This window comes from Agromyces sp. Leaf222 (assembly GCF_001421565.1).
GTDB lineage: Bacteria > Actinomycetota > Actinomycetes > Actinomycetales > Microbacteriaceae > Agromyces.
In genome coordinates this window covers 1,708,221-1,938,906 of the sequence record NZ_LMKQ01000001.1, presented here as the reverse complement: position 1 = coordinate 1,938,906, position 230,686 = coordinate 1,708,221, and the positions used below count along the sequence as shown (strand labels likewise).

Below are 230,686 nucleotides of genomic sequence, written 5' to 3'. Positions count from 1 at the left end.
CGCCCGCGACGCGCTCTGCCAGGTCCAATACGAGTTCAGCCATGTCGGCCACGCTACCCGTGCCGGGGCGCGGCTACCAGCCCCATCCGGCGGCGGTCGGGTCGAAGGGGGCGTCACCGTCGCCCTCGTCGCGACCGGGTCGAGTGCGGCGCGCCGCCGGCGGCGGCGGCGCAGCGGAGTCGCCAGCGTCGGACCGTGCCGCGCGACGCTGCTCGCGCACCTGCTCGCGCTGCACGAGCGATGCCGGACGCAGGGCGCCCCGCCCGAACTTCGCCGAGACCCGATCGATCGTGCGCTCGGCATCGCGCCACTCCTCGTCGGGGTCCCAGAGCATCGCGCCCGACCCGGATTCGCGGAGGTTCTCGGCGCGCACGCCGATCAGTCGCACCCGCTGACCGTCGCCGATGAGCCCGACGAGCGCCTCGGTCGCCTCGTCGTAGATGCGACGCGCGACATCGGTCGGCTCGCCCAGCGTGCGCGACCTCGTGAGGGTGCGGAAGTCGCCGTAGCGCAGCTTGAGCGAGACGGTGCGAGCCACGAGCCCGGCCTTGCGGAGGCGCACGGCGACGTTGCCCGAGAGCTGCAGCAGTTCACGGCGGATCTCGATGGGATCGACGAGGTCGTGCCCGAAGGTCTGCTCGTGCCCGATGCTCTTCTCGACCCTCGCGGTGTGCACCGCCCGGGGGTCCTCGCCGCGGGCGAGGTGGGCGAGCCGGGCCGCGAGCGAGGGACCGACCGCGCGCTCGAGTGCGCCCGGCGGCATGGCTGCGACGTCGCCGACCGTGCGGAGGCCGAGCCGCAGCAGCGATTCCTCGGTGACCTTGCCGACGCCCCAGAGTGCCGAGACCGGCAACGGATGCAGGAACGCGACCGTCTCGTGCGCCGGCACCACGAGCATGCCGTCGGGCTTCGCCCGCCCCGAGGCGACCTTCGCGACGTACTTCGTGGCCGCGACCCCGATGGAGCAGGTGAGCCCGGTCTCGGCCTGCACGCGCTCGCGGATGGTCCACGCGATCTCGGCCGGCGTGCCGTGCAGGCGCCGGGCGCCCGACACGTCGAGGAACGCCTCGTCGATCGAGAGCGGCTCGACGAGCGGGGTGATCTGCCCGAAGATCTCCATGACCCGCTTCGAGTACGTCGAGTACGACGGGTAGTCGCCGCGCAGCACGATCGCGTTCGGGCAGCGCTGGAGCGCCACCGACATCGGCATGGCCGAGTTCACGCCGTAGCGCCGCGCCTCGTAACTCGCGGCGGCGACGACGCCGCGGCCCGCCGTGCCCCCGACGAGCACGGGCTTGCCGCGCAGCTCGGGCCTGGAGAGCAGCTCGACCGAGACGAAGAAGGCGTCCATGTCGACGTGCAGGATCGGGGTCGCCGAATCATCGACGGGCCCCGTGGTGACCTGTCTCGACGAGCCGTCCTGCTTGCTCACGTGGTGACCCTACCCGCAGCCACCGTCATGCGCCGACTCGGGGCTCAGAAGCCGAAGTCTCCCCCGAAGTCGCCCCCGCCGAAGTCACCGCCGAAGCCACCGTCGCCGCCCGATGCGTCGGAGGCCGTGCCGGACGCGTCCGCTGCGGCACCGCCGGCGACGTCGCCGCCGAAGTCGGGACCGGGAAGGAACGCCTGCGCGATCATCGAACCGACCACGACGCCCGCGACCGTGCCGAGCATCGAGCCGCCGAACATGGAGCCGAAGGACGGACCGCCGTAGGCCGGGCGGCCGTTCGCGGCATCCGTCGCCTGGAACGTTCGCTCCATCGTGCCCGGCGCACGCAGCTCGGCCCGCGTCGCGGCACGGGCCAGAACCGCCGGCTCATCGGAGACGAGCCGCTCGCCCGCAGGAGCCTGAGCGGCCAGCGCGCGATAGACCTGCCCGCGCTGCTCGGGGGTGAGCTTGGCGAACGCCTCGGTGTGCACGGCCTCGATCGACTCGGGCGGGGCGGTACGCAGCAGGTAGCGATACCGCTCGATCGCGCGCTCGTCAGCGGATTGGGTGCGTGCCTGCGGCATCGGTCGCGCGGGCTGGGCTGCGCGGTCGTCGGGTGCGCCGAAGAGTCGATCCAGGAAACCCATGAGTGCTCACCAATCGTTCAGGGGACGACCAGCCTAGGGTTCGCAGCCTCGAACCCGCTGTGAGTGCGCGGCCGGTGACCCTCGCTCGAGACGCACGGCCCGGCCCTGCGGTCGAAGGGCTCGAGCACCGGATGCCGCGAACGGCCGCATCGACGACGACGGGCGGTGCCCGACCGAAGGTCGATGCACCGCCCGCAGACGGGAGCCCGGTGGGTCGTTACTCGGCCGTGGCCCGCTCGAGCACGAGCTCGCGCACGCGCGCCGCGTCGGCCTTGCCCTGCATCGCCTTCATGACCGCGCCGATGACCGCGCCGGCGGCCTGGACCTTGCCGTCGCGGATCTTCTCGAGCACGTCGGGCTGCGAGGCCAGCGCCTGGTCGATCGCCGCGATGAGGGCCCCGTCGTCGGAGACCACGGCGAGACCGCGGGCGTCGACGATCTGCTGCGGCGAACCCTCGCCGGCGACGACGCCCTCGAGCACCTGGCGGGCCAGGCGGTCGGTGAGGGTGCCGGCCTCGACGAGGGCCGCGAGCTCGGCGACGTGGGTCGGCGACGCCAGCGACGCGGCATCCGCGTCTCGGGTGTTCGCGAGGCGGGTGAGCTCGCCGGTCCACCACTTGCGGGCGGCCGCGGGCGACGCGCCGGCGGCCACGGTCTCGGTGACCTCGACGAGGAGACCGCCGTTCACGACATCCTGGAACTCGAGGTCGGTGAAGCCCCACTCGCCCTTCAGCCGGCGACGGCGAGCCGCCGGCGGCTCGGGCAGTTCGGCGCGGAGCTGTTCGATGAGCTCGGCCGACGGCACGACCGGCAGCAGGTCGGGCTCGGGGAAGTAGCGGTAGTCGTCGGCGTCGGACTTCGGACGGCCGGCGCTCGTGGTGCCCGTGTCCTCGTGCCAGTGCCGCGTCTCTTGGGTGATCGACCCGCCGTCGGCGAGGATCGCCGCCTGCCGCTGGATCTCGTAGCGGACCGCGCGCTCGATCGAGCGGAACGAGTTCACGTTCTTCGTCTCGGTGCGGGTGCCGAGCTTCTCCTGGCCGCGCGGGCGCAGCGAGACGTTCGCGTCGCAGCGGAGGTTTCCGCGCTCCATGCGCGCCTCGGAGATGCCGAGCGAGAGTGCGATGTCCCGGATGATCGACACGTAGGCGCGCGCGAGCGCGGGGGCATCCGCCTCGGCACCGAAGATCGGGCGCGTGACGATCTCGACGAGCGGCACGCCGGCGCGGTTGTAGTCGACGAGCGAGTACTCGGCGCCCTGGATGCGGCCGGTCGCACCACCGACGTGCGTCAGCTTGCCCGCATCTTCCTCCATGTGGGCGCGCTCGATCGGCACCTGGAAGATCCGGCCGTTCTCGAGCTCGACCTCGACCTCGCCGTCGAACGCGATCGGCTCGTCGTACTGCGAGATCTGGTAGTTCTTCGCCAGGTCGGGGTAGAAGTAGTTCTTGCGCGCGAACCGACTCGATTCGGCGATCGAGCACCCGAGCGCGAGGCCCAGCGAGATCGACGAGCGGATCGCCTGCTCGTTCACGACGGGCAGCGAACCCGGCAGGCCGAGGCAGACGGGCGTGATCAGCGTGTTCGGCGCCGCGTCGTGGAACGCCGAGTTCGCCGGGTTCGGCGCCGACGAGAACATCTTCGTCGTGGTGTTCAGCTCGACGTGCACCTCGAGCCCGATGACCGGTTCGAAGAGCTCGAGCGCCTTGTCGAAGTCCATGAGTGCCGCGCGGGCCATCAGAGTGCACCTTCCTCGGCCGCAGCCATCTCATGCGAAGACAGATCGGGCGCGCGGCTCAGCAGCGGCGCCCCCCACTCGGCCTCGAGCAGGCGCTCGAGCGCCCCGCCCACGTTGTAGAGGCGCGCGTCCTGGCGCGCCGGCGCGAGGAACTGGATGCCGACGGGCAGGCCGTCTTCGGGCGCGAGGCCCGCGGGCAGCGAGATGCCGGGAACACCGGCGAGGTTCGCCGGGATCGTCGCGACATCGTTGAGGTACATCGACAGCGGGTCGTCGAGCTTCTCGCCGAGCTTGAACGCGGTCGTCGGCGCCGTCGGCGTGGCGAGCACGTCGACCTTCGCGAAGGCCGAGTCGAAGTCGCGCTGCACGAGCGTGCGCACCTTCTGCGCACTGCCGTAGTAGGCGTCGTAGTAGCCGGCCGACAGAGCGTAGGTGCCGAGGATGATGCGTCGCTTGACCTCGGGGCCGAAGCCGGCCTCGCGCGTGGCCGCCATGACCTGCTCGACCGTGCCGCCGCCCTCAGGCGTGACCCGGAGGCCGAAGCGCACCGAGTCGAACTTCGCCAGGTTGGAGGAGGCCTCGGCCGGGAGGATCAGGTAGTAGGCGGCGATCGCGTACTCGAAGCTCGGGGCGTCGATCTCGACGATCTCGGCGCCGTTGCGTTCGAGGAGGGCGAGCGCCTCGTGGAAGCGCGAGCGCACGCCCGCCTGCACGCCGTCGGAGTCGAGCTGCTTCACGACGCCGATGCGCACGCCCGCGACATCCGCTCGGCGCACCGCGTCGGCCATCGACGGCCAGGCCTCGGGGATCGACGTGGAGTCGTGAGGATCGTGGCCGGCGATCACGTCTTGCAGCAGCGCCGCGTCGAGCACGGTGCGCGTGACGGGGCCGATCTGGTCGAGCGAGGAGGCGAGGGCGATCGAGCCGTAGCGGCTCACCGCGCCGTACGTGGGCTTGACGCCGACCGTGCCCGTGACGTGGGCGGGCTGGCGGATCGAGCCGCCCGTGTCGCTGCCGAGCGCGAGCGGCGCCTCGAAGGCCGCGACGGATGCCGCAGAGCCACCGCCCGACCCGCCGGGGATGCGGTCGAGATCCCACGGGTTGTGGGTCGGCCCGTAGGCGGAGTGCTCGGTGGAGGAGCCCATGGCGAACTCGTCCATGTTGGTCTTGCCGAGCGGAATCATGCCCGCCTCGCGCACGAGGCGCACCGGCGTCGCGTCGTACGGCGGGATCCAGCCCTCGAGGATGCGCGAACCGGCGGTCGAGGGCATGCCCTCGGTGACGAGCACGTCCTTCACGGCGATGGGCACGCCGGCCAGCGGGCCGAACGCCTCGCCCGCCGCGCGGCGACGGTCGACGTCGGCGGCCGCCGCGAGGGCGCCCTCGGCGTCGACGTGCAGGAACGCGTGCACCGCGCCGTCGACGGCGGCGATGCGGTCGAGGTGGGCGCGCGTGGCCTCGACCGACGAGACGTCGCCCGAGGCGATGCGCTCGCCGAGCTCGGCGGCGGTCAGGCGGATGATCTCGCTCACTGCTCCTCCCCCAGGATCGCCGACACGACGAACCGCGTGCCGTCGACCGCCGGTGCTCCGGCCACGGCCTGCTCGGCCGTCAGCACATCATCGCCGACCACGTCGGCGCGGAACACGTTCTGCAGCGGGATCGGGTGACTGGTCGGCGGAACGTCGGGGGTCGCGACCTCGCTGACCGTCTCGACGGCCTGCATGATCTGGCCGAGCTCCGTCGTGAGGTGCGCGATCTCTTCTTCGGTGAGCGCGATGCGAGCGAGGTTCGCGAGATGCGCGACCTGCTCCGCAGTGATTTCGGACATGCTGCTCCGTCGTCTCGTGATGGGGATGCTTCGATTCTATCGGCGGCGGGCCGTGCGGCGCGTCGGGCCCCGCACCCGGCCTATCCCTGCACGCCGAAGAGCCCGTCGCCGTACTTGTGCAGCAGCCGGTACGCGTCGGCGTAGGTCTCGGGCTCCGGCTCGTCGGCCTGCCCGAAGCGCGCCAGCAGCATGCCGAGCAGGCCCCGCGCGGGCGGACTCAACGGCTTGTCCTTGTGCACGTGGGCCGGGTGCGGCGGCGTGGCCTGCGGGTTCGGCGGCAGGTACTGCGGCGTCGTCGACGGCCAGGTCGACGGATGTCGCGGCGCATCGAGGTTGACGGCGTTGAAGAGGTTGTTCGCACCCGCGTCTCGACGCGTGAGCGGCTTCAGCCCGTGCAGGCGCGCCAGCGTGGCGATCACCGCCGCGTGGTGCATCTCGTCGTGGACGACGGTGCCCGCCCTCGTGTAGGCGGAGACGGCGATGGCCGGCACGCGGCATCCGAGCCGGTCGAAGGTGAAGCCCATCTCGCCGGGATCCTCGTCTTCGTGGGGCGGCGTCGCGACCGGCGGCGGCACGTGGTCGTAGGTGCCGCCGTGCTCGTCGAACGTGATGAGCAGGAGCGTGTTCAGCGCGTTCGACCCGCCCGAGCTCGCGCTCGTCTTGACCGCCTCGTAGATGCGGTGGATGAGCAACTCGCCCGCGCGGACGTCGGAGACCGCGCTGTCGATGATCTCGGTGCCGTCGAAGTCGGACTCGCGGAGCTTGCCGAACGGCGGATGGAAGTCGTTGTGGTTGTAGACCATGCGCGGCTCGATGAAGGCATAGGCCGGGAGCCTGCCGGTGCGCACGTCGTCGTAGAACTGCTCCATGGTCGCGAACCGCTCGGTTCGCCAGTACGGCTCGAGCACCGGCGCGTGCAGCACGCCCGTGAACGACACGAGCTGGAGCTCGTCGAAGTAGATGCGCCAGCTCACGCCGGCCTCCTCGAGCCGGTTGAAGACGGTCGGCGTCGGATCGGCGTCGATCCACTTGCGGTAGCCGCCGCCGTGCTTGTTCGTGACGAAGCCGTGCGAGGTCGACGCGTGGAAGAACGAGCGGTTGCAGAACGTCTGCGACGGCACGCCGCAGTGCCAGGCGTCGTACACGGCGAAGTTCTTCGCCAGGGTCGAGAGCACCGGCAGCATCTCGGGCGAGAACGACCCCATGATCTGGTTCGCCTCGTCGGCCGTGGGCTGCTTGCCCTTCTTCAGCCGCTCGTAGTTGATGACGTAGTCGTCGAGGAAGCCCTTCATCGTCGGCTTCTGCCCCGGCTTGGGTGCGTTGTACGGCGCGTCCATGTCGCCGACCTCGACCTCGGAGTTCGTCGACGGGTCGACGATGCCGAACAGCTGGGTGTTCACATGCGGGAACTCCTCGCCGGGATCGGGGTTGGGCTTGCCCATGATCTCGTCGGTCGTGCCCTCGTACACATGCACCGGCACCTCGGTGCCGTCGAGCCCGGTGTTCGAATACGTGCCGAAGGCGAGCCCGTCGAAGCCCGCAGCGGGCACGTCGTCGGGGGTGTACAGCCAACCGAGCAGGTTGTCGAACGACCGGTTCTCGCCCATGACGACGACGAGGTGGTCGAATCCGGCCTGCTCGCGAGGGGTGAGCGCCGCGAACTCGTCGGAACCCTCGGCGAAGCCGCGCGCATGGCCGACGGCGAGCCCCGCCGATGCGCCGGCGCCGGCGCCGACCACCGCTCCGGCCGCCGCCGCACCGCCGAGCTTCAGGAAGTCCCTGCGCGAGGCTCCTTCGGCCGGGGACGCCTGGACCGCCTCCGCTTCGGTCGAGTCCGATGCGCTCGACGCGCCTGATGCGTCGCCGTGATCCGGCGCGTCGGCGCTCGAAGTCGTCTCTTCGGTCATCTGCTCCCCCGTCGGCCGTTCGGTTCGACCGCGGCCCCTCCCGCCCGGTCGTCGGCTCCGCAGCTACTCGTCGAGCGCTGCGGGCCCCTGTGTCACGAGTATGGCGAACTGCGCGGCATCGAGCACGCGGAGTCCGAGTTCTTCGGCCTTGGCGAGCTTGGACCCTGCACCGGGCCCGGCCGCGACGAAGTCCGTCTTCTTCGAGACGCTCGACGCCGCCTTGCCGCCCGCGTTGATGATCGCCTCCTGGGCGCCCTCGCGGGTGAACCCCTCAAGCGACCCGGTCGCGACCACCGTGAGACCGGCGAGCACGCCCCCGGCGGCGGCCGCGGCCCCCGGACCCGGATGGCCGTCGGTCTGCCACTTCACCCCAGCCGCCGTCCACCGGTCGATGATCTCGCGGTGCCACTCGACCTCGAACCACTCGAGCAGCGAGTCGGCGATGATGCCCCCGACGCCGTCGACCTCGGCGAGTTCGTCGCGCGTCGCGGCGCGGACGCTCTCGAGGGAGCCGAACCAGTCCGCGAGCGCTCGCGCGGCGACCGGACCCACGTGACGGATATTCAACGAGACGATGAGCCGCCAGAGGGGCTTCGTCTTGGCCTTCTCGAGCTCGGCGAGGAGCTTGGTCGCCGCCTCGGACGGGCCGACCTCGCGGAAGTCCTTCTTCACGCCGGCGGATCGCCGCTCGGCCGGCGTCAGCGTCTCGGTGCCGGGCGGGTAGGTGATGCGGACCTTCTGGAACGGCGCGCGCCTGACCGGTTCACCGGTCGCCTCGTCGAGCTTGGCCTCACCGGTCTCGGCATCGCGCACGACGACCTCGATCGGCACGAGCTCGTCGAGCGTGAGCTCGAACAGTCGCGCCTCGGTCGGGAGGGGCGGTTCGGCCGGGAACGAGGGCTGCGTGAGCGCTGCCGCGGTGACCTCGCCGAGCGCCTCGATGTCGAGGCCTCCGCGTGAGCCGATGTGCTCGACGCGCCCGCGCACCTGCGCCGGGCACGACTCCGCGTTCGGGCACCGCAGGTCGATGTCGCCCTCCTTCATGGCCCGGAGCGGCGTGCCGCATTCGGGGCAGACCTCTGGCATGTGCCACTCGACCTCGTTGCCGTCGCGCAGTTGCTCGACTGCGCCCAGGATCTCGGGGATCACGTCGCCGGCCTTGCGCAGCACGACCGTGTCGCCGATGAGCACGCCCTTCGCACGCACGACCTGCTGGTTGTGCAGGGTCGCCTGACGCACGGTGCTGCCGGCCACCTTGACGGGCTCCATGACCGCGTACGGTGTCGCCCGGCCCGTGCGGCCGACGCCGACGACGATGTCGAGCAGCTTCGTGTGCACCTCTTCTGGCGGGTACTTGTAGGCGATCGCCCAGCGCGGGGCCCGGCTCGTTGCGCCGAGCTCGTCGTGCAGTTCGAGCTCGTCGATCTTGACGACGATGCCGTCGATCTCGTGCTCGACGTCGTGCCGGTGCTCGCCGCGGTCGGCGATGTACCCGGCGACCTCGTCGACGCTGCCGAAGACGCGCGAGTGCGGGGAGACCGGCAGCCCCCACGAGGCGAGCAGGCCGTAGATCTCAGATTGGGCCGCGACGTCGGGGTGCGCCCACGCGCCGATGCCGTGCAGGTAGAGCGAGAGCCGCCCGAGGCGCTCGCGCATGAGCACGAGGTCGGTCTCGCTCTTGTTCTCGCGCCGCTGGCGGAGGCTGCCCGCGGCGGTGTTGCGGGCGTTCGCGAACTCGGCGTACCGCGTCGGGATCGCGTCGGCCGGCCTGCCCTTCGCGACCCATTCGGTCTCGAAGGCGGCCTGCAGCTCGTGCTGTCGCTCGTTGAGCGCCTCGAAATCGGCCGAGCGGAGGAACACCTCGCCGCGCACCTCGAAGAAGCCGGGATAGCCGGAGCCCTCGAGCCGACGCGGGATCACCGGGATGAGGTCGACGTTCTCGGTGATGTCCTCGCCGACCCGTCCGTCGCCGCGGGTGGTCGCGGTCTCGAGCACGCCGTCGCGATAGGCGAGGCTGATCGCGAGTCCGTCGATCTTCAGCTCGCTGAGCCAGTGCACGCGACGCCCGGCGGAGGCCTCGGCCTTGGCCGCCCACTCGCGGAACTCCTCGATCGAGAAGACGTTGTCGAGGCTGAGCATGCGTTCGGCGTGCTCGTGCTCGGGGAACCCGGCCGTGACGATGGCGGCGCCGACCTGCTGCGTTGGGCTGTCCTGCCCGGCGAGTTCGGGGAAGAACCGCTCGAGCGCCTCGAGCCGGTGGAAGTCGGCGTCGTACTCGGCGTCGGAGAGCGGCGAGTCGCCATCGCCGTAGTAGGCGAGTCGCGCGCCCTCGATGCGCGCGGTGAGCGCATCGGCTTCGGCACGGGCCGCCTCGAAGTCTGCGGGCACGTCGGTCTCGGCGGGGATCTCGCTCACAGGCTCATCCTATGAGCGACCACCGACGCGACGCCCGACGCGACGCCGAGAACCGGCACCGGCGCGCTGTCAGGTCGCGTCCCAGAGCGCTCGGTAGTAGGCGATGCGCTCGGCGTCGGGCTCGATGCCGTAGGCCTCGAAGAATGCGGGCTCGGAACCGCCGCCGAAGTTCCACTCGAGGCTCCAGCTGCCGACGGCGAGGTCGGCCCAGCGGTCGGCGACGCCGAGCCTCGCCACATCGACGATGCCCGCGAACGCCCCGCGCACGTCGATGAGGGTGTTCGGCGCGCAGGGGTCGCCGTGGCAGACCACGAGCCGGTCGATGGGCGGCGCGTCGCGCAGGTGCGGCGGCACGACGAGCCAGGAGTCCTCCGCGACCGCGATGCGAGCGGCGACCGACCAGTCGAACGGGCATTCATCGGGGTCGACGGCGTCGTGCAGGCGCCGCAGTCCGGTGCCCATGGCGCGCGCCGCGACATCCGCTCGTGCCGACCAGGCGGCCGAGACCGCGGATGCCGCGTCGATCGCCTCGGTCGCGAGCCACTCGCCGCGCTCGTCGTGACCGGACGCCACGACCCGCGGGGCGGCGATGCGGCCGCGAAGCCACGAGAGACGTCGCTCCTCGTCGGCGAGCGACTCCCCCGTGCCGTTCGGATTCCACTTGACGAAGCAGGAACCGCCCGCGGCGGCGGGGCGCTCGACCCGGAACGTCAGCCCGCCCGCCGTGTTGCGCCAGACGGGCGTGATCGACCCGCCGGAGGCGAACGCCTCGACCGCGTCGGGCACCGTCACCGCCTCGTCGGGAACGCCGGCGAGCTCACGCGTCACGTGAGCTCACCGGCGTGATGGTCGGCAGGGGGCGGATCAGCGCTCCTCGACGAATCCGGCGCGGTCGACACGGCGGTGGTACCGCGTGCCCGACATGCCGCCGAGCACGGCGCCGGCGAGGCTCGAGACGAGCACGATCGCCGCGATGACGAGGCCGGCGACGGTGAACTCCTCGGGGCTCATCTGGATGCGCGGGTACAGGTTCGCATTGGCGAGCACGTCGACCTGGCTGCCGATGATGACGCTGACGAGCGACACCACGATCGCGATCACGAGTGCCCAGACCCAGACGGCGAGCCCCTGCACCGCGCCGTTGAACCGCGCCATGCGCGCTGCGACGTAGCCGCCGCACCAGTACGACGCGAGGAGGATCAGGGCGAGCACGGTCACGGCCACCCATCCGACGCTCTCGGAGGCGACGCCCGTGAGCACGGCTGCCCGACCCGTCGTGTCGATGCCGAGGGCGGTGCTCGCCCCGGCGACGGTGCCCGTCAGGATCGCCGCGGTTCCCGTGGCGGTCAGCCAGCCGAAGAGTGCGGAACCGATCTTCACGCCGCCGAAGGCCTCGCGCTGGCGTGCGACGACGGCCCGGCGGGCGGCTGCGCCGTAGGGCGCGGCGTCGGCTTCACCGTCGGCGGCGGTCGGCTCGTCGGAAGCGGAAGCGGAAGCGGAAGCGGGTGCGGGTGCGGCGGGCGCTTCGACCGTGCCGGTCTTCGTGCCGCGGGCGTCCGGACCGGTCGCGACCACGGGGTACGCGACGGTGTCGCGGTCGTCGGCCGTGCGGTCGTCGGTACGTGCGGGGGTGCGGTCGGCGGCCTCGCGCTCGTCGATGACGGCGGTGGCGGGTGCGGCGGATGCTGCGGGTGCGGGGTGCGTGGCGCTTCGTTCTTCGGGAACTCGGGGGGTGGTCACGTCGTCCTCCTCGGGGTGCGCCGCTCGATCGAGCGACGTCCGATGAATCTAGTGAAGGCTCGATTCACGCCGCTGGGCCTTGACACCGCGGCCGCAGAACCGCTATTTCACGCGCGGCATCCGCCTGATCGCCTCCGACTCGTCGGCTTGGGGCCCACGCCGCCCGACCCGAACAGCGGATGCCGCGACCGGCCGCGCGACCGACCGCTACGCCCCGACGGGCACCGCACTGACGGTGCGGTCGATCGTGAACTGGCCCAACACCCGCGTGCCGACGTAGATCACGGCGGTCTGCCCGGGGGCGACCCCGTCGAGCGGGATCTCGGGCGTCACGACGAACTCCGGCGTGCCCGCGGCATCCGGCACGACCTGTGCAACTGCGGGAACGGGATCGGCATGCGCGCGGATCTGCACCTCGCACGCGAACTCCGTCGACGGGTCGGCCGGCGCGAGCCCGGCCCAGGTGTAGCGGGAGCCGGCGATGAGCGCGGTCGCGAGGGCCTCCTTGGGGCCGACCACGACGGTGTTGTCCTTCGGTCGCACCTCGAGCACGAAGCGCGGCTTGCCGTCGGCCGCGGGGGTTCCGAGGCGCATGCCGCGACGCTGGCCGACCGTGTAGGCGTGCGCGCCCTCGTGGGTGCCGACGACGGCGCCCGTGCGGTCGACGATGTCGCCGGTCGCGGTGCCGACGCGCTCGGCGAGCCAGCCCTTCGTGTCGCCGTCGGGGATGAAGCAGATGTCGTACGAGTCGGGCTTCTGCGCGACGCTCAGGCCGCGCTCGGCGGCCTCGGCGCGCACGAGCGCCTTCGTCGGCGTGTCGCCGAGCGGGAAGTAGGCGTGGGCGAGCTGCTCTGCGGTGAGCACCCCGAGCACGTAGCTCTGGTCCTTCGCCTCGGCGCTCGCGCGGTGCAGTTCGCGGTTGCCCGCGGAATCGGTCGTGATCTTGGCGTAGTGGCCCGTTGCGACGGCGTCGAACCCGAGGGCGAGCGCCTTCTCGAGCAGCGCGGCGAACTTGATGCGCTCGTTGCAGCGCATGCACGGGTTGGGCGTGCGGCCCGCGGAGTACTCGGCGACGAAGTCGTCGACGACGTCGGCCTTGAAGCGCTCCGAGAAGTCCCACACGTAGTACGGGATGCCGAGCACGTTCGCCGCACGCTGGGCGTCCATCGAGTCCTCGATGGTGCAGCAGCCGCGGCTGCCGGTGCGCAGGGTGCCCGGCATGCGGCTGAGCGCCAGGTGCACGCCGACGACCTCGTGCCCCGCCTCGACCGCGCGCGCGGCCGCGACGGCGCTGTCGACGCCACCGCTCATCGCTGCAAGAACCTTCACCACTCCAGTGTAGGCAGGTGCCCCTGAGCGGATGCCGCGTGCGGGCCTCAGCGGTCGAACGACGTGGCCCGGGCGGCGAGCCCAGCCTTCGCGGCCTGCGCGTGCGCGGCCGGCAGCGCGGCGAGGAACGCCTCGACGTCGGCGTCGGTCGAGTCGTGGCCGAGCGTGATGCGCAGGGCGCCCCGTGCGTCGGCCTCGGTGCGACCCATGGCCATGAGCACGTGGGAGGGTTCGGGCACGCCGGCCTGGCACGCCGACCCGGTCGACACGGCGACCCCTGCGGCGTCGAGCAGGAACAGCAGGGAGTCGCCCTCGCACCCGTCGAAGGAGAGGTGCACGTTGCCGGGCAGCCGGCCATCGGCGGTCGGGTCGCCCGAGAGGTGCACGCCGGGCACCGCGGCGAGCGCGCCGCTGATGAGCCGGTCGCGGAGGCCGGCCATGCGTGCTGCGTCTTCGGGGAGCGCGGACTGCACGGCCTCGGCGGCGGCGGCGAACGCGGCGGCCGCGGCGACGTCCTGCGTGCCCGAGCGCACCTTGCGCTGCTGACCGCCGCCGTGGATGAGCGGTTCGAGTGAGGCCGACCGGTCGAGCACGAGCGCGCCGATGCCGGTGGGGCCGCCGATCTTGTGCGCCGAGACGCTGAGCGCGACGAGTCCGGCGCCGCGCGGCGCCTGGGTGTCGCGACGGATGCCCCGGACGTCGATCGGCACCTGTCCGTACGCCGACACGGCGTCGACGTGCAGCGGCACGCCGGCCGCGGCCGTGAGGCGAGCGACCTCGGCGACCGGCTGGATCGTGCCGACCTCGTTGTTGGCCCAGAGCATCGTGACGAGGGCGACGGATGCCGCGTGCTCGTCGAGCAGTCGCTCGAGCACGTCGAGTCGCAGCCGTCCGACCCCGTCGAGCGGCACCTCGTCGACGACGGCACCCTCGTGGGTCGCCAGCCATTCGACCGTGTCGACGGTGGCGTGGTGCTCGCCCGCGGGAACCAGGATGCGGCGGCGCGCGCCGGAACCGTCTGGTGTGCTCGCCTGCCGACTCCACCAGAGGCCCTTGATCGCGAGGTTGACGGCCTCGGTGCCGTTGCCGGTGAACACGACCTCGATGCCGTCGACGCCGAGGGTCGCGGCGATGCGCTCGCGGGACTCCTCGAGGACCCGCTTCGCGTGCTGCCCGGCGCTGTGGATCGAGGCGGGATTGCCGACCAGCCGCATCGCGTCGACCATGGCGTCGATCGCCTCCGGCCGCATGGGGGTGGTGGCCGCGTGGTCGAGGTAGACCGCCATGCGCCCTCCGTCCCTCGTGTGGATCTACTCTAGAACGCATGTCTGAGCGCGATCCCCTGCACGACCTCGGCGTTCGAACGAGCGCCGACGGCGGAACCGTCCGCGTGTGGTCGGCGAATGCGACCTCGATCGAGCTCGAGGTCTTCGACCGTGCCGACGCCGGATGGGCGACCGACCGGGTCGAACTCGTGCGCGACGAGCACGGCGTCTGGCAGGGCTCGTCGGCCGCGCTGGTGCACGGCGCGCGTTACGGCTTCCGCGTCGACGGCCCTTCGGGTGTCGAGCACGCGTTCAACCCGGCGCAGACCCTGCTCGACCCGTACGCCAGGGGGCTCGCGTCCGTCGGCGGCGGATCGTGGCACGGCGTCGCGCTCGAGCCGCTGACCGGGGCCGGCGGCGCGAACGCCGACCACGACGGCGCGTTCGACTGGGGCGGCGCCGAGAAGCCGCGGGTGCCGCTCGACCACACGGTCGTCTACGAGGCGCATGTGCGCGGCTTCTCGAAGCTGAATCCGGCCGTGCCCGAGGCGATGCGCGGAACCTATGCGGGTCTCGGTCACGACGCCTCGATCGAGTACCTCACAGGCCTCGGCGTCACGACGGTCGAGCTGCTGCCCGTGCAGGCGTTCCTGTCGGAGCACCGGCTGAAGCGCCAGGGCCGCACGAACTACTGGGGCTACAACACGCTCGGGTTCTTCGCGCCGCACGCGCCGTATGCAACGGCCGCCGCCCGCGCGAACGGCGCGGGGGCGGTGCGGCGCGAGTTCGCCGACATGGTGCGCCGTCTGCACGACGCCGGCTTGGAGGTCGTGCTCGACGTCGTCTACAACCACACCGCCGAAGAGGGCCGCCAGGGCCCGACCTACTCGTTCCGCGGCATCGACAACGCGGCGTACTACCGGCACGACGCGCACGGCCGCTACGTCGACACGACCGGATGCGGCAACTCGCTCGACTTCGGGCGCGACGAACCCCAACGGCTCGTGCTCGACTCGATGCGCTACTTCGCCGACGAGCTCCAGGTCGACGGGTTCCGCCTCGACCTCGCCGCGACCCTCGGCCGTGACGACCACGAGGCGTACACGCCCGACCATCCGCTGCTGCAGGCGATGCTCGCCGATCCGGTGCTCGGGGCGTCGAAGCTCATCGCCGAACCGTGGGACGTTGGCCCGGGCGGCTGGCAGACGGGCAACTTCCCGCGTGGGTTCATCGAGTGGAACGACCGCTACCGCGACCGCATGCGCGACTTCTGGCTCGGCGACCTGCGTCGCGAGCGCGAGACCGGCGACGCCGGCAGCGGCATCGGCCGCTTCGCGACGCGTCTCGCGGGCTCCTCGAACACGTTCAGCCGCGAGCGGGGGCCGCTCGCGAGCCTCAACTTCATCACCGCGCACGACGGCTTCACGCTCGCCGACCTGACCGCCTACGACGTCAAGCACAACCTCGGCAACGGCGAGCAGAACCGCGACGGCACCGACGGCAACAACTCCTACAACCACGGCGTCGAGGGCGAGACCGACGACGTCGAGGTGCTCGCGGCGCGTCGGCGCAGCATCCGGAACCTGCTCGGCACCCTGCTGCTCTCGGCGGGCGTGCCCATGCTCACCGCCGGCGACGAGTACGGGCGCTCCCAGCGCGGCAACAACAACGCCTACTGCCAGGACTCCGACCTGACCTGGCTGTCGTGGAGCGCCGACGACCGCGACGCGGGCATCGAGGCGACCGCCCGTCGACTCGTGCACCTGCGCCGCGAGAACCCGGCGATCCGGCCCGTGCGCTTCGGCGTCTTCGGCGAGACGACGCCGAGCGCGTCGCAGATGGACTGGTACACCGCCGACGGCGAGACCATGACCATCGACGACTGGAACGACCCCGCCGAGCGCACGCTGCAGTACCTCGCGGCCTCGACGCCGGAGGTCGAGGAGTTCAACCGCATCCTGCTCGTGGTGCACGCGCACGAGGCGGCGGCCGAGGTCGTGCTGCCCGAGCACGACGGGGTCACGGGCTACATGCTGCTCTGGGACTCGTCCGACGAGCACCCGGTGACGGAGTCGAGCGAGCACCTCCCCGGCGAGCGCGTCGGCGTTCCGCCGCAGTCGATGCTGCTCTACCGCGCATTGGGCGAGGCGTCGAGCGCAGCGTCGGTGGCGGGCGCGGCTCCCGCCGCGGCTCCGGGCGACGTATCCGAGGCGACCACCGGTCGAATCTGATGGCCAGACGGTCGGATGCCGCGGCGGGCACGCCCGCGACCCTCGCGCTGACCCGGGCGGGCGTCGCGTTCCGCGCGCACGCCTACGAGCATGACCCCCGCGCCGCCGCATACGGGCTCGAGGCCGCCGAGAAGCTCGGCCTCGACCCCGACCGCGTGTTCAAGACGCTGCTCGCGGTCGTCGACGGCTCGCTCGCCGTCGCGATCGTGCCCGTCGCGATGCAGCTCGACCTCAAGGCGTTCGCACAGGCCCTGGGCGGCAAGCGGGCAGAGATGGCCGATCCCGCCGTCGCCGAACGCAAGACCGGGTACGTCGTCGGCGGCATCAGTCCCATCGGGCAGAAGACGCCGCTGCCGACCGTGCTCGACGAGTCGGCCATCCTCTGCGAACGGGTCTACGTGTCCGGCGGTCGCCGCGGGCTCGACCTCGAGCTCGCACCCGACGACCTCATCGCCGTCACCTCGGGCCGCTACGCGCCCATCGCCCGCGCCCGCTGACGGCCGCACGGCCGCCGCGGCGCTCAGCCGGCGACGGCGACGAGTCCCAGTTCCGCCGGCGAGGTGAGCAGCGCATGCCGCGGCACGACGCGCACGGTGTACCCGAACGAGCCCGCCCGGTCGAGCACGATGGTGCCGGTGTACAGCTGCGGCCCCGAGGCGGCGGACCCGGCATCCGTGCCCGACACCGCGGGCGTCAGCGGCGTGCGCTGCGCGTGCTCGATGCGCTCGTCGGAGCGGCTGCGCCCGTGCACGGCCTCGACCGTGACGTCATCGGCCGCGAGCCCGCCGAGGTCGACGTGCGCGCGCAACCGCAGCTCGTCGCCGACGTGCGGCGCGTCGACGCCGCCCGACTCGACGTGCCTGACCTGCACCCTCGGCCACGCCTCGCGCAGCCGCGCGCGGTACGCAGCGAGCTCCTTCGCGCCCCGGTCGTTGTCGGCGGCCACGCGCTCGGCCTGCTCGGCGGCGGGCCGGTAGAGCTCCTCGACGTACTGCTTCACCATGCGGTCGGCGCCGAGTTCGGGCGCGAGGGCCGTCAGCGTGGTGCGCACCCGGCGCACCCACTCGACGGGCACTCCGTCGTGGTCGCGCTCGTAGTAGCGGGTCGCGACGCGGTGCTCGAGCAGTTCGTAGAGGGATGCCGCCTCGAGCGCGTCGCGCTCGCCGGCGTCGCCCGCCGCATCCGCCGACGGGATCACCCAGCCGTAGTCCTCGCCCTCGTACTCGGCCCACCAGCCGTCGAGGATCGACAGGTTGAGCGCACCGTTGATCGCGGCCTTCATGCCGGAGGTGCCGCATGCCTCGAGCGGGCGCAGCGGGTTGTTCAGCCATACGTCGCAGCCGGGGTAGAGCAGCTCGGCCATGCCCATGTCGTAGTCGGGCAGGAACACGATCCGCTCGCGGAGCTCGGGCTGGGAGGCGAACTGCACGAGCTTCTGGATGAGCCGCTTGCCCTCGTCGTCGGCGGGGTGGGACTTGCCGGCGATCACGAACTGCACGGGGCGGTCGGGATTCGTGAGGATCGCCTTCAGCCGCTCGGGGTCCTGCAGCATGAGCGTGAGGCGCTTGTAGGTCGGCACGCGGCGCGCGAAGCCGACCGTGAGCGTGTCGGGGTCGAGCACGCGACCGACCCACCGTGGAGGCTGGGCGCCGGCGTGCTGCTCGCTCCACGCGGTCGCGAGGCGCCGACGCGCGTCTTCGACGAGCTGCAGGCGCATGCTGCGCTTGACGCCCCAGAACTCCCCGTCGGAGATCGCGTCGCTGCGCCAGTCGGCGTGCTCGGTGTCGCCGGTTCCGAGGTTCGACTCGGCGAGCGCGAGCAGGGCGGGGTCGGTCCAGGTCGGCGCGTGCACGCCGTTCGTGATCGACGTGATCGGCACCTCGTCGGTGTCGAAGCCGGGCCACAGGTCGCCGAACATGCGCCGGCTCACCTCGCCGTGCAGCTTCGAGACGCCGTTCGCGTGCTGCGCGAGGCGGAGGCCCATGACGGCCATGTTGAACGCGCTCGTCGCCGGATCCGCGCCGGGCTCGACGCCGAGGGCGAGGGCGTCTTCCAACTCGACCCCCGGCAGCAGCGACGACGTGAGGTAGCGCTCGACGAGACCCCGGTCGAAGCGGTCGATGCCGGCGGGCACGGGCGTGTGCGTCGTGAACACGGTGCCGGCGCGCACGACCTGCAGCGCCTCGGCGAACGAGAGGCCCTCGCCGATGTGCGTCGAGATGCGCTCGAGGCCGAGGAATCCCGCGTGCCCCTCGTTCATGTGGAACACGTCGGGCGCGGGTCGCGATGCGAGTTCGGTGTACATCTTCACCGCGCGGGCGCCGCCGACGCCGAGCAGCAGCTCCTGCAGCAGGCGGTGCTCGCCGCCGCCGCCGTAGAGGCGATCGGTCACCGAGCGCAGCGCGTCGGAGTTCACCGGGATGTCGGTGTCGAGCATGAGCAGCGTGATGCGGCCGACGGCGGCCGTCCACACGCGTGCGTGCAGCTCCGCGTCGTCCGGCAGGGCGAGGGTGACCTGCACGGGCGACCCGTCGGGGTGGCGCAGCATCGAGAGCGGCAGCCCGTCGGGGTCGAGCACCGGGTAGCGCTCCTGCTGCCATCCGTCGTCGGTGATCGACTGCGAGAAGTACCCGGCCTTGTAGAACAGGCCGACGCCGATGAGCGGCACCCCCAGATCGGACGCCGCCTTCAGGTGGTCGCCGGCGAGGATGCCGAGGCCGCCCGAATACTGCGGCAGGGCCGCCGTGATGCCGAACTCGGGCGAGAAGTACGCGATCGTGCGCGGCACGTCGGCGCCGAGCGACTGGAACCAGCGCGGCTGCTCGAGGTACTCGCGCAGTCCGGCGCGTTCGCGCTCGGCCCACTCGACGTACCCGCCGTCGCGGGCGAGCTCGTCGAGCCGCTCGGGGGCGACCTCGCCGAGCAACGTCACGGGGTCGCGGTTCGACGCCCGCCACAGCTCGGGATCGATGGCCTCGAACAGACGCCGGGTCGGCTCGTGCCACGACCAGCGCAGATTGGCGGCCAGCTCCTCGAGCGCCGAGAGCGGGGCCGGGACGACGGCTCGGACGGTGAACTTGCGAATGGGCTTCACGGCACCAACCTACGTGCCGTGCATGTCGAATGTGTGAACGTCGGGGCGCTCGGGCGGGGCATTTCCGCGCTACGGTCGTTCACGTGAGCACCCGTACCGTTCGCGCCGGTCGTATCCCCGTCACCCGGCTCTCCCCCGCCGTGCCCGATCCTCGCTGGCATCCGAAGGCGTTCGAGGGCGAGGTGGTGCCGTTCCGCGCGAACGTGTTCCGCGAGGGGCACGACCAGGTCGGCGCGATGCTCGTGATCACCGCCCCGTCCGGCGTCGAACGGCGCGAGCGCATGACGCTCACCGCGCCCGGAACCGACCGGTGGGAGGCGAAGGTCCGTCTCGACGAGGTCGGCGAGTGGCACTGGCGCGTCACCGGCTTCGACGACGAGATCGCCACGTGGCGTCACGACGCCGCGCTGAAGATCGACGCGGGAGTGGATGTCGAGCTGATGTTCGAGATCGGCGCACGCCTGCTCGACCGGGCCGTCGCCGAGAAGGCGCGGCCGGCCACGGTGCGCAAGCGGCTGACGGCGATCTCGTCGCACCTGCGCGACACCGCGGCATCCGTCGCCGTCCGGCGTGCGCTCGTCGACGACCCGGCGCTCGCCGAGTTCGAGACGCGGCCGCTCGCGCTGCTCGCGACCGACTCCGACGAGCACACGATTCTCGTCGAGCGCCGGCGCGCGGGCGTCGGCTCCTGGTACGAGTTCTTCCCCCGCTCGGAGGGCGCGCGGCGGCAGCGGAACGGTGTCTGGAAGTCGGGCACGTTCCGCACGGCGGCCAAGCGGCTCGACGGCGTCGCGGCCATGGGCTTCGACGTGCTCTACCTGCCGCCGATCCACCCGATCGGCGTGACGAACCGCAAGGGGCCGAACAACACGCTCGACCCGGCGCCGGGCGATCCCGGGTCGCCGTGGGCGATCGGCGGCCCCCTCGCCGACGGCACGGCCGGCGGTCACGACGCAGTGCATCCCGACCTCGGCACGCTCGCCGACTTCCGCGCCTTCGTGCGCCGGGCGAACGCGCTCGGCATCGAGGTCGCCCTCGACCTCGCACTGCAGGCCTCCCCCGACCACCCGTGGGTCGCCGAGCATCCCGAGTGGTTCACCGTGCTGCCCGACGGCAGCATCCGCTTCGCCGAGAACCCGCCGAAGAAGTACCAGGACATCTACCCCGTCAACTTCGACCTCGACCCCGAGGGCATCCTCGTCGAGGTCGAGCGCGTCATCCGGCACTGGATGAAGCAGGGCGTGCGCATCTTCAGGGTCGACAACCCCCACACGAAGCCGCTCGCGTTCTGGGAGCGGATCATCGGCGACATCAACGCGACCGACCCCGACGTGGTGTTCCTCGCCGAGGCCTTCACCAGGCCCTCGATGATGCAGGCGCTCGCAATGGTCGGGTTCCAGCAGTCGTACTCGTACTTCACCTGGCGCAACACGAAGGAGGAGCTCGAGGAGTTCCTCACGAGCGTCTCGCAGGAGACGGCCGACTTCATGCGCCCGAACCTGTTCGTGAACACGCCGGACATCCTCACCGAGTACCTGCAGTTCGGCGGCCCGGCGGCCTTCACCGTGCGGGCGACGATCGCCGCGACCGCCGCGCCGAACTGGGGCGTCTACTCGGGCTTCGAGCTCTTCGAATCCGTCGCGCGCCCCGGTGCCGAAGAGGCCATCGACAACGAGAAGTTCGAGTACAAGCCGCGCGACTTCGCCGCCGCAGAGGCCGAGGGCCGTTCGCTCGGCCTCTACCTCGGCATCCTGAACGGCATCCGTTCCGCCCACCCCGCGCTCGGGCAGCTGCGCAACATCAGGTTCCACGCCAGCGACGACGACGCCGTGCTCGTGTACTCGAAGCACCTCGAGGGCCGCTTCACGCCCGACGGCCTCGACGACACGATCATCGTCATCGCGAACGTGGATCCCCACTCCGTGAGGGAGACCACCGTGCACCTCGACCTCGAGACCATCGGGCTCGCACCCGGCGCGCGCTTCACCGTCGAAGACCTCGTGACAGGGCACCGATGGGACTGGGGCGACTCGAACTACGTGCGGCTCGACGCGTTCACGCGTCCCGCCCACATCCTGCACGTCGTGCGGGTGCCGAATGTCTGAGCGCGCGCCGCAGACGGGTCCGGCCGTCGCCGACGACGTGCTGCTCGCGGTCGCCGAGGGCCGCCACGCCGATCCGCATTCGGTGCTCGGCCAGCATCCGCTGCATCCCGAGCGAGCGGATGTCGCGGCGCAGACGGTGATCCGAACCCGCCGTCCCCTCGCCGACACGGTCGAGGCCGTGTTCGACGGCGCCCCCGCCCTGCCCCTGCAGCACGTCGGGCACGGCATCTGGGCCGGCGTCGCCGACGACGCGCCACGCGACTACCGCATCCGCGCCGTCTACGGTGAAGACGACTGGACGAGCGACGAGCCGTACCGGTTCGCGCCGAGCATCGGCGAGCTCGACCTGCACCTGATCGGCGAGGGCCGGCATGAGGAGCTCTGGAGGGTGCTCGGGGCGCACCACCGCGCGCACTGGGGCATCACCGGCTCCCTCGACGGCACCTCGTTCACGGTGTGGGCTCCGCGCGCCAGAGCCGTGAGGGTCGTCGGCGGGTTCAACCGCTGGGACGGCACGTCGCATGCCATGCGCAGCATGGGCGCCTCCGGCGTCTGGGAGCTGTTCGTGCCGGGCATCGATCCCGGCACCGTCTACAAGTTCGAGATCCTCACGGCCTCCGGCGAGTGGATCATGAAGGCCGACCCGATGGCCAGGCAGGCCGAGGTCGCGCCCGCCACCGGGTCGATCGTGTCGACCACCACCCACGAGTGGGGCGACGGCGAGTGGATCTCGCGCCGGGCGCACGCCAACGTGCACGAACTGCCCATGAGCATCTACGAGATGCACCTCGGCTCGTGGCGTCCCGGACGCGGCTACCGAGACGTCGCCGACGAGCTCATCGAGTACCTCGGCTGGCTGGGTTACACGCACGTCGAGTTCATGCCGCTGGCGGAGCATCCGTTCGGCGGATCGTGGGGCTACCAGGTCACCGGCTATTACGCGGTGACCAGCCGGTTCGGCTCCCCCGACGACCTCAAGTACCTCATCGACCGCCTGCACCGGGCCGGCTACGGCGTGATCATGGACTGGGTGCCCGGCCACTTCCCGAAGGACGCGTTCGCGCTCGCACGCTTCGACGGCGAGGCGCTCTACGAGCACCCCGATCCCCGCCGCGGCGAGCAGAAGGAGTGGGGCACGTACGTCTTCGACTACGGCAACCCGCGCGTGCGCAACTTCCTCGTCGCGAACGCGCTGTTCTGGCTCGAGGAGATGCACGTCGACGGCCTGCGCGTCGACGCCGTCGCCTCGATGATCTACCTCGACTACTCCCGCGCCGACGGCGAGTGGCTGCCGAACATCCACGGCGGGCGCGAGCACCTCGAGGCCATCGGATTCCTCCAGGAGGCCAGCGCCACCGCCTACAAGCGCAACCCGGGCGTCGTCATGATCGCCGAGGAGTCCACGTCGTTCCCCGGGGTCACCGCCGCGACCTCGAGCGGCGGCCTCGGCTTCGGCTACAAGTGGAACATGGGCTGGATGCACGACACCCTGCAGTACATCTCGAAGGACCCGATGTACCGCTCGCACCACCACCACGACCTCACGTTCTCGTTCCTGTATGCGTTCAGCGAGCATTTCGTGCTGCCGATCAGCCACGACGAGGTCGTGCACGGCAAGGGCTCGCTGATCCGCAAGATGCCGGGCGACCACTGGCAGCAGCTCGCCAACGTGCGCGCCTACCTCTCGTTCATGTGGGCGCACCCCGGCAAGCAGCTCCTCTTCATGGGCCAGGAGTTCGGCCAGCTCTCCGAGTGGAGCGAGGAACGCGGCCTCGACTGGTGGATCCTTGAACAGCCGAGCCACAAGCAGCTCGCCGAGTTCGTCGGCGCCCTGAACCGCGTCTACCGAGAGCACTCCGCGCTCTGGCAGCTCGACGACGACTCGGCCGGATTCGAATGGGTCGAGGGCGGGGCCGCACAGCTCAACGTCGTCGCATTCCTCCGCTACGACCGCGATCGCCGCCCGCTGCTCTGCGTCGTCAACTTCGCCGGCGTGCCGCACGAACGGGTCCGCCTCGGCCTGCCCGTCGCGGGGCGCTGGCGCGAGGTGCTGAACTCGGATGCCGCGCAGTGGGGTGGATCCGGCGTCGGCAACCTCGGCGCGATCGACGCGACCGAGACGCCATGGGCCGGGCGACCCGCCTCGGCCGAGTTCACGCTGCCGCCGCTCGGCGCGGTCTGGTTCACGCTGGAGTGAACGGCGTCACCCCGACGTGACGACGAAGGCCTCGCCGATGCGGCGAGGCCTTCGTCGATCACCGCGTACGGCTGACGTCGGACCGCTCAGAACAGCAGGTTCGTGAGTCGACGGCGAGCGACCGCGACCCGGGGGTCCTCGGTTCCGACGACCTCGAACAGCTCGACGAGGCGCTCCCGCACGAGCTTCTTCTGGTCGGCGTCGAGCTTCACGAACATCGTGAGCAGCCGGTCGAACGCGTCGTCGACGTGTCCGCCCGACAGGTCGAGGTCGGCGACGTCGAGCTGGGCAGACAGGTCGTCGGGGTCGGCTGCGGCCGCGTTGCGGATCGCGTCGAGCGTCTTGCCGCTGAGGCGGCCGAGCAGGTTCGCCTGTGCGAGGCCCGCGACGGCCATCTGGTCGCGGGGGTCCTGCGCGATCGCCTTGCGGTAGGTCGCGGCGGCCGTGTCGAAGTCGCCGCGCTCGATCGCGTCGTACGCCTCTTGATGAAGCGGCGGCAGCGGAGGCTCGGCGGGCGCCTGCGCCTCGGCATCGGGCTCGCCCGCGTCATCCGTCGCCTCGACCGAGCCGGTCACGCCGTGCTGCGACGCGAGCTCGAGGAGCTGGTCGAAGACCTGGTCGATGACCTCGTCGGGCTGGACGCCCGCGAACAGCGGGACGGGCTGCCCTGCGACCACGGCGACGACCGTCGGCACCGACTGCACCTGGAACGCCTGCACGAGCTGCGGGCTGCGGTCGGCGTCGGCCGTCGCGAGCACCAGACGACCCGAACGGGCGCGAACGAGCCGGTCGAGCGTCGCGACGAGCTCGACCGAGGGCTCGCTCCACGAACCCCACACGGCCACGACGACCGGAACCGTGCGCGAGAGCTCGAGCGCGGCCGGGAATCCCTGGTCGTCGGTCGCGAAGACGACCTGACCTGGCGCGGGCGCAGCCGGTGCGGCGCCGGCCGGTGCACCCGCCTGGGGCGGACGCTGCACGAGCGACGAGAGGTCGACGGCGCCGCGGAGCGCGGCGTGGGGGGTGGGATCGGTCACGGTACCTCCGATGCGCCGACGAGTCCCTCGGACCACCCGAGGAGTCGGATCTGTTCGTCTGAGCCGACGGCGGGCACGTAGAACACCATCTGGATGCCGATGATGCGCTGCACGCCCTTCGCGCTCTTGCCGGTGAAGCCCGAGAGGGCTGCGCCGGGCGCACCCTCCTGGAAGCCGATCGTGCCGCCGTCGTTGGGCGTCACCTTCTCGGTCTGCTCGATGGTCGCCGTCACGAGCGCGCCCGAGTCGTTCGTCGCGAGGGCGATCGTCGGCCCGTCGCCGACGGCGTTCGTGAACGCGATGTCGGCCGTGGGCGATGTCGCCTTCAGGTCGTCGCGGATGACCTGCTGCCCGGCGACGCCGAGCTGCTCGCGCAGGAGGTCGCCCTCGGGGTCGAAGAACTCGGCGTACGCGGAGTCGTCGCCCTTCAGCAGCAGGTCGGCATAGGCCGCGCCGACCTCGTCGGGCTGCATGACGAGGCCCTTGAACTCGGGCGAGATCAGCGGCGCTCCGATGCTCGCCGGAGCCACCTCGGGCACGTCGGCGTCAGGGGCGAGGGCCATCGCGTAGACGACCTTGTAGTTCTCGCGGGGCGAGGCCTGCTGCAGGTACAGCGCGGTCGGCGCGACGGTCGGGTCGTCGGAGGCCTTCTCGATGACGAGCACCGTTCGACCGGTCGCCGGCCAGCCCGCGACCTGCTGCGGCAGGATCAGCGTCGGCGTCGTCGCGGGAACCGGAACCGGGCCGGGCTGGTCGGGCAGCGACGTGCGGATCGCGTAGTTCGCGCGGCGGGCCTCGAGGGCCGGGCCGGTGAACCGGTCGGCCGCGAGGTCGCCGTCGAGCGCCTCGTCGGCGGCTGCCGTGCTCTCGGCCACGCGCGCCATGATGCGTTCCATCTGCGGCACGGTGACGGCGGGAACGAGCGGCTCAGCGGCCGGCTCGTCGGCTTCGGGGTCGTCGGTCGCCGCGGGCTCGACCGGTGGGGCCGTCGTCGCTGGCGCGGTCGTCGCCGGCGGCTGGTCGAAGCTCGGCCAGTAGTCGGGCGAGCACGCCGTGAGGGCGAGGGCTGGCAGGAGCAGCACGGGCACGAGTGCGACCCGCTTCGATCGCCCGATCGCACGGCGTCCGCCGCCCATCGGGCCGCGACGGAGCTCCGCCGGCTTGGGGCCGCTGCCCATGCGACCCTTCGGCAGGTTGCGGCGCGGGCCGCGCGAACGTCGGTGGTGCATGAATCCGGAGATCACGAGCGCGATGCCGATGAGGAACAGCACGCCGCCGCCGAGCAGCAGCGGACCGGCCCACGGAGTCGAATTGTCGAGCGGCCACGTGATGGTGAGGCGCGACGGCGCCGGGTTCGTGCCGTCGGAGGCGATCAGCACCGCGATGTCGTCGGGCACGTCGATGGTCGTCGTGACGCTGCGCTCGCCCGAGAGTTCGTCGAGCCACAGGTCGGAGCCGACCGGCGAGTTCGCCGGCACCACCTTCAACAGTTCGTCGCCGTCGGCCGCGTCGGCGTCGGCGGCATCGTCCTCGGTGGCATCGCCGTCGGCCGGCGTCGGCTCGGGCGTCGGGGCCGGGGTCTCGGTCGGCGACGGGCGGGTCGACGCGTCGGTCTCGCCCTCGTCTCCGTCGGTTGCGCCGTCGCCCTCGGTGGCGGCATCGCCGTCATCGCCCGCGGCGTCACGCGAGTCGATCGCGGACAGCTCGCCGGCGTCGGCGTCGTGGGTGACGGCGACGTACGGGGCGTCCCCGATCCAGGACTCGACGTCGCTCAACCGCCCGTAGGCGAGGAACACCGTGTCTGGGCCGGCGACGGTCAGGGTCTGCTTGCCCGGATGCGCGGCGAGCGCCCCCGGCTCGACGACGACGTAGGCGGCATCCGACTCGGTGGTCGACGTCAGCGAGACGCGGTCGGGTTCGAGGAACACCGTGCGCTGCGCGATGCCGAATCCGATCATCACGGCTGCGGCGGCGAACGCCAGGATGGCGAAGACGAATCGCACGTTACCTCCGGTACCGCTCTGGGCGGCATTGAACAAAGACAACCAAGCCTACCGACATCAGCCTGAGAGTCGGCTCCGCCGCGACGCGACCCGTCACGCGGGGATGCACTCCACCACCCGTACCGACACGCCCTCGCGCACCCGTAGAATCATGTGATCCCGCACGAGCCCCCACGACGCGGGACAGAGCCCGGAGGAAGAATTGGCCGTCGAAGAGACCGAGTTCACGCAGGTATTCCGTGGATACGACAAAGACGAAGTCGACAAGAACATCAACGGACTTCGTCGTGACGTCATCACCGCGAACAACCAGCTGGCAGAGCAGTCGAAAGAGAACAAGCGCCTGCTCGCGCGCATCGAAGAGCTGAGCGCAGAGCTCGAAGAGGTCGGCAGCCCGACCTTCTCGGGGCTCGGCACCAAGCTCGAGAACACCCTGCGCGTCGCCGAGGAGCAGTCCACGCGGCTCATCGCCCAGGCCGACATCGACGCCGAGAAGCTCCGTCGCGCGGCCGAAGACGAGGTGCACCTGCTTCGCTCCGACGCGAACGAGCTCGCCGAGCGCACGCTCACCGAGGCCCGCTCGCAGGCGGCCCGCATGCTCGAGAACGCCCGTGCCGAGGCCGACGACATGGTCTCGCGCGCCCATGAGTCGAGCGAGCAGCTGCGCAACGACGCCGCTCGGGATGCCGCGGCGATCCGCGGCGCGGCCACGACCGAGGCGGCCGACCTCCGTTCGAGCGGCAAGCGCGATGCGGCCGCCGCCATCGCCGGCGCCGAGCGCAAGGCGTCCGAGATCCTCGTCTCCGCAAACAACGAGGCGTCCGAGGCGCGGGCGACCGCTGCCGGACTTACGCAGGAGACCGAGCAGACCCGCGCCGAGGTCGCGATCGAGCTCGACCGCGCACGCGCCGAGCTCGCGAAGGAGACCGAGCAGGCGCGCATCGACCTCGCCTCCGAGACCGAGCAGTCGCGTCTCGACCTCGAACGCGAGAGCGACGAGGGTCGTGCCGCACTCGAGGCGGAGATCTCCGAGCGCCGCGCCGCGCTCGTGCACGAGCTCGAGCAGGCCCGCACCGACCTCGACCGCGAACTCGCGGCGAGCCGCGCCGAGCTCGAGCAGCAGCGCGAGCAGGCGAGCGTCGACCTCACCCGCGAGGCCGAACTCGCACGCGTGAAGCTGCAGAGCGAACTCGACCGCCTGCGGGCCAAGCACGCCGCAGACCTCGAGCAGATGCGTGCCGACCTCGCGCTCGAGCAGGAGCAGGCTCGCGCCGACTTCGACGCCGAGTCCGAGCAGTCCCGCATCGACCTCGACAACCAGCTCACGTCGATGCGCAAGAAGACCACGCACGAGGTCAACCGCATGCGCCGTGAGATCGAGAAGGCGCACCTCGACCTCGAGGCCGAGCTCGCCACCAAGCGCGACGAGGCCGAGCAGGAGCTCCTCGCGAGCCACCAGGAGGCGACCTCGCAGACGCAGAAGTTCCTCGAGGACGCGAACGCCGAGCTCGCCGAGGCGACCGCTCGCACGGCCGAGAGCCGCGCCGAGGCCGACCGCCTCGAGACCGAGGTCCGCGGCGAGATCGCGAAGCTCCGCGACAAGGCCGACGACGAGGCGCGCGAGCGCATCGCCGCCGCGCACACGCAGGCCCGCAAGCTCATCGCCGACGGCGAGGAGCGCACTCGCGCGCTCGTCGCCGACGCTGAAGACCGCCTCTCGCAGATCAAGATCGAGCGCGACGCGGTGGCCGGCTACTTCGAGAGCCTCCGTGGCGTGCTGACGCAGGCCGAGCAGGTCGCTGCGGCGAGCCGCGGCTAGTCCCCCGCTCAATCCGACGGTCGGCGAGGCTCGATGAAGATCCAGAACGCGTTCCGCATCGGCCTCGTCGGCACGCTCGGCGTCGGTGTCGGCATCGTCATCCTCGCGTCGATCGCGAGCCTGTCAACGGTGCTGACGTACGTCGGCGCAGCACTCTTCCTGGCCCTCGGCCTCGAACCGGCCATCGGCTGGCTCGAGCGCCGGGGGCTTCCCCGTTGGGCGTCCATCCTCATCGTGATGACCGGGGTCGGGCTCCTCGTGGCCGCCCTCGTGCTCGCCGTGGTGCCGATCGTCGTCGACCAGGTGGGACAGCTCGTCGAGGAGATCCCGGCGATCGCCGACCGCGTGCAATCGCTGGAGTGGCTCGAGGACCTGACCAGGCAGTTCCCCCAGGTGCCGATCCAGGACATCACCGAGCAGGTCACCGCCGCGATCACCGACTTCTTCACGAACCCAGAAAAGCTCAGTGAACTCGCGGGCGGCGTGCTCCAGGTCGCGATCGCACTCGGGGCCGGCATCTTCGCCCTCGTGATCGTCTTCATCCTGACGCTGTACTTCTCCGCCTCGCTGAGCGCGATGAAGCACACCGCCTACCAGCTGGTCCCAGCATCTCGCCGGTCGCGGTTCGCCGACCTGACCGAGCAGATCACGCAGTCGGTCGGTCGTTACGTGCTCGGCCAGGCGGGCCTCGCAGCCTGCAACGGCGTCGCGAGCTTCATCTTCCTGTCGATCATCCAGGCACCGTTCCCGGCGGTGCTGGCCTTCCTCGCGTTCATCTTCTCGCTGGTGCCGCTCGTCGGCACCCTGTCGGCATCCGTGATCATCGTGCTCGTCTGCCTGATCCCCGGGCTCGGGTCGCCGCTCACCGCGCTCGTCGCGGCGATCTACTACCTGGTGTACATGCAGGTCGAGGCATACGTGCTGAGCCCCCGCATCATGAACCGCGCCGTGAAGGTCCCCGGAGCGCTCGTCGTCATCGCGGCGCTGGCCGGAGGCACGCTCCTCGGCCTGCTCGGCGCGCTCGTCGCGATCCCGGTCGCGGCGTCGTTCCTGCTCATCATCAAGCAGGTCGTCATTCCGCGCCAGAACGAGCTCTGACGAGCCGCATCAGGCCGAATGCGCCGGCTCGGGCGACCCACCCGACGGTGCCGCGGTCGGCGGCCACGTCGTCGGCAAGGGCAGCGCCGCCGGATGGACCGCCGCGACGATCTCGTCGAGCACGCGCCGGGTCTGGGTCTCCCCCACCCACAGGTGGCGCCCTCCCTCGACGTCGATGCGGGCGATCTTCGGAGCGACCGCGAACCGTTCGGCCGCGGCATCCGGTCGGAGGTAGTCGTCGAACTCGGGGATCAGGGCCACGACCGGCACGGAGACGTCGTTCCACCGGCGCAGTTCCTCGACCGAGGTGCGGTGCAGCGGCGGCGACAGCAGCACGGCCCCGGAGATGTCATGCTCGAGGCCGTACTTGAGCGCGAGCTCGGTGCCGAACGACCAGCCAACGAGCCAGGGGTTCGGCAGGCCCCGCTGCGCGACGAACGCCATGGCCGCGGCGACGTCCTCGCGCTCCGAGACGCCTTCGCCGAACGAGCCGTCGCTCGTGCCACGGGGCGAGGTGGTGCCCCGGGTGTTGAACCGGAGCACCGCGAGGTTCGCGAGCGCCGGCAGCCGCGCCGCAGCCTTGCGGATGATGTGCGAGTCCATGAAGCCGCCGGCGGTGGGCAGCGGATGCAACGTCACGAGCGTGGCGACCGGCTCCACGCCGACCGGGGTCGCGAGTTCGCCGACGAGGGTGAGGCCGTCGGCCGTGTGCAGGCGAACCTCCTCGCGTACGGCGGGCAGTTCGACCGCGGCGCGGATCTCGACCGGCGCAGATTCGGGGTTGGTCATCTCGTTCCGATCCTCCAACAGTGCTGATGCCAATGCCGTCGCGCGGCGAGGTCTGCCGCATCGCCGAGCACGCCGTCGGCACGCCAGACGACGAGGTGCGCGACGCCGGGTGCGACCTCGAGCCCGCAGGCCGGGCACACGTAGGTCTTCACCGCCTGCGCCTCGGAGACGGGCTGCACGTTCCACTCGCGGCCGCCGCGCGACTCCGTTCGTCGCCAGCCTGAGCTCAGGCGCTCGACGTCGAGCTCGGGGTGCGGTTCGCGTGCCCGCGCCGCGCGACCATGGGAACGGTTCGAGCGCGGCATGTCACAAGTCTACGGTCGGATGCGGCATCCGCCGGTCCGATGGCCTGCATGCACCACCGTGTGCGGCCGCCGAAGGGCGTGCGCGCGCGGCTCAGTACCAGCCGATGGACTCGGAGTGGGCCCACGCCCCGCAGGGCGTTCCGTAGCGACCCTGCACGTACCCGAGGCCCCATTCGACCTGGGTCGCCGCGTTCGTCTCCCAGTCGGCGCCCGCCGATGCCATCTTCGAGCCGGGCAGTGCCTGCGGGATGCCGTAGGCACCGCTGCCCGCGTTGTACGCGTTGACCCGCCAGCCGGACTCCTTGTTCCAGAGGGCGACGAGGCAGTCGAACTCCGTCGTGGCCCAGCCGCGTGCCGCGACGGCCGTCGCGGCGTACGCCTGCGCGGAACCGGGATCAGGCGTCACCGCGGGCGGCGCCCAACCGCTCTCCTCGCTCGTGGACGCGGGCTCCACGTATGCGGGCTTCGCCTCGACGGCGTAGCCCTCCTTCGAGGCGTCGAGCGTGTAGTCGCCGTCGACCTCGAAAGCCTGGATCGCGGCGCCGCCGAATCGGTCGCCGGACACGCCGTCGGGCGTTGCCGTCGCACCCGCATTCGGGTCGACGAGGTTGATGGCGACGAAGCTCAACGCCGCGCAGAACGCGAAGACGACGGTGACGCCCTGCTTGACCGCGCTGCGCGTGGAGACGGCCGTTCGAGGAGGGGTCGCGGGCGTCTCGCCCTGCTCGATGCCTGTATGCCTGCCCACGATTCGTCGAGTGTATCCGAGGTCCGCGCGCTCGAGCGAACGGCGTCCTCGCGCCTGCCCGCTCAGCGGACGGCCTGCATGACGTCGACGACGGCGTCGAGCACGAGGTCGACCTGCGACTCGCGGTATCCGCCTCGTTGCGTGGAGAACACGACGCTTCGGACATCGTCGATGGAGATCGGCCATCCGTCGCGGAAGTAGCGGGTGAGCTTCTCCGCGAACTTGTCGACGTCACGCACCCGGTAGCCGAGCGCGAGCGGGCTCATGCGGTCGAATCGGTGTCCTTCGGGCCGTGCGAGCCGGTTGGAGACGACCTGCGCCGTCGTGCGCGCCTCGGCGAGCCAGACCTCGTCGCCGTGCAGGCGGGCGGCGACCTGGCGCTCCTCGACGGCGAAGGCGTCTTCGAGTCGCTCCATGGCGGCGTCGACGTCAGCCGTGACGTAGCCGCCCTTCTGCAGGGCGAACGCGGTCAGGCGGATTCGCTCCGAGTTCAACGGCGGGTCGGATGCGAGGGGCACGCCGTCGTAGGCCCGCCGAGCGACCTGCAGGAACTCGTCGACCTGCTCGGCGTGGTAGCCGCGCTGAGGCTTTCGGGTGCGGGGGAAGGTGGAGTCCACCGACCCATTATCACCGAGCTTCACCCGAAGATGCGGAACGCCACGAACGCGACCGCCGCAGACGGCAGGATCGAGTCGAGGCGATCGAGGAATCCGCCGTGGCCCGGAAGCCACGAGCTCATGTCCTTGATGCCGAGGTCGCGCTTGATGAGCGACTCCGCGAGATCGCCGAGCGTCGCCGTCAGGAAGATCGCGACGCCGAAGATGAGCCCGAACCACCACGTGTTGCCGAGCATGAAGAGCGAGAGCAGCACACCGGCGATCACGCTGGCGAGGCCTCCCCCGGCGAAGCCCTCCCAGGTCTTCTTCGGACTGATCACGGGCGCCATCGGGTGCTTGCCGAACATGAGCCCAGATGCGTACGCACCGGTGTCGGCCGAGATCGCGACGATCACGAACGCGAGGGTCCACCACTGCCCGCCATCGGCTGCGGTGAGCACGACCGCGAAGGTCGCGAGGAACGTCACGTACCCCTGCACGAACGCCGTGGCACCGAGGTCGCGCAGCAGCATTCGACCCGAGGTGCGCCGGCCCGCGAAGAACTGCTCGCAGAGCCGCCACGCCGAGACCAGCACGATGCCGACGAGGACCGCGATGACCTGCCCACCCGCGCCGCCGAAGTACGCGAACGGCACGACGGCCACGGCCACGACCACCGTCGGGATGCGTGGAACGTCGAAGCGCCCCTTGCGCAGCGCCTGCGCGAGCTCGTAGCTCGCGAACGCCACGAGGGCGACCGCGAACACCAGGAAGAGTTCCTTGATCACCAGGAGGCTGAGCAGCAATGCACCGCCGAAGCCCAATCCGATGGCGATCGCGAGGATCAGATTGCGGCCCGTGCGGGCGTTGATCTTCTCCTGCGCCTGATCGAACTGCGCCTTCGACGCCTCGAACTGCCGCTCGATATCGACACGTCTCGCATGCACCTGCGACCGGAACTCATCGCGAGCGTTGCGATCCCGCCCAGCGGCGTCCGCATCGTCATGTTCAGGGACGCCCGACATCGTCTTCTCTCAGACCTCGAGGAGTTCGGCTTCCTTGCGCTTGAGCGCGTCGTCGATCGCGTCGATGTTCGACTTCGTGACCTGCTCGAGCTCCTTCTCGCCGCGACCGACCTCGTCGTCACCGACCTCGCCCTTCAGCGCGTCGAGGTCGTCCTTCGCCTTGCGACGGATGTTGCGAACGGAGACCTTGGCGTCTTCGGCCTTGGACTTGACGATCTTGACGTACTCGCGACGGCGCTCCTCGGTGAGCTCGGGAAGCGTCACGCGAATGATGTTGCCGTCGTTGCTCGGGTTCGCGCCGAGGTTCGGGGTGTCGCGGATGGCCTGCTCGATGTCGCGGAGGGCGCTCTTGTCGTAGGGCGTCACGACGAGCGTGCGAGCCTCGGGGTTCGCCAGCGACGCGAGCTGCGCGAGCGGCGTGGGCGTTCCGTAGTAGTTCACCAGGATCTTCTGGAAGAGCTGGGGATTGGCACGGCCGGTGCGGACGGACGCGAAGTCGTCTTTGGCGACCTCGACCGCCTTCTGCATGCGTGCATTGGCATCGGACAGTACATCCGCGATCACGGGGGCTCCTTCGTTCGCTGCTCGGATCAGTCTATCGAGTCGCCGGGGACTCGCTGTTGCTGACGATGGTGCCGAGGTCGGCGCCCAGGATCGCCGCGGTGACGTTGCCGCCCGGCTCCATGCCGAAGACCTGCATGGGCATGCCGTTGTCCATGCACAGGCTGAACGCCGTCGAGTCGACCACCTTGAGGCCGCGCTGGAGCGCCTCCTGGTAGGTGATCCGGTCGATCTTGTGCGCGTCGGGGTTGGTGCGCGGGTCGTCGGAGTAGACACCGTCGACGCCGTTCTTCGCGACGAGCACGACCTCCGCGTCGATCTCGAGCGCACGCTGGGCTGCGACGGTGTCGGTGGAGAAGTACGGGAGTCCGGCACCGGCACCGAAGATGACGACGCGGCCCTTCTCGAGGTGGCGCTCCGCGCGGCGCGGGATGTACGGCTCGGCGACCTGCGTCATCGAGATCGCCGACTGCACGCGGGTCTCGGCGCCGGCCTGCTCGAGGAAGTCCTGGAGCGCCAGCGAGTTCATGACCGTGCCGAGCATGCCCATGTAGTCGGCGCGCCCGCGGTCCATGCCGCGCTGGGAGAGCTCTGCACCGCGGAAGAAGTTCCCGCCGCCGACGACGATCGCGATCTCGACCGTTCGTGCGGCATCGGCGATCTCTCGTGCGAGTGCGCTCACCACGTCGGGGTTCACGCCGAGCGAGCCTCCGCCGAACGCCTCGCCCGAGAGCTTGAGCATGACCCTGCGTCTACGTTCCGTCATCCCCGACCGTTCCTTCCCCTTGGGAGTCAAAGTTAGTGCTTCTCGTGCTGCGGCGCGTGCCGAACACGGGTCGATCCTCGATGGATCCTTCGTCGGCCGGCCGGGATGCCCCGGACACAGCAAAGGAGTCCGGATCGCGAGGCGATCCGGACTCCTTCACAACGACTTACGCCGTGGCCTTGAAGCGGGCGAACGACGACACGGTGATGCCGGCGTCGGCCAGGACCTTCTGGACCTGCTGCTTGTTGTCGCGGGCGTAGTCCTGCTCGAGCAGGGCGACCTGCTTGAAGAACGACGTCAGGCGACCCTCGATGATCTTCGGCAGGGCAGCCTCGGGCTTGCCCTCGTTGCGGCTGATCTCGGTGACGATCTCGCGCTCCTTCTCGACGACGTCGGCCGGAACCTCGTCGCGCGTCAGGTACGTGGGGTCGAACATCGCGATGTGCTGTGCGATCGCACGAGCGGTCTCGGCGTCTTCACCCGAGTAGGACACCACGACGCCGATCTGCGGCGGGAGGTCCTTCGAGGTCTTGTGCAGGTAGACCGCGAACTGGTCGCCCGGCAGCGTGACGGCGCGCGTGAGCGCGACCTTCTCGCCGAGGACGGCGGCCTGCTCGTCGATGACCTCGCCGACGGTCTTGCCGTCGAGCGGCGCCGCGAGGGCGGCGTCGACGTCTGCGGCGCCGGCAGCGGCGACCGCGTCGAGCACGCGCTCCGAGAGGGCGACGAACTTGTCGTTCTTCGCGACGAAGTCGGTCTCGCATGCGAGCTGGATCAGGGTGTAGCCCGAGGGCGACTCCTTGGCCGCGACGAGGCCTTCGCTGGTCGAGCGGTCGGCACGCTTCGCGTTGCCCTTCGCACCCTTGAGGCGGAGGATCTCAGTGGCCTTCTCGAGGTCGCCGTCGGCTTCCTCGAGCGCCTTCTTGGTGTCGACCATGCCCGTGCCGAGCTGCTCGCGCAGGGCCTTGATGTCGGCGATGCTGATTGCCATTTCCGGCATTCTCCTTTGAGTTCGAGTTGAGCGGCGGAATTACTCTGCAGCAGCCTCGGGGGCGGCCTCTTCGACGACCTCTGCGGCCTCGGGAGCGTCAGCCTCTTCGACGACCTCTGCAGCTTCGGCCTTCGCCTCTGCCTCGGTCTCGGCGACCTTCTCGGTCTCGGCCGAAGCCTGCTCCGGGGTCGTCGCGGAACCGGCCTGGAGGAGCTCCTGCTCCCACTCGGCGAGCGGCTCGACGGCGGAGACGTTGCCGGCCTCTTCGGGCTTCTGGTGGCGCTCGATGAGGCCCTCAGCGGCGGCGTCGGCGATGATGCGGGTCAGCAGCGCGACCGAACGGATGGCGTCGTCGTTGCCCGGGATCGGGTACTGGACCTCGTCGGGGTCGCAGTTGGTGTCGAGGATGCCGATGACGGGGATGCCGAGCTTCTTGGCCTCGTCGATCGCCAGGTGCTCCTTCTTGGTGTCGACCACCCAGAGCGCCGAGGGCGTCTTCGACAGGTTGCGGATGCCGCCGAGCGACTTGTGCAGCTTGTCGAGCTCGCGCTTCTTGATGAGGAGTTCCTTCTTGGTGAAGCCACTCGTGGTGCCTTCGAAGTCGAGCTCCTCGAGCTCCTTCATGCGCGCGAGGCGCTTGGAGACCGTCTGGAAGTTGGTGAGGAGGCCACCGAGCCAACGCTGGTTGACGTAGGGCTGGCCGACGCGGGTCGCCTGCTCGGCGATGGACTCCTGTGCCTGCTTCTTCGTGCCGACGAAGAGGATGGTGCCGCCGTGGGCGACCGTCTCGCGGACGAAGTCGTACGCCTTGTCGATGAAGGCGAGCGACTGCTGCAGGTCGATGATGTAGATGCCGGAACGCTCGGTGAAGATGAACCGCTTCATCTTCGGGTTCCAACGGCGGGTCTGGTGCCCGAAGTGCACGCCGCTGTCGAGCAGCTGGCGAATGGTGACGACGGCCATGAGCCGTACTCCTTTGTTCTCAGTTGACGCTTCGACCGGCGGTCGGAGCCCTGGTGCCCGGCACGGCTCCGCCGCCTCCTGCTCGTGAGAGCCGAAGTTGGACTGAGTGGAGTCGTCTGCCGAAATGGCACGCGTAGTCACCCCGACGCGCGGGGTGCTCTCGAAAGTCTAGCACCGGCACCGGTCCTCCCCAACCCGGCGCGGGGGCCGACGCGTGCCGCACCGGCCCGCGCACGCCGCTCGGCCGTTCGGGATCACTGACGATCGGGGCATGACGATGCCCGATCCCGCCGTTCGACGGTCCGGTCGCCGCACTGCCCGCGGTCGGTGGCGCTCGATGGCGCTCCGCCTGACCGCGACGGCCGTGGTCTGCGCCATCACCGCCCCCGCCGGCAGTGGGGCGTTCGCGGATCCCGTACACCGGGGAGTGACGGATGCCGCGGGCCGGCCTCATTCCGCGATCGCGCCCATCGTGGCGCTCGGGCCCGAGCGAGCGACCGACGACGCAGACGGGTTGGTCGTCCGCGATGACTGGGCCTGGCCCACCGAGGCCCCGATCCTCGTCGAGGCGCCGTTCCGGGCCCCGGCGACCCCGTATGCGGCCGGTCATCGCGGAGTCGACCTCCGAGCGTCGTCCGGCGAACCCGTTCGTGCGCCGGCCGAGGGGGTCGTCTCGTTCGCGGGCATGGTCGCCGGACGCCCCGTCGTCTCGATCGACCACGGAGCCGGCCTCGTGAGTTCGATGGAGCCGGTCGACGCGAGCGTCGTCGAGGGAGACGCCGTCACGGCCGGCTCGGCGATCGGTGCGGTGGCATCGGGCGGCCACTGCGAAGATCGCTGCGTGCACCTCGGGGTGCGCCTGCACGGCGAGTACGTCTCGCCCATGCTCTACCTCGGCGGCGTTCCGAGGGCCGTGCTGCTTCCGCAGTGATCGCTGCGGCCCGCGCGGTGGCTCAGGCGCGCGGATGCGCCGTGCGGTAGCTCTGCTTCAGTCGCTCGGCGGAGACGTGCGTGTAGATCTGCGTCGTGCCGAGGCTCGCGTGGCCGAGGAACTCCTGCACCGCTCGGAGGTCAGCGCCCCCGTCGAGCAGGTGCGTCGCCGCCGTGTGCCGCAGTGCGTGCGGCCCGCTCGGACCGGTGCCCGGGATCTCCTCGAGCATGCCGGCGACGAGCCGGTACACGCTGCGCACCCCCATGCGCGCGCCGCGGATGCCGAGCAGCATCGCGGCCCGGTCGGGCTCACGTCGAGGCGTCGTCGCGGACGCGGCGGGAACTCGTTCGCGGCCGACCTGATCGGCTGCCGGAAGCTGCGCGGCGAGCCCCGCGACGATGGCGGGTCGCGCATGCTCGAGATAGCGGTCGATCGCTCGCGCGGCCGGAGCCCCGTACGGCACCACTCGCTCCTTCGAGCCCTTGCCCATGACGCGGACCGTTCGACGCTCGCGATCGACGTCGGGGAGGTCGAGTCCGACGAGCTCCGAGACGCGCAGGGCCGACGCGTAGAGAAGTTCGGCGATCGCGACATCCCGCTCGGCGATCGGATCGCCGTCGGCCGCCCGCCCCTCGAGGCGGGCGATCGCCCCTTCGAGTGCCGTCTGCGAGACGACCCGCGGCAGCGTGCGCAACGCCCGTGGCGCCTTCAACCGTGTTCCGTGGTCGACCTCGACGATGCCCTGCCTCGAGAGCCACGAGGTGAAGCCGCGAGCGGATGCCGCACGCCTGGCGATGCTGGCTCGCGCGAGGTCGCGCTCGGTCGCCACCCACAGCCAGTCGCGGAGGAGCGCGAGGTCGATGCCGACCGGGTCGGTCACGCCGCGCGACTCGGCGAAGGAGAGGAGATCGCCGAGGTCGCCCGCATAGGCGGCGAGCGTGTGCGCCGAGTATCCGCGCTCCGTCTTCACGTGCGCGAGGTAGTCCGCGAGGACGGCGTCGAGCCCCATCACCATGCCAGCCTGCACCGCCCCGCGCGCGGCGGATGCGAAGGCGCGCCAGAACGGCGGATCAGCCCGAGCGCTTCCGTGAGAAGCGCTCGAGGCGCTCTGCCGGGCCGAGGGCCTCGATCTCGTCGAGGAATTCCTCGCCGAAGCCGGCGACGACCCGATGCGGGCCGACCGGCACGACGGAGGTCACCACGTGCTCGTCGAAGAGGTGCACGAGGGTGAATGACCGCCCGCCGTCGACGCCCACGAGCTTGCGAGCCGAGGCTGCGACGTCGAGGGTGTACGCGGTGGCCCCGGCGACGGCCACCGGGATGCCGGCGAAACTGCCGTTCGTCGCGTAGTGGAGGTGCCCGCCGAGGATGAGCCTGACCTCGCGCCCGCGAACGACCTCGGCGAGCCCGTCTTGCCCTTGGAGCTCGAGCACGTCCATGAGCGCGATCGGCGTGGGGATCGGCGCGTGATGCAGGGCGAGGACCGTGCCGAACGGGGCGGGTTCGCAGAGCACCGCGTCGAGCCATTCGAGGGTCTGCGGCTCGAGCGCCCCGTGATGGTAGCCCGGGACGCTCGAGTCGAGCGCGATGACCCGGACGCCGCCGACGTCGACGACGTGGTTGACGGGCGTGTCGCCCTGCGGGGCGACGTCGAGCAGGGCGACACGGAAGGCATCTCGCTCGTCGTGGTTGCCCATGACCCAGACGAGCTCGGCCTCGGCGTCGGCGGCGAGCGGCTCGAGCACTGCTCGCACGCGCCGGTAGGCGTCGGGCTCGCCGAGGTCGGCGACGTCGCCGGTGACGACGATCGCGTCGAGGTCGGTGCCGAGCAGGGCGAGCTGCGACGCAGTGTGCGCGAGGGCCTCGACGGTGTCGGCCTCGCCGCCGAGCAGGGCGCCACCGTCGAGCAGATGCGTGTCGCTGACGTGGGCGATGACGTGCCTCGCCTCGGGATACCTGCCGAGCTGTACGGCCATGGCCACCTCCGTCGAAAGCCTACGGCCTGCCTCCGTCACCGTGCCCGCGCGTCATGAGGCGCGTCGCCGACGCACCCAGCCGTCGGCCCGGTGCACCGCGATGCCGTCGAGTTCGAGCACGCCGAGCACCGCCATGACCTCCCCTGTTCCGAGTCCGCTGCGCCGTGCCAGGTCTGCGACGTCGCGCTGCGCCCGAGTGCTGAGCGCGTCGAGCACACGCAGCTCCTCCGGAGCGGCACTCCCCGAGTCGGGGCCGGCATCCCGGTCTCGGGTCGCCCGGGCATCACGGGTCGTCGACTCGTCGATCGTCGGCGGCTCGATGGCGCCGACCAGCTCGACGACCTGCTCGGCGTTCACGATGCACACCGCGTCGAACTCGCGCAGGAGCCGGTGGCATCCTGCCGACGCCGGACTCGTGACCGGCCCGGGCAGCGCGCCGAGCGGACGCCCGAGCGCCGCCGCGTGCGCCGCCGTGTTGAGCGATCCCGAACGTGCGCCCGCCTCGAGCACGACCGTCGCCGCGCTGGCTGCCGCGATGAGCCGGTTGCGTTGGAGGAAGCGCCATTTCGTCGGCGAAGCGCCGCACGGCAACTCGGAGACGACCGCTCCGGTCTCGGTGATGCGCTGCAGGAGCCCGTCGTGTCCGACGGGGTAGAACCGATCGACGCCGCCCGCGAGGAAGGCGATGGTCGTTCCGCCGCTCGCCAGCGCGGATCGGTGGGCCATGCCGTCGATGCCGTAGGCGCCGCCGGAGACGACGGCGAACCCCCGATCGACGAGTCCGGCCGAGAGCTCCATCGTCATGTGCTCGCCGTACCCGGTCGCGGCGCGCGCCCCGACCAGGGCGACCGACGGGATCCGCGACCGCAGGTGCCACGGATCGCCGCGAACCCAGAGGCCGAGCGGTGCGTGAACGCCCAGGTCGTCGACGCCGACCGGCCAGCATGCGTCGCCGGGCGCGATGAACACCGCTCCGACGCGCTGCGCCTGGGCGATGCCGCGCACGAAGGCGCCGTGGTCGATGCGCGGGGTCCAACGTGCAAGGCCGTTCTCGAGGTCGCTCGCCGAGAGCGACTCCCCAGCGTCACGGGTCTCGGCGACGAGGCGGTCCACCGCCACCAGGTCGGCGGACGCAGTGCCGAGCAGGAGGTCGGCCGTTCGCACCGCGCCGAGTGCGGCGACGATGCGGCCGAGGGTTCCGTCACCGGGCTCGGCGAGCGTGCCGAGCAGGGCCCGGGCGAAGGCCGCCGTGCTCGGCTCCTCTTGCGGTGTGACCGGCTCATCGTCGAGGTGCCCGACCGTTTCGTCGCCGGAACGCAGCACACCGCGCCGGACCGCGGAGAACTCCTGCCGCAGGTGCCGCGCGGCGCGCTCGACCGCACTCATCGGGCGATGCCCTGTCGGAAGTAGAGCGCGTGGCCGATGTGGTTCGCGTCGGGCGTGCCCGCGCCGTCGAGGTCCGCCAGGGTCCACGCGGTCTTCAGCACTCGGTCGTAGCCGCGCATCGTGATGCCGCCGCGCTCGAGCGAGCGATCCAGCGACACCGTGGCACGGCCGCCGGGATGGAGTCCACCCGCTCCCCTGAGCCACGGCCCGGGCATCTGCGCATTCGTGCGCCACGGCGTGCCGCGGAGTCGTTCCGCGGCGACGGCTCGGGCCGCGGCGACCTTCGCCCTCGCCTCGGCACTGGTCATGCCCGGCTGCTCTCGGGCGAGGCGGAGACTCGGCGCGGTGACCCTCGGCACCCTCAGTTGCAGGTCGATGCGGTCGAGCAGCGGCCCGGAGATGCGCCCGAGGTACCGGCGACGCATGTTCGGCGGGCAGGTGCACTCGGCCGTGCCGTCGAGCCCGCACGGGCAGGGGTTGGCCGCGATCACGAGCTGGAAGCGGGCGGGAAAGCTCGCGACCGCGTTCGCCCGGTGGATGCTGATCGTGCCGGACTCGAGCGGCTGTCGCAGTACGTCGAGCACGGCCGACGGGAACTCGGGGGCCTCGTCGAGGAAGAGCACTCCGTGCGACGCCCGCGCGGCGGCCCCGGGCCGGATGAGCCGGCTGCCGCCGCCGACCATGGCCGCGGCGGTCGCCGTGTGGTGGGGCGCCTCGAAGGGCGGACGGAACGACAGCCCCGACCCGACCGGCCGCCCCGAGAGCGAGCGCAAGCAGGACACCTCGAGCGCGGCATCGGCGTCGAGGTCGGGCAGGATGCCGGGCAGCCTCGACGCGAGCATGGTCTTGCCCGCTCCGGGCGGGCCGATCAGCGACAGATGGTGCCCGCCGGCGGCGGCGGTGAGGAGCGCATCGATCGCGTCGGTGTTGCCCGCGACGTCGGCGAGGTCGCCCGAGGCCTCGACGGTGCCGACCTGCTCGACCCGCACCAGCGGAACGGCCGCGACGTCGCGCACCTCGAACGCCCCGCCGTGGTGGATCGCCGCATCGAGCAGCGAGACGACGCCGATGATCTCGACCTCGGGCACCAGCGACGCCTCGTCGGCGTTGGCCTTCGGCACCATGACCGTGCGGTGGCCCGCCCTGACGGCCGCGAGCACGGCCGGCAGGATGCCGTCGATCGGCCGCAGCCGCCCGTCGAGGCCGAGCTCGCCGAGGTGCACCACGCGGGCGACCGACTCGATCGAGACCTCACCAGCGGCAGCAAGGCACGCGACGGCGATCGCGAGATCGAACCCCGACCCGTGCTTCGGAAGCGCGGCGGGCGAGAGGTTCACGGTGAGCTTGCGCTGCGGCAGCGGGCACCCGGCGTTGACGGCCGCGGCGCGCACGCGCTCCCTCGCCTCGGCGAGGGCGGCGTCGGGCAGGCCGATGATCGAGAATCCCGGGAGTTGGGCGGACAGGTCGGCTTCGACCTCGACGATGGACCCCGTGAGGCCGAGCAGCGCGACGGCGTGGGTTCTGGCGACGGTCATCAGCAGACGCCCTCGAGATGCTCGATCAGCGCGGGCGCGTCGTCGGGGGCGAGCACGGCGACGGCGTCGATGCGGATGCGCGGAGCCGCGGCATCCGTCGCCTCGCACCAGGCGACCGCCAGCCGCCGCAACCGCGACAGCTTCGCGGGCGTGATCGCCTCGAACGGATGCCCGTAGTCGTGCGACGTGCGGGTCTTCACCTCGATGAAGACCGTCGCGTCGCCGTCGCGCGCGACGATGTCGATCTCGCCGACCGAGCATCGCCAGTTGCGGTCGATCACGCGCAGTCCGCGCGATTCCAGATGGTCGACCGCGAGTTGTTCGCCTCGCCGACCGAGTTCTGCATTGTGGGCCACCAGCACCACCTCCACGACCAGCGTGGCGGTGGCGGCGAGGAGCGAATCCGGGGATCGACGCGAGGTGCACGAACCGCTCGTTCAGCGCGCCTGTGGAGGGCGGGTGTCAGGACGCTCGGGGCCCGACCGGACTACTCGTCGAGCGCGAGTTCCTTCGGCAGCTCGAACTCGCGCGTCGCGAGCTCTTCGACGTTGACGTCCTTGAAGGTGAGCACGCGCACGGACTTGACGAAGCGATCGGCCCGGTAGACGTCCCAGACCCAGACGTCTTTCATGGTGAGCTCGAAGTAGAAGTCGTGCTCGGTGTCGCGACGGACGAGCTCGACCTCGTTCGCGAGGTAGAAGCGACGCTCGGTCTCGACCACGAACTTGAACTGCGAAACGATGTCGCGGTACTCGCGGTACAGGGCAAGCTCGACCTCGCGGTCGTAGTCTTCGAATTCGTCGTCATCCATCGGATTCATCCTACGCCGAGGTCGAAGAGCGCGGGCGCCTCGACGGGACGCTCGTGCAGCCAGGTTCGCCGATGCAGGCCGCTCGGCCCGTGCTCGGCGATCGCGTCGAAGTGCGCGCGACTGGAGTAGCCCTTGTTCTCGTTCCAGGCGTACAGCGGCAGCTCGTGATGGGCCGTGTGCATGAGTCGGTCGCGGTGCACCTTCGCGAGCACGGATGCCGCGGCGACCGACGCGCAGTCGCGGTCGGCCTTGATGCGGGTGCTGACGCGCGCGCGGTGGTCGATCGCCCGGCTCAGCCAGTCGTGATTGCCGTCGAGCACGAGCGGCGCGTCGTCGAGTTCGCCCCCGGTGCCCGCAGCCTCTTCGGTTGCTCGGAGCGCGGTGAGCGCCCTGGCACCCGCCAGGCCGAGGCAGGCCATGATGCCGAGCTCGTCGATCTCGGCAGCGGATGCCTCGCCGACCGCCCAGGCGCGTACCCACGCCCCGGCGCGCGGCGCCATGAGCTCGCGCTTGGGCTCGGTGAGCAGCTTCGAGTCGCGGAGGCCCGTCGGCATGCGCCGCACCGACGGATCGATGACGACGAGGCCCACCGCGACCGGCCCGGCGAGCGCGCCGCGCCCCACCTCGTCGCAGGCGAGCACGACCGGAGCTCCGGACTCGAAGAGCTCGCGTTCGACCTTGAGGTTCGGGATGGCGGCCGGAGCCACGTCAGTCGCCGCCCTCTGCGGCCTCGTCGACGCCGTCGAACGTCTCGGGGTAGTTGCCGAGCCACGCCCAGTGCGACACCGGCCAGCTCACGACGAACGCTCGGCCGACGACGTTCTCGATGGGCACGAAGCCCTTGAGGGGCGTGTCGGCGTTGTAGCGCGAGTCCTTGGAGTTGTAGCGATTGTCGCCCATGACCCAGAGCGAGCCCTCTGGCACGACCTGGTCGAAGTCGTCGCGCGAGACCTTGGTGTCGCCGGCGGGCAGCACCACGTACGGTTCGTCGAGCGGCACGCCGTTGACGCTCATCTGGCCCAGCGCGTTGCAGCACGTGACGTGATCGCCCGGCAGTCCGATGACGCGCTTGACGAGGTGGTCGTTCGAGTCGGGGGCGGAGAGCCCGACGAACGCGAGGAACCAGTCGACCGCGGCCGCGAGCGGCGGGGTCTCGGGCTCGACGCGCGCCGGCAGCCATCCGCCGGGATCCTTGAACACGACGACGTCGCCGCGCTCGAGGGGCGTGACGCCCGGCACGAGCTGGTTGACGATGATGCGGTCGTCCTTGACGAGCGTCAACTCCATCGACTCCGACGGAATGAAGAACGACCGGATCAGGAACGTCTTGATCAGGAACGAGACGAGGACGGCCACCACGAAGATGACCAGAAGATCTCGCAGGAAGAGCAGGGCCCCTCGCTTGCGGCGGTTCGACGAGGACCGCTCGTCGTCGATACGAGTGGTGCTGATTTCTTCTGTCATTTAACCGCCTGAGCTCCTCACCCCAAGTGTAGGGGTGAGGAGCTCAGGTCGAAGGCCGTGGCCCGTGCGACGCGCGGGCCGCGAAGCCGGATCAGGCGTCGCGCTTCTCCTTGATCTTCGCCTTCTTGCCGCGGAGCTTACGCAGGTAGTAAAGCTTCGCGCGACGGACGTCACCGCGGGTGACGACCTCGATGTGGTCGATGACCGGGGAGTGCACCGGGAACTTGCGCTCGACGCCGACCTGGAAGCTGACCTTGCGGACCGTGAAGGTCTCGCGGACGCCTTCGCCCGAACGGCCGATGACGACGCCCTGGAAGACCTGGATACGCGAGCGCGTACCTTCGATGATGTTGACGTGCACCTTGACGGTGTCGCCCGCGCGGAAGTCGGGGACGTCCGACCGCAGGCTCGCAGCGTCGACGTGGTCGAGGATGTGCATAATGGTTCGCTCTCTGCGCCCGCAACCGGTCGAACGCGGATCAATGAATGGAAGAATCTGGTGCCGCCCGCGCGATCACTCGCGCTGTGCATGCTCCCCGGAGGCAGAGTCCCGCGGCGGCACAATCCTCTATTGTGCCATGTTCAGGCGCGCTGCGCCAAAGCGAGGGTCGGATGCCGCGCCGGCGCGTGCTGCGGACGGTCGCCGCGCCGCCGATCACGGCCGGGAGACCGCGATCAGTCGCGTTCGCGACGCTCTTCGACGACGATGACCTCGCCGAGGTCGAGGGGCTGCTGCATGGAGGGCCTACCACCGGCATCCGTTCGGGGAACCGCACCGGCCTGCGCGGCCCGCTCGTACTCGGCCATCTGCTCCTGCATGCGCTTGGCGCCATCGCGCACGAGTTGCACGATCGCGTACCAGAAGGCCACGAGCGCGAGGGCGATCGCGAGCACCGCGAACGAGGCCATCGACGGCCCCGAGAAGCCGAACCCGATGATCGCCGCGTGCCACGCGCCGAGGATGCCGACGTCCATCCACGAGACCGCTCGGGTCTCGCGCACGGTCGGACGCATCGACGTGAGCAGCGCGATGACCGCAAGTGAGAGGAAGGTCACCGGTACGGTGATGACCAGGCCCAGCGTGCCCCATCCGCCGCCGCCGAACACGGCCCAGCCGACCACGAGCCAGACCGGAAGCACGATCGTTGCGGCCTGGATCCATCGGAAGAAGATGCGCCGGAAGAGCATGGTCACAGGATAACGCGGCCCTCGTGCGCGGATGCCGGGTGTTCACTCAGGGCGGAGCCGCCAGAATGGACGAGGAGAGGAACAACCGTGATCGAACTGAGGACCACCGCCGAGATCGACGAGATGCGCGCCGCCGGGCGCTTCGTCGCGAGCGTCATCGAGGCCACGTCGCAGGCTGCGGCCGTCGGCGTGAACCTGCTCGAGCTCGACGCCCTCGCGCACGAGATGATCCGCAAGGCGGGCGCCGAGAGCTGCTACATCGACTACCACCCCTCGTTCGGCGCGAGCCCGTTCGGCAAGGTCATCTGCACCTCGGTCAACGACGCGGTGCTGCACGGACTCCCCCACGACTACACGCTGCGCGACGGCGACCTGCTGAGCCTCGACTTCGCCGCTTCGGTGAACGGCTGGGTCTGCGACTCGGCGCGCTCGATCGTCGTCGGCACCCCGCGCGAGGGCGACCTCCGCCTGATCGACACGACGCAGCGCGCGCTCGACGCCGGCATCGCCGCGGCGCGCACGGGCAACCGCATCGGCGACATCTCCCGGGCCATCGCGGATGTCGCGAAGGCCGAGGGCTACACGATCAACACCGACTTCGGCGGCCACGGCGTCGGCCGCACCATGCACGGCGACCCGCACATCCCGAACAACGGCCGCCCCGGCCGAGGGCTGCCGCTCAAGCCGGGACTCGTCATCGCGATCGAGCCGTGGTTCCTCGCGACGACCGATCGCATCTTCACCGATCCCGACGGCTGGACCCTCCGCAGCGCCGACGGCTCGCGCGGCGCGCACTCCGAGCACACGATCGCCATCACCGACGGCGACCCCATCGTGCTCACGAAGCGGGGCTGAGCACCTCGACCTCGACCATGCCGTCGAGGACGCGCGCCCCGAAGACGCGGAGCGAGAGCTCCCCGTTCGTGAGGCACTCGCCCGTGACGAGGTCGTAGACCTCCTTGTGCAGTGGCGAGGCGATCGTGAGCCGGTCGCCACGTGAACCCGTGATGCCGCGGGCCATGACGGGTGCGCCGGTGTGCGGGTCCCGGTGGTCGACCGCGTAGACCTCGTCGTCGCCGAGGCGCACGAGCGCGACCTGGTCGGTTCCGAGCAGGGCCACCTCGCCCCACCCGGGCTCGAGTTCCCGGACCTCGCAGACCCGAACCCAGGTCGTGGTCGCCTCGATCGTGATCGTCATGTCTCGCTCCTCCCGTTCGGTGCCTCCGAACGTACGGGGCCGGTGTTTCCGTGCGCGGCTGCGGGTGTTTCCCCGACGTGAAACCCGCCTCACACCGTGGCGCCCCGAAGGTGAGGCGCGGTTGCGGGAGCGGTTACGCCCACGTAACAGGGCCGAAACCGCTCGGTCGTACGTTGGCAGCATTCGAGCCACGGAGGCACCATGACCGAGAACAGCCCGGCCGGCATCCGCACGCGCGACGTCGTCATCGTCGGCGGCGGACCCGCCGCCCATCGACTCGCCGACAGCCTGCACATGCGCGACGAGGAGCGCACGCTCCGCGTCACCGTGATCGGCGACGAGCCCCACCTCCCCTACGACCGCGTGGCGCTCAGCACGCGCCTCGCCGACGGCTCCGCCGACCTGACGCTGCAGCCGACCGCGATGTGGGATCCGTCGCAGGTGCGGCTGATCACGGGCGAGCTGGTCGACTCGATCGACGCCGGGCTGCGGACCGCGACGACCTCGACGGGCACGGTGCTGCATTGGGACGAGCTCGTGCTCGCGACCGGTTCGAGCGCGCCGGTGCCCGCCATTCCCGGTGCCGAGAACGCCCGCGTGTACCGCACGATCGAGGACGTCGACAACCTCGTCGCCGAGGCCGCGCAGCTCGCCGAGCGGCACGGACGCCCGGCGCGCGTCGTCGTCGCGGGCGGCGGCCTGCTCGGCCTCGAGGCCGCAGGGGGGCTCGCGAAGCTCGGCGCGCACGTCGCCGTCGTGCACTCGGGCGGATGGCTCATGTCGGCGCAGCTCGACGAGGGCGCCGGCCGGGCGCTCGGCCGCATCATCTCGGCGCAGGGCATCGGCCTGCACCTCGGGGCCAGGCCCTCCGCGGTTCGCGTCGACGACGGCGCCGTCACGGCGGTCGAGCTCACGAACGAGCGCGTGATCGAGGCCGACCTCGTCATCTTCGCGATCGGCATCAGCCCGCGCGACGAACTCGCCCGCGATCTCGGGCTCGAGCTCGGACCCCGCGGCGGGGTGGCGATCGACGGGGCGTGCGCGACATCCGCGCCCGGTATCTGGGCGATCGGCGAGGTCGCGAGCTTCGAGGGCCGATGCACCGGCCTCGTCGCCCCCGCGAACGCCATGGCCGAGGTCGTCGCCGACCGCCTGCTCGGCGGGGCCGCCGAGTTCACGACCATCGACGACGCGACCAAGCTGAAGCTCTCGGGCGTCGACGTCGCGAGCTTCGGCGACGCGCTCGCCCGCACGGAGCAGGCGCTCGAGATCGTCTACGCCGATCCGGCACGCGGGCTCTACCAGAAGCTCGTCATGACCGACGATGCGAAGACGCTGCTCGGCGGCATCTTCGTCGGCGACGCGTCGCCGTACGCCTCGCTCAGGCCGATGCTCGGCATGCAGCTCTCGTCCGAGCCCGCTGCGTACCTGTCGGCCTCGGGCATGGAGGCGCCGGCCGGCGACGAGTTGCCCGCCTCGGCGCTCGTGTGCGCCTGCAACAACGTCGCGGCCGGCACCATCCGCGATGCCGTGAACGGAACCGAGCACGCCGAGGGGTGCACCGACCTCGGCGAGCTGAAGGCCTGCACCCGCGCCGGCACGCAGTGCGGCTCGTGCGTGCCGCTCGTGAAGAAGCTGCTCGAGGCCGAGCTCACGAAATCGGGCATCACGCCCTCGCGGGCCCTCTGCGAGCACTTCGAGCTCTCGCGGCAGGAGCTCTTCGAGTCGATCCGGGTGCTCGAGCTCACCTCGTTCGACGAGATCATCGCGCGCCTCGGAACCGGCCGCGGCTGCGACGTCTGCAAGCCGGTCGTCGGGTCGATCCTCGCCACCCAGCACGGCTCCTACATCCTCGACGGCGGCCGCGGCGGCCTGCAGGACACGAACGACCGTGCCATGGCGAACATGCAGAAGGACGGCACGTACTCGGTCGTGCCGCGCATCCCCGCCGGCGAGATCACGCCCGAGAAGCTCCTCGTCATCGCCCAGGTCGCGACCGACTACGGCCTCTACACGAAGATCACGGGCGGCCAGCGCATCGACCTCTTCGGTGCACGGCTCGACCAACTGCCCGACATCTGGAAGCGGCTCGTGGACGCCGGCTTCGAGTCGGGCCAGGCATACGGCAAGGCGCTCCGCAACGTGAAGAGCTGCGTCGGCTCGACCTGGTGCCGCTACGGCGTGCAGGACTCGGTCGCGATGGCCGTGCAGCTCGAGCTGCGCTACCGCGGCCTCCGCTCGCCGCACAAGCTCAAGTTCGGTGTCTCGGGCTGCGCCCGTGAATGCGCGGAGGCCAGGGGCAAGGACGTCGGCGTGATCGCCACCGACCAGGGGTGGAACATGTACGTCGGCGGTAACGGCGGATTCCAGCCGGCCCACGCGCAACTGCTCGCGAGCGACCTCGACGACGAGACCCTGCTGAAGTACATCGACCGCTACATCATGTACTACGTGCGCACGGCCGACCGGCTGCAGCGCACCGCACGCTGGATCGAGGACATCGAGGGCGGACTCGACCACGTGCGCGACGTCGTCGTGCACGACTCGCTCGGCCTCGCAGACGAGCTCGAGCGGGCCGTCGACCGACACGTCGACGGCTACGAGGACGAGTGGGCGGCGACGCTGGCCGACCCCGAGCGCCTGCGCCGGTTCCGGTCCTTCGTGAACGCGCCGCACGTGCCGGATCCGTCGGTCGCCCAGGTGCCTGACGGTCGCGGCCAGATGCGACCCGCGACCGCCGAGGAGCGCGAGCGCGGCGAGGCCGTGCTGGTGGCCGGCATGACGATCCCGGTTCGCGGGGTGGACGCGTGAGCGCCGACCTGACCGGCGACGGCCGTGCGACCGGCGACGGCCGTGCGACCGGCAGCGTGACGCTCGTCGGCGGAGGCCCCGGCCGCGAGGACCTCCTCACGCTCGCCGCGGTGCGGGCTCTTCGCCACGCCGACGTCGTGCTCTACGACCGGCTCGCCCCGCACGACCGCCTCGACGAGCTCGCCCCCGGTGCGCTGCTCATCGACGTGGGCAAGCGACCGGGCCACCACGCGATCTCCCAGTCCGCGATCGAGGCGCTGCTCGTCGAGCACGCCCTCGCCGGATCCAGGGTCGTGCGGCTCAAGGGCGGCGACCCGTACGTGCTCGGCCGCGGTGGCGAAGAGGTGCTCGCCTGCCACGCCGCCGGCGTGCCGGTCGAGGTGATTCCCGGCGTCACGAGTGCGATCTCGGTGCCAGGGGCCGCCGGCATCCCCCTCACGCATCGCGGCGTCAGCCACCTGTTCACGGTCGTGTCGGGGCACCAGCCGCTCACGGCATCCGAATTGGAGCACCTCGCGGGCCTCGGCGGCACCATCGTGGTGCTCATGGGCGTGAACACCCTGCCCTCGCTCACCGCGGGCCTCGCCCGGGCCGGCATGGTCGGGCGGATGCCGGTGGCCATCGTCGAACGCGGGTTCTCGTCGGAGCAGCGCACGACCATCGGCGAACTCGCCGACATCGTCACGACGGCCGGACGCGCGCGCGTGTCCTCCCCGGCGGTCGTCGTCATCGGCGAGGTCGTGCGCCTCGCCCACGACGGCGACGCGAGCGCCGCCGAGCTCATGGAGCGCGCGGCCGGCTTCGCGGCGGTGGCCGGATGACCGACCTCCTCGAGTTCGCTCCCGGGTTCCGCGTCGACCAGCTCGTCGGGTTCCGCATCGGCGTCACGAGCGATCGCCGCTCGGCCGACCTCATCGACGCGCTCGCCCGCCGCGGTGCGACCGTCGTGCACGCGCCGACGCTGCGCATGACGAACGCCCTCTCCGACGATCCGGTGATCGCCGACACCCGGGCGATCATCGCGGCACGGCCCGAGGTGCTGCTCGCGACCACCGCGTACGGCGTGCGCCGCTGGTTCGAGGTCGCCGACGCCGCGGGCCTCGGCGAGGACCTGCTCGACGCGCTCGCCGACACCTCGATCCTCGTGCGCGGGCCGAAGGCCCGTGGCGGCATCCGTGCCGCGGGCCTGAACGACGTGGGCATGAGCTCCGAGGAGACCACCGAGTCGCTCATCGACCATGTGCTCGAGCACTATCCGGCAGACCTCACGGTGGCCGTGCAGCTGCACGGGTTCCTCGAGTCGTCGCAACTCCAGCGCTTGAGCGACGCGCACGACCGCGTGCTCACCGTCGCCCCGTACCGCTGGGTCGAGGTCGACAAGGCAGATGATCGCGTCGAGCGCCTCATCGAGGCGGCGTGCACCGGAGGCCTGGACGCCATCACATTCACCAGTGCACCGGCCGTGCACGCGCTCTTCGGCGCCGCGGAGGAGCTCGGGCGCTACGACGACCTCGTCGACGCCATGTGCGGCCCGGTCGTCGCCGCGGCGGTGGGCCCGGTCACCGCGCTCCCGCTGATCGCGGCGGGCATCACGCCGATCCAGCCCGACCGGTACCGCATGGGCGCGCTCATCAGGCTCGTGTGCGAGCACCTGGAGACGAACCGGGTGATCCGACTCGAGACGTTGCACGGGCCGCTCGCACTGCGCGGAAGCGTCGTCGACATCGCCGACCGCAGGGTCTCCCTTGCGCCGGTCGCGCTCATGATCCTCCGCACGCTCGTGCTCGCGCGCGGCTCGGTGGTCGCCCGCGATCGGCTCGCCGCCGGGTTGCCGGGCACGAACGACGAGCATGCCCTCGAGGTCGCCCTGAGCCGCCTGCGCCAGACGCTCGCCGTGCCGGGGCTGATCGCCACGGTGGTGAAGCGGGGGTACCGCATCGACGTGTGACGTCCGCCTCACACCGGGCCCTCGCCTGGGTGAGGAGGTGGAGACGCAGGGTTTACGACCGGGCCGATCCGCGGAAACACGACCTCAATAGCTTCGAGTCGAAGGCTCCACCACGTGATCCACACCTCGGAGGCACCCATGACCCAGACGACGAGCACCGCTCCCCCGGTCGCCGCGACATCCGCGACGGCGACGTCCGCGACCACGACGGCGACGACGGCCCCCGAGCTGACGACCCGGCCAGGCCGGTGGATCGACGGCTGGGACCCCGAGAACACCGATCAGTGGGAGTCGCAGGGGCGCTCGATCGCGCGGCGCAACCTCAACTGGTCGATCTTCGCCGAATTCCTCGGGTTCGTGGTCTGGCAGCTCTGGAGCGTCGTCGCCGTCGCGCTCCCCGCCGCCGGCTTCGACCTGACCACCGGCGAGATCTTCTGGCTCATCTCGATTCCGAGCCTGGTCGGCGCGACCCTGCGGATCCCGTACTCGTTCCTCGTGCCCAAGTTCGGCGGCCGCAACTGGACCATCATCTCGGCCGCGCTGCTGCTCGCGCCGACGATCGCGATGGTCGTGTGCGTGTCGAACCCCGAGACGCCGTTCCCGGTGCTGCTCGGCGCCGCCGCGCTCGCAGGCTTCGGCGGCGGCAACTTCGCCAGCTCGATGTCGAACATCACCTTCTTCTACCCCCAGCGCGAGAAGGGCTGGGCCCTCGGCCTGAACGCGGCCGGCGGAAACCTCGGCGCCGCGGTCGCGCAGTTCGTCGTGCCGATCGCGATCACCATCGGCGCCGGCGCCACCCTCAACCTGCCGGTCGCCGGGTGGATCTGGATCCCGTTGATCCTCGTCGCGATGCTCGGCGCCGCCCGGTACATGAACAACCTCTCGAACGCGAAGGCGGACTTCAGCGGATCGGCCGCAGCGCTGAAGGAGCCGCACCTCTGGCTGCTGTCGCTGCTCTACATCGGCACGTTCGGCTCGTTCATCGGCTTCGCGAGCGTGTTCCCGAAGCTCATCGCCGACCAGTTCCCGGAGTTCTCGGCGATCGCCATCGGCGGGGCCGCGGTGCCGCTCGCCTTCCTCGGTGCGCTCGTCGGCTCGCTCGCCCGCCCGTACGGCGGGCGCCTCTCCGACCGCTTCGGCGGTGCCCGCATCACGATGTGCGCCTTCGCCTCGATGGCCCTCGTCACGATCGCCGTGCTCGCGACGCTCCCGCTCGGCAACTTCTGGCTGTTCCTCGGCCTGTTCCTGCTGCTCTTCGCCTCGGCCGGCATCGGCAACGGCTCGACGTACCGCATGGTGCCCGTCGTGTTCGCCGTCCGCGGCGGCGGCACCGGTGACGTGTCGACGCAGCGGAAGGCCGCGGCGGCCCTCGGCCTGATCTCCGCGATCGGCGCCTACGGCGGGTTCCTCATTCCGCAGGCGCTGAACCTCTCGTTCCAGTCGACCGGCGGATACGGTGCCGCGTTCGCCGGCTTCATCGCGGCCTACGTCGTGCTCCTCGTGCTCACCTGGGCCGTGTACGTGCGCTCCGGCCGCCTCAGCGCCCACAAGATCTGAATCGAGCCCCATTGACCCACCCCGCCGACACGCACTGCCCGTACTGCGCCCTGCAGTGCGCGATGACCCTCACCCCGACGACCGGCACGACGGATGCCGCGGCGAACGCGGCGCCCGATGCCCACGTGCACTCGGCGCCGGTCACGGTCGAGGGCCGCGACTTCCCGACGAACCGGGGCGGCCTGTGCAAGAAGGGGTGGACCTCGGCGGAACTCCTGCGATCGCCCTCGCGTCTCGGCGCCCCGCTCGTGCGGGGCGCCGACGGCGCACTGCACGAGGCGTCGTGGGATGAGGCGCTCGACCTGATCGCGACGTCGCTGCGCGGCATCCGCTCGGAGTACGGAGCCGACGCGGTCGGCGTGTTCGGCGGCGGCGGCCTCACGAACGAGAAGTCGTACCTGCTCGGCAAGTTCGCGCGGCTCGCCCTCGGCACGAGCCGCATCGACTACAACGGCCGGTACTGCATGTCGTCGGCGGCCGCAGCGGGCAACCGGGCGTTCGGCGTCGACCGCGGGCTGCCGTTCCCGCTCGAGGACCTCGACGGTGCCGAGACGATCCTGCTGCTCGGCACGAACGTCGCCGAGACCATGCCCCCGTTCATCGGCCACCTCGCCGGCGCGCAGGCCGCCGGCGGCCTCGTCGTGGTCGACCCCCGACGCACGGCGACCGCGCGCCTGACCGACGACGGCAAGGGTCTGCACCTGCAGCCGGCTCCCGGCACCGACCTGCCGCTGCTGCTCGGGCTCATCCACGTCGTGATCGCCGAGCGCCTCGTCGACGTCGACTACGTCGAGTCCCGCACGGTCGGGTTCGACCGGGTGCGTCGCAGCGTCGCAGCCTGGTGGCCCGAGCGCGTGCAGTCGGTGACCGGCGTCGCGGCGCTCACGATCAGGCGGCTGGCCCGGAGGCTCGCCGCCGGCGGCACCACGTACCTCCTCACCGGGCGCGGCGTCGAGCAGCACGTCGACGGCACCGACACCGCGACCGCCGCGATCAACCTGGCGTTGCTGCTCGGCCTCCCCGGTCGGGCGGGCAGCGGCTACGGCACCCTCACCGGCCAGGGCAACGGCCAGGGCGGGCGCGAACACGGACAGAAGTGCGACCAGTTGCCCGGATACCGCAAGATCGTCGACCCCGAGGCACGTGCGCACGTGGCGGGCGTGTGGGGCGTCGACCCGGCCGACCTGCCCGGCCCCGGCGTGCCCGCGATCGAGCTGCTGAAGCTGCTCGGCGTCGACGGCGGTGTGCGCGCCCTCATGGTGCACGGCTCGAACCTCGTCGTCTCCTCCCCCAACGTGCGCGAGGTGCGCGAGGGGCTCGGCCGGCTCGACCTCCTCGTGGTCTGCGACTTCTTCCTCTCCGAGACCGCCGCGCTCGCCGACGTCGTGCTGCCCATCACGCAGTGGGCCGAGGAGGAAGGCACGATGACGTCGCTCGAGGGCCGCGTCATCCGTCGCCGTCGCGCCGTGACGCCTCCCGCCGGGGTGCGCGACGAGCTGTGGATCCTGCACGAGCTCGCCGAGCGCCTCGGCTGCACGGCCGCGTTCGACACCGATCCCGAGCAGGTGTTCGAGGAGCTGCGCCTGGCCTCCGAGGGCGGCCTCGCCGACTACTCCGGCATCGACTACGCGATGCTCGATCGCGGGGATGCCGCGTACTGGCCGTTCCCGCGCGACAGCGGTGGCACGCCGCGCCTGTTCGCCGACCGGTTCGCCCATGCCGACGGCCTCGCACGTCTCGTGCCCGTGACCGTGCGCGAGTCGGCCAGGCCCGCGCCCACTCCGGGGACCGACGAGATCACGCTCGTCACCGGGCGCCTCCTCGAGCACTACCAGAGCGGTGCGCAGACCCGTCGCGTGCCCGAACTGCTGGCATCGCAGCCCGAGGCGCTCGCCTCGATCCACCCGGCGACCGCCGAGCGCCTGGGCATCGGCGACGGCGACGAGGTCGAGATCTCCAACCACCGCGGCGTCGTGCGGTGCCGGGCGAGGCACACCCCCGACATCCGACCCGATGCGGTGTTCCTGCCGTTCCATTACGGCGACGACCAGGCCGCGAACCTCCTCACCTCCGACGCGGTCGACCCGATCTCGTCGATGCCCGAGTTCAAGACGAACGTCGTGCGCATGCGCAGCATCGCGGATGCCGCGTCGATCCGCCGTGCCGAAGAGACCGGAGTCCTCGCATGAGCCCGCTCAAGATCGTCCTCGTCGGCTACGGTCCGGTCGGCGCCCGGTTCGTCGAGGAACTCCTCCCCGGCGTGCTGCGCGGCGATGTCGAACTCACGGTGATCGCCGGTGAGGACGTCGAGGCCTACAACCGGGTGCTCGTCGCCGAGTACGCCGTCGGCAACGCCGACCTCGAGACCATGCTCGTCGGCGACCGCCTGACCGCCGAGGAGGCCGGCGCCCGCGTGCTGCTCGGCGTCGCCGTGACGGCCGTCGACCGCCAGGCCCGCTCGGTGCGCCTCGACACGGGCGAGACCCTGCCGTACGACCGGCTCGTGCTGGCCACCGGCGCCCGCGCGAACGTGCCGACCCTCGACGGCGTCGAGCGCCACCGCCGCGACCTCGCCTCGCTCGAGAAGTACGGGCGGCAGCTGGTCGCCCGTGACGACGAGCTCCCCACGGGCATCACCGCCCTCCGAGACCTCGCCGACGCCGAACGCGTGCTCGAGGCCGTGCGCGGGCGGCGGCGCATCATCGTGCTCGGTGCCGGGGTGCTCGGCCTCGAGCTCGCGCTGGCGGCTGCGCACGCCGGCGCCCAGGTGTGCGTCGTGCACCACGGACCGCACCCCATGCCGCGCAACCTCGACCGCGGCGGAGGCCAGGTGCTGCGAGCGGCGCTGCGGCGCACCGGCATCCAGGTGATCGCGCACAGCCGCGCAGAGGCGGTCGCCTTCCGCACCGACGACGACGGCGTGCGCCGCTTCGACATGCTCGTGACCGCCGACGGCAAGCAGTTGCGAGGCGACCTGCTCGTGCTCTCGTGCGGAGTCAGCGCCCGCACCGAGCTCGCCGTGCTCGCCGGGCTCCGCACCGCCGCGGGCATCGTCGTGCACCCGAACCTCGCCTCCTGGACCGACTCGTCGATCTTCGCGATCGGCGACTGCGCGCAGGTCGTCGAGCGCACCGACGAGCTGGCCGGCCAGCGCACGCTCCCCGGCGCGCCCTCGGGGCTCATCGGGCCCGGCTGGCGTCAGGCCGCGTGGCTCGCCGGGTCGTTCCTCGCCGAGGCCGAACGCCGCGAGCACGACATCGTGACGCCCGTCGAGCGGGATGCGCTCGTCATGCTGAAGGCCGAGCACATCGACGTCGTCGCCGTCGGCGACATCTCAGGCGACCCGTGGGACGACGACGGCCTGCACCCTCGGCGGCGCATCGCGCAGTGGGCCGACCCCGAGCACCTCCGCTACGTGAAGATGGTCACCGAGGAGGGCGTGCTGACGGGCTTCGTGAGCGTCGGGATGCCGCGCACGGCCGCCGAGCTCACCCTGCTGTTCGAGCGGGGCGGCGAGCTGCCCGCCGACCGGTCGCTGCTGCTGCGCTTCGACGGCCCCGACTACGATCCCGCAGCCGACGCCGACGCGTTCGCCCCTGCGACCACCGTCTGCTGGTGCAACGCCGTCACGGTCGGCCGCATCGAGGAATCCGCGGCCTGCGGCAACACGACCGTCGAGTGCGTCAGCCGCGACACCCGCGCCGGCACCGGCTGCGGCGGCTGCCGCGGCCGCATCGCCGAGGTGCTGGCACGGGTCGCCGACGCCGACGGCACGCCGACGCTCGCGGTCTGATCCGCCCCGCGCGCCGCGCCCCCGCGTCGCCGCGGGGTCAGGGGGTCAGGCGTAGTGGTGCCGCTCGGACTCGACGGCCTCGTACCGATCGAGCACCACCTCGACGAGTGCCGACGGCACCGCCCTTCCGGGTGCGATGAGCGGCTCGGCGATGAGGTCGGCACCCATCGCGACGGCAGCGTCGTAGAAGGTGCCGGGGGCGAGCACGTACGCCGCCACGGCGATGCGGGTGCCGGGATGCACCTCGCGGATCATCTCCATCGCGTCGGGCAGCCGCGGGATCGCCGAGGCGATGAACCCGACCGTGACGGGGCGCCCGAGGCGGTGCCCGAGTCGACGGGCCGTCTCGAAGCACTCGCGCACGGCACGGGGATCATTCGACCCGGCCGCGGCGAGCAGCACCGCGTCGCCGTCCTCGAGCCCGGCATCGACGAGACGCTCGGCGAGGATGCCGACGAGCCGGTCGTCGGGGCCGAGCTCGGCCGCGAGTCGTACTCCCCCGCCGATGCGCTCGAGACCGAACGCGAGGCCGGTGCGCACGTGGTAGCCCGCCGACAGCGTCAGCGGCACGATGACCGCGTCGGTCTGGCCCGCCGCCGCGACGGCCGCGGCGACGTCGGCGCTCTTCGCGTCGACGAAGTCGATCGCGACCTCGATGCCGGGCTCGACCATCGCGACGCGGTCGACCAGGCGCATCACGGCCTTGCGGTTCGCGGTCGACGGGGAGCCGTGCGTGACGGCGATCAGTCTCAGCGGCGGTCGCTCGTCGCGTCCCGACAGGGGGTCATCGCCACTCGGCCCAGCCATCGACAACCCGCACTCTCCGGCGGGGTCTCGCTCGATGCCGCCGGTATCGACGTTATAAACGGCGTGTTTCGCGACGTGCCCCCGTCTGTTTCGGGGACGTGAAGAAGACCTCACGCACCCCGATGCGGCGCGACGTTCGGCCATCGGAGCCGGGGGGCGGACCACGAGATCGACCTGACGCCGGCGCTGGTGCGAACGGTCAGTCGTCGAGGAGCTCCGGGCGCACCCGGCGCGTGCGCTCGACCTGCTGCTCGCGGCGCCACGCGGCGACGGCGCCGTGGTTGCCCGAGAGCAGCACGGGCGGGACCTCGAGGTCGCGCCACACCGACGGCTTGGTGTAGCTCGGATACTCGAGCAGGCCGTCTTCGTGGGACTCCTCGACGAGGCTCTCGGGGTTGCCGACGACCCCGGGCACGAGACGGCCGGCGGCCTCGATCATGGCCATGACGGCGACCTCGCCGCCGTTCAGCACGTAGTCGCCGAGGCTGATGAGGCGCACGCGCATGCGGCCCTCGTAGTGGTCGGACACGCGCTGGTCGATGCCCTCGTAGCGCCCGCAGGCGAACACGAGGTGCGACTCGGCCGCGAGCTCGCGCGCGACGGCCTGCGTGAACGGTTCGCCCGCAGGCGACGGCACGACGAGCACGGCCTCCGACGAACCGGGGCCGACGATCGAGTCGATCGCCTCGCCCCACGGTTCGGGCTTCATGACCATGCCGGCGCCGCCGCCGTACGGGGTGTCGTCGACCGTGCGATGACGGTCGTGGGTGAACGAGCGCAGATCGTGCGCCACGACCTCGATGATGCCCGCCTGCCTGGCCTTGCCGAGCAGCGAGATATCGAGCACCGAGAAGAACTCGGGGAAGATCGTGACGATGTCGATCCGCATATGCGCGCCTTACTCGGCGGGTGCGTCGGCCGAGGCGGAGCCGGACGCACCGGCCTCACCCCCGGCATCCGCCGAGGGCTCGTCGTCGACGAGCTCCTCGAAGAGACCGGCGGGCGGCGTGACGGTGACGACACCGGCTACGACGTCGACCTCGGGCACGATCGCCTGCACGAACGGCACCATGACCTCGCCTGTCGCCGTCTTCACGATGAGCAGGTCCTGCGCGGGGAAGTGGTCGACGCGCACGACCTCGCCGACCTTCGCGCCCTCGCGCACGACCGCGAGGCCGACCAGCTGGTGGTCGTACCACGCGTCGGGCTCGGCCTCCTCCTGGTCGACGTTCTCGACCCAGAGGATGGCCTTCAACAGCGCCTCCGCCGCCGAGCGGTCGTCGACGCCGTCGAAGAATCCGACCGGCATGCCGTTGTACCACCGCAGCTCGCGCAGCACGAGGTGCTTGCCGTGCCACGGCGAATCGGCCGGGACCTGCAGCGAGAACGCCGCGCCCGGAACGAACCGTCGCTCGGGGTCATCGGTGTAGAGCTCGAGCTTGATCGCGCCCTTCAGGCCGTGCGCCTTGGTGAGGCGACCGACCCGCAGCTGGGTTCGAGGTGCGTCTGACACGTCAGTCGTCGGTGTCGACGACGTCGACGCGAACGCGGCGACCGTCGGCGAGAGCCGTGACGAGCGTGCGCAGCGACTTCGCGGTGCGACCGGCGCGGCCGATGACGCGACCGAGGTCCTCGGGGTTCACGTGAACCTCGAGGACCTCGCCGCGTGCGCTCGACGCGGAGACGACCTTCACCTCGTCAGGGTGATCGACGATCCCCTTGACGAGGTGTTCGAGCGCGGACTGGAGCAAGACTTACGCCTCGTCCGTCGACGCGTCGGCTGCGACCTCGGCCTCTTCGGCCTTCGGAGCCGGCTTCTCGGCCTTGGGCTTGAGCACCGGCTTCTTCTTGTCGTCGGCGACGAAGGCGGCCTTGGGCTCGCGAACCTGAACGGTCGAGACCGCGTTCTTGTCGCCCTTGAACTTGCCCCAGTCGCCCGTGAGCTTGAGGATGGCCTCGACCTGCTCGGTCGGCTGCGCGCCGACGGAGAGCCAGTACTGGGCGCGGTCCGAGTCGACCTCGATGAACGAGGGGTTCTCGGTGGGGTGGTACTTGCCGATCTCCTCGATCACGCGACCGTCGCGCTTGGTGCGCGAGTCGGCGACGACGATGCGGTAGTACGGCGCACGGATCTTGCCGAGGCGCTTGAGACGAATCTTGACAGCCACAATTCTCCTGAAATGTTGTGAGTTGGGCGAACTGACAGCCGTGAGCGTGGGGTGCACACTCGGCGGAAGCTCTGAGTAGTTCTGCGCGCCGGATAGAGGGTCGGGCGCTACGGAACTCGACTGACCATTCTTGCAGATTTCGCGCCGGAAGGATAATCGCCACCTCTGCATGCCATGATGGGCCGACGGTGCCCGATGCGCCGTGCGAAGGGGGCCTGGGAATGCCGATCGAGTTCGCCCGATCCGCCCGTTCGACCGTCGGCATCGAGTGGGAGATCGCCATCGTGGATCGCGCCACCGGCGAACTCGCCTCGGTCGGCGACCGGGTGCTCGACGTGCTGCACTCTCGAAGCGATGGCGGGACGCATCCGACCATCACCGCCGAGATGCTGACGAACACGGTCGAACTCGTGAGCGGGGTCCACGAGCGCGTCGCCGATGCGGTCGCCGACCTGCAGGGTCAGCTCGACGAGGTGCGCACGGTCGTCGACGAGCTCGGCGAGTACGAGCTCATCTGCAGCGGATCGCACCCCTTCAGCCAGTGGTACGACCAGCACCTGACCGACAAGCCCAGGTACCACAAGCTCGTCGACCGCACGCGCTGGTGGGGTCGCAACATGATGATCTGGGGCGTGCACGTGCACGTCGGCATCGAAGACCAGGCCAAGGCGCTGCCGATCCTCGACGGCCTGCTCGCCTACCTCCCTCACCTGCAGGCGCTCTCGGCCTCGAGCCCGTTCTGGGCGGGCGTCGACACCGGCTACGCCTCGAACCGCGCGCTCATGTTCCAGCAGCTGCCGACCGCCGGCCTGCCGTACCCGCTTGCCGACTGGGCCGCCTACGAGCGCTACGTCGACGACCTCGTGCGCACCGGCGTCATCGAGGACTACAGCGAGGTGCGCTGGGACATCCGTCCGTCGGCGAAGTGGGGCACGGTCGAGGTGCGCGTCTGCGACGGCGTCTCGACGGCAGAGGAGCTCGCCGCGATCGGCGCGCTCGTGCAGTGCCTCGTCGAGTGGATGTCGACGCGCCTCGACGACGGCGAGACCCTGACGGTGCTCCAGCCCTGGTACGTGCGCGAGAACAAGTGGCGCGCCGCGCGGTACGGCCTCGACGCCGAGGTGATCACGGATGTCGCGGGCACCGAGCGTCTCGTCTCCGACGACCTCCGCGACCTGGTCACCACCCTCGTGCCCGTGGCCGAGCGGCTCGGCTGCGCGCAGGAACTCCAGCTCGTGCGCGGCATCCTCGACCGAGGCGGCAGCTACCAGCGGCAGCTCGCGGTCGCCGCGGCCAACGACGGCGACCTCCCGTCGGTCGTCGCCCACCTCGCGCGGGAGCTGCGCGGCGTCGACCGCGCCTCGCGGACGGATGCCGAGGCATCCGCCCGCTGAAGCCGATCGGTCGGCAGCGGCGGCCGTGACACGCAGCCGGTCAGCTCGCGCTCGTCACGCGCCCGCGACCTGCGACGACACGGGCGCATCCGGGATCGCGCGCGTGCGGATGAGCTCGGCGTACCAGAGCGCGGAGTCCTTCGGGAGGCGCTCGAACGTGTCGTAGTCGACGCGCACGATGCCGAACCGCTTCGAGTAGCCGTAGCCCCACTCGAAGTTGTCCATGAGCGACCAGACCTGGTAGCCGCGCAGGTCGACGCCGCGCTGGATCGCGCGGTGCGCCGCCGTGAAGTGGCGCCGCAGGTAGTCGGTGCGGTCGACGTCGTGCACCGCAGGGCCGTCGGGCCCGTCGACGACGACGTCCGCGAAGGCGGCGCCGTTCTCGGTGACCATGAGGGGCAGCTCGGGGTACGCGTCGTGGAGCGACACGAGCAGGTCCTCGAGGCCGGAGGGGTCGATGTTCCAGCCCATCTCGGTGTACGGGCCGGGCTGCTCGAGGAACTCCACCTGCTCCGAACCGGGCCACGCCGTGCCGCCCATGTCCTTGTGCCCGTCGGCGTTGACGCGGGGGCTCTCGCCGTCCCACATGCGCACCGTGACGGTGGAGTAGTAGTTGACGCCGAGCAGGCTGATCGGCTGGTGGATCAGCTCGGTGTCGCCCGGCTTCACGAAGGCCCAGTCGGTGACGTGGGCCGTGTCGGCGATGACGTCGGCCGGGTACTCGCCGTCGAGCAGCGGGCCGAGGAACACGCGGTTCGCGAGTCCGTCGATGCGTCGCGCCGCCTCGGCGCCGGTCGGTCCGGAGGGGCGGATCACGTGCAGGTTCAGGGTGATCGAGTAGCCGGGGTCGTTGGTGACGACCCCGCGCAGCGCCTCGATCGCGAGGCCGTGGGCGAGGTTCAGGTGGTGCACGGCCGCGAGGGCCTTCGCACCGTCCATGAGGCCGGGCGCGTGCGCACCGGAGCCGTAGCCGAGGTACGCGGAGCACCACGGCTCGTTGAGCGTGGTCCAGACGGCCACCCGGTCGCCGAGGCGTTCACCCAGGATGCGCGCATAGTCGGCGAAGGCCTCGGCCGTCGCGCGATTGGCCCATCCGCCCTCGTCTTCGAGCGCCTGCGGGAGATCCCAGTGGTAGAGGGTCGCGATCGGGCGGATGCCGCGGGCGATGAGCCCGTCGACGAGTCGCTCGTAGAACGAGAGGCCAGCCTCGTTCGCGGGGCCCCGGCCGGTCGGCTGGATGCGCGGCCACGCGATCGAGAAGCGGTAGGCCTCGAGGCCGAGGCGCGCCATGAGGTCGAGGTCCTCGTCGAGCCGGTGGTAGTGGTCGCAGGCGCGGTCGCCGGTGTCGCCGTTCCAGACCTTGCCCGGCGTGTGGCTGAACGTGTCCCAGATCGAGGCGCCCCGGCCGTCTTCGCCGGCGGCACCCTCGATCTGGTACGAGGCGGTGGCCGATCCGAACAGGAAGTCGGGGCCGAAGGCGAGGCCGGAGTCGCGGTAGTCCGCCGAACCGATGGTCATGATGTGAGGCTCCCCAATACGAGATGGCGGCAGTCGGCCGCCACGGATCACTGTATCGCGCCGAAGCCGTTGCTTACAGGCCTGTAAGTAAATCCGTCGTCCGTCCTAGAGTGGAACCCATGGACGCGCAGCCCCTCGAACTCGACTCCCCCGACGTGCGAGCCGAGCTGCTGCCCGGCCGCGGCAGGAACGGCGGCGTCTCGCTCGTCATCGACGGCGTCACCCAGTCGCACGTCAACCCGATCGACGCCCGCGACCTGCAACTCGAGTACACGCGCTTCGTGGCGGCCATCGTCGACGGATGCCACGAGCCCGACGAGCCCGTGCACGTGCTGCACCTCGGCGCGGGCGCCCTGACCATCGCGAGGTACCTCGGCGCGACGCGCCCGGCATCCGTGCATCATGTCGTCGAACTGCACCGGTCGCTGGTGGAGTTCGTGCTCGACGCGCTGCCGCTCGACCCCGCGATCGAGATCACGTTCGAGTTCGACGACGCCCGCGAGGCCGTCGAGCGCGCGGTGACCCACTCCGCCTCGTTCGACCTCGTGATCGCCGACCTCTTCGCGGGCAGCCGCACGCCGGACCACCTCTCGACGGCCGAGTTCTTCGACGACCTCGGTCGGCTGCTCGCCCCCGGCGGAGTCCTGGTCGTGAACACGATCGCCACGGTCGGGCTCGGCACCTCGCGCGAGGTCGGGGCCACCCTCGTCGACGGGTTCGACGAGGTCGCGGCGGTGGCGTCCCCCACGGTCATCGCCGACGCGGGCCTCGGCAACGTGGTGTTCGCGGCCTCGAACGACGAACTGCCGCGCCGCCGCATCCGTCGCCGCCTGGATCAGACCCACCGGCGCATCGAACTGCTCGACGGGCCGTCACTCGCCGACTACCTCGGTCAGGCGCGAACGCGCCACGACTGAGCGATCAGCGACCGAGCAGCTTCTGCATCTTCGCGAGGTCTTCGGCAGAGGGCGTCGGCGCAGCGCCGCCCTTCGCGCCGAGGCCGAAGCCCGAGCCGGCCGGCGCCTGCGCCCCGGCGACCGGACGCCCCTCGGCGATCGCCGCATTCTCGGTCGCCCGCTTGGCCGGGTTGCCCGAGCGCGAGCCCGACGACTTCTTCTTGCCCTTGGCCGCCTGGCGCTTGCCGCCGCCGTGCGCGCCGCCGCCGGGCATCGGCCCCATGCCGGGGATCTGCGGCATGCCGCCGCGCGCCACGGTCTTCATCATCTTCGCGGCCTGCTCGAACCGCTGCACGAGCTGGTTCACGTCGGTGACGGTCATGCCGGCACCGCGGGCGATGCGCAGGCGTCGCGAGCCGTTGAGGAGTTTCGTGTTCTTGCGCTCGGCCGGCGTCATCGACTGAATGATCGCCTCGGTGCGCACGATCTCGCGCTCGTCGAAGTTCTCGAGCTGCTGCTTCATGCCGCCGGCGCCCGGGAGCATGCCGAGCATCTTCTTGATCGAGCCGGCGCCGCGGAGCTGCTGCATCTGCGCGAGGAAGTCCTCGAGGGTGAACTGCTCGGTCGCGAGCTTCTCGGCGACCTTCATCGCCTCTTCTTCATCGAAGGCGGACTGGGCCTGCTCGATGAGGGTCAGGATGTCGCCGAGGTCGAGGATTCGACTCGCCATGCGATCGGGGTGGAACGCCTCGAAGTCGTCGAGACCCTCACCGGTCGAGGCGAAGATGATCGGGCGCCCGGTGACCGAGGCGACCGAGAGCGCGGCACCGCCGCGCGCATCGCCGTCGAGCTTGGAGAGCACCACGCCGGTGAAGTCCACGCCGGCCTGGAAGGCCTTGGCCGTGGTGACCGCGTCTTGGCCGATCATCGCGTCGATGACGAAGAGCACCTCGTCGGGGTTCGTCGCCTTGCGGATGTTCGCGGCCTGCTTCATCATCTCGGCGTCGACGCCGAGGCGGCCGGCCGTGTCGATGATGACGACGTCGTGCTGGGCGCGCTGAGCCTGGGCCACGCCGTCCTTCGCGACCTTCACGGGGTCGCCGACGCCGTTGCCGGGCTCGGGAGCGTAGACCGGCACGCCGGCCTGACCGCCGACGACCTGGAGCTGGTTGACGGCGTTCGGGCGCTGCAGGTCGCTCGCGACGAGGAGCGGCGTGTGCCCCTCTTTCACGAGCCACTTCGCGAGCTTGCCCGCGAGCGTCGTCTTGCCGGCGCCCTGGAGGCCCGCGAGCATGATGACGGTCGGCGGGTTCTTCGCGAACTGCAGGCGCCGCTGCTGTCCGCCGAGGATCGCGACGAGCTCGTCGTTGACGATCTGCACGACCTGCTGTGCGGGGTTCAGCGCCTTGTTGACCTCGTCGCCGAGGGCGCGTTCGCGCACATGCGCCGTGAACTCCTTGACCACGTCGAGCGAGACGTCGGCATCGAGCAGCGCGCGACGGATCTCGCGCACGGTGCCGTCGACGTCGGCCGCAGAGAGCTTGCCCTTGGTGCGGAGATTCTTGAAGGTCTCGGCGAGGCGGTCAGACAGGTTTCCGAAGGTAGCCATGGTGCTTCGATTCTAAGCGACCGCGGATGCCTCGCTGCGCGCGCCCTGGAGGAACGGGGTCAGCCCTCGAACCGCACGTCGACGACCTCGCGTCCGACGTCGATCGTCGCGATGAGCCGCTCGTCGGTCTCGTCGGGCGCGAGCGCGTACTCGAACTCCGCGAAGGCCTCGCCCTCGCCGAAGAGCTCGGGGCGGAGGTCGACGCGCACGAGCGTCATCGACCGCAGCGCGTCGATCTGCCGGTCGCCGGAGTCGCGTCCGATCGCGTCCTCGATCTCTTCGGCGAGCTCGGACTCGGGGTCGAGCAGCACGTTGAGGAACTGCACGGCCGGGGAGCTTCCCGAGTCGAGCTGGCTGACGAACGCGTTGCGAACCTCGTCGTCGGCGAGCTCGAGCTCACTCACGAGTGCCGCCGCGGAATCGAGCGCCGGAATCGGCACCTCGTCGTCTTCGGTCTCGAGGACGACCTCGACCCGCTGGTCGGCGTACTCGATCATCTCGGACCAGTAGTCGCCGACGATGCCGAAGTAGTCGTGCTCGGTGGCCATGGGCCGCCCTCCTCTGGTGTGGCCGGCGTCAGCCGACGAGTTTCTGCGCGAAGACGTGGGGGGTGAAGCCGGTGAGGTCGTTGATGCCCTCGCCCTGGCCGATGAGCTTGATCGGCAGGCCCGTCTTCTCCTGCACGGCGAGCACGAAGCCGCCCTTCGCACTGCCGTCGAGCTTCGTGAGCACGAGGCCGGTGACCCCGCCGTGCTCGATGAACGCCTCGGCCTGCGCGAGCCCGTTCTGCCCGGTGGTCGCGTCGAGCACGAGCAGCACCTCGCTGATGGGGGCCTGCTTCTCGATGACGCGGCGGATCTTGCCGAGCTCGTCCATGAGCCCGCCCTTGGTGTGCAGGCGACCGGCGGTGTCGATGATGACGATCTCGATGCCCTCGCGCTTGGCGCGGTCGACGGTCTGGAAGGCGACGGATGCCGGGTCCTGGCCTTCGCGCTCGGGGCGCACGATCTCGACGCCGGCCCGCCCGGCCCACGTGGCCAGCTGGTCGACGGCCGCCGCGCGGAAGGTGTCGGCCGCGCCGACGACCACGGTGCGGTCGAACGTGCGGAGGAAGCGCGCGAACTTGCCGATGGTCGTCGTCTTGCCGACGCCGTTGACGCCGACGACGAGCACGACCGCCGGGCGCTCGGTGAGCTTCAGCGTCGGGTCGTACTTGACGAGCCGCTCCTCGACGATCTCGCGGAGCATGCGCTGCACGTCCTTCGGGTCGGTCGTGCGGTAGCGCTCGACCTGCGCCTTGATCTGGTCGACGATCTCCTCGGTGATCGCCGGTCCGAAGTCGGCGCGGATCAGGGCGGCCTCGAGGTCGTCCCAGGTGTCCTCGTCGATGGTCTTCGCTCCGAAGACCCCACGGAGGGCCGCGCCGAGCGACCAGGATGCGCGTTCTGCCATGCCTCCAGCCTAGAGCGCCCGGTACACGGCGGGCGGCGCGCGGGCAAGGGGTTGTCCGCCGGAGCCGGGCACGCGAGCCTCTGAATGACGGAAGGAGTGCGAATGACGATCGTGGGATTCCACGCCTCGCACGAACAGCTCCCGCCCAGCCGCCTGCTCCGGGCCGTGAAGCAGGCCGAGGAGGCGGGCTTCGACGCCGCGATGTGCAGCGACCACTTCGAACCGTGGAGCGCCAGACAGGGGCACTCCGGGTACGCGTGGAGCTGGCTCGGCGCGGCGCTCGAGTCCACCGGGTTCCCGCTGGGCGTGGTGACCGCCCCCGGACAGCGCTACCACCCGGCGATCGCCGCGCAGAAGCTGGCGACGCTCGCCGAGATGTACCCGCAACGGTTCTGGGCCGCCCTCGGCAGCGGCGAGGCGATCAACGAGCACGTCACCGGCGATCCGTGGCCGTCGAAGGAGGAGCGCGACGCGCGGCTGACCGAGACGGTCGACGTCATCCGCCGGCTCCTCGCCGGTGAGGAGGTGTCGGTGGACGGCCGGGTCACGGTGGATCGCGCCCGCATCTGGAGTCTCCCCGACATCCCTCCCCCGCTCCTCGCCGCGGCGGTGAGCACCGAGACCGCCCGGGAGGTCGCGGCGTGGGCCGACGGCGTCATCACCGTCGACCAGCCACGTGAGGACCTCCGTGCGTTCATCGCCGCATACCGCGACGCCGGCGGTGAGGGACCCGTCGCGGTGCAGGTGCACCTGAGCTGGGCGCCCACCGACGTCGAGGCGATCGAGATCGCCCACGACCAATGGCGGCAGAGCCTCGTGCCCCCGCACCTCGCCTGGGAGCTCGACCGACCGGAGGACTTCGACGCCCGTACCGCCGATGCCACGCCGGAGCAGGTGGCGGGCACCCTGATCGCCTCGGCCGACACCGGTCGCCACCTCGACCACCTCGCCGGCATCGCCGAGCTCGGCGTCGACCGCATCTTCCTGCACCACGTCGGCACGAAGCAGGACGCGTTCATCGACACGTTCGGCGAACGGGTGCTCCCCCAGCTGAAGGAGGCCGCACGATGAAGATCACCGACCGCAGCGACCTGTGGTGGAAGACGGCGGTCGTCTACTGCCTCGACGTCGAGACCTACATGGACTGGAACGACGACGGTTCCGGCGACTTCGAGGGCCTCGCGCACCGCCTCGACCACCTCGCTGAACTCGGGGTCACGTGCATCTGGCTGATGCCCTTCCAGCCGACGCCCGAACGCGACGACGGCTACGACATCACCGACTTCTTCGGCGTCGACCCGCGGCTCGGCTCGCTGGGCGACGTCGCCGAGTTCACCCGCACCGCGCGGGATCGCGGCATGCGGGTGATCATCGACTTCGTGATGAACCACACCTCGGAGAAGCATCCGTGGTTCAAGTCGGCCAGGCGGAGCCGCACCTCGCCGTACCGCGACTGGTACGTGTGGCGGGACGACCCGCCGAAGACGCCGAACGCCGTGTTCCCCGGCGAGGAGGACTCGATCTGGGAGCTCGACGAACGCACCGGCCAGTACTACCTGCACAGCTTCTACCGTCAGCAACCCGACCTGAACATCGCCAATCCGGCCGTGCGCGACGAGATCGCGAAGACGATCGGGTACTGGCTCCAACTGGGCATCTCGGGGTTCCGGGTCGATGCGGTGCCGTTCCTCATCGAACCGCCGGATGGCGTCGACATCGGCGATCCGCACGAGTTCCTCCGCGACATCCGACGCTTCCTGCAGCGCCGTTCGAGCGAGGCCGTACTGCTCGGCGAGGTGAACCTCCCGTATGACGAGCAGCTGGAGTTCTTCGGCCGCACCGGCGCCCCCGCCGAACTCACGATGCAGTTCGACTTCCTCGGCATGCAGGCGCTCTACCTCTCGCTCGCGCGCGAGGACGCCCGGCCCCTCGCCGAGACGCTCGCGAAGCGCCCGGTGCTCGAGCCGGAGGCCCAGTGGGCGAACTTCGTGCGCAATCACGACGAGCTCACGCTCGACAAGCTCTCGGATGCGGAGCGCGAGGAGGTCTTCGCGGCGTTCGCGCCCGAGGAGCGGATGCGGGTCTACGACCGGGGCATCGTGCGCAGGCTGCCCCCGATGCTCGACGGGGACCCTCGCCGCGTGCGCATGGTCTACAGCCTGCTCTTCTCCCTGCCCGGAACACCGGTGCTGTTCTACGGCGAGGAGATCGGCATGGGCGAGAACGCGGCGCAGGAGGGCCGCCAGGCCGTGCGCACGCCCATGCAGTGGACGAGCGGCGCCAACGGCGGCTTCTCGCGGGCGACGCCGTCGAGGCTCGTCGCCACGCCGCCGGGCGACGGCACCGCGCCTGAGCACGTCAACGTCGAGGCGCAGATGCACGACCCGGACTCGCTGCTCTCCTTCGTCAAGCGCCTCGCGGTGCGGTACCGGAGCTCGCCCGAGATCGGCTGGGGCGAGCTCGACATCCTCGCGACGGAGGACGACGCGATCCTCGCCCATCGCATCACCGCCGATGTCGGCCGATTCGTCGCCGTGCACAACTTCGCGCCGGCGCCCGCCCTCGTCTCCCTCGACCTCGGCCCGGTGGCGCCCGACAGCGTGCTCTCCGACCTGTTCGACGTCGCGACGACGCCACTGGATGAACGGGGACGCGTCGACGTGCACCTCGACGCGTACGGCTACCGCTGGTTCCGCATCGTCGAACCCGACGACCGTCGGCTGACCTGAGGAGGCGAGTCCTGCTCAGCTCGCCTTCGCCGCGGGCTCCTCGCGCACGCGCTGGCCGACGACCGCCGACACGCCGTCCTGCCGCATCGAGACGCCGTAGAGCGCGTCGGCGATCTCCATCGTGCGCTTCTGGTGGGTGATCACGATGAGCTGGCTGTTCTCGCGCAGGTCCTCGAGGGTGGTCAGCAGTCGCCCGAGGTTCGCGTCGTCGAGCGCCGCCTCGACCTCGTCCATGATGTAGAACGGGCTGGGGCGGGCCTTGAAGATCGCGAGCAGCAGCGCGACCGCGGCGAGCGATCGCTCGCCGCCCGAGAGCAGCGAGAGCCGCTCGATCTTCTTGCCGGCGGGGCGGACCGCCACCTCGATGCCGGTGGTCAGCATGTCGTCGGGGTTCGTCAGCGTGATGCTGCCCGCGCCGCCGGGGAAGAGCACCGGGAAGACCTTCGTGAACGCCTCCTGGGTGTCGTCGAAGGCGTCGCGGAAGATCGTCGACATCTTGCCGTCGATCTCCTCGATGATCGTGAGGAGGTCCTTGCGGGTGTTCGCGAGGTCGGTGAGCTGCTCGGTGAGGAACTTGTGCCGCTGCTCGAGCGCGGCGAACTCCTCGAGGGCGAGCGGGTTCACGCGGCCCAGCTGCGCCAGCTTGCGCTCGGCGGCGGTGTAGCGGCGCTGCTGCTCCTCGCGACGGTACGGGCGGGGCTCGGCATCGGGGTCGTCCGCGTCGTCGGGCGGGATCGGCACGTCGGGCCCGTACTCGGCGACGAGCACCGCCTCCTCGAGCCCGAGCTCGGACTCGGCGCGCTCGACCAGGCTGCCGACCTGCAGCTTCTTCTCGTAGATGCGCAGCTCGAGCCCGTGCACGTCTTCGGTGACGGCGTGCAGGCGCTCGCGCACGCTGCTCTCGTCGCGCCTGAGCGCCTGGAGCTCCTCGTTTCGCGCCGATCGCTCTGCCTCGGCACGCCCGAGTGCGAGCCCCGCCTCGCCCACCGACGCATCGACCGATGCGAGGGCCGCGGGCAGCCACGCGGCCACCGCGGTCGCGGCCTCGAGCTGCGATCGACGAACCACGGCACGCCGCGCGGCCTCGGCAGCCGCCCGTCGCTCGGCGTCGTGCTGGGCCTGCATCGCGCGGATGCGCGCCTCCTCGGCACGCACGCGCTCGCGGGCGGTCTCGAGTCGCAGCCTGGCCTCGACCTCGGCCTCGCGGGCGCGTTCGAGTCGAGCGGATGCCGCGTCGCGGGCGCTCGGGTCGAGCACCGGTCGCGGCACCGCGCGGGCGGCTTCGAGCGCATCCTTCGCGGTCGCAGCAGCGGTCTCGGCGGTGGCGACGCGCTCCTCGGCGTTGGCGGATGCGAGCTGCAGGCGCTCGGACTCCGACTCGGCCGCCTCGGCCTGCACGCGTGCGCGGTTCAGGCGCTCGGTGCGCTGTGCGAGCTGGGCGTCGAACTCCCGGAGCGCCGTCAGGGCGAGCTTCGAGGCGTCCTTCGCGCGGGCGTGCAGCTCCCGCTGCTCGCCGAGCTCGGCGCGACGTCGTTCGATCTCGCTCCGCACCTCGTCGAGGCGGGCCGCGGCCCGATCGCGTTCGGCGAGCAGCTCGATACGGCTCTGCTTGCGACCGGTGCCGCCTCGCACCACGAACCGGCCCACGACGGTGCCGTCGCGCGTGATCACGGTGGCGGGAACGGGGCGTGCCGCGAGCTCGGACTCGGCGGCGCGCACGGCGTCGAGGTCGTCGGCGATGAGCACCTCGGCCAGGAGGCCGAGCACTCCCGCGGGCGCGGTGACCACGTCGGCTGCGGCGACGAGGCCGTCTGGCACGTGGTCGCCGGCCGGAGCGGGCGACCCGGAGGTCTCGGCGAGCACGAGTGCCACGCGGCCGAGGTCGCCCTGCTCGGCGTGCACGAGTGCGCGATGCGCGGCACCGAGGTCGTCGACGAGCACGGCGTCGCTCAGCGAGCCGAGCGCGGCCGATACGGCCGCCTCGAATCCCGGCTGCACCTGGAGCGACTCGGCGAGCAGGCCGCGCACGCCGTCCAGGCGCGCTCCAGCGAGGGCGGCCGACCCGTCGCGCTGGTCGAGCGCGAGCGACAGCGCCTGCGTGCGGGCGGCGAGCGCGCCCTGTTCGCGTTCGCGCTCGTGCAGCTCCTCGCGGAGGCGTTCCATCTCGCCCTCGGCCTCGAACACGGCCGCCTGCGCGAGTTCGTACGCCTCGTCGAGGTCGGTCTCGGCCGACTGCTCGATCTCGGCCTCGGCCTGGGCCTCGGCGAGTGCCCGCGACGCGGCTTCGCGTCGCTCGGCGGAGGCCTCGAGGGCGTTCGCGTGCCGCAGCACCTCGCCGCGCACGGCCGCGAGCTTGGACGCCTCGGAGTCCGCCTGGCCCGTGAGCTTCGAGAGGCCGAGGTCGTACGCCTGCACCTCGGCGCTGCGTCGGGAGATCTCGACGTCGACCGAATCGAGTTCGGAGCGGGCATCGTGGGTCGCCTGCTGGGCGTCGTCGAGCGCGGAGGCCGCGACGTCGATGCCCTCGCGGATGTCGTCGAGTTCGGCCAGCGCGTCGTCGATCATCGAACGCGTCACGGTGGGCGCCGCATCCGATGCGTCGTCGGCGACGGAGAGCAGCGCGATGCGCTGGTTCGCGAGCGAGTCGAGCGATCGCAGCGCCGTGCGCGCCTGCTCGAGGGCGAAGCTCGTGGCCCGTGCCGCGTCGACGTCGTCGCCGAGGTGCGACTGCTCGAGTGCTGTGACCCGGGCCTGCCGCTGCTCGAGATGGTCCTGCAGCACGAGCCGCTCGGCATGGCGCTGCTGCTCGTTGCGGCCATGGTCCTCGAGCGCGCGGCGGAGGCCGATGACGTCGTCGGCGAGCAGGCGCGCCCGAGCGTCGCGCACGACGGCCGCGATGGTCGCCGCCTCCCTGGCCACCTCGGCCTGACGACCGAGCGGCTTCAACTGGCGGCGGATCTCGCCGGCCAGGTCGGACAGGCGCGTGAGGTTGGCCTGCATCGCGTCGAGCTTGCGGATCGTCTTCTCTTTGCGTCGACGGTGCTTCAGGATGCCCGCGGCCTCCTCGATGAAGCCGCGCCGGTCCTCGGGCGTGGCCCTGAGCACCGCGTCGAGCTGGCCCTGGCCGACGATGACGTGCATCTCGCGGCCGAGGCCCGAGTCCGAGAGGAGTTCCTGCACGTCGAGCAGGCGACAGGTCTCGCCGTTGATGGCGTACTCGCTCGACCCGTTGCGGAACAGCGTGCGGGAGATCGACACCTCGCTGTACTCGATCGGCAGCGCGCCGTCGGAGTTGTCGATCGTGAGGCTGACCTCGGCGCGGCCGAGCGGCCCCCGCGTGGAGGTGCCCGCGAAGATGACGTCCTCCATCTTGCCGCCGCGGAGCGTCTTCGCCCCCTGCTCGCCCATGACCCAGGCGAGCGCGTCGACGACGTTCGACTTGCCGGAGCCGTTGGGGCCGACGATGCAGGTCACGCCCTGTTCGAAGGCGAAGGTGGTCGGCTGTGCGAAGGACTTGAAGCCCTTCAGCGTCAGGCTCTTGAGGTACACGTCCCACCCTTCCGACTCGCGAGAGCGCTGCGACGAGCGTAGTCGAGGTCGGCACGTCGAACGGACTTCCCCGCCGGGCTTCGCCGGATCCGTCGGTTGCCGGCTCGGAACCCCCGCGATAGCCTGATCGGCTGCCTCCGGCTCCGATCCCGAACCCGAGCGGCCCCAGACGAGGAGGACGTGATGACGATCGAGATCAGGCCGGTGCCCGTGCCCGAGCGGCTCGGGGTCCCCGAGGCCGTCGAGTTCGAGGCCGCGGCCGAAGCCGTCGCCATCGTGGAGGAGTCGGTCTGGGGCCACCGCAAGTTCGCCTGGGACACGTACGAGCTGCTGCCCCGGTATCGCGACGAGACCTATCACGGCATGCGGGCGTTCGCCGCCTGGGACGGCGACCGCTGCGTCGGCCGCGTCGAATGCGAGTGGGAACGGTCCGACGGCGCCGAGACCGTCGACCTGGTGCTGGGGGTGATTCCCGAGCATCGACGCGCGGGCGTCGGCACCGCACTGCTCGACGCTGCCCTCGACCTGGCCGCGGGCCTCGGGCGGCCGACCCTGACCGCGATGTCCGACGTGCCCGCCTCCGCCCTCGACGCGCCGGGCGAGCGGCTCGAGGCGCGCGACGGCAGCGGCTCGATCCCCGCATCCGACCCCGGCGCGGCGTTCGCCGTGCACCACGGCTTCCGGCTCGCGCAGCTCGAACGCGTCAGCGGCCTCACCGTCACCGGCCGTGCCGACGCGTTCGCCGAGGCATCCGTCGAGCACGAGGCCCGCGCGAGCGCGTACCGGCTCGTGAGCTGGGTCGACCGTGCGCCAGACGAACTCCTCGACGAACTCGCGGTGGCGCACGCCGCGATGTCGACCGACCCGCCGGCCGGCACGGCGACCTTCGATGAGGAGATCTGGGATGCCGCGCGCGTGCGCGCCACCGAGGACGAAGCGCTCGACGGCCGCCGCACGACCCTAGTGACCGCCGCCGTCTCGACCGACGGACGGGTCGCCGGATACACGGAGCTCTCGCTGCCGGCCGAATCCGCCTCCGCGTTCCAGTGGGACACGATCGTGCTGAAGGAGCACCGAGGGCACCGCCTCGGCATGCGCGTGAAACTCGCGAACCTCGTCCTGCTCGGACGCGTCGCTCCCGACCGCACCGATGTCTACACCTGGAACGCCGACGAGAACGAGCACATGCTGGCCATCAACGTCGCCCTCGGCTTCACCGTGCGCGGACTCAGCGCGCTGTGGCAGCTCGACGCAGGCGCTGGCACCGCGGACAGCGGTGCGACGACCGGTTCATGAACGCCTCCCGCACCATCGGCGTGCCGCAGCGCGGGCACGGCAGGCCGCTCCGCCCGTAGGCGTTGAGCGAGTGCGCGAAGTAGCCAGACGCGCCGTTGACGTTCACGTACTGCGCATCGAAGCTCGTGCCGCCCTCGTCGAGCGCCTTGCCGAGCACGTCGCGCACGGCTCCGAGCAGGTCCTTCGCCCGACGCCGCGAGATGGACGACGCCGGCTGCTCTCCGTGCAGGCGCACCGCCCACAGCGACTCGTCGGCGTAGATGTTGCCGACGCCGCTCACGAGCCCCTGGTCGAGGAGCACCCGCTTGACGCCCGACGCGCGCCGCGACATCCGCTCGAGGAACAGCCCGTCGTCGAACGCCGGATCGAGCGGATCGCGGGCGATGTGCGCGACCTGCGTCGGGATGCTCCGTGCCCACTCCCCCGTGACGTCGCCGCTGAACCCGGCCACCGCGCCATCGGGCGTCGGCAGCATGCGGTCGACGGCGAGCGAACCGAAGGTGCGCTGGTCGAGGAAGTCGATGCGCAGCTCACCGTGATCGGGGTGCTCGAGGTGGATGCGCACGCGTGCATGGCGGTCGTCGCCCGGGTGCTCAGGCGACCGGAGCAGCATCTGACCGCTCATGCCGAGATGCCCGACGATCGCCCGGTCGCGACCGAGCGGCAGCCAGAGGAACTTGCCACGACGCACTGCCGCGGCGATCGTCGCACCCGTCGTGAGGGCCTCGAAGTCGCCGGATGCCGCGTCGTGCCGTGTGAGCGCACGTGCATCGAGCACGTCGACCGCCGCGATGCGGGCACCGGTCACCGCCGGCGCCAGGCCCGCGCGCACGACCTCGACCTCGGGGAGCTCGGGCACGTCAGGACGCGGTGAGCGCGGTCCAGGCCTCGAGCGCCGCGGCCATCTCGGCCTGCTTCTTGCTCGAACCCTCGCCGGAGGCCTCCACCAGCGTGCCGACGACGACCGTCGCAACGAAGTGCTTGTGATGGTCGGGGCCGCTCTCGGTGAGCGTGTAGACGGGCGGCGGGGCGCTGCGCTTGGCCGCGATCTCCTGCAGGCTCGTCTTGGGGTCCATCGAGGCGCCGAACCGTTCGGGGTCGCGCATCAACGGCGTGATCAGGCTCAGCACGAACGCGGTCGCGACATCGCCGCCCGCATCGAGGTAGACGGCGCCGATGATGGCCTCGACGGTGTCGGCCAGGATCGACGGCTTGTCGGCCCCACCGGTGAGCGTCTCGCCGCGCCCGAGCCGGATGTACCGGCCGAGCGCCAGCCTGCGCGCCACCTCGGCCAATGCCGCACTCGACACGAGGCTCGCGCGCCGTTTGGCGAGCTCGCCCTCGTCGAGTTCTGGGTGGTCGCGGAACAACCGCACCGTGACCGCCTGGCCGAGGATCGAATCGCCGAGGAACTCGAGGCGTTCGTTGGTCGGAATGGCGCCGTTCTCGTACGCGAACGACCGGTGCGTGAGCGCCAGGAGCAGGAGCTCGGGATCGATCTCGATCTGCAGCAATTGCTGCAGCTCAACGAGATTCGGCTCCGCGAGCCCTGTGCGCTCCGTGCGCGTCACGACCGGTCGTTGCTGCTGCGAGGGGCGTCGACTAGACGTCGGCGACCTTACGGCCCTTGTACTCGAGGAACAGCGGGGTGCCCGCAGAGTCCTCGACGACCTTCGCGCGGTGCGGCAGGCTGTACGTGACCTTGCCGTTCTCGACGGTCTTCACCAGCGTGGGGGCCTCAGCCTTCCACTGCGAACGACGCGCGTGGGTGTTTGCTCGCGACTTCTTCCGCTTCGGAACAGCCATGACGTTCTCTCAATCTCTCTTCGGGTCGGCGTCGGATGCGACATCCGTGCCCTGGTCTTCGGAAGCTTGCAGCCCTGCGAGCGCGGCCCATCGCGGGTCGTGCTCGGTCGGGGTGTCGAGTTCAGGATGATCAGCCAGTCGCAGCCCGGTCTCTGGGTCGAGACCAGGGCAGTCCGGCCGGCAGACCGGCTGGAACGGCAGTGACAGCACCACCGCATCTCGGATGAGCGGTTCAAGATCCACGTGGTCGTCTTGAACCTCAAACTCGAAAGCTTCTCCAGAATGATACGCGAAAAGCTCCTGGAACTCGACTTCGACGGGCAGCGACACGTCGATCAGGCATCGACCGCACTCGCCATCGGCGACCGTATCGATGCTCGTCGACACGAGGATGCCCTCGTGGACGGACTCCAGCCGCACGTCGAGATCGAGCTCGGACCCCTCGCGAACGGCGACGAGCCCCTCACCGAGGGGTTCGCGCACCGGCACCCGGAACTGATGCTCGCGCATCTCGCCAGGTCGGTTGAGGAGGTCGCGCACGTTCACGCGGAACGGCGAATACTGAATGGCCACAAGCGATGATTCTACGCGCCGTCCGCTGTGCGAATGCCGGATGCGCGCCGAACGCGGTCTGCGAGCGACTTGGGAATCAGCACGGCGATCGCGCGGTCGCGCGGACTCGCGTCGCGGATCATCGCGCGACACGCCAGGTCGAGGTCGGCCAGCAGTCCCGATCGCGGGTTCGGACCGGCTCCTTCGGTCGCCGGGCCGGCGTCGACGCCCACGCCATCGGGTCCGTATCGCGCGCGCTCGACCGCATCACGCAGGCGCACGAGGGCGTCGAGCGTCGCAGGATCGCGGAAGCCCGGTCGCGCCCCGACGTACGCGGCGAACACCCTCGGCGTGGCCTGGACCCCTTCGATGCCGAGGTCGCTCGCCGTGGCGATCAGCTCGTCCCACGCGGCATCCGCAGGACCCTGACCGAGGCGGATGCGGCGGCGTCGCGTCGCACGCTGGAGCACGCGCAGCCCCGCGGGCAGCAGCAGCAGCGCGAGCACGGCGAGCAGCAGCGCGGCCGCCCGAATCGCCGCGTCGTTCTGCTGCGAACCGACGGCGCCGCCCGCGAGGCCGCGATCGGGGTCGACCTCGGGGCGACCGGTCGCCGGCGCGGTCGACGACGGGGCCGCAGGCAGCACCGACGTCTGCGCCTGTCCCGCACCGGGCCGCGAGTACTCGGGCACGGTTCCACGACCGGGGGTGGGCTCGAACGGCACCCAGCCGACGCCCTCGAAGTAGAGCTCGGGCCAGGCGTGCAGGTCGTGCGAGTCGACCTCGACGCGCTGCACGCCGTCGACCCGCTCGGTGGTCGGGGTGCCGGAGGTGTACCCGACCGAGATGCGCGACGGGATGCCCGCCTCACGGGCCAGCACCGCCATCGTGGATGCGAAGTGCACGCAGTACCCGCTCTTCGCCTCGAGGAACGCGGCGATGACCTCGAATCCGCCGCCGTCGTAGCCCTCCTCGACGGGGGCATCGGTCGAGTACTCGAAGTCGGCCGAGCGGAGGTACGCCTGGATCGCGACCGCCGCGTCGTACGGGGTCGCCGCCGACCCCGCCAGTTCGGAGGCCGTCGCGGTGATGATCTCGGGCACCTCGTCGGGCAGCTCGAGGAACTGCGGATCCGCCGCGCTCGGGGGCCCTGCGGCCCGAAGCTGATCGACCGTGGGCTCGACCTCGAGCCTGGTCACCTCGTACCGCTGGCCGGCGGTGTTCGTGTCGACGCTGCGCACGGTGAGTGCGCCGTCGTCCCAGTACCAGGACCCGGAGAGCCCGTCGATGCGCGTCGACGGGTAGGGCACCGGCAGCCAGGTGGTGCGCACCTCGTTCACCAGCACGTCAATCGGATGCTCGGAGGTCTGCACGTCGGCGCCCAGGCCCTCGGGCGCACCGAGTGCATCGACCGTGTTGTCGCCGTCGACCGGGCTCTCGGTCACCGCCCACACGTCTCCCTCGAACCGGTCGAGCGTCAGCAGCGTGAAGTTGGGGCGATCGCCGTCGCGCGCCAGGTAGCGGAACGCCGGCCTCGCCTCTGGCCGACGCAGGTCGCGGCCCAGGTCGAGGAAGGGGCTCACCCCGCGCGCGAAGAGTGCGCCCTGCGACCCGTTGCCGAGGAGCAGGCTGGTCGAGATGCTCGGGGTCGAGGCGGTGAGCAGCGACGCGACGATGAGCCCCGTGACGGCGACACCGAGCGAGGCCCCGAGGGTCGACGCGACCGGCACCCGCTTCGGCGCGGCGACCGTCGCGACCTCGTCGTCATCGCCACGCGCGATGCGGGCGCGCCGCGTCACCCGCACGTCGACGCGCAGGAGGAACAGGTACGCCGCAGCCGTCGCCACGAGCACCGGGATGTCGACGCCGTCCTCGACGAGGAAGCCGGGGATGAGCACGGGCACGAAGGCCGGAACGGCCGCGAGCGCCGGGGCCCGCGCGATCTGCACGAACACGTCGAGCAGGATCGAGAGCGTGCCGACCCCGAGCGCGAGGGCGAACGTGAGGGCGGGCACCGCGACCGCCGGCACCGTCTGCTGCGCGATCGTGCGCTGCGAGCCGGTGAAGAGCTCGCCGAACAGTGCGAAGGTGTCCGGCGTCGGCACGATGAACGCGATCGCCGTCGCCCCGCCGAACAGCACCGTCAGCAGCAGCAGGAGCACGACGCCCTCGAGCACCGGCACGAGCCCCGACGGAACCCGCAGGGCGCGCAGCCCGGTGCCGCCGAAGAACACGCCCGCCGAGACGAACGCGCAGAGCCACCACCAGCCGCCGCCCGCGATCAGGGGGCCGAGCGACATCGTCGCCACGACCATCAGCAGGAACGACGCCGCGGTGAGGGTGAGCCGCCCGCGCTTCGTCAGCGCCGCATCAGGATGCATCGTGCACCGCCGTCGGCTTCGTGGCGACGGCCGACCAGGCCCCGCCGATCTCGACGGCACGACGGACGTCGACCACGTGCCAGTCCGCGTCTTCGAGCATGCGACGCACACCGGAGGTCACCGACGCCGTCACGAACGCGACGGCCGGCTCGAACCCGGCGCGGAGCGCGACGAGGGCGGCGGCCTCTGCCTGCCCGGGGTCGACGAGCACCGCGAAGCCGGGTTCTCGGGCGTCGCGACCCCTCGAGCGGAGCTCTGCCCATGAGCCCCGATCGTCGGAGCCGTGTCGCCCGTGGTCGTGGCGACCCTGATCATGCCGCCCGGCCTCGCGTCGGGCGGATTCGCGGCGGCCTGCGGGATTCGTCCTCGCGAGGTCCTCGAGCAACTGGTGGTCGCCGCCCGGCATGCGGTACTCGCCTCCGTAGGGCGCCGTCGGTACGAGCCCCTGCTCGGGGTCGGCGATGCCGGTGCAGCGCAACCGGAACCCGTTCTCGAGCAGGTGCACCCCGATCGACGCGGCGACCTCGATCGCGAGCTCGACGCGCTCGTCGACGAGGTCGTCGCGTTCGCGGTGCACCGCGAGACCATGACGCCCCTCGCCCGGCAGGTCGAGCAGGATGCGCGCCTCCGGGTCGCCCCGCTGCTCCTCCTCGCGCACCATCAGCTCGCCGCGCCGCGCCGTCGCCGGCCAGTTCACGCGTCGCAACGGGTCGCCGTAGCGGTACTCGCGGGCGATGAGTTCATCGGAGTTCGGATGCGTGCGGCGCTGCAGGCCGTGCACGACGCCGTCGATGCTGGCCGCGGTGGCCAGCGCCTCGGCCAGCGGCGTGACGCGCGGGGTGACCACGACCTCGTGCGGTGCGCCGGCCTCGCGCTCGACGTTCGCGAGGCCGAAGGGGTCGGTGACCCCGATGCGCAACGGGCCGACCGGGAAGACGCCGCGTCGCGGCATCCGAAGTCGATACTCGATCCTGACGCGATCGTCGCCCGACGGCAGCACGATCTCGTGCGGTCCGAGGGCGGGCAGCAGCGCCGACGGTGGACCGACGGTGCCCTCGGGGGCACGATCGCGCCAGTGCGCGCCGTCGAGCGTTCGCCGTCCGCGGTTCACGACGACCAGCGCGACCCGCGTGGCTTCGCCCGCGGAGACCACGGCGGGGGCGAAGGAACGCTGCACGGCGAGGCTCGGGCGCCGCAGCGCCACGAACGCGGCGGCGACGATCGGCATCGCGAGGCCCACGAACGCGAGCAGGAGGATGTCGCGGAGGTCGAACCACAGCGAGATGCCCACGAGCACGGCTCCGACCACGATGAGCGCGATGCCACGGCGGGTGAGGCGCGGCCACGACAGCGAGCGCAGGCGGTTGCGGGCCATGATCAGTTCCTTCGAGCGCTCCCGACGGGCACGGGCGTCTGCGCGATGATGCGACCGACGATGGCGTCGATCAGCGGCCCGCTGTCGCGATCGTGCGAGCCGACGGCCCGGCTGGTCGGCACGAGCCGGTGGGCGAGCACGGCGACCGCCAGGGCGTCGACGTCGTCGGGAAGCACGAACTCGCGACCGTGCATGGCCGCGTGGGCCTTCGCCGCGCGGATGAGCTGGAGCGTGGCGCGAGGGCTCGCGCCGAGCCGGAGCTGGCGGTCCTCGCGAGTGGCCCTCGCCAGCTCGACGGCGTACTCCTTGACGGGCTGCGACGTGAACACGTGCCGCACGGCGCGGATCATCGCCCGCAGCTCGTCGACCGAGACGACCTCTTCGAGGCTGTCGAGCGGGCTGGACGTCTCGCGCGTGGAGAGCATCGCGAGCTCGTCGACCGCTGAGGGGTACCCCATGGACACCCGGGCCATGAAGCGGTCGCGCTGCGCCTCGGGCAGCGGGTACGTGCCCTCCATCTCGACGGGGTTCTGCGTGGCCACCACGGTGAACGGCAGGTCGAGGAGGTAGGTCGTGCCGTCGGCCGTGACCTGGCGCTCCTCCATGCACTCGAGCAGGGCGGCCTGCGTCTTCGGGCTCGCACGGTTGATCTCGTCGCCGATGACGATGTTGGAGAACACCGGACCGCGCTTGAACTCGAAGCGTCGGCTCGCCTGGTCGAAGACCGAGACCCCGGTCACGTCGCTCGGCAGCAGGTCGGGGGTGAACTGGATGCGGCTCACGCTGCTGCCCACCGAGCGGGCCAGCGCCTTCGCGAGCATCGTCTTGCCGACGCCCGGAACGTCTTCGATGAGCAGGTGGCCCTCGGCGAGCAGCACGGTCAGGGCCGCGGTGATCGCGTCGCGCTTGCCCGCGATGACGGTCTCGACGTTCGTCACGATGCGGGCGGCCAGCACCCCCACCTCGTCGATCGACATCACGGATGCCGCGTCGTCGACCTCGTCGAGCACGATGCCCGGGTGCGCGGGGTCGATCTGCGCGGTGTCGGTCTGCGCGGTGTCGGTCTGCGCTGCGGGCGCCCGGCTCACGGATGCCTCGCTCACGAGGTCATCGCCGCTTGGAGGTACTCGGCGACGGCCGGGGGAACGTAGGGGGCGACGTCGCCGCCGAGCGCCGCAACCTGGCGGACGAGCGAACTCGACACGTGCGCATTGCCGGGATCGGGCAACAGGAAGACGGTTTCGACGCCCGCGAGATGACGGTTCACGATCGCCATCGGCGTCTCGTAGGCCACGTCGATCTGCGAGCGCACGCCCTTGACGAGCACCGTGGCGCCGACGTCGCTGCAGTAGTCGACGAGCAGGCCCATGCTCCACGACGCGACCACGATGCGACCCTCGATGCCGGCATCGGCGATGGCGCGCTCGATGAGGGCGACGCGCTGCGCGATGGGCAGCAGGGCGTTCTTGTCGGGGTTGTGCACGACCACGACGTGCAGTTCGTCGAAGATGCCGGCCGCCCGCTCGATGACGTCGAGATGACCCCTGGTGACGGGGTCGAAGGAACCGGGAACGACGGCGATCCGCTGCATACGCACCAGCGTAGTGCTCGGCGCTGGCGGCGAAAGGGGTCGCGGAGAGTCTCAGCCCTTGCTCAGGAATCCGGTCGCGTCGTCGTCGAGACGGCGACGCACCTCGGCCGCGAGCGCCGGATGCCGCTGCAGCGACGGGTCGGCCTCGAGCACCTCGCCGGCGACGGCCCTCGCATCGGCGATGACATCGCCGTCGCGGGCCACGCGCAGCAGCTTCAACGACGATCGGCCGCCGGACTGGGTGGCGCCGAGCACGTCGCCCTCTTGGCGGAGCTCGAGGTCGACGCGAGCGAGCTCGAAGCCGTCGAGCGTGGCCGCGACGGCCTCGACGCGCTGCCGCGCGAGCGAACCGGGATCGGCGGCCGTGACGAGCAGGCAGAGCCCAGGCAGGCCGCCTCGACCGACGCGCCCGCGCAGCTGGTGCAGCTGCGAGACGCCGAAGCGGTCGGCGTCGACCACGACCATCGCGCTCGCATTGGGCACGTCGACGCCGACCTCGATCACCGTGGTCGCCACGAGCACGTCGATCTCCCCCGCCGCGAAGGCGCGCATCGTCGCATCCTTCTCGTCGGCGGACATGCGTCCGTGCAGCTGGGCCACGCGGATGTCGGCGAACGCGGGCAGCTCGGCGAGCTCGGCGGACACCGACGCGACGGATGCGACGGGGCGAGCCGCGGCATCCGCCCCCGCGCCCTCGCCGCCGGCATCGGCGGGGCCGACGGGATCGGCCTCCTCGGCGACGCGCGCCTCGATCGCCGGGCAGACGACGAACCCCTGGCGGCCGGCAGCCACCTCTTCTGCGAGGCGCTCCCACACGCGGGAACGCCACCCCGGGCGCTCGGCGAGCGGCACGACGAACGACTCGATGCCGGCGCGCCCGGCCGGCAGCTCGCGGATCGTCGAGATGTCGAGATCGCCGAACACGGTCATCGCGACGGTTCGCGGGATCGGCGTGGCGGTGAGCACGAGCACATGCGGCGGCTGCCGGCCCTTGAGCCGCAGCGCCTCGCGCTGCTCGACGCCGAACCGGTGCTGCTCGTCGACCACGATGAGCCCGAGGTCGGCGAACGAGACGTTCTCGCCGATGAGCGCGTGCGTGCCCACGACGACGCGCGACTGCCCGGCTGCCGCACGCAGCAGGGCCTTGCGCCGCTCGGCGGCGGGCAGCTGGCCCGTGAGCAGGGTGGGCACGAGCGTCGCCGAGAGCTCGGGCCCGAGCATGCGCACGATCGAGCGCAAGTGCTGCGCCGCGAGCACCTCGGTGGGCGCGAGGAGCGCGGCCTGTCCGCCGGAGTCGGCGACGGCGAGCATCGCGCGCAGCGCCACCACGGTCTTGCCCGACCCCACCTCGCCCTGCACGAGCCGGTTCATGGGCACGGGCTCGCCGAGGTCGTCGGCGATCGCGCGCCCGACCTCGACCTGGTCGCCCGTGAGCTCGAACGGCAGCGACGCGTCGAAGCGCTCGAGGAGGCCGCCGGCGGCCGGATGCCGCGCGGTCGTCGCGTGCGCCCTGAGCTCGGCCCTGCGCTGCAGCAGCGCCGTCTGCAGCACGAGGGCCTCGGTGAACCGGAGCGTGCGCCTGGCCGTCTTCCAGTCGGACTCGACCTCGGGCCGGTGCACCTTCTCGAGCGCCTGCCGCTGGGCGATGAGGCCGCGAGCGGCGCGCACGGACTCGGGGATCGGGTCGCCGGCGGCATCGGTCGTCTCGAGGCCGTCGAGCAGCAGCGCGATCGCCTTCGCCAACTGCCAGCTCGCGAGCGCGCCCGTCGCCGGGTAGATCGGGATCGGGGCCTCGGCCCAGCGCTTGACCGAGGGGTCGGTCGGCGAACTCGGCGTCGCGTCGTCGAAGAGCTCGTAGTCGGGATGGGCGAGCTGGCGGGCACCCCGGTAGTCGCCGACCTTGCCCGCGAAGATGCCGCGCGCACCCGGCACGAGCTCCCGCGAACGCCACGCCTGGTTGAAGAAGGTGAGCGTGAGGATGCCCGTGCCGTCGGAGATCTTCACCTCGAGGATCGACCCGCGCCGAGACTTCATCGTGCGCTCGCGCACCTCGATGACCTCGGCGACGATCGTGACGTTCTCGTCGAGCGGCAGGCTGGCGAGCGCCGTCAGCTCGCCGCGGAGCGCGTAGCGACGCGGATAGTGCGAGAGGAGGTCGCCGACCGTTCGGTAGCCGAACGCACGCTCGAGGGCCTGGGCCGTGCGGCCGCCGAGCGCCCCGGTGAGGCGCGAGTCGAGCGTGTACCGGCCGACGGCTGCGGAGTCGTCTGGCGAGTCGGCGGTCATGCGTCGATCGTAGGCCGCCCCGCCGTCAACGCCTCGATCTCGGCCTGCACGTACGGGTCGTCGGGCCGGAGCCCGGCCAGTGCGAGCTGGAGTTCGAGCGCCTCGTCGGTGCGACCGAGCGTGCGCAGGCAGCGCGCGACCGACCAGCGTGCGACCTGCTGCTGCTCGCTCGAGCCGTACCGGTCGGCGATCTCGACGGCGCGCTCGAACTCGACGAGTGCAGCGCCCGCCCGCCCGCCGTCGTGCTTGACCCAGCCCAGGTTGTGGTGCAGCGCGATGCCCCAGCGGAGGGTGCGGGGGTCGCGCCGGCCCTCGAGCAGGTCGATGCCCTCGGCCGCCCACTCCTCTTCGTGCCCGGCGTCGTTCAGGGCGAGCATGTGCAGCGCGTCGAGCACCAGGAACGCCGAACCCGCCTGCGCCGCCTCGCGCACGGCGAGCGTGAACTCGGGCACGGCCTGCGTCGGGCGGTCATCGGCCGCCAGGAGCCGGCCACGTTCGATCGCGACCCTGGCCCGCACCTCGGCCGGAACCTCGTCGTGCCCTGCACCGTCGAAGATCGCGGCGACGCCGTCGAGCACGTCGGTCGCCTCCTCGGCGAGCTCCTGCAGGCCGAGTGCACGGGCGAGCTGGGTGGTCATCACCGCCTGCTCGTGCGGGGTGCCTGCGGCGCCGGCGGCGTCAGCCGCGGCACGGAACCGCTCGGCACTCGACTCGGCATCGCCGAAGTCCCACAGCCGGTCGATGAGCGCCTGATCGACGGGCTCGAGGCGGACCGGGTCGACGCGATCACGGGAGGTAGGGGCATCCACGCTCCCATCATGGCAGCGGAGGCCGGCCCGGTCACGCCCTCGACGACGCGCGACGTCCCGGTAGGCTGCCAGCAGCATGACGCGCATCATCGCCGGCGCCGCCGGCTCCCTCTCCCTCGCCGTGCCGCGATCCGGCACGCGGCCAACGAGCGACCGCGTGCGCGAGGCGATCTTCTCGGCGCTCGAGGCTCGCGACGCGATCGACGGGTCGGTCGTGCTCGACCTCTACGCCGGCTCCGGCGCGCTCGGGCTCGAGTCCGCCAGCCGCGGTGCGGTCGAGGTCGTGCTCGTGGAGCGCGCGAAGCCGGCCGCCGACGTGTGCCGGCGCAACGCCGACGCGGTCACGCGGGCGATCGGTCGCGGCGCCGCGCGCATCCGCGTCGTCGTGAAGCCCGTGGCCGCCTATCTCGAGACCGCGCCCGCCGGCGTCGACCTCGCGTTCATCGATCCGCCGTACGACCTCGACGAGGCGGCGGTCGCGCGCGACCTCGCCCTGCTCGCCCCGCTCCTCAATGCAGAAGCGCTCGTCGTCGTCGAACGCAGCGCTCGCTCGCCCGAACCCGCGTGGCCATCGGGCATCGAGCTCGAGCGGCGCCGCGACTACGGCGAGACGACCCTCTGGTGGGCGACCACGGCAGACCCGGCGGCCGACGAACCGGCAGCCGACGCGCTCGCAGCCGCCGAGCCCGCAGCCGACGAACCGGTCGCCTGAGAAGCGCGGGCGGCGTCGATCAGCCCGTTCGGCCGTCCCAGCCGGAGTAGGGGTCCCACCCGTCGGCCGCGATGTCACGACCGTCGAGCAGCACGCGCCCGGCACCTTCGACCACGCGGCCGATGGCCTCGAACGGTTCGGGGATGTCGCCGCCGGCCGGGAACGTCGCGAGCATGCCGTGATCCTCGCCGCCCGCGAGCGCGAGCCGCACCCGTTCGACGTCGTCGCCCAGCGCCGCCGAGTCGAAGTCGAACGCGACCCCGCTGTCCTCGGCGATCCGGCGCCCGTCGCGCGCGAGTCCGTCGGACACGTCGAGCATGGACGTCGCCCCGGCCTTCGCCGCGATGATGCCGGCGTGCACCGGCGGGCTCGGCGCGAGCTGGGCCCGCAGCAGGTCGGGCTCGCGCTCGCGCAGTGCGGCGGCGAGCTCGGCATCGGGCTCGCCCGCGGCATCCGTCGCCTCCTCGAACAGCAGGGCGAGGCCGCGCGCGGCGTCACCACGCTGACCGGCGTGCGCGATCACGTCGCCGACGCGGGCTCCTGAGCGGAGCACCGGGGCACGACCCTCGAGGTCGCCGAACGCCGTGACCGCGATAGTGAGCACCGACGAGGCGGAGAGGTCGCCGCCGACCACGCCGGCGCCGGGCGCGAGCGCGGCGAGCCCCTCGCGCAGGCCGTCGGCGATGCCCTCGAGCACCGAGACGCCCGTCGACGGCGGCGCGGCGATCGCGACGACGAGTGCCGTCGGGTTCGCCCCCATCGCCGCGACGTCGGTCAGGTTCGTCGCCGCCGCCTTCCACCCGAGCTCGAACGGCGTCGACCACGCGAGGCGGAAGTCGGGGCCGTGCACGAGCAGGTCGGTCGTGACCACGAACCGGCCGTCGGCCGCCGCGACCAGGGCCGCATCGTCGCCGGGGCCGAGCAGGGCGTGCCTGCCGGATTCGAGTCGAGGCAGGATGCGGCGGAGCACCGCGATCTCGCCGAGCTCGCCGGTCGTCGGCTCACCGGGCCCGCGTGCGCCCTCGACGTCGCTCGCGACATCCGCTCGATCTGCGGACACGGGTTCGGGTGAGGCGGGCACGTGGCAAGCCTAGGACAGCCGAACTTCCGCGTGATTCCGCGTGTCCCCCGAGCGGGGCACATGTCGGGCAAGTAACGGATACTTACAAATCCGGTGCACCTGCCGTACGCTGAACAGGCCTCCCCCCAGGCCGCGATACCCGAACCGCGGTGGCTCAGACGTTGCTCACCGTGCCGCAATGGAGCCCCAAGTGAGTCGACGAAGCGAACGAGCCGAACGCGAGCAATCGCGCCGCCACCACCGCCGCGTGGTCATGATGATCGCCGCGGGCGTCGTCGGCGTGGCCCTCGTCGGCGGCGCGGGCACGGCTTGGGCGAGCGGCTCGCTGAGCGCCTGGTTCGCCGGGGGCCCCGTCTGCGGCGAGCCCATCGAGCTCACCGTGGTCGCCGACACGGCGATCGCCCGGCCCGTCAAGGCCATCGCCGCCGAGTACGACGCACGCGAGGACGCGTGCTCGCGCACCGACGTCGTCGCGCAGGACAGCGCCGACACGGCGGCCCTGCTCGCCTCGGGCAACGGCTCCGACATCGACGCCTGGATCCCCGACTCCCCCGTGTGGCTCGTGCGCATGGCCGCGAGCGCGAGGTCGCTCGGCCGCGACGTGCCGGACCTCGCCCTCGAGCGCTCGATCGCCTCGAGCCCCGTCGTGTTCGCCGCACCGGTGAGCGGCGCCAAGGCCCTCGCGGGCCGCACGCTCAGCTGGACCGACGTGCTCTCGGGCGACCTGCCCACCCTCCTCGCCGACCCCGAGGCCTCGTCGGCGAGCCTCAACGGGTTACAGGCCATGGAGCGGGCCGCACCCATCGGCCAGGCCAAGCAGTTCCAGAACGCGATGATCCGGTTGAGCGACGGTGCACCCGCACGCGTCGACGCCGCATTCGGCTCGCTCGCCGTGAGCCCGCCCGGCACGGTCGCCATCGCGAGCGAGCAGCAGGTCGCGATGCACAACCACGACGATGCGTCGACGCCCCTGCTCGCGCTCTACCCCTCCGACGGCACCCTCGCGCTGCAATTCCCGTTCCTCCGCATGCTCGACGAGTCCGAACTCGCCAAGAACCTCGACGCCGAAGGCGAACCGACCGGCGACGACGCCGCCCGTGCCGAGCTCGAGCTGCGCGCCCAACAACTCGACGCCCTGAAGATCGCTCTGTGGGACGCCTCCGACCGGTTCGCCGCCGAGGGATTCCGCGACGGCACCGGCGGCGGCGAGCTCAAGCAGGACGGCGTCCTCGCCGACGCGACCGAGGTCGGGTCGGCCGCGGCATCCGCACAGGTCTCGATCCTGCGCACCTGGGGCGTCGTGAGCCTGCGCTCGCGCATCCTCTCGGTCATCGACGTTTCAGGTTCGATGGAGGAGCCCACGATCACCGGGCTCCGCCGCATCGACCTGCTGCAGCAGGCCGCGTCGACCACGATCTCGCAGCTCTCCGAGGCCGTCGACGTCGGCGTGTGGGCATTCTCGACCACCCGGATCGGCGACCAGGACTGGGAGGACCTCTCCCCCATCGAGCCGCTCGCCGACGAGGCCCACCGCACGCAGGTGCTCGACGTGCTCGCCTCGCTGCCCGCCAGGCTCGGCGGCGCGACCGGGCTCTACGACACGACGCTCGCCGCCGTGAAGCAGGTGCGCTCGGCGTACGACCCCGAGACCGTGAACTCGGTGCTGCTGCTCACCGACGGCAAGAACGAGGACGAGAACGGCATCAGCCGCGACCAGTTGCTCGACGAACTCGCCGCCATGGCCGAAGACGGCGAGCAGGTGCCCGTCGTGCTGGTCGGCATCGGCCCCGACACCGATATCGAGTCGATGCGCCTCATCGCCGAGGCCACCGGCGGGGCCGCGTACTCGGCCCAGCGCCCCGAAGACCTGAAGACCGTGCTCACCGACGCCCTGTCGCAGCGATCCTGCCGGCCGAACTGCTGATCCCGTGAAGGCGCGCATCCGCGCCTGCGCGCTGAGCCGCCGTCCGAACCGCCAGGGCCCGCACGGTACGCTGGAGCGGATGTCTCAGCACCCCGTCACGCCGCCGCGCCGCCGTCGTACCCGGGCCACCGGCATCCGCTCTGCGCTCGTCGCCTTGGCCGCCCTGACCGGCGCCGCCCTCACGGGCTGCACCCCGATCGTGAACATGCAGCCGGCCCCCGAGGCGATCGACGTCTCCTGCGCCGAACTCAGCGTGCGCCTTCCCGACGAGGTCGCCGAGCAGCCGCAACGCGAGACCGACGCGCAGGGCACGGGGGCGTGGGGCGACCCGGCATCCGTGCTGTTGCGCTGCGGCGTGCCGACCCCCGGACCCACCACGGACCCCTGCTACAGCGTCAACGACGTCGACTGGATCATGGACGACTCCGACAAGCCCAACTACCGGTTCACCACGTTCGGCCGCACGCCGGCCGTCGAGGTGTTCATCGACAGCGAGGTCGTCTCGGGCACGACGGTCATCACCGATCTCTCGACCGCGGTCTCGGTCATCCCGTCCGACGGCGCGTGCACCTCGGTCGACGACGCGGTGCCGACGGACTGAGCGCCGCCCCGCGAGGTCGTCGCAGAACCCGGACGTCGCGAGACCGGATGTCGCGAGACCGGATGTCGCGACACGGCGCGCAGGGTCGCATGGGCCGTGCCCGGCGAACCCGCACGCCGCCGAGCGACGCGAACGGCGCCGAGATGCGGGTGCATCCCGGCGCCGTTCGCCGAATCGTGGACCGCCCGCGTCAGCGCGCGCCGCGCGCGTGGCCGACCTCGATGAGCTCGGCGATGAGCTCGGGGTAGCTGAGGCCGGTGTTGAGCCAGCAGGTCGGGAACATAGAGATGGGCGTGAATCCGGGCATCGTGTTGATCTCGTTGACGACGAAGCCCTCGTCGCCGAGGAACACGTCGACGCGCGCGAGGCCCTCGGCGCCGATCGCCTCGAACGCGCGCCGGGCGATGCGCTCGAGCTCGAACGTCTCGCCGTCGCCGAGGTCGGCCGGGCAGACCAGGTCGATGCCAGGGGCGTCGAGGTACTTCGCCTCGAAGTCGTAGAACTCGCGGCCGGTGACGACCACCTCTCCGGCGACGCTCACGCGCACCCCATCGCGACCCTCGAGCACCGCGATCTCGATCTCGCGACCGGGCACCGCCTGCTCGACGAGCACCGTTCGGTCCTCGGCGAACGCCACCTCGAGCGCGGCCTCGAGGTCTGCCCAGTCGGAGACCTTCGTCACGCCGACCGACGATCCGGCCCGTGCCGGCTTGACGAACACCGGCAGCCCGAGGCCGCGAACCCGACGGTTCCACAGCTCGGCGTCGGCCTCGAGTGCGCCGCGCGAGAGCGTGACCCACGGCGCCACCGGGATGCCGGCCGCCTCGAGCGCGGTCTTCGTGAAGTGCTTGTCCATGCCGAGCGCCGAGGCCAGCACGCCGTTGCCGACGTAGGGCAGGCCGACGAGCTCGAGCAGTCCCTGCACGGTGCCGTCTTCGCCGAAGCGGCCGTGCAGGATCGGGAAGACGAGGTCGATCTCCCCGAGCGAACGCTCGCCCGCGGCATCGCTGACCCGGAGCTCGCGCGATGCCGCGCTCTCGGGCCAGCGCACGCGCGACCCGTTGTCGACGACCTCGGGCAGGTGGCCCGGATCGAGGGCGAAGCGCGTCGGATCGTCGCTCTCGAGCACGAAGGCGCCGTCGTGGGTGATCCCGACGGGGATCACCTCGAAGCGGTCACGATCGATCGCGCCCAGAACTCCGCCCGCCGTCGCGCAGCTGATCGAATGCTCGCTTGAACGCCCTCCGAAGAGCAGAACCACCCTGAGCTTGTCCATCCATCGTCCTTTCGCCCTGCGGCTCGTCATCGGTCGTGAGGTGAGGGGCGAGGTCGCGCGGCTCGAGCGTGCCGGCGAGCACCTGGCGCACCTGCTCGACGATCGGCATCTCGACGCCCTTGGCGCGCGCCAGTTCGAGCACGGGGCCGACCGATGCCAGGCCCTCGGTGGTCTGGTTCATCTGGTTCACGACGTCGGCGAGGTGGTAGCCCTGACCGAGCAGGCGCCCAGCGGTGTTGTTGCGCGAGAGCGGCGACTGGCTCGTCGCGATGAGGTCGCCGAGGCCGGCGAGCCCCGAGAGCGTCTCGCCCTGGGCGCCGTACGCGACGGCGAAGTCGGTCATCTCGACGAGGCCGCGCGTGATGATCGACGCCTTCGTGTTCTCGCCGTAGCCGACGCCGTCGACGATGCCGATGGCGACCGCGATCAGGTTCTTCAGCACGCCGCCGAACTCGGTGCCGATCACGTCGGTGTTCACGAACGAGCGGAAGTAGCGGTTGCGGGCGACGGATGCCACGGCCTGCGCCGTCTCGAGGCTCGATGACGAGACGACGGCCGCCGTCGGCTGCTCCTTCGCGATCTCGAGCGCGAGGTTCGGGCCCGAGATCACGGCGATGCGCGACGGGTCGATGGGCAGCACGTCGGCGATGACCTCGCTCATGCGCAGGCCCGTCGACTTCTCGACGCCCTTCATGAGCGAGACGATCGTCGCGCCGGCCGGCAGGAACGGCTCTGCCGCGATGAGGTTCTCGCGCAGCGTCTGGCTCGGGACCGACACGAAGACGTGCTCGGCGCCCGCGAGCGCCTCGTCGAGGCGGCTCGTGGCGCGCAGCGCCAATGGCAGGTTCACGCCCTGGAGGTAGTCGCTGTTGCGCTTGCCCTCGTTGATCTCCTTGGCGAGCTCGGGACGACGGGCCCAGATGACGACGTCGGCGCCGCCATCGGCGAGGATCTTCGCGAACGTCGTGCCCCAGCTGCCCGCGCCGAGCACGGCGACGCGGGCTCCGCGCCCGGTCTTGACCGCCCTAGCCATCGAGGCGCCCCGTCTCCTTCTGGCCGTGCTTGGTGGGATCCCACCGCTCGGCGGGCGCCTCCTCGCCACGCAGCTCGGCGAGGAGCTTCGCGATGGCGTCCATGAGCTCGCTCGTCGCCTTCAGCAGCGAGGCCTGGTCGAGCGGCTTGCCCCGGTACGCCGAGAGGTCGAGTGGCTCGCCGATGATGACGTCGATCGTCTTGCGCGGAAACGGCTTCAGCTTCTTGCCGTAGCGGCCCATGAGCTCCTGCGTGCCCCAGTGCGCGGCGGGCACGATCGGGATGTCCCGCTCGAGCGCGATGCGGACCGCGCCCGTCTTGCCGCGCATCGGCCACAGATCGGGATCACGTGTCAGGGAGCCCTCGGGATACACGACCACCATCCGCCCCTTCTCGACCAGCTCTTCGGCGGCACGGAGCGCCGCATGACTCTTGCTGCCCGCGCGTTCGACCGGGATCTGCCCCGACGTGCGCAAGAGCCACCCGAGCACGGGATTCTTGAACAGCGAGGCCTTGGCCATGAATCGGGGTGCTCTCCCGAGCTTCCAGGTCGCGGCGCCCATGACCACCGGATCGATCTCGCTGTAGTGATTGGGCGCGAGCACGAAGGCGCCGGCCTGCGGCATCCGATCGCGATGATGGAAGCGGAACCGCACCATCAGGCTCAGGATCGGCAGCACCAGCACGGCGAGGAGCCAGAAGAACGACGGGCGGCGGGTCTCCGAACGCGCCTTCACAGGATGGACGGGAGACGCGTCGTCGTGTTGCACTCACCCATTATGCGTCGAGTTCGAAGTCCGCCCCGAGGAGCTCGAGCTTCGTGATGAAGTTCTCGTACCCGCGCGCGATGATGCCCACGTTCGAGACCGTCGAGCGGCCGTCGGCCGTGAGCGCCGCGATGAGGTGGCTGAAGCCGCCGCGCAGGTCGGGAACCTCGATGTCGGCGCCCGTGAGCCGGGTCGGGCCCGAGATCACGGCGGAGTGCTTGAAGTTGCGCTGGCCGAACCGGCAGGTCGCCGAGCCGAGGCACTCCTTGTGCACCTCGATCGACGCGCCCATCTCGACGAGCGCGTCGACGAAGCCGAAGCGCTGCTCGTAGACGGTCTCGTGCACGATCGACACGCCCTTCGCCTTGCTGAGCGCCACGACGAGGGGCTGCTGCCAGTCGGTCATGAAGCCGGGGTGCACGTCGGTCTCGATGATGACCGGCTTCAGGTCTCCACCGGGGTGGAAGAAGCGGATGCCGTCCTCTTCGATGTCGAAGTCGCCGCCGACCTTGCGGAAGACGTTGAGGAAGGTCAGCATCTCGGCCTGGCGGGCGCCGCCGACGAAGATGTCGCCCTCGGTCGCGAGCGCGGCCGCGGCCCAGCTCGCGGCCTCGTTGCGGTCGAACAGCGCGCGGTGCGTGTAGCCGCTGAGCTTCTCGACGCCCTCGATGCGGATGACGCGGTCGGTGTCGACCGTGATGATCGCACCCATCTTCTGCAGGATGTTGATGAGATCCATGATCTCGGGCTCGATGGCCGCGCCCGAGAGCTCGGTGATGCCGTCGGCGAGCACCGCGGTCAGCAGCACCTGCTCGGTCGCACCGACGCTCGGGTACGGCAGCGCCACCTTGGCTCCGTGCAGCCCGTCGGGCGCCGACATGCGGATGCCGCTCGGGAGCTTCTCGACGATGGCGCCGAAGTTGCGCAGCACCTCGAGGTGGTAGTCGATGGGGCGGTCGCCGATTCGGCACCCGCCGAGGTCGGGAATGAACGCCTCGCCGAGGCGGTGCAGGAGCGGACCGCAGAACAGGATCGGGATGCGGCTCGAGCCGGCGTGCGCGTCGATGTCGGCCATGTGCGCCGTCTCGACGGCGGTCGGGTCGAGGATGAGCTCGCCCTCGACGGGACCGTCGGTCACCGTCACGCCGTGCACCTCGAGCAACCCGCGCACGATGCGCACGTCGCTGATGTTCGGCACGTCTTTCAGCACGCTCGGCCCATCGCCGAGGATCGCTGCGACCATCGCCTTGGTGACGAGGTTCTTCGCGCCCTTCAGTTCGATGCGCCCGACCAGCGGCTTGCCGCCGTTGATCGTGATGCGGTCGACATTGAGTCCGACCGCAGAAGCGTGGTTCTTGGCATCCTGCCCGAGTGTGTTCACAGAGTTCCTGATTCCGCCGGCTCCCGGATGGGGAGTGTCTTCGGCCGCCAGGCCTCTCGATGCGTCTCGAATTCGGCGATCGCCGCTTCGTCACGCAGGGTGAGCCCGATGTCATCGAGCCCTTCGAGAAGCCTCCACCGAGTGTAGTCGTCGATGTCGAACGACACCGTCAGCGTTCCGACGCTGACCGTACGAGCAACCAGATCGACCGTCACCGCTATTCCCGGCTGGGCCTCGATGACCTCCCACAGTCGTTCGACGTCCTCGTAGGCGACCTGTGCGGCGAGCAGGCCCTGCTTGCCGGAGTTGCCTCGGAAGATGTCGCCGAAGCGCGAGCTGATGACGACGTCGAAGCCGAAGTCGCGCAGCGCCCAGACGGCGTGCTCGCGGCTGGAGCCGGTGCCGAAGTCGGGTCCGGCGATGAGCACGCGGGCGCCCTGATAGGCCTGCTGGTTCAGGATGAACTCGGGGTCTTGCCGCCACGCGGAGAAGAGGGCGTCTTCGAAGCCCGTCTTGGTGACGCGCTTCAGGAAGACGGCGGGGATGATCTGGTCGGTGTCGACGTTCGAGCGGCGCAGGGGCGCCGCGATGCCCGTGACGGTCGTGAACTTCTCCATCAGCTCGCCTCTCCTTCGGTCTGCAGATCCCACGGGCTCGAGAGCGTGCCGCGGATCGCGGTGGCCGCGGCCACGAGCGGCGACACGAGGTGCGTGCGGCCGCCCTTGCCCTGACGTCCCTCGAAGTTGCGGTTCGACGTCGACGCGCAGCGCTCACCGGGGGCGAGTTGGTCGGGGTTCATGCCGAGGCACATCGAACAGCCGGCGAAGCGCCATTCGGCACCGAACGCCTCGAAGACCTTGTCGAGCCCCTCGGCCTCGGCCTCGAGCCGAACCCGGGCGGAGCCGGGAACGACCATGACGCGAACGCCGTCGGCCTTCTGCTTGCCCTCGATGATCGAGGCGAACGCACGGAGGTCCTCGATGCGGCTGTTCGTGCATGAGCCCATGAAGACGGCGTCGACGCGGATGTCCTTCAGAGGCGTGCCCGCCTCGAGGTCCATGTACTCGAGCGCCCGCTCGGCGGCGGCCCGCTCGTGCTGGTCTTCGATGGCCGCCGGGTCGGGCACGTTCTCGGAGAGCGAGACGCCCTGCCCCGGGTTCGTGCCCCAGGTGACGAACGGCTCGAGGTCGTCGGCGTCGACGAACACCTCGGCGTCGAACTCGGCGCCCTCGTCGGTGGCGAGGGTCTTCCAGTAGTCGACGGCGGCGATCCAGTCGTCGCCCTGCGGCGCGTGGGCACGACCCTCGAGGTAGTCGAAGGTCGTCTGGTCGGGCGCGACCATGCCCGCCCGGGCGCCCGCCTCGATCGACATGTTGCAGATCGTCATGCGGCCGTCCATCGAGAGGGCGCGGATGGCGCTGCCGCGGTACTCGAGCACGTAGCCCTGCCCGCCGCCGGTGCCGATCTTCGCGATGACGGCGAGGATGATGTCCTTCGCGGTCACGCCGGGTCGCAGCGCGCCCTCGACGTTGATCGCCATGGTCTTGAACGGCTTCAGCGGCAGCGTCTGCGTGGCCATCACGTGCTCGACCTCGCTCGTGCCGATGCCGAACGCCATGGCACCGAACGCGCCGTGCGTCGAGGTGTGCGAGTCGCCGCAGACGACCGTGATGCCCGGCTGCGTGAGTCCGAGCTGCGGGCCCACGACGTGCACGATGCCCTGCTCCTTGTCGCCGAGCGAGTGCAGGCGGATGCCGAACTCGGCCGCGTTGCGGCGGAGGGTCTCGATCTGCGTCCGGCTCGTCAGGTCGGCGATCGGCTTGTCGATCGCGAGGGTCGGCGTGTTGTGGTCTTCGGTCGCGATCGTGAGATCGGGTCGACGCACCGGGCGACCCGCCAGGCGCAGGCCGTCGAAGGCCTGCGGACTCGTCACCTCGTGCACGAGGTGGAGGTCGATGTAGATGAGGTCGGGCGTGCCGTCTTCGCCCTTCTTCACCAGATGGGCGTCCCAGACCTTCTCGGCCAGTGTGCGCGGGCGTGCAGTTGCGATGTTGTTGTTCATGCGTTCGTCTTCCTCGGAAACAGGGAACGGCCGACGACGGACTCCGCGACGGGAACGGCCTAGAACGAGGCCCCGCCGCGGCACCGAAGGAGAAGACGTCGTGTGGCGCGCATGGTCACAGGCTACACCGTGCCGCTGGTGGTCCGGCGCAGCGTCAGCGCGAGGTCGCCCAGTCGCAGGGTCGCCCCGACCTCGAGTTCGGCGGGTGCTCCGGGGTCGAGCACGGTGAGCTCGCCGCCGCCCGCCTGCACCGCGACGCCGTTCGTCGAGTGCAGGTCGGTGATCACGACCTGTCCCCCTCGGACCTCGATGAGCGCGTGCGTCTTCGACACCGTGCGGGTGGGGTCGATGAGCGCGATCGGGGTGGCACCGACCTGGTCGGCGCCGATCGTCGGGTTGCGCCCGACGACGACGCGGCCCACGATCTCGACCGTCTCGCCCGCCGCAGAGGTGAGGCTGAACGACGTTGCGGCCGCGGACTCCGGCATGGCAGGCCGAAGCGCTTGCGGCATTGCGAGGGATGCCGCGGGCGGGCCGCTCGGCAACGGCGTGAACGTTGGCAATGCGCGCCCTGGCAGCGCGCGCACGGTGTGGTCGCCCTGGTCGGCGCGCTCCGCCGGCGGTCGGGTGAGGCCGACTGCACCGGGCGCATCGGCGATCGGCACGCCGGCGATCGGCGCGTCGACGATCGGCACGTCAGCGGTCGGCGCTCCGGCGATCGGCGCGTCCGGCTTCGGCGCGTCTGGCTTCGGCACCTCGGGAATCAACCCGGGCGGCGGGACGATGAACTCCGGTGCGACCACGCAGGCAGTCTACCGACGTCGGCGCATGCGGTATCGGGCGATGAGCCGGCGCGAGCGCCCGACTGCCGCCGATACGACGGCTGCCGCGGCATCCGCTTCGCTCCATCGCTTCACGACGGTCTCGGAGGCGACCTGCTGGCCGTCGAAGACGTCGCGGTCGACGCTCGCCGCGAGTGCGGTCAGCCGGAGCGAGCCCGGATCCGAGTTCGGCAGGACCCCCTGCTCGACCGCCTGGTGCTCGAGCGCGCGTGCGGTCTGCAGCCGCGACGAGCGCTCGGGCGGTTCGAAGCCGAGTTCCGCGTAGCGGTCGATGAGCTCGTCCCAGGCCGCGGCCGCCGCGATCTCGTTGCCGCGGCCACGACGGCGGCGGCGACGCCGCTCCTTCGCCATCGCGACGAAGAGCATCGGAAGGAACACGATCGCGGCCGGGATGCCGAGCGATGCCGCCGTGACCCACACCCAGCCCGGAATCCGGAAGGGGCGGTCCTTGTCCTCGTCGTCGGTGTCGTCGATCTCGACGGTCGAGAGCAGGTCGTCCTCGACGTGCTCGGCGCGCGGAGGCTGGCGCACCTGCGGCTGCGGTTCGGACTTCGGCTTCGGCGTCTGGTCCTGCGGTGCGTCGACCTGGTCGGGCGTCGGCCGGAACGAGACCCAGCCGACCCCTTCGAACGGCACCTCGACCCAGGCCGTGACGTCTTCGCCGACCACCTCGACGGAATCGTCGTCTTCTCCGACCTCGGGTGCGAAGCCCATGACGACGCGCGACGGATACCCGAGCTGACGAGCCATGAGGGCCATCGCCGAGGCGTACTGCTCCTCGTCGCCGACCATCGAGGACCGCGTGAAGAGCTCGATGAGCCGGTCGGCACCGTGGCCTGCTCGCGAGGCGATCGAGTCGGACGCGAGACCGTGGCTGAGGAATCCGTTGGTCTTGAGGCCGCGTTCGATGTTGCGGAGCTGCTCGATCGGCGTGGTCGCGTCGCCGGCGTACTCCTCGCCCTTCGCCGTGACGACGTCGGGAACGTTCTCGACCGGCGGGAGCTCGATCGTGGCGACCGGCACGTCGGCGAGGTCCTCGTCGCTCGGTTCGACCTGCATGCGCGAGTCGAGCCGGTAGCGGGTGCCTTCGCCGACGCCGCTCGTCAGCACGGCCGTGCCCGCCGCGGCGTTGTAGCGCAGGTCGCCCGAACGGCCGGCGCTGCCGGTGTCGTCGAGCTTCAGCTCGGTGCCGTATCCGACGGTCGGGAGCCAGACGTCGTCGTACCCCGACACGTCGAGCTCGATCGAGCGCGTGCTGCCGAGCGTCGCGAGCGGCGGCTGCGGCAGCGTCGGTCCGGTGATGGCGTAGCCGCCGTCGTCGTCGGAGTCGCCCGGGCCGGCGACGTTCCAGAGCCGGCCCGTGTAGGAGTTCATCGAGGCCAGCCTGATGATGTCGCCGGGTTCGAGCCCGGTGACGGTGAACAACGGCTCCTCGGCGAGGTCCTTCGTGTAGTTGCGGAACCCGGCGAGCGGGCTCGAGAACTCGAGCGGGTCGAACGGCGGCACGACCTGATCGCGAAGCACGAAACGCTCCGGCGCGATCGGGGCGACGGCCAGCCCGGCCACGGCGCCGATCGCGACGGCGCCCGCCACGACCACGGCGGATCCGCGGACCTTCTGCGCCCGGAGCCGTCGCGCGCCGGCTGCGTCGGTCTCGACATCCGATCCCCGTCGCCAGGCGAGCCAGACCAGCGCGATCACGGCGAACGCCACTCCGCGCACCCCGGCGTAGAACGCCTCGTCGGTGCCGAGGAGGATGCCGGAGATGAACAGCAGCACCGGGCCGATGAGGATCACGGCACTGCGGGCGACGGTTCGGCGCTTCGGCAGCCAGCGCAGCACGAGCATCGAGCCGACGAGGGCGACCGCCCATGCGGCGACGTACGGCACCACGGCCACGTAGTAGGGAGCCTCGACCGGCGTGCCGATCGTCAGGATGTCGGCCCAGCCGTAGACCGCGCCGATCGCGAGGCCGGCGAGCGAGGTGAGGCTCGGCAGCACCCCGAAGATCGCCGACTCCGGCATCGTGAACGGCGTGCCGAGCACGAAGTACATGGCGAGGCCGAGCACGACCGTGGTCAGCACGCCCAGCCGCAGGACGGTGCCGAGGAGCGCGGCGGCCGTGCCGACGACGAGGCCCGCGACGGCCGCGAGCAGGAAGTCGAGGTCGCCGAAGCTCGTCTCGTAGCCGAGCACGGCGAGCAGCGAGAGCACCGACAGCACGACGAGGTCGGTCACGGCGGTACGCGGAATGCGGTTCACGGGCGCACCCTCCCGACCAGGCGCGAGAGGTCGGACAGGGCGCCGACCGTGACGACGGTGGTTCCGGCGACCTTCGCGATGCGCGAGGTCGCGCCGAGCTCGACGCGGAAGCCCAGGGTCTGCGTGTCGGCCCCGAAGACGGTCTCAGCCGACCGGTACTCGGCCAGCGGCACCATCGAGCCGGCGACGATGATCGCGACGCTCGGCGGCGACAGCCGCTTGGTGCGATCGCGCACGAAGGACCGCATCGAGTCGAAGGCTCCGGATGCCGCGGCGATGCGGCTCGTGTCGTCGAGCAGCGCGGTCGGGGTCGCCGTGCGAAGGCTGAGCTCCTCGGTGAGCACGTCGACGCGCGTCGCATCGCGGATCACCTGCACGCCGAGCGAGGCGAGCACCGAGACGCCGAGCTCGAACTCCTCGTCGGAGGCGTAGTTCGCCCGTTCGGTGCGCTGCAGCAGCGCGAGCTGCGATCGGCGGGTCTCCTCGTACTGGCGCACCATGAGCTGGCCTGTGCGCGCGGAGGTGCGCCAGTGCACGTTGCGGAGCGCATCGCCGGGCTGGTACGCCCGCAGGGCGTGAAAGGAGATGTCGTTGTCGGTGATGGTCTTCGTGACCTCGCCCTCGAGGTCGCGCACGAGCCCCGCCGCCGACGGCTTGAGGCGTGCGGTCACGGGGTGCACGAAGAGCTCGACGGGCTCGCTCCAGCGCACGATGCGGCGCAGCAGGCCGAGCTGGTCGCCGCGCACCGAGACCGCAGGCCCGGCGACGATGACCGCGCGGCGGTTGGTGGGCACGGCGAAGAGCTCCTCGTGCTCGTCGTCGGCCGGCAGCGCAGGCACGATGAACTCGGCGAGACCGGCGCCGACGGGCAGCTCGAGTCGCGACGGGATCGACGTCTTCGCGCCCGTGTTCGTGACCGCGAGACGACCGAAGGCGCGTTCCCCGGCGACGACGCGCGTCGGCTGCAGGGCGACCTCGACGCGGTAGTGCATTCGGCCGAGCGTGAACGGCACGCTCACGAGCATCGCGGCGAGCAGGGTCGCCCCGAGGAACGCGAGCTCGATCCAGCCGAGCGCCCAGGCCACGATGAACGAGACGAGCGAGGCGAGCAGCACGAGCCATCCGGTGACCGAGATCACGCCGGTGACCGGCGCGGCCCAGTCGGCGACCCGACGGGCGCCGCGAGCGACGCCCCCCTGCGCCGAGCGAGCGGATGCCGCGAGCGAACGCCCGACGGCCCGTGCAGCGATGCGCGCCTGCGACGGGGGTCGGGGCGCGCGCGGCTCGGCGCTCATGCGGCGCGGTAGGCGGGCGGGGCGACGTCGACGATCACCGAGGCGACGATGTCCTCGGCGGTGGCGCCGGCGAACTCGGCCTCGGGGTCGACGATGATGCGGTGCGCGAGCACCGACACCGCGAGCTCGCGCACGTCGTCGGGCGTGACGTACGTGCGGCCGTGCGCGATGGCCCAGGTCTTGGTCGCACGGGCCAGCGCGAGCGCGCCGCGCATGCTGACGCCGAGCGCGGAGTCCTTGTGCTCGCGCGTTCCGGTGACCAGCTCGTTGAGGTAGGAGAGCACCGAGGCGTCGACGTAGACCTCCGACGCGAGCTGGGCCATGGTGGTCACCGAGCTCGACGCGATGATCGGGGTGACCTTGCCGGCACGGGCGCGGTTGGCCGAGTCGAGCAGCAGCGTGACGGCGGTCTCGTGGTCGGGGTATCCGAGCGACGTCTTGATGAGGAAGCGGTCGAGCTGCGCCTCGGGAAGCGAATAGGTTCCGGCCTGCTCGACCGGGTTCTGCGTCGCGATGACCATGAACGGGCTGCCGACCTCGTAGCCGACGCCGTCGACCGTGACACGACCCTCCTCCATGACCTCGAGGAGCGCCGACTGGGTCTTCGGGCTCGCGCGGTTGATCTCGTCGGCGAGCACGATCGACGCGAAGATCGGGCCGCGGTGGAACTCGAAGTGCCCCTTGCCCTGGTCGAAGATCGTGACACCCGTGACGTCGGACGGCAGCAGGTCGGGCGTGAACTGGATGCGCGAGTGCGTGCCGTCGAGCGTGTTCGCGAGCGCCTTCGCGAGCACGGTCTTACCCGTGCCGGGGAAGTCCTCGAGCAGCACATGCCCGTCGGAGAGGAGCGCCGTGACGACGAGCTCGATCACATGGCGCTTGCCGAGGATCGCCTGGTCGATGTTGTCGACGAGCTTCGAGAAGGCGTCCTGGAACCACTGCGCCTGCTCCTGCGTTACTGCCATTGGTGCTCCTTGATCTCCGGGCCGGGGTCGGCGCCGTTCATGTCCCTGACGCGGCTCGCGTTCACCACGTGTTGTATCCCATGTTGTTCCACGTCGACCCGCTGATCTCGCCGAGGGTCTTGGAGACGGCGCCGCCTCCCTGTGCCTCGAACCGCACGGCGATGTTCTCGCTGCGGCGACCGAGGTGGTTCAGCAGCTGCAACTGGCCGTTCGCTCCGATGTCGACGGTCTGCTGGTAACTGCAGCACGAGGCGCCGTTCACCGTCGCGAACACCTTGTAGCGCCCGGGCGCCATGTCGTACCACGTGATGCGGACCTCGGCGCAGCCGCCGCCACCGCTGTCGCACGACCGGCTCGGCCCCTTGCCGATCCGGCCCGACGGGACCGGCGGCGGCTGCTGCTCGACGGTGAAGTTGCGCGATGCCGCGCCTCCCGCCCGACCGCTGCCGTCGTTGACCGCGCGGACCTGGACGTTGTGCGTGCCGACGCCGATGCCGCCGATGGCGTGGGAGCGCCCACCGCCGATGTCGGACCAGCCGCCGTTGTCGAGGTTGATCTGGTAGTGGATCGAACCGCCGCCGCTGATGTTCGGAGCCCCCCACGAGAAGTCGACCGCTGTCGGTCCGTAGCCGCGAGGCGACGCGCTGACCGACGGGACGTCGGACGGGGTGCCGTACGGGGTCACCGCAGCGCTGGCCGACGACCACTCGCCCCAGCCCTTCTCGTTCTGAGCACGCACTTGGAACGTGTACGTGGTGCCGTTGGTCAGCCCGGTGATCGGCTGGTCCGATCCGGCCGCACCAGCGCCGAACGACCTGCTGCCGCCGTCCCACTGCACCTCGTAGCCGGTGATGGGCGAGTTGTTCGTGGCCGGTTCGTTCCACCGCACGGTGGCCGCGGCATCCGAAGCGCTCGCTGCAGGCCTGTTCGGCTGGTCGGGTGGCGCGCGCACGATCACGGTGGCGCGACCGGTGGTCTGACGCAACGGGTCCTTCGTGCCGTCCTCGATGCGGTAGATCACGCTCACCGTGCCGGTGAAGGCCGCGCCGGTGCGCACCGTGATGTCGGTCGAGGTGAACGAGACGGAGGCGGTCGAGCCGACGGAGACCTGATCGATCTCGGCTCCGACCACCCGCAGCGGCACGCCGTCCTGCTCGAACGGGTTGAAGTCGTTGCCGAGCACGTCGATGAGCTTCGCGTCGCTGCGATTCATCTCGAACGGGCCGTCGTCGACGGTGCGCGGCATCGCCCGTGTCGACGAGACGACCTTCACGTCGACGTAGCCGGGCACCGTGAAGTCGTTGAAGTTCACGTCGAAGGTGAGCCTCGCCTCGGTGCCGGGCTGCACCCCGAGCGGTGCCTTGAACGAGAGCGTCGCGCCGTCGATGATCTCGGCCTGGATGTCCTCGGACGTACCGCCGAGGTTCGTGTAGGTGAACCGCTCGATGTTGTCGCGGTTCGGCTGGTCGCTCGACTGCCGGAGGTCGACGGTACGCGCCGCCTCGCCTGCCTCGATGGTCTCCGACCGCGGCGTGAAGCTCGGTGGCGTGTCGTTGAAGTCGGGGTCGCCGACGGTGATCGGCAGCGTCAGGATCGCGGTGCGGCCGATCGGGTCGTCTGCGCTCTTGCCGTCGGTGACCTGGAACGTCAGGGAGGCTGAGCCGCGGAAGTCCTGCCTGGGGATGTACTGCAGGTGCGTGCCGTCGACGAGGACCTCATCGTCGGTGGCGCTCGCGTTCGCCGTCAGGATGAGCGCCGGGTTGCCCGAGGGAACCTCGACGAGGTCGTTGACGCTCCACGCGATGCGGCCGTTCATGGGCACGATGATCGGATCGAGGTCCTTCAGGTACGGCGCCGGGAACTTCGCCTTCTCCTCGGCCTGCAGCTCCTCTGGCGTCTTCGGCTTCGGCGTCTCCTCAGGCCGCTGCGTCTCCTCGACGGCGTCGTCGCCGGCGGGTACGGGCGGCACGATGACGAAGGCCATGGCCGAGAGGTCGTCGAGGTCGTTCGTCAACCGGTACGCGACGGCATACCGATCGCGCCCGGGCTTCACCGTGATGCGACCGTCGGAGTCGACCTCGGCCTTCGAGGCATTGGGACCCTCGACGGTGACGACGAGGTCCTCGACGAGCCCGCCCGGGTTCGTCGCATCGCGGAGCGGCGTGACGGTCACGTCTTCGCCGTCGAGCACCTCTTCGGGTTCGATCACCTGGTCTTCGGCGGTCGGCGGGAGGATCACCGCGTCGTCGGTCACCGCGATCTGGAGGAATGCGGCGTCCGCACCGCCATGGCCGTTCGAGATCTCGTAGCGGATCGTGTAGGCGCCCTCTTGGTCGGGCGCCTTGACGACGACGCGTCGGAGGTCGCGGATCTCGGCCTCGAGCCCCTCGTCGACATCGGGCAGGCTCTCGACCCGGAGGCTGTAGCCGCTCGGGTCGGAGTCGTTGAGCAGGACCTCGACCGACGCCGTGCGACCGGGCTTCATCTCGATCGAGTCGTCGACCGCGCTCGGCGGCAGCTGCACCACGGGCCTCGGGATGACGCCGATGCGGATGGTGCCGGTGGCGCTCGCACCATAGGTGTCGCGCACCTCGTAGGTGAAGGTCTCGGTACCTGCCGAACCGGTCAGCGCCTCGTAGGTGAGGCTCGTGCTCGTGCGCTCGACGACGCGGCCGAGGGACGGCGTGCTGGAGATGCCGGTGAGCGTGACGGAGTCGCCGTCGGGGTCGAGACCGTCGAGCGGGATGTCGATCTTCACGGCGGAGCCCTCGAAGGTTCGCGAGGTGATCGGCGTCGGCAGCGGTGCTCGATTGCCCTCGCTGCCCCGACCGACGACCGTGATCGTGAGCTTCGCCTTGGCCGTCTGCTCGTGGTCGTCGCCGATCGCGTAGGAGAGGCTGTAGACACCGGCTTCCTCTGGCGCCTGGTAGCGCACCGTGTCGTCGTCGACGAACGCCAGGCCCTTGAAGTCGTCGCCGAACGCGAGTTCGGGCAGCACGTGGAACGCGGCGGCGTCGGGGTGGAAGTCGTTCCTCGTGACCGGCACCGTGACGATGTCGCCTGCCCGGACAATCGCCGTGTCCTCGGTGGCGACCGGCGGTTGGTTCTTCACGAGCGGCGGCACCGGAACCACGGTGACGGTCGTCGTGGCGGTGCCGACGCCGTCGGAGACCGTATACGCGAACTGCAGCTGTCGATCGAGCGCGGCGGAGGCCGTGACGCGAGCGACCGTGTTGGTCAGGAGCTCGACGGAGACGAGCCCGTCGGTCGCCGTGTCGTCGACGGACTGCACCGCGAGCACCCGACCCGAGGGCGAGACGTCATTGGCGAGCACGGGGATCGACAACGGCTCGCCGGGGCGCAGGTACGCGGTGTCCTTCACCGCGATGGGCGGCAACGCCTCGGCCGGGGCTTCGACGACCTGCACGCGGATCAGCCCGACGCTGACCGTCGCGCCCGCCCCGAGGTTGTAGACGAACACGTAGTCGCCGACCTCGGAGCTCGAGAACGTGATCGATCCCCGTTCGAGGTTCGGCGTGATCTCGGCCGATTCGGGAGCCTCCTCGATGCCGAGGAGGGAGAGCGGGGCACCAGACGGCGAGACGTCGTTCACGAGCGGTTCGATGAGCGTCTTCTCGCCGGCGAACACCCTCGTGAAGTCGGGCGTGCCGATCGGGTTCAGGGATCCCGACGGCTTGACCTCGACCGTGAGCATGCCGGTCGCGGCCGTCTGCCCGTCGGAGACCGTGAACTGCACCTCTTTCTGGCCGAGCTCAGCCGACTTGTGCTGGAACGTCAGGTTGCCGTCGGGACTGAAGCGCACGGAGTCGCCGCCGACCGGGGAGGCGTTCACGAGGTAGAGGTCGTCGCCGTCGGGGTCGATCCAGTCGGTCACGACGTTGTACGAGACCTGCTGCCCCTGCTCGACGCTGATCGCCCCCGAGCGCACCGAGACGGGCGCGGTGTTCTCGCTTTCGGGCACGACGCGCACGTTGACGGATGCCTCGGCGACGCCGCCACGGCCGTCATCGACCGAGTATCGGAACGACACCGTGCCGGCGGCACCCTCGGCCGGCGAGAACTGCAGCGCGCGACCGCCGTCGATCTGCTCGATGCGCCCCATCGACTCGGGGATGCCAGTGACGGATGAGACCGTCAGCACGTCGCCGTCGGGGTCGGTGTCGTTCTCGAGCACCTCGAGGATCGTGGTGCGCGTCGGGCGCGCCCCGAAGTCGTCTTCACGCGCGACGGGCGGCCGGTTCTGGTCGGTGCGCTCGGCGATCGTGTCCTCGAAGGTCTGCTGCGCGCTCTTCTCGTCGCCCTCGAGCTCATCGCTCTCCTCTGGCGGCGTCACCTCTTCCCAGTTGTCGACGAGCCGGAGATCGGAGTCGACGAGCCAGGCGTTGCCGTTGGTGAGGTTGTTGAGCGCGATCACGTCGCGGTTGACCCGGAACTCGAGTCGTGCCGCGGCCGTGGGCTGGTCGATGTCGAGCAGGCGCGGCTTCTCTCCGTCGCACGACGCGAGGTAGCGGCCGGCCTCGGCCCAGGCGCCGTGCACGCAGCCGTTCAGCCAGACCGGTGCCGCGACGTCCGCCGCCCCTGCCGATCCGACGGCCGCCTCGGCGTCGAGTTCGCGCACCTTGCCACCGTCGAGCGGGACTGCGACGAGACCGGTCGCGGTCGCGACGTAGGCCGTGTCGTTCTCTGCGCTCGACTGCTGCAGCCTCAGACCGGCATCGTCGAGTTCGGTGACCCGACCGTCGACGATGACGGCGTTGCGCTCCTCGTCGAAGATGACCGCGCGCTCGCCGATCGCCGCGATCTGGTGTTCACCGAGATCGGCGATCTTCGTGGTCTGCGGCGCATCGGCCTTGCCGCGCTCGAACCGCTGCACGCGCTCCTTGGCGATCGACGTCGCGAAGATCGTCCCGGTGTCGGAGACCGCGACTTCGGCGTCTTCGCCGAGCTTCGCGATGGGGTCGGTGCCGCGCCAATCGAACTGGAGCTCGGCGCCGGCCTGCACGTTCCACAGCTCACCGGCCGGTGAGAGCACGGCGATCACGTCGCCGCCGTAGGCGACCTTCGATGCCGGCGGCACGTCGATGCGCTGCGAGAGGGTCGTGAACGAGGGGTCGATGCGCTCGATCGAGCCGACCGCGGGGTCGTAGACGAACGCGTCGTCACCGTTCTGGAACACATCGGTCTCGTTCGACGCGGTCGACACCGCGGCGTCGAGTTCTTCGATCTGGCGGTTCAGGCGCCCGGCGAGCAGCTCTTCGGCATTGGTCACCCAGACGTCACGTGCGCGCAGGTCGGGATCGGTCACCGGGAAGCCCTGGTGCAGCACCGCGACCGTGACCGGTGCGCCGACGAGCACGGCGATCGCGACGCCCGAGGCGAGCGTCTTTCGCGCACGCAACCACGAGGTGAAGCCGGCCAATCTCTACTCCTCGTTGCATCCGTCGGTATGGGCGGCGGGGGTCGCCTGCTCGGCGGACCGCGGCCCACGCTAACACGGTCGGCGAGCACGCCCGAATGGGCAGGGCTTCCCATGGTACTTCGATGTCCAAGCGATACGGAGGGGGACCTCCGCATGCGTGCGGCTGATCCGGAGCCCGTTCAGCAGTCGGGGATCGACCTCCCGGGCCTGCTCGTGTCGTCGGCCCGGACGAACCATCCGTCGTACACGCCGACCTCCGAGGTGAAGTACAGCCAGGGCTGACCGTTCCGCTGCGAGTAGCAGACCGCATCGATGACCGTTCCGGCCCCGAGTGCGCCCTGCGGCTGGAACGAGCAGCCGCTGTCGCCGTTCCACGGTCCGGACGGATAGGCCGAGTTCGGCTCAGGGCAGGTCGTCGCCGTGATCGTCGTCGGATAGCGGGTCGGCGTCCAGGGCGGCGGGGCGGACGGCGTGGCGGCGTTCGAGCGTGTCCACGCGCCGCATCCGCGCGCGTTGCACGCCTGAACCTCGAACGAAGAGGTCGTGCCCACCGTTCGGCGCAGGTTCACCGCGGTGGCGCCGGTCTGCGTCGTGCCGCCGACTCCGACTTCGCGCCAGACGTAGTGCGAGATGCCGCGACCGCCGTCGGCCACCGGTGGGGACCAGAGCAGGGTCATGTCGCCGGTGCCGTTCGACGTCGCAGTGAGGGATGCCGCGGCGGGCGCTCCGGGAACGCCGTACGGGCGCACCGTCGCACTCTCGGGCGATGCGGGCGAATCGCCGACCGCATTGCGCGCGGAGACCCTGAAGGCGTAGGCGGTGCCGTTCTGGAGGCCGCCGACGGTGTACGTGCCCTCGGTCGGCACGGTGAGGCTACCGCCGGGCCACGTCACGGTGTAGTCGAGGATCGGCGAATTGTTCGACGCGGTCGAGGAGATGGTGACGCTCGCCGTGCCGTCGCCCTCGACGGCCGCGGGAGCCTGCGGCGCATCCGGCACGTCGACGATCGACAGCAGGATCCGCCCCTGCACCCGACGCGTGCGATCGTCGGTCGCATCCTGCACCACGTACACGGCGCTCAGTGTTCCGGTCGCTGAGGCACCCGTGCGGATCGTCACGGTCTCATCGGTGAAGGAGATGGATGCGCTCGCCCCTGCGCCCGCCTGATCGAGCAGTGCACCGACCACGCGAAGCGGCTCGCCTTCGGCCTCGAACGGGTTGATGTCGTTCGAGAGCACGTCGAGCGTGACCGTCTGCGAGGGCCGGTAGGTCGAGTTCTCGGCCGATGACGGATCGTCTGCCGGCATGGCCAGCGGCCGTGTCGAGGAGACGACGGTGACCTCGACCTCGCCCGGCACCGTGAGCCCGTTCAATGCGACGTCGAACGTCAGGGTCGCCCGAGCGCCCGGTTGGACGCCACGCGGCACGACGATCGTCAACGCGGCGCCGGCGAGACCGGCCCTGATGTCGGAGTTCGCTCCGGCCAGACCCGAGAACACCACTCGCTCGAGCATGGCGGGATTGGGATGGGAGGTGGACGCGAGGAGATCGACCTCCTGAGGATCCTCGCCGGCCTCGACGGTGACCGACTGCGCGGTGAACTTGGGCGCCACGTCCTCGAGGTCGGGATCGCCGACGGTGACGGCGAGGGTCAGGAGCACCTTCGCCCCGGTGGGGTCCGACTCCGAGCGGCCATCGGTCACCAGGAAGCTCACCGAGGCCGGGCCGCGGTACCCGCGCGCCGGCGTGTATCGGAGCGTCTCGCCGTCCACACGCACCGCGGACCCGTCGCCGTTCGTCGCCGACGCGCTGAGGATCAGCGCCGGTCGTCCCGACGGCACCTCCACGAGGTCGTCGACCGCCCACTCGATCGGCGTGTCCAGGTCGGTCTGCTGCGGAGGCAGGTCCTTCAGGTACGGAAGCGGGGGCTGCTGGTGCGCGGCCGCATCGGGGAGCGGCGGCACGATGATGAACGAGGTCGTCGTGAGGCCGTCGCGATTCGCGAGGCGATACGCGATGGTGGTTCGAGACGAGGTCGCACGCACCCGCACCTCGGAGGCACCGACGACCTCGGCCGCGTCGCGGTTGGGGCCGACGAGGGAGAGTTCGAGGTCGCCGAGGCGTCCACCGACGTTCTCCGCCCCGTCGAGCACGTCGACCTCGACCGACGGCGATGCCGCGAGATCCTCCATCGAGACGAACTGGTCGACGGACGTCGGAGGCACCGGCCGCGCATCGGTCGTGACGAGCACGTGCAGGAATGCGGAGTCCACGCCGCCGTGCCCGTTCTCGACCTGGTAGCGGATCGCGAAGGCTCCCTCCTCGTCGGGCGCCTCGACCACGACCCGATCGTCGACGACGGATGCCTCGATGCCGTCGTCGACCTCGAGCAGGTCGTCGGCGACGGTGAGCTTGTAGCCGTTCGGGTCGGAGTCGTTGCGCCAGACCGGCACGGACGCCACCCGCCCGGGCGGAACCTCGACCGTGTCGTCGACGGCGTTCGGCGGTGAATCGGTCGCCGGCCGTGGAACGACCCCGACCCTGATCGTCGACTCGGCGGTCGCCCCCGCGGTGTCCTCGACCTCGTACGCGAAGCTGTCGGTTCCCGCCATGCCCGGATACGCCTGGTATTCGATGGTGCCGGCATCGGTCGACACGATGCGCCCGAGCTTGGGCGACGTCGTGATGCTCCGGAGCACCACCGAGTCCCCGTCGGGGTCCAGGCCGTCGAGCGCGACCGGGATCTTCACCGTGGAGTCGGCGAACAGTCGCGAGGTCGCCGGCACCGCGACGGGCGGCAGGTTCTCCCCGGCCTGGCCGACCACGACGAACTGCACCGTGGCGACCGCGCTCTCGCGGTACGGATCGACCACCCGGTAGTCGATGCTGTAGACGCCGGGCTCGGCCGGAGCCTGGTAGCGCACGGTGTCGGCGTTCACGAAGGCCAGGCCGGGCGTGCCATCGGGAACGACGAGTTCGGGATCGACGCTGAGCGGGGCTCGATCGGGATGACGGTCGTTGTCGAGCACCGGCACCGTGACGATGTCGCCGGCACGCACCCGCGCGGAGTCGTCGACCGCGACCGGCGGCTGGTGCTTCACGAGCGGGGGCACGGGCACCACCGTGATGCCGGCCGTCGAGGTCGACGTCCCGTCGCTCACGGTGTAGTGGAACTGCGTCTGCTCGACGAGCGCCGACGACGGCGTCGCACGCACGACGGCGTTGCCGAGCATCTCGACCGTCAGCGCGATGTCGAGGCCGTCGGTCTGCACGGACTGCACCGCGAGGACGTCGCCGCTCGGCGAGACGTCGTTCGCGAGCACCGGGATCGAGAGTGGCTCCCCCGGTCGCAGGTACGCGATGTCGGTGACCGCGATCGGCGGGGGTGCCCCGTCGGGCGGTTCGAGCACATCGACCCTGACGAGGCCGACGCTCGTCTCCGTGCCGGCGCCGACCGTGTAGATCACCTCGTAGGAACCCGGCTCCGCCGCCGTGAACCCGATCGAGCCGCGCTCGAGGTTCGGCTCGACCTCGACGCCGTCGGGCACCTCTTCGAGGCCGATGAGGGCGAGCGGGGCACCGGACGGGCTCGCGTCGTTGCCGAGCGGCTGGATGTCCGCCGTTCGGCCGGCGAAGGTCTGGACGTGGTCGGGCGTGCCGATCGGCGCCAAGGTGCCGGCGGGTTCGACGTCGACGGTGAGCACGCCGCTCGCGGTGCCGTGTCCGTCGGAGACGACGTACACGACCTCCTTCGACCCGAGTTCGGCGGAGGTGTGCTCGAAGGTCAGCTCGCCGTCGGGGGCGGCACTCGCACGATCGCCGGACTTCGGCGTCGCAGAGACGAGGAAGACGGCGTCGCCATCGGGATCGATCCAGTCCTGCAGCACGTTGACCGTGGTGGATCCGCCCTGCTCGACGGCGGTGACGGTCTCCCTGCGCGCGACCGGCGGCTCGTCGACGTCCGCCTGATGCACCGAGATCGACGCCAGCGCCTCCGCGACCCCGCCCGGTCGCCCGTCGTTGGCCGTGTACCTGAACGAGAGGGAGCCGGAGAGCCCCTCTGCCGGCGTGAACTGGAGCGCGCGACCGCCGTCGATGAGCTGGAGGCTGCCCTGCGAGGCCGATACCTCGGGCACGGCCGAGATGGTGAGCACGTCGCCGTCGGGGTCGGTGTCGTTGTCGAGCACGGGAATCACGGTCGTGAGTCCGGGACGCACGCCGAATTCGTCGTCGCGAGCGGTCGGCGCACGGTTCTCGTCGGTGCGCTGGGCGAGGGTGTCCTCGAAGCTCTCGGTGGAGGCGGTCTCCTCCCCGTCCTCGGCGTCCTCCTCCTCGGGCGGGGTGACCTGCTCCCAGTCGTCGACGAGACGCAGGTCGTCGTCGAGCAGCCAGGTGTTGCCGGTGGTCAGGTCGTTGAGCGCGATGACGCTGCGATTGACCCGGAATTCGAGGGTCGACCCGCGCGTCTGCCGGTCGAGGTCGACCGAGCGGGGGTCGACGCCGTCGCAGGCGAGGAGGTACCTGGCCGCACCCGCCCAGGCCGCGTGTGCGCAGCCCTCGAGCCGCACCGGCGCCGAGACGTCGGCGGGGTCATCGAACGATCCCGAGAACCCGGGGTCGATGCTCTCCACCGCGGCCCCGGCCGTCAAGGGCACGTCGAGCAGCGCCGATCCGGTCGCCACGAGCACCGAGTCGTCGGCGGGACCGGATTGCTGGAGGCGCAGCGCGTGCGCGGGAAGGTCGATCTCGTCGGCTCCGACGAGCAGCCGGTCGTCCTCGAGATCGAGCACGACCGGGGTCCGGCCGACCGCGGTCACCTGATGGTCGCCGAGACGAGGCAGCGCCGAGGCGGTGGGTTCGGCACCCGGCTCGATGCGCACGAGCTCGCGATCGCGCGGGGAGGTCGCGAACACCGTTCCGTCGTCGGAGACGGCGACATGACCGCCCGGACCGACCTTCGTCAGCGGCTGCGCCGTCGCCGCGTCGAAGGCGAGCGGCAGCGCCGCATCGACCGTCCAGACCGATCCGGAACCGGGATCCATGATCGCCAGCACGTCGCCGCCGTAGGCGATCTCCGCGTCGAGCGGGACGCTCATCGCCTCGGTCAGGGTGGTGAACGACGGATCGATGCGCTGCACCGTGCCTGAGGAACGGTCGTGGAGGAAGACTTCCTCCCCGTGCTGGAACACGTCGATGTCGCGCGAGGTGGTGTTCACGGCACCGTCGAGCTCGGCGATGGGCTTGCTGAGTCGGCCGGCGAGGAGCTCGTCGCCGTTGGTGACCCACACGTCTCGGGCGTCGAGGTCGACGTCGACCACGGGATATCCGGGATGCAGCACCGCAACGCCGACCGGCACGATGACGATCGTCGCGAGCACGACGAGGGCGGCGACCTCGCGCGGACGCGTGCCGAGGAGCCGCCTCAGCACTGCGGAACGAGCAGCGTCAGCGGTGTCACTCCTCGGGCTCCGCCGCAGCGCGGTCGAGCAGGAGGAGGTCGTCGACGCTCACCAGCCGCGTCGCGACGGCGTACTCGACGAGTCGCATGCGCCGGTTCGTCGCGAGCTTGCCGCGCCCGCCGCGGAGCCCGTCGACGCCGAGGCGATCGAGCTTCTCGCAGACGTTGTCGAGCTTGCGGTTGAAGGTCGTCATGCTCCAGCCGAGACGAGCGGCGGCCTCGGCCGAGGTGGGCACCGTCGCGCGCCCGGCTGACGGCTGCACGAGCACGCGCTCGGCGAGGGCGACCACGAGCAGCCGCTGGCTCGAGGTCAGCGTGACGGGCATGATCGTGGTGCCGCCGTCGGCCGGGGTGGCCGTGAGCGAGGTGTTGTAGAAGTCCTCCTCGGCGTGGATCGAGAACTCGTAGGTCGTCGCGCCCGCGCTGAAGAGCACCTGCACCTGCTGGAAGACGAGCGGCAGCTTCGCACCCGGCGCGACCCACGCCTGCACGCTGCCCGTGGCATCCGACACCGTGGCCGAGAGCAGTTGGCCGACGTTCGAGAGCCACCACAGGCCGAACTCGGAACTCAGGGTGAGGAACGTGCGGTGCAGGTAGGGGTTCTCGTCGATCGTGAGGTCGGACTCGCGGCCGATCGTGAACGTGCGGCCCTCGTCGACGGTGTACCACTCGCCGCAGTACTCGACCTTGAGCGGCTGGAGCGGCCTCACGGCGTGCACCCCTTCGCCGGCTCGGAGGTGCGGCTGCCCCGCTGGGTCTGCACGTCGATGCAGACGGTCTGCCCCGCCGCGACTCCCGCGACGACGATCGGCGACGCGTCGGCGACCTCGACGGTGCCGCTGCCGTCGGAGCGCTTCCAGCGGAACCGGTCCCCCTCTTCGGGCTCGTCGAGCGAGACCTCGAACGACACGCTCGTGCCGTCGGCGGAGGGCACGCCGGGTTCGACCACGGGAACCGGGACGGTCGCCTCGGCGACGGCGTCCTGGCTCGCGGACTTGACGGGTGCCTCGGCCTCGGGCTTCGGCAGCGCACCGGAGAGGGCGATGGCGGCGACGACCGCGACGGCCACGACGGCGCCGGCGGCGATGCCGACGATGAGGCCGACCCTCGAACGCCGAGCCGGCGCCTCGACCTCGGTGACGGATGCCGCGGCCTGCGTCGCATCGTTCGCGGCGCGTGCGTCGCCGCGGGCGGCGCCCGTGGGCCTGACGATCGTGCCGTCATCGACGGGCTCGGCGGCGGCGCCGACCGCGGCGGAGCCGCGCGCATCGGCGACCGGAGCCTGACGGCCGGGTCGCATCATCGTGGCGTCGGGCAGTGGCGGCTGCGCGGCGACCGGCTGCGGCGCACGCGCGACGGTCGCGTCGGCCCCCGTCGGGGTCGGCGCGCTCGGGGGTGCGCCGACCGCACGTGCCGTGGCGGCGCCGGCTCCCGCGGCGGGAGGTGCGGCCTGCGCGTCGATCGTGCGCACGGCGCGGGCCCTGGTGGCATCCGCGGCGTCTTCGGTGCCGCGCTCCTCGACGACCGCGAGGTTCGGCACCTCGATCGTGGTCGCCGAGTAGCCGAGTTCGAGCTCGACGCGCTGCAGGGCGCGGGCGAACTCGACCGCGCTCGGATACCGGTCGTCGCGCGAGGTCGCCATGCCCTTGGCGAGCACCGCTTGGAGGCTGCGCGGCAGGTCGGCGCGATCCATGGGCGTGATCGCCCCGCGCTCGATGCGGCCGATGAGGTCGAGCGTGCCGTTCGAGCGCCCGGGGATCTCGAACGGCGAGCGCCCCGCGAGGAGCGTGTACACCGTCGCGGCCAGCGAGAAGACGTCGCTGCGGGGGTCGGGGCTCGGGTCGTCCTCGAACATCTCGGCCGGCGACCACGGCACGCTCATGCCGACCGCGGCCGTGCTGCCGGAGCCGGAGGTTCCGGTCGCCTGGTCGCCGGGGCGCACCGTCATCGTGTGCATCGGCAGCTCGCCGTCGAGGTTCGACGAGATGCCGAAGTCGGTCAGCGCGGGCCAGCCGTAGTCGTTCGTGAGCACGTTCGCGGGCTTGATGTCGCGGTGCAGGATGCCGGCCGCGTGCGCCGTGGCCACCGCGCCCGAGATTCGCACGCCCGTGCGAAGGGCGTCCTCGACGGCGAACGGCGCGCGCTTGTACTGCTCGGCGAGGCTCGGACCCGAGCAGTACTCCATGACGAAGTAGGGCCGGCCGTCGGCCGAGACATCCGCGTGGAAGATCGTGACGATGTAGGGGTGCGTCGACAGCTGGGCCATCAGGTTGGCCTCGGCGACGAACTGGGCGCGCGTGTCGCGACCGAGCTCTTCGGTGAGGAGCACCTTCACGGCGACCCTGCGCCGTGGCAGCCGCTGCTCGTAGAGGAACACGTCGGCGAAGCCGCCGGAGCCGAGCAGGCCCTGCGGGGTGTAGCCCGGCAGTTCGGGCGGGGTGGAGGTCGCGCGGCGCATCAGGAGGCGACCACCTGGATGGTCCAACCGCCGCCGAGGTCGACGACCGTGCCCACGAGCACCGGCGTCGGCTCGCCCGCGCGGAGGCGAACGGGCGCCTTGCCCGGCTGCGCGACATGCGTGCCGTTGCGCGAGTGCAGGTCGGTGATCACGACGGTGTCCCCCTCGACGGTGACGCGCACGTGATTGCGCGAGATGTCCTGGTCGCCTGCGCCGATCGCGACCACGCGCGGCAGGCGCCCGCCGGAGACCTGGCTGACGCTCGGCGCGCGCCCCAGCAGCACCTCGTGGGTCACCGGCTCGAGGGATCCGTCGGGCATGCGCAGGCTGAGCCTCGGCGAGGCGACGGCAGCGGATGCCGCGGGCCGGCCCTGCTCGCCCGACGCCGACTGCTCGGCTCGGCGTGCGTCGCGCTCGGCGCGCAGGCGCTGCACGTCGCCGCCGACGATGGTCAAGCCGTCGTGGTCGCCGGAGAGGGTGTCGCCGGGCGGGACGATCGTCTGCTCGGTGCCGGCGGTCGATGACGACGACGGTGCGATGGAGGCCGTCACCGGGGAGACGACGGTCGAGTCGTCGATCGCGTCGAACGCCCGTGCGGGGGTCGGCGGGGCCGGTGGGCCCGGGATCGTGGGACCGGTGTGCCCGATCGCGGGCGGAGTCCAGGCCGTCGGCGCCGAGAGCGGCTGAGCCGGCGTGGCGGGGGTGGGCAGGTCCAGGGCGGACGGGTCGGCGGCGGACGGGTCGGCGGCGGGCTCCGGCTCGGCACCGGCGGTCGGCTCCTGTCGTTCCTCAGGCGCGACCGGCACCGGCTCGGCCGGCGCCGCGACCGGCTCGATCGACTCCGAGTCGACGGACGCCGCGAACACGACGCCCTCGATGATCGGCAGCGCGACCGCAGCCGGGGTCGCCGCGGCATCCGTCGCACCGAGTTCGACCGCCGACCCCTCGATCGCACGCTCGACCCAGGTCGACACGCCCTCGCCCGTGAGCTGTTCGCCCGCCAGGCGCACCGAGAACCCGCCGCGAACGACGATGCGCACGACGGCATCGTCGTCGGCGCGCACGACGAGGCCGAACGACGGCGTCGCCGAGAGGCCGTCGACCGTCAGGCGGTCGAGCACCGCACGCACCGGGTCGGCCTCGACGAGCCGCGGCCACAGGTCGCCCACGAGCCCGGCGGATGCGGCGGGCAGCATGAGCACGACGCCGCCGCGCACGACCGCCAGGTGCTCCCCCGACGGGTCAGCCGTGTACGTCGCCACCGGCGCCTCCGTTCGTTCGCGGGGTGGTGTCCTCGATCGCCGACACCGTGGCCGCACGATCCTTGGTGGTCTCGTCGTCGAGGGCGCCGAGCTCGGACTCGACGACGACCGCCGTGACGTTGTCACGGCCGCCGTGCTCGAGCGCGAGGTCGACGAGTTCGCCGGCCAGCCCGGCCGCGTGGCCCGTGTCGCCCACGAGCACCCGGGCGATCGACTCGTCGTCGACCTCCTTGCTGAGCCCGTCGGAGCAGATGAGGAAGACCTGACGCCCTGCTGCCGGGATCAGCCACACGTCGGGATCGACGACGTCGTCGGCTCCGATCGCCCGCGTGATCACGTTGCGGTCTGGATGCCGCTCGGCATCCTCGGGCCGGATGAGTCCGGCGTCGACGAGCTCCTGCACGGCCGAGTGGTCGACGCTCAGCTGGCTCAGCGTGCGCCCGTTCCACGAGTAGATGCGCGAGTCGCCGACGTTGAAGGCCATCCAGTGGAATCCCGCCCCGTCGCCGGCATCGACCAGTGCGACGCCCGCGAGGGTCGTGCCGGCCACCGCCGTGCCCTCGTCTCCCTCGCCGCTGAGCGCGCGAACGGCGTCGTTCGACGAGTGGATCGCGTCGAGCACCTGCTCCGGCGACGACGGGCCGCCCGGCGCCAGGTGCCGACGGAACGTCTCGACGACGGTGCGGCTCGCCACGTCGCCGCGGGCATGGCCGCCCATGCCGTCGGCCACGAGGAAGACGGGCGCCTCGGCGAGGAACGCGTCCTCATTCATGCTGCGCACGCGCCCGACATCCGTTCGAGCACTGTGCGCGATCACCGCCGCTCCGCGATCGAGCTCGACGACGTCTTCGCCATCAGGGGACACGGTGCTCCTCGTCGCCGTTCTTCACCGGTGGGAACCGGGACGCCGCACCCCGTGCGCCGCCCACCAAAACTAGCAACACCCGGGACGTCTCGCCGACTCGCAGGTCAGCGGGCGTCGTCGTCGGTGAAGTGCGGGACCTCTTCCATCAGGGTGTGGCCGCGGCGCTTCGCGTCGACGTTCGCCTTGATGACGCTCGCCACGGTGGCGACGGCCATCGCCGCGATGATGACGCCCAGCGACATCCAGGTGGAGATCTCGGGCGCCCACTCGATGTGCTCGCCGCCGTTGATGAACGGCAGCTCGTTGACGTGCATCGCGTGCAGCACGAGCTTCACGCCGATGAACGCGAGGATGAACGCGATGCCGTACTTGAGGTACTCGAGGCGCTCGAGCAGGCCGCCGAGGAGGAAGTACAGCTGGCGCAGGCCCATGAGCGCGAACACGTTCGCCGTGAACACGATGAACGGGCTCTGCGTGATGCCGAAGATCGCCGGGATCGAGTCGAGCGCGAAGAGCAGGTCGGTCGTGCCGATCGCGATGAAGACGAACAGGATCGGCGTGAACACGCGGTGCCCGCCGATCACGGTGCGGATCTTGATGCCGTCGTAGTCGTCGGAGATCTTCACCCGCTTGCGCAGGATGCGCACGAGGAAGTTGTCCTTGTCGTCGTCGTGCTCGACGAACGCCTGCTGGTAGGCCGTGTAGACGAGCCAGACGCCGAAGATGTAGAAGATCCAGCTGAAGTTCTCGATGAGCTGCGCGCCGAGCAGGATGAAGATGCCGCGGAAGATCAGGGCCAGGATGATGCCGACCATGAGCACCTCCTGCTGCAGCTTCTTCGGCACCGCGAACCTGGCCATGATGATCACGAACACGAACAGGTTGTCGATCGACAGGCTGTACTCGGTGAGCCAACCCGCGATGAACTGGCCGGCGTGCTCGGCATCGCCGAGCAGGTACATGAGCAGCGCGAAGATGAGGGCGAGCGCGACGTAGAAGACGACCCAGAGCGTCGACTCGCGGAAGGACGGCACATGCGGTCGCTTGACGACGAGGAGGAGGTCGGCGACGAGGATCAAGGTGAGGACCACGAGGGATCCGATTTCGAACCAGGCGGGAAGCTGCAGCACGTGCGGCCTTTCGAAGAATTTGGGTAGGGCGGAACCCGAAAGTCTCTCCCAGTGCGCACTCGTGCGCCGCCACGCCCGGAGCGGCGTCTTCGGCGCTCGTACTGACGATCGTGGCTCGATGCGTGTGAACGCCTCGCGGGATACTCCCCTTCGCTCTCGGGAGTCTATCGGGTGCGATGCCCGGACCCGTACCCCCTGGCGTCTCCTCGGCGTGGCATTTCGTGTCTGTGGGGCATCGACAAGCCGGGCCGTCCTGTGCTCGCGAGCCCTTGGATGTTCGCACAGGAAATGATGAGCACTCGTCGGGGAATCCTCCACCGCTGTTAGCTTCGACCGACTCTCAGGGACGACGAGCCGCCGGAAACCGACAACGAGGTTGGGCCGGCACGGCGTCCCGGTGGCGCTCGGCCCGCCCACGGCGGCCGCGCACCCGACGCCCCGCACCGGCGTCGGCGAGTGGACCCGCAATCACCCCTCCCGGGCGCCTTCGCCGCGCCCGCATCCGATGGAGCCTCAATGACGAGAATCGACGCACCTCCCCACCGCCACGGAACCGGGCTGAAGGTCGCGGCAGTCGCCCTGACGATCGCCCTCATCGCCGCGATCGTGTTCTTCTTCCTCACCACTTCGAAGCTGGCGAACGGCGCCGGCCTGGTCGCCGACGGCGCCGGAACCGCGGGCGACGGGTCGAGCCGGATCGCCGATGGGGCCTCCGACCTGGCATCCGGCGCCGGCACGGCCCAGGACGGGTCGAGCGACCTCTCCGCGGGCGCGATCAAGCTCGAGGCCGGCGCGACGACGGCGGCGGGCGGCGCCGAGCGCCTGAAGGCGGGCGCCGAACGTGCCGCGGCCGGCACGATCAAGGTCGCCGACGGCCTGGGGCGGAGCGTCGACGGCACCACCGAGCTCTCGGCGGGCGCGAACGACGCCGCCGCCGGCGCGGTGCAGGTCTCGGACGGCATCACCCGGGCCGCGGCCGGTGCTGCGCGCGTCGCGAACGGCGCCGCAGAACTCGGCGCCGGGGCCGGACGCCTCGACGCCGGAGCGACCGAGCTCAGCGCCGGAGCCGGACGCCTCGACACCGGAGCGACCGAGCTCAGCGCCGGAGCCGGACGCCTCAACACCGGAGCGACCGAGCTCAGCGCCGGAGCCGGACGCCTCAACACCGGAGCGACCGAACTCGCCGCGGGTGCTGGCGCCGTCAACACCGGCGCCGCGGCGCTCGCATCCGGCGCGACCTCCTTGGCCGGTGGCGCCCAGAATCTGGCTGCCGGCGCGACGGCCGTGCACGAGAACGCGAAGCTCCTCTCCGCGGGCGGCGGCTCCGTCGCCGGCGGTGCGACGACCTTGGCGACGGGGCTGGCCGAGCTGAAGGCCGGCGGCGATGCCGTCGCAGCAGGAGCCGCGGCGACGAAGGCGGGTGCGGCGAGCGTGGCCGGCGGTGCAGCGGGAGTCGCAGCCGGACTCGCGAACCTCGAACAGGTGCTCACCGCGAGCGGCCTGCCGCCCGAGCTGCTCGCCCAGGTCGCCGAGCTCCGTGCGGGCGCCGATGCGACCAGTGCCGGCGCCACCGGTCTCAGCGCGGGGGCGACCGGCCTCGCGGCCGGAGCCGGCACGCTGAGCGCGGGCATCGCGAACGCGAGAACCGGTGCCGATGCACTTGCGACCGGAGCGGCCTCGCTCTCGTCTGGCCTCACGCAGCTCACGGTCGAGGGAACCGAACCGCTCGCCGCGGGTGCCCTGACGGTCGCCACCGGCGCGAGCTCCCTCGCGAGCGGTGCCGGCACGGTCGCCGCCGGCACGAACCTCCTCGCCGGCAAGTCGGGCGAACTCGCCATCGGCACCGGCACCCTCGCCGGCAAGTCGGGCGAACTCGCCATCGGCACGGGCACCCTCGCCGGCAGGTCCGGCGAGCTGGCCGTGGGCGCGGGCACCCTCTTCGGCAAGTTCGGCGAGTTCACCGCGGGCACCGCGACGCTCTCCGGCAAGTCGGGCGCCCTCGTCGACGGTGCCGCGCAAGTCGCCGGTGGCACGGCGACACTCGACCAGAAGGTCGACGGACTCGTCGCCGGCAACGAGCGGATCGCCGCCGGGCTCGAGCGCTCCCTCGACGGCACCCTCGAGCTGAAGGCGGGTGCCGATGAGCTCGTGACCGGCACCTCTGCACTGTCGACCGGAGCGGCGAGCCTCGCGACCGGCACGAAGACGCTCGCGAACGGCGCCACCACGCTCGCCGACGGATCCGCGAGCCTGGCCGAGGGCACCACGAAGCTCGCCGACGGCGCGACCACGCTCGCCGATGGCACGGCCGCCCTCGCCGACGGCAGCGGCGAGCTCGCCACGGGAAGCCGGACCCTGGCCGACGGTGCCGCGGGGGTCTCCCCCGCGACGCTGGTGCCGTGGCTGCTCGTGGTGCTCGGCGTGATCGCCGCGGTCGTCGCCTTCTGGATCGCGCACCGCGTTCGCCATGCGCGGCGCGAGATGCTGCCGGCCTGACCTGCAGACGCGTCGCAGCGGCGGCGGTCGGGGCATCCGTCCCGGCCGCCGCCGCGCTCGTCGTGATGCACTGGCCGGCGGCACCGACGACGCGGGGCCATGACGTGGCAGCGCGGCAATGCGGCGGCGGGGCGATGCGGCGGCGGGGCGACGGCGACCACGCGTCTTCGCACCGCGGAGACGACGAATGCCCCCGCCGAGGCGAGGGCATTCGAGGCGTTGTCAGGAAGTCGGATGCGTGACCCCAGCGGGATTTGAACCCGCGCTGCCGCCGTGAGAGGGCGGTGTCCTAGGCCGCTAAACGATGGGGCCGAACTGACAACGTGTATAGACGGAATGCCCCCGCCGAAGCGGAGGCATTCCGGGTGTTGCCAGCAAGTTCACGAAACGTGACCCCAGCGGGATTTGAACCCGCGCTGCCGCCGTGAGAGGGCGGTGTCCTAGGCCGCTAAACGATGGGGCCGAACTGACAACTTGAAGAGTATGACACACGTTCAGTGCGCCCTCCAAATCGAGCGGCCGGCGGTGCGCCTCCGAAACGACCGACCTCAGACGAAGACCCTGAGGGCCCCCGGGGCGACCTCGACGTCGATCGGCAGTGCCCCGACGCGCTCCCCGTCGGCGTAGGCCACGACGTCGTTCGCGTCGAGGGTCACCCGCTGCGCAGAGACGAATTCGACGGCGGGATGATCGGTGTGCTCACCGCGGAACACCTTCGGGAAGACCGCGATCAGGCGTGCCCGAGAGATCGGATGCACGATGAACACGTCGAGCAGGCCGTCTGACATGTCCGCGTGCGGAACGAGCTTCATGCCGCCGCCGATCGACCTGCCGTTGGCGACCGAGATGAGCATCGCCTTCTGCTCGCGCCGCACCCCGTCGATCGTGATCGTGTAGGCCCGGGGCCGGAAGGTCGCGAGTTCGCGCACGAGTGCGATCGTGTACCGGCTCGGCCCCCGCGGCCTCGTCATGCGGTTCGCTCGATCGTTGACGAGGGCGTCGAACCCCGCCGAGGCGATGCCGGCGAACCACACCGGCGCCGAATCGCTTCGCCGGATCACCCCGGCGTCGATCGTGCGCGGTTCGCGTTCGAGCGCCTCGAGCAGCGCTTCGATGCCCGCGATCGGGTCCTCGAACGGGAGTCCGAGCCCTCTCGCGAGGTCGTTGCCGGTGCCCGCGGCGACCACGCCGAAGGGAACCCCGGTGCCGGCGACGATGTTGACGGCGAGCGAGACCATGCCGTCGCCGCCGACGACGAGCAGCCCGTCCGTGCCGCGCTCGAAGGCGTGCTCGGTCTCGCGCCGGAGCAGCTCGAAGTTCGCCTCCTGCAGCAGCGTGACCTCGTGACCGGCCTCGGCCAGACGCGCGACCGCGGTCGCTCCGACGTCGCGGTGGCGGCCGAACGAGGCCGACGGATTCACCGCGACGATCACGCGCTTGGGACTTCGAGTCATGCAGAGATTCTGACAGGCCGTCGAGGGCTTGCATCGCACGAGCCGAACGGTGTTTGCTCGAACCATGCGCCTGACGAAACTCGAACATGCCGCACTCGTGATCGAGGACTCGGGCGACCGGCTCTTCATCGATCCCGGCAACTACACGACGCCGATCACGGATGCCACGGGCGCCGTCGCGGTCGTGATCACCCACGAGCACGCCGACCACTGGAGCCCCGAGCAGTTGCGGCGCATCGTCGACGCGAACCCCGACGTGCGGCTGTTCGGTCCGGCAGGCGTCGCGACCGCGGCATCCGAGTTCCCGATCGAGACCGTCGCCGCCGGCGACGAGGTCGAGGTCGGCCCGTTCCGCCTGCGCTTCTTCGGCGGCCGGCACGCGGAGATCCACTCGTCGATCCCGATCATCGACAACGTCGGCGTCATCGTGAACGAGGCGTTCGCCTACGCCGGCGATTCGTTCGTCGTGCCCGAGGGCGTCGCGGTCGACGTGCTCGCCGCACCGGCCGGTGCACCGTGGATGAAGATCTCCGAGTCGATGGAGTACGTGCGCGCGGTCGCCCCGAAGCGTGCGTTCGCGACGCACGAGATGGTGCTCTCGCAGTTCGGCAAGGAGCTCTCGCACGCGCGGCTCGCCTGGGCCGTCGAGCAGTCGGGCGGCGAGTACGTCAGGCTCGAACCCGGCGACACGCTCGACTTCTGACATCCGCTCTCCGCACCGACGACGTTCCGTCGGGGCATGGCCGACGTCACCCTCGCCCGGTCGGTCGTGGCCGGGTCAGTCGTCGCCCTGGTTCGGGCCGTTCCCGCGGCCGTCGTCGTCTCGGGGCTCGAGCGTGCGCCCACCGTCGTCGCCCTGATCGCCGGTTCCGGGATCGGGTGCGGGAGCAGGTGCCGGCGCGGGTGCCGGCGCGGGCGGCGGGGGCGGAGGCGGCGGCACGTACTGCGGCACGTCGTTGAACGGCTCGGGTGAGGTGAACGGCGCGACCGGCCCAGGGCCGTCCATGCGGAACTCGCCACCGCCGTACTTCGCGTTCGCGGCGGACATCACGATGGGCCACATGCGGTGACGGGCGGTGGCGGCCGACCCGGAGAAGAAGTCGATGCCGCGCTGGTTGGCGTCGCCGTTCACGCTCACGACGGCGACCGCCGTCGCGACCCGCGTGCTCGCACCCACCATCCAGGTGTCCTTCGCGCCGTCGGTGGTTCCGGTCTTGCCGATCAGCGGCACCCATGGATACGTCGCGCTGCTCGACTGCTGGCCCGTGCCGTTCGACATCACGCGGGACATGGCGTAGTGCATCGCCCCGGCGACCTCGGGGGTCACGGCGGCCTCGCAGTCGGACTTCGGCGGCGCGATCTCCTTGCCGTCGGCGCCGACGATGCGGTCGATCGCGATCGGCGTGCACGCGACACCGTCGTTCGCGATGCCGGCGAAGGCGACCGCCATGCTGAGCGGTGCGACCTCGTTGATGCCGAGCACGGCGGACGGGTACTGCACGAGCGGGTTGCCGTCGGCGCGGTGCACCCCGAACGCCTTCGCCTTGTTCGCGATGCCGCACTGGTCGATGAGCTTGGCCATGCCGAGGAATCCGGTGTTGATCGACCCGATCGTCGATTCGAGGGCGCTGTAGTTGCCACCCGGCTCGTTGGCGTCGTTGCGCGGGTTCCAACCCGCATCGGCGTACTGCGTGCCGAGGCAGCTGTCGTTGAACGCGCCCCAGTTGCTCTTGCGGCTCGAGTTCACGCGCTCGGTCAGCGCATGGCCCTCGGCGAGCCACTCGGCGAGGGTGAAGACCTTGTACGACGAGCCGGGCTGGAATCCGCTGGAGCCGCCGTAGTCGTAGTCGGTGTTGTAGTTGATCCCGGTGACGAACGGGTGGCCGGCCACGACCTCTGGGTCCTGGCTGTAGAGCTTGTTCTGCGCCATCGCGAGCACCCGGCCGGTGCCGACCTCGACGCTCGAGACGACGCCGCCGACATCCCAGCCGGGGAAGGTCGACGGCACGTTGTCGGTGATCGCCTTCTCGGCGGCGTACTGCAGGTCGAGATCGAGCGTCGTGTAGATCTGGTAGCCGCCGCGACGGAAGTTCAGCATGCGGGTCTCGTCGTCATCGCCGAACGTCGGGTCGTTCTGCAAGATGTGCTTGACGTAGTCGCAGAAGTAGGCGGACCCGCCGGCGGTCTGGCACCCCGTGCTCGGCTCGGTGAGCACCGGCTCGACCGGGGTCGCGATCGCGGCCTCGTACTGGTCGGTCGTGATCTTCTTCTCGCGGGCCATCTGCCGCAGCAGGTAGTCGCGGCGGTCGCGGTTGGCCGCGTAGCCGTTCTCGACGCCGTTCGTCGTGCTGTCGGGCTTGTCGAGCTGGAACTTCACGGGGTTGTTGACGATCGCGACGAGGGAGGCCGCCTGGGGAAGCGTGAGCTTCGCGGCGCTGGTGCTGAAGTAGTAGCTGGCCGCGGCCTCGATGCCGTACACCGTGCCGCCGAATCCGGCGATGTTGAGGTAGCCGAGCAGGATCTCGTTCTTCGTGTACCGCTTCTCGACGCCGATGGCGAGCCGCATCTCCTTGAGCTTGCGGTCGATGCTCGTCTCGGTGGCGCTGTCGTAGCACGCGAGGCGCTCTTCCTCGATGAGCGCGAACCGCTCGTCTCCGGTCAGGGCTGCGACCTCGTCGTCGGCCATGTCCTCGAACGCGGTCGTATCGGCCTCGCGCTCGCACTGCTGCACGCGCACGTTCTTCACGTACTGCTGGGCGATCGACGAGCCGCCCTGGGTCTCGCGCCCGGCCGCGGTCGTCAGGGCCGCTCGGATCGTGCCCTGCAGGTCGACGCCGCCGTGGTCGTAGAAGCGCGGGTCCTCACCCGCGACGGTCGCGTCCTTCACGAACGGGCTGATCTGGTCCCAGTCGACCTCGACCCGGTTCTGGTCGTAGAACGACGCGAGCAGCACGTTGCTGCCGTCGCTCCGGGTCGCGTAGATGTTGCTCTTCTGCGACAGCTCGCCGATCTGCAGGTAGCCGGGCAGCCGCTCGAACGTGTCGATCGTTCCGGATGCCGCCATGCCGACCGTCGCGAGCGCCGGCGTCACGCCGACGACGATGAGCGCGGCCGCCATCGCGCTCGCCACGACGAGTCCGAGGAACCCGCCGAGCACGCCCAACGGCGTCCGCGTCTCCGCGAAATCGCGATTGCGCCTATTGCGTTCCGTCACGCTCACCCCCAGTGCCGACCTCTGCGTTCGGCAGGGCGAACGACCTCGGTCATGTCAATGGAACATCACGTCGAGGTGCATGTCCAGCACCCGGCGGACGGCGCGCCGCAACGCGGCTCCGCGAGACGTTCGACGACCGCTTCGACGGGCGGGCGCGTCGTGCGCCCCCTCATCCGAGGCGCCCCCGACGCGCCCGCTCCGCGAAGCGATCGAGCGCCTCGACGATCTCGGTCGCGTGCCAGATCCGGTTGCGTTCACCGCCGGTCGCCCTGCTCAAGATGCCGACCTCGACCAGCCGATCGATGCCGTTCTGCGCCGTGACCTCGGTGACCTCGAGCGCCGCGGCGACGGTCTTCGCATTGACGACCGGCTGGCTCTGCAGGAACGAGATCAGGCGGTGCACCGACGAGTCGACGCGAGCGCGGACGGCGCCGTTCCATCGTTCGCCGGCGGAGCGGATGTCGCCGACCAGCGTGCGTCCGTTCGTCACCGCCGCGAACGAGGCGTCGGCGACCACGGCGACGATCGGGTCGATGCGGCCGGCCCGGTACTCGCCGAGCGCCGTGAAGTACCCCTCGGGGTCGCGCAGGAGCCCGGCCGAGACGGGCACCGTGACGTTGCGCGTGATGCGCCCGTGACGGAGCATGCCCTGCAGCAGCGCCCGGCCCGTGCGGCCGTTGCCGTCGGGGAACGGGTGGACGGTCTCGAACTGGGCGTGCGCGATGGCCGCCTGCACGAGCACGGGAACGTCGGTGCGCTCGGCGAAGGCGACGAGGTCGCGCATGAGGCCCGGAACACGCTCGTGGTGCGGCGGCACGAAGGTCGCCGCGTGCGGCGAGACCGCTCCCCCGCCGATCCACACCTGCTGATCGCGCCAGCCTCCGACGAACTGCGGGGCCGTGTCGCGGAGCAGCGCGTCGTGCATCGCGATGACCGCCGGCTCGTCGAGCCGGTCCGAGAGGTCGAGGGCGGCCTGCATGGCCCGCACGTTCGCGACCACGAGGCGTGCGTTCACCGAGGCCGCGGCACCGAGCTCGGCCAGGCCGACCTGCTTCGCGCTCGCGGTGAGGTGCTCGACCTCCGAGCTCGACGCGGATTCCGAGCGCAGCAGGATCGACGTGAAGGGCGCGGCGATCATGCCGACCTCGGCGTCGAAGCGCGCCAGTTCGGCGGTGGCGTCGTCGGCCAGTGCGGCGACCTCGGGCGACACCGTGGGCACCGCGGACGCGATGCTCGGCGGCACCGCGGCGGCATACGGCCCGCGGGCCTGCCGCAGGGCGCGGCGTGAGGCCGCGACCTCTGGGTCGTGCTCCCATGGCCGGTCCTCGAACTCGACGGGCGGCCAGCCGCCGATCGTGCGATCATCGCCCATTCGTCGACCTTACCAAAGGATATTCGAATATCCTTTGGTAACAACGGATGGAGTCCGTCGCGAACACGCTCGGCGAAGTTCGCCCGGAAACGCGAAAACCCCCGGCGAACCGGGGGTTTTTCACTGCTGGGGTACCTGGACTCGAACCAAGAACAACGGAACCAGAAACCGCCGTGTTGCCAATTACACCATACCCCAATGGCCTCGAAACCGTGTTCCGCGCCGAGATACGACTTTAGCCTATGGATCGGCTGCCTCCAAACTGAGACGGCCTCGCCATCGCCGGCCGTGCCCGGAGGCGGCGGAACCGCCGGTCGGGAGTGCGGTGACGGATGCCGCGGGCGGGCGCCGCGGCATCCGTCGCCGAGGCACTCAGCCGAGCTTCGCGGCCAACCCGTCGAGCCGCGCGAGCGAGTCGATCTTGCCGAGGATCTGCATCGACTCGAAGAGCGGCGGCGAGATGCGTCGACCCGAGATCGCCGTGCGCACCGGGCCGAACGCGACGCGCGGCTTGAGCCCGAGCCCGTCGATGAGCGCACCGCGCAGGGCCTCTTCGATCGACCCGTGCGTCCACTCCTCGGCCGGCAGGCGGTCGAGCGCCTCGCGGGAGGCGGCGAGCACCGCTGCGGCATCGGCGGGCAGCCCCTTCAGGGCGTCGTCGTCGATCGTGAGTCCCGCGGCATCGGTGAAGAGGAAGCCCAGCATGCCGGGCGCCTCGCCGAGCAGGGCGATGCGCTCCTGCACGAGCGGCGCGGCCTCGGCCAGGATCGCGGCCTGAGCGGGCGAGAGCGGGGCGGTGAGCACGCCGGCCGCCTCGAGGTACGGAACGGTGCGCGCCGCGAAGTCGGCGGTCTCGAGCAGCCTGATGTGGTCGCCGTTGATCGACTCGGCCTTCTTCTGGTCGAAGCGCGCCGGGTTGGGGTTCACGTTCGCGACGTCGAACGCGGCGACGAACTCGTCGCGGCTGAACACGTCGCGATCGGCCGAGAAGCCCCAGCCGAGCAGGGCGAGGTAGTTGACCAGGCCCTCGGGGATGAAGCCGCGATCACGGTGGTGGAAGAGGTTCGACTCCGGGTCGCGCTTCGAGAGCTTCTTGTTGCCGTCGCCCATGACGTAGGGCAGGTGGCCGAAGCGCGGCACGAAGGTGGTCACGCCGATGTCGATGAGCGCGTGGTACAGCGCGATCTGGCGCGGCGTGGAGCTCAGGATGTCTTCACCGCGGAGCACGTGCGTGATGCCCATGAGCGCGTCGTCGACCGGGTTCACGAGCGTGTACAGCGGCGCACCGTTCGGGCGCACGAGCACGAAGTCGATCGTGGAGCCCACCGGGAAGTCGATGCGGCCGCGCACGAGGTCGTCGAAGCCGAGGTCGGTCTCGGGCACGCGCAGGCGCAACGCGGGCTCGCGGCCCTCGGCGCGGAAGGCCGCCTTCTGCTCGTCGGTGAGGTCACGGTCGAAGTTGTCGTAGCCGAGCTGCTTCGGGCGACCGTTCGCCAGGTTGCGCGCGTCGATCTCCTCGGCCGTCGAGAACGACTCATAGAGGTGGCCGGCGGCCTTCAGCCGGGCGATGACGTCCTGGTAGATGTCGCTGCGCTGCGACTGGCGGTAGGGCTCGCTGGGGCCGCCCTTGTTGACGCCCTCGTCCCAGTCGAGGCCGAGCCAGGTGAGCGCGTCGATGATCTGGTCGAAGCTCTCCTCGCTGTCGCGAGCGGCGTCGGTGTCCTCGATGCGGAACACGAACGTGCCGCCCGTGTGGCGCGCGTACGCCCAGTTGAACAGGGCGGTGCGAACGAGGCCGACGTGCGGCGTGCCGGTGGGCGACGGGCAGAAGCGCACGCGGACGTCGCTGCCGGTGGCGGTGGTCGTGGGGTGGGTTGTCTCAGACATCCCGTCAATCGTACCGAGCGCGCGTCGTCACCGGCGCGGCGGATGCGCGTTCGGCGCGAGCGTCTCGAGCACGGCGATCGCCGCCGCGACGGCGGGCACCCGCGCTCCCCCGCGCGCCGTCACGAGGTGCAGCGAGCGCACGTCGGCTCCGGCGGTCGAGCGGGTCACGACGCCCGGATGCCTCGGCGAGGCCGCCAGCGCCAGCTCGGGCAGCAGCGCGACGCCGAGGCCCTGCGCGACCATCGACTCCACGGCGACGAAGTTGTCGGTCTCGAAGCCGATTCGGGGTCGGAATCCGGCCTTCGTCGTGAGTTCGAGCAGGTGGCCGCGGCAGCGCGGGCACCCGGCGATCCAGGCCTCGTCTGCGAGCTGCGCCAGGTCGACGATCTCGGATGCCGCGGCCGGGTGCGCCTCGGGCAGCACGAGTCGCATGGGCTCGACGCCGATCGACCGGACGTCGAGTCCGCGTGCGCTCTCGGTGTGCGGGTCGTGGCGGTCGCCCGGATAGCTGAACGTGATGGCCAGGTCGGCGCGGTCGGCGCGGACCGCCGCGACGGCCTCGGGCGGTTCGGCCTCGACGTAGGTGACCGTGACGCCCGGATGCCGCGCCGCGAGGCCCGCGATGAGCCTGGGCACGAGCGTGGCCGACGCCGACGGGAACGCGGCCAGGCGCACCCGCCCTGCCCGCAGCCCGCGGATCTCGGCGAGCTCGCCCGCGGCCGCCTCGAGCGCGGTCGCGACCGCGTTCGCATGCCTGGCGAGCACCCGGCCCGACTGGGTGAGGCGGATGCCGCGGCCCGCGCGTTCGACGAGCGCGATGCCCGTGCGCTGCTCGAAGCGACGCACCTGCTGGCTGACGGCGGGCTGACTGTAGCCGAGGGACGCGGCGGCGGCCGTGAGGGAGCCGAGCTCGGCGATGCGCCCGACGACGCGCACGGTCTGCAGGTCGATGGCCCCGGCCAGGTCTTCGATCGAGGTGTCGTCCGTCATGGAGGAATCATAACGCGGCAGCATGTCTTCGATTGATCAGTTGCCGTTGTGCAATGGGTTGTTCGGGTCGAGGCTGGAACCATGCACCACGAACGATCGCGCTACCTCGCCGGCCGCGGCTACCTCGCCGCCTGCACCCTCGGCCTGCCCGCCGACGTGACGCGCGCCGCCGTGCTGCGCGACCTCGAGGCGTGGGCCGCCGGAACCGCGTCGGCCGGCGACTACTCCGCGGCGCTCGAGCGCGCACGCGGACACGCGGCGACCCTGCTCGGCGCGCAGCCGCAGCAGGTCGCCACCGGATCCCAGGTGTCGGTGTTCACCGGTCTCGTCGCGGCATCCGCACCCTCCGGCGCCGAGGTGCTCTGCGTCGACGGCGACTTCTCGTCGATCGTGGCGCCGTTCCTCGCACGCGCCGACCTGCGCGTGCGACATGTGCCGCTCGACGCGCTCGCCGATGAGATCCGCCCAGACACCTGGCTCGTCTCCGCGTCGCTCGTGCAGTCGGCCACGGGAGCGCTCGCGGATGCCGCGTCCGTCGCCGCGGCCGCGCGCGACGCCGGCGCGCTCACCCTCATCGACACGACGCAGGCGACCGGGTGGATGCCGACCGACGACCTCGACGCCGACCTCGTCGTCTGCCACGCCTACAAGTGGCTCGGCGCCCCGCGCGGCGCCGCCTTCGCCGCCTTCTCGGACCGCGCGGTCGACGAGCTCACCCCCTTCACGGCCGGCTGGTACTCGGGTGCCGACCCGTGGACCTCGTGCTACGGCCCGGGCCTGCACCTCGCCCCCGATGCCACGCGCTTCGACGTCTCCCCCGCCTGGCACGCCTGGGCCGGAGCCGAGGCCGCACTCGGATTCGCCGCCTCGCTCGACCTGCACGCCGTGCGCCGCGACGACCTCGCCCTCGCGAACGCGTTCCGCGAACGGCTCGGACTCGCGGCATCCGACAGCGCGATCGTGACGTGGGAGGACCCCACCGGTTGCGACCTCGCCGCCCTCACGGCCGCCGGCATCACCGCCTCGGGGCGGGCCGGACGAGCGCGCGTCGCGTTCCACCTCTGGAACGACGAGGAGGACGTCGAGCTCGCGGCCGACGCCCTGCGGCCGAGCGGCTCCCGGGTTCCCTCGCACCGCTGAAGCGCGAGGTCGAGCCCGGCCGGCCGGGTCGGCCGACGCCGCAGGCCGGGATCTACGCCCGGCGCGCCCGGTTCGAGAGCGTGCCGAGCCCGGAGACCGAGACCTCGACCGTGTCGCCGTCGACGATCGGACCGACGCCGGCGGGGGTGCCGGTGAGGATCACGTCGCCGGGAAGCAGCGTGAACACGCTCGACGCGTACGCGATGATCGCCGGGATCGAGTGCACCATGTCGGCGAGGCGCCCCTCTTGGCGACGCTCGCCGTTCACGCTCGTCTCGATCGTGCCGTGCTCGAGGTCGAGCTCGGTGTCGATCACCGGGCCGAGCGGGCAGAACGTGTCGAAGCCCTTGGCTCGAGCCCACTGCCCGTCGCGCTGCTGCAGGTCGCGGGCCGTCACGTCGTTGGCGATCGTGTAGCCGAAGATGACGCTCGCGGCGTCGGCCTCTGCGACGTTCTTCGCGATGCGGCCGATGACGACGGCGACCTCGCCCTCGTGCTCGACGCGCTCGCTCTGCGGCGGCAGCACGATGACGTCGGACGGTCCGATCACCGACGTGTTCGGCTTGAGGAACAGCAACGGCTCGCTCGGGGCCTCTCCGCCCATCTCGGCCGCGTGCTCGCGGTAGTTCTTGCCGACGGCCACGATCTTCGACCGCGGGATCACGGGTGCCAGCAGCGTCGCGGCCGCCAGCGCCACCCGCTCGCCCGTCGGCTCGTAGCCCGCGAACATCGGGTCGGACTTGAGGACGACGAGCTCGTGCTCCTCTTCGTCGACGATTCCGAACGAGATGGTCTCACCATGCGAGAAGCGCGCGATCTTCATGCCCCAAGCCTACGGCGCGTCGGGGATGAGCCGCTTGCCGAGGCTCGCGACGTCGTCGACCCGGTATCCGAGGCTGCGGTAGAACGCGATGACCCCGGCGTTCGTCGAGCGCACCTGGAGGTTGAGCTTCGGGCATCCGCGCTCGGCGAGCAGGCGCTCGGCCTCGGCCATGAGGCGAGCGCCGAGGCCCTCGCCGCGGCGGGATCCGTCGACCGCGAGGTAGTTCACCCATCCGCGGTGCCCGTCGTAGCCGATCATCGCGGTCGCGACGAGCACGCCGTCGGACTCCCCCACGAGGAAGAGCTCGGGCTGCACGGTGAGCTTGCGCTCGATGTCGAGGTACGGGTCGTTCCACGGCACGACGAGACCGGCCGCGCGCCAGAGGGCGACCACCGGCTCGGTGTCCGCGACGGCGAACGGCCGGATCCGCCAGGACCCGGCCGTCACGTCGTCGATGACGGCGTCGCTCACGCGTCGAGGCGCAGCATCCAGCCGTGGCGGTCTTCGCGGCGCCCGTACTGGATGTCGGTCAGCTCTTCGCGCAGCGACAGGGCGAGGTCGGATGCCTCGGCGTGCGCGTGCACGATCTCGAAGTCGTCGGCCAGCAGGCGGCCGATCGGCACGACGACCGCGGCCGTGCCGCAGGCGAACGCGCCGACGATCTCGCCGGACTCGACGCCGGCGCGCCATTCGCCGATCGACACGTGGCGCCGCTCGACCACGTGGCCGCGATCGGCCGCGAGCTGCAGGATCGAGTCGCGCGTGATGCCCTCGAGGATCGAGTCGGACTCGGGCGTGATGAGCGTGCCGTCGCGCTTGACGATCACGACGTTCATGCCGCCGAGCTCTTCGAGGTTGCCCTCGTCGTCGAGGAACGCGACCTGCTGGCAGCCCTTCTCGTAGGCCTCGGCCTGCGGCAGCAGGCTGGACGCGTAGTTGCCGCCGGTCTTCGCCGCCCCGGTGCCGCCCTTGCCCGCACGGGCGTAGGTGGTCGACAGCCAGATGTTCACGGGGGCGACGCCGCCGGGGAAGTACGCGGCCGCGGGGCTCGCGATCACGTAGTACGCGACCTTCTTCGCCGGCCGCACGCCGAGGAACGCCTCTTTCGCGAACATGAACGGGCGGAGGTACAGGCTCGTCTCGGGGGCGCCGGGCACCCATTCGGCGTCGACGGCGATGAGCTTCTTCAGCGACTCGATGAAGATCTCGCTCGGCAGCTCGGGCAACGCGAGGCGCCTCGCCGAGCGCTGCATGCGCGCCGCGTTCTCGTAGGGGCGGAACGTGCGGATCGAGCCGTCGGCGTGACGGTAGGCCTTCATGCCCTCGAAGACCTCCTGCGCGTAGTGCAGCACCGCGGCGGCCGGGTCGAGCGAGATCGGGCCGTAGGGCGTGACCCGCGGACGGTGCCAGCCGCCCTTCTCGGACCAGCAGACATCGACCATGTGGTCGGTGAAGTGGTTGCCGAAGCCGGGGTCGGCGAGGATCTCGGCGCGCGCCTCAGGCGACTTCGCCTGCTCGTTGCGAACGGTCTGCCAGATGAGCCCTGCGGGAGACGGAGCCTGGAGCGGGAGGTTGATCGTCATGATGGGTCCTTCGATCGATGAGTCAGTCGAGTGAGCCGATACGAGCGGCGATCGCGTCGCCGACCTGGGAGGTCGAACGGGTCGCGTCGCCGCGCTCGGCGATGTCGGCGGCGACCGCACGCTCGACCCCGGCCGCGGCATCCGCTTCACCGAGATGGTGAAGCAGGAGGGCGACGGAGAGGATCGCGGCAGTGGGGTCGGCGATGCCCTTCCCGGCGATGTCGGGTGCGGAACCGTGAACCGGCTCGAACATGCTGGGGAATCGGCCGTCGGGGTTGATGTTGCCCGAGGCTGCGAGCCCGATGCCGCCGCTGATCGCGCCGGCCAGATCGGTGAGGATGTCGCCGAAGAGGTTGTCCGTGACGATGACGTCGAATCTAGCAGGATCCGTGACGAAGAAGATCGTCGCGGCGTCGACGTGCAGGTAGTCGACGGCGACCTCGGGGAACTCGGCTGCGACGGCGTCGACCGTGCGCTTCCACAGCGAGCCGGCGAACACGAGCACGTTCGTCTTGTGCACGAGGGTGAGCTTCTTGCGCGGTCGGGCGGATGCCGCGGCGAACGCGTAGCGCACCACGCGCTCGACGCCGTAGGCGGTGTTCACCGACACCTCGTTGGCGACCTCGGCGGGCGTACCGGTGCGGATCGCGCCGCCGTTGCCGACGTACGGGCCCTCGGTGCCCTCGCGCACGACGACGAAGTCGACCTCGCCCGGGTTCGAGAGCGGGCTCACGACGCCGGGGTGCAGCACCGTCGGCCGGAGGTTCACGTAGTGGTCGAGCTCGAAGCGGAGCTTCAGCAGCAGGCCGCGCTCGATGTTCGCGCCGACCAGGCGGGGGTCGCCCGGTGTGCCGCCGACGGCTCCGAGCAGGATCGCGTCGTGCGCCTTGATGGCGCTCAGGTCGTCGTCGGTCAGCACGTCGCCGGTCTCGAGATAGCGTGCCGCGCCGAGCGAGTACGGCGTCTGCTCGATGGCGAGATCGGTGCCCCGCACCGCCGCCTCGAGTGCTTTCAGGGCCTCGGAGACCACCTCCGGACCGATGCCGTCACCCGGAATGACCGCGAGCTTGACCGTGCGTACCATGAACGTCCCTTCGTGCGCCAGCCCTCTCAGCGTAGTGGCTCGCACGGCTAGCCTGACCACGTACGGGGCCACGCGGCCCCTGCTCGGGCGCGGCATCCGGCCGCCCCGCATGGTTGGAGGTACACGTGAGCATCGGACTCGGAATCGTCCTGTTCGTCATCGGCGCGATCCTCGCCTTCGCGGTCGAGGTCACGCTCGACTGGATCGACCTCAGCACGGTCGGCTACATCCTCATGGGCGCCGGCGCACTGGTCGTCGTGCTCGGCATCGTGCTGCTGGCACGTCGCCGCCGTACGATCTCGACGTCGCAGACGAGCGTCGACCCGTCGACCGGCACGCAGGTGCGCCGCGACGAGACGAGCGCGCCGGACTCGACTCGATCGACCGGGAGGTCAGTCGCGCGTCGCTGCGGGGTTGCGCAGGGTCACCGCCGCGATCACGGCAGCGCCGAGCATGAGGGCGACGCCGATGAGCGAGGTGAGCACCACACCGCCGTCGAACGCCGCTGCAGCCGAGGCGAGCAGGTCGTCGGCGACTCCGGTCGGCAGCTGGTCGGCGACCGCGGTGGTGCCGGCGAGCGTCTCGCGCGCGGCATGCGCCTGGGCGTCGGTGAGCGATGCCGGGAGCACGAGCGCCGACCGGTAGTGGGCCGCGAGGATGCTGCCGAGCACCGCGGTGCCGAGCACGGCGCCGAGCTCGTACGCCGTCTCGGAGACGGCGGACGCGGCTCCGACCTTCGCCGGCGGAGCGCTCGAGAGGATGAGCTCGTTCGAGACGGTCTCGGCCGCCCCGATGCCCACGCCGAGCAGCACGAACGCGACGACGATCGGGGCGATCGACGCGGCATCCGTCATCAGTGCGATCACGAGGTAGCCCGCGGCCGAGAGCGTGAGCGCCACCGGCACGAGCACTCGAGGGCGCACGCGCCTGGCGATCGGCACGACCGCGAGACCCGCGATGATCATCGCGACGAGCCCGGGCAGCAGGGCGAGCCCTGCCGAGACGGGGCTGAGGCCGGCGATGAGCTGCAGGTGCTGCGACACGAAGTAGAGGAAGCCGACCAGCGCGATGACGCTGAACAGGTTCACGAGCACCGCGCCGCCGAACGACCCCTTCGTGAAGAGGCGCACGTCGAGCATCGGCGACTCGCTCCGCAGCTGGCGCCGCACGAACCAGATCGCGCAGAAGACTCCGAACAGGATCGCCTGCACGCCGATGCCGCCGAGGCCGTCGGTCGCGATCGACTTGATGCCGAACACGATCGGCACCATGGCCGCGAGCGAGAGCACGATGCTGATGACGTCAATGCGTCCGGGAGACGGGTCGCGGCTCTCGGGGATCAGCAGCGGCACGAGGATGATGAGCGGCACGAGCACGGGCACCGCGAGGAGGAACACCGAGCCCCACGCGAAGTGCTCGAGCAGCAGGCCGCCGACGATCGGCCCGAAGGCGCTGCCGGCCGCGAAGCCCGTGGCCCAGATCGCGATCGCGAGACGGCGCTGCTCGCGGTCGGTGAAGACCGTGCGCAGCAGCGAGAGCGTCGAGGGCATGAGCATCGCGCCGAAGAAACCGAGCGCGGCACGCGCGGCGATGAGGGCCTCGGCGGTGGGCGCGAACGCCGCGCCGATCGAGACGACGGCGAAGCCGACCGAGCCGATGAGCAGCATGCGGCGGCGGCCGAAGCGGTCGCCGGCGCTGCCCATGGCCACGAGCAGGCCCGCGAGCACGAGCGGGTAGGCGTCGATGATCCAGAGTTGCTGGGCCGCGGTGGGCGCGAGCGCCAGCGAGATCTCGGGCAGGGCGAAGCTCAGCACCGTGTTGTCGATCGAGACGAGCAGCACGGGCAGCATGAGCACGGCGAGGGCGAACCAGGCGCGGCGCGGGGCGCGCGTCGTGGTCGCCACGGGCACGGCCGGCTCGCGGATGGACTCCTGCCCGGCGCTCGTCGCGGGGTTCGCGGGGGTCGTGGTGTTCTCGGTCATGCGTTCGCTCGTTCTGTGTCAGCGACGGATTACTGTACCGTCCAGTTGGTATAGTAACAGGATGTCGCACCGCCTGCCATCTCCGGCCCCGCGCCCGTTCTCCGCCACAATGGGTTCATGAGCCGTCCACCCGCCGCCCGCGAAGCGGTCCTCGACGCCTTCGAACGGCTGATCATCGCCGACGGCGAACGCGCCGCGACCCTCGACGCGACGGCCAGGGAGGCCGGCGTCTCGAAGGGCGGGCTGCTCTACCACTTCGGCTCGCGCCAGGCGCTCATCGCCGGGCTCATCGAGCGCCTGCACCGCCTCGTCGACGACGACGTCGCCCGCATCGACGAAGCGCCAGAGGGGCCCATCGCCTACTTCGTGCGCTCGTCGCTCGAGATCGAGACCGCCCTCGACCGCAGCTTCATCACTACCGTGCGCCTCGCGCAGGGCGGCGACCGCGATGCCGGACGCGCCATCGAGGAGGTGCGCGAACGCTGGCTCGTCGAGCTCGGCCGCCACGTCGACGATCCGGCGCTCGCCATCGCGATCACGCTCATCGGCGACGGCCTGTACTACCACTCCGCCCTGCGCGCCGAAGCGGTCGACGACGCCTCGACCGCCGGCTCCTTCAGCCCCGAGCAGATGGACGCGCTCGTCGCCCTGCTCGAGCGGCTCGCCGCCACCGGGCGCTGAACCGCCTTCGCGCCGCCGTCCGGATCCGGTCGCGCCCACCCGCGCTCTGCCGCGCGGCGGCCGGCCTCCCCCACGCGCCGCGCGCCGGCGAACCCCTCGAGACGACGGATGCCGCGTGCGACCGCGATCGGGTCGCACGCGGCATCCGCGTGGCTCGGGCTCGTGCCTACTCGGTGATGTCGATCTCGACGAACACCGACGCGTCGATCGCCTCGCGCACGCGCTCGAGCACGTCGGCGGGAACGGGCGAGTCGACCGTGAGCACGCTGAGCGCGCTGCCGCCGGCCTCGCGGCGCGCGATCTGCATGCCGGCGATGTTGATGCCGGCCTCGCCGAACTCGCGGCCGTAGACCGCGACGATGCCGGGGCGGTCGGCGTACTCCATGACGATGTGGATGTCGGCGATCGGCACCTCGAGCTCGTAGCCGTTGATGCCGACGAGCTTCTCGACCTGCTTCGTGCCGGTCAGCGTCCCGGACACCGAGATCTGGCGGCCGTCGGCGAGCGCACCGCTCAGCGTGATGACGTTGCGGAACTCGGCCGACTCGGCGTCGACGATCAGGCGCACGTCGATGCCGCGCTGCTCGGCGAGCAGCGGTGCGTTCACGTACGAGACGGACTCGCTCACGACGTTCGTGAAGACGCCCTTGAGTGCCGCGAGCTTCAGGACCTTGACGTCGTACTCGGAGAGCTCGCCGTGCACCTCGACGTCGAGGCTCGTGAGCGCGCCCTGCGCGAGGCCCGAGAAGAGCTGGCCGAGCTTCTCGACGAGCGGGATGCCGGGGCGCACGTACGGGTCGATGACACCGCCCGCGACGTTGACCGCGTCGGGCACGAGCTCGCCGGCGAGCGCGAGGCGCACCGACTTGGCGACCGAGATGCCCGCCTTCTCCTGGGCCTCGTCGGTGGATGCGCCGAGGTGCGGGGTGACGATGACGTTCGGCAGGGCGAGCAGCGGCGACTCGCGCGGCGGCTCGGTGACGAACACGTCGAGGCCGGCTCCGGCGATCGTGCCGGCGACGAGCGCCTCGTGCAGCGCGTCCTCGTCGATGAGCCCGCCGCGGGCGACGTTGACGATGTAGGCCGACGGCTTCATCTTCGCGAGCTGCTCGGTCGAGATCATGCCGGTCGTCTCGGGCGTCTTCGGCATGTGGATCGTGATGAAGTCGCTGCGCTCGAGCAGTTCGTCGAGCGAGACGGTCTGCACGCCGAGCTGCTGCGCGCGAGCGGCCGTGATGTAGGGGTCGTAGGCGATGACCTCGACGCCGAACGCCTGCAGGCGGGCCGTGATGAGCGCGCCGATGCGACCGAGGCCGATGATGCCGACGGTCTTCTCGTAGAGCTCGGTGCCCGTGTAGTGCGACCGCTTCCACTCCCCCTGCGCGAGCGCCGAGTGCGCCGCCGGGATGTGCCGCGCCAGGCTCAGGATGTGGCCGACCGTGAGCTCGGCCGCCGAGATGATGTTCGACGTCGGCGCGTTCACGACCATGACGCCCGCCGTGGTGGCGGACTTGATGTCGACGTTGTCGAGGCCGACGCCCGCACGGGCGATGACCTTCAGCTTCGGCGCCGCGGCGATGGCCTCGGCGTCGACCTTGGTGGCGGAGCGCACCAGGATCGCGTTGGCGTCGGAGAGCGCTGACAGCAGCGCCGCCCGGTCGGTGCCGTCGACGTTGCGGACGTCGAAGTCGGGCCCGAGGGCGTCGACGGTGGCGGGCGAGAGTTCTTCGGCGATCAGCACGACCGGCTTTGACACGAATGGTTCCTTCGGGTCTTGCGCGCACGAAGGCGCAGCACTGTGTTGGGTGGGATGCGCCACACGCCGTCGGGGGCGCAACCCGCTCAGCCTACTTCAGGCGCGACCCGTGTTTCGTCCGTATGACGACGCGCGGCCGGACACGGTGTCGCACGACGGTCGTGGCGCGGGTCAGACGACGACCCCGCCGATCTGCCCGAGCAGCACGGTGAGGCTGAGGAACAGCACCGCCGAGACGGCGAGCCCGGTGAAGTACAGCGCGATGCGCCCGAGCACCCCACGACGCCGCCCGAGCGCGAACGCCGCGGCGAAGCAGGCGAGCGGCGCCACGAGGGCGGCGATCATCACGGCCCAGCCCGCACCGCTGAACGAGAGGCCGAGGCCGAGCAGCTGCACGATCGACTCGACGACCTCCCACACGTCGTAGGCGTAGAAGAGTCCGAACAGCACGGCGAGGCTCACGTCGAGCCAGGTGGGCAGCGAACGGCCGCGCGTCGCGGCGGTGTCGTCGGCCGAGGCGCCGGTGGCGGCATCCCTCGACGCCGGCACACCGGGTTCGGGGGCGACGGGAACGGTGCTCATGCGGTGACCCCCAGGACGAACGGCAGCGGCGCGAGCACGACGACACCGACGATCAGCCAGGCCAGTCGGGCACGGCGCCCGCCCGCGCGGAGCGCGAGCGCGAACCAGCACGGCGCCGCGAGCACGGCGAGCCAGAGACCCAGCGCGTACATCGCATCGCTCACGATGCTCACGCCCGGCGCCGAGGTGCGCAGCGCGGTGATGAGCCAACCGATCGTGTAGAGCAGGTAGACGCCCGCGAGGATGCCGAGCACCACGAGCTCGACCGAGCCGGTCTGCGGTGCCGGGGCGGCCCGGTCGTCATCGGCTTCGTCGGCGTCCACGTCGGTGTCGGCGGCGGTGTCGGCGGCGCCGACCTCGGCGGCCGTGGCAGCCGTTGCCGCGGTGGCAGCGGTTTCGCCAGGGGCGTCGGATGCCGCGGCGGAACCGGCTCCGCCGGCGGTCGCCGCGACAGGCGGACCGACCGTCTTCCAGCCGGGAGCGAGCGTCGGATCGTCGTCGCCCTCCCAGCGCAGGGCGTCGTCCTCGGTCTCGCGCGTCATGCCGTCAAGCCTACCGACGCGCCGGTGCTTCAGTCGGCGCGGACCGTTCGCGCGGCCGCCACCGCGGCGCGCACGAGCACGACATCGGTCACGTCGAATCCGTCGACGCCGCCGCCGGGGCCGCTCGCACCGCCGCGCTCGTCTCGGCCCCTCGCCGAGAGGTGCACCGCGTCGACGCCTGCCGCGGCGAGGTCGCCGATGTCGGGCACGCGAACCCCGCCGCCGGACATGACCTCGAGACGCCCGCCGACCTCGGCGACCATGCGCTCGAGCGCGGGAAGGCCGGCACGGCAGTCGACGCCGCCGCCGGAGGTGAGCACGCGGCGCACCCCGAGCCCGGGGAGCGCCAGCACCGAGGCCACGGGGTCGGCACTCGCATCGACCGCTCGGTGCACGGTCACGTCGATGCCGTCGGCCGCGGCGACGAACGCGGCGATCGCTCGCTCGTCGAGCGCTCCCGTCTCGGTCAATGCACCGACGACCACGCCGTCGGCGCCGAGGCCGCCGGCCAGGCGGATGTCGCGCGCGATGGTGTCGAGTTCGTCGGCGTCGTAGACGAATCCCCCGCCGCGGGGCCGAACGAGCACGTGCACGAACCCCGGCGTCGATGCATCGGCGGCGGCCGCGACAGCCGCCTCGATCAGCCCGGCCGACGGCGTGAGGCCGCCGAGCCCGAGCGCCTGGCAGAGCTCGACGCGCGCGGCCCCCTGCTCGAGGGCGATGCGGACCCCCGCGACATCCTGGACGGCGATCTCGACCTGCAGCTGATTCGGCACCATGACACCGTAGCGGACGGGTGGGCGGTCATCCGGTCATGCGCGGCCGAGGGCCCCGCGGGCGCGCACGAGGTCGAAGAACGCACCCGGATCCACCCCCGGCGGCGGCGGGGCGAGCGGGCGGGCGGCGCCGGCACCGGCCGAGGACGGTGAGCGAACCGAGCGGGCGGGCGCGGCCGCCCCGGCGGGCGGGGCGCCGTGCACGTCGGTCGTCGCGGCATCCGCTCCGAGGGCCGCGACCAGCACCTCGGCCGGCTGCGGCACCGCACTGCCGCGAGCCGAACCAGGAGCCGAACCGCTGCGCTCGGCCGCGAGGCTCCGCACGAGGGCGAGGCACCGTCCGTCCTCCCAGCGCAGACTCACCGTCGCCCCGACCGGCACCGGGCGACCGCGGGTGCCGTCGCCGCGGGCCTCCGGCAGTCGGTCCCATGCCACCTTCACGAGCAGCTCGCGCTGGGGCGGCACCTGGGCCGGTCCGACCCGTTTCGTCGCGTCGATGCGCGGGAGCACCGTGAACGGCACGCCCGCCGGGATGCCGATCGCCCGGCGGTGGGCCGCGACGTACTCGTAGGCGGCGTAGTCGAGGTCGCGGAGCGCCTCCAGCTGCGCGGGCGGCACGTCGAGGGCCGATGGTCGCCGCCCGTGCAACTGCGCCTCGGCCGCGACGATGCCGCGCGTGACGAACCGAGTGGCGAACGCGTCGCGCCGTCGGCGCACCTCGGCGCTCGGCCGCCGACCGGTCGCCCCGTCGATCGCGCGATCGGCGGCGAAGGCGGCCCTGCCGATGTCCGCGAACCCCAGGTCGCCCGGCGGCAGGTAGTCGATGCCGCGCAGCACGAACCTGCGGAAGATCAGGTGCGCGGTGCCGAGCGCGCGGTTCGCCGCCTGCGCCGGGGTCTGCCGGCGGCCGCCGTCATGGCGCACGCGCCGTTCCTGCGCGAACCGGCCCTCGAAGATCTCGCGCAGCGTGTCGTAGTAGATCGCCGAGAGCAGGGTGCTGAGCTCGTGCGAACCGGCTCCGGCGAGCGCTGCGAGCGTCTCGTCGTTCGCGAGCTCGCGCAGCGCATGCCGCGCCATGCCGCCCGGACCGGGCTTCGAGACGCCGAACTGCTCGGCGATGGAGCTGAAGGCGTTGTGCTCGTCGATGCGGTTGCCGCTCCGCGCGAGCACGCTCGAGCGAAGTCGGTCGCTGTCGAGGGCCATGAGCACGGCGATCACGTCGGCGACCGCTTCGTGGATCGCGATCGACTCGCGCGTCGGCCGGTCCGAGAGCGACGGCTGCACGGCGTCGAGCAGCGCATGCCCGCACTCGTGGGCGACGATGTCGCGGCTGAGCGCCGTGTGCACGCGTTCGCCGTTCGTGCCGGTGAACGACGAGAAGGCGAGGCTCCGGGTCTTCCGGTCGTAGGCGGCGTTCGCCCGCTCCCCGGCGCGCGGCACGACGAGCAGCTGCTCGCCGCCGAACGCCCACGTGACCCGGCGACCGAGCGCATCGGGCCCCTCGAACATGCGGATCGTGCGGAACGCGATGCCGAACGCGTTCACGGCGAGCGCTGCGGGCGAGTCGGGCGCGTCGTCGATCGGGTACGTGCCGTCGAGCCCGCCGTCGCGATTCGGCTCGAACCGCGCGGGCGGCGGCAGCGGCATCCCGGTCTCGGGATCGAAGTCGACCACCGCGAGCCTGCGACAGGCCGGGCCGTCGAGGAAGCGGTCGTTCGCGTCGTCGGGCATCGCGAGCTCGCGGTTCTCGCGGAGCGGCACCTTCGCGCCGTCGATCGCGCCGAGGTCGACGGAGTCGTCCTGGATGAGCAGCGACACCGTCGCGACCGGCCCCCTGCGAACCACGCCGTCACCCGCCCAGCAGGGCCGAGCCGACGGCGCCGATGCCGGCGACGACGATGAGCGCGAGCGGCACCGGGTCGCGCCAGGCACGCGGATGCCGCGCCTCCCACCACACCGACAGGCTCGCGGCGGCGAGCACGACGATGCTGTGGCCCGGCACCATCGCCAGCATGAGCGGTCCGCAGAGGATCGCGCAGCGACGCCACTCCACGGCGCCGGCACGAGCAGCGGTGCGGATGCCGCGGCGGCCGCCCGGCGCGATCGGCGGCGTCACGGCGCAGCGCGTCAGCAACCGGGCGCGCCGGGCCGACCACCGTGCGAGGCCCGCCACGGCGAGCGCCGCGAGCTGCCACCAGAGGCTGCCGGCCGGGATCGACGCGAGCTGGGCGAACACGCCCGCGACGAGCCCGAACGCGAGCCAGAGCAGCGTCGCGACGGCGACCGCGACGATCGGCAGCCCGATGCGCCAGCGCGGGTACGACCCCGAGGCGATGCGGTTCGCGAGCGGCACGAGCAGCGGCCACATCATCGCGACGACCATGAGCAGCCAGCCCGCGATCCACGTGGGCGTGACGACCACGGATGCCGCGACATCCGTCACCGCGCCCACGGTCGAGCCGAGCGGGTCGCCGGTCCCGTGCGCTCCGCCCCCATGCAGGCCGATACCCGGTCCGAACGACCCCTGGATCGGCAGTGCGCCGAGCAGCAGCACCGCCCACGCCGCACCGGCGAGCACGGGAAGGGCATCGCCCACCCGCGGGCGTCCGCGGCCGCGTCGCCTGGCCGCCGCCGCTGCGGTGCGGCGGACCTCTGACGACCGGCTCGCCTGCAGGCTCATGGCGACTGCACGTACACGGTGACCTGGGCGACCGAGATGGCCCGCCCGTCGGCGCCTCGCTCGTCGCCGCCCTCGCCGTCTGCGCCCCCGTCTTCGGCGCCCTCGTCCGTCGGCAGCAGCCGGACGGTGAGCGCTCCGCCGGTCCAGCCCTCGGCGAGCAGCTCGGGCAGCACGGGCGACGCGTCGACGAGGTAATTGCGCACCTCGTCGTCGGGCGTGCCCGCGAGGCCGAACGTCGAGAAGCCCCGAACGAGGTGGGCCTCCGCATCGGGTGCCGACCGGATCTCGACGTCGTAGGCCGCATGCGGTTCGTGCGCGGTCGCTCCGGCGAGCTCGAGCATGAGCCGGGTCGGCGCCGCCTCGTCGAGCGAGAGGCCGCCGCCCTCGAACGGGATCTCGCGTTCCTCACCCGACGCGAGGTCGAAGGTCGCGGCCACCGGCTGCCATTTCGGCGCGTCGTCCAATCCGAGTCCACCTCCAGTGGCGGCGATGATCGCCGCACGTCGTTCGGCCACCCCGTCGGCGAGCGGATCGGCGAGCACGATCGACTCGTACTCGTAGTCCATCTGCTCGCTCGCGAGATCCTCGACCGCCGCCATTCCGTACGTCGTCGGCCGCTGCTCGTCGCCGAACCAGAACGTCGACGAGTCCCAGGCCGACAGGAGCTCCGGCGGCGTCCCAGGGGCATCCGTCAACCGCACCGAGCCCTCGAGCGAGAGCCACACCTCCCACAGGCGATCGATGTTCGCGTGGTGCAGCCAGAACACCGGGTCGCGCCCGGCCGTCGCGGGCGAGCGCATGACCCCGCCGATCGCCATGTGCACGTAGTTGTGCGGTCGGTCCTCGACCGTGCCGAAGAACTGGTCGGGTAGCGCGCCGCCGAACCCCGGCTCGCGCTCGAGCACGTAGTTCGGCTGGGCGAGCGCCTCCACGATGTCCGCGCTGTCGGTGGGGATCGGCTGCGCCGACCGTGCCGGGGAGAACAGCGGGTTGTCGACGAGTTCGCCGTCGACGGTGCGCTGCTCGACCGTGAACTCGACCGCCAGGCGCCGCGATGCGCCGGGCGCCGAGTAATCCCAGTACGGCAGGGCCCAGTCGTCGTCGCCCGCCGCCTCGCGGATGCTCTGCTCGAACCACGCCAGGTACGCGCGATGCCACGGCAGGAAGAACAATGACGCGTGCGTGCACTGCGCCCACGCCGGTCGCCGTGGCGTGAACTGGTCGACGCCGTGCGTGTTCGCCGCCCACATCCACGAATCGGGCGTCGGCTGACCGGCCGCGTCGCGCGCCTTCATCGCCTCGACACCCCGCGCGTACGCATCGAGGATCGGATGCCACTCGCCGGTCTCCGCGGTGGCTCGATCGCCCACCGTCAGCCCCGCGATATCCCTGCGAACGCGCATGACGACCCCCTTGGTGCGGATATGCGGCATCTGTCTACCACCGGGCCGGGACCGCGTCCAGAGTGCCGGCCGCCGACTTCACGAGCGGTCGAGCGGATGCCGCGGGCGGGCGTCGTGCATCACCGGGAGACGCCGAACGGCGGGGCCGGCCGAAGCCGACCCCGCCGTCGCGGGTGATGCCGTGGAGCTCGCGTCAGCGAGCGACCTCGCCGTCAGCGCCGCCGCTTGCGCGGCGCGGTGCAAGCACCGTTGACGGAGAGGGCGGCAGGTCCGCTCGCGTCAGCGAGCGACCTCGCCGTCCACGTAGTCGTCGTCGTCCGACGAGTTCCATGCGAAGAGGGCGCGCAGCTCACGGCCGGTGACCTCGATGGGGTGCTGCTCGCCCTTGGCGCGCAGCGCGAGGAACTCGGGGGCTCCGGCATCCTGGTCGGCGATGAAGCGCTTGGCGAAGGCACCCGACTGGATGTCGTCGAGCACGGCCTTCATATTCTCCTTGACGCTCGGGTCGATGACACGCGGGCCCGACACGTAGTCGCCGTACTCGGCCGTGTCGGAGACCGACCAGCGCTGCTTGGCGATGCCGCCCTCCCACATGAGGTCGACGATGAGCTTCAGCTCGTGGAGCACCTCGAAGTAGGCGATCTGCGGCTGGTAGCCGGCCTCGGTGAGGGTCTCGAAGCCGTACTGCACGAGCTGCGAGACGCCGCCGCAGAGCACGGACTGCTCGCCGAACAGGTCGGTCTCGGTCTCTTCGGTGAACGTCGTCTTGATGACGCCGGCGCGGGTGCCGCCGATGGCCTTGGCGTAGGACTTCGTGAGCTCCCACGCGGTGCCGGAGGCGTCCTGCTCGACGGCGATGATGTCGGGGATGCCGCGGCCGGCGACGAACTCGCGACGCACGGTGTGGCCCGGGGCCTTCGGCGCGACGAGCACGACGTCGATGCCCTCGGGCGCCTCGATGTAGCCGAAGCGGATGTTGAAGCCGTGGCCGAACACGAGGGTGTCGCCCTCGGCGAGGTTGTCCTTGACGGACTCGGCGTAGATGTGGCGCTGGAACTGGTCGGGCGCGAGGATCACGATGACGTCGGCCCAGGCGGACGCGTCGGCGACGCTCAGCACGCGGAAGCCGGCCTCTTCGGCCTTCGGGGTCGACTTCGAGCCCTCCTTGAGGCCGATGACGACCTCGACACCGGAGTCACGGAGGTTCTGCGCGTGCGCGTGGCCCTGCGAGCCGTAGCCGATGACGGCGACCTTCTTGCCCTGGATGAGCGAGAGGTCGGCGTCCTTGTCGTAGTAGATCTCAGCCATGATGCTGTCTTTCTCCTTGTGTGCGGTTCGATGACGGAGGTCGCGGCAGCGCGCCGCGGCATCCGCAGGTCAGTTCTTGAAGACGCGTTCGGTGATCGATTTGCCGCCGCGCCCGATGGCGAGCAGGCCGGACTGGGCGATCTCGCGGATGCCGTAGGGCTCGAGCACCCGCAGGAACGCGGTGGTCTTGCCGGAGTCGCCGGTGACCTCGATCACGAGCGCATCGGTCGAGACGTCGACGACGCGGGCTCGGAAGAGGTTGACGGCCTCGAGCACCTGCGAACGGGTCGAGTTGTCGACGCGCACCTTGATGAGCAGGTGCTCGCGCTGCACCGACTGGTTGGGGTCGAGCTCGACGATCTTGATGACGTTGATGAGCTTGTTCAGCTGCTTCGTCACCTGCTCGAGCGGGAGCTCGTCGACGTCGACGACGACCGTGATGCGCGAGAGTCCCTCGATCTCGGAGTGGCCCACGGCGAGCGACTCGATGTTGAAGCCGCGGCGGGCGAACAGCCCGGCGACGCGCGTGAGCAGACCGGGCTTGTCCTCGACGAGGAGCGACAGAACGTGGCTCGACATGGTCAGTCCTCCTCGCTGAAGGCCGGCGAGTGATCGCGGGCGTACTGGACGTAGCTGTTCGAGACGCCCTGCGGCACCATCGGCCACACCATGGCGTCGGCCGAGACGACGAAGTCGATCACGACCGGGCGGTCGTTCGTCTCGAGCGCGAGCTTGATGGCCGCGTCGATCTCGTCTTCCTTCGTGACCCGGATGCCGAGCGCGCCGTAGGCCTCGGCGAGCTTGACGAAGTCGGGCACCCGCACGCTGTCGTGGCCCGTGTTCAGGTCGGTGTTGGAGTAGCGGCCGTCGTAGAAGAGGGTCTGCCACTGCCGCACCATGCCGAGCGACGAGTTGTTGATGATCGCGACCTTGATCGGGATGTCGTTCAGCGTGCAGGTGGCGAGCTCTTGATTCGTCATCTGGAAGCAGCCGTCGCCGTCGATCGCCCACACGACGCGGTCGGGCTCGGCGACCTTGGCGCCCATCGCGGCGGGAACCGCGTAGCCCATGGTTCCGGCGCCGCCGGAGTTGAGCCACGAGTTCGGACGCTCGTACTTGATGAACTGCGCCGCCCACATCTGGTGCTGGCCGACGCCCGCGGCGTAGATGCCCTCTGGGCCGGTGAGCTCGCCGATGCGCTGGATCACCTGCTGAGGTGCCAGCAGCCCGTCGGTGGTCGGCGAGAACCCGAGCGGGAACTCGGCGCGGAGGCCGTCGAGCGTGGCCCACCACTCGCTGATGTCGGGTGCGCCGCCGGCGACCTGGTCGGCGTAGGCGACTCGGAGGTCGACGAGGACGTCTTTCAGGTCGCCCACGATCGGCACGTCGGCGACGCGGATCTTCGAGATCTCGGCGGGGTCGATGTCGACGTGCACGACCTTGGCGTTCGGCGCGAAGAGCGCCGCCTTACCCGTGACGCGGTCGTCGAAGCGGGCGCCGAGCGCGACGAGGAGGTCGGCCTCCTGGAGCGCGATCACGGCCGGGACCGTGCCGTGCATGCCGGGCATGCCGAGGTGCTGCTGGTGCGAGTCGGGGAATGCGCCGCGCGCCATGAGCGTGGTCACGACGGGTGCCCCGGTGAGCTCGGCGAGCTCGAGGAGCTCGTCGGACGCACGCGAGCGGATGACGCCGCCGCCGACGTAGAGCACCGGCCGCTTGGCCTCGGCGAGCAGCTGGGCCGCCGCCGTGACCTGCTTGCCGTGCGCCTTCGTGATCGGGCGGTAGCCGGGCAGGTCGATCTTCGGCGGCCAGGAGAAGGTGAACTTCGCCTGCTGCGCGTCTTTCGTGATGTCGACGAGCACGGGGCCAGGGCGACCGGTGGACGCGATGTGGGCCGCGGCCGCGATCGTCGCCGGGATCTCCTCGGCCTTCTTCACGAGGAAGGAGTGCTTCGTGATCGGCATCGTGATGCCGACGATGTCGGCCTCCTGGAACGCGTCGGTGCCCATGAGGTTCGAGAACACCTGGCCGGTGATCGCGAGCAGCGGCACCGAGTCCATGTGCGCGTCGGCGATGGCGGTGACGAGGTTCGTCGCGCCGGGGCCCGAGGTCGCGATCGCGACGCCGAGCTTGCCGGTCGACGAGGCGTAGCCCTGGGCCGCGTGACCCGCGCCCTGCTCGTGGCGGACGAGGATGTGGCGCAGCTTCTTGCTGTCGAGCAGCGGGTCGTAGACGGGGAGGATGGCGCCGCCGGGAAGTCCGAACACGTCGGTGATGCCGAGCATCTCGAGCGAGCGGACGACGCCCTCGGCCCCGGTGATCTCCACCGGGGCGTGCGGGGGCACGAGAGCGGGCGACGGCACGGGACTGGATTCCGTGGTCATTCGGTTCCTGTTCTGATGAGCGATGTGAACGGGGTGCGCAGTGCTCAGCCCGTCGTGGCGCCTTCGGCAGCCGAGCGCACGAGCTTGGAGTACTTCGCGAGGACGCCTCGGGTGTAGCGCGGGGGAAGCGGAGCCCAGCCTTCACGGCGGGCAGCCAGCTCGGCATCATCGACAAGTAGATCGATGGAACGAGCTGCGATATCGACCCGTATCAGATCACCATCGCGCACGAAGGCGATTGGACCTGCGTCCACCGCTTCGGGTGCCAGATGGCCGATGCACAGTCCGGTTGTGCCGCCTGAGAATCGACCGTCCGTCAAGAGTAGTACATCTTTTCCGAGCCCGGCGCCCTTGATGGCCGCCGTGATGGCGAGCATCTCGCGCATGCCGGGGCCGCCCTTCGGGCCCTCGTAGCGGATGACGACGACGTCGCCCGCCTTGATCTCGCCGGCGGTGAGGGCATCCATGGCCGAGCGCTCGCGCTCGAACACGCGGGCCGGACCCTCGAAGGTCGCCGCGTCGAAGCCGGCGGTCTTCACGACCGCGCCCTCGGGCGCGAGCGAGCCGTGCAGGATGGTCAGGCCGCCGGTCTCGTGGATCGGGTTGTCGAGCGTGCGCAGCACCTCGCCGTCGAGCGGCGGGAGGTTCAGCTCCTCGAGGTTCTCGGCCATGGTCTTGCCGGTGACGGTCATGACGTCGCCGTGCAGGAGGCCCGCGTCGAGCAGCGCCTTCATGAGCACGGGCACGCCGCCGCGGCGGTCGACGTCGTTCATGACGTACTTGCCGAAGGGCTTCAGGTCGCCGATGTGCGGCACCTTCGCGCCGATGCGGTTGAAGTCGTCGAGCGTGAGGTCGACCTCGGCCTCGCGGGCGATCGCGAGCAGGTGCAGCACGATGTTCGTCGAGCCGCCGAGCGCCATGCCGACCGCGATCGCGTTCTCGAACGCCTTCTTCGTGAGGATCTGGCGGGCGGTGATGCCGTGCTTGAGCAGGTTGACGACGGCCTCGCCCGAGCGGTGCGCGTAGTAGTCGCGGCGACGGTCGGCGGACGCCGGCGAGGCCGAGCCCGGCAGCGAGAGGCCGAGCGCCTCGGCGACCGAGGCCATGGTGTTCGCGGTGTACATGCCGCCGCAGGCGCCCTCGCCGGGCGCGAACGCGCACTCGATGCGGTGCGCGTCTTCGGCGCTCATGGTGCCGGCCTTGACCGCGCCGACCGCCTCGAACGAGTCGATGATCGTGATGTCCTTCTCGGTGCCGTCGGACAGGCGCACCCATCCGGGGGCGATCGAGCCGGCGTAGAGGAAGACCGACGAGAGGTCGAGGCGGGCCGCGGCCATGAGCATGCCGGGGATCGACTTGTCGCAGCCGGCGAGCAGCACCGAGCCGTCGAGGCGCTCGGCCTGCATGACGACCTCGACCGAGTCGGCGATGACCTCGCGCGAGACGAGCGAGAAGTGCATGCCCTCGTGGCCCATCGAGATGCCGTCGGAGACGGACACCGTGCCGAACTGCAGCGGGTAGCCGCCGCCGCCGTGGACACCCTCCTTCGCGGCCTGCGCGAGGCGGGCGAGCGAGAGGTTGCACGGCGTGATCTCGTTCCACGAGCTCGCGATGCCGATCTGGGGCTTGTCCCAGTCGGCATCCCCCATGCCGACGGCGCGGAGCATGCCCCGGCTGGTCATGGCCTCGATGCCATCGGTTACGGTGCGACTACGCGGTTTGGGATCGAACTCCGACATGCTGTCGAGTCTATTGCCAGCGGGAGGCCCCCTCGGCCGCCGCTTCACGCGCCGTCGCGAGGCGCTCGAGCAGCTCGGCGACGTCGTCGGGGTTGCGCACCCGGTAGGGCGCGATGGACTTGCCCTGGCCCACCTTGACCCCGATGTCGCCGTCGTCGAGCGAGGCGAACGCGTCTTCGTCGGTCACGTCGTCGCCCACGTAGAGGGCGGCGGTCGCCCGTGCGTGCTGGCGGAGCCTGACGAAGGACTCGCCCTTGTCGGTCGACCGCACCGCGAACTCGATGACCGACTTGCCCGTGCGCACCGTCACGCCGGCGAGCTCGGCGGCCACGCGCTCGCGTGCGGCGAGCTGCGCGGCGGTGGCCGCGCTCGACGTGAGTCCTCGTGTGTGCAGCGCGAGTCCGGCGGGCTTGCGCTCGACGCGCGCCCCGTCGACTCCGGCGGCCACCTCGTCGATGATGCGGCCCAGCTGCTCGAGCTTCAGCAGCTCGGCATCGCGCAGGTCGAGCGTGATCGCCCCGGTGTCGAGCTTCAGCTCGACACCGTGGGACCCGCTCAGCAGCACGCCGTCACCGGGTTCGGCGACATGTCCGAGGCTCTCGAGCGCTCGGCCCGAGACGAGGGCGACGCGCGTGTCGGGCGAGGCGACGAGGCGCGCCATCGCGGCCCTCGCGCGCTCGGTCGCCCTCGCGTCGTCCGGCCGGTCGACGAGCGGCGCGAGGGTGCCGTCGAAGTCGAGGGCGACCAGCAGCCGCTCGGTCGATGCCAGCTCCTCGATCGCACGCTCGAGCGGCTCGGTGATGCCGGGCTTGATGATGCCAGCGCCCGTCAGCGTCTCGAGGAAGCTGGCCGACCACTTCGCCACGTCGTTCTCGATCACGCGACGCCGCAGGGCGCGCATGCGACGGGTGCGCTCGCGCCGCGGCATCCGCACCGCCTCGACGATCGCGTCCTTCAGGCCCTCGATGTCGTGCGGGTTCACGAGCACGGCCTGGCGCAGTTCGTCGGATGCCCCGGCGAACTCGCTCAGCACGAGCACGCCGTCGCCGTCGAACCGGCACGCGACGTACTCCTTGGCGACGAGGTTCATGCCGTCGCGGAGCGCGGTGACGAGCATCACGTCGGCCGCGAGGTAGAGGGCGACCATCTCGTCGCGGGGGTAACCGTGGTGCAGGTAGGCGATGGCCTGGTGGCCGAGGGTCGCGTAGTCGCCGTTCAGGCGCCCGACCGTCAGCTCGATCTCGTCGCGCAGCTGGCGATAGGTCTCGACGCGCTCGCGCGACGGGCTCGCGACCTGCACGAGCGTGACGTCCTCGACGTTCAGCCGGCCGTCGCGGAGCAGCTCGCCGAAGGCCTTCATGCGATGCCGGATGCCCTTGGTGTAGTCGAGCCGGTCGACGCCGAGGATGATCGTCTCGGGGTTGCCGAGGCTCTCGCGGATCTCGGCCGCTCGGGCCTGCACCTCCGGCCGCCTGGCCATCTCCTCGAAGCCGGCGGCGTCGATCGAGATCGGGAACGCCCTCGCGACGACGCGACGCACGTCGGCGTCGGGCGTGGTGGTGTCGGTGATCGGCACGTCGATGACGGTGCCATGCGTGCGATAGCCGTAGAGGCGCCGCACGGCGCGCGAGAAGTTGCCGGCGTCGGCCACGCGCTGGAAGCCGATGACGTCGGCGCCGAGCAGCCCGTCGATGACCTGCCGTCGCCACGGCAGCTGAGAGTAGATGCCGTACGCGGGGAACGGGATGTGGTTGAAGAAGCCGATCACGAGGTCGGGCCGCGACTCCCGCAGCATGCGGGGCACGAGCTGCAGCTGGTAGTCCTGCACCCAGACGACGGCGCCGTCGGATGCCGCGCGGGCGGCGGCCTCGGCGAAGCGCCGGTTGACGCGAACGTAGGCCTCCCACCACTCGCGGTGGAACGACGGCGGCGCGATGACGTCGTGGTAGAGCGGCCAGAGGGTGTCGTTGGAGAACCCCTCGTAGTACTCCTCGAGCTCCGACTCGCTGAGCGGCACGGGGATGATCGAGATGCCGTCGTGCTCGAACGGGTCGAACTCGCGGTCGGCGACGCCTGCCCAGCCGATCCAGGCGCCGTCGGCGGCCCGCATCACGGGTTCGAGCGCGGTGACGAGACCGCCGGGCGAGCTCTTCCACCCGATGCTGCCGTCCGGCTGCTCCTCGTAGTCCACGGGGAGTCGGTTCGACACCACGATCATGTCGTAGGCGTGGTCGACGTACAGGTCTTCGGAATCCGGGTGAACGGCGTTCATGCGACTGGAGTCCCTCCTCGCGGTCCACCTCAGGCTAACAGCGGCGGTGCGGATCGACCGGCCGGTCAACCCCTCGCCAACGGGTCGCGGCGGCCGGTAGCGTTGCAGCATGCGCAAGTACCTCTTCAGCGGAGCAGTCCTCGGTGCCATCATCAGCGGAGTCGGCGTCGTGCGCGCCACGGCCTCCGGTCCCCGCGACTGGCGCCTGCTGCTCATGTGGGTCTCCTGGGCCGCGAGCCTCGCGATCGCGATCGGCACCGTCGCCGAGGAGGCACGAGACGGTGAACTGACCGAGTAGTCTCAGTCCGACCCGCCGCTTGCGGCGTGTTCTGCGGCATCCGACCCCCTTTCGGGCTGAGACTGGATGCAGTTCCGCACGGCCCGAACCGTGCGGCCACCGTTCCCACGAGAGGGGCCACCGATGTTCCGCCGTTGGCGCAGAGCGAGGCTTGCCGCACAGGCCTCCGCACACGCCGCCGCCAAGCCGCCGCGCCCCACCGCGGCAGACCTGCGCGGCGAGCACCTCTTCGAGTTGCTGAATGCGAAGCTCTCGGAGTTCATCGGCCCGAACGGCGCGTGGTCGCTCGTGCGCCGCGCCGAGGGCGACACCGACCGCATCTTCGATGCGGTCATCACCCACCAGATCTCGGCGGAGCTGACGCGTGCGGTGCTCGACGAGCGCGATGCCGTCGCCGTCGTGGTGCCCGCCGAGGCCGAGCCGCTCGCACTCAGCTGGGAGCCCGCTCCCCTCGTGGTGTGGGCCGAGCCGGTCGACGAGTCGACGGATGCCGCGGTCGAGACGATCCACGAGACGCCGATCTACGCCGAGCACGAGTTCGAGGCGCGCGCGGCCTGAGGCGGGGCCCACGCACGGTCCGACGGCACCGCTCCAAAATCCGACGTGGATTCTTGTACGGCGATGGGAGCGCGCGCAGTCCCGCCTTGCCTAGCGTGATGAGCGGGCCATCCGGCTCGCACGGGCCGATCGGCTCGGATCCGTCACGACTCGGGAGGCCCCGATGACCGCCGCTGAGCCCACCACGCATGCTTCCGCTGCCGACGACGATCGCGAGCGGCGTCCGAGGCGTCGCGGCACCGCGACGGACCTCGCCCAGATCGCCGTGTTCGCGGCGCTCATCGCCGCGCTCGGCCTGCCGGGCGCACTCGTCATCGGCGGTGGAGCCGTGCCGATCACGTTCCAGACGCTCGGCGTCATGCTCGCGGGCGCCATCCTCGGTGCGCGCAAGGGCTTCCTGTCGGTGCTGCTGCTGATCGCCCTCGTCGCGGCCGGGCTGCCGCTGCTCTCCGGCGGCCGCGGCGGGCTCGGCGTGTTCGTCGGCCCGTCGGTCGGGTACCTGCTCGGCTGGCTGCTCGGCGTGCTCGTCATCGGCTGGGCGACCGCCCGCCTGCTGCCGCGGTACCGCATCCTGCCCGCGCTGCTCTGGACCGCGCTCGGCGGCATCGTCGCCGTCTACCTCGTGGGCATCCCGATGTTCGCCGCGATCACGGGCACGCCGATCGTCGCGGCGGCGACGGCCTCGCTCGTCTTCCTTCCCGGCGACCTCATCAAGGTCGTCATCACGGTGCTCGTCGCCAAGGGCGTGCACCGCGCGTGGCCCGGCCTGATCGCGCCGCGCCCGTGGCCGTGGAAGCGCGAGGAGCGGGTCACCGCCTCGGCATGAGCAGCTGGCTGAACGGGTCCGCCGCCGACGTCGCCCTCGACTTCGGCGGCGAAGCCGTGCGCTTCGGCGAGCTGGCGCGCGCCGTCCGCTCGGCCGCACTGCCGGCCGGCACCGGCCCGCTCGGGTGCCCGGTCGGCACGGATCCGATCTCGCTCGTCACGCGCGTGCTCGCGGCGCTCGATCGCGGCAGGCCGGTGCTCGTCGGCGGGTCGCAGCGCGAGGCCGACCAGGTGGCGCGCCAGCTTCCGGCCGGCACCGAGCTGGCCCTGCTGACCTCGGGATCCTCCGGCGCCTCACCGCGTGTAGTGGCTCGCACGAACGACTCGTGGCTCGCCTCGGCCGAACCGCTCGCCGCCGTGGCCGGCCTCGGCTCGGGCGACCGCATCGCCGTGACCGGGCCGCTGCACGTGTCGATGCACCTCTACGGCGCGCTGCACGCGCTCTGGCTCGGCGCGACGGCGACCGACGCGCTCGAGGGCGCTGGCTCCGTGCACGCGACGCCGACCCGGCTCGCGCGGGTGCTCGACGCCGGCACCTGCCCGCCGTCGGCGGTCGTGGCGGGGGCCGCGCTCAGCCCGCTGCTGCGCGACCGGGCGGCGGCACGCGGCATCCGTCTCACCGAGTACTACGGCGCGGCCGAGCTCTCGTTCGTGCTCGCCGGTCATGGCGGGTCGCTGCACGGGTTCCCCGGCGTCGAGGTCGAACTGCGGGCGGATGACGCGGGCGAGGTGCTCTGGGCACGCTCGCCGTACCTGGCGCTCGGCGTGCTCGGCCGGGGCATGCTGCGGCGGGATGTCTCGGGGTTCGCCACCGTCGGCGACCTCGCGGAGCGCGCGGCCGACGGCGGATGGACCGTGCTGGGTCGCGGCGACGCGGCCATCACGACCGCCGGGTCGACCGTGATCGCCGAGTCCGTCGAGGCCGGGCTGACCGGCCTGGCCGGGGTGCGCGCTGCGGCCGTGCTCGGTGAACCGCATGCGCTCCTCGGCGAGCGCATCGTGGCCGTCGTGGAGCTCGCCGACGGAGCGTCGCTCGACGAGGTCGCATCCGCGGCCCGTCGCACGCTCCCGTCCGAAGAGCTGCCCCGACGCTGGTTCGCGGCGCCCGTGCCGCTCACCTCCGCGGGCAAGGTGGCCAGGGGCGCCCTGCGCACGGCGATGTCCGACGGGTCGCTCGGATCCGCGTACCCGCTCGTGCCGGATCGGACCGACGCATGACCTCCGAGGCATCCGGCCGCTTCCCCGTGATCGTCGCCGCACGCCGCACCCCCATCGGCACGGCGGGCCGAGGGTTCGCGGAGCACACGGTCGACGCGCTCGCGGCGCCCGTGCTCGCCGAGGTGGCGAGGCTCGTCGCGCCGGCCGGGGTCGCCGTCGACGACGTCGTTCTCGGCAACTGCATGGGCCCTGGCGGCGACGTCGCCCGCGTCGCCGCGCTGCGCGCCGGGCTCGGGGTCGACGTGCCGGGCGTCACGGTCGACCGCCAGTGCGGATCCGGGCTCGACGCCGTGCTGCAGGCCGCATCCCGCGTCAAGGCCGGCGACGCACGACTCGTGCTCGCGGGCGGCGCCGAGTCGGCGTCGACGGCGCCGCACCGCGCCTGGCCCGACTCCGGCGAGCGCTATGCGCGAGCCCCCTTCGCTCCCGCGGGGTTCCCCGATCCCGACATGGGCCCGGCCGCCGATCGCCTCGCCGCCGCGCGCGGCATCACGCGCGCCAGGCAGGACGCCTGGGCCGCGCGCTCGCACGCGCTCGCGGCATCCGCTCGTGACGCCGGCGCCTTCGAGGCCGAGATCGTCGCCGTCGACGGCGTCGAGCGCGACGACCGACCCCGCGCGGGTCTCGACGCTGTTCGTCTCGCCCGCTTCTCTCCCGCCTTCTCGTCTGATGCCGACGCGACGGTGACCGCCGGCAACTCCTGCGGGTTCTCCGACGGCGCGGCCGCGATGGCCGTGACGACCGAGCGGATCGCGCGCGACCTCGGACTGCCTGCCCTCCGCATCCGCGCCTCGGCCGTGGGCGCCGGCGACCCCGCCCTGCCCGGCCTCGGCGCCGCGCCCGCCGCACGAGCCGCCCTCGCCCGCGCCGGCCTCGACGCCCGCGACCTCGGGTTCGTCGAGATCACCGAGGCCTTCGCCGCGCAGGTGCTCGCCGTGAGCGATGAGCTCGGCCTCGACGAGGCGCTCATCAGCGGCGACGGCGGCGCCATCGCCCTCGGGCACCCGTGGGGGGCATCCGGAGCCGTGCTCCTCGTGCGACTGGCGGCGCGCATGGCGGCCGGCGACGACCCGAGGCCCGGCCTCGCCGCGTGCTCGATCGGCGGCGGACAGGGCGTGGCGATGATCGTGGAGAGGCTGGCATGAGCGAGATCGTGTTCGAGGGCGTCAGCCACGACTTCGGGGCCGAGCGCGTCGTCGACGACATGTCGCTCGTGCTGACCGAGCGACGCGTCGGCATCGTCGGGGCCAACGGCTCGGGCAAGTCGACGCTCGCGCGCATGATCAACGGCCTCGTCTCCCCCACCGTCGGTCGAGTGGTCGTCGACGGCCTCGACGTCTCCCGACGTGCGCGAGAGGTGCGCCGACGGGTCGGGTTCGTCTTCACCAACGCCGACAACCAGATCGTGATGCCCACGGTGCGCGAGGACGTCGCCTTCACCCTGCGTCGCCATCGGCTCGAGAAGGCGGATGCCGCGGCGCGCGTCGACGCGACCCTCGACCGGCTCGGCCTCACCGACCTGGCCGACCGCCCGGCGCACCGCCTCTCGGGCGGGCAGAAGCAGTTGCTCGCCCTCGCCTCGGTGCTCGTCGCGGAGCCCGAGATCCTCGTCGCCGACGAGCCGACGACCCTGCTCGACGCCCGCAACGCGCGGCTCATCGCCCGCCACTTCGAGGGCCTCGACCAGCAGCTCGTCGTGGTCAGCCACCAGCTCGAGCTGCTCGAGTCGTTCGACCGCGTGATCGTCATGGAGCACGGGCGCGTCGTCGCCGACGACGTCCCGTCGGTCGCACTCGACGCGTACCGGGTGCTGATCGCATGAGCGGCCAGTGCAGCCGCGGCGCTCCCGCGCGGGTCCCGTCCACGGGTTCACGACGATGATCGGCGTCTTCCACCCCGGCACGTCGATCGTGCACCGCGCGCCCGCGCTCGTGAAGCTCGGGCTCCTCGCGCTGTTCGTCACGGTGGTCGCCCTCGTCGGGTCGCTCGCATGGCTCGCCGCGGCATCCGTCGTGGTGCTCCTGCTCTTCGTGCTGGCACGGGTGCCGGCGCGGGTCGCCCTGCGGCAGATCGTGCCGATCCTGTGGGTGCTCGCCTTCGCGGTGCCGGTGCAGGTCGTCTTCGGCGGGTGGGAGGCGGCCGCGATCATGGCGGTGCGGCTGCTCATCGCGGTGGCGCTCGCGGCGCTCTACACGCTCACGACGCCCGTGAGCGCGACGCTCGACGCCATGCAGGGCCTGCTCCGCCCGTTCGGCCGTTGGGTGGACGCCGACCGCGTCGGACTCGCGCTCGCGCTCACCATCCGTTGCGTGCCGCTGCTGGCCGAGCTCGTGCGCGAGGTCATGGAGGCGCGCAAGGCGCGAGGCGCCGAGGGCTCGTTGCTGGCGCTCGCCGTTCCGGTGATCGTGCGGGCCCTCCGCATGGCCGAGCACCTCGGCGAGGCGCTCACGGCGCGCGGCTTCGACGACTGACCTGCAGCGAGCGGATGCCACGGCGGGCCGCCCGGGCCCGGTTCGCCCGATGTCGTGGGCACCCGGCAGACTGGTCGGCGGCCGATCGGCCGAGCACCGCGCCGACCGGAAGCAGCACGAGCATGATGGGCATCACGCACGCCACGAGCGGTGCTGCGGCATGGATCGCCGTCACCAGCACGATGCCCGTGCTCGGCCTCGGCGCATACCCGCTCGACCCCGTCGGCGTGCTCGCCGGCACCGCCGTGGCCGCGGGCGCGGCGCTGCTGCCCGACGCCGACCACCACAGCGCGACCATCGCCCATTCGGTGCCCGTGCTCGGCCGCCTCACGGCCCGCACGATCGGCACGCTCTCCGGCGGGCACCGGCAGGGCGCCCACTCGGCGATCGCCGTGGTCGTCGTCATGGTGCTCGCGTGGGCGCTCACCCTCGTCACCGTTCCGTATGAGGGGTTCGGCACCATCGCGATCGGCGCCGGCATCGGCACGGCCGTGCTCACCTGCTTCGGGCTCAAGGCCCGCGACTTCGTGCGCACCTGGGCGGCGGCCTGGGTGGCGGGCGCCGCGGTGGGTGCGGGCATCGTGGTCTTCGCGCCCGAGCAGGTGGCCTGGTTCCCGCTCGCGGTCACGATCGGCTTCGTGGTGCACCTGCTCGGCGACTTCCTCACGACCGGCGGGGTGCCCGGCGTGCTCTGGCCGCAGGTGCTGCGCCCGCCCGAGCGCTGGCGCGAGACGCCGGTGGTCAATCGCATGTGGCTCGCGAGCGGGCACGTCTCGTTGCCGCTGCTCGGCGACACGGGCTCGTTCCGCGAGACCATGCTCGGTGCGGCGCTCGGCCTGTACTGCTTCGCGAACTTCGGCTACGAGTGCCTGCGCATGATGGGCGTCGAGGTGCTCGCCGGCCGCTGAGCGACGAACGGCGTGGCGAGGCATCCGTCGGCGGCATCCGCTGTTCCCGATCGCCGTTCCGCCGTGGTCGTCGACGGAGGGTCGTGGCAGGATCGGCGTGTGACCGAACGCCTGATGCTCCTCGACACCGCCTCGCTCTACTTCCGCGCGTTCTACGGCGTGCCCGACTCCCTCAAGGCGGCCGACGGCACGTCGGTGAACGCCGTGCGCGGGCTGCTCGACATCATCTCGCGGCTCGTCACCGACTACGAGCCGACGCAGCTCGTCGCCTGCTGGGACGACGACTGGCGGCCCGCGTGGAGAGTCGAGCTCATCCCCAGCTACAAGGCGCACCGCGTGGTCGAGGTCGTCGAGACCGCGGCCGACATCGAGGAGACGCCCGACCCGCTCGTCGTGCAGATCCCGCTCATCCGCGAGGTGCTCGGCATCCTCGGCATCCCGATCGTGGGCGCGGCCGAGCACGAGGCCGACGACGTCATCGGCAGCCTCGCGACCCAGGCGAACGTACCGGTCGACGTGGTCACGGGCGACCGCGACCTGTTCCAGCTCGTCGACGACGCCAGAGACGTGCGCGTCATCTACACGGCGCGCGGCATGAGCAAGCTCGAGGTGCTCACCGATGCGTCCGTCGTCGCCAAGTACGCGGTGCTGCCCGAGCAGTACGCCGACTTCGCGGCCCTTCGCGGCGACGCCTCCGACGGGCTGCCCGGTGTCAAGGGCATCGGCGAGAAGACCGCGGCGAGCCTGCTGCGCGACTTCGTCGACCTCGACGGCATCCGCGCGGCGGCTGCCGACCCGTCGGTCGCGCTCTCGGCGACCATGCGGGCCCGCATCACCGATGCCGCGGCGTACCTCGACGTCGCCCCCAAGGTCGTCGAGGTCGTGCGCGACCTGCAGCTCGGCGAATTCGACGCGGCGATCCGTCCGCTCGACGACGAGCATCGCGCCGCGTTCGACCGCTTCGCCGAGCAGTGGAATCTCGGCGGTGCGGCACCGCGCGTGCTCGCGGCGCTCGGCAACGACTGAGTCCACTCGAGGCGGGGTGTCCGGCAATCCTTCGCGCGCGGTCGAAGATGTGATTTCATGACCTGAGGCGCGCTGAGCCCGTCGTCGGCACGAGTCGACGCGAGCGGTTCCGAACGCGCGATCCGGGGGGATGGGGGGCCGCATGGCCAGAAATCGGTGGTCCGCTCTCGTCGCGGTGATGGGAATCGGCGTGCTGGCGGCCGGGGTCGCCGTGACGGGGCTCCCGGCGTCGGCCTCCGTGAGGGCGGCCACGCCGACCATGGTTCGCGCCGCCGGGCCCGTCCTCCTCGCCCCCGGCCTGTCTGCGGTCAACCCGCTCACGCTCGCGGGCGGCTACACCGTGTACGCGCAGGGCAACGCCACGCTCGGCAACTCGGAGTTCGAGGGCAGCATCGCCGTCGGCGATCGGTTGCGGCTCACCCAGGCTGCGACGTACCAGTTCGCGCACGTCATCGCGGGCGCCGGCTCCTACGTGCTGCCCACCGTCGACGGGGATCCCACGCGCGTGCTCATCGGCGCCTACGCCTCCATCGACAACGTCGGGCGAGCGCAGATCACCAGCCGCGGCGCGACCCAGCCCTCGCAGGTCGGCGACCTCAAGGTCGTCGACCGAGCCGCCCCGTTCATCTCGTTCGAACGAGGCAGCTGGCTGCGCTATGCGCGGGCAGTCGGCATCGACGACCCCCCGCTCATCGATGCCCTGAACCAGGTCTACCCCGACGACTCCACGCCGCCCGCCAGCTCGGCGGGCGGCGGCAGCATCTTCACGTACGAGACCGGCGCAGACACTCGATCCGTCGTCGCCGATTACGTTCAGGCGAGCGCCGACGCCAACGAGGACGAGATCGCGCAGTGCTTCGCCGAGGTCATCGACCCGGACGAGCTGGTCGGCCACCCCGTCGAGATCCTCGAGGACGTCGGCGACCGCATCGTGCTCGGCCCGCTCTCGCCCGACCAGCCGAACGTGCTCCAGTACGCCGACATCGAGGGCGCGAAGCTCCTGCAGTTCTCCGATGGCACGCCAGGGCCGCTGAACCCGCTCGTGATCCACGTCGACCCCGGCACCACGACGATCCTGGCGCCCGCCATCGACCCCGAGGGAACCTACTCCCCCTACGTGGTGTGGGATCTCTCGCAGGTGACCGGCCCGGTGTCGATCAGCACCGACGGGCGCGGCGACGGTTCGATCTACGCGCCCGACGCGGACCTCACCATCACCGCCCAGCCGTGGGACGGGCAGATCATCGCGAACGACGTCACCATCGCGGGCGGCGAGGTCCACTCCTACATGTTCGCCGGCGCCCTGCCATGCGACACCCCGGAGGAGGCCGGCACGTTCTCGGTCGCGAAGGCGCTGTCGGGCGTGCCGCCCGGCGACCTCGCCCCGGACGCCGTGTTCCGCGTGCGCTACGTGGCGCTCGCGCCGGACGGCACGCGTTCCACCGGGGTCCTCGAACTCAGCCCCGACGGCACGCCGGTCTCGCCCGTCGAGGTGTTCCCGTACGGCACGATGATCGCGCTCTTCGAGATCCCGCCCGACGACGGCGACCTGCCACCCGACCTCGCCTGGACCGACGTCGCCTGGGACGGTGACACGACCTTCGTCATCGATGGGACGCATCCGTCGGTCGAACTCGTCGTGACGGACACCGCAGCACCGATCCCGGCAGGTTTCAGCGTCACCAAGACGCTCAGCGGCTCGGGTGAGACCGCGGTGCCATCGGGGGCGGAGTTCACACTGGGCTATGCGGTCAACGGGGGCGAGCCGATCGACCTCGTGGTCTCCCCCGACGAGCCGGCCGTCGTCGACGATCTCGTCGCCGGCGATGTCGTGACCATCGGCGAGATCGAGTTCCCCGACGTCGACGGCATCACCTGGGGCACCCCGGTCTGGTCGGTGAACGGTGAACCCGTGACGCCCGACGAGAACGGGGATGTCGAGTTCACGCTGGTCGGTGGCGAGACGATCGCCGTCGAGCTGACCAACGAAGCCGATGCGGTCGGCTGGATCGCGATCTCGAAGACCGTGGTCGGCGACGGCAGCTCCGCCCTGCCGGAGGGCACTATGTTCCCCCTCATCTACACCCTCGACGGCGGGCCCGAGACGACGATCGAGATTCCGGCATCCGAGGCGATCACCCTCGCGTCCCTGCCTGCCGGCACCGAGGTGACGGTGCGCGAGGGCGAGCTCCCCGAGATCCTCGGCGTCGAGTGGGGTACGCCCGGGTGGACGATCGACGGCTCCACGCAGGTTCCCGACGCGGAGGGCGAGATCACCTTCGTGGTCCAACCCGGCATGACCATCGCCCTGTCGCTGACGAACACCATGAACGGGTTCGGCTCGCTCTCGGCGGTCAAGACGACGACGGGCACCGGCTCGGACCTCGTGCCCGCCGACACGGCCTTCCCGGTCGAGTACCGCATCTCCAACGGCCCGGTCAACAGCACCGAGGTGTTCGTCGGCGAGCCGGTCACGATCGACGGCCTGCCCACCGGCGTCCCGATCTCGATTCGCGAGGACACCCCGCCGGCGGTCCCGGGCGTGACCTGGGGTGAACCGAGCTGGAAGGTCGATGGGGAACCCGTCGAGCCAGACGGCGAGGGCTGGGTGACGTTCGTCCCCTCGACGGGCACGACCGTGAGCCTCGGTCTCGAGAACACGGCGACCGCCGATGTCGGCCCCACGCCGACGCCGACGCCGACTGCCGCCCCTGCGGGCGGTCTCGCGGAGAGCGGGTTCGACGGCACGCCGTTCGCCTGGGCCGTGGCCGCGCTGCTCCTCGGGGTGGTCGCCAGCTCATCGGGGGCGGTCGCCCGCCGGGCGAGACGGAGCCGAACCGCGCGCCAGTGAGCCGAGGGCCTCACCGGCTACCCGCCGAGTGACACCTTCAGGATCTTCTCGTTGCTGTTGTTCGCGACGCTGTCCTTGTCGCCCAGGTTCGTCGTGGTGAGCCACAGTCCTCCGTCGGGCGTCGGCTCGACGGTGCGGAGCCGCCCGTACGTGCCGACGAAGAACTGCTGCACGTCGGTGAGCGAGTCGCCGCTGATCACCTCGCGATAGAGCCGCGAGCCGCGTCCGCAGGCCACGTAGACGACGTCGCGCACGATGGCGAGCCCGCTGCACGAGCCCTCCGACGTCGGATACGTTCGCTTCGGCGCGATGAGGCCGGCCGCGCCGCATCCGCTGCCCGACGTGCCCTCGCACTGCGGCCACCCGTAGTTGCCGCCCTTGACCACCAGGTTCGTCTCGTCCATGACGCTGTTGCCGAACTCCTGCTGCCAGAGCCGACCCCGGCTGTCGAACGCGAGGCCCTGCGGATTGCGATGCCCGTAGCTCCAGATGTAGGTGCCGAACGGATTGTCGCTCGGGATGCCGCCCGTGCGGGTCATCCGCAGGATCTTGCCGTTCAGCGCGCCGGTGCCCGTGAGGCGCTGCGAGTACGCGCCGTTCTGCGCGTCGCCCGTCGAGGCGTAGAGCATGCCGTCGGGCCCGAAGCGCAGGCGCCCGCCGTTGTGGTACTTGTTGCGCAGGATGCCGCTCACGAGCACCTGCACGGATGCCGTGTCGATCGCGCCTGAGGCGTACCGCATCCGCACGATCCGATTGTCGGTGGCCGTGCTGTGCATGACGTAGAGCCACGGGTCGGCGGCGAAGTCCGGTGCGATCGCGAGGCCCATGACGCCGCCCTCGCCGTCGGTGCTCTGGGCACCGGCGATCGTTCCCACGCTCGTCTTGGCACCCGTCGTCGGCACCAGCCGAACGATGTCGTGCGCGTCGCGCCGGGCGTAGAGCACCGAGCCGTCGGGAAGGGTGACGAGCCCCCACGGGATGTCGGTGTCGGTCGTGACCTCGGTCACGCCGCAGATGGCGCTGCCGCATGCCGACCCGGTCGTGGTCGTCGCGGCGGCGCTCGCGGCCGAGACGTTGTCCTGCGCGTCACGCGCGACGACGGTGTACGAGTAGGCGCGGTTCACCGCCAGGCCGCTGTCGGTGAAGGTGAGCACGGTGCCCGCGACCGACCCCACGACGGTGCCGTCGCGTCGGATGTCGTACTTGGTGACGGCGACGTTGTCGGTCGAGGCCGCCCAGGTCACCTTGACGCTCGTTCCGGATGCCACGGCCGCGACGGACTTCGGCACCGATGGGGCGACGGTGTCGGGCGCGCACTGCGGCGGCGACACCGTCAGCGTCGCGCTGGCCTGCGAGACGTTGCCCGCGGCATCCCTCGCGTTCACGTACCAGCCCCATGGCACGCCGGCGACGACCGCGACCGAGGTGGATCGGGTCGAGCCGGACACCGTCTTCACGAGCTGCCCGTCGTGGAAGAGGTCGTAGGCGGTGACGCCGACGGCGTCGGTCGAACCGGTCCAGGACAGCGTGACGCTCGAGCAGGTGAGCGCGGACCTCGTGAGGCCGGACGGCGTGGTGGGCGGGGTGACGTCGGCGAGCTTGGCCGGCACGGTCCACTTCTGGTTCGTGCCGGTGGTGCACGAGTGCAGGTACACCTCGGCCCCGGCGTTCGTCTTCGCTCCGCGCACGTCGAGGCACCAGCCGGTGCTCGTGTGCTTGAGCGTCTGCGCCGAGGTGTAGGTCCATTTCTGGGCTGCTCCGCCGTTGCAGAGGGCGATGACGGCCTTCCGGCCGGCGCCGAGGGCCGCACCCGCCTGCAGGCATCGCGTTCCGTCGAAGACCTGCAGCTCCCCGGCGGCGGATCGGGTCCACCGCTGGTCGGCCTTGCCGTCGCACGGGCCGATCGCGGTCCAGGAGCCGACCGTCGGCTTGGCGCCGAGGATGTCGAGGCACTTCTTCGAGGCGACGCCCACGATCGGCTTGCCGGCCGCGGCGTACGACGCCTCGGCCGGCAGTGCGAGCAGGAGCGCAGCCGCGCACGCGATGGACAGGATGCCGCCGAGCAGCGCCCGCACTGAGGTTCTCATCGTCGACCCCCCGGTCATGCGCCCCGTCGCCTCCTGATGAGTGATCAGGATGGGCGACGGCCACGCGCCGACTTCAGGCTAACGCCGATGCGGCGGAGCGGACAGCCCTTGCGCTGACGACGCCGAGCGCAGCCCGCTACGATCTGCCGAGGTCCGACGCCCGAGACGCGAGGGTCGCAGGCGCGGGGGGCTCAGGCGCGGGGGGCTCAGGCGCGGGGAGGAATGAGAAAAGCCCCGAACCTGGCGAGAGGTTCGGGGCTGATCGTGCACCCCCTGGGACTTGAACCCAGAACCCACTGATTAAGAGTCAGTTGCTCTGCCGATTGAGCTAGAGGTGCGTGATTCCGGCAGTTTTTCACTACCCGAACCGAGAGATGACTCTAGCAGGAGATCACGGCCGAATGCGAATCGAGGCCGCCGGGTCGCCCCGGCCGGGTGTGTCGCGTCCGTCCGCGACGCCGTCGAGGCTTTCGACACTGCTCGCCCGATAGCCTGTCACGGTGAACGGCGATGCGATCCCCTCCCCCGGTTCCGAACTCTCCGACGACCTCGCGCTCGCGCTCGAACTCGCCGACCTGGCCGATCGCGTCGCGCTCGAGCGCTTCCGGTCGGCCGACCTCGCGGTGTCGACGAAGCCCGATCGCACGTTCGTGACGGAGTCCGACCTGGCCGTCGAGCGCGCGATCCGCGAGCGCCTGGCCGAGGCCCGACCCGACGACGGCATCCTCGGCGAGGAGTTCGGGCGCAAGGACCGCGGCTCCCGGCAGTGGATCGTCGATCCGATCGACGGTACCTCCAACTTCCTCCGCGGCGTGCCCGTGTGGGGCGCGCTCATCGCGCTCGCCATCGACGGCACCCCGGTCGTCGGCGTCGCCTCGATGCCCACGTTCGGTCGGCGCTGGTGGGCCGCCCGTGGGCACGGCGCCTGGACGAACGCGCCCGAGGCTGCGAACACGCCCGACTCGTCCGGGGCGACCGACCAGACCGAGGCGACGGATGCCGGTGGCGGGCCCGCCGACGCCGATGCGGGGGTGGGCGGCTCGCCCGCGCGCCGCATCCGCGTGTCCGGCGTCGCCGACCTGGCCGACGCCTCGCTCAGCTTCCAGAGCATCGCCCAGTGGCGCGAGGCCGGACGTCTGCCGGCGCTGCTCGCCCTCGGCGAGGCCGTGTGGCGCGACCGCGCCTACGGCGACCTGTGGTCGTACATGCTGCTCGCCGAGGGCCTCGTCGACATCGTCGGCGAGTTCGACGTCAAGGAGTACGACCTCGCGGCGCTCGTGCCGATCGTCGAGGAGGCCGGTGGCGTGTTCAGCTCGGCCGACGGCGCGCCGGGCCACGCGCACGGCTCGTCGCTCGCGACGAACGGACTGCTGCACGAGCAGGTGCTCGCGATCATCGCCGCGCCCGCGGCATCCGGAACCGCCGAGGCAACGGGAACCGCCGCGGCATCCGACCACCCCGCCGAGAGGAACGCATGACCGACCCGACGCAGCACCGCCCCGCCTTCGAGGTGTGCCTCTTCACCGAACCGCAGCAGGGTGCGAGCTACGACGACCAGCTCGGGCACGCGTCGGCGGCGGAGCGATTCGGGTTCGACGGGTGGTTCCGCTCCGACCACTACCTGCGCATGGGCGGCGGCGACCCGCTGCCGGGGCCGACGGATGCCTGGACCACCCTCGCCGGCCTCGCACGCGAGACGAGCCGCATCCGCCTCGGCACGCTGGTGTCGTCGGTGACGTACCGGGTGCCGGCGATCCTCGCGATCCAGGTCGCGCAGGTCGATCGGATGTCGGGCGGCCGCGCCGAGCTCGGACTCGGCACCGGCTGGTTCGCCGAGGAGCACCGCGCCTACGGCATCCCCTTCCCCGAGCGCCGGTTCGGCCTGCTCGAGGAGCAGCTCGCGATCGTCACCGGACTCTGGGCGACGCCGGAGGGGTCGACGTTCGACTTCGCGGGTGAGCACTACACGCTCGAGGGCTCGCCCGCCCTGCCCAAGCCCCAGCAGCCGCGGGTGCCGGTCATCGTCGGTGGCGGCGGGCCGAAGCGCACGCCCGCGATCGCCGCACGATACGCGACCGAGTTCAACATCGGCTTCCGCGACGAGGCCGAGATCGCCGAGCGGTTCGAGGGCGTGCGTCGTGCATGCGAGGCGATCGACCGCGATCCGGCGACGCTCAAGCTCTCGGTCGCGCTGCCCACGGTCGTCGCGACCGACGACGCCACCTACCGGCGCCGGCTCGCGGCCATCGACGCCGACCCCGAGACCTTCGCCGAGGTCAACGTCGCCGGCAGCCCGGCCGCCGCGATCGAGAAGATCGAGCGCCTGCGCGCGCTGGGCGCCGACCGGGTCTACCTGCAGACCGTCGACCAGCTCGACCTCGAGCACGTGGAACTGCTGGGCACCGAGGTGCTCCCCCACCTCGCGGGGCGCGCGTGAACGCGTCGGGCGCGCAACCCGCGCCGTCGACTCGGGGCGTCGTCCCCGGCCTCTACGAGCACTACAAGGGCAACCGCTACGAGGTGCTCGAGCTCGCCCGGCATTCCGAGACCGAGGAGTGGTTCGTCGTCTACCGCGCCCTCTACGGCGAGCGGGGCGTCTGGATCAGGCCGCTCGACATGTTCGCCGAGCACGTGAGCGTCGATGGCATCGAGGTGCCGCGCTTCCGGCGGGTGGAGCAGGCCTAGGCGCCCGCGCCACCCACGCCGGGTCGTCGGACGCCCTCGGGCACCCGCCCGCGACATCCGTCTCAGGCCTTCGGATGCCGCGACGGCCGCCTGCTGATCGCGACCCCGATGAGGCAGAGCGCGCCGCCGACCATGCCGAGCAGGGTCGGCAGTTCGCCGAGCAGGAGCCAGCTCAGCAGCACGACGATCGCCGGCACCGCGAGCGTGGCCGAGGCGGTGAGCCCGGCCGGGCTGCGCTGCAGCACGTACGCCCAGAGCAGGAACGCGACGGCCGACGGGAACACGCCGAGGTAGACCGTGGCCCAGATCGCGGGAGCGGGCGCGCCGCCGAACTCGCCGATGGCCTGCGGCAGGAACGGCAGCAGCACCGCCGCGCCGATCGCGCAGCCGACCCAGGTGGCGCTCAGGGCGTCTGCCGAGCGGAGCGCGACCTTCTGCACGAGCACGCCGAGTGCGTAGAGCACGGCGGCGAGGATGCCGAGGGCGATGCCGAGCGGATCGCTGTGGGCGCCGATGCCGCCTGTCGCGATGATCACGACGCCCACGAAGGCGACGAGCATGCCGATCATGAGCGACCGCGGGAAGCCCTCCTTGAGGAACGCGCCGGCAGCGAGCGCGACGAGCAGCGGCGCGATGTTCACGAGCATGGCCGCGGTGCCGGCGTCGAGGTGGCGTTCGGCGAGGTTCAGCACGAGCGTGTAGCCCGCGAACCAGAGCACGCCGTACAGCGCGATGAGTGCGAGCGTGCGGCCTCGTGGCAGCGGCGGCCGACGGATCAGCGCGACCGCGACGAGCGCGGCCGTGCCGACGAGCTGGCGGCCGAGCGCGAGCGGGCCCGGCGAGACCGCGTCGCCGACGAAGCGGATGGCGATGAACGCCGAAGCCCACAGCACCAGCACGACGGCCATCGCGGCGAACACGCGCCCCCCGGCCTGCGCGGCGGGCGCCTGCGGCTGGGCGGTCGGTTCCGTCGACTCGGAGGCGGAGGTCGCTGCGGAGGTGTTGTGCATGACTCCAGCGTGGCGGCATCGACACCTCAGTACAAGCGAACGATCCTTCGCCTCCATGAAGTAACTCTGTACGATCGAGGGATGGTCGATCCTCACCGGCTCCACGTGTTCCGCGCGGTCGTGCAGACCGGCTCCATCAACCAGGCCGCCGTGCGCCTCGGCTACACCGCCTCGGCCGTGAGCCAGCACGTCAGCGCGCTGCAGCGCGAGACGGGCCTCACCCTCGTCGAGCGGCGCGGGCGCGGCATCGTGGCGACCGCGGCCGGGCTGGCCGTCGCCGATCGCGCCGGTCGGGTGCTCGACCACCTCGCCGACTTCGACGGCGTCGTCGACGACCTGCGCACGGGCCGTACCGGCACGTTGCGCATCGGCACGTTCTCGTCGGCCAATCGCGCGTGGATGCCGCAGGTCGTCGCCGCCCTCACCGAGGAGTTCCCGCAGCTGCGACTCGAGCTCACCATGATCGAGCTGCGGGGGCAGCTGACGGGCGACCCCGACATCGAGCTCTACGTGGCCGAGTCGGTGCGCGCCGACCGCGATCCGACGGCGGCCGAGGGAGCCGCCGACGCGTACGACCTCGAACCGCTGCGCGTCGAGGGGTACGTGGTGGTCGTGCCCGCGCGGCATCCGCTCGTCGGCCGCGACTCCGTCGAGCTCGCCGAACTCGCCGACGCCCCGTGGATCGACAACGACCACAGCCGCGGTCCGTGCCGCGAGATCGTGATGTCCGCGGCCGCCACGGCGGGCTTCGCACCCAGGTTCCGCGTCCAGGCGCCCGACTACACGAGCGCCTTCGACTACGTCGAGCACGGCGTCGGCATCACCGTGCTCCCCCGGCTCGGCGCCATCGCACTGCCGGCGGGCACCGTCATGATCCCCATCCGGGATGCCGCGGCCCACCGCCGCATCATGATGCGCGTCAAGCGCTCGATGCGCACGAACCCGGCCGTGCAGCGCGCGAGCGCGTTGCTGCGGGAGGCGTCGGCTCCGGGGGCGTGACCCGGCGCCCCGGCATGGCTTCGGGTCCGGGTCCGCGGCGAGGCGGGCGTCGACTCCGCGAGCCCGCCTCGTCGCGTTCAGTGCGTCACCTCGACGTGCACGCCCGTCCGTTCAGCGAGAACTGCCACGGCTCGGTCGCGGCTCCGACGCCGGTGACGACGAGCAGCGTCTTCTTGCCCGGCGCGAGCTTCGCGAGCCGCTTGGGCGCGTCGACCGTCACGTCGGCGCCGTGCTGCACGAACGACCCGCCCAGCACTCCCGTGACGCGTTGCGCGCCGTCGAAGGTCCAGGCGAGACGCCAGGGGTCGATCGCCGTGGTGCCGCGATTCTCGAGCACGAGCACCGCCGCGAACCCGCGACCGACCTTCGTGCCCGTCACCGCGACGTCGCACCCGAGCGGCGCGATGGCGGGCGTGGCGAGCGCGACGAGCTCGCGCGCCTGCTGCGTGAACCACTGTCCGGCGGCCGGATCCTCGATGCCCCGCGCGGGGTCGAGCGGCCCGGCGGTTCCGCGGTAGCACTTGCCGTCGGACTCGCCGGGCACCTTGATCCAGAGGTACGCGTCGACGAGCGGCACTCCGGTCGCGGTGCTCGGCTGCACGCCGAGGCCGCGGGCCGGCGGATTGCACCAGTCCTCGTGCGTCGGGTACGTGTCGGCCGGGTACTGCCACGGCCCGAGGCCGTTGCGGCTCGTGTCGATCACGAAATGCGTCGTCGGCGCGACATCCCCCAGGATCAGCCGGTAGCGCGAGTCGACGCCGCTCGTGTTCGCCGCCGGATCGGCCGCGTCGGCGCTCCATTCGGCGTACTGGGTCATCGCCGTGCCCTGCCAGCGGTTGTCCGGCCCGCCGTTCCAGTACTGGTTGCCGCATTCGCCGAATGCGGCGGGTGCCGTGTTCACCTCGGTCGCGTACGCGATGCACGACGAGACCCAGGTGCCGAACGCGGTCGAGTTCGCCGTGAACTGGTAGTTCGAGGCATTCAGGAAGAAGCCGTCGGCGCGCGCGACGCCCGCCTTGATCAGACGGTCCGAGATCTCGCCGACGTTCAGCCAGCTGGCGCCGGTTCCGTCGAGGTAGACGGATGTCGCGGCGCCGCCCTTCAGGCGATCGACGGCGCCGTTGAGCTGCAGGTACCGATCCGAGGCCGCCGTGGACGGGTCGAGCTCGGCCGGCTGGCACCATTCCTGCCCACCGTCGAGGGTCGTGTAGTGCGGGATGATGCCGACGCCGTCGGGCTCGAGGATCACGGTCGCGGGCCGTCCGCCGATACCTGCGGCGACCCCGTCGATCCAGGCGAGGTAGGACGCCGTGTCGGCGGCACCGCCGGCGGAGTACTGCGCGCAGTCCCGGAACGGCAGGTTGTAGGCCACGATCACGGGCATCTGGCCGCGCGCCGTCGCACGGTCGACGACCGCGTCGACCGCGGCCTTCGCCTCGGCGGGCGTGCCTTCGGTGATCCACGACCCGGAGGGGATGCTGCCGAGCAGCTGCGCGTCGGCGCGGGCCTGGCCGCCGAGCTGCTGCGCGGCTTCGAGGGTCGTGCTGAAGGGGTCGACGTAGAGGGTCGCTCCTGCGAGGTCGTCGGGCTCGTCTGCGGCGGCCGGTGCGGCCACCGCGGTGAGGGTCGCGGCCACGAGGCCGGCGGCGGCGACCGCAGCCCACGGTCGCCATGGGTGTCGGGCTTCGGATGTCATCGTCACGCTCCATTGATCTTCATCGACCACTGCCCGCCGAGGCGGCAGGGAACATCGGCACCTCACGTCGTGAGAGCGCTCTCATCTTCGAGAGCGATCCTCACGATTCCGTGAACGGGCACTCCCTGTCAAGGGGGTGCGACGTCGCCGATCGATGCCGGAGACGACGAGAGGCCGCCCCGAAGGGCGGCCTCTCGTCGAAGATCCGCAACGTGCGACAACGGCCGATGGTGGAGATGGGGGGAATTGAACCCCCGTCCATCGCTGAGTTTCCACGCCTTCTCCGGGCGCATCCTGTGCAAGCGTTCTGCTCGGCCCCGACCTTTGCCACAGGCACCTAAGTCGACAGGCCCAGCCTGAGTAAAGTCCCGCACGGCGCTCAGGCGACGACGTGCAGCAAGTTTCCTAGATGACGCCAGCGACCGGGGCGGAAACGAACCCGGGCTGACGGACTATCGGACTCGCTTAAGCAGCGAGGGCGAAGTCAGACTGCGTCTTATTGGCAGTTATTGTTTTCCAGAGATCGTTTACGAGATAACCCTGGATCCTCGGCCCGCTTCTCGTGGGTACACAGACGATGTCGAAACCGATCATCCCCATGTCGCACCGACCGGTCGAACCGGTTCGGCGAGCCGTTGTCACACGCTGTGGAGTTTCCAAACCCGCTCGACCCGAAGGTCAGGCGGCCTTACAGACTACAACAGCCAGCGCGCCGTGTCATTCCCGAACACACCGGCCCGCACGGAACGAACGGATGCCGCGGCGAACGGATGTCGCGGAGAACGGCCGACGCGGGGTCGCCCGGCATCGTTCATCGGGCCGTAACCTACGGCGGGCGCCGAGCACGTAACGTCCCCACATGGCCACGAAGTTCGCGACCGAGGCGCTCCGGGCGCCGCAGGCGATGGAGGCGGGGCGAGGATGCCCGGCATGATCGGTCGCGTCGACCCGTTCATCGGCACCGAGGCCACCGACCTGCCGCCGCGATCGGGGCTCGCCGCCACGTGGTGGTGGCCGAAGCCGCAGGTCGGCAACACGCATCCGGGGGCGACGTATCCGCTCGGGATGGTCTCGGCGTGCGCGTACTCCGGCGCGTACCCCACGGGGTACGGCCGGTACGACCTCGGCACCGAAGGGCTGCCCGTGCCGATCCACGAGCGAGCCGTGGCATCCGGATTCACGCATTTCCAGCAGTCGGGAACCGGCGCGATCCGCAAGTACTACAACTACTTCCGGGTGACGCCGATGATCGAACCGCTCGACGAACTCGGACGCCAGTGGGAGATCGTCGACGAGACGGCCGAACCCGGGTACTACGGCGCGACCCTCGAGAACGGCATCCGAGCCGAGCTCACGGTGGGGCCGAAGAGCGCCGTGCACCGGTACACGTTCCCGCGGCACCGCAACGCGCGCGTCGTGATCGACTTCTCGCTCGGCGGCCTCGGCATCCCCTACGGCGAGACGATCCCGCTGCGGGCGAAGCTCGAGTCGATCGGCCCCGGCATCGCGCAGGGCGAGATCGTCGTCGAGGGCACGCCGCTCGCCGTGTACATCGAGTGCGACGCGAGTTCGTGGCGGCAGATGCTCTGGTACGACCGTCGCCTGATGCCGGGCGGCACGCGGCTCGCGTTCGACCACATCAGGCCGACGACGCTGCGCCCGTTCGGGCTCATGTGGGCGGGGCCGAGCGAGCCGGGCCAGTCGGTCGAGGTGCGCATCGGGTTCTCGCTGCGCGGCGTCGAGCAGGCGAAGGCGAACCTGCGCGCCGACTGCGGCGATGGCGGCCATTCCCGGTTCGCGTCGCGTCGCGAGCGCACGCGCAAGACGTGGCGGCGCCAGCTGAAGACGATCGCGGTCGACGCCGCGAGCGCCGAACGCGACACTGTGTTCACGACGGCGCTGTACCACTCGCTCATCAAGCCGTGCCTCGCACCCGAGGAGAGTCCGTTCTGGCCCACCGAGGGCCCGTTCGTGTTCGACCTCTCCACGATGTGGGACATCTACCGCACGCAGTTGCCGCTCATCACGGCGCTCATGCCCGAGCGGGCGGTCGAGCTCGGCACCGCGCTCCTGACGATCTGCGAGGAGGAGGGCAACTTCCCGATCGGGTACCGGATGGCGCGCGGGAGCGACCGGTTCTCACGCCAGGGCAGCGCGCTCGCGCAGACATTCCTCGCCGACCTGTGCCAGCTCGAGCTGCCCGGAGTCGACTGGGACTGGGCGCTCGTGCACATGCACACCGACCTCAGGCGCACCTACGGCGAGGACTTCCTGCTGCGCGGTCACGCGCATCCGATCAGCCACACGCTCGATCTCGCGTTCGGCTACTGGTGCACCGCGAAGGTCGCCGAGCGGGTGGGCGATCGCGCCCTCGTCGAGCAGTTCCGAGGGCTCTCCTCGCGGTGGCGCAACGCCTTCGACCCCGAGACCGGCCTGCTCGTGGACTCGACGTTCTACGAGGGCAGCCGCCACAACTACTCGTTCCGCCTGCTGCACGACATGCGGGGTCGCATCGACCTCGCCGGCGGCGACGACCGCTTCGTCGCCATGCTCGACGCGTTCTTCGGCTACGGTGCGGAGCCGGTGCGCCAGCCCGGGCTGCAGCCGGGCCTCGAGGAGATGACGGCCGGCTACGCGCTCGGACGGTTCGAGGGCATGAACAACGAGCCAGACATGGACGCCCCATGGGCCTACCACTACGCCGGACGCCCCGATCGCACCGCGGAGGTCGTGCACGCCGCCGTGCAGCAGCAGTTCGGCACCGGCCGCGGCGGACTGCCGGGCAACGACGACTCCGGTGGGCTCAGCTCCTGGTACGTGTGGGCGTCGCTCGGGCTCTTCCCCGTCGCCGGTCAGAACCTGTTCCTCGTGAATGCCCCGGCCCACGCCGAGAGCCGCATCGCGATGAGCGGCGGCGACCTCGCGATCGAGACGAAGGGGTTCGTCGAGCCCCACCACGACGGGCCGGCCCAGTACGTGCAGTCCGTCACCCTGAACGGCGATCCGCTCGAACGCACGTGGCTCCGCGGTGACGAGGTGCACCGCGGCGGCCGATTACTCATCGAGCTCGGGCCCGAGCCCGGTGCATGGGGCGCCAACGCCCGTCCACCTTCGACCCCGAGCGGATGACCCGGGCACCACGTCAGCGCTGAAAGGAACCACATCATGGGCAGCACTCCACGCAACCGTCTCGTCATCGTCAACCGCGCCGACCCCGTGATCTGCGGGCACTCGGTCGAGGGGCGCAACCTGGCCGAGGCCGCGATCGAACGCGGATTCGACGAGGTGCGCATCATCACCTGGCCGATCGACCGGCTCGAGGCCACCGGGCTGCCGCTGAAGCCGCTCGACACGATGCTGCCGTACAGCGACGGCATCTTCGTCGAGCGCCCCGACCCGGTCGGCGACTATAAGGTGCCCGACGGCCGATACCTCGCGGGCATCACGGGCCGACTCATCGAGCTGTTCACCGATGGCGTGCCCACGGTCTGCCTCTCGCTGTACCTCAGCCCGCACACCATCGCGGTGGCCGACGCGGTGCGCGCGGCCTGGAACACGGGCCTGCCCGTGAACGTCACGACCATCGCCGAGGCCGTCGGATCGGATGTCACGAACGTCGTGCGCTCCTGCGTCGAGGAGGGCCGCTTCGGCGCCGCCGCCCACGTGCTCTCGAGCTACCTCTCGCAAGACCACTGCGTCGCGGTCTCGGAATACACGCGCGACCTCATCGTGTCCTCCGCCGCCGAGATCGACGCGGTGCACGGCACGGCGTTCGCCGACCAGTGCCGCCAGCGCATCGAGATCTCCTACCCGGCGATCGACACGTCGGCCTACCTCGACCTCGATCAGGCGGTGATCGAGGCCACCCTCGCGATGCGCGGCCTCGAACGCGACGGCTACGTGCTGTTCCTGTCGCGAATCACGAAGGCGAAGGGCGTCGACGACCTCATCATGGGCTTCGAGCGCACAGCGGCGAGCGAGCGCCTGAAGCTCGTCATCGTGGGTCGCGGACCCGAGGAGCAGGCGCTGCGCGAGTTCGCCGCGGCATCCCGACTGGCCGATCGCATCGTGTTCCTCGACGATGTCGACGACGCCGAGAAGCCGTACCTGATGGCGGGCTGCGCGACGTACGTGCTGCCGAGCAAGCCGCGGCCCGAGTTCGTCGAGACGTTCGGCATCGCGTTGGCCGAGCAGATGCTCGCGGGCGGCGGCGCGGTCATCACGACCGACACGGGCGGCATCATCGAGGCGGTCGGCGATCACGCGACGATCGTGCCCGTGGAGGATCCGGATGCCATCGCCACCGCGATCGACGCCGCGCTCGCCCTCTCCCCCGCCGAACGCGGCGAGCGGGCGGCCGCCGCTCGGGCGTACGCGATGCAGTTCGACCGCGGCATCGTGTTCGAGCGGCTCTTCGACCGGGCGGGAGCGCTGCCGGCGCGGCTCCCGGTGTGAGCCCGCGCGTCGGTCGGCCGGACGGTTCGGCGCTGCTCGGCGCGATCCTCGGCGTGGTCGGGCCCTCCGCCTAGGCTGGGCTCGGCCCCGTTCGTTCGGGTGCATCTCGGCGCCCGCACCGGGCGCGCCCGCAGACGAGAGGGACCACATGCCCACCACCATCGCCGTCACCGGACACGCCGAGGAGCGCATCGCGCCCGAACTCGCGGCCGTCACCCTCTCGGTCGGCGGCTCGGGCGATGCTCGAGACGACGTCGTCGCGCGCACGAGCGCCGCGCACGAGCGGTTGCTCGCCGCGATTCGCGAGCTCGAGGCATCCGGCGCCCTCGCGACCTGGTCGGCCCCGCAACTGCGGGTGTGGTCGCATCGCCCGTGGAACGCCGAAGGCCGGCAGCTGCCGCTCCTGCACGAGGCCAGTGCCGACGTCGAGGTCGTGTTCCGCGACCTCGACCGGCTCGGCGAGTGGCTCGGCACGGCGGCCGAGTCCGACGAGCTCACGATCGGCGGCATCGACTGGCGCCTCTCCGATGCCACGCACCGGCGCACCCGAGAGGCCGCGCAGCGGGCCGCGGTCGCCGGCGCGGTCGCGAAGGCCGGCGTCTACGCGTCCGCGCTCGGGCTCGGCACGCCGTCGGTCATCGAACTCGCCGACCACGGCCTGCTCGGCGACGGTCCGTCGCCGATGCCCAAGGCGATGATGATGCGCGCCATGGCCGACACGGGCGGCGGCGCGACGACCGAGTTCGCTCCGCAGGACCTCGTGATCGAGGCATCCGTCGATGCGCGATTCACCGCGGAGCCGGCCTGATCTCGGAGCGCGGGGCTGAGCTGCCCGCGCTCCAAGCCGGCTGACCTCTGTCGATGCCTCAGCGCATTGGGCTCCCAGCCGGGTCCACTTCCGGCGAGGGTCGGCTCCGGCGAGGGTCGGCTCTCAGCTGGGGTCGACGAGCAACTGCTCGAGCCGCGCGAGCTCGTCGAGCGTGAGCCCCGAGGTGAGCAGGTACTCGCGGGCGGAGCCGTGTGCGCGCTCGACGGTCTCGATGGCACCCTCGATCGCCTCGCGCGGGCTGCCGCCCATGAGCGTGCGCAATGCGGGGCTGTCGGGCACGCCGTAGCGGCCGATGAGGTCGATCATCTCTTCGAGCCACTCACCCGCGAGGTTGCCCTCGGTGCGCGCGTAGTCCTCGATGACGGCCTCACGATCGACGCCGACCGCGAGCAGGGCGATCGCGATCACGACTCCGGTGCGGTCTTTTCCGGCCGTGCAGTGCACGAGAACGGCCCGATCGCCGGCGCTCGCGATCTCGCGCACCGCGTCGACGACGACGGGTGCGTGCTGAGTGACGATGCGGTCGTAGAGCGCCTCGAGCGAGATGCCCGCAGCACCCTGCGACGCGCCGGACCCCTCGAACACGGGCAGGCGCAGCACCTCGACGTCGAGCCCGTCGATGTCGTCGGGCATGCGGTCGGCCTCCTGCTCGTCGCGCAGGTCGATGATGATGCCCACGCCGAGCTCGCGCAGCTGCTCGCGCCCCTCGTCGCCGATGCGGTACAGGCCGTCTGAACGGAAGAGCACGCCGTCGCGGACCGTGCCGGTCGAGGCGGGCAGCCCCCCGACATCACGGAAGTTGTACGTGCCGGCAACCGGGATGCGCGTCTGGATCTCCACGGCGACGAGCCTACCCCGCAGCGCCGACCGGGCGACTGGGAGGCTGCCGCGAACACGTGCCGCGCCCCGCGAGAGGATTCGCACCGGCGCGGATGACCGCGACCGGTCAGTCGCCGAGGTTGCGGCGGCTCGAGATCGCGCGGTCGGACTCGCGCTTGTCCTGCTTCTCGCGCAGGGCCTGCCGCTTGTCGTACTCGCGCTTGCCCTTGGCGACCGCGATCTCGACCTTCGCGCGACCGTCGGCGAAGTAGATCTGCAGGGGCACCAGCGTGTACCCGCCCTGCGACGTGCGGTGGCTGATCTTCACGATCTCGTGCTTGTGCAGGAGGAGCTTTCGCTTGCGCCGCGGCGAGTGGTTGTTCCACGTGCCCTCGGTGTACTCGGGGATGTGCACCGCGTCGAGCCATATCTCGCCGCCGTCGATGAACGCGTAGCCGTCGACGAGCGACGCCCGCCCCTCGCGCAGCGACTTCACCTCGGTGCCCGTGAGCACGATGCCGGCCTCGTAGGTGTCCTCGATCGTGTAGTCGTGGCGCGCCTTGCGGTTGGTCGCCACCACCTTCTGACCGCGTTCCCTGGGCACGGCATGCTCCTTCATTCGACGGATGCCCCGGGGCATCCGGAGCAGCCTTTCACTCTAGTGCACCCGAGACGCGCCGAGCGCACGCCTGCGCGCCGGCGCGGGCCGGACGAACGGGCTCAGACGCGCAGGTAGCGCCTGATCGCGATGCCCGCCGACAACGCCGCGAGCAGCACGCCGACGACGATGAGCAGTGGCACCACGAGCAGGGCGTCGCCGAGGTCGACGAACGTGAACGACAGGCGGTCGGCGAGGTAGCCCTGCACGAAGAAGTGCACGATCGCCACGACGGCACCGCCTGCGAGCACCGAGCCTATGAGTCCCGCGAACACTCCTTCGAGCACGAACGGCGTCTGGATGAACCGGTTCGAGGCGCCCACGAGTCGCATGATGCCGAGCTCGCGACGGCGCGAGAACGCCGACAATCGGATCGTCGTGGCGATCAGCAGCGCCGCGGCGACGAGCATGATCGCCGCCACGGCGATGGCCGTGTAGCTGGCGGCGTTCAGCACGTCGAAGATCTGGTCGAGGTACCGCCGTTGATCGACCACCTGCTCGACGCCGGCGAGCCCGGCCAGCGCCTCGACGAGCACGTCGGACTGCCCGGGATCGACGAGGTTCACCCAGAACGTCTCGTTCAGCACCTCGGGCGTGACGTAGTCGGCGGCGGGCGTGCCCGCGAACTGCTCCTGGAAGTTCTCGTACGCCTGCTGGCGGTCCTCGAAGTAGTACTCGTCGATGAAGGGCGAGAGCGTGTCCGAGGTCAGCTGCGCTTCGATCGCGTCCTTCTGCTCGGGCGTGGCCTCGCCGTCGATGCACCCGGCGGCCGTCGAGACCGAGGTGCAGAGGTACACCGCGACCTGCGCGCGGTCGTACCAGTAGTTCTTCATCTGCGCGATCTGCAGCTGCAGCAGGGCCGCGGTGCCGACGAACGTCAGCGAGATGAACGTCACGAGCACGACCGAGACGACCATGGTGATGTTGCGCCGCAGGCCGTTGCCGGCCTCGGCGAGGACGAGTCCGAACCTCATCGCGTCGGGCCCACTTCCTGGTCGTCGTCGCCCTCGCGCGGGCCTCCGGGAGCGCGCAGCCCCAGTCGCTCGGCGAGCGTGAGGTGCTGCTTCACGTCGGCCGCGGCATCCGTCTCGGGCGCCTTCTCGGGGGCGGCGTCACCGTCGGGCTCGTCTGGTCGGTCTTCGGATGCCGCGGCATCCGTCGGCGTCGACCCTCGGGGGATCTCGATCGACGCGGTCGCCGCCGCCGTGATCTCGGCCGCGGCGTCGGTCACCTCGTCGGTGGCCTCTGGCTCGACGTAGAGCGGCTGGCTCTGCTGCATCATCTCGGGGGTCACCTTCGGCGCGGCGGCCGTGATCGTCTCGGGGGCGTCGGGCGCCGTCGGTGCGACCGGTGCCGCCTGCTCCTCGCTCGCGGCGCGCTTCTTCGCCCTCGCGGAACGCTTCGGCTTGACCGCAGCCGCGGCCGCCGCCTCGCGTTCGTGCTGCTCGTGCATGAGCGCAGCGGATGCCGCCTCGGCCGCCGCGACCGCGGCCGCCGCCGCAACGGCGTCTTCGTCTTCGGGCAGCACGCCGGTCACCGAGCCGTAGCCCGCGGATCGCTCGTCGCGCACGATGTCGCCCGCGGAGAGCTCGATCACGCGTCGACGCATCTCGTCGACGATGCCGGCCTCGTGCGTGGCCATGATGACCGTCGTTCCGCCGGCGTTGATGCGCTCGAGGAGGGTCATGATGCCGGCCGAGGTCACCGGGTCGAGGTTGCCCGTCGGCTCGTCGGCGAGGAGGATCTGCGGCTTGTTCACGATGGCGCGGGCGATCGCCACGCGCTGCTGCTCGCCGCCGGACAGTTCATGCGGCATCCGCTTGCCCTTGCCGTCGAGGCCGACGAGCTTCAGGGTCTCGGGCACCGCGGAGTGGATGTAGCCCCGCGACTTGCCGATGACGCGCAGCGTGAAGGCGACGTTCTCGTACACCGACTTGTCGCGCAGCAGCCGGAAGTCCTGGAACACGACGCCGAGGTCGCGACGGAAGTAGGGGACCTTGCGGCTCGAGATCGAGCCGAGGTTCTGGCCGAGCACGTGGATCGTGCCCTTCGACGGCTTCTCCTCTTTCAGGATCAGTCGAAGGAAGCTGGACTTTCCGGAGCCGGAGGCGCCCACGAGGAACACGAACTCGCCGCGGAGGATCTCCACGCCGATGTCGTTCAGCGCGGGCTTCGCCTGCCCGGAGTAGGTCTTGGTGACGGAGTCGAAGCGGATCATCGCGTTCGAGCCTAAGCAGGCCATGCGCAAAAGTGGGCAGCGACACCGGGAATCGGCATCGCCGCCCACGGATCGGGACGCGCGGCTCGCGAACTCAGGCGCCGGCGAACCCGACCACGAGGTAGAGCACGAGCGTGAGGGCCGCGGCGATGCCCGCGTACGGCAGGATCGCCGTCATCAGGTTGAGCGGCTTGATGCCCGTCGAACGCGACGCGAGGATGATGCCGTCGCCGTAGAGGCACGTCGTCGAGCCGAGCGCTGCGCCCGAGAAGACCGCCGCACCCGCGATGATCGGGTCGACGTCCATCGCGAAGGCGAGCGGGATCACGATGGGCGTGATGACGGCTGCGAGGTCCCAGAACGAACCCGTCGCGTAGGCGTAGACGCCGCAGACGAGGAACACCATGGCGGGCAGCAGCGCGCCGTTCATGACCGGCTGGGTCGTGTCGATCACCCAGTCGGCGAGGTGCAGGTCGATGTTCATGTGCTGCACCATGAAGGCGAGCGCGGTGAGCACGATGACGAAGAGCATGCTGCCCACGCCGTCGAAGGCGGCCTCGAACACCGCCTTGACCTTCAGGCGGCGCTGCACGGTGTACATGACGATCGCGACGATGAGCGCGGCGACCGTGCCCTTGAGCACGTCGACCTCGGTGAGGATCGTCACGGCGATCATGACGGCGATCGGCACGAGGAAGTTCCACGGGCGCGGCTTCGCGTACTCGGGCGCGCGGGTCGCGACGGCGGTGGCGGTCGCCTCGGTCCCCGCCGACGTCGCGGTCGTGGCGTTCGCGCCGGAGACCTCTGGGGCGGATGCCACGGCTCGCGCTCCCCCGTCGCCGGAGGCCGCGAACTCGCCGACCTCGCCGTGCAGGGGCAGGCCGCCCTCGGCCTCGCGCTCCTCGGCGGTGGTGCCGACGGGGAACACGTCGCCCGTGGCATCCGCTCTGGCGATGTCCTTCTTCAGGGTGCCGAGCCTCGGGAACCAGCCGAACGCGACGAGGGCCGCGATCGCGATCGCGATCCAGCCGAAGAAGATGAACGGGATCGCCTGCAGGTAGGCGCCGAAGCCCGAGCCGTTCGCGGTGACGCCCTGCGCCTCGAGCAGCCCGGCGAAGAACAGCGCCCACGTCGAGAACGGCACGATGACGGCGATCGGGGCCGCGGTCATCTTCATGATGGTGCCGAGCTCGGTGCGGGGCACGTTGTAGCGGTCGGTGACGGCCTTCATCGACGTGCCGACGGTGAGCACGTTGAGGTAGTCGTCGACGAAGAGCACGATGCTGAGCAGGAAGCTCAGCACGGTCGACTTGCGCCGCGAGTTCACGAAGCGCTCGGCCCAGGCGGCGAACTCGCGAACGGCGCCCGACCGCTCGAAGAGCGTGATCAGGATGCCGAAGAGCACGACGACGAGCATGAGCCACTGCAGGGTCTCGTCGGCCATGGCGGTGCCGAAGTAGCCGATCCAGGAGTCGAAGAACTCCCAGCCGCCGAGCAGCACCGCGCCGGCGAGGGTGCCGCAGAGCATCGCGAAGAGCGTGCGCCGGGTGAACACGGCCACGACGAGGATGATGACGACGGGGAGGAGCGCGAGCGCGCCGACGTCTTGCATGGTTGCCTCTTGATTCGAAGGGGGTCAGGCGGCGGATGCCGCGTACAGGGGCTGCCCGTCGACGATCGTCGTGCGCACGGGGAGGTTCAGCAGGTCGTCCGCGCTGACGTCGAGGGGGCTGTCTTCCCACACGACGAGGTCGGCGCGGTACCCGGGCGCGATGACGCCGAGGTCGTGGTCGCCCTGGGCCTGCGCGGCCCAGACGGTGTAGCCCTGTAGGGCCTCGTACGGCGTGAGCACCTGGTCGGGCTCGAACACCGGGGCGTCGGGGTTGCCGGGTTCGCGGCGGAGCCGTGCCCATGCGAGGCCGATGCGCGCGTCGGTCTGCGCCACCGGCCAGTCGGAGCCGAGCGCCACGGGGGCGCCGGCGTCGATCATGTCGCGCACGCGCCAGCCGAGGGCGGCGCGCTCTGGGCCGAGTCGCTCGGCCCAGAAGTCGCTGCCGTCGGCCTTGCGCCACTGCATGTGCAGCGGCTGTACCGAGGCGGTGATGCCGTACTGGGCGAGGCGCGCGAGGTCGCGGTCGGCGAGCAGCTCGAGGTGCTCGATGCGGTGCGGCGCCCCGCGGCGCGAGTGCACGCCGGCCTTGAGGTAGGCGTCGATCGTCGTGCCGATCGCGCGGTCGCCGATCGCGTGCGTCGCGATCTGGAACCCGGCCGCCGCGTAGCGGGCGACGACGCGCTCGAACTCGTCGGGGTCGGCCCAGAACGAGGCGTTGCCGTCGCCGTGCGTGTCGGGCTCGTAGAGCCAGCCCGTGCCGGTGTCGATCACGCCGTCGTTGAAGAGCTTCACGAGTCCGCCGCGCCAGCGCGCACCGCGGCGGTCGCGCTGGGCGAGGTACCGCTCGGTGCGCTCCTCGTCGTAGCCGGGGTTGTGGGCCATCGCCGAGACGATGCGCACGGGCAGTCCGCTCACGGCGGCCTGGGCGTCGGATGCCGCGGGGCCGGCGTCTGCCGCGGATGCCGCGCCGTCGAGCTCGTCGAGCAGGTCGAGGGTTCCCGGGTTGCCGTCCATGATGCATCCGCCGGTGATGCCCGACGCCGAGAGCCCGCCGAGGATGCCGCGCACGCGCTCGAGCGTCTCGTCGCGCGTGTACTCGGGCGCCGTGCGCAGCACGAGGTCGAAGGCGGAGTCCTCGCGGAGGCATCCGGTCGGCACGCCCCGCTCGTCGACGACGATCTCGGAGGTGTCGCCGAAGCTGCGGGCGCCCGTGATGCCCGAGCGGCGCAGCGCCTCGGTGTTCGCGAGCGCGGTGTGCCCGTCGAAGCACATGAGGAACGCCGGCGCCGGCGAGGTCGCCTCGTCGATCGCGGCGGCCGTCATGGGCAGGGTTGAGAACACGTCGTAGTCGACGTTCCACCCGCGCACCCAGCCGCCGGATGCCCCGTCGGCGACCCGGTCGGCCTCGGCGCGCAGCATCGCGAGGAACACCTCGGGGTCGCGCACTCCCCCGAAGTCGATTCCGACCGCGAGTTCGATGCCCTGGATCGGGTGCATGTGCGCGTCGATGAGGCCGGGCGTGATGCAGGCGCCGTGCAGGTCGTCGACCCGGGTGCCCGGCCCGCGCAGCTCCATGAGCGTCGTGGCGTCGCCGACGGCGATGATGCGACCGCCGCGGATCGCGACGGCCTCGGCACTCGGCTGGCGCGGATTCATGGTGATCACGCGCGCTCCGACGAGAATGGTGTCGGCGAACACCTGATGCATGCGCTCTCGCCTTCCGGGCGCCCCGCCATCGGGTCGCCCATACTATTGAATGATCGTAAATAAATCGGGCACAGGCTACGCCTCGCCATCGCCCGCCGCAAATCCGACGAGGAGACCCGTGGCCGAGACCCCGACGAAGCGCACCGCCGGGCGCCCGCGCACGCGCGTGCTGAGCGTCGACCAGATCGTCGACGCGGCGTTCGAGCTCGCCCGAACCGCCGGCACCGATGGCTTCACGATGGCCGCCCTCGCCCGTTCGCTCTCGGTGCAGCCCCCCGCGCTCTACCACTACTTCGGCAGCCGCGACGAGGTGATCCGGGCCATGCGCGGGCGGCTCGCCGAGCGCATCGACACGAGCGGCTTCACCGATCGCGAAGTGGCCCTCGCCGAGGCCGTGCTGCGCTGGGCGCGAACCTACCGCGACGCGTTCGCCGCGTTCCCCTCGGGCAGCACCCTGCTCGCCACCACCTCGATCGACGGCCAGCAGCGGTCGGTCGACAACTACGAGGCGATCACCGTGCGACTGCTCGCCGAGGGCTGGCCCGAGGGCGACGTCGTCGACACGATCGTCGCGTTCGAATCCTTCATCATCGGCTCGGCGCTCGACGCCGTCGCCCCCGTCGACATCATGTCCCCAGGGGATGCCGCGGCGAGCGCCCCGGCGTACACCGCCGCGGAGGCCCGGCGAGCGCACGACGCCGCAGCACGCGGCATCCGCCCGACCGATCGCAGCTTCGAGCTCGGCCTGCGCGCAATGCTCGCGGGACTCACGCCCGGGTCAGCGGACGCCTCGACTCGCTAGTCGTCGTCCTTGCGCTTGCGCCACTTGATGCCGGCCGCGATGAGGCCGTCGAGGTCGCCGTCGAACACCGAGGCCGGGTTGCCGACCTCGTAGCCGGTGCGGAGGTCTTTCACGAGCTGCTGGCCGTAGAGGAAGTAGGAGCGCATCTGGTCGCCCCAGCTCGCCGTGATCGTGCCGGCGAGCTCCTTCTTCTTCGCGGCCTCTTCTTCGCGCTTCAGCAGCAGGAGTCGGGTCTGCAGCACGCGCATGGCGGCCGCGCGGTTCTGGATCTGCGACTTCTCGTTCTGCATCGAGACGACGAGCCCGGTCGGAAGGTGGGTCAGGCGCACGGCCGAGTCGGTCGTGTTGACCGACTGCCCGCCCGGACCCGACGAGCGGAAGACGTCGACGCGGATGTCGTTCTCGGGGATCTCGACCTCGACCGCCTCTTCCATCACGGGGATGACCTCGACCGCGGCGAAGCTGGTCTGGCGCTTGTCGGCCGAGCCGAAGGGGCTGATGCGCGCGAGGCGGTGCGTGCCGGCCTCGACCGAGAGCGTGCCGTAGGCGTAGGGCACGTCGATCTCGAAGGTCGCCGACTTGATGCCGGCGCCCTCGGCGTACGAGGTGTCCATGACCTTGACGGGGTACTTGTGCCGCTCGGCCCAGCGCAGGTACATGCGCATGAGCATCTCGGCGAAGTCGGTGGCGTCATCGCCGCCGGCGCCCGAACGGATCGTGACGACCGCGCCGCGCGGGTCGTACTCGCCGTCGAGCAGGGTCTGCACCTCGAGGGCTCCGATGACCTCTTCGAGGGCGGCGAGTTCTTGGCGCGCCTCGGTGGCGGAGTCTTCGTCGTCCATCTCGAGGGCCATCTCGATGAGCACGTCGAGGTCGTCGAGGCGCTGCTCGACGTCGGTGATGCGCTTCAGGTCGGACTGCCGGTGGCTGAGCGCACTCGTCACCTTCTGCGCGGCGGCAGGGTCGTCCCAGAGGTCGGGCTTGCCGGCCTCTTCGGACAGACGGGCGATGTCGGCCTTGACGGCTTCGACGTCGACGACGGCGCTGATATCGCTGAAGGTGGAGCGCAGCGCGGCGATCTCCTGCGTGAGGTCAAGATCCAACATGGCTCCCCCAGCCTACTCGGGCGCGCTTCGGCCCGAGAACCTCGCTCCGACAGCCGCCGGCCCGAGCAGCCCGGGAACCTCGGGAACCTCGGGAAGCTCACCGTCGAGCCCGTCAGAAGACCGGGATCTCGATGGGGCCGAAGTCGTGGATCGTGTACCGGCCGCAGTCGATCGTCGCGGCATCCGCGAGCCGCAGCTCGCCGGGCAGGTCGAACGGCGTGCTCTGGGCGTCGGTCACCAGGAACGAGACCGATCTGGTCGCGAAGTCGGTGCGGTTCACGAGCCAGGCGTACGGGTGCAGGTCGTCGGTCACCTGCAGCAGTCGGGCCGGGTCGTCGGCGTAGGCCTTCGGTGCGCGCACGGTCCAGAACTGGCCGGCGCCGTGCCGGTCGGTCGCGTTCACCCAGTCGGCGACGCAGGCGAGCGAGGTCGTGGATGCCGTGCTCGGGGCGGTCGCGAGGCGCACGATGCCGACGCCGGCGAGCCCGACGATGACGACGGATGCCGCGGCGAGCGCGAGCACGCTCTCCCGGCGTCCGCGTCGGTCGCCGCCGCCTGTCGGCTGCTGCCGCCTGCGCGGCACCAGCCACTCGGCGAGGCAGGCGAGCACGAGCACCGGTGCGAAGACCCACGGCTGCAGGTAACGGGGCGACGGGTTGCCGAGCACGATGACGCCGATCGTGCACGCGACGGGCGCGATCCAGGCCACGGCGACGAGCACGGCGGTGCCCGGCCGGTCGGCGGCCGTTCGCGAGAACGTGAGCGTCACGGCGAGCACGGTGAGCCCGAGCAGCAGGATCGCGGCGATGACGCCGCCCGGGCGCCCGAGTTCGACGGCGGCGGCGCGCAGCAGGTCGGTCAGGGCGGTGAGCTGGTTGCCGTCCTTCACGTAGTCGGCGCCCTGCGCCACGATCAGGTCTCCGACCGCCGAACGCGCGACGAGGCCCACGGCGGAGGCCCCGGCGAGCACGAGCACCAGCACGAGGGGCGGTGACGGTCGCCGCGTCATCCGGCCTCTGCTGCTCGTGGTCGTGCTCGCGCCCGTGTTCGCGCCCGTGTTCGCGCTCATGAGAACGAGGAGCACGAGCGCGGCAGGTGCGACGGCCCAGACGACGATGAGCGGGTTGCTGAACGCCGAGACGGCGACCATGCCCGCAAGCGGAGCCCACACGCGGGCATGCAGCCGGCCCGCGTCGAGGGCGCGGCGCACGAGGCCGATGACGAGCACCGAGGCGACGACGGTGGCGCTGTAGTACGTGGTCGTGCCGAGCAGGCTCGCGAGCTGCAGGCTGTTGCGGTCGCCGCCGGACTCGAGCAGCGCGATCGCGCAGAATCCGGCGTACGCGGCGACGGCGCCGAGCACGGGTGCGGTCGCCGTGCGCCGGCTGCCCGATGCGACGCGGAAGGCGCCGTAGAGCGCGACGAAGTTCAGCACCGAGCTCATGATGAACGCCATGCGCAGGTCGGGCACGACGGCCGAGACCGCGGCGAACGCGATCGCCTCTGGCACGAAGAGCACGGGCGACATCGCCCAGTCCTGCGGGGCGCCAGACGCGAACGAGTGCGCGAGCAGCGCGTTGAGCATCGAGTCGGCGTCGACGAACATCAGCTCGTGGCGCGTGATCGCGATGTGCGCGGTGACGAGCAACGCCATGGCGAGCGCGAACGCCCAGCCGAGCACCTCCCGGGTGACGGCGCGGCGCCGCTCGTGTTGCACGGCTCGTCCGTGGCGCTCGAACCTCTCGGGCTGCGCATGCGGCGCGCCCGACTGCTCGGACCGCCGGGCGCGCGACGGCACGGCGCCGGGGCCGTGGGCCGCGTCGTTCTCGTGGTCGTCGTGGATGCTCACTGCGACGTATCGTATGGGGCCTTGCGCGGTGAGCCTCCTGTCGGCGCGAATCGGGGGCGCCTCGCCGGCGCGTTCAATGGAACACCGAGCGCGCCGTGGTCGTGACCTCGATCGGCACGCTGAGCGGCAGCACCTCGGTGTGCAGCGGCGCCCGCCACTCGGCGCGGAGCGTCACGGTGGCGCTCCGTCCGTCGCGGGAGACGGCCTGCACGAGTTCCACGCCTTCGAGCCCACTGACGGCGTCGCCGAGGTAGGCCGCTGCGGCCGCCTGCACGGCGGCGTCGTCGAGCGCGACGCCCAGGGAATCACCTTCGATCGACACGGCATCGAGGCTCCAGGCCTCGGCCCCCGCGAGTGCCGCGCCATCGGCGAGGGTGAACAACCGCTTGCGTTCGAGGTAGAGCGAGGACGCCGCGACGACGACCAGCACGATGACGATGGCCAGAAACGAGAAGAAGATCGTGAGGAGCAGGGTGGATCCCTGCTCCTCGGCGAGGGTCGCGTCGCGTCCGATCGTCGGGTGACCGTTCGACGGACTCGTCGGCCCGGCGCTCATTCGGCGGCGCCCGCGAATCGAGAGATCGTCTGCGTTGCGGCGGACTCCACGGGGACGCTCCCGATGCTGCCGAGGTCGAGCACGTCGGGAACGAGTGGAAGGCCGACGCGGGCGCTGACCACCACGTCGATCCGCTCTCCCGGCGCATTGCAGTCGGCGGTCTCGCACGATAGCGATACCGAGGCCGAGCCGGGGTCGATGCCGAAGTCCTCGAGCGTGATGCGGACCGCGCGCTCGACGTCGGCGGCGGCACCCGGCGAACCGGCTCCGTCGGCGGCGAGCCGCGCGGCATGCCGAGCGGCTCCCTCGACGGCGAACGCGCCGGCCTGGATCGCCGACACGCTGAGCACGAGGTACACGATGGGCACGAGGAGGAGCAGTCCGACCGTCAGGAATTCGAGCGAGGCCGATCCGCGTTCGTCGCCGACGAGCCGCGCTGCCCCGAACTCCCGACGCTCAGTCCACCGACTCGACCGGAGCATGCCCGCTCACCTCCAGCCCGTTCGCGAAGCCCAGCAGTCCGATGACCGGCAGCGTCGACCGTACCCGGATCTCGACCGCCGGCGTTCCGCCGATCGACGTGCTGGCGGCCGTGACATCCTCGGCGTACCGGGCCGAGATCGCGGCATCGATGAGGTCTCTCGTGCGGGCGACGCCGGCCGCGGGCGAAGAACCGGCGAGTGCGCCGAAGCGCGCTCCCTCGGCCGCAGCGTCGAGCAGGGTGTTGCGCACGTGCAATGCGAGAGCGAGCTGCACCACGGCGAGCGCGAGCACCGTCAGCAGCACACCGACCATCGTGAACTCGGCGACCGCGGAGCCCCGCTCATCGGCGAACCGTGCCCGGATCGCCCTGATCGCCAGAGCAGAGCGTGTGCGCACCGTACGGCTGCGAGGGGCGCACGCCGGCCGCGTCGGAGTCCGGTGACTCAGAATCCCGTGACGCGGTCGATCGCCTGCTCGAACACCTCGGAGAGCGCCGGGCCGGCGAGCCCCCAGATCACGATCACGAGCCCGGCCGTCATGAGCGTGATGAGCACCCAGCCCGGAACGTCGCCCCGATCGTTCGACATCGCGGTGGCCAGACGCCGCAGGACGCGGCGCTGCAGTCGGTCGAAGTGCTGCTGCATGGAACTTCCTTTCGTTCGCGCCGTCGTGGCGCGGGTTCGGCGAGGGGAACGGGAATCGCATCAGAATCCCGTCTGGAGCACGAGGTAGCCGGGCAGGAGCGCGAACGCGATCGTCACCGGCAGGATGAGGAACACGAGCGGCACGAGCATCGCGATCTCCTTGCGCCCGGCGAGCTCGATGATCGTGCGCTTGGCCTGGTCGCGGGCGTCACCGGCCTGCGAGGCGAGCACGGACGCGAGCGGAGCACCACGGTCGAGCGCGCCGAGCACCTGGTCGAGCGCTCGGGACAGCGCCGGGTGGTCGAGTCCATCGCGGAGGGCCGTGATCGCATCGGCGAGCGGCACCCCGGTGCCGACCGCGGCGACGACGACCCTGAACTCCTGCGGCAGTTCGCCCGAGCCGATGCGCGCGACGCGGCGAAGCGCGTCGAGCATGCCCTCACCCGCGGTGAGGCTCAACGTCAGGAACTCGAGCACGGTCGGAAGCTCTTCGGAGATGCGGGTGAGGCGGCGCGCAGCGCTGCGCTGCAGCATCCAGTCGCGGGCGAGCACCCCGAGCGCGGCCGCAAGCACTGGCGACGCGAGCCGCACCGGAGCCGGAAGCGTCGCGAAGCCCGGCGCGAACAGCGCGAGCGCGGCAGCGGCCGCGAACGCCGTCGCACCCCAGGCCAACTGCTCCCCGCGGAATCGTTCGACGGTCGCCGAAGAGCCGGCCTGCCGAAGCCGACGCGCGACGGTCTCGGGTCCGCCGAGCCAGGAGGTCGCGATGGCGCGGAGCCGACGCAGCGCCGGCCCGAGGACGGCACCGAACACGGGCGAGGGATCCGACGAGCGCCGTGCGAGCATCGCCCTCGCCTCGACCGAGAAGTCGGCGACGTACGGCGCGACGCGCTCGGCGAGCCTCGGTCGCCCGATGCGCGGAACTGCGTTGAGTGCGATCCAGGCGCCCAGCCCGATCAGCACCCCGCAGAGCAGCGCGAGGGGAACGGTCGCGTTCAGCGGAACCATCTTCGCTCCTCGGGAAGTCGGCCGAGCGCGTTCATCGACTGATAGGCGATCACGGTCACGATGACGCCAACCACGATGAGCACGGCGCCCGCAGGCGAGTCGTAGGCGACGAGCGTCTCGTGGCGTGATGAGAGCACGACGAGGAGGAGCCACGGCGCCGCGACCCCGAGTCGCGCTGCGTTGCGGATCCAGGACTGGCGCGCGACGACCTCGGCGCGGAGGGCGGCGTCTTCGCGCAGGTACCCGGAGAGTCCGCGCAGCACCGCCGTCAACTCGGTGCCGCCGACCTCGCGAGCCATGCGCAGCGTCTCGAGGATGCGGTCAGCGATCGGGTCGGCGAGCACCTCCTTCAGCCGGTCGACGCAGAGCGAGAAGTTGCCCGTGCGGCGGTACTCGACCTCGAAGGCGGCGAAAGCTGAACGGGTCTGCGCCGGGCCGAGTACGCCGAGCGCGCCGACGCTCTCGGGGAGCGGCACACCCGACCGCACGGATGCGACGAGGTGATCGACCACATCGGGCCAGACCGCCCGGTTCGCGGCACGGCGCCGGTCGGCACGGGAACCGATGATCAGGGGCACCGCCGCTGCGCCGAGGAGCGCCGCGACCACGGTGATGGTGGGCACCTGCATGACGGCCTGCACCACGGCACCGAGCACGCTCGCGAACACGATCGAGACGACGGCGATGACCGGGATCGGCACCTGACCGAGCCCGGCGAGCGCGAGATCGTCGTGGATGCGGCGGCGGAGCGCGGACGGCGAGGAGGCGCGGACCATGTCGGGCTTCGCGGGCCACAGCAGCGGCGCGAGCGCGAGCAGCACGCCGACGCCCAGCAGCGCTCCGAGCGCGAGACTCATGCGGCCTGCCCGTTCGGCTCGGAGTGCTCCGTCGGCGCAGCGCCCTCGCGCGGCACCTCGGCTTCGCGCGCAGCGGGAGGCTCTCCCGACCCGGCGGGGTCGTTCTGCACGGCGTCGGCGACGAGTCCGGCGGCGCGGTACTTCTCGAGCCGACGCGGTCGCAGACCGGTGGCGCGAAGCTCGCCGCCGACGGTCGCGAAGATCGGGTCGACGTCGACGCTGCCATCGGTGCAGTCGCCGGTGGGCGCCGAGATCTCGACGATGCTGCGGCGCCCGGCGGCGTCGATGCCGAGGTGGACCACCAGGTCGATGCAGGTCGCGACCGTCGGCACCACGAACGACGCATCGATGTTTCGCCCGGCGAGCAGCGGCAGCGTGCAGAGCTTCGTGAGCGCGTCACGCGCCGAGTTGGCATGGATCGTGCACATGCCGGGCAAGCCCGAGTTCAGCGCGATGAGCAGGTCGAGGCTCTCGGCCTCGCGCACCTCGCCGACGATGAGGCGGTCGGGCCGCATGCGCAGGGATTCCTTGATGAGGCGCCTCAGCGTGATCTCGCCGGTGCCCTCGAGGCTCGGCTGGCGGCACTGCAGCGACACGAGGTCGCGCACGTCGAGGTCGAGTTCGAACGTCTCTTCAATGGTGATCACGCGCTCATCGACCCTGGCCGACGACATGAGCGCGTTCAACAGGGTGGTCTTGCCGGTGTGGGTCGCCCCCGAGACGAGGATGTTCGCGCCCGCGACGACACTCGCACGGAGGAATCCGGCGGCCTCGGCCGTGAGCGAGCCGAGTTCGACGAGCACCTCGAGCGTGCGGATGCGCCGCTGGAACTTGCGGATGTTCACGGCCCAGTGCGTGCGCGAGACGTCGGGGATCGCCACGTGAAGCCGCGACCCGTCGGGCAGCGACGCGTCGACGAACGGCGAGCTGAGGTCGACCCGGCGGCCGCTGTGCTGCAGCATGCGCTCGACGAGTTCGCGCACCTCTCGGTCGTTCAGCACGACCGTGGTGAGCTCGGCGACGCCGTTGCGGGCGACGAACACGCGCGTCGGACCGTTGATCCAGATCTCCTCGACGTCGGGGTCGTCGAAGTACGGCTGCAGCGGCCCGTAGCCCGTGATCGCCGCCTCGACCTCGCGCACGGTCGCGAGCTCGTCGAGCAGTTCGGCGTGCGCGCCGCCGAGCGCGCGTTCGCTGTAGCGCCGCACCTCTTCTCGCGTGAAGCGCGCCGCCGCATCGGTGTCGCGCCCGAGATCGACCCCCTCGTGCAGCACGCGGGTTCGCACGCGCTCGGTGATCGTGCGAACGGGGTCGGTCATGTCACCCATCTTGGGGTGAGGCTCGCCGGGCACCGCGAAGTTATCCACACGGGCGGCCGCGGCATCCGCTCGAGAGGGGCGACGGATGCTGCGCCACGACGCTGTGCGCCGTCACGACCCGTTCGAACCGTCGTCGCGCCGGCGAAAGGTCGTGGCGCGTGCCGGGCCCGGCCAGGGCCGACCGGGCTCAGTCGAGCGTGACCATGACCTTGTCGGCGGCGCCGGGCGTCGCGGCGACCTCGAGGGCGCGTTGTACGTCGTCGATCGTGAACCGGTCGCTGATGATGAGCTGGTACTTCTGCCAGTTGGCGATGAGGTCGTCGGTGACCTCGAAGATCTCGGTCGGGTAGCCCATCGACATGATGATCGAGATCTCGGTCGTGAGCAGGCCGCCGAAGTCGACCTCGACGGGCTTCTTGTGCACCGCGGGAATCACGAGGCGCGCGCCCTGCTTGACCAGGCCGAACACCGTGGTCGGCACGACGGGGGCGCCGGCCGCATCGAGGTAGACGTCGGTCGCCGGGCGGGCATCGCGGATGCCGACGACGGGCGGGGCTTCGCCGTGCAACTCGATGAGGCGGGCCTTGACGTCCTCTTCAGCCGAGTTGATGACGGCATCCGCACCGATCGCGAGGGCCTTCTCGAGGCGCGTCGGCAGGATGTCGATGACGACGACGTGGTCGACGCCCTTCGCCTTGAGGCTGAGCAGCGCGCCGAGGCCGATGGGGCCCGCGCCGAAGACGACAGCTTTCTCGCCGGCCTTCGCGCCGGAGCGGTTGACGGCGTGGCGGGCGACGGCCATGGGCTCGTTGAGCGCGGCGACCTCGAACGGGATCTCGTTCGGGATCACGCGGAAGTGCGTTCCGGCGACGGCGTCGAACAGCACGACGAACGGCGAGAAAGCGCCCTGCGCGCCGCCGGAGCCGATGATGCCGTCGCTCGCGGCCATCGGGTTGATGACGACGTGGTCGCCGACCTGCGCGCCCTGCACCTCGTCGCCGACGAACACGATCTCGCCGGCGGGCTCGTGGCCGAGCGGGGTCGCGCCCTGCCGCGGCGGGATGCCGCCGTACATCGTGTACATGTGGTCGCTGCCGCAGATGCCGCAGGCGCGGATGCGCACGAGCACGTCGCGGGGACCCGCGACGGGCTGCTCGACCTCCACGATCTCGGTGGTTCCGGGCCCGGTGACCATGACCGACTTCATCGCCGACATTCCTTTCTCGTCCGCCGTGCGTTGGGTTCGCGTCGCGGATCACTAAATCGAATAAGTGGAGTCTACGCTGGGAGCACGGCGACGCCATGCCGCTGACCCGACTCACAGCGAACCCGCCGGAAGGAGGCATCGTGAAGTCCACCCGCGTGACCATGAAGGACGTCTCGGTCGCCGCCGGCGTCTCGCAGGCGACCGTGAGCTTCGTGCTGAACGACAAGCCCGGCGAGACCATCTCCCCCGAGACGCGCGACCGCGTGCGCCGGGCGGCCGCCGAGCTCGGCTACGTGCCGAACGGCGCCGCGCGCGCCCTCCGCGAGGGCACCTCGCGCATCGTCATCCTGAACGTGGCCAGGCTCCCGCACGGCGGCACCGGGCTCGCGGCGTTCATCGACGCCCTCGACGCCGAGCTCGAGCGCCTCGACCACATGCTGCTCGTGCGCTATCGCCCGGGTTCCGCCGACATCGAGCGGATGACGGCGATGGTCGCCCCGCGCGCGGTGCTCGACCTCGACCGCATCTACAACTCCCCCGACACGGATGCCGAGACGGCCGACGGCGACTGGACCGAGGGCCTGGCCGCGCACACGGCGGTGCAGGTGCGGCACCTCGTCGACCTCGGGCACACGCGCATCGGCATGGCGCTGCCCGCGGGCCGCGCCGAGCTCGACCGCCTCGCCGCACTGCGGCTCGACTACGCCGCGCGCACCCTCGCCGACCACGGTCTCGACGCGCCGCTCCCTCTCGTGATGGGCCGCGACCTCGATGAGGACCGGCGTGCGCTCGCCGAGTTCCTCGATCGGCATCCCGACGTCACGGCCGTCGCCGGGCTCGACGACGACACCGCCCTGCGGGTGCTCGCCGCCGCACGCATCCTCGAGGTCGCCGTGCCGCAGCGCCTCGCCGTCATCGGCTTCGACGACGCGGGCGCCGGCGAGCTCGTCTCCCCCTCGCTCACGACCGTGCGCATCGACACGGCCGGCTTCGGTCGACGCCTCGCCCGCGAGGTGCTCGGCCTGCCCGAGGACCCAGGCGCCGCCGCACCGACGCCCGCCACCGTCATCCGCCGCCAGTCGACCTGAGACGCAGAGCCCGGGGCGCCGTCGACGGCGCCCGCCCCCGGCATCCGATCTCCGCATCCAGCCTCGCACGACAGGTAGTTGATCAGATGTAGTTGATCTGATAAAGTACCTGTCATGACCAAGGACACAGCCGCCGGCGCGACGCCGGACGATGCCTTCGCAGCCGACCTGCTGCGCGGTCACACCGACACGATCGTGCTCGGCGTGCTCCGTCGGCACGACAGCTACGGCTTCGAGATCTACAAGCTCATCCGCGACGCCACGGGCGGCGCGTACGAGATCAAGGAGGCGACGCTCTACGCGAGCTATCGGCGCCTCCTCCGCGACGGGCTCGCCGAGGCGTACTGGGGCGACGAGTCGCAGGGCGGCCGCCGCAAGTACTACCGCATCACCGACGCCGGCCGCGCCGCGTTCACACAGAACGTCGCCGCCTGGGTCGCGACCCGCACCATCATCGACTCCCTGCTGGGCAGCACGCCCGCAGCCAAGAAGGGCTCCTGACATGACCGACCACCGCTCCTCCGGCGGCGACCTGCACCGACTGCTCGACGAGGCCTTCGCCGGCATCGAGGTCACGCCCGAGATCCAAGACCTGAAAGAGGAGATCCGCGGCAACCTGCTCGCACGCATGGGCGAGCTCGAGGCATCCGGACTCTCCCAGGCGGATGCCGCGCGCAAGGCGATCGCCGAACTCGGCGACGTGCGCGAGCTCATCGACGTCGAGAACGATGGCACGGCGGATGCCGCGGGCGGGCCCACCGCGCCCGCGACCCGCGTCGGCGGCCACACGTCCGCGGCCCGCGCCGAGTCGGCGACCGCCGCAGCGCTGCGCAACCGCGTGCGCCCCAAGCCGGGCTTCGTCGTGCGCACCGTCGTGCTCTCGATCGTCGGCGCCGCCGCACTGGTGCTGCTCGTGCTCGGACTCACGCCGCTGCTCGCCCTCGGGGAGGGCGCCCTCGTCGGGCTCGCCGTCGTGTTCGGCCTCGCGCTCGGCGCGGTCACGGCCGACGCCCTGAGTCAAGAGACCACCACGAACCACCGCATGCCCGCCGGGCGCGCGATCGGCTACGGCGCGGCCACCGGCCTGCTGCTCGCGGGTCTCGCCTTCACGCCCGTGGTCATCGTGCACCTCGACCTCGCCTGGCTCGTGCTCGCCGGCGCCGCCGTCATCGGCGCGATCGGCGCCCTGAGCTACCTCGGCGCGACGCAGACCAACCGCCACAAGCCGTGGGTCGTGCAGCAGCACCGCGAGGCGGCGAACATCGGCACCCGCTTCGAAGAGGACCCCGCGGCCGGCGCCCGCTTCGGCATCTACACCGCCGTCATCTGGACCATCGCGTTCGTCGCGATCCCGATCATCGGCTTCACCGCAGGGTGGATCTGGGCGCCGCTCGCCTTCATCGGCGGCTTCGTGGCCATGATGCTCGTGCTCGCGCGCATGCTCTTCGGCGCCAAGGCGGAGAAGGCCGAGTAGACCGAGCCGCCGACGCTCGGCGACCCTGCCACGCGGCATCCGCATGCTTCGATTCACCTCGACTCGAAGCCGAGCGGATGCCGCGTTCCGCATGTCCTGGGCCGCTCTCCACACCTGACGTGTCGAGGCGCCGCGCTTGGGTATGCTCGCTCCACCGCATTCCGCGAGCCCGACGAGGAGCCCGATGACCAGCCTGCGCGATGACGCGTCCGCCCGCCTCGAGGCCGTCTCGCGGCGCGACCTGGTGATCGACCTCGCGAGGGTCGCGTGCATCCTGCTCGTCGTCGTCATCCACGTGCTCATGATCGGCGTCGGGTACGCCCCCGACGGCGAACTCGTCGTGTCGCGGCCCCTCGAGGCGCAGCCGTGGTTCGCCGCGGCCACGTGGGTCGGGCAGATCATGCCCCTGTTCTTCGCCGCCGGCGGGTTCACGGCGCTCACCGCGTGGCGCAGCCTCCGCCGCAAGGGCGGCGACCGCACCGACTTCGTGCGCGGGCGCGTGCTGCGCCTCACCTCGCCCGCACTGCCGCTCTTCGTGTTCTTCGCCGTGGTGCTCGGCGGCGCGACGATCGCGGGCGTCGACCCGGCGCTGCTCGACACCGTCGCCACGGGCACCGGCAGCCCGCTCTGGTTCCTGGCCGCGTTCCTGCTCGCGCAGTGCGCGGTGCCGTGGATGGTCGCGCTGCACGACCGGGCGCCGGGCGCCACGCTCGCCGTGCTCGCGGTCGGGGCCGTCGTGGTCGATGCCGCGCGGATCACGACGGGCATCGACGAGATCGGACTCCTCAACCTCGCGTTCGTCTGGCTCTTCGTGCAGCAACTCGGGTTCTGGTACGCCGACGGATGGTTCCGCGCGCGACATCCGCTCACGCTCATCGGGCTCGTGGTCGCCGCCTACGTGCTGCTCGGCCTCGTCGTCGCGGCGGGGTGGTACTCCCCCGACATGCTCACCAACCTGAACCCGCCGACGGTCCCGTTGCTCCTGCTCGGCGTCGCCCAGATCAGCCTGCTCACGCTGCTGCACCGACCGCTGGCCGCGCTCATGCGCACGCGCCCCGCGCAGGCGGTCGTCTACCTCGTCGGCAGCCGGGCGATGACGGTGTACCTGTGGCACCTGCCGGTCATCATCATCGTCGAGGGGGCCTCGCTGCTGATCCCGGGCGCCGCGCCCGAACCCGGCAGTGCCATCTGGTGGGCGACGCGGCCGATCGCGCTCGCTGTCGTGCTCGGCGTGGTGTTCGCGATCGCCCCGCTGCTGCTGCGCTTCGAGCAGGTGCCGACGACGATCCCGGCCGGGCGCCGGCGACCGGGCGCAGCCGCCGTCACCGCCGCGGCCCTGCTCGCGTTCGTGCCGCCGTTCCTCGTGCTGGAGTTCTTCCTCGACCTGCGCATCGCCGTCATCGGCGTCGTGCTGCTGTCGCTGTCGCTCTGGCTGCTGCGGAGCCGCCCGCTCGCTCCCGCCTAGACTGAACGGGCACTCGCGGGAGTGGTGAAATCGGCAGACACGCAGGATTTAGGTTCCTGTGCCTTCGGGCGTGAGGGTTCAAGTCCCTCCTTCCGCACGAACACGAACACGAACGAACGAACGAACGAACACGCACGAACGAACCGAAACGGCGCGCGCCTCAGCGGCCGGCGCGGATGATGCGCGCGAGCGCCCACCCGATGGCGGAGATCAGTGGCGCAGCGACGATGATCAGCGCGATCGGGTTCGCACGGAACCGCAGGCCGTCGGGTCCGCCGACATAGGCGCCGATCGGCACCGCGTAGCCGCCTCCGCCGCCACCGCTGCCCTCGCCCCGGCCCGCGGGCCCGTTGCCGTCATCGGGGCTCTCGCCGGAGCCCTCGCCCCCGCCGAAGCCGAAGGCGACGAGCGCCACCGGGATGATCTCGTGCCCGTGCAGCGTCGTCTGCTCGCCGTAGGCCAATTTCGCGCCCCACGAGGGCACGGACTCGGCAAGTCGTTCGGTGATGTTCGTCATGGCTCGACCGTACGCTCGCGCCCCCGGTGCCGTCACCCCCTCTTCCGCCGAGAGTCTCCCCAAGTCACTCGATGACGAGCGGATGCGGCGCGATCCTCACCGAGGATGAGCCGTGACTCAGGCCCGAGGCGGCCCGGCCGCGAGTCGCGCCCTGGCGTACGCCTCGATGCCGTCGGACGGCACGTTCCAGTCGGCCTCGAGCCACCACGTCGCGCCGGCCTCGGCCCACGGACGCACGACCGCGGCATCCGCCTCGGCATCGACGCCGGGGGTCGAGCCTTCCTGCACGACGTCGAACGGCCGGTCGGCGAGACCGAGGCGCTCGCGCTCGGCACGGATCCACGCGACCGCCTCGGCGGCCACCTCGGGAGTGAATCCGGGCGAGCCCGGCGCGAGCTCGGCACCGGGCGGAGCGAAGTTCGGCAACCAGCCGTCGTAGCGGGCGACGCGCCTCATCGACCTTGGCGCAGGCCAGACGCCGACGACCCAGATCGGGATGCGCGGCTGCTGCACGGCGGCGGGCGGCAGCATGCTCTCGGTGCGCGTCGCGCGGTAGTGCCGCCCCTCGTGCTCGAACGGTTCGCCGCGCCAGAGCTGCTCGAGCAGCTCGAGCGACTCGTCGAGGATCTCGGCCCGCTCGCGCCGGCCCGGGTCGGACTCGAAGAGCCAGAAGCGCGGCTCGACCGATTCGGGCACGCCGAGGCCGGCCGAGAGGATCACCCGTCCCTTCGAGAGCCGGTCGACGGTCATCGTCTGCCCGGCCAGCTCCCACGGGCGGCGTCTCGGCACGGGCGTCAGCATGGTTCCGAGCCGGATGGTCTCGGTCTTCACGGCGGCCGCGGCGAGGGTCGCCCAGGGGTCGGTGGCCCAGATGCCCTCCCAGACGAAGAACCCGTGCCAACCGTGGGCTTCGGCGAGGGAGGCGAGCTCGACCGCCAGTTCGGGATCGTCGCCCGTGTAGATGAACCCGTATCGCATAGCGCGACGGTACCGGCGACCGCCGACATCCTGCAGCGCCGGTCAGCCTGTAAGGTGAGCCTTACCTGATTTCCGTTACGAAGGACGCGCCCGATGACCATCGCTCCCCCCACCGAGTCCGCGACCGCCACCGAGCCCATCGATGTCGCGGCGCTGGTTCGCGCCGCCACGGCAGAAGACCACCGCAACGCCGAGACGCGCGGGTTCGTCACGCGGCTCATGGGCGGAGAGCTCTCGCTCGACGACTACACCCGCTACCTCGCCCAGTTCGCCTGGGTCTACGAGGCGCTCGAGGAGCGCGGCAGCCGCGAGGGCGACGGCGAGGTCTTCGACCCGAAGCTGGCACGACTGGCCGCGATCGAGTCCGACCTCGCAGCGCTGGGCGCGGCCGACTGGCGCGAGACCAATCCGCCGCTGCCCGCGACCGCCGCGTACGCCACCCACCTGCGCGCAGTGTCCGACGACGACGTGCGCTACCTCGCGCACCACTACACGCGCTACCTCGGCGACCTCTCGGGCGGCCAGGCCATCGCCGCGCTCGTGGGCCGCCACTACGGCGCGACGCCCGAGCAGCTGAGCTTCTACGACTTCGGCCTCGGCGCCGAGGGCCCCGTGCGCTACAAGCGCCGCTACCGCGACGCCATGAACGCGCTCGCGCTCGACCCGGTGCAGGTCGACGTGCTCATCGAGGAGGCGAAGGCCTCCTTCCGCCTCAACGGCGCGATCTTCGAGGACCTCGCGAAGTAACGGCTCCCCGCTCGACGCCTCGGCGCCGCGGCATCCGCCCTCGAGGTCGGATGCCGCGGCGCCGTCGTCTGCCCCCTCGGTACGACGCGCCTCATCCCCGGGGATGATTTCAGGGTCCGCACCCAGTCGGCGCCCGCATCGGCTCGGTAGACTGCATCGACACCACGCCGCCTGTGATCCGGCACTCGCCGTGTCCGACGACAGGAGCACGATCCCGTGATCAACACCGCACTCATCCCCTGGCTCGACCCCGAGACGATCATCGGCGGCGCCGGCCCGTGGGCCCTGCTCGTCGTGTGCGGCATCGTGTTCGCCGAGACCGGGCTGCTGGTGGGCTTCCTGCTGCCCGGCGACACGCTGCTGGTGATCTCGGGCCTGCTCACGCACACGTCGTTCGTGTTCGGCGTCGACATCTGGTGGGTCTGCCTCGCCATCGGATTCGCGGCGTTCATCGGCGGCGAGGTCGGCTATCTCATCGGCCACAAGGCCGGCCCGACGATCTTCGAACGCAAGGAGTCGGGCATCTTCAGCGTCAAGAACGTCGAACGCACGAACGCGTTCTTCGAGCGGTTCGGCGCGCTGGCCATCATCCTCGCCCGCTTCGTGCCGGTCGTGCGCACGTTCGCCCCGGTGGCCGCCGGCGTCGGCCACATGAACTACCGCAAGTACACGCTGTACAACCTCATCGGCGCACTCATCTGGGGCGCGGGCCTGACCTACTTCGGCTTCCTCATCGGCTACATCCCGCCGGTCGCCGACTTCGTCAAGGAGTACATCGACCTGATCCTGCTCGCCGCGGTGGGCGGCACCGCCGCCGTCACGCTCTGGCACTACCTGCGCGAGCGGTCCAAGGCCAAGAAGGCCGAGCGGGCGGGCGAAGACGTCGTCACCGACGAGACCGAGGCCGAACACCTCGTGCTCGACCCCGAGGTCTTCGACCGGGGCCCCGAAGAGCAGCGCTGACCCGACTCGAGCGGCTCGCCTGCACGCTCCGATGACGGATGTCGCGGTGCGGCGAGGTCGCCGGTGAGCAGGTCGATGCGGCGCACGGCGCAAACCCCCGTCCGGCGGATGCCGCCGCTCAGCGGTGCGTGCCCTGCTCCTGGTCGGCACGGCCGGCGGGCTCGAGCTGGAACGTGGAGTGCTCGACGTCGAAGTGCGCGGCGAGGCATCCGCCGAGCTCGTCGAGGAGTTCGCCCGTGCGACCCGATGCGAACACCTCGGGCTCGACCTCGACGTGGGCCGAGAACACGGGCTGACCCGAGGTGATCTGCCAGACGTGCACGTCGTGCACGGCGACCACGCCCGGCGTGCCGAGCAGGTGCTCACGGATCTCCGCGACATCCGTGTCGACCGGGGCCGACTCGAACAGCACGTGCACGACGTCGCGCAGCAGCGAGATCGCGCGCGGCACGATGAGCACCGCGATGCCGATCGAGGCGATCGGGTCGGCGGCGTCGAACCCGGTGAGCACGATCACGAGGGCCGCGATCATGACGAGCACCGAGCCGATCATGTCGCCGAGCACCTCGAGGTACGCGCCGCGCAGGTTGATCGAGTCCTTCGCGCCGCCCCGCAGCACGAGCATCGCGGCGATGTTCGCGACGAGACCCGCGGCGCCGACGATGAGCATGCCGCCGCCGGCGACCTCGTGGGCCTCGCCGGCCGCGCCCGAGACGAGTCGGGAGATCGCGCCGATCGCGACGGTCACGGCGACGACCACGAGGATCACGCCGTTCACGAGCGCTCCGAGCACCTCTGCGCGTCGGTACCCGTAGGTCTGGCGGTCGGTCGCCGGACGTGCCGCGACGGTCGCCGCGATGAGTGCCACGACGAGGCCGATGAGGTCGCTCGACATGTGGCCGGCGTCGGCCAGCAGCGCGAGCGACCCGGTGAGCGCCGAGCCGACGACCTGCACCACGAGGAACACGCCGATGATGGCGATCGCGATCCAGAGCCGGGTGCGATTCGCCGCGCCATGGGCGTGGCCGTGCGAGTGATCGTGTGAGTGCGCCATCACGTCAAGCGTATGCGGCGTTTGCCGGCCCCGCCCGTGATGGGAATGAGTCGCGTTCTCAGGCCTCGGGCTCGCCCACCAGCCCGGCGACGCGCTCGAGCTCCGGCAGCAGCTCGACGAACGCGAGCGCCCGGTGGCTCTTGGCGTTCTTCTCGTCGGGCGTCAGCTCGGCCGCCGTGATCTCGTGGCCGTCGGGCTCGAAGATCGGGTCGTAGCCGAAGCCGTGCGACCCGCGCGGCTCGTATGCGACCGTGCCGCGCCAGCGACCCTCGGCCACGAACTCCGTGCCGCCGGGGATCAGCCCGTCGGGCACGACCAGCGCGATGGTGCACCGGAACTCCGCACCGCGGTTCGGGCGCGCGAGATCGGAGAGCTGGTCGAGCAGCAGGCGGCGGTTCGCCTCGTCGCCGGCCCGGTGACCGGCCCACCGTGCCGAGAGGATGCCGGGGGCCTCGCCCAGCACGTCGACGACGATGCCGGAGTCATCGGCGAGCGAGATGCGTCCGGTGTGCGCCGCCGCCGCACGCGCCTTGAGGAGCGCGTTCTCGGCGAACGTCACGCCGTCTTCGATCGGCTCGGGTCCGTCGTAGGAGACGACGGCGACGTGCGGCATCCGCTCGCCGATGATGCGCTGGAACTCGCCGACCTTGTGCGCGTTGTGGGTCGCGAGGACGATCTCGAGGCTCACGCGTTCGCCCGGGCCTCGGCCAGCACGGCACGCTGGATCTCGGTGAGCGACGCGGTGCCGCCCAGCGCCAGGTCGAGCAGCGCGTCGAGCTCCCGGCGGTCGAACGGCGCGCCCTCCGCGGTGCCCTGCACCTCGACGAAGAGGCCGCGACCGGTCGCGACGACGTTCATGTCGGTCTCGGCGCGGGAGTCCTCGGTGTACGCGAGGTCGAGCATGGGCGTGCCGGCGACGATGCCGACCGAGATCGCCGCGACCGAGTCGATGAGCGGCTGCGCCTTCTGGCCGATGAACTTCTTGCCGCGCGCCCACTCGATCGCGTCGGCCATGGCGACGTACGCGCCCGTGATCGCCGCCGTGCGGGTGCCGCCGTCGGCCTGCAGCACGTCGCAGTCGATCTGGATCGTGTTCTCGCCGAGGCCCTTCATGTCGACGACGGCCCGCAGGCTGCGGCCGATGAGGCGGCTGATCTCGTGGGTGCGCCCGCCGATGCGGCCCTTCACGGCCTCGCGGTCGTTGCGCGTGTTCGTCGCGCGCGGCAGCATGGCGTACTCGGCCGTGACCCAGCCCTTGCCGCTGCCCGACATCCACCGCGGAACGCCGTTCGTGAAGCTCGCCGTGCAGAGCACCTTGGTGCGGCCGAACGAGATGAGCGCGCTGCCCTCGGCGTGCTCGCTCCAGCCGCGCTCGATGCTCACCTCGCGAAGGTCGTCGGGTGCGCGGCCGTCGGCGCGGACGATGGGGGCTGGTGCCTCGGTCATGCGTTCTCCTGTCGAAGTCGTACCTGGTCTGGAATGGTGACCGCGCCCGTCTCGACGAGCTCGACGCTCGGGATCTCGGGGGCGATGAGTCGGTGCGCGAGGTCGAGGAACGCGCTCGTGGAGCCGCCCGTCGCCTCGTAGCGGTAGGTGGGCGGCATGGCCGACCGACGCTCCATGTCGTTGCCGACGAGCACGCGGTACACGTCGTTGGCGGTCTCGACGTCGCTCGAGACGAGCGACACGCGCTCGCCCATGACGTACGAGATCGCGCCCTTGAGGAACGGGTAGTGCGTGCAGCCCAGCACCAGCGTGTCGACGTCGGCGGCGCGCAGCGGTGCGAGGTACTCCTCGGCGACCGCGAGCAGTTCGGCGCCGCTCGTGACACCCGCCTCGACGAACTCCACGAACCGCGGGCAGGCGACCGTGTGCAGGTCGAGGTGGGGGGCCGCGGCGAACGCGTCGTCGTAGGCGCGCGACGAGATCGTTCCGGCCGTGCCGATGACGCCGACCCGCCCGTTGCGGGTCGTCGCGACCGCACGCCGAACGGCGGGCTGGATCACCTCGACCACGGGCACGTCGTAGCGCTCGCGCGCGTCGCGGAGCATCGCGGCGGATGCCGTGTTGCAGGCGATGACGAGCATCTTCACGCCCTGCGCGACGAGGTCGTCGAGCACCGCGAGCGCGTAGCCGCGGACGTCGGCGATGCGCTTCGGCCCGTAGGGCGAGTGCTCGAGGTCGCCGATGTAGAGGATCGACTCGTTGGGCAACTGGTCCTTCACGGCTCGGGCCACTGTGAGCCCTCCGACGCCGGAGTCGAAGATCCCGATCGGTGCATCCGTCACGACAGTCCAGCTTAGGCGAGTCGGTCGCGCGGCGAGTCCGCCGGGCGAACGCCGCGTCGCGGCATCCGTCGGTAGGCTGATCGACGTGACCGGGTCCTCAGCACTGCTCACCGACCGATACGAGCTCACCATGGTGGATGCCGCGTTGCAGAACGGCACCGCGCACCGGGAGAGCCTCTTCGAGGCGTTCGCGCGCCGCCTGCCCGACGGGCGCCGCTACGGCGTCGTCGTCGGCACAGGGCGGCTGCTCGAGCTCATCACGGAGTTCCGCTTCGAGGAGGCCGAGCTCGAGTGGCTTCGCGCCAATCGCGTCGTGCGGCCCGAGACGCTCGACTGGCTCGCCGACTACCGGTTCCGCGGCGACGTGTGGGGATACCGCGAGGGCGAGGTGTACTTCCCCGGATCCCCGCTGCTGACGATCCAGGCGACCTTCGCCGAGGCGGTCATGCTCGAGACGCTCGTGCTGTCGACGCTGAACTTCGACTCGTCGGTCGCGAGCGCCGCCGCACGCATGGTGTCGGTCGCGCTCGGGCGCCCGCTCGCCGAGATGGGTTCGCGCCGCACCGGCGAACGCTCTGCAGTGGCCGCCGCCCGCGCCGCGTACATCGCCGGGTTCGATGCGACCTCGAACCTCGAGGCCGGCCGCACCTGGGGCATCCCGACCATGGGCACCGCCGCGCACGCGTTCACGCTGCTGCACGACTCGGAGGAGGAGGCGTTCCGCGCGCAGGTCGAGGCCTTCGGCCCCAAGACGACGCTGCTCGTCGACACGTACGACATCCGGCAGGGCGTCGAGACCGCCGTGCGCGTCGCCGGCACCGAGCTCGGCGCCGTGCGCATCGACTCGGGCGACCTGCCCGCCGTCGTCGCTGGCGTGCGCGACCAGCTCGACGAGCTCGGCGCCGTCGGCACGCGCATCACCGTCACGAGCGACCTCGACGAGTTCACCATCGCCGGCCTCTCGGGGTCTCCCGTCGACGCCTACGGCGTCGGCACGTCCGTCGTGACCGGCTCGGGCTCCCCCGCCGCCGGCATGGTGTTCAAGCTCGTCGCCCGTCGCGACGACGCCGGCGACTGGGTCCCGGTCGCGAAGGCCTCCGTCTCGAAGGCGAGCGTCGGCGGCCGCAAGAACGCGGCTCGGCGCCTCGACTCCACGCGCACGGCCCGCGAGGAGCTCGTGTTCATCGGCGATGGCCCGGGCGGCGAGGCGGAGTTCGAGCCGGGCACCCGGCTGCGCCCGCTCATGGTTCCGCTCATGACCGGCGGGGTCGCGGATGCCGCCCACCTCGGGCCAGAGGGCACCGCGGCGGCCAGGGCGCACCGCGCAGAGGTCATGCAGGAACTGCCGATCGAGGCGTTCCGGCTCGGACGCGGCGACGCCGCGATCCCGACGACGTACCGCTGACCGGAGTCCGGCACCGGGCCTCGGACGCCGGTCGTCGCGGTCCTCGCGGTGCTCGCCCGCGCGGAACTCGGCTGGAGCGGGCGCTCAGCCCTTCTTCATCTGCTCGTAGATCTCTTTGCACGTCGGGCACACCGGGAACTTCTCGGGGTCGCGCCCGGGCGTCCACTTCTTGCCGCAGAGCGCCTTGACGGGCTTGCCGGTCATCGCGGACTCGAGGATCTTGTCCTTCTTGACGTAGTGCGAGAAGCGCTCGTGGTCGCCCGGCTCGATGGCCTCGTCTTGAAGCAGCTTCTCGAGTTCGCGGTCGAGCACCGAGGTGGCTCCGCCAGGGGCGTCTGGATCGGCGATGCTGGCGTTCACGGACTTGATCATGGGTCGATTCTACGGCCAGCGATGCGCACCCCGCCCGGTCGTCGCCGATGCGACGACCGACGCGCCGCGACGACGCGGATGCAGTAAGCGACCGGCTGCGAGCACGGGTCAGGCGCGGAGCGCGGCGCCCAGGATCTCCGGCCCGCGCCGGTCGAACACGCGGCCGCCGGCGAGGACTCCGATGACGAGCACGAGCACGCCCGCCGCGGTTCCGGCGATGAACGAGATCGCGTGCCACTTGGCGTCGCCCGTGAGCCCGAGGTAGGCGAAGTACACGGCGGGGGCCGCGACCAGGAGTGATCCGAGCATCGTGATCGACTGCACGAGCGCCGAGATCGCGCCCGTCGACTGCGGTTGCTGGAACGGGGAGTCGCCGGGCTTGACGGCCGGGTACGGGAACCGCGCCGAGCCGATGGAGCCGACGCCGAGTCCGCCGAAGAGCAGCGCCGTGCTGACGCCGATGAGGGAGGGCAGCACGGTGTCGTCGTCGATCGCGATCATGGTCAACGCGGCGCCGACGCCGATCACGAGCATGCCGCCGATGAGCACCGGGATGAGCCGGCCGAGCCGGTCGGCCCTGCCGCGCACGCCGGAGACGACGTGCAGCCAGACCGCGGTGCTGTCGTACGCGGTGTCGTTGTGCAGGGTCCAGCCGAGCAGCAGGCAGAGCAGCGGCACCGGGATGAGCGCGGTCACGGTCAGCGGGAATCCGGCGAGCGTGAGCGGCACGAGCACGATGAGCGGCACGAGCGGCAGCATCACGATCGACACCCAGTAGCGCGCGTCGCGACCCCAGTAGGTGAGGCTACGCGCGGCGATCGCACCTGCGGCGGTGCCCGGCATCCGATCGAACCATCCGAGGCCCCGGTACTGCTTCGCGGATGCCTCGCGGCCGGGGGTGACGAGCATGCGGGCGACGAGCGCCTGCCAGCCGAGCCAGAGCACGGCGAGGCTCGCCGCCGCGATGAGCAGCTTCGCGATCGCGACGAACCAGAGGCCGGCGGCCGCATCGCCCGGAACCGCGAACGCGGCGCCGAGCGGCGTCCAGCCGAGCACGTTGGCGAGCCCCTCGAGGAAGAGGAGTCCGTCGGTCTGCCAGTCGAGCGTCACCAGCACCACGATGACCGGCGAGAGCAGCACGAGCACGACGAGGCCGAGCACACCCCCGATCTCCTTCGCGCGGCGGGTCGCGAGCAGGAGCGACGCGACCGAGGTCGCGACCCGCGCCACGAGGAGGCACGTCGCGAATGCGAGCGCGGCACCGAGGATCGCGAAGATCACCTCGCCGACCCCGCGCGACCAGGTCACGATGGTGCCGAGCAGCACGATGCCGAGCACGATGGCCGGGATGCCGATCATCGCCGAGAGCGCGAGACCGAGCGCGAGCGTGCGATCGGGGATGCCGAACAGCGCGAACCGCCGCGGATCCATGGTGTCGTCGGTGCCGAACAGCAGCGGGAAGACCACGAAGCCGATCATCGTCAGGCTTCCGGCGACGATCAGGCCGTCGCGCACGAGCGTCACGTCTTCAACGGCGCGCAGCCCGACGAGCGCGCCGAACAGCAGCACCGACATCACGAGTCCGTACACGATGCCGAGCGAGATGCCCACGATCTGCCACGGGCTTCGCTGGAAGATGTTGCCGAGCAGCCGCAGCTTCAGTCGGAGAAACTGTGCAACCACTCCATGCCCTCCGCTGCCTGGCGCCCACCGGCGAGTTCGACGAATCGGTCCTCGAGCGTCTGCCCGGCGCGCACCTCGTCGAGGGTTCCGGATGCCAGGACGCGCCCGCCGACGATGATCGCCGCCGAGTCGCACACCCGCTCGATGAGGTCCATGCCGTGGCTCGAGAGCACGACCGTGCCGCCGCCCGCGACGTAGCGCTCGAGGATGTCGGTGAGGTTCGCCGCCGAGACCGGGTCGACCGACTCGAACGGCTCGTCGAGCACGAGCAGGCGCGGCGCGTGGATCATGGCGCAGGCGAGCGCGATCTTCTTCGTCATGCCCGCGGAGTAGTCGGCGACGAGGCGGTCGATCGCATCGTCGAGCCCGAAGGCCGCGATGAGGTCGGCGCTGCGCTCGCGCACCGTGCGGTTGTCGAGGCCGCGCAGGGAACCGGAGTACGAGAGCAGCTGCCCGCCCGTGAGCCGGTCGAAGAGGCGCAGCCGATCGGGCAGCACGCCGGTGGCGCGCTTCGCCGCCAGCGGGTCGGCCCATGCGTCGATGTCGTTGATGTGCACGGTGCCCTCGTCGGGGCGCAGCAGGCCGGTGATCATCGAGAGCGTCGTGGTCTTGCCTGCGCCGTTCGGTCCGACGATGCCGTAGAACGACCCGGCGCGCACGTCGAGCGAGATGTGGTCGACCGCGGTGTTGCCGCCGAAGTGCTTGACGAGGCCGTCGACCGCGAGCACGCGGGGTGCGTCGGCGGGCGGTGCCGACCTCGCCACCCGGAGCGTGCGCTTCTTGCGCGGCGTGGCCTTGGTCGGCGCAGCGATGACCGCGACGGCGACCGCCGTCTCGCCGACGGTGTCGGTGTCGGTGTCGGCCGTCTCGACGACGGGCACGGCCTCGTCCGGCGCGAGCTCGACCGGGGTCTCCGCGACCGCTTCGGCTTCGGCCTCGACCGGCGCTTCCTCGACCGGCGCTTCCGCAACCGGTGCTTCCGCAACCGGTGCTTCCGCAACGACTGCAGCTGCGGCAGCGGCAGCGACGATCGGCGCCACCTCGGCCGGCGCATCGACGACGGACTCGGGCTCGGGGGCGGGCTCGGGCTCGGGCTCGGGCTCGGGTGCGACGTCGGCTGACGGCGCGACGACGACGGGAGCGGCCTCCGCGATCGGCGCCACCTCCACGACGGGGGCGGCCTCGTCGACGGGGGCGGCCTCCACGACCGGCGTGACGATGACGGGCGCGAACTCGACCGGCAGCACCTCGTCGACGGTCTTGCGCGGGGTGCGTTCGGCGGCGGTGGTCTCGGTCGTCATCGCCGCCGCGACGCGCTGCGTCTGCCGCTGCTTCGCCGCCGCGGATGCGGCCCTGGAGCGAGCGGTGGGAGCCTCGGTCTTCGCCGCGGTGCGCGCAGTGCGCGCGGACTTCGCGGCATCCGTGCGCGCCGAGGCGGCACCGGCCGAAGCAGCCCGCGACGCCGCGGTGCGCTTCGAACCAGCCGACTCGACGCCGCTCTCTTCGGCCTCGCCCGAGGCCGCCTTCGCTGCGGCGCTCTTCGCGGCTGCGGCCTTCGCGGCGGTCGACTTCGCAGCCGTGGTCTTCGCAGCCGTGGTCTTCGCGGCAGCGGCCGGCGCCTTCGCAGCGGTCGTCTTCGCGGCCGGCGCCTTGGCAGGCGTGCCCTTGCTCGCCGCCCGCTTCGCGGGCGTGGTCTTCGCTGGAGCGCCCTCGGCTTCGGGGCCGTCGGCAGGAGCGCTCTTGGCCGATGCAGCGGCCGTTCTCCTGGCCGGCGCGCGCTTCGGCGCCGCCGCCCGGGCGGGCTCGGTGGCGCCGTCGCCCGCGGCGCGCTCGTCGGATGGCCCCCGGTCGGCAGACACCCCCGTGCCCGTGCCTTCGGGAGCTTCGTCGTCGTATTCGGAGCGCGAAACAGAAGTCACCACGCAAACCTATCAACGCCTGGCGGTCCGGCGCGCGTGTACGACGCTCTCACCGGCCGGGCACGCTGTGGATCTCCTGTGCGCCGCATCACGATCGCGCTACGAAGCGTGAGATCATTCAGCCAACCGTTATCGGCGCCCGCTACGCTGATCACGGCATAAAGGTGTGTCTTCAACAGATCTTCCGGATGAACTGCGTGTTAAATCTCGACACCGAGGCCGCGGCATCCGACTCTCGAAGGAGCAGCAATGACCACCCAGATCGTGATTCTCGCGGCCGGCATGGGGAGCCGGCTCGGGCGTTCCCTCCCCAAGCCGCTCACCGAGCTCAGCGACGGCCGCACCATCATGCGCCAGCAGTTCGACAACATCGAGCACGCGTTCGGCGCGGGCACCGATGTGACGATCGTCGTCGGCTACAAGCTCGAGCACATCATCGAGGCGTTCCCGCAGGCGTCCTTCGTCTACAACGAGGAGTACGACCAGACGAACACGTCGAAGTCGCTCATGCGCGCCCTCGCGGCCTCGCAGGCCGGCGGCGTGCTCTGGATGAACGGCGACGTCGTCTTCGACCCGCGCATCCTCGACCGCGCACTGCCGTACATCGCCCGCGACCAGTCGTTCGTCACGGTGAACCACGCCAAGGTCTCCGACGAAGAGGTGAAGTACACGATCAGCGCCGAGGGCTACGTGAAGGAGCTCTCGAAGACCGTCAAGGGCGGACTCGGCGAGGCAGTCGGCATCAACTACATCTCGAGCCGCGACAAGGCCACGTTCCTCGCGCACCTGCGCCGCGTGGGCGACCAGGACTACTTCGAGCGCGGCCTCGAGCTCGCCATCGAGAAGAACGGCCTGCTCGTCGAGCCGATGGACATCACCGACCTCTACGCGGTCGAGATCGATTTCGCCGAAGACCTCGAGCGGGCGAACCACTTCGTGTGATCGCATGTCGGCGTTCGCACGACGCCGACGATGCAGTTCGACACAGCAGTGAAGAGCGGATGCCACCGGCATCCGCTCTTCGCATCTCTGGCGCGCTCGGCTACGGCGTCTCGCCGGCCGACTGCGCGACGCCGGCCCGTGCGAGCCTCGCCGCGATGAGTCGGCCGATCCACGTGAACGCGACGGGACTCAGCACCCAGAGCGGCAGGGCGATCGCCCACGCCCACACGGTGTAGTGCTCGGCGCCGAGGCCGATGAAGACACCGATCGCGAGCACGACGCCCGAGAACACCGCGGCGATGTAGAACATCCACGGACTCCAGCGCCGGTAGCGCGTGATGAGGAACGGCACCTCGATGAGCGCGCCGACGAGCAGCCCGGTGCCGACGAACCGGCCGATCCACCACGGCGCGAAGACGGCGCCCACGAGCCCCGCGATCACGCCGGCGAGCACCGCGGTGCCTGGCCGTTTGAGCAGTGCCAGCGCGACGATGCTGGGCAGGAAGTGGGCGCCGACCGTGATGCCGTAGAACAGCGGGCCGAAGGCCGCGAACGCCGCGGCGAGGTAGCCGGACGCCCCGGCGACGAGCCCGCCGCCGACGCCGATCGCCGCGCAGCTCAGCAGGACACGGGTGGTTGTACGCCGCACGACGCTCCTCTCAGGGGCGCCGCAGACGGCGCCGCTCCAAATCTACCGTCGCCGGGCATCTACGATGAGATCGTGATGAGCACCACCTCGGTCGCGTACGGCGACGCCCACCCGCTGCAGCGCACCCGGTGGTCCCGCTATCGGCACTCCCTCTGGCTGCTCACCACCCGCGACCTCAAGGTGCGCTACTCCACGTCGGCCCTCGGCTACGTGTGGTCGGTGCTCGACCCGCTCGTGATGGCCGGCATCTACTGGTTCGTGTTCACCCAGGTCTTCGACAAGGGCGTCGGCACCGACCCGTACATCGTGTTCCTGCTGTCGGCGCTGCTGCCGTGGATGTGGTTCAACGGCGCGATCTCCGACTCGACGCGGGCGTTCCTGAAAGACGCGAAGCTCGTGCGGTCCACGATGATCCCGCGCACGATCTGGGTGAACCGCATCGTGCTCTCGAAGGGCATCGAGTTCCTGCTCGCCCTGCCGGTGCTCGCGCTCTTCGCGATCGTGTTCCACGCGCCGGTGACGTGGAACCTGCTGCTGTTCCCGCTCGCGATCGCCATCCAGGCCGTGCTCACGGCGGGCGTCGCCCTCATCGTCGCGCCGCTCGTCGTCTTCTTCCGCGACCTCGAGCGCGCCGTCAAGCTCGCCCTCCGCTTCCTGTTCTACGCGTCGCCGATCATCTACGGCGTCGCCGACCTGCCGAGCCAGCTGCACGTGTGGGCCGCGTTCAATCCGCTGTCCGGCATCTTCGGCCTGTACCGCTCGGCGTTCTTCCCGCAGGAGCTCGACTGGTTCGACGTCGTCATCGCCGCACTCATGTCGGGCGCGATCCTCGCGGTGGGCCTGCTCGTGTTCCGCGGCAGCGTTCGCCAGGTGCTGAAGGAGATCTGATGACGGATGCCACTGCCACCGCGCTCGCGCACGACGAGCCGTACGCGATCCGAACCGAGGGCCTCGGCATCCGGTTCCGCCGCAATCGGCGCGGCCGGCGCTCGTTCAAGGACCTGCTCGCGGGCCGCCGCCGCCGCACCCGCCCCGACGAGTTCTGGGCGCTGCGCGACGTGTCGATCACGGTGCGCCCCGGCGAGGCGATCGGGGTCGTCGGCCGCAACGGCCAGGGCAAGTCGACCCTGCTGAAGCTCGTGGCCGGCGTGATGATCGCCGACGAGGGCACCGTCGAGGTCACCGGGGGCGTCGCCCCGCTCATCGAGATCACCGGCGGCTTCGTCGACGACCTCACCGTGCGCGACAACGTGTACCTGACCGCCGGTCTGCACGGCATGACGCGGCCGCAGATCGACGAGAAGTTCGACGAGGTCGTCGACTTCTCGGGCGTCGGCGCCTTTCTCGACACGCCGTACAAGCACCTCTCGAGCGGCATGAAGGTGCGCATCGCGTTCGCCGTCATCGCGCAGCTCGAGGAGCCGATCCTGCTCGTCGACGAGGTACTCGCCGTCGGCGACAAGGCGTTCCGCGAGAAGTGCTACGCCCGCATCGAGGAGCTGCTCGCGGGCGGCCGCACGATGTTCTTCGTGTCGCACAACGAACGCGACCTCCGCCGGTTCTGCACCCGCGGCCTCTACCTCGACGGCGGTGCGCTGCAGCTCGACGGCCCGATCGGCGACGTGCTCGACCGGTACAACGCCGAGTACGGCACGACCTGAACCGGCGTCCTGCCTGACTCGCGGCATCCGCGCAACCCCCGGCGCCGCCCCAGCGCGCTCACGTATCATCGCCGCATGCCCGAACGCGTGTACGACATCTCCTCGATGGACGGCTCCATGCCGTCCGAGCCGAACGCCGAACGCGACGGCGCGCAGCCCGGGGAGACCCGCGTCTCCGACCAGCCGTCGGGCGTCGATCGCGGCATCGACCTCGTGCTCTCGATCCAGCGGCCCGTGGTCGTCGCGCACATCCGCAGCATCCGTCGCCGCGCCCCGCTCGCGACCCCCGAGCAACTCGTGCGCATGCTCGAGCGGCGCTACCTCGCCGCCGTGACGACGGGCGGGGCCGCGGTCGGTGCGACCGCCGTGATCCCCGGCATCGGCACGGGCGTGACGCTCGCGCTGTCGGGCCTCGAGACCGCCGGGTTCCTCGAGGCGACCGCGCTGTTCGCGCAGTCCGTCGCCGAGGTGCACGGCATCGCCATCGACAACCCCGATCGCGCCCGCGCACTCGTGATGACCCTCATGCTCGGCCGCGAGGGTGTCGACCTCGTGCGCCAGTTCGCGGGTCAGGCGGGCGGCAAGGGCATCGCCCGCGACGCGTACTGGGGCGAGCTCATCACGAACGGACTCCCCCGCGCGCTCATGGGCCCCGTCGTCGACCGCCTCCGCGCCACCTTCATCAAGCAGTTCGCCGTCAAGGGCGGCGCCGGCATCATCGGCAAGGCGTTGCCGTTCGGCATCGGCGCGGCCATCGGCGGCACCGGCAACCACCTGCTCGGCCGCAAGGTGCTGCAGCAGTCCAGGCTCGCGTTCGGCCAGGCGCCCGCCCGGCTGCCGCTCGTGCTCGAGCCCTCCGAGTCGACGCCGCTGCTGCAGGCGACCGGCGCCCGGCTCGCACGGGTCGGCCTCTCGGTCGGCGCCGCGGCCACGGCGACGAGCCGCGGCATCCGCACGGCCACCGCGCGCCTCACCCGCCGCGAGGCCAAGCCCGACGAGACGGCGGATGCCGCGGCTTCCGCCCTCGAAGCCGAACCCGGCATCGAGCCGACCGAGTCGAGCCCGCCGACCGCCGACCGCTGACCGCTGGCCCAGGTCAGCCGAGCGGCTCGACCTCGTCGTCGTCGGCCTCTTCGTCGTGCTCGTCGATCTCGCCGTCGGCGGCGTGGATCGCGGCGAAGCGCTCCCATTCGGCCATGAGGTGGTCGACCGCGGCATGGAACCGCTCGGTCGTGACGCCGGGCGTCGTGTCGCCGAAGTAGCGTTCGACCCAGAACCCGAGGCGCTCGAGTGCGGCCGCGTCGTGCGCGACCTCGTCGACGCGCGTGACGAGCGCCGCGGGATCGGTCGCGAAGAGCCATTCGCAGGCCTGCAGGTAGCCGCTCGTGTCGATCTGCGCCGCCGGGTTCGCCGGGCGGGTGATCAGCAGCGGCTTGCCGGCGGCGAGCCGGTCGTAGACCATCGCCGAGATGTCGACGATCGCGACGTCGGCCGCCGCGAGCTGCCAGCCGAGCTTCGGCCCGTGGTCGTAGAAGTGCTTCGCCGACGGATCGGCCGCGTTGGCCGTCGCGAGCGCCTGGATGATCTGCTGGTTCGCGGCGCCGTAGGCGGGGTCGACGACGCCCGAGCGCGGATGCGGGCGGTAGATCACCCGATGGCGGCCCGTCGCGATGAGGCCCTTCACGAGGTTCACGCCGTGCGTGGCGACCGACCCGTAGGCCGCGGCGTCGCGGTCGCCCTCCCAGGTGGGCGCGTACAGCACGACCTCGCGCCCGTCGGGCGTGTACGGCAGCTCGGTGCCGTCGAGGTAGTGGTCGGCCTGCGGACGCCCGATCGGGATCGCCCGCTTGTCGAAGTCGTAGTCCCAGAGCACCTTGTCGAGGCGGGCCCTGGCCGCATCGCCCGCGATCAGCGCGTAGTCGTAGGCCTTGAACTGGTTCGTCGTCATGTACATCTTGTCGGACTCGCCGTGGTTGATGAACACGTGCCAGCGGCGGCCGTACCGCATCATCTGGAAGTTCTTGGCGTTCTGGTTGACGTAGAAGATCACGTGCAGGTCCTGCTCGTGCACGACCCGCTCGAGGTCGGCGACGCGACGCACGTAGGCCACCGGCAGCGGAGACTCGTCGAGCAGCTTCAGCGCGGCGCCCGAGGCACGGCTGAGCAGCAGCACGGGGTGCCGCTCCGCGAGCTCGGCGAGGGGGGCGTACCACTGACGCAGCTGATAGAGGTTGACCTGGCCGTCGGCGAAGTACACGCCGACCCTGAACCGGTGCGGTTCGAGCGGCGGCTGCTCCTTGAGCTTCGTGCCGAGTGACCGCTGCGCCCGTCGCGACCAGATGATCTCCTTGGCCAGCTTGACGGCGCGGCGCGCATCTCTTCTCAATCCCACTCGGCAAGGGTAGCGAGGCGCGCCTGATCGGATGCCGCAGACGGCCGCCCGTTCCGCGACCGAGAGCCGATCGTTACCCGCGCCGACGGCCGCTCGGCCGACGGCAGCTCGGCCGACGATTCAGACGACGGGAGGACGCCCGGCGAGGGTCATGCGCCACACCGTGCGCCAGCGCATCGGACGGCGCTCCCCCGGGTTCTCGCGCCAGCCGGCCCGCCAGCCGCCGAACCACGCCTTCAGGGCCGCCGGCTGCCTGGCCCACCGCAGCACCTGGATGGCGGTCCATGATCCGACGTAGAACGGCACGAGCACGAGCGGGAGGTTGCGCCGAGCGAGCCACACGCGATTGCGGGCGTTGAGCCGGTAGTAGTAGGCGTGACGCGCCGGATCGATGACCGGGTGAGCGGCCTCGAGGTCGCCCGCGTACCAGGCGACGTGCCCGGTGTCCCAGACCCGCCACGCGAGCTCGATGCCCTCGTGCGCGTAGAAGAAGGGGTCGGCCCAGCCACGGGCGGCGTCGAACACGCGACGGGGCATGAGCACCGCGCCCTCCCAGCACGAGAACACGGGAGAGGAGTGCGCGGGGTCTCCCTTGCGGATGCGCGGGATCCATCGACGCGGCGACGCGAGCCCGGTGGGGTCGACGACGCGCGGCTGGATGAGGCCGAGCTCGGGTCGCTCGGCGAGCATGCGGCATCCGTCGCTCAGGAAGCCGGTGCTCGGCAGGAACGCGTCGTCGTCGAGGAAGAAGAGCGTGTCGCCCTCGACCTCGGGCACGCCCGCGTTGCGCCCCGCGGGGATGCCGAGGTTCTCGGGCAGGTGCAGGGTCTTGACGCCGTCGGGCAGCGCCGGGTGCGCGGTGGCCGGGTCCCAGCCGTTGCCGACGCACACGACGTCGACCTCGACGTCGCGCTGGTCGAGCACGCTCCGGATGCCGCGCGCGAGGTCGTCGGGCCGCTTGCCCATGGTGAGCACGACGACGCCGACGCGAGGCAGGACGACCTCGACGCGATGCGCGTCAGGAACGGACACGGTTGGACGCCATGATCGCGACGAAGTGCCCGATGACGGCGAGGATCGCGAGGGGGACCAGCGCGACGAGCACGATGCGGTCGACGAGCGGCTGCCCGAACACGAGCCCGACGAGCGATGCGGCGAACACGATGAGCGTCAGCTCGACCGAATGGTAGAGCCGGTGGAACGGCACGAATCGGGCGGCCTTGCGGAGCTTCGCGACGAGGCCGCCGCGCGGCGCGGTCTCGCCGTGCGTGTCGGCCAGCTTCGACAGGCCGGCATTGGCGCGCGCCACGTGCACCATGTCGTTGAGGGCCTTGTTGAGCACGATGACGAGCGCGAGCAGCGCGCCGAGCGTCGTGAAGAGGAAGTCGGCCGGGAACTCCAGCGGGTAGGCGGCCGCGCGGATGCCGAGGGCGAGCGGGATCAGCGCCTCGGTCGAGTAGTGGCCGACCTTGTCGAGGAACACGCCGGCCGGCGACGACGTGCGGCGCCACCTGGCGACCTCGCCGTCGCAGCAGTCGACGAGCATCTGCAGCTGGCCGAGCACGACCGCGAGCAGGGCGCCCCAGACGCCGGGGATCAGCAGCGCGGCGGCCGTCGACCAGCCAACGAGGATCATCAGCGCGGTCACGCCGTTGGCCGAGATCGGTGTCTTCAGCAGCCACCACGTGAGGTACGGCGAGAAGCGCCGCAGGTAGAGCGACGCGGTCCAGTGCTCGGCGTTGCGTCGGCCGCGCACCTCTGGCGGCTGCGCCACGGCGCGGAGCTCGGCGATGCTCGAGGGCCTCGCCGGATGCGGGTCGGTCTGCGACATGCGTGTCACCTTCCCGTGTGCTGTGCGATGTTGCTGGTCAACGCGAGGTACCCCGGAACGAACCCGGCCCCCCAGAAGACGTGGATGCATGGCAAGACTACGAGAAACCACAACGCCGTGCGCACGCCGTGCCCGCGGGCGTAGAGGAGCGTCGCGAGCACCACGAACACGAGGTAGACCGCGGGGATCGCGAACCCGAGCAGCAGCCACGGCGTCGCACCGACCGCGGCCTGCACGAGCCCGGCGAGGCCGAGCACCAGCCCGACGAACACGCCGACGACCATGACCGGGGGAATGAAGTACCGGATGCCGCTGGCCCCCGGGAAGCTGCGTGCGAGCTCGCCGCGCCAGAGGCCCGTCGAGAACATCTGCCTGGCGAGGCGCTCGAGCGAGGCGCGCGGACGGTACGTGACGGCGAGCTCGGGCGTGAACCACACGATGCCGCCCGCGGCGCGGAGGCGCCGGTTGAGCTCCCAGTCCTGCCCGCGCTTGATGCGCTCGTCGAAGAGGCCGACGCGGAGCAGCGCCTCACGACGGAACACGCCGAGGTACACGGTGTCGGCCGGACCGGCCTGACCGCCGACGTGGAACGAGCCTCCGCCGAGTCCGACCTTGGTCGTGTACGCCAGTGCCACCGCCTGCTGGAACGGGGTGATGCCCTGGGCGTCCATGATGCCGCCGACGTTGTCGGCGCCCGTGCGCTCGAGCACGTCGACCGCGACGCGCGTGTAGTCGGCTGGGAGCATCGAGTGCGAGTCGACCCGCACGACGACCGGGTGCACGGCGGTGCGGATGCCGAGGTTCAGCCCGGCCGGCGTCGACCCGGCCTCGTTGTCGAGCACGCGAACCCTGGCATCGCGCTCGGCGAGATCGGCCACGAGCTCGGCGGTGCCGTCGATCGATGGACCGAGCGCGATGAGCACCTCGACCGGGCCCTCGTAGTCTTGCGCGAGGATCGATTCGACCGCCTGCCGCACATGGGAGGCGTCGTTCAGGACGGGCATCACGTAGGAGACTCCGACGAGCGGCGACGGAGTCGCCTGGTGGTGCTGCTCGGGCATGTTCCTCACTCGTGATCGGGTCGATCGAGCCTAGCAGCCGCCGTGCTGCGAACCTGCGGTGGGCCGGGTCGCCGAACCCGCGGAGCACAGGGCCGAGGAGCCTGCGCCGCGCCTGCCCGAAGGGCGCGCGGAGACGACGAAGGCGGGGCCGGACCATGTGGTCCGGCCCCGCATCGCGGTTGTCTCGCCCGCTCAGCCCTCGAAGGTGCCGAGGGTGACGTCGGCGGTCTTCGACTCGCCGTCGCGCGTGTAGGTGACGGTGGTCTTCGCACCGCCGGGCAGCGCGCGCACCTGCGCGGTCAGGTCGGTCTGGTCGGTGATCGGCACGCCGTTGAACTCGGTGACCACGTCGCCGGCCTGCAGGCCCGCGTCGGCCGCGGCGCCACCGGATGCCGGCGCCTCGGCGATGAGCGCACCGACGGTGTCGCTCGTGCCGTCGCTCTCGGCGGACGTGACGACCGCGCCGAGCAGGCCGTGCGTGGCCGAACCGGTGTCGATGATCTCCTGCGCCACGCGAGCGGCGAGGTTCGCCGGCACCGCGAAGCCGACGCCGATGTTGCCGGACTCCGACGACGAACCCGTCGACAGGATCGCGACGTTGACGCCGATGAGCTTTCCGTCGGAGTCGAGCAGCGCGCCGCCCGAGTTGCCCGGGTTGATCGCGGCATCCGTCTGGATCACGGGCAGCGAGACCTGGCTGGTCGCCGACTGCTGCGGCTGCTGCTCGCCACCGGATCCGCCCTCGCCGTCCGGCAGGTCGAAGAAGAAGTCGAACGGGCTGTCGGACCCGCCGTCGCCGCCCTCGCTCCCGTCGCCGCTGTCGCCCTCGGTGGAGTCGTCGGGCGTGGACGGCGCGGCCGAGGAGGCCACGTCGATCGAACGGTTCAGAGCGCTCACGATGCCGTTGGTGACCGTGCCGGAGAGGCCCAGCGGCGCACCGATCGCGATGGCCGTGTCGCCGACGTTGAGCTCGTCGGAGTCGGCGAACTCGAGCGGCGTGAGGCCCGACGCATCGGTGAGCTTGATGACCGCGAGGTCGGAGAGCGGGTCGGTGCCGACGACCGTGGCCGCGTAGAGGTGGCCGTCGCTCGTCTTGACCTGAATGGTCGGGTCGGCGATCTCGCCGTCGAGCGTGACGACGTGCGTGTTCGTGAGCACGTAGCCGTCGTCGGAGAGGATGATGCCCGAACCCGTGCCGCCGGCGCTGCTGCCGGAGACCGAGATCGTGACGACGCTCGGGCTCGCCTTCGCGGCGACCGCCGTGATCTGGTTCACCGAGTCGGTGTCGTTGACGACGATGTTCTGCGTGTCGGCCGCATCGCTCGAGGTCGTGCCCTGGTCGTTCGAGGTCACGAGGGCCGTGATGCCCGCGCCCGACGCTCCGCCGATGAGGGCGGCCGCGACGGCGACCGCCGCGATGAGGCCGAAGCCTGCACGCTTCTTGGGCTGGCCGGCGACCGCGGGGCCTCCTGCGCCCGGCTGGTACGGCGGGACGCCCGCGTGGGTCGACTCGTGCTCGCCGGGGCGGGGGCCGCCGAATGCGGGCGGCACCTGGCCGGGCTGTGCGAGCGGCGCGGTCTCGCCCGTCGACGCCTGCGGCGCGATCGGGGCCGTCGGCGTCGCCGCGCGGGCGGGAGCTGCGGCGGTCGCGGCGTACGGCTGGGGCGCCTGGCCCGGCGTGTAGACGGTGCCGGTGGCCTGCACGGGCGCCGGGGCGGCCGGGGCAGCGGGTGCTGCGGGGGTGGCGGGTGCTGCCGGGGCGGCGGGCACGGGCGCCTCGTCGACCGGAGCGGCGACGGGCTCGACGACGTCGCCGGCGGCATCCGTCGTGGGTGCGACCTGCGCCTCGGGCGTGGTCTCGGCGACCGGGGCGGCTGAGCCGTCGGTCGCGGGGGCTGCGGGGACTTCGGACGTCACGGACTTCGCGGCAGCGGCCTCAGGGGCCTGCTCGCCATCGGGAGTGTTGCGTCCGTCGGTGCTGTCGGTCATGGTGTGCTCCTTCCAAAGCGAAGCCAGCTTCTCGCCGCAACCTGTGCGGGGCATCGGCGAAGTCTATGACTTCGCTATCCCCCGGCGGTGAAGGCTCCGAGTGCGGAAGCCAGCGGTTGGAACGCCGTGGGTCAGCGTACCCGCCGCAGCCTGCCGTACGGTGAGAGCGTGAGCGATCTCCCACCGAATCCGAGGGTGCATCCGTCGTCGTCCGCACGGCTTCGACCGTGGCAGCGCACAGCCGCCGGCGCCGGCCTGCTCGCGCCCGACGGCGGCATCGCCGCGACGATCTTCGCCGAGATGAGCGCGCTCGCGACCCGCACGGGCGCGATCAACCTCGGACACGGCTTCCCCGACGAGGACGGCCCGGCCGAGGTGCTCGAGGCCGCGCGCCGGGCCATCGCCGACGGGGTCAACCAGTACCCGCCTGGCACCGGCATGCCCGTGCTGCGCGAGGCCATCGCCCGCCACCAGCTGCGCTGGTACGGCATCGAGGCCGATCCGGCCTCCGAGGTGCTCGTGACCGCCGGCGCGACCGAGGCACTGGCGGCGACGATCCTCGCCCTGGTCGACGACGGCGACGAGGTGGTCACGTTCGAGCCCTACTACGACGCCTACGCGGCGCTCATCGCGAGGGCGGGCGGCGTGCATCGCACGGTTCCGCTGCGGTTCCCCGACTGGCGGCCCGACCTCGACGAGCTCGCCTCGGTCGTCGGCCCGCGCACACGCCTCATCATCGTCAACTCGCCCCACAACCCCACGGGAGCGGTGTTCGACGCCGACGTGCTCGCGAAGATCGTCGAGCTCGCCGAGCGCCACGACGCCCTCATCGTGACCGACGAGGTCTACGAGCACCTCGTGTTCGAGGGCGCGCACGTGCCGATCGCGACGCTGCCCGGCGCTCGCGAGCGCACGGTCACCATCTCGTCGGGCGGTAAGACGTTCAGCACGACCGGGTGGAAGATCGGGTGGCTCGTGGCCCCGGCACCCCTCGTCACCGCGATCCTCGCCGTCAAGCAGTACCTCACCTACGTCAACGGCGCGCCGTTCCAGCCCGCGATCGCCACGGGCCTCGACCTGCCCGATCAGGTGTTCGCGGATGCCGCGGCCGCCCTCGCGGCCAAGCGCGACGTGCTGGCCGCGGGGCTCGTCGCCGCCGGGTTCGAGATCTCGCCGCCCTCGGCCGGGTACTTCATCGTGGCGGATGCCGCGCCCCTCGGCTTCGACGACGGCGCCGAGTTCTGCCGGCGGCTGCCCGAGCTCGCCGGGGTCGTGGGGGTGCCGATCTCGGCGTTCGTGCATCCCGAGCGCCGCGCCGACACCAGGAGCCTCGTGCGGTTCGCGTTCTGCAAGCGCCTCGAGGTGCTGCAGGAGGCCTCGACGCGGCTCGCGCGGCTCGAGGCGCGATGACGGCCGGCGAGACGCCCGGCATCGACATCCGCCATGCGTCGCGACGTGACCTCGACCTCACCGAGGCCATCGAGAACGAGGCCGACGAGCTGCTGATCGCGCTCCTGCGGCCGCAGAGCTGGCGGCCGGCGCCGACCGGACGCGAGCGCGGCGCCCAGCGCGGATTCACGCTGATGGCCGTCGAGACCGGCACCGACCGCCGCATCGGATTCGTGCACGTGCTCGAGGTCGGCGACCTCGCGCACCTCGAGCAGCTCTCGGTGCTGCCCGACTCGACCCGGCGCGGGGTCGGGCGCCGACTGGTCGAGGCGGCCGCCGCCGAAGCGCAGCACCGCGGCCACGACCGGATCACGCTCCGCACCTTCGCCGACGTGCCGTTCAACGCCCCCTTCTACGAGACCTGCGGCTTCGTCGAGACCGAGCCAGACACGGAGTTCCACCGCGGGCTCGTGGGAGCCGAGCAGGATCACGGGCTGTCGACGTCGGAGCGCCGCATCCAGATGACCCGACGCCTCGACGCCGCGCAGACCGGCTGACTCAGCGCGGCACCACGTCGAAGCGGCGGAGCGCGAGCGCCGGATTGACCCTGCGCACCGCGGCGATGCGCTCGGCCGAGACCCAGGCGACCGCGACATCCGTCGTCTCGCCGATGGTCGCGAGCTCGACGCCCATGGGGTCGACGATCATGCTGTTGCCCGCGCCGACCGGCGGGGCGTGGTCGGCCGCGGCGACGAAGATCGTGTTCTCGAGGGCACGGGCGGTCGTGAGCACGCGCCAGTGCGCCTCCTTCAACGGACCGCGCACCCACTCGGCGGGCATGCAGACGACGTCGGCGCCCGCATCGACGATGCGGCGCGTGACCTCGGGGAACCTCGCGTCGTAGCAGGTCTGCAGTCCGAACCGGAGACCGCCGGCCTCGAACACCTCCGGCTCCTCGACGGTGCCGGGCGCGACCCACTCGGACTCCCGCTGGCCGAACGCGTCGTACAGGTGCAGCTTGCGATAGGTCGCCACGACGCCGGAACCGGGCGCCACGGCGACGACGGTGTTCGACACCCGCTGCTCCCCCTCGACGCGCTCGATCATGCCGGCCACCAGGTGCACGCCGAGCCCGTCTGCGAGCGCGGCGAGCGCGTGCACGAACGCACCGTCGACGGGTTCGGCGGCCGCGAGCCACGAGGCGTCGGGCTGCGGGGTGAAGAAGCTGGAGTACTCGGGGAAGACGACGAGCCCGGCTCCGCGGGACGCCGCGAGCCCGGCGAGCCGCGCGATCTCGGCCAGGTTCGCCGCGGGGTCGGCGCCGGGGGCGAACTGCGCGACGGCGATGCCGAACGCGGACTCGGTCACGGTCGGCGTGCCGGCGGAATCGGGCTCAGGGCTCATGCTGCGATGCTACGCACGTGCGGCGTCGAGCGCCTCGAGCGCCCACGCGTAGTGCCCGCCGAGGCATTCGTGCACGGGCTCGGCGAGCGGGCCCCCGAGCCACTCGTGTCCCGTCAGGTCGAACAACTGCTCGTCGGTGAGCGACTCGACGCGTGCCAGCACGGTCATGTGGCTCTCGCGCAGCCGTTCACGAGCCGTCGCGAGCGTGCCGCCGTTGCGATACCGGTCGCGCAGCGCCACGTTGAGCTCGTCGAGCTGCGCCCACGTGTGCCCCTCGGCCGGATAGGCCACCAGCTCCCCCGCCCGCTCGGCATCGAGCCAGCCGAGCAGCAGCAGGTGCCATGCGTACAGGTGATCGAGCAGGTCGCGGATGTCGCGGTCGCGGCCCTCGCGCGGGAAGGGCGCCTCGCGCTCGGCCTCGGGGATGCGCTCGATGGCCTCGTCGAAGCGGTGGAACCCGCGCACGGCGGCGGCCTCGAGCTGGACGCGATTCGTCGGTACCGACATGGGCCAATGCTAGAGCAGGCCTCCGAGCGCGCGACGGGCGGCACGGCCGTCGGCCATGCCGCCCGTCGCGGGCCACCGTGGACTACGCCGCGGCGATGGTGAACACGAACGTGCTCGAGTTGCCGGCCGTGTCGACCACGACGACGGTGTTCTCGCCCGCGACGACGGCGTAGTTGCCCGCGTTCAGGTCGGACCACTTGCTGTCGGTGCGGTCGTACTTCTTGCCGTTGACGAGCACGTAGTCGACCTTGCCGGTGCCGGCGTCCTCGAGCTTGAAGCTCGGCGCGGTGGCGTACACGTTGCCGGCGGTCTCGCCGCCCTTGACGGTCGCCTTCGGTGCGACGCTGTCGAAGGTGAAGACGCGCGCCTCCGAGCGGTTGCCGGCCGTGTCGACGGCCACGATCGTGTTGACACCCTGCGCCGGCGTGTAGCCGTCGGCGTTCAGGTCCGACCACTTGTCATTGCTGCGCTCGAGCTTCGCACCGTTGACCTCGACGTAGTCGATCTGGCCGACGCCAGGGTCGACGAGCTTGAAGCTCGGGGCCGTCGAGAAGATGCCGTTCGTCGTCTCGGTGCCCTCCTTCAGGATGACGAGCGGAGCCGTGGTGTCGATCTCGAAGCCGAAGGCGCCCGTCGCCGACACGTTGCCGGCGAGGTCCGAGGCGTTGTACTTGATCGAGTACTCGCCGTCGGGCAGCGTGACGGACTTCTCGTGCGAGCCCGCGAGCGCGCCCGCCGCCGACGTCGAGGTGCTCTTGACGAGCGTCGTTCCCTCGTACACGTTGCCGGTGATGCGGTTGAGGCCGACGGCGTCGGTCGCGTCGACGCGGATGTCGATGCTCGACGAGGCGAACGGGCCGCCGGTGCTCGGGGTCACGAGCGTCGCGAGCGGCTTCGTGCGGTCGATCACGACCGGGTACGACTTGCCCGCCTGGTTGCCCTCGTCATCCCACGAGCTGACCTTGACCTGGGTCGCCACGCCCTCGGCGAGCGCTGCCGTGTCGACGGTGAAGGCGAACGTGTTCGTGTCGAAGAACCACTGGCCTGCCTTCTTCTGCCACTTGCCGGCCGCATCCTTCTGCTGGATCTCGACGTAGGCCTTCTGCGGGTTCGACTCGACCTGCTGGACGGTGAACGTCGCGGTGCCCTTGACCGGTGCGAACACCGAGTCGCCGAGCACCGGCTTCGTGGTGTCGGCCTCCACGGCGTTCGCCGCCGCAGCAGGTGCGGCGAGGACGGCGGCCAGTGCGACGACGGCCGCGACACGATACTTGGACATGTACTCCCCAATCGGTTCGAGCCGCGCGGGTGCGCGGCATCGAGCCCTCCCTGCGGTCTGCGCACGGAGGGACGCCGGCGGATCGGACGCGACCGCCTTCGGGCGCGCCTCGAGTCGATCGACCGGAACGTGCCGATCCTGACAGAACATGCGAACGCATGCGGTTCGCGGCGGCTCCCGCCGTGCGATGGGAAAGGCGTACCGGGTTGCCTTCCGGGGCGGGGAGATCCGCGGAATCCCGCGGAGGATCCCCGCCGCGCGGCAACCGCTTCCCCGCCGGTCGCGCACGGCGTGTGCCCTGAAGTGGGGGCGGAATCAGGCGGAATCGAGTCCGGATGCGACGCGCGCGGCGAAGCTCCACACCTCGGATGCGGCGGCCTCGTCGTCGAACCGCCGGAACCGCCGCGCTGCCGCCGGAGGCCCCGCGAGATGGAACCTGCCGGACGGCGCGATGATCGGCACCGACATGCGCCAATGCTAGGGCGTCGCGCCGCGCACGGCCGAGACGAGGTCGACGACGCGCTCGGGTTCGGCGATGCCGGTCGAGTACACGTAGGTCGCCGTGAACCCGAGGTCGGCGAGCTCGCGCACGGTGGCGGCGACGCCCTCGACGGTCGAGTCGCCGTGCACGCGGATCATCGCGGTCTTCTCGATGTCGTCGTAGTCGCGGCCGACCGCGTCGCAGTGCGCCCGCAACACGTCGAGCTTGCGGCCGGATTCGGGCGTGAAGCCGATGTTGCAGGCGTCGGCGTACTGCGCGACGAGCCGGAGCGTCTTGCGCTCACCACTGCCGCCGATCATGAGGTAGGGATGGGGTCGCGTGATCGACTGCGGCGAATTGAGCGTACGGCCGAGTCGGTAGACGTCGCCCTCGTACGGGTCGTCGACGTCCGACCACATCTGCAGCGCGATCTGGAGGGTCTCCTCGAGTCGGCGGAACCGCTCGGCGACCGGCGGGAACTCGAAGCCGAGGCCCTCGGACTCCTGCTCGTTCCACGCAGCGCCGACGCCGAGGCCGACCCTGCCCCCGGAGAGCACGTCGAGCGTCGTCACCTGCTTCACGAGCAGCGCGGGTTCGCGGTAGATCACCCCCGTGACGAGGGTGTGCAGCAGCGCCTTCTCGGTGTTCGCCACGATGAAGCCGAGCGTGGCGTAGGCCTCGAGCATCTCGTGCTCGACCGGGCCGATGCCCGGCAACTGCCAGAAGTGGTCCATGACCGTGATGCGCTCGATGCCGCTCGCCTCGGCGTTGCGAACGTGCCGTGCAAGCGCCGGCCCGAGGTCGCGCGCGCCACTCGTCCAGGTGTAGTCCGCGATGTGCAGTCCGAATTCCATGCCGATGCGCTCCATTCGGTGACGGGGCCCGGATGCCGCATCCGAACCCAGAGCGTCAGGGTACGCCCGCAGCGGCGATCCGTTGCGCAAGGGCCCACACCCGCGCCGCGGCCGCAGGGTCGTCGAGCCGCCTCGGGAGCTTTCGCGGCACGGGTCGGCCCGACAGTTGGAACGCGCCGGAGGGGGCGATGACACGGCCGGGCGCGACCTCCGTCGTCAGTGCGGCCAACGCCGGCTCGGCCGCCTGCGCGGGCGTGTTGCCGAGGCGCCTCGTCAGTCGCGCCTGATAGCCGGCGGCCTTCGCCCGCAGGTCGGCGGCGATGGCGGTGTCGGGGGCGACGCCCGGGTGGCAGAGGGCGACCCGCAGGCCGTCGGCCGCGTGACGCCGCCCGAGTTCGAGGCCGAAGAGCCCCAATGCGAGCTTCGACGAGGCGTAGGCCCGCAGCGGTGTGTACCGTCCCGTCACGAACTCGTCATCGAGATCGAGTCGAGCGGATGCCGCGGCCAGGCTCGCCTGCACCGCGACCCGGGGCTCGGGGGCGGCCAGCAGCAGCGGCAGGATGCCGAGCACGAGCACCGCGTGCCCGAGGAAGTTCGTCTGGAAGTGCAGCTCGTAGCCGTCGACGCTCATATGCCGCTCGCGGTCGCCGAGCAGCACGATGCCGGCGTTCAGCACGAGCAGGTCGACCGGTCGCCCCTCCTCGTTCAGCCGGCTCGCGAAGGATCGCACCGAGTCGAGCCGGGCGAGATCGAGGTCGGCCAGGAGCAGGCGCGCCTCGGCATCGTCTGCGCGGATGCGCTCACGAGCCCGCTCGCCCTTCGCACGGTCGCGCACGGGCATGATCACCTCGGCGCCCGCGCCGGCGAGCGCGCGCGCGATCTCGAGGCCGATGCCGTCGCTCGCGCCCGTGACGAGGGCGCGCGCCCCGCACAGGTCGGGCAGTTGCACCGAACCGGCGCGCTCGTCGCGGAGGCCGGTCATGCTCCGCCGCCGTTCGTACCGCCCCCACCGCGCCTGCCGCCCCCACCGCGTGCACCGCGCCACCGGCTCGATCGCTGCATGGCCGCAGCGTATCGAGGTCGCGCGGCGCGGTGCCTCCGGGCTTTCCCCGAGGCGCACGGGTCGATGATGTGCAGTGCCGGCGGCCCCGTGGCGCCGTGTGACGCGACCCGTGCGGCACGCGGCATCCGCTCGTAGCGTTGGCCCATGCCAGTCATCGCGTACTTCGAGTTTCCGCTGTCCGAAGGCCCGTGGGGTGACGACGCCGTCGGCGTCTTCACCGACCTCGCCGCCGAGATCTCCGCAGAACCCGGCTTCAGGTCGAAGATCTGGACCGAGGATCCAGGACGCGGCGTGGCCGGCGGGGTCTACGTCTTCGACGATGCGGCGAGCGCCGAGGCCTACGTGGCCAAGCACACGACGCGTCTCGCTGGATTCGGCATCACCGACATCGACGCGCGCATCATCGGCGTGAACGAGGGCCTCTCGGCGCTGACGAACGGAGCGGTGTCGGCCAACCCCGCCGGGTGACGACGAAGGAGCGCACCGCGGTGCTCTCCACAGTTCCAGTTTAACGTCCGGACGGGGCCTTGCCGCAAGGCCCCCCTCGTGTTGCAGAATGGTCGACCCGCCATGAACGACACGAGGAGAAGTCCTGACCAGCACCGCATTCAACCTGCCCGATCGACTCGCCGCGAAGGCGGAGCCCGAACTCATCGGGGTCGACGACGCCCACTTCGCCACGATCGCCGCGAGCCTCGATCGAGCGGTGGCCGAGGCATCCGCCCGCCTCGATGCCGTGCGCCGGCAACCCGGCGGACACGGGCAGCAGGCCCTCGACCGCGACCTCGAGGTACACCGCCTCACCGCGCGCCTGCGCACGCTGCGGCGCTTCGGCCTCGACCTGTGCCTCGGGCGCATCGTCGCCGACGCCGCGGAGGCTCCCGTGTACATCGGCCGCGCCGGGCTGGCCGACGGCAGCGGCGGTCGACTGCTGGTCGACTGGCGCTCCCCCGCCGCCGAACCGTACTTCGGGGCGACGCACGGCGACCCGATGGGGCTGGCCAGCCGGCGTCGCTACCGGTGGACGAACGGCCGCGTCACCGACTACTGGGACGAGGTCTTCACGGCCGACGGGCTCGAGGGGCACGCCGCGCTCGATGACCAGTCCGCGTTCATCGCGAGCCTGGGCGGCAGCCGCTCCGCGCGCATGCGCGACGTGCTCGGCACGATCCAGGCCGATCAGGATGCGATCATCCGGGCCGGCTCCCGCGGCGCGCTCGTCGTCGACGGCGGGCCCGGCACCGGCAAGACGGTCGTCGCCCTGCACCGCACCGCGTACCTGCTCTACTCGGACCCGCGGCTCGGGCATCGGCACGGCGGCGTGCTCTTCGTCGGACCGCACCAGCCCTACCTCGACTACGTCGCCGACGTGCTGCCGAGCCTCGGCGAGGAGGGCGTCGAGACGTGCACGCTGCGCGACCTCGTTCCCGAGGGCGCCGCGGCAGGCGCCGAGGAGCATGCGGAGGTCGCGCGCCTGAAGTCCTCGGCGAGGATCGTGCAGGCCGTCGAGTCGGCCGTGCGCCACTACGAGGAACCGCCGAGCGTCGGCCTCATGGTCGAGACGCCGTGGGCGGATGTCTGGCTCGACCCTGTCGACTGGGCCGAGGCGTTCGGCGCGCCCGACGCCGGCACCCCGCACAACGAGGCTCGGGGGCAGGTGTGGGACGCGCTCGTCGGCGTGCTCGCCGACAACCACGACGAGGTCGACGAGACCGTCACCGAGGCCATGGTCCGGCGTGCGTTGCAGCAGAACGCGGCGCTGCGCTCGGCGTTCAACCGCGCGTGGCCGTTGCTCGACGCGGCCGGCGTCGTGGGCGACCTGTGGTCGGTTCCGGCCTACCTCCGGGCGTGCGCGCCGTGGCTCGCGCCGTCCGAGGTCGAGGCCATGCAGCGCACCGACGCCCGCGCCTGGACGGTTTCGGACCTGCCCCTGCTCGACGCGGCACGGCAGCGCATCGGCGACCCGGAGGCATCCGCTCGCCGACGCCGCCGCGAGGCCGAGGCCGAGCACGAGCGGGCGGAGATGGGCACCGTCGTCGACCACCTCATCGCCTCGATGGAGCTCGACGACGGCGAGGGGCTCATGACGATGCTGCGAGGCGACGACGTGCAGCACACCCTGCTCGAGCACACCGCCGCACCCGCGAGCGACCCCGACGCGCTCGCGGGCCCGTTCGCGCACATCGTCGTCGACGAGGCGCAGGAGCTGACGGATGCCGAGTGGCAGATGCTGCTGCTGCGGTGCCCGTCGCGCAGCTTCACGATCGTCGGCGACCGTGCGCAGGCCAGGCACGGCTTCACCGAGTCCTGGGCGGAGCGCCTCGCCCGCGTCGGGCTCGATCGCGTCACGATCGCCTCGCTCACGGTCAACTACCGCACGCCCGAGGAGGTCATGCGCGAGGCCGCACCCGTGATCAGGGCCGCCCTGCCCGACGCGAACGTGCCGACCTCGGTGCGCAGCAGCGGGCTGCCCGTCGTGCACGGCCCGGTCGGCGACCTCGGCGAGGTGCTCGAGCGATGGCTCGCCGAGCACGACGAGGGCGTCGCCTGCGTGATCTCGGTCGGGCCCGGGGCTGGCGACTCCGATGCGCGAGCGGATGCCGCGGGCGGCACTCGGGCGAGTTCGGCCCGCGTGCGGTGGCTGACGCCCGAGCTGGCGAAGGGGCTCGAGTTCGACCTCGTGGTGCTCCTCGATCCCGAGCAATACGGGGAGGGCATCGAAGGAGCGGTCGACCGCTACGTCGCGATGACGAGGGCGACCGGGCAGCTCGCGATCCTCACGAGCGACTGAGGCCGGAGTCGCGCGACGCCGGCGCGCCGCCGCGTGTTCGCCGCCGGGCAGACCGTGACGTCGACGGATGTCCGGAGGCGTTGGGCGTGTCGCGCCCCGACCCGCTACATTCGAACACACGTTCGAATCGAGGGAGTCGCGACATGTCGATCACACTGGAGGCCGTGTCCATCTGGGAGCAGGGCGGGGTGCCTGTGAGGCTCGTGTACCGCGGCGAGCGCTGGCGCCCGGTCGACACCCCCATCCCGCTCACGCTCGAGCCCGAGACGCTGCCGGCCGCGGTCACCCACCCGCCTGCGCAGCAGTTCGGCTGGCGCATCCGCGCCTGCTCGGAGTCCGACGAACTCGTCACGCTCGACATCGTGCGCGTCGACGGCGGGTGGGTCGTCGACCACCTCTGGTCGTGATGGGCCCGGTCGGTGACGAGAGCGCCGGTCGCACGGCGGCCGGTCGCGGGCATGGCGCATGGCGGCCGACCGGTCAAGGGGGCGAACCGGTCGATCGCGGCCGGTAACGTCGTCTCATGCCACTCTTCGGACCTCGCGAGCCCCGCATCATCCGCCTGCAGAATCCGTCGGTCGCGCTGAAGGCCGACCGGGCGCCCTGGAGCCTCTGGGCCGACGGATTCGGACGCCTCGCGATCCGCTCGATCCAGGCGATCGTCGTCGTGGCGATCGCCGCGGGCATCATCTTCGTGATCCAGTCGCTCACGCTCGTCACGATCCCGCTGGTACTCGCCCTCATCTTCGCGAGCGCGTTCGCACCGGCCATGCGCTGGATGCGCGGCCGCGGCATCCCGTCGGTCTTCGCGACGCTCATCACGCTGCTCGTGACCGTCGCCCTGCTCGGCGGCCTCGGCTGGCTCATCGTCTGGGCCGTGCGCGACCAGTGGGACGAGCTCTACGCCCAGGCGCAGGAGGGTTTCAAATCCCTCGCGGTCTGGGCCCAGGACCTGCCGTTCTTCCCGACGCCCGACCAGCTCGACGACTGGATCTCGCAGATCACCGACTTCCTCACGAGCGCGCAGTTCGGGTCGGGTGCGATCGCCGGGGTGGGTGCGGTGGCGAGCTTCATCACGGGGTTCGTGCTGCTCGTCACGATCCTGTTCTTCTTCCTCAAGGACGGCCCGCAGATGTGGGAGTTCCTGCTCCGCCCGTTCCGCGGCGAGAACTACGCCCGCGCGCGTCGGGTCGGCGACAAGACCGTCTCGGTGCTCGGCTCGTACGTGCGCGGCACGGCGGCCGTCGCGCTCGTCGACGCCCTCGGCATCTACATCGGC

195 protein-coding genes, 5 tRNA genes, 1 other RNA gene and 2 pseudogenes (2 of these 203 only partly in view) are annotated in these 230,686 nt (G+C 71.3%); 63 read left to right on the top strand and 140 right to left on the bottom strand.

Annotation, left to right across the window (positions count from 1 at the left end; translation table 11 throughout):
- From ASE68_RS08495 to ASE68_RS08440, 12 genes are all read right to left on the bottom strand, one after another.
- Window positions 1-43: the 5' portion of a hypothetical protein gene (locus ASE68_RS08495; protein ID WP_055861019.1), read on the bottom strand. 302 nt of this gene lie to the left of the window's left edge; only the first 43 of its 345 coding nucleotides appear in the window; its start codon is at window positions 41-43; its stop codon lies off the left edge, out of view.
- A 30-nt stretch (window positions 44-73) separates the two neighbouring features.
- Complete coding sequence (locus tag ASE68_RS08490) at window positions 74-1,432, bottom strand: DNA polymerase IV (RefSeq protein WP_082462128.1); 1,359 nt, start codon at window positions 1,430-1,432, stop codon at window positions 74-76.
- A gap of 44 nt (window positions 1,433-1,476) precedes the next feature.
- On the bottom strand, window positions 1,477-2,076 hold the full coding sequence (locus ASE68_RS08485) for a hypothetical protein (RefSeq protein ID WP_055857382.1): 600 nt from the start codon (window positions 2,074-2,076) through the stop codon (window positions 1,477-1,479).
- 217 nt (window positions 2,077-2,293) lie between these two features.
- A complete protein-coding gene (gene gatB, locus ASE68_RS08480; RefSeq protein WP_055857379.1) occupies window positions 2,294-3,811 on the bottom strand; it encodes an Asp-tRNA(Asn)/Glu-tRNA(Gln) amidotransferase subunit GatB in 1,518 nt (505 codons plus the stop codon).
- Window positions 3,811-5,343: an Asp-tRNA(Asn)/Glu-tRNA(Gln) amidotransferase subunit GatA gene (gene gatA / locus ASE68_RS08475; RefSeq protein WP_055857376.1), complete on the bottom strand. Its 1,533-nt coding sequence runs from the start codon at window positions 5,341-5,343 to the stop codon at window positions 3,811-3,813. Before gatA ends, gatB begins: the two co-directional genes overlap by 1 nt.
- A complete protein-coding gene (gene gatC / locus ASE68_RS08470) occupies window positions 5,340-5,642 on the bottom strand; it encodes an Asp-tRNA(Asn)/Glu-tRNA(Gln) amidotransferase subunit GatC (protein ID WP_055857372.1) in 303 nt (100 codons plus the stop codon). Before gatC ends, gatA begins: the two co-directional genes overlap by 4 nt.
- An 80-nt stretch (window positions 5,643-5,722) precedes the next feature.
- Window positions 5,723-7,549, bottom strand: coding sequence for an alkaline phosphatase family protein (locus tag ASE68_RS08465; RefSeq protein WP_082462127.1), 1,827 nt, complete (start codon window positions 7,547-7,549; stop codon window positions 5,723-5,725).
- A gap of 63 nt (window positions 7,550-7,612) precedes the next feature.
- On the bottom strand, window positions 7,613-9,964 hold the full coding sequence (ligA, locus tag ASE68_RS08460) for an NAD-dependent DNA ligase LigA (RefSeq protein WP_235480800.1): 2,352 nt from the start codon (window positions 9,962-9,964) through the stop codon (window positions 7,613-7,615).
- Window positions 9,965-10,033: 69 nt separating this feature from the next.
- The gene (locus ASE68_RS08455; protein ID WP_055857369.1) at window positions 10,034-10,792 is read right to left on the bottom strand and encodes an aminoglycoside 3'-phosphotransferase; all 759 of its coding nucleotides are present in this window, start codon (window positions 10,790-10,792) and stop codon (window positions 10,034-10,036) included.
- Window positions 10,793-10,828: 36 nt separating this feature from the next.
- Window positions 10,829-11,704, bottom strand: coding sequence for a hypothetical protein (locus ASE68_RS08450; RefSeq protein ID WP_157421587.1), 876 nt, complete (start codon window positions 11,702-11,704; stop codon window positions 10,829-10,831).
- Window positions 11,705-11,911: 207 nt separating this feature from the next.
- Window positions 11,912-13,033: a tRNA 2-thiouridine(34) synthase MnmA gene (gene mnmA / locus ASE68_RS08445; protein ID WP_235480799.1), complete on the bottom strand. Its 1,122-nt coding sequence runs from the start codon at window positions 13,031-13,033 to the stop codon at window positions 11,912-11,914.
- A gap of 47 nt (window positions 13,034-13,080) precedes the next feature.
- Window positions 13,081-14,319 carry a cysteine desulfurase family protein gene (locus ASE68_RS08440; RefSeq protein WP_055857363.1) on the bottom strand — a complete coding sequence of 413 codons (1,239 nt, stop codon included), beginning with the start codon at window positions 14,317-14,319 and terminating at the stop codon, window positions 13,081-13,083.
- Window positions 14,320-14,357: 38 nt separating this feature from the next.
- Here ASE68_RS08440 and glgX point away from each other — a divergent pair, with 38 nt between their 5' ends.
- Together glgX and ybaK are read left to right on the top strand one after the other, a co-directional pair.
- Window positions 14,358-16,529 (top strand): glycogen debranching protein GlgX, encoded by a 2,172-nt coding sequence (gene glgX / locus ASE68_RS08435; protein WP_082462126.1) that lies wholly within the window; start codon window positions 14,358-14,360, stop codon window positions 16,527-16,529.
- Complete coding sequence (gene ybaK, locus ASE68_RS08430) at window positions 16,529-17,026, top strand: Cys-tRNA(Pro) deacylase (protein WP_055857360.1); 498 nt, start codon at window positions 16,529-16,531, stop codon at window positions 17,024-17,026. Before glgX ends, ybaK begins: the two co-directional genes overlap by 1 nt.
- A gap of 23 nt (window positions 17,027-17,049) precedes the next feature.
- On the opposite strand, the gene glgP is transcribed toward ybaK, so the two are convergent.
- The gene (glgP, locus tag ASE68_RS08425; RefSeq protein ID WP_055857358.1) at window positions 17,050-19,623 is read right to left on the bottom strand and encodes an alpha-glucan family phosphorylase; all 2,574 of its coding nucleotides are present in this window, start codon (window positions 19,621-19,623) and stop codon (window positions 17,050-17,052) included.
- Window positions 19,624-19,652: 29 nt separating this feature from the next.
- On the opposite strand from glgP, the gene ASE68_RS08420 reads away from it, so the two are divergent.
- Together ASE68_RS08420 and glgB are read left to right on the top strand one after the other, a co-directional pair.
- Window positions 19,653-21,728 (top strand): alpha-1,4-glucan--maltose-1-phosphate maltosyltransferase, encoded by a 2,076-nt coding sequence (locus ASE68_RS08420; RefSeq protein WP_082462125.1) that lies wholly within the window; start codon window positions 19,653-19,655, stop codon window positions 21,726-21,728.
- Complete coding sequence (glgB, locus tag ASE68_RS08415) at window positions 21,721-23,925, top strand: 1,4-alpha-glucan branching protein GlgB (protein WP_055857353.1); 2,205 nt, start codon at window positions 21,721-21,723, stop codon at window positions 23,923-23,925. Before ASE68_RS08420 ends, glgB begins: the two co-directional genes overlap by 8 nt.
- An 86-nt stretch (window positions 23,926-24,011) precedes the next feature.
- Here glgB and ASE68_RS08410 read toward each other — a convergent pair whose 3' ends face one another.
- Complete coding sequence (locus ASE68_RS08410; protein ID WP_055857348.1) at window positions 24,012-24,962, bottom strand: tetratricopeptide repeat protein; 951 nt, start codon at window positions 24,960-24,962, stop codon at window positions 24,012-24,014.
- On the bottom strand, window positions 24,959-26,965 hold the full coding sequence (locus tag ASE68_RS08405; RefSeq protein WP_055857346.1) for a hypothetical protein: 2,007 nt from the start codon (window positions 26,963-26,965) through the stop codon (window positions 24,959-24,961). Before ASE68_RS08405 ends, ASE68_RS08410 begins: the two co-directional genes overlap by 4 nt.
- Window positions 26,966-27,167: 202 nt before the next feature.
- Here ASE68_RS08405 and ASE68_RS08400 point away from each other — a divergent pair, with 202 nt between their 5' ends.
- Both ASE68_RS08400 and ASE68_RS08395 read left to right on the top strand, forming a co-directional pair.
- Window positions 27,168-28,784, top strand: a complete 1,617-nt coding sequence (locus ASE68_RS08400) for a hypothetical protein (protein ID WP_055857337.1) — start codon at window positions 27,168-27,170, stop codon at window positions 28,782-28,784.
- A gap of 33 nt (window positions 28,785-28,817) precedes the next feature.
- Window positions 28,818-29,882, top strand: coding sequence for an AI-2E family transporter (locus tag ASE68_RS08395; protein ID WP_055857333.1), 1,065 nt, complete (start codon window positions 28,818-28,820; stop codon window positions 29,880-29,882).
- A gap of 9 nt (window positions 29,883-29,891) precedes the next feature.
- Here ASE68_RS08395 and ASE68_RS08390 read toward each other — a convergent pair whose 3' ends face one another.
- The 9 genes from ASE68_RS08390 to rpsB all read right to left on the bottom strand — a co-directional run bounded on the left by ASE68_RS08390 (window position 29,892) and on the right by rpsB (window position 36,626).
- Complete coding sequence (locus ASE68_RS08390) at window positions 29,892-30,671, bottom strand: alpha/beta hydrolase (protein WP_055857328.1); 780 nt, start codon at window positions 30,669-30,671, stop codon at window positions 29,892-29,894.
- Window positions 30,668-30,976 (bottom strand): hypothetical protein, encoded by a 309-nt coding sequence (locus ASE68_RS08385; RefSeq protein WP_055857321.1) that lies wholly within the window; start codon window positions 30,974-30,976, stop codon window positions 30,668-30,670. Before ASE68_RS08385 ends, ASE68_RS08390 begins: the two co-directional genes overlap by 4 nt.
- A gap of 91 nt (window positions 30,977-31,067) precedes the next feature.
- The gene (locus tag ASE68_RS20720) at window positions 31,068-31,724 is read right to left on the bottom strand and encodes a lytic transglycosylase domain-containing protein (RefSeq protein ID WP_235480798.1); all 657 of its coding nucleotides are present in this window, start codon (window positions 31,722-31,724) and stop codon (window positions 31,068-31,070) included.
- Window positions 31,725-31,786: 62 nt separating this feature from the next.
- Window positions 31,787-32,341, bottom strand: coding sequence for a DivIVA domain-containing protein (locus ASE68_RS08375; protein ID WP_055857313.1), 555 nt, complete (start codon window positions 32,339-32,341; stop codon window positions 31,787-31,789).
- Window positions 32,342-32,361: 20 nt separating this feature from the next.
- Window positions 32,362-33,267 (bottom strand): phosphatidate cytidylyltransferase, encoded by a 906-nt coding sequence (locus tag ASE68_RS08370; protein ID WP_235480797.1) that lies wholly within the window; start codon window positions 33,265-33,267, stop codon window positions 32,362-32,364.
- 87 nt (window positions 33,268-33,354) lie between these two features.
- Entirely contained in the window at window positions 33,355-33,909 is a 555-nt protein-coding gene (gene frr, locus ASE68_RS08365; protein WP_055857310.1) for a ribosome recycling factor, read from the bottom strand.
- A 31-nt stretch (window positions 33,910-33,940) separates the two neighbouring features.
- The gene (gene pyrH / locus ASE68_RS08360) at window positions 33,941-34,672 is read right to left on the bottom strand and encodes a UMP kinase (RefSeq protein ID WP_055857308.1); all 732 of its coding nucleotides are present in this window, start codon (window positions 34,670-34,672) and stop codon (window positions 33,941-33,943) included.
- A gap of 166 nt (window positions 34,673-34,838) precedes the next feature.
- Window positions 34,839-35,663: a translation elongation factor Ts gene (tsf, locus tag ASE68_RS08355; RefSeq protein ID WP_055857306.1), complete on the bottom strand. Its 825-nt coding sequence runs from the start codon at window positions 35,661-35,663 to the stop codon at window positions 34,839-34,841.
- A gap of 39 nt (window positions 35,664-35,702) precedes the next feature.
- Window positions 35,703-36,626, bottom strand: coding sequence for a 30S ribosomal protein S2 (gene rpsB, locus ASE68_RS08350; protein ID WP_055857303.1), 924 nt, complete (start codon window positions 36,624-36,626; stop codon window positions 35,703-35,705).
- 271 nt (window positions 36,627-36,897) lie between these two features.
- Between rpsB and ASE68_RS08345 the strand changes: the two genes are divergently transcribed.
- The gene (locus ASE68_RS08345; RefSeq protein WP_235480796.1) at window positions 36,898-37,557 is read left to right on the top strand and encodes a M23 family metallopeptidase; all 660 of its coding nucleotides are present in this window, start codon (window positions 36,898-36,900) and stop codon (window positions 37,555-37,557) included.
- Between the two features lie 22 nt (window positions 37,558-37,579).
- On the opposite strand, the gene ASE68_RS08340 is transcribed toward ASE68_RS08345, so the two are convergent.
- The 10 genes from ASE68_RS08340 to ASE68_RS08295 all read right to left on the bottom strand — a co-directional run bounded on the left by ASE68_RS08340 (window position 37,580) and on the right by ASE68_RS08295 (window position 45,917).
- The gene (locus ASE68_RS08340; protein WP_055860998.1) at window positions 37,580-38,566 is read right to left on the bottom strand and encodes a tyrosine-type recombinase/integrase; all 987 of its coding nucleotides are present in this window, start codon (window positions 38,564-38,566) and stop codon (window positions 37,580-37,582) included.
- Between the two features lie 61 nt (window positions 38,567-38,627).
- Complete coding sequence (locus tag ASE68_RS08335) at window positions 38,628-39,533, bottom strand: metallophosphoesterase (protein ID WP_055857300.1); 906 nt, start codon at window positions 39,531-39,533, stop codon at window positions 38,628-38,630.
- 51 nt (window positions 39,534-39,584) lie between these two features.
- Window positions 39,585-40,919: a DNA-processing protein DprA gene (gene dprA / locus ASE68_RS08330; RefSeq protein ID WP_055857298.1), complete on the bottom strand. Its 1,335-nt coding sequence runs from the start codon at window positions 40,917-40,919 to the stop codon at window positions 39,585-39,587.
- Window positions 40,916-42,454: a YifB family Mg chelatase-like AAA ATPase gene (locus ASE68_RS08325; protein WP_055857295.1), complete on the bottom strand. Its 1,539-nt coding sequence runs from the start codon at window positions 42,452-42,454 to the stop codon at window positions 40,916-40,918. The genes dprA and ASE68_RS08325 overlap by 4 nt, the downstream gene beginning before the upstream one ends.
- On the bottom strand, window positions 42,454-42,819 hold the full coding sequence (locus tag ASE68_RS08320) for a YraN family protein (RefSeq protein ID WP_369800086.1): 366 nt from the start codon (window positions 42,817-42,819) through the stop codon (window positions 42,454-42,456). The genes ASE68_RS08325 and ASE68_RS08320 overlap by 1 nt, the downstream gene beginning before the upstream one ends.
- Window positions 42,820-42,941: 122 nt before the next feature.
- A complete protein-coding gene (locus ASE68_RS08315; protein WP_055857294.1) occupies window positions 42,942-43,265 on the bottom strand; it encodes a DUF2469 family protein in 324 nt (107 codons plus the stop codon).
- Window positions 43,266-43,270: 5 nt separating this feature from the next.
- On the bottom strand, window positions 43,271-43,972 hold the full coding sequence (locus ASE68_RS08310) for a ribonuclease HII (RefSeq protein WP_055857291.1): 702 nt from the start codon (window positions 43,970-43,972) through the stop codon (window positions 43,271-43,273).
- A 1-nt stretch (window position 43,973) separates the two neighbouring features.
- On the bottom strand, window positions 43,974-44,729 hold the full coding sequence (gene lepB, locus ASE68_RS08305; protein ID WP_055857288.1) for a signal peptidase I: 756 nt from the start codon (window positions 44,727-44,729) through the stop codon (window positions 43,974-43,976).
- 91 nt (window positions 44,730-44,820) lie between these two features.
- Window positions 44,821-45,168, bottom strand: coding sequence for a 50S ribosomal protein L19 (gene rplS / locus ASE68_RS08300; RefSeq protein WP_055857282.1), 348 nt, complete (start codon window positions 45,166-45,168; stop codon window positions 44,821-44,823).
- A 236-nt stretch (window positions 45,169-45,404) separates the two neighbouring features.
- Window positions 45,405-45,917, bottom strand: a complete 513-nt coding sequence (locus ASE68_RS08295) for a hypothetical protein (RefSeq protein WP_157421586.1) — start codon at window positions 45,915-45,917, stop codon at window positions 45,405-45,407.
- Between the two features lie 87 nt (window positions 45,918-46,004).
- Between ASE68_RS08295 and map the strand changes: the two genes are divergently transcribed.
- The gene (gene map, locus ASE68_RS08290) at window positions 46,005-46,772 is read left to right on the top strand and encodes a type I methionyl aminopeptidase (protein ID WP_055857273.1); all 768 of its coding nucleotides are present in this window, start codon (window positions 46,005-46,007) and stop codon (window positions 46,770-46,772) included.
- Here the strand turns inward: map and nirD are convergent.
- Window positions 46,756-47,115: a nitrite reductase small subunit NirD gene (nirD, locus tag ASE68_RS08285; RefSeq protein WP_055857270.1), complete on the bottom strand. Its 360-nt coding sequence runs from the start codon at window positions 47,113-47,115 to the stop codon at window positions 46,756-46,758. The two genes, map and nirD, sit on opposite strands and share 17 nt — an antisense overlap.
- Before the next feature lie 201 nt (window positions 47,116-47,316).
- Between nirD and nirB the strand changes: the two genes are divergently transcribed.
- The 6 genes from nirB to ASE68_RS08255 all read left to right on the top strand — a co-directional run bounded on the left by nirB (window position 47,317) and on the right by ASE68_RS08255 (window position 57,224).
- On the top strand, window positions 47,317-49,926 hold the full coding sequence (gene nirB / locus ASE68_RS08280; RefSeq protein ID WP_055857267.1) for a nitrite reductase large subunit NirB: 2,610 nt from the start codon (window positions 47,317-47,319) through the stop codon (window positions 49,924-49,926).
- The gene (gene cobA, locus ASE68_RS08275) at window positions 49,923-50,747 is read left to right on the top strand and encodes a uroporphyrinogen-III C-methyltransferase (protein ID WP_082462123.1); all 825 of its coding nucleotides are present in this window, start codon (window positions 49,923-49,925) and stop codon (window positions 50,745-50,747) included. Before nirB ends, cobA begins: the two co-directional genes overlap by 4 nt.
- Window positions 50,744-51,874 carry a uroporphyrinogen-III synthase gene (locus ASE68_RS08270; RefSeq protein WP_055857265.1) on the top strand — a complete coding sequence of 377 codons (1,131 nt, stop codon included), beginning with the start codon at window positions 50,744-50,746 and terminating at the stop codon, window positions 51,872-51,874. Before cobA ends, ASE68_RS08270 begins: the two co-directional genes overlap by 4 nt.
- Before the next feature lie 138 nt (window positions 51,875-52,012).
- Window positions 52,013-53,431 (top strand): MFS transporter, encoded by a 1,419-nt coding sequence (locus ASE68_RS08265; protein ID WP_055860992.1) that lies wholly within the window; start codon window positions 52,013-52,015, stop codon window positions 53,429-53,431.
- An 11-nt stretch (window positions 53,432-53,442) separates the two neighbouring features.
- A complete protein-coding gene (locus ASE68_RS08260; RefSeq protein ID WP_055857262.1) occupies window positions 53,443-55,620 on the top strand; it encodes a molybdopterin oxidoreductase family protein in 2,178 nt (725 codons plus the stop codon).
- Window positions 55,617-57,224, top strand: a complete 1,608-nt coding sequence (locus ASE68_RS08255) for an NAD(P)/FAD-dependent oxidoreductase (protein ID WP_055857258.1) — start codon at window positions 55,617-55,619, stop codon at window positions 57,222-57,224. Before ASE68_RS08260 ends, ASE68_RS08255 begins: the two co-directional genes overlap by 4 nt.
- A 45-nt stretch (window positions 57,225-57,269) precedes the next feature.
- Here the strand turns inward: ASE68_RS08255 and ASE68_RS08250 are convergent, their stop codons facing one another.
- The 5 genes from ASE68_RS08250 to rpsP form a co-directional block, all read right to left on the bottom strand.
- Complete coding sequence (locus ASE68_RS08250; RefSeq protein ID WP_055857255.1) at window positions 57,270-58,031, bottom strand: sirohydrochlorin chelatase; 762 nt, start codon at window positions 58,029-58,031, stop codon at window positions 57,270-57,272.
- Window positions 58,032-58,230: 199 nt separating this feature from the next.
- Window positions 58,231-58,920, bottom strand: a complete 690-nt coding sequence (trmD, locus tag ASE68_RS08245; RefSeq protein WP_055857253.1) for a tRNA (guanosine(37)-N1)-methyltransferase TrmD — start codon at window positions 58,918-58,920, stop codon at window positions 58,231-58,233.
- Window positions 58,921-58,929: 9 nt separating this feature from the next.
- Complete coding sequence (gene rimM / locus ASE68_RS08240; RefSeq protein ID WP_055857250.1) at window positions 58,930-59,544, bottom strand: ribosome maturation factor RimM; 615 nt, start codon at window positions 59,542-59,544, stop codon at window positions 58,930-58,932.
- Window position 59,545: 1 nt separating this feature from the next.
- A complete protein-coding gene (locus ASE68_RS08235; protein ID WP_055857247.1) occupies window positions 59,546-59,782 on the bottom strand; it encodes an RNA-binding protein in 237 nt (78 codons plus the stop codon).
- A 3-nt stretch (window positions 59,783-59,785) separates the two neighbouring features.
- Complete coding sequence (gene rpsP / locus ASE68_RS08230) at window positions 59,786-60,199, bottom strand: 30S ribosomal protein S16 (RefSeq protein WP_055857245.1); 414 nt, start codon at window positions 60,197-60,199, stop codon at window positions 59,786-59,788.
- Between the two features lie 221 nt (window positions 60,200-60,420).
- Between rpsP and ASE68_RS08225 the strand changes: the two genes are divergently transcribed.
- Entirely contained in the window at window positions 60,421-61,593 is a 1,173-nt protein-coding gene (locus ASE68_RS08225) for a glutamate--cysteine ligase (RefSeq protein WP_055857240.1), read from the top strand.
- 54 nt (window positions 61,594-61,647) lie between these two features.
- On the opposite strand, the gene ASE68_RS08220 is transcribed toward ASE68_RS08225, so the two are convergent.
- Window positions 61,648-63,111, bottom strand: a complete 1,464-nt coding sequence (locus tag ASE68_RS08220) for a GH1 family beta-glucosidase (RefSeq protein WP_055857238.1) — start codon at window positions 63,109-63,111, stop codon at window positions 61,648-61,650.
- A gap of 119 nt (window positions 63,112-63,230) precedes the next feature.
- Between ASE68_RS08220 and ASE68_RS08215 the strand changes: the two genes are divergently transcribed.
- Entirely contained in the window at window positions 63,231-64,028 is a 798-nt protein-coding gene (locus ASE68_RS08215) for a spermidine synthase (RefSeq protein WP_055857236.1), read from the top strand.
- A gap of 4 nt (window positions 64,029-64,032) precedes the next feature.
- On the opposite strand, the gene ffh is transcribed toward ASE68_RS08215, so the two are convergent.
- Genes ffh through ftsY form a run of 3 tightly spaced genes read right to left on the bottom strand, consistent with a single transcriptional unit; the run spans window position 64,033 to window position 67,068 of the window.
- Window positions 64,033-65,616 (bottom strand): signal recognition particle protein, encoded by a 1,584-nt coding sequence (ffh, locus tag ASE68_RS08210; RefSeq protein ID WP_055857233.1) that lies wholly within the window; start codon window positions 65,614-65,616, stop codon window positions 64,033-64,035.
- 59 nt (window positions 65,617-65,675) lie between these two features.
- On the bottom strand, window positions 65,676-66,164 hold the full coding sequence (locus ASE68_RS08205; RefSeq protein WP_055857230.1) for a DUF2004 domain-containing protein: 489 nt from the start codon (window positions 66,162-66,164) through the stop codon (window positions 65,676-65,678).
- Window positions 66,165-66,192: 28 nt separating this feature from the next.
- The gene (gene ftsY / locus ASE68_RS08200; protein WP_055857228.1) at window positions 66,193-67,068 is read right to left on the bottom strand and encodes a signal recognition particle-docking protein FtsY; all 876 of its coding nucleotides are present in this window, start codon (window positions 67,066-67,068) and stop codon (window positions 66,193-66,195) included.
- Between the two features lie 102 nt (window positions 67,069-67,170).
- On the opposite strand from ftsY, the gene ASE68_RS08195 reads away from it, so the two are divergent.
- A complete protein-coding gene (locus ASE68_RS08195; RefSeq protein WP_055857225.1) occupies window positions 67,171-68,139 on the top strand; it encodes a TIGR03885 family FMN-dependent LLM class oxidoreductase in 969 nt (322 codons plus the stop codon).
- Window positions 68,136-69,797, top strand: coding sequence for an alpha-amylase family protein (locus tag ASE68_RS08190; protein WP_055857222.1), 1,662 nt, complete (start codon window positions 68,136-68,138; stop codon window positions 69,795-69,797). Before ASE68_RS08195 ends, ASE68_RS08190 begins: the two co-directional genes overlap by 4 nt.
- 15 nt (window positions 69,798-69,812) lie before the next feature.
- On the opposite strand, the gene smc is transcribed toward ASE68_RS08190, so the two are convergent.
- Entirely contained in the window at window positions 69,813-73,346 is a 3,534-nt protein-coding gene (gene smc, locus ASE68_RS08185) for a chromosome segregation protein SMC (protein WP_055857219.1), read from the bottom strand.
- A 183-nt stretch (window positions 73,347-73,529) separates the two neighbouring features.
- Between smc and ASE68_RS08180 the strand changes: the two genes are divergently transcribed.
- Complete coding sequence (locus ASE68_RS08180; RefSeq protein ID WP_055857217.1) at window positions 73,530-74,642, top strand: GNAT family N-acetyltransferase; 1,113 nt, start codon at window positions 73,530-73,532, stop codon at window positions 74,640-74,642.
- On the opposite strand, the gene mutM is transcribed toward ASE68_RS08180, so the two are convergent.
- The 10 genes from mutM to ASE68_RS08130 all read right to left on the bottom strand — a co-directional run bounded on the left by mutM (window position 74,575) and on the right by ASE68_RS08130 (window position 85,439).
- Complete coding sequence (gene mutM / locus ASE68_RS08175; RefSeq protein WP_055857213.1) at window positions 74,575-75,501, bottom strand: bifunctional DNA-formamidopyrimidine glycosylase/DNA-(apurinic or apyrimidinic site) lyase; 927 nt, start codon at window positions 75,499-75,501, stop codon at window positions 74,575-74,577. The two genes, ASE68_RS08180 and mutM, sit on opposite strands and share 68 nt — an antisense overlap.
- A 1-nt stretch (window position 75,502) precedes the next feature.
- Window positions 75,503-76,165: a ribonuclease III gene (gene rnc / locus ASE68_RS08170; protein ID WP_055860989.1), complete on the bottom strand. Its 663-nt coding sequence runs from the start codon at window positions 76,163-76,165 to the stop codon at window positions 75,503-75,505.
- A 79-nt stretch (window positions 76,166-76,244) separates the two neighbouring features.
- Window positions 76,245-76,448 (bottom strand): 50S ribosomal protein L32, encoded by a 204-nt coding sequence (rpmF, locus tag ASE68_RS08165; protein WP_055857210.1) that lies wholly within the window; start codon window positions 76,446-76,448, stop codon window positions 76,245-76,247.
- A 9-nt stretch (window positions 76,449-76,457) separates the two neighbouring features.
- Window positions 76,458-76,958 carry a DUF177 domain-containing protein gene (locus tag ASE68_RS08160; RefSeq protein ID WP_055860986.1) on the bottom strand — a complete coding sequence of 167 codons (501 nt, stop codon included), beginning with the start codon at window positions 76,956-76,958 and terminating at the stop codon, window positions 76,458-76,460.
- 74 nt (window positions 76,959-77,032) lie between these two features.
- Window positions 77,033-79,378, bottom strand: coding sequence for a DUF3488 and transglutaminase-like domain-containing protein (locus tag ASE68_RS08155; protein ID WP_055857207.1), 2,346 nt, complete (start codon window positions 79,376-79,378; stop codon window positions 77,033-77,035).
- Window positions 79,368-80,753: a DUF58 domain-containing protein gene (locus ASE68_RS08150; RefSeq protein ID WP_055857202.1), complete on the bottom strand. Its 1,386-nt coding sequence runs from the start codon at window positions 80,751-80,753 to the stop codon at window positions 79,368-79,370. Before ASE68_RS08150 ends, ASE68_RS08155 begins: the two co-directional genes overlap by 11 nt.
- A 2-nt stretch (window positions 80,754-80,755) precedes the next feature.
- The gene (locus tag ASE68_RS08145; protein ID WP_082462341.1) at window positions 80,756-81,730 is read right to left on the bottom strand and encodes a MoxR family ATPase; all 975 of its coding nucleotides are present in this window, start codon (window positions 81,728-81,730) and stop codon (window positions 80,756-80,758) included.
- A 122-nt stretch (window positions 81,731-81,852) separates the two neighbouring features.
- Window positions 81,853-82,344 (bottom strand): pantetheine-phosphate adenylyltransferase, encoded by a 492-nt coding sequence (gene coaD / locus ASE68_RS08140; protein WP_055857199.1) that lies wholly within the window; start codon window positions 82,342-82,344, stop codon window positions 81,853-81,855.
- Window positions 82,345-82,395: 51 nt separating this feature from the next.
- A complete protein-coding gene (locus ASE68_RS08135) occupies window positions 82,396-84,630 on the bottom strand; it encodes an ATP-dependent DNA helicase RecG (RefSeq protein ID WP_055857197.1) in 2,235 nt (744 codons plus the stop codon).
- A complete protein-coding gene (locus tag ASE68_RS08130; RefSeq protein WP_055857194.1) occupies window positions 84,627-85,439 on the bottom strand; it encodes a hypothetical protein in 813 nt (270 codons plus the stop codon). Before ASE68_RS08130 ends, ASE68_RS08135 begins: the two co-directional genes overlap by 4 nt.
- A 76-nt stretch (window positions 85,440-85,515) precedes the next feature.
- On the opposite strand from ASE68_RS08130, the gene ASE68_RS08125 reads away from it, so the two are divergent.
- Complete coding sequence (locus ASE68_RS08125) at window positions 85,516-86,151, top strand: RsmD family RNA methyltransferase (RefSeq protein ID WP_055857189.1); 636 nt, start codon at window positions 85,516-85,518, stop codon at window positions 86,149-86,151.
- A 19-nt stretch (window positions 86,152-86,170) separates the two neighbouring features.
- Here ASE68_RS08125 and thiL read toward each other — a convergent pair whose 3' ends face one another.
- The gene (thiL, locus tag ASE68_RS08120) at window positions 86,171-87,127 is read right to left on the bottom strand and encodes a thiamine-phosphate kinase (RefSeq protein WP_055860980.1); all 957 of its coding nucleotides are present in this window, start codon (window positions 87,125-87,127) and stop codon (window positions 86,171-86,173) included.
- Window positions 87,128-87,422: 295 nt separating this feature from the next.
- Between thiL and ASE68_RS08115 the strand changes: the two genes are divergently transcribed.
- Both ASE68_RS08115 and ASE68_RS08110 read left to right on the top strand, forming a co-directional pair.
- Complete coding sequence (locus tag ASE68_RS08115; protein ID WP_162238260.1) at window positions 87,423-89,156, top strand: VWA domain-containing protein; 1,734 nt, start codon at window positions 87,423-87,425, stop codon at window positions 89,154-89,156.
- 79 nt (window positions 89,157-89,235) lie between these two features.
- Window positions 89,236-89,757, top strand: coding sequence for a DUF3515 family protein (locus tag ASE68_RS08110; RefSeq protein ID WP_055857181.1), 522 nt, complete (start codon window positions 89,236-89,238; stop codon window positions 89,755-89,757).
- A gap of 190 nt (window positions 89,758-89,947) precedes the next feature.
- On the opposite strand, the gene ASE68_RS08105 is transcribed toward ASE68_RS08110, so the two are convergent.
- From ASE68_RS08105 to ASE68_RS08025, 17 genes are all read right to left on the bottom strand, one after another.
- A complete protein-coding gene (locus ASE68_RS08105) occupies window positions 89,948-91,033 on the bottom strand; it encodes a D-alanine--D-alanine ligase family protein (protein WP_055857180.1) in 1,086 nt (361 codons plus the stop codon).
- Window positions 90,933-92,066, bottom strand: coding sequence for an NAD(P)H-dependent glycerol-3-phosphate dehydrogenase (locus tag ASE68_RS08100; protein WP_055857177.1), 1,134 nt, complete (start codon window positions 92,064-92,066; stop codon window positions 90,933-90,935). The genes ASE68_RS08105 and ASE68_RS08100 overlap by 101 nt, the downstream gene beginning before the upstream one ends.
- Window positions 92,059-92,802, bottom strand: a complete 744-nt coding sequence (locus ASE68_RS08095; RefSeq protein ID WP_235480794.1) for a 1-acyl-sn-glycerol-3-phosphate acyltransferase — start codon at window positions 92,800-92,802, stop codon at window positions 92,059-92,061. The genes ASE68_RS08100 and ASE68_RS08095 overlap by 8 nt, the downstream gene beginning before the upstream one ends.
- Window positions 92,803-92,842: 40 nt before the next feature.
- The gene (gene murA, locus ASE68_RS08090; RefSeq protein WP_055857170.1) at window positions 92,843-94,213 is read right to left on the bottom strand and encodes a UDP-N-acetylglucosamine 1-carboxyvinyltransferase; all 1,371 of its coding nucleotides are present in this window, start codon (window positions 94,211-94,213) and stop codon (window positions 92,843-92,845) included.
- Window positions 94,210-94,830, bottom strand: coding sequence for a 3-isopropylmalate dehydratase small subunit (gene leuD / locus ASE68_RS08085; protein WP_055857167.1), 621 nt, complete (start codon window positions 94,828-94,830; stop codon window positions 94,210-94,212). Before leuD ends, murA begins: the two co-directional genes overlap by 4 nt.
- Window positions 94,830-96,275, bottom strand: a complete 1,446-nt coding sequence (gene leuC, locus ASE68_RS08080; protein WP_055857164.1) for a 3-isopropylmalate dehydratase large subunit — start codon at window positions 96,273-96,275, stop codon at window positions 94,830-94,832. Before leuC ends, leuD begins: the two co-directional genes overlap by 1 nt.
- 122 nt (window positions 96,276-96,397) lie before the next feature.
- Window positions 96,398-97,078, bottom strand: a complete 681-nt coding sequence (locus tag ASE68_RS08075) for an FHA domain-containing protein (protein WP_055857160.1) — start codon at window positions 97,076-97,078, stop codon at window positions 96,398-96,400.
- A 9-nt stretch (window positions 97,079-97,087) separates the two neighbouring features.
- On the bottom strand, window positions 97,088-99,379 hold the full coding sequence (locus tag ASE68_RS08070) for a transglutaminase family protein (protein WP_055857157.1): 2,292 nt from the start codon (window positions 99,377-99,379) through the stop codon (window positions 97,088-97,090).
- Window positions 99,376-100,674 carry a DUF58 domain-containing protein gene (locus tag ASE68_RS08065; protein ID WP_055857154.1) on the bottom strand — a complete coding sequence of 433 codons (1,299 nt, stop codon included), beginning with the start codon at window positions 100,672-100,674 and terminating at the stop codon, window positions 99,376-99,378. Before ASE68_RS08065 ends, ASE68_RS08070 begins: the two co-directional genes overlap by 4 nt.
- Window positions 100,671-101,639 (bottom strand): MoxR family ATPase, encoded by a 969-nt coding sequence (locus ASE68_RS08060; protein ID WP_055857150.1) that lies wholly within the window; start codon window positions 101,637-101,639, stop codon window positions 100,671-100,673. The genes ASE68_RS08065 and ASE68_RS08060 overlap by 4 nt, the downstream gene beginning before the upstream one ends.
- Window positions 101,640-101,700: 61 nt before the next feature.
- Window positions 101,701-107,079: an Ig-like domain-containing protein gene (locus tag ASE68_RS08055; protein WP_055857147.1), complete on the bottom strand. Its 5,379-nt coding sequence runs from the start codon at window positions 107,077-107,079 to the stop codon at window positions 101,701-101,703.
- A 179-nt stretch (window positions 107,080-107,258) separates the two neighbouring features.
- On the bottom strand, window positions 107,259-112,508 hold the full coding sequence (locus tag ASE68_RS08050) for an Ig-like domain-containing protein (RefSeq protein ID WP_055857142.1): 5,250 nt from the start codon (window positions 112,506-112,508) through the stop codon (window positions 107,259-107,261).
- A 25-nt stretch (window positions 112,509-112,533) separates the two neighbouring features.
- Entirely contained in the window at window positions 112,534-113,256 is a 723-nt protein-coding gene (locus tag ASE68_RS08045) for a hypothetical protein (RefSeq protein WP_235480793.1), read from the bottom strand.
- Window positions 113,244-114,995, bottom strand: a complete 1,752-nt coding sequence (locus tag ASE68_RS08040) for a serine/threonine-protein kinase (RefSeq protein ID WP_055857139.1) — start codon at window positions 114,993-114,995, stop codon at window positions 113,244-113,246. The genes ASE68_RS08045 and ASE68_RS08040 overlap by 13 nt, the downstream gene beginning before the upstream one ends.
- Complete coding sequence (locus ASE68_RS08035) at window positions 114,995-116,257, bottom strand: FHA domain-containing protein (protein WP_055857136.1); 1,263 nt, start codon at window positions 116,255-116,257, stop codon at window positions 114,995-114,997. The genes ASE68_RS08040 and ASE68_RS08035 overlap by 1 nt, the downstream gene beginning before the upstream one ends.
- Window positions 116,238-117,122 carry a PP2C family serine/threonine-protein phosphatase gene (locus ASE68_RS08030; RefSeq protein WP_235480792.1) on the bottom strand — a complete coding sequence of 295 codons (885 nt, stop codon included), beginning with the start codon at window positions 117,120-117,122 and terminating at the stop codon, window positions 116,238-116,240. Before ASE68_RS08030 ends, ASE68_RS08035 begins: the two co-directional genes overlap by 20 nt.
- Before the next feature lie 104 nt (window positions 117,123-117,226).
- Window positions 117,227-118,249 carry a TerC family protein gene (locus ASE68_RS08025; protein ID WP_055860973.1) on the bottom strand — a complete coding sequence of 341 codons (1,023 nt, stop codon included), beginning with the start codon at window positions 118,247-118,249 and terminating at the stop codon, window positions 117,227-117,229.
- 519 nt (window positions 118,250-118,768) lie between these two features.
- On the opposite strand from ASE68_RS08025, the gene ASE68_RS08020 reads away from it, so the two are divergent.
- Window positions 118,769-120,748 (top strand): hypothetical protein, encoded by a 1,980-nt coding sequence (locus ASE68_RS08020; protein ID WP_055857132.1) that lies wholly within the window; start codon window positions 118,769-118,771, stop codon window positions 120,746-120,748.
- Between the two features lie 239 nt (window positions 120,749-120,987).
- On the opposite strand, the gene ASE68_RS08015 is transcribed toward ASE68_RS08020, so the two are convergent.
- The 3 genes from ASE68_RS08015 to ASE68_RS08005 all read right to left on the bottom strand — a co-directional run bounded on the left by ASE68_RS08015 (window position 120,988) and on the right by ASE68_RS08005 (window position 122,202).
- Window positions 120,988-121,060, bottom strand: a tRNA-Glu gene (locus ASE68_RS08015).
- Between the two features lie 78 nt (window positions 121,061-121,138).
- A tRNA-Glu gene (locus ASE68_RS08010) sits at window positions 121,139-121,211 on the bottom strand.
- An 85-nt stretch (window positions 121,212-121,296) separates the two neighbouring features.
- Window positions 121,297-122,202 carry a diacylglycerol kinase family protein gene (locus tag ASE68_RS08005; protein WP_055857128.1) on the bottom strand — a complete coding sequence of 302 codons (906 nt, stop codon included), beginning with the start codon at window positions 122,200-122,202 and terminating at the stop codon, window positions 121,297-121,299.
- Window positions 122,203-122,266: 64 nt separating this feature from the next.
- Between ASE68_RS08005 and ASE68_RS08000 the strand changes: the two genes are divergently transcribed.
- Window positions 122,267-122,905, top strand: coding sequence for an MBL fold metallo-hydrolase (locus tag ASE68_RS08000; RefSeq protein WP_055857125.1), 639 nt, complete (start codon window positions 122,267-122,269; stop codon window positions 122,903-122,905).
- Window positions 122,906-122,980: 75 nt separating this feature from the next.
- Here ASE68_RS08000 and ASE68_RS07995 read toward each other — a convergent pair whose 3' ends face one another.
- From ASE68_RS07995 to ASE68_RS07975, 5 genes are all read right to left on the bottom strand, one after another.
- Entirely contained in the window at window positions 122,981-125,416 is a 2,436-nt protein-coding gene (locus ASE68_RS07995) for a transglycosylase domain-containing protein (protein WP_157421585.1), read from the bottom strand.
- Between the two features lie 169 nt (window positions 125,417-125,585).
- Entirely contained in the window at window positions 125,586-126,788 is a 1,203-nt protein-coding gene (locus ASE68_RS07990; protein ID WP_055857120.1) for a Fic family protein, read from the bottom strand.
- Window positions 126,789-126,914: 126 nt separating this feature from the next.
- Window positions 126,915-126,986: transfer RNA gene (locus tag ASE68_RS07985), tRNA-Gln, on the bottom strand.
- Window positions 126,987-127,160: 174 nt separating this feature from the next.
- Entirely contained in the window at window positions 127,161-128,675 is a 1,515-nt protein-coding gene (gltX, locus tag ASE68_RS07980; RefSeq protein ID WP_055857117.1) for a glutamate--tRNA ligase, read from the bottom strand.
- Window positions 128,676-128,702: 27 nt separating this feature from the next.
- On the bottom strand, window positions 128,703-129,665 hold the full coding sequence (locus ASE68_RS07975; protein ID WP_055857114.1) for a LysR family transcriptional regulator: 963 nt from the start codon (window positions 129,663-129,665) through the stop codon (window positions 128,703-128,705).
- 81 nt (window positions 129,666-129,746) lie between these two features.
- Here ASE68_RS07975 and ASE68_RS07970 point away from each other — a divergent pair, with 81 nt between their 5' ends.
- On the top strand, window positions 129,747-130,805 hold the full coding sequence (locus ASE68_RS07970) for an aminotransferase class V-fold PLP-dependent enzyme (protein ID WP_055857112.1): 1,059 nt from the start codon (window positions 129,747-129,749) through the stop codon (window positions 130,803-130,805).
- Between the two features lie 52 nt (window positions 130,806-130,857).
- Here ASE68_RS07970 and ASE68_RS07965 read toward each other — a convergent pair whose 3' ends face one another.
- The 4 genes from ASE68_RS07965 to ASE68_RS07950 are packed head-to-tail and all read right to left on the bottom strand — an operon-like array spanning window position 130,858 to window position 134,295.
- Entirely contained in the window at window positions 130,858-131,628 is a 771-nt protein-coding gene (locus tag ASE68_RS07965) for a fumarylacetoacetate hydrolase family protein (protein ID WP_055857109.1), read from the bottom strand.
- Window positions 131,629-131,637: 9 nt separating this feature from the next.
- Window positions 131,638-132,099, bottom strand: a complete 462-nt coding sequence (locus ASE68_RS07960) for a GNAT family acetyltransferase (protein ID WP_235480791.1) — start codon at window positions 132,097-132,099, stop codon at window positions 131,638-131,640.
- Window positions 132,096-133,211 (bottom strand): branched-chain amino acid aminotransferase, encoded by a 1,116-nt coding sequence (locus ASE68_RS07955; RefSeq protein ID WP_055857106.1) that lies wholly within the window; start codon window positions 133,209-133,211, stop codon window positions 132,096-132,098. Before ASE68_RS07955 ends, ASE68_RS07960 begins: the two co-directional genes overlap by 4 nt.
- A gap of 22 nt (window positions 133,212-133,233) precedes the next feature.
- Complete coding sequence (locus ASE68_RS07950) at window positions 133,234-134,295, bottom strand: 3-isopropylmalate dehydrogenase (protein WP_055857102.1); 1,062 nt, start codon at window positions 134,293-134,295, stop codon at window positions 133,234-133,236.
- Between the two features lie 125 nt (window positions 134,296-134,420).
- Here ASE68_RS07950 and ASE68_RS20715 point away from each other — a divergent pair.
- Window positions 134,421-134,636, top strand: a pseudogene (locus ASE68_RS20715) (DUF6458 family protein); the annotation flags it as partial.
- Window positions 134,637-134,687: 51 nt separating this feature from the next.
- Here the strand turns inward: ASE68_RS20715 and ASE68_RS07945 are convergent.
- On the bottom strand, window positions 134,688-136,277 hold the full coding sequence (locus tag ASE68_RS07945) for an MFS transporter (protein WP_082462118.1): 1,590 nt from the start codon (window positions 136,275-136,277) through the stop codon (window positions 134,688-134,690).
- Window positions 136,278-136,394: 117 nt separating this feature from the next.
- On the opposite strand from ASE68_RS07945, the gene ASE68_RS07940 reads away from it, so the two are divergent.
- On the top strand, window positions 136,395-136,958 hold the full coding sequence (locus ASE68_RS07940) for a TetR/AcrR family transcriptional regulator (RefSeq protein ID WP_055857099.1): 564 nt from the start codon (window positions 136,395-136,397) through the stop codon (window positions 136,956-136,958).
- Between the two features lie 166 nt (window positions 136,959-137,124).
- Here the strand turns inward: ASE68_RS07940 and serA are convergent, their stop codons facing one another.
- The 12 genes and pseudogenes from serA to ASE68_RS07880 all read right to left on the bottom strand — a co-directional run bounded on the left by serA (window position 137,125) and on the right by ASE68_RS07880 (window position 152,400).
- The gene (gene serA, locus ASE68_RS07935) at window positions 137,125-138,714 is read right to left on the bottom strand and encodes a phosphoglycerate dehydrogenase (RefSeq protein WP_055857097.1); all 1,590 of its coding nucleotides are present in this window, start codon (window positions 138,712-138,714) and stop codon (window positions 137,125-137,127) included.
- 171 nt (window positions 138,715-138,885) lie between these two features.
- Window positions 138,886-139,296 (bottom strand): hypothetical protein, encoded by a 411-nt coding sequence (locus ASE68_RS07930; RefSeq protein ID WP_055857094.1) that lies wholly within the window; start codon window positions 139,294-139,296, stop codon window positions 138,886-138,888.
- A complete protein-coding gene (locus tag ASE68_RS07925) occupies window positions 139,293-139,838 on the bottom strand; it encodes a hypothetical protein (RefSeq protein ID WP_055857092.1) in 546 nt (181 codons plus the stop codon). Before ASE68_RS07925 ends, ASE68_RS07930 begins: the two co-directional genes overlap by 4 nt.
- Window positions 139,839-139,867: 29 nt before the next feature.
- Window positions 139,868-140,617 (bottom strand): copper homeostasis protein CutC, encoded by a 750-nt coding sequence (locus ASE68_RS07920; RefSeq protein ID WP_055857089.1) that lies wholly within the window; start codon window positions 140,615-140,617, stop codon window positions 139,868-139,870.
- Window positions 140,618-140,650: 33 nt separating this feature from the next.
- Window positions 140,651-142,459 (bottom strand): hypothetical protein, encoded by a 1,809-nt coding sequence (locus ASE68_RS07915; RefSeq protein WP_157421584.1) that lies wholly within the window; start codon window positions 142,457-142,459, stop codon window positions 140,651-140,653.
- Window positions 142,460-142,463: 4 nt separating this feature from the next.
- On the bottom strand, window positions 142,464-143,294 hold the full coding sequence (locus ASE68_RS07910) for a DUF2182 domain-containing protein (RefSeq protein ID WP_082462117.1): 831 nt from the start codon (window positions 143,292-143,294) through the stop codon (window positions 142,464-142,466).
- A complete protein-coding gene (locus tag ASE68_RS07905) occupies window positions 143,291-144,697 on the bottom strand; it encodes a tyrosinase family protein (RefSeq protein ID WP_162238259.1) in 1,407 nt (468 codons plus the stop codon). Before ASE68_RS07905 ends, ASE68_RS07910 begins: the two co-directional genes overlap by 4 nt.
- A 279-nt stretch (window positions 144,698-144,976) precedes the next feature.
- Window positions 144,977-146,017: pseudogene (gene ilvC / locus ASE68_RS07900) on the bottom strand (ketol-acid reductoisomerase); the annotation flags it as partial.
- A gap of 57 nt (window positions 146,018-146,074) precedes the next feature.
- Complete coding sequence (gene ilvN, locus ASE68_RS07895) at window positions 146,075-146,584, bottom strand: acetolactate synthase small subunit (RefSeq protein WP_055857076.1); 510 nt, start codon at window positions 146,582-146,584, stop codon at window positions 146,075-146,077.
- A 2-nt stretch (window positions 146,585-146,586) separates the two neighbouring features.
- The gene (locus ASE68_RS07890) at window positions 146,587-148,389 is read right to left on the bottom strand and encodes an acetolactate synthase large subunit (protein ID WP_055857073.1); all 1,803 of its coding nucleotides are present in this window, start codon (window positions 148,387-148,389) and stop codon (window positions 146,587-146,589) included.
- 44 nt (window positions 148,390-148,433) lie between these two features.
- Window positions 148,434-150,128 (bottom strand): dihydroxy-acid dehydratase, encoded by a 1,695-nt coding sequence (ilvD, locus tag ASE68_RS07885; protein WP_055857071.1) that lies wholly within the window; start codon window positions 150,126-150,128, stop codon window positions 148,434-148,436.
- A gap of 10 nt (window positions 150,129-150,138) precedes the next feature.
- Window positions 150,139-152,400 carry a bifunctional alpha,alpha-trehalose-phosphate synthase (UDP-forming)/trehalose-phosphatase gene (locus ASE68_RS07880; protein ID WP_200921683.1) on the bottom strand — a complete coding sequence of 754 codons (2,262 nt, stop codon included), beginning with the start codon at window positions 152,398-152,400 and terminating at the stop codon, window positions 150,139-150,141.
- A gap of 109 nt (window positions 152,401-152,509) precedes the next feature.
- On the opposite strand from ASE68_RS07880, the gene ASE68_RS07875 reads away from it, so the two are divergent.
- The 10 genes from ASE68_RS07875 to ASE68_RS07830 all read left to right on the top strand — a co-directional run bounded on the left by ASE68_RS07875 (window position 152,510) and on the right by ASE68_RS07830 (window position 162,555).
- Window positions 152,510-152,698: a hypothetical protein gene (locus ASE68_RS07875; protein WP_055857068.1), complete on the top strand. Its 189-nt coding sequence runs from the start codon at window positions 152,510-152,512 to the stop codon at window positions 152,696-152,698.
- Between the two features lie 123 nt (window positions 152,699-152,821).
- On the top strand, window positions 152,822-153,256 hold the full coding sequence (locus ASE68_RS07870; RefSeq protein WP_055857065.1) for a hypothetical protein: 435 nt from the start codon (window positions 152,822-152,824) through the stop codon (window positions 153,254-153,256).
- A gap of 163 nt (window positions 153,257-153,419) precedes the next feature.
- Window positions 153,420-154,082, top strand: coding sequence for a biotin transporter BioY (locus ASE68_RS07865; protein ID WP_082462115.1), 663 nt, complete (start codon window positions 153,420-153,422; stop codon window positions 154,080-154,082).
- The gene (locus tag ASE68_RS07860) at window positions 154,079-155,299 is read left to right on the top strand and encodes an AMP-binding protein (protein WP_055857061.1); all 1,221 of its coding nucleotides are present in this window, start codon (window positions 154,079-154,081) and stop codon (window positions 155,297-155,299) included. The genes ASE68_RS07865 and ASE68_RS07860 overlap by 4 nt, the downstream gene beginning before the upstream one ends.
- On the top strand, window positions 155,296-156,444 hold the full coding sequence (locus ASE68_RS07855; RefSeq protein ID WP_055857058.1) for a thiolase family protein: 1,149 nt from the start codon (window positions 155,296-155,298) through the stop codon (window positions 156,442-156,444). The genes ASE68_RS07860 and ASE68_RS07855 overlap by 4 nt, the downstream gene beginning before the upstream one ends.
- Entirely contained in the window at window positions 156,441-157,121 is a 681-nt protein-coding gene (locus ASE68_RS07850) for an energy-coupling factor ABC transporter ATP-binding protein (protein ID WP_055857055.1), read from the top strand. The genes ASE68_RS07855 and ASE68_RS07850 overlap by 4 nt, the downstream gene beginning before the upstream one ends.
- A gap of 55 nt (window positions 157,122-157,176) precedes the next feature.
- Window positions 157,177-157,770 (top strand): energy-coupling factor transporter transmembrane protein EcfT, encoded by a 594-nt coding sequence (locus ASE68_RS07845; RefSeq protein ID WP_055860958.1) that lies wholly within the window; start codon window positions 157,177-157,179, stop codon window positions 157,768-157,770.
- Window positions 157,771-157,892: 122 nt separating this feature from the next.
- Window positions 157,893-158,678, top strand: a complete 786-nt coding sequence (locus ASE68_RS07840; RefSeq protein WP_162238258.1) for a metal-dependent hydrolase — start codon at window positions 157,893-157,895, stop codon at window positions 158,676-158,678.
- Between the two features lie 99 nt (window positions 158,679-158,777).
- Window positions 158,778-159,704: a 5'-3' exonuclease gene (locus ASE68_RS07835; protein WP_055860955.1), complete on the top strand. Its 927-nt coding sequence runs from the start codon at window positions 158,778-158,780 to the stop codon at window positions 159,702-159,704.
- 142 nt (window positions 159,705-159,846) lie between these two features.
- Window positions 159,847-162,555: a collagen-binding domain-containing protein gene (locus ASE68_RS07830; protein ID WP_162238257.1), complete on the top strand. Its 2,709-nt coding sequence runs from the start codon at window positions 159,847-159,849 to the stop codon at window positions 162,553-162,555.
- Window positions 162,556-162,572: 17 nt separating this feature from the next.
- Here the strand turns inward: ASE68_RS07830 and ASE68_RS07825 are convergent, their stop codons facing one another.
- Together ASE68_RS07825 and ASE68_RS07820 are read right to left on the bottom strand one after the other, a co-directional pair.
- Window positions 162,573-164,642 carry a PQQ-dependent sugar dehydrogenase gene (locus ASE68_RS07825; RefSeq protein ID WP_157421583.1) on the bottom strand — a complete coding sequence of 690 codons (2,070 nt, stop codon included), beginning with the start codon at window positions 164,640-164,642 and terminating at the stop codon, window positions 162,573-162,575.
- A 265-nt stretch (window positions 164,643-164,907) separates the two neighbouring features.
- Window positions 164,908-164,980: transfer RNA gene (locus ASE68_RS07820), tRNA-Lys, on the bottom strand.
- Between the two features lie 162 nt (window positions 164,981-165,142).
- On the opposite strand from ASE68_RS07820, the gene ASE68_RS07815 reads away from it, so the two are divergent.
- The 3 genes from ASE68_RS07815 to ASE68_RS07805 are packed head-to-tail and all read left to right on the top strand — an operon-like array spanning window position 165,143 to window position 167,327.
- Complete coding sequence (locus tag ASE68_RS07815; protein WP_235480789.1) at window positions 165,143-166,120, top strand: inositol monophosphatase family protein; 978 nt, start codon at window positions 165,143-165,145, stop codon at window positions 166,118-166,120.
- Window positions 166,117-167,079: an LLM class F420-dependent oxidoreductase gene (locus ASE68_RS07810; RefSeq protein WP_055857044.1), complete on the top strand. Its 963-nt coding sequence runs from the start codon at window positions 166,117-166,119 to the stop codon at window positions 167,077-167,079. Before ASE68_RS07815 ends, ASE68_RS07810 begins: the two co-directional genes overlap by 4 nt.
- On the top strand, window positions 167,076-167,327 hold the full coding sequence (locus tag ASE68_RS07805; RefSeq protein WP_055857042.1) for a DUF1653 domain-containing protein: 252 nt from the start codon (window positions 167,076-167,078) through the stop codon (window positions 167,325-167,327). Before ASE68_RS07810 ends, ASE68_RS07805 begins: the two co-directional genes overlap by 4 nt.
- Before the next feature lie 62 nt (window positions 167,328-167,389).
- Here ASE68_RS07805 and ASE68_RS07800 read toward each other — a convergent pair whose 3' ends face one another.
- Complete coding sequence (locus ASE68_RS07800) at window positions 167,390-168,337, bottom strand: DMT family transporter (protein ID WP_200921682.1); 948 nt, start codon at window positions 168,335-168,337, stop codon at window positions 167,390-167,392.
- An 81-nt stretch (window positions 168,338-168,418) separates the two neighbouring features.
- Between ASE68_RS07800 and ASE68_RS07795 the strand changes: the two genes are divergently transcribed.
- Window positions 168,419-169,336: a LysR family transcriptional regulator gene (locus tag ASE68_RS07795; RefSeq protein ID WP_055857039.1), complete on the top strand. Its 918-nt coding sequence runs from the start codon at window positions 168,419-168,421 to the stop codon at window positions 169,334-169,336.
- Between the two features lie 85 nt (window positions 169,337-169,421).
- Here the strand turns inward: ASE68_RS07795 and ASE68_RS07790 are convergent, their stop codons facing one another.
- Both ASE68_RS07790 and ssrA read right to left on the bottom strand, forming a co-directional pair.
- Window positions 169,422-171,032 (bottom strand): glycoside hydrolase family 6 protein, encoded by a 1,611-nt coding sequence (locus tag ASE68_RS07790; protein ID WP_082462112.1) that lies wholly within the window; start codon window positions 171,030-171,032, stop codon window positions 169,422-169,424.
- Between the two features lie 228 nt (window positions 171,033-171,260).
- Window positions 171,261-171,630: a transfer-messenger RNA gene (gene ssrA / locus ASE68_RS19830) on the bottom strand.
- 332 nt (window positions 171,631-171,962) lie between these two features.
- On the opposite strand from ssrA, the gene ASE68_RS07785 reads away from it, so the two are divergent.
- From ASE68_RS07785 to ASE68_RS07775, 3 genes are all read left to right on the top strand, one after another.
- Complete coding sequence (locus tag ASE68_RS07785; RefSeq protein WP_055860948.1) at window positions 171,963-174,161, top strand: glycoside hydrolase domain-containing protein; 2,199 nt, start codon at window positions 171,963-171,965, stop codon at window positions 174,159-174,161.
- 36 nt (window positions 174,162-174,197) lie between these two features.
- Window positions 174,198-175,487, top strand: a complete 1,290-nt coding sequence (locus ASE68_RS07780; protein WP_055857036.1) for a glycosyltransferase — start codon at window positions 174,198-174,200, stop codon at window positions 175,485-175,487.
- A 148-nt stretch (window positions 175,488-175,635) separates the two neighbouring features.
- Window positions 175,636-176,295 (top strand): SIMPL domain-containing protein, encoded by a 660-nt coding sequence (locus ASE68_RS07775; protein WP_055857033.1) that lies wholly within the window; start codon window positions 175,636-175,638, stop codon window positions 176,293-176,295.
- Window positions 176,296-176,418: 123 nt separating this feature from the next.
- On the opposite strand, the gene ASE68_RS07770 is transcribed toward ASE68_RS07775, so the two are convergent.
- The 6 genes from ASE68_RS07770 to ASE68_RS07745 all read right to left on the bottom strand — a co-directional run bounded on the left by ASE68_RS07770 (window position 176,419) and on the right by ASE68_RS07745 (window position 183,330).
- A complete protein-coding gene (locus ASE68_RS07770; RefSeq protein ID WP_055857030.1) occupies window positions 176,419-177,156 on the bottom strand; it encodes a tyrosine-protein phosphatase in 738 nt (245 codons plus the stop codon).
- A 106-nt stretch (window positions 177,157-177,262) separates the two neighbouring features.
- Window positions 177,263-177,739 (bottom strand): SsrA-binding protein SmpB, encoded by a 477-nt coding sequence (gene smpB, locus ASE68_RS07765; protein ID WP_055860945.1) that lies wholly within the window; start codon window positions 177,737-177,739, stop codon window positions 177,263-177,265.
- Window positions 177,740-177,855: 116 nt separating this feature from the next.
- Window positions 177,856-178,767 carry a permease-like cell division protein FtsX gene (gene ftsX, locus ASE68_RS07760; RefSeq protein WP_055857027.1) on the bottom strand — a complete coding sequence of 304 codons (912 nt, stop codon included), beginning with the start codon at window positions 178,765-178,767 and terminating at the stop codon, window positions 177,856-177,858.
- Window positions 178,764-180,011 (bottom strand): cell division ATP-binding protein FtsE, encoded by a 1,248-nt coding sequence (gene ftsE / locus ASE68_RS07755; RefSeq protein ID WP_055857024.1) that lies wholly within the window; start codon window positions 180,009-180,011, stop codon window positions 178,764-178,766. Before ftsE ends, ftsX begins: the two co-directional genes overlap by 4 nt.
- A 94-nt stretch (window positions 180,012-180,105) precedes the next feature.
- Window positions 180,106-181,623, bottom strand: coding sequence for a Na+/H+ antiporter NhaC family protein (locus tag ASE68_RS07750; protein WP_055857022.1), 1,518 nt, complete (start codon window positions 181,621-181,623; stop codon window positions 180,106-180,108).
- 24 nt (window positions 181,624-181,647) lie between these two features.
- Entirely contained in the window at window positions 181,648-183,330 is a 1,683-nt protein-coding gene (locus ASE68_RS07745) for an amidohydrolase (RefSeq protein WP_055857019.1), read from the bottom strand.
- A 118-nt stretch (window positions 183,331-183,448) separates the two neighbouring features.
- Here ASE68_RS07745 and ASE68_RS07740 point away from each other — a divergent pair, with 118 nt between their 5' ends.
- On the top strand, window positions 183,449-184,132 hold the full coding sequence (locus tag ASE68_RS07740) for a TetR/AcrR family transcriptional regulator (RefSeq protein ID WP_055857016.1): 684 nt from the start codon (window positions 183,449-183,451) through the stop codon (window positions 184,130-184,132).
- On the opposite strand, the gene prfB is transcribed toward ASE68_RS07740, so the two are convergent.
- The 10 genes from prfB to ASE68_RS07690 all read right to left on the bottom strand — a co-directional run bounded on the left by prfB (window position 184,129) and on the right by ASE68_RS07690 (window position 193,161).
- Window positions 184,129-185,238 (bottom strand): peptide chain release factor 2, encoded by a 1,110-nt coding sequence (prfB, locus tag ASE68_RS07735; protein ID WP_055857013.1) that lies wholly within the window; start codon window positions 185,236-185,238, stop codon window positions 184,129-184,131. The genes ASE68_RS07740 and prfB overlap by 4 nt on opposite strands.
- 112 nt (window positions 185,239-185,350) lie before the next feature.
- A complete protein-coding gene (locus ASE68_RS07730) occupies window positions 185,351-187,087 on the bottom strand; it encodes a hypothetical protein (RefSeq protein ID WP_055857010.1) in 1,737 nt (578 codons plus the stop codon).
- A gap of 73 nt (window positions 187,088-187,160) precedes the next feature.
- Window positions 187,161-187,643 carry a pilus assembly protein TadG-related protein gene (locus ASE68_RS07725; RefSeq protein ID WP_055857007.1) on the bottom strand — a complete coding sequence of 161 codons (483 nt, stop codon included), beginning with the start codon at window positions 187,641-187,643 and terminating at the stop codon, window positions 187,161-187,163.
- Window positions 187,640-188,125 (bottom strand): hypothetical protein, encoded by a 486-nt coding sequence (locus ASE68_RS20175; protein WP_055857005.1) that lies wholly within the window; start codon window positions 188,123-188,125, stop codon window positions 187,640-187,642. Before ASE68_RS20175 ends, ASE68_RS07725 begins: the two co-directional genes overlap by 4 nt.
- The gene (locus tag ASE68_RS07715) at window positions 188,100-188,522 is read right to left on the bottom strand and encodes a TadE/TadG family type IV pilus assembly protein (protein WP_255353500.1); all 423 of its coding nucleotides are present in this window, start codon (window positions 188,520-188,522) and stop codon (window positions 188,100-188,102) included. Before ASE68_RS07715 ends, ASE68_RS20175 begins: the two co-directional genes overlap by 26 nt.
- A gap of 47 nt (window positions 188,523-188,569) precedes the next feature.
- On the bottom strand, window positions 188,570-188,770 hold the full coding sequence (locus ASE68_RS07710; protein ID WP_055857003.1) for a hypothetical protein: 201 nt from the start codon (window positions 188,768-188,770) through the stop codon (window positions 188,570-188,572).
- A gap of 60 nt (window positions 188,771-188,830) precedes the next feature.
- Window positions 188,831-189,778 (bottom strand): type II secretion system F family protein, encoded by a 948-nt coding sequence (locus ASE68_RS07705; RefSeq protein ID WP_055857001.1) that lies wholly within the window; start codon window positions 189,776-189,778, stop codon window positions 188,831-188,833.
- A complete protein-coding gene (locus ASE68_RS07700; RefSeq protein ID WP_055856998.1) occupies window positions 189,766-190,635 on the bottom strand; it encodes a type II secretion system F family protein in 870 nt (289 codons plus the stop codon). Before ASE68_RS07700 ends, ASE68_RS07705 begins: the two co-directional genes overlap by 13 nt.
- Entirely contained in the window at window positions 190,632-191,954 is a 1,323-nt protein-coding gene (locus ASE68_RS07695) for a CpaF family protein (protein ID WP_200921681.1), read from the bottom strand. The genes ASE68_RS07700 and ASE68_RS07695 overlap by 4 nt, the downstream gene beginning before the upstream one ends.
- A gap of 187 nt (window positions 191,955-192,141) precedes the next feature.
- Window positions 192,142-193,161, bottom strand: a complete 1,020-nt coding sequence (locus ASE68_RS07690; RefSeq protein ID WP_055860939.1) for a zinc-binding dehydrogenase — start codon at window positions 193,159-193,161, stop codon at window positions 192,142-192,144.
- Window positions 193,162-193,301: 140 nt separating this feature from the next.
- Between ASE68_RS07690 and ASE68_RS07685 the strand changes: the two genes are divergently transcribed.
- The 5 genes from ASE68_RS07685 (at window position 193,302) to ASE68_RS07665 (ending at window position 197,285) form a co-directional block, all read left to right on the top strand.
- Window positions 193,302-194,249 (top strand): LacI family DNA-binding transcriptional regulator, encoded by a 948-nt coding sequence (locus ASE68_RS07685; RefSeq protein WP_200921680.1) that lies wholly within the window; start codon window positions 193,302-193,304, stop codon window positions 194,247-194,249.
- Window positions 194,250-194,363: 114 nt separating this feature from the next.
- Complete coding sequence (locus tag ASE68_RS07680) at window positions 194,364-194,750, top strand: PadR family transcriptional regulator (protein ID WP_055856993.1); 387 nt, start codon at window positions 194,364-194,366, stop codon at window positions 194,748-194,750.
- Window position 194,751: 1 nt separating this feature from the next.
- Window positions 194,752-195,723: a permease prefix domain 1-containing protein gene (locus ASE68_RS07675; RefSeq protein ID WP_055856990.1), complete on the top strand. Its 972-nt coding sequence runs from the start codon at window positions 194,752-194,754 to the stop codon at window positions 195,721-195,723.
- Between the two features lie 184 nt (window positions 195,724-195,907).
- The gene (locus ASE68_RS07670) at window positions 195,908-197,188 is read left to right on the top strand and encodes an acyltransferase (RefSeq protein ID WP_055856989.1); all 1,281 of its coding nucleotides are present in this window, start codon (window positions 195,908-195,910) and stop codon (window positions 197,186-197,188) included.
- A 15-nt stretch (window positions 197,189-197,203) separates the two neighbouring features.
- Window positions 197,204-197,285, top strand: a tRNA-Leu gene (locus tag ASE68_RS07665).
- A gap of 63 nt (window positions 197,286-197,348) precedes the next feature.
- On the opposite strand, the gene ASE68_RS07660 is transcribed toward ASE68_RS07665, so the two are convergent.
- Window positions 197,349-197,705, bottom strand: a complete 357-nt coding sequence (locus ASE68_RS07660) for a hypothetical protein (RefSeq protein ID WP_055856988.1) — start codon at window positions 197,703-197,705, stop codon at window positions 197,349-197,351.
- A gap of 117 nt (window positions 197,706-197,822) precedes the next feature.
- Window positions 197,823-198,683, bottom strand: coding sequence for an LLM class flavin-dependent oxidoreductase (locus ASE68_RS07655; protein WP_055856987.1), 861 nt, complete (start codon window positions 198,681-198,683; stop codon window positions 197,823-197,825).
- Window positions 198,684-198,776: 93 nt separating this feature from the next.
- On the opposite strand from ASE68_RS07655, the gene ASE68_RS07650 reads away from it, so the two are divergent.
- Together ASE68_RS07650 and ASE68_RS07645 are read left to right on the top strand one after the other, a co-directional pair.
- A complete protein-coding gene (locus tag ASE68_RS07650; RefSeq protein WP_055856985.1) occupies window positions 198,777-199,430 on the top strand; it encodes a heme oxygenase (biliverdin-producing) in 654 nt (217 codons plus the stop codon).
- Between the two features lie 219 nt (window positions 199,431-199,649).
- On the top strand, window positions 199,650-200,393 hold the full coding sequence (locus ASE68_RS07645) for a DedA family protein (RefSeq protein ID WP_369800085.1): 744 nt from the start codon (window positions 199,650-199,652) through the stop codon (window positions 200,391-200,393).
- A 118-nt stretch (window positions 200,394-200,511) separates the two neighbouring features.
- On the opposite strand, the gene ASE68_RS07640 is transcribed toward ASE68_RS07645, so the two are convergent.
- Genes ASE68_RS07640 through murI form a run of 4 tightly spaced genes read right to left on the bottom strand, consistent with a single transcriptional unit; the run spans window position 200,512 to window position 203,735 of the window.
- Window positions 200,512-201,447: a cation diffusion facilitator family transporter gene (locus tag ASE68_RS07640; RefSeq protein ID WP_055856977.1), complete on the bottom strand. Its 936-nt coding sequence runs from the start codon at window positions 201,445-201,447 to the stop codon at window positions 200,512-200,514.
- A 58-nt stretch (window positions 201,448-201,505) separates the two neighbouring features.
- Window positions 201,506-202,135: an RdgB/HAM1 family non-canonical purine NTP pyrophosphatase gene (gene rdgB / locus ASE68_RS07635; protein ID WP_055856970.1), complete on the bottom strand. Its 630-nt coding sequence runs from the start codon at window positions 202,133-202,135 to the stop codon at window positions 201,506-201,508.
- A complete protein-coding gene (gene rph / locus ASE68_RS07630) occupies window positions 202,132-202,893 on the bottom strand; it encodes a ribonuclease PH (protein WP_055856968.1) in 762 nt (253 codons plus the stop codon). The genes rdgB and rph overlap by 4 nt, the downstream gene beginning before the upstream one ends.
- Window positions 202,890-203,735, bottom strand: coding sequence for a glutamate racemase (murI, locus tag ASE68_RS07625; RefSeq protein WP_055856965.1), 846 nt, complete (start codon window positions 203,733-203,735; stop codon window positions 202,890-202,892). The genes rph and murI overlap by 4 nt, the downstream gene beginning before the upstream one ends.
- Window positions 203,736-203,820: 85 nt before the next feature.
- On the opposite strand from murI, the gene ASE68_RS07620 reads away from it, so the two are divergent.
- Window positions 203,821-205,140 carry a nicotinate phosphoribosyltransferase gene (locus tag ASE68_RS07620; protein ID WP_082462108.1) on the top strand — a complete coding sequence of 440 codons (1,320 nt, stop codon included), beginning with the start codon at window positions 203,821-203,823 and terminating at the stop codon, window positions 205,138-205,140.
- An 84-nt stretch (window positions 205,141-205,224) separates the two neighbouring features.
- Here ASE68_RS07620 and ASE68_RS07615 read toward each other — a convergent pair whose 3' ends face one another.
- The 3 genes from ASE68_RS07615 to ASE68_RS19825 form a co-directional block, all read right to left on the bottom strand.
- Window positions 205,225-205,512, bottom strand: a complete 288-nt coding sequence (locus ASE68_RS07615) for a DUF3039 domain-containing protein (protein ID WP_055856962.1) — start codon at window positions 205,510-205,512, stop codon at window positions 205,225-205,227.
- 108 nt (window positions 205,513-205,620) lie between these two features.
- On the bottom strand, window positions 205,621-207,195 hold the full coding sequence (locus ASE68_RS07610) for a hypothetical protein (RefSeq protein WP_235480788.1): 1,575 nt from the start codon (window positions 207,193-207,195) through the stop codon (window positions 205,621-205,623).
- The gene (locus ASE68_RS19825; RefSeq protein ID WP_235480787.1) at window positions 207,171-209,114 is read right to left on the bottom strand and encodes an ABC transporter ATP-binding protein; all 1,944 of its coding nucleotides are present in this window, start codon (window positions 209,112-209,114) and stop codon (window positions 207,171-207,173) included. The genes ASE68_RS07610 and ASE68_RS19825 overlap by 25 nt, the downstream gene beginning before the upstream one ends.
- A 249-nt stretch (window positions 209,115-209,363) precedes the next feature.
- Between ASE68_RS19825 and ASE68_RS07600 the strand changes: the two genes are divergently transcribed.
- Window positions 209,364-210,056 (top strand): NTP transferase domain-containing protein, encoded by a 693-nt coding sequence (locus ASE68_RS07600; protein WP_055856960.1) that lies wholly within the window; start codon window positions 209,364-209,366, stop codon window positions 210,054-210,056.
- 100 nt (window positions 210,057-210,156) lie between these two features.
- Here the strand turns inward: ASE68_RS07600 and ASE68_RS07595 are convergent, their stop codons facing one another.
- Entirely contained in the window at window positions 210,157-210,705 is a 549-nt protein-coding gene (locus ASE68_RS07595; RefSeq protein ID WP_055856957.1) for an ECF transporter S component, read from the bottom strand.
- A 75-nt stretch (window positions 210,706-210,780) separates the two neighbouring features.
- On the opposite strand from ASE68_RS07595, the gene ASE68_RS07590 reads away from it, so the two are divergent.
- The 3 genes from ASE68_RS07590 to ASE68_RS07580 all read left to right on the top strand — a co-directional run bounded on the left by ASE68_RS07590 (window position 210,781) and on the right by ASE68_RS07580 (window position 213,449).
- Complete coding sequence (locus tag ASE68_RS07590; RefSeq protein WP_055856954.1) at window positions 210,781-211,593, top strand: ABC transporter permease; 813 nt, start codon at window positions 210,781-210,783, stop codon at window positions 211,591-211,593.
- A complete protein-coding gene (locus ASE68_RS07585; protein WP_055856951.1) occupies window positions 211,593-212,366 on the top strand; it encodes an ABC transporter ATP-binding protein in 774 nt (257 codons plus the stop codon). Before ASE68_RS07590 ends, ASE68_RS07585 begins: the two co-directional genes overlap by 1 nt.
- Before the next feature lie 75 nt (window positions 212,367-212,441).
- Entirely contained in the window at window positions 212,442-213,449 is a 1,008-nt protein-coding gene (locus ASE68_RS07580; protein ID WP_235480786.1) for a hypothetical protein, read from the top strand.
- Between the two features lie 13 nt (window positions 213,450-213,462).
- On the opposite strand, the gene ASE68_RS07575 is transcribed toward ASE68_RS07580, so the two are convergent.
- The 5 genes from ASE68_RS07575 to ASE68_RS07555 all read right to left on the bottom strand — a co-directional run bounded on the left by ASE68_RS07575 (window position 213,463) and on the right by ASE68_RS07555 (window position 219,639).
- Complete coding sequence (locus ASE68_RS07575) at window positions 213,463-214,758, bottom strand: CDP-glycerol glycerophosphotransferase family protein (protein WP_055856948.1); 1,296 nt, start codon at window positions 214,756-214,758, stop codon at window positions 213,463-213,465.
- A 120-nt stretch (window positions 214,759-214,878) separates the two neighbouring features.
- Window positions 214,879-215,724 (bottom strand): glycosyltransferase family 2 protein, encoded by an 846-nt coding sequence (locus tag ASE68_RS07570; RefSeq protein ID WP_055860932.1) that lies wholly within the window; start codon window positions 215,722-215,724, stop codon window positions 214,879-214,881.
- A gap of 52 nt (window positions 215,725-215,776) precedes the next feature.
- Window positions 215,777-216,589, bottom strand: coding sequence for a CDP-alcohol phosphatidyltransferase family protein (locus ASE68_RS07565; RefSeq protein ID WP_055856944.1), 813 nt, complete (start codon window positions 216,587-216,589; stop codon window positions 215,777-215,779).
- A 5-nt stretch (window positions 216,590-216,594) separates the two neighbouring features.
- Window positions 216,595-217,650: a glycosyltransferase family 2 protein gene (locus ASE68_RS07560; protein WP_055856939.1), complete on the bottom strand. Its 1,056-nt coding sequence runs from the start codon at window positions 217,648-217,650 to the stop codon at window positions 216,595-216,597.
- Window positions 217,651-217,842: 192 nt separating this feature from the next.
- Window positions 217,843-219,639, bottom strand: coding sequence for a S1C family serine protease (locus ASE68_RS07555; protein WP_082462106.1), 1,797 nt, complete (start codon window positions 219,637-219,639; stop codon window positions 217,843-217,845).
- A 168-nt stretch (window positions 219,640-219,807) separates the two neighbouring features.
- On the opposite strand from ASE68_RS07555, the gene ASE68_RS07550 reads away from it, so the two are divergent.
- Both ASE68_RS07550 and ASE68_RS07545 read left to right on the top strand, forming a co-directional pair.
- Window positions 219,808-221,049 (top strand): pyridoxal phosphate-dependent aminotransferase, encoded by a 1,242-nt coding sequence (locus ASE68_RS07550; RefSeq protein ID WP_235480785.1) that lies wholly within the window; start codon window positions 219,808-219,810, stop codon window positions 221,047-221,049.
- On the top strand, window positions 221,046-221,585 hold the full coding sequence (locus ASE68_RS07545; RefSeq protein WP_055856933.1) for a GNAT family N-acetyltransferase: 540 nt from the start codon (window positions 221,046-221,048) through the stop codon (window positions 221,583-221,585). Before ASE68_RS07550 ends, ASE68_RS07545 begins: the two co-directional genes overlap by 4 nt.
- Before the next feature lies 1 nt (window position 221,586).
- Here the strand turns inward: ASE68_RS07545 and ASE68_RS07540 are convergent, their stop codons facing one another.
- The 6 genes from ASE68_RS07540 to ASE68_RS07520 form a co-directional block, all read right to left on the bottom strand.
- Entirely contained in the window at window positions 221,587-222,432 is an 846-nt protein-coding gene (locus tag ASE68_RS07540; protein ID WP_055856930.1) for a carbon-nitrogen hydrolase family protein, read from the bottom strand.
- A gap of 9 nt (window positions 222,433-222,441) precedes the next feature.
- Window positions 222,442-222,939, bottom strand: coding sequence for a ClbS/DfsB family four-helix bundle protein (locus ASE68_RS07535; protein ID WP_055856927.1), 498 nt, complete (start codon window positions 222,937-222,939; stop codon window positions 222,442-222,444).
- A gap of 82 nt (window positions 222,940-223,021) precedes the next feature.
- Window positions 223,022-224,218: a hypothetical protein gene (locus tag ASE68_RS07530; RefSeq protein WP_055856924.1), complete on the bottom strand. Its 1,197-nt coding sequence runs from the start codon at window positions 224,216-224,218 to the stop codon at window positions 223,022-223,024.
- Window positions 224,219-224,533: 315 nt separating this feature from the next.
- Window positions 224,534-224,686, bottom strand: a complete 153-nt coding sequence (locus ASE68_RS20170) for a hypothetical protein (protein ID WP_157421582.1) — start codon at window positions 224,684-224,686, stop codon at window positions 224,534-224,536.
- A 9-nt stretch (window positions 224,687-224,695) separates the two neighbouring features.
- On the bottom strand, window positions 224,696-225,553 hold the full coding sequence (locus ASE68_RS07525; protein WP_055860926.1) for an LLM class F420-dependent oxidoreductase: 858 nt from the start codon (window positions 225,551-225,553) through the stop codon (window positions 224,696-224,698).
- Between the two features lie 55 nt (window positions 225,554-225,608).
- Window positions 225,609-226,535, bottom strand: coding sequence for an SDR family NAD(P)-dependent oxidoreductase (locus tag ASE68_RS07520; protein ID WP_055856921.1), 927 nt, complete (start codon window positions 226,533-226,535; stop codon window positions 225,609-225,611).
- Between the two features lie 225 nt (window positions 226,536-226,760).
- Here ASE68_RS07520 and ASE68_RS07515 point away from each other — a divergent pair, with 225 nt between their 5' ends.
- From ASE68_RS07515 to ASE68_RS07500, 4 genes are all read left to right on the top strand, one after another.
- Entirely contained in the window at window positions 226,761-227,084 is a 324-nt protein-coding gene (locus tag ASE68_RS07515; protein ID WP_055856919.1) for a YdhR family protein, read from the top strand.
- A 124-nt stretch (window positions 227,085-227,208) separates the two neighbouring features.
- Window positions 227,209-229,407 (top strand): RNA polymerase recycling motor ATPase HelR, encoded by a 2,199-nt coding sequence (gene helR / locus ASE68_RS07510; RefSeq protein ID WP_055856916.1) that lies wholly within the window; start codon window positions 227,209-227,211, stop codon window positions 229,405-229,407.
- A 143-nt stretch (window positions 229,408-229,550) separates the two neighbouring features.
- Entirely contained in the window at window positions 229,551-229,814 is a 264-nt protein-coding gene (locus tag ASE68_RS07505) for a hypothetical protein (RefSeq protein ID WP_055856914.1), read from the top strand.
- 116 nt (window positions 229,815-229,930) lie between these two features.
- A protein-coding gene (locus ASE68_RS07500; RefSeq protein ID WP_055856911.1) for an AI-2E family transporter crosses the window boundary here: on the top strand, window positions 229,931-230,686 show its 5' portion. It continues 405 nt past the right edge of the window; 756 of the gene's 1,161 nt are visible here — the first part of the coding sequence; it begins with the start codon at window positions 229,931-229,933; its stop codon lies beyond the right edge, outside the window.

Coding starts and splice junctions, on each gene's coding strand:
- ASE68_RS08485 (WP_055857382.1), bottom strand. CDS start 2,076: ATGGGTTTCCTGGATCGACTCTTCGGCGCACCCGACGACCGCGCAGCC.
- gatB (WP_055857379.1), bottom strand. CDS start 3,811: ATGGCCCGCGCGGCACTCATGGACTTCGACAAGGCGCTCGAGCTCTTC.
- gatC (WP_055857372.1), bottom strand. CDS start 5,642: ATGTCCGAAATCACTGCGGAGCAGGTCGCGCATCTCGCGAACCTCGCT.
- ASE68_RS08465 (WP_082462127.1), bottom strand. CDS start 7,549: ATGACCGAAGAGACGACTTCGAGCGCCGACGCGCCGGATCACGGCGAC.
- ASE68_RS08440 (WP_055857363.1), bottom strand. CDS start 14,319: ATGGCGGTCTACCTCGACCACGCGGCCACCACCCCCATGCGGCCGGAG.
- glgX (WP_082462126.1), top strand. CDS start 14,358: ATGTCTGAGCGCGATCCCCTGCACGACCTCGGCGTTCGAACGAGCGCC.
- ybaK (WP_055857360.1), top strand. CDS start 16,529: ATGGCCAGACGGTCGGATGCCGCGGCGGGCACGCCCGCGACCCTCGCG.
- ASE68_RS08420 (WP_082462125.1), top strand. CDS start 19,653: ATGTGTGAACGTCGGGGCGCTCGGGCGGGGCATTTCCGCGCTACGGTC.
- glgB (WP_055857353.1), top strand. CDS start 21,721: ATGTCTGAGCGCGCGCCGCAGACGGGTCCGGCCGTCGCCGACGACGTG.
- ASE68_RS08395 (WP_055857333.1), top strand. CDS start 28,818: ATGAAGATCCAGAACGCGTTCCGCATCGGCCTCGTCGGCACGCTCGGC.
- ASE68_RS08390 (WP_055857328.1), bottom strand. CDS start 30,671: ATGACCAACCCCGAATCTGCGCCGGTCGAGATCCGCGCCGCGGTCGAA.
- ASE68_RS08385 (WP_055857321.1), bottom strand. CDS start 30,976: ATGCCGCGCTCGAACCGTTCCCATGGTCGCGCGGCGCGGGCACGCGAA.
- pyrH (WP_055857308.1), bottom strand. CDS start 34,672: ATGACGGAACGTAGACGCAGGGTCATGCTCAAGCTCTCGGGCGAGGCG.
- tsf (WP_055857306.1), bottom strand. CDS start 35,663: ATGGCAATCAGCATCGCCGACATCAAGGCCCTGCGCGAGCAGCTCGGC.
- rpsB (WP_055857303.1), bottom strand. CDS start 36,626: ATGGCCGTCGTCACCATTCGCCAGCTGCTCGACAGCGGCGTGCACTTC.
- ASE68_RS08345 (WP_235480796.1), top strand. CDS start 36,898: ATGACGATGCCCGATCCCGCCGTTCGACGGTCCGGTCGCCGCACTGCC.
- ASE68_RS08340 (WP_055860998.1), bottom strand. CDS start 38,566: ATGGGGCTCGACGCCGTCCTCGCGGACTACCTCGCGCACGTGAAGACG.
- ASE68_RS08335 (WP_055857300.1), bottom strand. CDS start 39,533: ATGGCCGTACAGCTCGGCAGGTATCCCGAGGCGAGGCACGTCATCGCC.
- dprA (WP_055857298.1), bottom strand. CDS start 40,919: ATGAGTGCGGTCGAGCGCGCCGCGCGGCACCTGCGGCAGGAGTTCTCC.
- ASE68_RS08325 (WP_055857295.1), bottom strand. CDS start 42,454: ATGACCGTCGCCAGAACCCACGCCGTCGCGCTGCTCGGCCTCACGGGG.
- ASE68_RS08315 (WP_055857294.1), bottom strand. CDS start 43,265: ATGGATGACGACGAATTCGAAGACTACGACCGCGAGGTCGAGCTTGCC.
- lepB (WP_055857288.1), bottom strand. CDS start 44,729: ATGACAGAAGAAATCAGCACCACTCGTATCGACGACGAGCGGTCCTCG.
- rplS (WP_055857282.1), bottom strand. CDS start 45,168: ATGCACATCCTCGACCACGTCGACGCTGCGAGCCTGCGGTCGGACGTC.
- ASE68_RS08295 (WP_157421586.1), bottom strand. CDS start 45,917: ATGCTCTTCCGGCGCATCTTCTTCCGATGGATCCAGGCCGCAACGATC.
- nirD (WP_055857270.1), bottom strand. CDS start 47,115: ATGACGATCACGATCGAGGCGACCACGACCTGGGTTCGGGTCTGCGAG.
- nirB (WP_055857267.1), top strand. CDS start 47,317: ATGACCGAGAACAGCCCGGCCGGCATCCGCACGCGCGACGTCGTCATC.
- ASE68_RS08270 (WP_055857265.1), top strand. CDS start 50,744: ATGACCGACCTCCTCGAGTTCGCTCCCGGGTTCCGCGTCGACCAGCTC.
- ASE68_RS08265 (WP_055860992.1), top strand. CDS start 52,013: ATGACCCAGACGACGAGCACCGCTCCCCCGGTCGCCGCGACATCCGCG.
- ASE68_RS08255 (WP_055857258.1), top strand. CDS start 55,617: ATGAGCCCGCTCAAGATCGTCCTCGTCGGCTACGGTCCGGTCGGCGCC.
- ASE68_RS08250 (WP_055857255.1), bottom strand. CDS start 58,031: ATGGCTGGGCCGAGTGGCGATGACCCCCTGTCGGGACGCGACGAGCGA.
- trmD (WP_055857253.1), bottom strand. CDS start 58,920: ATGCGGATCGACATCGTCACGATCTTCCCCGAGTTCTTCTCGGTGCTC.
- ASE68_RS08225 (WP_055857240.1), top strand. CDS start 60,421: ATGCCGATCGAGTTCGCCCGATCCGCCCGTTCGACCGTCGGCATCGAG.
- ASE68_RS08220 (WP_055857238.1), bottom strand. CDS start 63,111: ATGACCATCGGTTCGGCGGACTACCGCGACTCCGGCCTCGCCTTCGGC.
- ASE68_RS08215 (WP_055857236.1), top strand. CDS start 63,231: ATGGACGCGCAGCCCCTCGAACTCGACTCCCCCGACGTGCGAGCCGAG.
- ffh (WP_055857233.1), bottom strand. CDS start 65,616: ATGGCTACCTTCGGAAACCTGTCTGACCGCCTCGCCGAGACCTTCAAG.
- ASE68_RS08205 (WP_055857230.1), bottom strand. CDS start 66,164: ATGGCCACCGAGCACGACTACTTCGGCATCGTCGGCGACTACTGGTCC.
- ftsY (WP_055857228.1), bottom strand. CDS start 67,068: ATGGCAGAACGCGCATCCTGGTCGCTCGGCGCGGCCCTCCGTGGGGTC.
- ASE68_RS08195 (WP_055857225.1), top strand. CDS start 67,171: ATGACGATCGTGGGATTCCACGCCTCGCACGAACAGCTCCCGCCCAGC.
- ASE68_RS08190 (WP_055857222.1), top strand. CDS start 68,136: ATGAAGATCACCGACCGCAGCGACCTGTGGTGGAAGACGGCGGTCGTC.
- ASE68_RS08180 (WP_055857217.1), top strand. CDS start 73,530: ATGACGATCGAGATCAGGCCGGTGCCCGTGCCCGAGCGGCTCGGGGTC.
- rpmF (WP_055857210.1), bottom strand. CDS start 76,448: ATGGCTGTTCCGAAGCGGAAGAAGTCGCGAGCAAACACCCACGCGCGT.
- ASE68_RS08160 (WP_055860986.1), bottom strand. CDS start 76,958: ATGCGCGAGCATCAGTTCCGGGTGCCGGTGCGCGAACCCCTCGGTGAG.
- ASE68_RS08155 (WP_055857207.1), bottom strand. CDS start 79,378: ATGCATCCTGATGCGGCGCTGACGAAGCGCGGGCGGCTCACCCTCACC.
- ASE68_RS08150 (WP_055857202.1), bottom strand. CDS start 80,753: ATGGCCCGCAACCGCCTGCGCTCGCTGTCGTGGCCGCGCCTCACCCGC.
- ASE68_RS08145 (WP_082462341.1), bottom strand. CDS start 81,730: ATGTCGATCGACGAGGTGGGGGTGCTGGCCGCCCGCATCGTGACGAAC.
- coaD (WP_055857199.1), bottom strand. CDS start 82,344: ATGCAGCGGATCGCCGTCGTTCCCGGTTCCTTCGACCCCGTCACCAGG.
- ASE68_RS08135 (WP_055857197.1), bottom strand. CDS start 84,630: ATGACCGCCGACTCGCCAGACGACTCCGCAGCCGTCGGCCGGTACACG.
- ASE68_RS08125 (WP_055857189.1), top strand. CDS start 85,516: ATGACGCGCATCATCGCCGGCGCCGCCGGCTCCCTCTCCCTCGCCGTG.
- ASE68_RS08110 (WP_055857181.1), top strand. CDS start 89,236: ATGTCTCAGCACCCCGTCACGCCGCCGCGCCGCCGTCGTACCCGGGCC.
- ASE68_RS08105 (WP_055857180.1), bottom strand. CDS start 91,033: ATGGACAAGCTCAGGGTGGTTCTGCTCTTCGGAGGGCGTTCAAGCGAG.
- ASE68_RS08100 (WP_055857177.1), bottom strand. CDS start 92,066: ATGGCTAGGGCGGTCAAGACCGGGCGCGGAGCCCGCGTCGCCGTGCTC.
- leuD (WP_055857167.1), bottom strand. CDS start 94,830: ATGGAGAAGTTCACGACCGTCACGGGCATCGCGGCGCCCCTGCGCCGC.
- leuC (WP_055857164.1), bottom strand. CDS start 96,275: ATGAACAACAACATCGCAACTGCACGCCCGCGCACACTGGCCGAGAAG.
- ASE68_RS08065 (WP_055857154.1), bottom strand. CDS start 100,674: ATGAGCGCCGAGCCGCGCGCGCCCCGACCCCCGTCGCAGGCGCGCATC.
- ASE68_RS08060 (WP_055857150.1), bottom strand. CDS start 101,639: ATGGCAGTAACGCAGGAGCAGGCGCAGTGGTTCCAGGACGCCTTCTCG.
- ASE68_RS08040 (WP_055857139.1), bottom strand. CDS start 114,995: ATGCGCCGCGCGACCTCCACCCCGCCCGAACTGCCGGGCTACACCCCG.
- ASE68_RS08020 (WP_055857132.1), top strand. CDS start 118,769: ATGACGAGAATCGACGCACCTCCCCACCGCCACGGAACCGGGCTGAAG.
- ASE68_RS08005 (WP_055857128.1), bottom strand. CDS start 122,202: ATGACTCGAAGTCCCAAGCGCGTGATCGTCGCGGTGAATCCGTCGGCC.
- ASE68_RS08000 (WP_055857125.1), top strand. CDS start 122,267: ATGCGCCTGACGAAACTCGAACATGCCGCACTCGTGATCGAGGACTCG.
- ASE68_RS07990 (WP_055857120.1), bottom strand. CDS start 126,788: ATGGGCGATGATCGCACGATCGGCGGCTGGCCGCCCGTCGAGTTCGAG.
- gltX (WP_055857117.1), bottom strand. CDS start 128,675: ATGTCTGAGACAACCCACCCCACGACCACCGCCACCGGCAGCGACGTC.
- ASE68_RS07975 (WP_055857114.1), bottom strand. CDS start 129,665: ATGACGGACGACACCTCGATCGAAGACCTGGCCGGGGCCATCGACCTG.
- ASE68_RS07970 (WP_055857112.1), top strand. CDS start 129,747: ATGCACCACGAACGATCGCGCTACCTCGCCGGCCGCGGCTACCTCGCC.
- ASE68_RS07965 (WP_055857109.1), bottom strand. CDS start 131,628: ATGAAGATCGCGCGCTTCTCGCATGGTGAGACCATCTCGTTCGGAATC.
- ASE68_RS07955 (WP_055857106.1), bottom strand. CDS start 133,211: ATGACGATCAACCTCCCGCTCCAGGCTCCGTCTCCCGCAGGGCTCATC.
- ASE68_RS07950 (WP_055857102.1), bottom strand. CDS start 134,295: ATGGTACGCACGGTCAAGCTCGCGGTCATTCCGGGTGACGGCATCGGT.
- ASE68_RS07945 (WP_082462118.1), bottom strand. CDS start 136,277: ATGACCGAGAACACCACGACCCCCGCGAACCCCGCGACGAGCGCCGGG.
- ASE68_RS07940 (WP_055857099.1), top strand. CDS start 136,395: ATGAGCCGTCCACCCGCCGCCCGCGAAGCGGTCCTCGACGCCTTCGAA.
- ASE68_RS07930 (WP_055857094.1), bottom strand. CDS start 139,296: ATGAGCACCGTTCCCGTCGCCCCCGAACCCGGTGTGCCGGCGTCGAGG.
- ASE68_RS07925 (WP_055857092.1), bottom strand. CDS start 139,838: ATGACGCGCGAGACCGAGGACGACGCCCTGCGCTGGGAGGGCGACGAC.
- ASE68_RS07920 (WP_055857089.1), bottom strand. CDS start 140,617: ATGGTGCCGAATCAGCTGCAGGTCGAGATCGCCGTCCAGGATGTCGCG.
- ASE68_RS07910 (WP_082462117.1), bottom strand. CDS start 143,294: ATGAGCCTGCAGGCGAGCCGGTCGTCAGAGGTCCGCCGCACCGCAGCG.
- ASE68_RS07905 (WP_162238259.1), bottom strand. CDS start 144,697: ATGCGCGTTCGCAGGGATATCGCGGGGCTGACGGTGGGCGATCGAGCC.
- ilvN (WP_055857076.1), bottom strand. CDS start 146,584: ATGTCGAGCCACGTTCTGTCGCTCCTCGTCGAGGACAAGCCCGGTCTG.
- ASE68_RS07890 (WP_055857073.1), bottom strand. CDS start 148,389: ATGACCACGGAATCCAGTCCCGTGCCGTCGCCCGCTCTCGTGCCCCCG.
- ilvD (WP_055857071.1), bottom strand. CDS start 150,128: ATGTCGGAGTTCGATCCCAAACCGCGTAGTCGCACCGTAACCGATGGC.
- ASE68_RS07880 (WP_200921683.1), bottom strand. CDS start 152,400: ATGAACGCCGTTCACCCGGATTCCGAAGACCTGTACGTCGACCACGCC.
- ASE68_RS07875 (WP_055857068.1), top strand. CDS start 152,510: ATGCGCAAGTACCTCTTCAGCGGAGCAGTCCTCGGTGCCATCATCAGC.
- ASE68_RS07870 (WP_055857065.1), top strand. CDS start 152,822: ATGTTCCGCCGTTGGCGCAGAGCGAGGCTTGCCGCACAGGCCTCCGCA.
- ASE68_RS07865 (WP_082462115.1), top strand. CDS start 153,420: ATGACCGCCGCTGAGCCCACCACGCATGCTTCCGCTGCCGACGACGAT.
- ASE68_RS07860 (WP_055857061.1), top strand. CDS start 154,079: ATGAGCAGCTGGCTGAACGGGTCCGCCGCCGACGTCGCCCTCGACTTC.
- ASE68_RS07855 (WP_055857058.1), top strand. CDS start 155,296: ATGACCTCCGAGGCATCCGGCCGCTTCCCCGTGATCGTCGCCGCACGC.
- ASE68_RS07850 (WP_055857055.1), top strand. CDS start 156,441: ATGAGCGAGATCGTGTTCGAGGGCGTCAGCCACGACTTCGGGGCCGAG.
- ASE68_RS07845 (WP_055860958.1), top strand. CDS start 157,177: ATGATCGGCGTCTTCCACCCCGGCACGTCGATCGTGCACCGCGCGCCC.
- ASE68_RS07840 (WP_162238258.1), top strand. CDS start 157,893: ATGATGGGCATCACGCACGCCACGAGCGGTGCTGCGGCATGGATCGCC.
- ASE68_RS07830 (WP_162238257.1), top strand. CDS start 159,847: ATGGCCAGAAATCGGTGGTCCGCTCTCGTCGCGGTGATGGGAATCGGC.
- ASE68_RS07825 (WP_157421583.1), bottom strand. CDS start 164,642: ATGAGAACCTCAGTGCGGGCGCTGCTCGGCGGCATCCTGTCCATCGCG.
- ASE68_RS07810 (WP_055857044.1), top strand. CDS start 166,117: ATGACCGACCCGACGCAGCACCGCCCCGCCTTCGAGGTGTGCCTCTTC.
- ASE68_RS07800 (WP_200921682.1), bottom strand. CDS start 168,337: ATGCACAACACCTCCGCAGCGACCTCCGCCTCCGAGTCGACGGAACCG.
- ASE68_RS07795 (WP_055857039.1), top strand. CDS start 168,419: ATGGTCGATCCTCACCGGCTCCACGTGTTCCGCGCGGTCGTGCAGACC.
- ASE68_RS07790 (WP_082462112.1), bottom strand. CDS start 171,032: ATGACATCCGAAGCCCGACACCCATGGCGACCGTGGGCTGCGGTCGCC.
- ASE68_RS07785 (WP_055860948.1), top strand. CDS start 171,963: ATGATCGGTCGCGTCGACCCGTTCATCGGCACCGAGGCCACCGACCTG.
- ASE68_RS07780 (WP_055857036.1), top strand. CDS start 174,198: ATGGGCAGCACTCCACGCAACCGTCTCGTCATCGTCAACCGCGCCGAC.
- ASE68_RS07775 (WP_055857033.1), top strand. CDS start 175,636: ATGCCCACCACCATCGCCGTCACCGGACACGCCGAGGAGCGCATCGCG.
- ftsX (WP_055857027.1), bottom strand. CDS start 178,767: ATGAGGTTCGGACTCGTCCTCGCCGAGGCCGGCAACGGCCTGCGGCGC.
- ftsE (WP_055857024.1), bottom strand. CDS start 180,011: ATGATCCGCTTCGACTCCGTCACCAAGACCTACTCCGGGCAGGCGAAG.
- ASE68_RS07750 (WP_055857022.1), bottom strand. CDS start 181,623: ATGCAAGACGTCGGCGCGCTCGCGCTCCTCCCCGTCGTCATCATCCTC.
- ASE68_RS07745 (WP_055857019.1), bottom strand. CDS start 183,330: ATGCATCAGGTGTTCGCCGACACCATTCTCGTCGGAGCGCGCGTGATC.
- prfB (WP_055857013.1), bottom strand. CDS start 185,238: ATGTTGGATCTTGACCTCACGCAGGAGATCGCCGCGCTGCGCTCCACC.
- ASE68_RS07725 (WP_055857007.1), bottom strand. CDS start 187,643: ATGAGCGCCGGGCCGACGAGTCCGTCGAACGGTCACCCGACGATCGGA.
- ASE68_RS20175 (WP_055857005.1), bottom strand. CDS start 188,125: ATGCTCCGGTCGAGTCGGTGGACTGAGCGTCGGGAGTTCGGGGCAGCG.
- ASE68_RS07710 (WP_055857003.1), bottom strand. CDS start 188,770: ATGCAGCAGCACTTCGACCGACTGCAGCGCCGCGTCCTGCGGCGTCTG.
- ASE68_RS07705 (WP_055857001.1), bottom strand. CDS start 189,778: ATGGTTCCGCTGAACGCGACCGTTCCCCTCGCGCTGCTCTGCGGGGTG.
- ASE68_RS07700 (WP_055856998.1), bottom strand. CDS start 190,635: ATGAGTCTCGCGCTCGGAGCGCTGCTGGGCGTCGGCGTGCTGCTCGCG.
- ASE68_RS07695 (WP_200921681.1), bottom strand. CDS start 191,954: ATGACCGACCCCGTTCGCACGATCACCGAGCGCGTGCGAACCCGCGTG.
- ASE68_RS07690 (WP_055860939.1), bottom strand. CDS start 193,161: ATGAAGTCGGTCATGGTCACCGGGCCCGGAACCACCGAGATCGTGGAG.
- ASE68_RS07680 (WP_055856993.1), top strand. CDS start 194,364: ATGACCAAGGACACAGCCGCCGGCGCGACGCCGGACGATGCCTTCGCA.
- ASE68_RS07675 (WP_055856990.1), top strand. CDS start 194,752: ATGACCGACCACCGCTCCTCCGGCGGCGACCTGCACCGACTGCTCGAC.
- ASE68_RS07670 (WP_055856989.1), top strand. CDS start 195,908: ATGACCAGCCTGCGCGATGACGCGTCCGCCCGCCTCGAGGCCGTCTCG.
- ASE68_RS07660 (WP_055856988.1), bottom strand. CDS start 197,705: ATGACGAACATCACCGAACGACTTGCCGAGTCCGTGCCCTCGTGGGGC.
- ASE68_RS07655 (WP_055856987.1), bottom strand. CDS start 198,683: ATGCGATACGGGTTCATCTACACGGGCGACGATCCCGAACTGGCGGTC.
- ASE68_RS07650 (WP_055856985.1), top strand. CDS start 198,777: ATGACCATCGCTCCCCCCACCGAGTCCGCGACCGCCACCGAGCCCATC.
- ASE68_RS07640 (WP_055856977.1), bottom strand. CDS start 201,447: ATGGCGCACTCACACGATCACTCGCACGGCCACGCCCATGGCGCGGCG.
- rph (WP_055856968.1), bottom strand. CDS start 202,893: ATGACCGAGGCACCAGCCCCCATCGTCCGCGCCGACGGCCGCGCACCC.
- ASE68_RS07615 (WP_055856962.1), bottom strand. CDS start 205,512: ATGATCAAGTCCGTGAACGCCAGCATCGCCGATCCAGACGCCCCTGGC.
- ASE68_RS07600 (WP_055856960.1), top strand. CDS start 209,364: ATGACCACCCAGATCGTGATTCTCGCGGCCGGCATGGGGAGCCGGCTC.
- ASE68_RS07590 (WP_055856954.1), top strand. CDS start 210,781: ATGAGCACCACCTCGGTCGCGTACGGCGACGCCCACCCGCTGCAGCGC.
- ASE68_RS07585 (WP_055856951.1), top strand. CDS start 211,593: ATGACGGATGCCACTGCCACCGCGCTCGCGCACGACGAGCCGTACGCG.
- ASE68_RS07580 (WP_235480786.1), top strand. CDS start 212,442: ATGCCCGAACGCGTGTACGACATCTCCTCGATGGACGGCTCCATGCCG.
- ASE68_RS07570 (WP_055860932.1), bottom strand. CDS start 215,724: ATGGGCAAGCGGCCCGACGACCTCGCGCGCGGCATCCGGAGCGTGCTC.
- ASE68_RS07565 (WP_055856944.1), bottom strand. CDS start 216,589: ATGTCGCAGACCGACCCGCATCCGGCGAGGCCCTCGAGCATCGCCGAG.
- ASE68_RS07560 (WP_055856939.1), bottom strand. CDS start 217,650: ATGCCCGAGCAGCACCACCAGGCGACTCCGTCGCCGCTCGTCGGAGTC.
- ASE68_RS07555 (WP_082462106.1), bottom strand. CDS start 219,639: ATGACCGACAGCACCGACGGACGCAACACTCCCGATGGCGAGCAGGCC.
- ASE68_RS07545 (WP_055856933.1), top strand. CDS start 221,046: ATGACGGCCGGCGAGACGCCCGGCATCGACATCCGCCATGCGTCGCGA.
- ASE68_RS07540 (WP_055856930.1), bottom strand. CDS start 222,432: ATGAGCCCTGAGCCCGATTCCGCCGGCACGCCGACCGTGACCGAGTCC.
- ASE68_RS07535 (WP_055856927.1), bottom strand. CDS start 222,939: ATGTCGGTACCGACGAATCGCGTCCAGCTCGAGGCCGCCGCCGTGCGC.
- ASE68_RS07530 (WP_055856924.1), bottom strand. CDS start 224,218: ATGTCCAAGTATCGTGTCGCGGCCGTCGTCGCACTGGCCGCCGTCCTC.
- ASE68_RS20170 (WP_157421582.1), bottom strand. CDS start 224,686: ATGTCGGTGCCGATCATCGCGCCGTCCGGCAGGTTCCATCTCGCGGGG.
- ASE68_RS07525 (WP_055860926.1), bottom strand. CDS start 225,553: ATGGAATTCGGACTGCACATCGCGGACTACACCTGGACGAGTGGCGCG.
- ASE68_RS07520 (WP_055856921.1), bottom strand. CDS start 226,535: ATGACCGGCCTCCGCGACGAGCGCGCCGGTTCGGTGCAACTGCCCGAC.
- ASE68_RS07515 (WP_055856919.1), top strand. CDS start 226,761: ATGCCAGTCATCGCGTACTTCGAGTTTCCGCTGTCCGAAGGCCCGTGG.
- ASE68_RS07505 (WP_055856914.1), top strand. CDS start 229,551: ATGTCGATCACACTGGAGGCCGTGTCCATCTGGGAGCAGGGCGGGGTG.